The organism is Paenibacillus tyrphae (assembly GCF_024158745.1).
GTDB lineage: Bacteria > Bacillota > Bacilli > Paenibacillales > NBRC-103111 > Paenibacillus_G > Paenibacillus_G tyrfis_A.
Genome location: NZ_JAMZAW010000008.1, coordinates 1 through 229,778, shown reverse-complemented (window position 1 = coordinate 229,778; position 229,778 = coordinate 1). Strand labels below are relative to the sequence as shown.

Sequence of the window (229,778 nt, the reverse complement as noted above, 5' to 3'; positions counted from 1 at the left end):
TGCAGGGGAACATGAAGGAACTGCTGCCGGAGCGTTCGGCCCAGGAGATCAGAAAGGCTGCGTTTCGCTATACCGAAAATGTCGTCTTCGCGCTATATGAAATTTTGCTGGAATCGCACCGGTTGCCTGGCAGCGAGAAATGGCGGTTCCGGACGGAAGGGGAAACGCACCTGGAAGAGGCGCTACGTCTAGGCCGCGGTGCGATTGTATATACGCCGCATGCAGGTAACTTTTTTTACTACTATTGGTATTTGTGCCGGAAGTATTCGTGCCTTACCGTTGCCACCGGCGGAAGTCCGGAGCTGCGGCCGCTCTATTTGAAATTTCTGGACATGGACTGTCCGGGGCTCGATTATGACAATACGCCGCCGCTGGAGCTGCTTCGTAAGCTGCGGAAGCATTTGCAGGCGGGGGGCGTCGTCTTTTTGCTGGGGGATTTCTGGCGTCCGACGTTTCCGCCCGCTCGTTTCTTCGGCCGGATGACGCGCACACCCGAGGGTGCTTCGACCCTATCGATCGAGCAGCGGGTGCCCATTATTCCATTCAGTGGATGGCGCGAGCGCGGATGGGTACATCGGATGCGGTTCGAAGCCCCGCTGTACCTTTCTTCTTCGTTCACGCGAGCGACGCGGACCGAGGCAACGAATGTGCTGAACCGTTTCATGGAACGGGTCATTCGGGAGCGGCCCGAACAGTGGTTCTATTGGTTTAATACCGAGGAACGCTGGGAAACCGAGCAAGGTGGCGGAGCAGGGGCTCATACAGAGCGAGAGCGGCAGAAGACGCATACGGCGTGACAAGCAAAGGAGGCGTATAGCTGCATGGATACCGGAAGTCATCTGTTGTTTGGCGCTACATTGGCCGGTCTGGCTATGCTTCAACCTGAAGTGGCTCAACATCCGGCGCTGCTGCACGCGGTGCTGGCGGCCACGTTGATTGGTTCCCATGCGCCGGATTTCGATACGGTTGCCCGGGTTCGGGGCTATGCCGCTTATATCCGGGTGCATCGGGGAATTACGCATTCGCTTCCGGCCATGCTTTTATGGCCGCTGGCGCTGTCCGTTCCGATCGCTTGGGGATTCGGGGTATGGGAGCATGAGCCGCTTGTTTTTGCTTGGACGCTGGCGGCGGTCGTTTTCCACGTATTTCTGGATTGGCTCAATGCTTACGGCGTGCAGTGCTTTCGTCCGTTCTCGCAGCGTTGGCATCACCTCGATGCGCTCCCGTTGTTCGAACCGGTGCTGTTTGGTACACATGCGGCAGGTTTGATTGTATGGCTGACGACGGGGCTTAATCCGGGCTGGATGTTTTTGTGGATTTATTCGTTTACGTTTGTATATATCGGAGGGCGGCTGTTTCATCACCGGGGCGTAGTCCGCTCTGTAAGAATGCAGCTTGGGCTGGAAGGGATATGTCACGTCGTCCCGAGTCTGCACTGGTTTCGCTGGCAGTTTGTGCTTGAGAGCAGCGACGCGTTTTATACGGGGACCGTGCATGGCAAAGAGCTGACGGTCAAAGATATTTATGCCAAACATACCGAAGGCGGCATGGCCGTAGAGGCGACACGTGCGGTCGATGGTGTGCGGGCGTTTTTGCATTTTGCGCAGCGGGTGCATGTCACCTGTACCGAGAGGCAGGACGGCTATGAGGTCCGATGGCGGGATATGCGGTTTTGGCACAATCACGAGCTGCCCTTCGGGGTGGACGTAACGCTCGACCGGGATCTTAAGGTCGTGAGTCAAACGCTCGGCTGGAGGAAAAAAGCGTGGGACCCGCCGTATGTGTAAAAACGGTCGAGGAATTGTTGTCGGAATTTGACGAAAAACGATTGGGCCGCAGGTATTCAAAGCTGCGAAGCATTGTATGCCCGTGCATTAATTGGCAACTACGGTTTTGTTCCGAGGTATGAATAAAAAACGATCCGGTTAGAATAGTTCCAGTAAACATCCAAGCATGGGAGGTTGACGGAATGGATTTTACAAGCCAGGATATCGCCGTGATCGAGCAGGCACTGCAGCTTGCCATTCGGTCGCAATCAAGCGGCGCCAAGGCCCAGCCGTTTCAGGAAGTGCTGGGCAAGCTCCAGGTGAGCGCAAACGCGGCCATGAACTCAGCTTCGATTCATAAGGTGTCTATGCACGACGGCATAAGGTTCGACTACGACGATTCCTCCGATGTGCTCTAAGTTAATCCATGCGTTTAGAGCGATCGGGACCCCGCCAGTCCGATGAGCGGCAGGCCAAGGCTTTTCTGCTCGACTGCCGCTTGCCGGTTTCTCATGTTAGTACCCCCCCCCCATCCCTTTTTCTTCAAAAATGGAACTGCCCCTTTACCAGACGACTCTACAACGAAAAACTTTCCCGGGAAAGCGTAGGGTACGACATGCTTTCTTCAAGCTTCAACACTGCTTAGGCGCGTCATTCCGATCCCGTTCGACCGGCTTCGCTAAGAAAAGAGATTGTCACACGAACATGCATTCGATATAATAAAAGGAACGTTACCGTCAAAAGGAGCTGCACTTATGAACCGTTTGACTGGCAAGGTTTCTTCCATCGAAGAAATGATCGATTTGATCCGCTCGTCGTCCGAGCTGATGTCCCAGGTGACTTACTGGCATACGATTCCGCCGCGGGAAGGGCGGTACGAGTCATTCCCGGAAGGCTTGCACTCCGGGCTGCGGGAAGCGTTGCTGGCCCGGGGCATCGGACAATTATATACGCATCAAGCCCAATCGTTCCGCGAAGTAAGCGCGGGGCGGCACGTCGTGACTGTGACCCCGACCGCCTCGGGCAAAACGCTGTGCTACAACCTGCCGGTGCTGGAGGGCATATTGAAAGACGAGAGCGCGCGTGCGCTCTATTTGTTTCCGACCAAAGCACTCGCTCAAGACCAAGTGGCCGAGCTCCAAGAGCTGGCGAATATTATGGGTGCCGATATCAAAACCCATACGTACGACGGCGATACGCCGCCGACCGTACGCCAAGCCATTCGCAATGCCGGGCACATCGTCGTGACGAACCCGGATATGCTGCACTCCGCGATTTTGCCGCATCACACGAAGTGGGTGAAGCTGTTTGAGAATATAAAGTTCATTGTCATTGACGAGGTTCACTCTTACCGCGGCGTGTTCGGCAGCCATGTGGCCAACGTAATCCGGCGGCTTAAGCGGATTTGCCGCTTTTACGGCTCGAATCCGCAGTTTATTTGCGCTTCGGCGACGATCGACAATCCGAGGGAGCACACAGAGCGGCTGATCGGCGAGAGCGTATCTCTTGTCAACGACAACGGCGCGCCCGCGGGAGAGAAGCATTTTGTCTTCTACAATCCTCCTGTGGTCAATCAGCAGCTTGGCATCCGCAAGAGCAGCGTACTGGAGACGAGGAAAATCGCCGCGATGCTGCTGCGCCAAGGCATACAAACGATCGTTTTCGCACGGAGCCGCGTACGGGTCGAAATTTTGCTTACTTATTTGCAGGAGCTGGTCGCCCACGAGCTGGGCACGAAATCAATCCGCGGTTACCGCGGCGGGTATTTGCCCAAGCTGCGGCGCGAAATCGAGCGGGGGCTGCGCAGCGGAGAGATCCGCGGCGTCGTCAGCACAAACGCGCTGGAGCTCGGGATCGATATCGGGCAGCTGCAGGCGTGTGTGCTGAACGGCTATCCCGGCACGATCGCGAGCACATGGCAGCAGTCGGGCCGCGCCGGTAGGCGCCAGGAAAGCTCCGTCACGTTCCTCGTGGCGAGCAGCAATCCGCTGGATCAATACATGATCCAGAACCCCAGATTTTTTTTCGAGCGTCCGCCGGAGCGGGCGCTGATCGAGCCGGACAACCTCATCATCTTGGTCGACCATGTCAAATGCGCCGCCTACGAGCTGCCGTTCGAAGAGAATGAGCAATTCGGCGGCGAGTCGCTGCATGATATTTTGGAGTTTTTGACGGAGGAACGAATATTGCACCGGGTCAAAAACAGGTGGCACTGGATGGAGCAGTCGTTTCCGGCGCACGATATCAGCTTGCGGTCGGCCGCACAGGAAAATTTCATTATCATCGATATGACGAACGGCGCCCGGGTCATCGGCGAGGTGGACCGGTTCAGCGCCCCGACTCTGATTCACGAGGAAGCGATCTATATCCACGAGGGCGTACAGTATCAGGTGGAGAAGCTCGATTACGAGGAGAAGAAGGCTTACATACGCGAGGTCGATGTCGATTATTTTACGGACGCGAGTTTGGCCGTCCAGTTAAAGGTGCTGCACGTGCACCGGGAGGCAATTGACCGGGGGCTCAAGCGGCAGTTCGGCGAAGTGACCGTGAATGCGAAGGCGACGATTTTTAAAAAAATCAAGCTGCGGACGCACGAAAATATCGGATCGGGGCCGATTCATCTGCCGGAGGAGGAGCTGCACACGAGCTCTTACTGGTTCACGTTCGACGACGAGATTGCCGCGGGCATGACGGTGAACGATATGCAATTTGCGCTGCTGGGGCTGGCGAACGTGCTTGTGCACATCGCGCCGCTTTATTTGATGTGCGACCCGCATGACATCCGCGTCGTTCCGCAGGTGAAGGCGGTGCATAACAAGCAGCCAACGATATTTTTCTACGACCGTTACCCGGGCGGCGTAGGGCTTAGCGAGCGGCTGTACGAAGTGCATGGGGAGCTGCTTGCCGAAGCGCAGCGCCTGATTTCGTCGTGCGGCTGCTTGAGCGGCTGCCCGGCCTGTGTCGGGCCGATTGAAGAAGTCGGGCTGACCGGGAAGCAGCTGTCGCTCGGGCTGCTGAAGCAGCTGGAGGCCTCGCGATGAGCTCGCTCAAGGAAAGGCTGCTGCGGCACAAAAAGTCGATAGCGGGTACGCAGGAACGCGAGGAAGAAGTCAAGATTCAAATGGCTGCGGGAGACTCGGCCGAAGAGGGCCAGGCGGCTCACGATGAGAGAAAGCCGGAGTCCGCGGCGGACTTTGACGAGTGGACGGTTGTCGGTGCGGCCATGGAGCATACGGAGTGGGGCGATTTCGTCATCCGCCGCCGCACGTACGAAGCGGGGGTTCGTCATGGGCAGTATGAGCTGAGCCGTTTATCGTCTTGCGCGGAGGAACTGTTCGCGCTGCTGGAGCCGGCGGCAGGCAAAGCTGCGGCGAACCGTTCGGCCGCTCCATTCCACGAACGGCTGCTCTTTCTGGATACCGAAACGACAGGGCTGGGGCATGGGGCAGGCAACGTGCCGTTTATGGTGGGAGTCGGATTTTACCAAGGCCATCAATATCATATCGAGCAGATGCTGATCCGGCACCCCGGCGAAGAGGCGGCGATGCTGGCCTATTTGGAGCAAAAGCTTGCTGCGCATCCGGTATTAATCTCTTATAACGGCAAATCGTTCGATTGGCCGATTGTCAAAAACCGCTATATCATGAATCGGATGGAATTGGCCGCCGAGCCTTCGGGGCACATCGATTTTTTGCATCCTTCCCGCAGTTTATGGAAGCATACGCTGCCCTCCTGCCGACTAGGCAAAGTAGAGGAGGAACGGCTTGGCGTCCACCGCGAAGAAGATGTGCCGGGCTCGCTTGCGCCGACGCTCTATTTTCAATATTTAGCGCAGCGCGACCCTTCCGTTTTGGAAGGGGTGTTCGTGCATAACGAGCTGGATGTGCTGTCGCTGGCGGGCCTGGCCGTTCATTTTGCCTGCTTGCTGAACGGTTCCTATGACTGGTCCCACGCGAGGTTGTTTGGTTTAGAGGAGTGCTTTCGGCTCGGCCTGTGGCTCGATAAAATCGGTCGAAGCGGCATGGCTGACACCGTGATGAATGCGCTGACCGAAGAGCTTCTTGTTGCGGACGAGCTTGCTGCCGAAGAACCGTGCCTGCTGCCGCTTGCGCAATTTTGCAAGCGACGGGGACGCCACACGCAAGCCTGCTCGCTCTGGAGCCGGTATATCGACCTGAAGGGCGGCCGTGCAACGGCTTCGCTGGAGCCGTATATCGAGCTGTCCATGTACTACGAGCATAAGGAAAAACAGTGGCAGCGCGCCCTCGCCTATGCTCAGGAAGCGCTGGACCATCTCTGGCGGCGAGATGCTTTGAAGCGGAGCGGGGAGCGCAAATCGTCCACACTTAGCGGCAACCGTGCGAAGGGAAAAGAGGAGCGGGAGGAGGATGCCGAAGCCGTCAGCCTGCGCAAGCGAATCGAACGGCTGCGGCGGAAAGCGTCCTCTTCCGCTAGTGTGAGGCGTGTTACAAGTACTGTTGAGCAAGAAGCGTCCGATTCGTTACTGCCGACGCAGTCAAGCGCCCGGACACGGGCAAAGCTATCCGCTAGGTCAGACGGCCAAGCTCCGGTTCAGGAGGCAGCGTCCGTTGGTTCCCGGGCTCCTCAATCAACAAGAAAAAGAAAATCCGGTCTGTCTGCGGCGGAACAGCTTTCTATGCCGCTGTAAGTATAATTTCGCTTCGGGTTGGAAATACATGGTAAGATCATGATCCGAAAGGAATAATGACGATGCCTGAGCTGCCCGAAATGGAAAATTACCGTAAGCTGCTAAGCGAGCGAATCATAGGTCGGACTGTGACGGATACCGAAGTAACAAGGGAAAAATCGATCAACGTGACGCCCGAGCGATGGGAGCAGGAACTGATCGGTCAGGCCGTTTCCCGCATTGACAGGAGAGCGAAGCATCTGCTGTTTCGTTTAACGACAGGCAACGTTCTGGTGCTTCATTTAATGCTCGGAGGCATGATGTTCTACGGAAAGGCGGAGGAGAAGCCCGACCGGTCCGTTCAAGTCCGGCTCGGCTTCGGAGATCGTCACTTGTTTTTTATCGGGCTGCGGCTCGGTTATTTGCATCTCCATGATCCATTGGAAGTCGATGAGCTGATGAATAAGCTCGGTCCCGAGCCTTTCGATCCGGGGCTGACGCCCGACCGGTTCGCGGAACGTCTGCGAGTAAAAGCGGGTACGCTCAAAAGCAACCTCGTCGATCAAAGCGTCTTAGCGGGCATCGGCAACTGTTATAGCGATGAAATCTGCTATCAAGCGGGTCTCCTGCCGTCCCGGCGTCCTAACGCGCTATCTGATGAAGAACTTCACCGGTTACACCGCTCTATGCGTGAAGTGCTGGCGGAAGCGACGCAGGGCGGCGGGTACATGGAGATGCCGCTATTCGTCGGCGATTCGCTTACGGGCGGCTTCGACAGCCGTTGCCGGGTTTACGACCGCGAAGGAGAACCTTGCTTGCGCTGCGGCAGCCCGATTGCCAGACGCGACGTTTCGTCCAAGAAATCGTTTTGCTGTCTTGTCTGTCAGAGGTGAGGGGGCGTTGACCATACGTTTCGGCTGTCATATCAGTATTCGGGGCGGTTATGCGGAAGCGGCAAAGACGGCGGTAAAGCTTGGGGCCCAGTCGTTCCAATATTTCCCCAAAAATCCACGAAGCTTGACCGTAAAGTCGTTCAACCGCCAGGACGCCGAGCAGTGCGCCCGGTTTTGCCGCGAGCACGGCCTGCTCAGCATCGCTCACACTCCTTATCCGACGAATCTTGCCGTAGGTCCGGGCGAGCTGCGTCAGGCGACGATCGCTTCGCTTCGCAACGATCTTGAGATTGCAGATGCGTGCGGCTCGGTCGGCGTCGTGGTCCATTTTGGCAAATATAAAGGGGAAGACCCGTTACAAGGCTATAAAAATATTATACAATGTATGAATGAAGCGCTTGCCGGCTATACGGGCCGTTCGCTGCTGCTGATCGAGAATCAGGCGGGCGAAGGGACCTCCATGGGAACGACGCTTGAGGAGCTCGTGCAAGTGCGGAATCTTTGCGCTTTTCCGCGGCTTGTCGGCTTTTGCCTCGACACGTGCCATGCTTTTGCCTCGGGCTTATGGCCCTCCTCCAAGGACGGATGGCCAGAACTGGAGCGGCATGCGGCAGCGACCGGTTATTTGCAGGACCTCCGGGCGATTCATCTGAACGATTCCGTATATCCGCGAGGTGCGCACAAAGATCGGCATGCCATGATCGGCCGTGGCGAAATCGGGGAAGCCAGATTCGCTTCGCTGCTGCGCTCGACTGCGCTCAAGTCGATGCCCGACCTTCCGGCGGTGCTGGAAACGCCTGTCCTGCGAGGGAGCACGCACGCTTCGGAAATTCGATACGTCAAGGAGCTGAGCGAAGGGTGATCCACGTTTTTTTGGACGATTATCGCGCTTGTCCGAAAGGCTTCGTGCCTGCTCGTACCGTGGACGAATGCTTGCTGCTGCTGCAGGAGTGCGAGGTGGACGTGCTTTCGCTCGACTACGACTTGGGCTGGGGACAGCCCAACGGACTGGAATTGGTACGGGCGATGGTAAGCGCCGGTTTGTTTCCGCAGCGCATTTATTTGCATACGTCGAGCGATGCGGGCCGTCAGCAAATGTTTCAACTGCTGTACGCGAGCAAGCCGGAGCATGTCCGGCTGACGAACGGTCCGATGCCTTCTGGGCTGCTTATGGAAATTTCCGAAACTGTAAAAGAATAGGTTGTGGTTCAACATGACGATGGTCTTATCCTTGCAAGATATTCATTTTATCCGCGAAGACCGGCATATTTTGTCCGGGGTCAATATCGATATTCGTCAAGGGGAGCATTGGGTCGTGCTCGGCCGGAACGGTTCGGGCAAAACGACGGTTCTGGAACTAATGAACGGCTATGAGTTCCCGACCCGAGGAAAAGTACAAGTGCTCGGCAAGACATACGGACAATGCGACGTCCGAGAAGTCCGCAAGCAAATCGGCTATATCAGCCAATCGCTGTACGAGAAATTAAATGCCGGGGACCCGGTGTGGGAAGTGATTGCCACCGGCGAATTCGGTTACTTGCGCTTTTATGAAGAAATTCCGCAGTCGGCCCGCGAGAAGGCGATCGCCATGCTGGATAAGGTAAAGCTTGCCCATCTGGCAAATCAGCCCCTTGGTACGCTGTCCCAAGGCGAACGGAAGAAAGTGATGCTGGCCCGCGCTTTGATGACAAATCCATCAATTCTCATTATGGACGAGCCTTGTTCAGGTCTCGATTTGTACGAGCGCGAGCGGCTGCTTGAAAATATCAACGTGCTCGGCGGCCAGCAAATGACGGTCATTTATGTCACGCATCACATCGAAGAGATCGTTCCGCTTTTCACGCACGTTGTACTGATCGAGCAGGGGAAAATTATTGCTTCCGGCGCGAAGCGGGACGTTTTGACCGAGGAAAATCTAGCAAAGGCGTATCAAGTGCCGATTCGGATCGAATGGTCCGAAGACCGGCCTTGGATTAAGGTGCTGTGATGAACGACTCGACATTTATCGGCACGTCCAACCGGGGATTTGCCCAGCAGGCGCAAGAAGAGCTTCGGCGTCTGCTGGATCAGTCTGTTAAATTTGAATGGCTGGTTCCAGGCGAAGTGTTTGTATTCACATCCGAATTTGAGCGCAGCGATACGATTGGCCGCATCCTGGCACAGGAGCCCGTATTTCTGCGGCATATGCAGCCGGTCGACGCGACGCAACCGTGGAACGGTACTTTCGATCACGCGCTTCACCATATTCATGAGATGCTTGTCGCTGCGGGAGCGTCGCTGAAGCAGATGAACATAGCGGTACAAGCCAGAAAAGCGGAAGGGGAAGCTTTAGCGGGCCTATCCCTGCCGTCGGTTCGCTCTTCCGTTGAAGAGATGCTGACAGCGGTGTTCGAGGCGAATCCGGTATCGCGCGATGCGGACCTGATCCTTTCCCTGTATTTTACGGAAGCCAAGCTGTATTTCGGCTTGTCCCGGCCGCAGGACAATTTGTCCGATTGGTCCGGCGGAGCCATACGCTTCCGTAAGGAAGAGGGACAAGTGTCGCGAGCCAAGTTCAAGCTGTTGGAGGCGGAGCAGGCCTTCGGCTTGGATTTGTCCCAGTACCGGTCGGCGCTCGATATCGGCGCGGCGCCGGGCGGGTGGACGTCGCTGCTGCTGGAGCGTGGGCTTCGGGTAACCGCGGTCGACCCGGCCAAGCTGGATGCGACGCTGCTGCGTCATCCGCAGCTTACGTATTTTCAGAAAAAGGCCGATGAGGTTTCGTTTCCGGCGAATGCATTCGATCTGCTCGTTTGCGACATGAGCTGGAGCCACCGTCAAATGGCCAAGCTAGTCCGGGGGCTGCTGGATGCGCTGCAGCCGGGTGGAACGGCTGTTATCACGGTGAAGCTGATGCACAAGAAGGCGTTTCAAACGATTCGCGAAGTGGTGAGCGATCTGGCTCCAGAGCTGGAGCTGCAGCAAGCGAAGCAGCTTTTTCACAATCGCGAGGAGCTTACGCTGTTTTTGATGAAGCAAATGTAACTGGCTGTTCTGGCAATGCGAGCTGAAAGGAGCTTTGCGGATGTCGGATGCGTTTTTTTGGAACGACTTGTTCTCCAAGCTGAGACCGGAGCAGGTCAAGTACGATTTGTGGCTGGAGCCGTTCATCGGAGACCTTGATCCTGCCGGGACCGGTCCCATACTGGATCTTGGTTGCGGCGCCGGGAACGATACGCTGTATTTAACGGAAAAAGGTTACTCCGTCATCGCTTGCGACCGTTCGGCCGAAGCGCTAATGCGGGTGCAAGAGCTTGTGCCGCAAGTTAAAACGGAGCGGCTTGATTTGCTGCAGCCGCTGCCGTTTCCGGACGGTTTGGCGCGGGCTGTGGTGGCGGATTTAAGTCTCCATTACTTCTCATGGAGCGATACCGGGAGAATCGTCGCAGACATTTCCCGGGTGCTTCAGCCAGGCGGGCAGCTTTGGTGCCGGGTCAATTCGACGAGGGACTTCGAATACGGCGCCGGACAAGGTAGGCTTATCGAGCCGAATTATTACGAATGGAATGGGCAGCGCAAACGTTTTTTCGATCGTCCGCAGCTGGAACGGCTGTTTCAGGAATGGCAAGTCTCGTTTTTACAGGAGCAGACCATGGACCGCTATGATAAACCGAAGGTTGTCTGGGTACTAGCTGCAACTAGGCCCGAGCTTCGTTAAACGGCCATACAACGGCGCGATGCGGAAGTTTAGATAGGTGGGAGGCAAAGCGGAAACGTAATTTTTGCCCCGGACTGTTGCGCTTCCCATTTTTTATGCTATAATACGGTTAATTGCATATTTACAAAAGCGGAAGCACCGCTGACTAAGGAATGGATTTCCTGTCAGTGTGTGCTTTTTTTGTGTTTCTAAGGGGGAACTGGAGAGTATGTGATCTAGGAAGCGCAGGGAAGAAGGATCGAGGTAGAAGGAGATGCCACAGGAAGATAAGAAGGAGGGGATGCCGTCGGTGGCTAAAATTATGCTGTTGCTGTTGGACGAGGATGCTTATTTTGGCGAGATGCTGTCCGCTTACGTTCGCTCGTCCGAATATGCGGAGCGGTTTAGTATACGCGTCTTTACGTCGATGGACAAAGGAGTAAAGTTTGTAGAGCAAACCAAGGAACCGCTGATTATAATGGTCCACGAATCGCTTATGCCGCTGCCTGACGCCGTGTTCGGACTTAAACCGGGGTGTACGGTTATGATCAGCAATTCGGCAAGAGAAGGCGGATTGCTCGAATATCCGGTTATGTTTAAATACCAGCCACTGGACAGGCTATTATCGGGTATTACAGCGCATTACAACGAATTTTGTGCAGGTGAGCCGTTGCGGGGGAACCGGGGAGCAAAGACGGTCGCCGTTTATTCGGGCATCGGCGGAGCGGGCAAAACAGTAACGGCCGTTCATTTGGCGTACCAGCTTGCCCAGCAGGGGGAACGCGTCTTCTGTTTGGGTCTGGAATTGCTCCCATCCCGGGCTTGGTATATTCAGCAAGGAGGGGAGGAAGCGGAATCGTTTTCTCAGCTTTTATACTATGCCAAGACGGCCCCAGCGCTTATTTCTTCTAAGTTGGAAGGGCTCAAAAGGAAACATCCCGACTGCAAGTTCGATTACATTCCTCCGTCGATGCACCTGAAAGAACTGGCGGAGATGGAGGCGTCCGATCTGAAGTACATTATGCAAGGGATCGAAGCTACGAGGATGTACGACCGTATCGTAATCGATTTGGACTCGGCGCCGCATGCTGTGACAAGGGAAGCGATTCAAGGGGCTGACCTCGTTTTATGGCTGCTGCTGGATGACTGCGTACATTTGAGCAAAAACGCTGAGCTGCTCCGAAGCTGGACTGCCGTGGAGCGAGCGACAGACTGGCTGCATCGGGTGCGGTTCGTACATAACAAAAATGCCGGACAGACGGTGAATCGGTTTGAAACGTATGGATTTGCACATCGCAGCGAACTGCCTTACGTCCCCGAGTGGAAGGGCGTTGGGCGAGTGGAGGACATGATGTCGCCGGCCTTTGCCTTGGCCGCTGCCGGCTTGTTGCGAGCCGGTGGAGAGGGATCGCACTACCGATGAAGGACGTCGCCGTAAAGCAGCTGATTAAACAACGTGTACAGGACAGCTTGGATTATGGAAACGCTTTGTCGGACGAGCAGCTCATGGAGCAGATTGAGCAAATCGTGTTTGCTTACTCCAGAGAATCATTTTTAACCGCGGGGCAAAAGCAGACATTGGTGCAAGAGGTGTTTCATTCATTCCGCGGTTTGGACGTGCTCCAACCTCTCGTCGACGATCGGACGATTACTGAAATTATGATCAATTCCCATGACCAGATCTTCGTTGAAAAAGATGGCCACGTACTTGAGACGGATATCCGCTTCGAAAGCAGGGAGAAGCTGGAAGACACGATTCAGGCGATCGTTGGCCGGGTCAACCGGATTGTGAACGAGTCGACTCCGATTGTCGACGCCCGGCTTGCGGACGGCTCCCGCGTCAATGTCGTCCTCCCGCCGATTGCGTTGAAAGGTCCGGCGATGACGATCCGGAAATTTCCGGAAAATCCGATGACGCTGGACGATCTGATTGCACGTCAGGCGCTCTCGCGCGAAGCGGCGGAGCAGCTTATTCGCTTCGTCAAGGCAAAATACAATTTGTTTATCGGAGGAGGAACAGGCTCAGGGAAAACGACATTTCTCAATGCGCTGGGACAATATATTCCGCCGGACGAACGCGTCATCACGATCGAAGATTCGGCCGAGCTGCAAATTTGCGGCGTGCCGAACCTCGTGAGCCTCGAAACCCGCAATGCGAATACGGAAGGAAAAGGCGGGATTACGATTCGAGATTTGATCCGGTCATCACTGCGGATGCGGCCGAACCGCATCATTGTCGGAGAGGTCCGAGGGGCGGAAGCTTTGGATATGCTTGCAGCTCTTAATACTGGGCATGAGGGATCATTATCGACGGGGCATGCGAATTCGGTTCAGGATATGCTGAGTCGTTTGGAGACGATGGTATTGAGCGGGGCCAGCCTGCCGGTCGAAGTTGTACGCAAACAAATCGCATCGGCGCTCGACGTAATGATCCACTTGACACGCCTTCGCGACCGATCCAGACGGGTGACGGAAATTACCGAAGTTATCGGGTTCGACGAAGGGGAGGTGAAGCTTAACCCGCTTTACCGTTTCGTAGAGACGGGTGAAACGCCGGAGGGGAAAGTCATCGGGCAGCTTGAGCCTACCGGAAATGAACTGGCAGGGACATGGAAGCTGGAGATGGCTGGCTTGATCTAACAGGTGGATGGTATGAAAGGGGGAGGATATCAAACATGAACAAATCGGCTTTCGGCCGTTTGCGCGCCTTTGCGGGGTTGTCTTTCGGCACGAAACCGGCGCCTGCGGCTTCCAAAGCAAAGCTTCCGGATTATAACGAATACCAACTGACATGGGGACAAAAGGTCTCTGCTGTCTTTTGCGGCGCAGCCGTCATGGCGGGGATTGCTATGGTGTTCTACAAAAATCCGTTGATTGCCGGGCTGTTTGCCTTAACCGGATTTTATTATCCCGTTATGCGGCGCAAGGCCATCATAGCTAAAAGGAAGGCGCAGCTTAAACAGCAGTTCAAACAAATGCTTGCTTCGCTGGCCTCTTCCATGGGAGCCGGCCGCTCGATCGAATCATCCTTTACCGAGGCGCTCGACGATTTGCGGCTGCTGTATCCCGATGCCGGAGCGATGATTGTGCGCGAACTTGAATTGATTACCTGGCGGCTGCAAAACGGTGAAACGGTGGAAGCATGCCTGCTTGACTTCAGTCGTCGGGCCCATATCGACGAGATCGGCCAGTTTGCGGACGTGTTCGTTATATGCAAGCGGACGGGCGGCAGTCTGGTTCAGGTCGTTCGGCGAACGGCCGTCATTATTCAGGAAAAATTGGATATCGAACAGGACATCCAAGTGGCATTGGCCCAAAAGAAATTCGAATCCAAAGTGCTCACGGTGGCGCCCGTCATTCTCATTGCAGCACTCGCTTGGATGACGCCGGATTATATGGAACCGCTGTATGAAGGCGGCGGTCTGCTTATCATGACCGGTGCGCTTGGGGTATTGTTCGGCTGCTTTGCCTTGGCGCAAAAAATTATGAATATAAAGGTGTGAAGCGATTTGTGGATGCTCGCGCTATTGCTGTTGGAGCTGTTCGCCGTTGCGGGTGCGGCTTGGGCAGGATTTCCAAAGTATGCTCCATGGGCCCGTGACGATCGAGGTCTTTCACGTTCGGATGCATTCTATTGGCTAGCTCCTGCAAGCTTATGGTTTATGGACCGGACGAAGGTTGCCGACCGATTATCCGAGCCGTTCGGCAAGGTACATCGCGTCATGATAGGACTATACGGAGCGAAACCGGCGATCTCGGAAACGAAATGGTTTGCAGCCAAGACGCTTATTATCGCTTACGGCCTGATTATTTTGAGCACCATGGCCGGTTTGGTTTCCGGAGAAGCCGAGATGCTTGTTTATTGTCTGCCATTGACGATTTTTGTTCCGTTTCTGATGTACAAACAAGCAGCCGGGGAGCTAAAACGGAAGAAACAGTCTATCTTAATTGAGCTTCCGGAAGTATTGAACCAACTGATGCTGCTGGTTGGCGCAGGCGAAACGGTACCGCAGGCCCTGGTACGAATTACGAATGGAAAAGAGGCTGTCGGCAGTCCGTTAATGACCGAATTGAAAGAAACCGTTCACGCCCTTAAGGTGAACGTATCCTTTCCCAAAGCGATGGAGGACTTCAGCAAGCGGTGCGCAATGCAGGAGGTTTCGCTGTTTACGACAACGCTGCTGTTGAATTACAAGCGGGGTGGCGACGAACTGGTAATGGCCTTGAGGGAACTGTCCGTCAACCTGTGGGAGAAGCGAAAAGCGCTTGCCAAAACACTCGGTGAAGAAGCGGCGTCCAAGCTGGTGTTTCCGATGGTTATGATATTTTTCGTCGTCATGGTTATGGTAGCGGCCCCTGCTTTAATGATGATGAATTGATCGAATAACAGATATAGTCTTGCGACAATAGAGGAGGAAAAAGGAATGGAAGCTTTGAAAACGGCGTGGTATCGGTTTTGGAAAGAAGAAGACGGACTCGGTACGCTTGAGATTTTGTTAATCATTGCGGTGCTGCTCATTATTGCGATTGCTTTCCGAAAGTGGATCACAAAGTGGATGGAAAGCTTATTTAACGATGCCAGTAAAGAAATAAAGGATTCCAAAAATGTAAATATCGATGATAGCAAGTTAGGTACGCCCTGACCTTGGCATGATGACATGACAGTATTCATGAGATTTATCTATAAACGGCCGTTCGCTATATCGGTCCGCCGATTCTTTGTCGGTCATTCCGGTCAATTTACGATTGAAGCGTCCTTGACGCTGCCGATCATTTTAATCGCGACTTTGCTGCTTATTTTCTTATCGCTGTTTGTCTACCAGCAAGCTTCCGTTCATTATACGGCGGCATTGACAGCGGACCGGACGGCTTATATTTGGGACAACAGCAGAAAAGATCCGGTCACCGGATCGGTTGGATTGGGGCAAACGGATGGCTTGTACTGGCGGCTGACGAACGACCATGTGATGAATTTGTTCAGCTTTCTGCTTCCTATCGCTCCCGTTTCCGTTCAACTTCCTTCATCCGGGCAAGCAGCCGGTCAAAACGGTCCGGCAGGCAAACTTTCCCGAGCTGCAGGCAACCTGCCTGAGCAGCTTCGTGGAGAGATTGATTATATGAATTATGGTTTTCTGCGCTACGTTCGCGTCGTCTTGGAAAAAAAGTTTCACGTTCCTTCCCTGGCATGGAAATGGTGGGGCAAAGAGGCTGATATTGAAGCTTCGTCCAAATCTTACGTGATTGACCCGATCGAAACGATCAGGCTGACGGATCTAACGCGAACCTTTATCGGCGAAATCCAAGGGCGAATCAAGCCGAAGGATGCGCTGAAAACGATGGTCGACCCGAAAACCTCGGTCAAAGAACCGGTAAAAATCACCTCTGAAAGTGAAGCTGCAGAGCATTTGCGCGGCTTGGTGGGTGGGGTAAGCAAAAAAGTTAACTTGACTCCGGAGACCGTCCGGCTTGTCGATGCCTTGGACTCTTCCAGTGTGGCGCATCAGGCTTATTACACCTTTAATGAAAAAAATTTGCGGGAGCAGATGGCAAAAGACGTGGAGCTTCTGAAGAAGGGCACAGAAATTAGAGGCGTGGTATGGCATTTTTTCAAGGTCTCGAAGAACGATAAAATGAAGCTGACCCAAGGGTTAAAACGTGAGCTGGAACAAAAAGGAATTGTTGTTGTGTTTCATGAGTAACAGAAGTGGAGGAACCCGGAGGTGAATGTTTGAGGAGATTGCTAAAGCTGTGGAGGGAGCAAAGCGGTGCCGTATCCATCTATTTGATCATCATTCTTGTTCCTTTATTTCTGCTCTGCGGGCTGCTGATCGATGTCGCAAGGTGGAAGACAGCGGATAAGGAAGCCGAGAATGCCGTAAAATCCGGGGTTCGCTCGACACTTTCCGCTTTTTCTCCGGAGCTGGCAGCCTATGGATTGTTTAGTACGGATCTGACTGGCAGCAAGGGGGACGAGATTTTCAAGCAAACGGTAGCCGGCAATTTGTCCGGTGCTGCGGATTCTGGTCAATTCCGTTTTATTGATCAGCGTCTGGAAGACGATTCGGCTAAGGTGACATCGATCTTCGCCTTATCCAGCCATACCATCTTCAAGCAGCAAATATTGGAGGAGATGAAATACAGGGCTCCGATGATTTATGCGCTTGAACTGACCGACAAATTCAAAAAAACAGGGCTTGATGTCCAATTGAATCAAGCTTCGAAATTCGCCGAAAATGCGGTTAAAGTGGAAGCGCTGCTGGAGGAACGCGATCGTAGATTGGACGAAGCTTGGGAAGCATTTCAAGCGATACGTCAAAAATCTGAAGTGCTGCACCCGCATTACGATACGCAGCTTCGCGATTTGAATACCTTAAGTGAGAAAATCGGCATCCATACGCTGGAAAATATACGGGCCTCGCTGCAGTCCGCACAAGCTACGCTGAAGGCGCTAAACGACCAAATAAAGCAAATCGACGGTTCGATCATGTCTTTGATCCAAGGCGGCATAGGTGCCGCCGATTCAATCCGGCAGCTAAATCAGACGAAAAACGAATTGCAGCGTCAAGCGTCGGAAGCGGCGCAGAAAGTAACAGAGTTCCAACAGCTGTTGGACGATTTTACCAAATATGCCGCTCTGCTCGGATTGCTGAAAGGCGAGGCAGCGCTCGATGATGCGGCGCTCTCCAAACATAAGGATGCGTTCTTGGAAGCGATGAAGCTGGCTAAAAAAGCAAACGATGACTTGAATGCCGAAATCAGCAAGAATCGGCAGCCAAACGGTTCGGGTCAGCAGCTAAAGGCCGAGGATGTTTTCAACTTTGTGCATTTAATTGACCGCCAGGAACTGGAACAGTGGGAAGCGGGAGTAGGAACGGCGATAGCCCAGTTTTCCAGCGTACGGGTTCAGCTTGAAGATAACCTCATGTTTACGAAGCAAAAATATTCTACGACCTCAACGGCACTGAACGGCTTCAAAACGAAAGTGGATGAATGGTACGCCAAACAGAATAAGGCGCAAACCGAGCGTCAGAGCAAAAATAAAGCGACGGCAGCGGCTAAGCGGGAGCAAAGGGCCAAAGCGCAGCCGATTCTGGACGAGTTTCGGCGAACGATCGGCAGCTGCTCTCTTGTATCGAATGTCGATCCGTATGAGGAGAGCTACCGCAAGCTTCAGGGCGATCCGAAGACGGCGGGCAGCAAAGGTTTCTATCAGACGTATTTGGAAATGAACCAGGCTGCTGGGGCAATTTCTCCCGTATCGACAGTTAATTTAAAAACACCGGATCAGGCCGGGGCCAGCTCTTTAAAGCTGGTTTCAGCACTGGAAGGGGTGCTAACGGATGTGCGGGACGAGTTTTATATCGATGAATTCGCAGTCAGCAAATTCAGCTACCGGACACTTGGCTTGGAGAAAGATGCTTTTGGACGGCCCAAAACATCCAAAGAGCTGTCCAATCCCGCAGGCCATGAATTAACCAATCAGGAAGTTGAATATTTAATTTACGGGTCAACTACATGCAGCGGCAATTATTCTTCGGCGTACGTGGAGATGTTCGCCGTACGGCTGGCGATCGGAACGACTGAAGCGCTGCTTGAGCCGCGCAACGAAGTACTTGCCGCCGGTTCACCGCTTCTCGTCTTGCTGGCTGCGGTGACAGAAGGCGCAATTCGGGCACAAGCGGACATGATGAAGCTTGTTCAAGGCGAGCAGGTGCCACTGTCCCAGAAGCTGAGCGGAGTAATCACGCTAGGGTATAAAGATTATTTGAGATTATTTCTTCTGCTTCATAGCCGTGAATCGGTTCTGTTGTCCCGGATGCAGGCGTTGATCGAATTGAACACAAAACAGAAGCTTTATGAAATGACTACATATGTTTCCGGTGGTGTTTCAACCTCATATCGGCTTTGGTTTTTACCGGCTGTCATGAAGCTGGTAGGGAAAAGCGGGTTTTCCGGCTGCGAGGTAAGCGGTAACCGCTGCCGGATGACCAAAACGGCAGACTTTACATATTAGGAGGCCAGTATGTTGCGATGGACGAAAGAGCAGAGAGGAAGCATCACTCTTGAAGCGGCGCTCGTGATGCCCTTTTTTCTGGCATTTCTTCTGCTGCTGATTGCGTTTATTCGCGTATCTTTGGCCGAGATGGCACTGCAGTCTGCCGTCTCGGAATCGGCCAAAGTCATTGCTGCCAACATGTACCCGGTCGAGCTATTGTACCGACAGGGGCAAGCGCGATGGCAGAACAACCGAGCCAGCGCTTGGCTGGGTAACGTGGTGACCCAACTGGAGACGGCCAGACAGACGGTCATCGATTCAGAAAAATTCGTAGAGGACTATGGTAAATGGATTCCGGAGCCTATGGTTCGTTTGGTCGCTTGGGAAAAAGAGCGAAGAGAACAGCTGGAGGCGCTTGGCAGCTCGGCAAAGGATGAAGTGAAGCAAAAGGTCGAACAGAAGGTCGCGGAGGCGGCCACACCAATTATTGCATCGTTTGCGGATATGGGAAGCCTTGATCGGAGTAAATTCAAAGTCACTTCTCTTCATTTTCCAAACTTTGACGATCGGGAGAAGGCTTATGTTGTAATCGAAGCCCAGTATGAGTACACGTTCGCAGTCCCTTTTTTTAAGAAAACCGTCATACTTCGAAAAAAAGCGCAGGAGCGCGCATGGATAGGGGGATAAGCATGGTGGGTATTTGGTTTGCTGCGGTAATGCTGGCCATTGCGTTCGTTACGGATATCACGAAACAAAAAATTCCGAATTGGCTTACCGTGACGGGAGCAATTTCCGGATTGATTTTTCATTTGGCTACGACCGGTTGGAACGGACTGGCGTTTTCCGCTGCGGGACTTGCCTGCGGCTTTGCTCCGATGCTCGCGTTATATGTACTTCGTGCAGTGGGGGCTGGAGATGTCAAGCTGTTTGCTGCGTTGGGAGCCTTTACCGGGGCGGTATTCTCTCTCTACGCTATGGCAGCCTCACTCATATGTGCCGGTCTGATCGCGCTGCTTGTGCTGCTATGGCGCAGCGATGGCGTTCAACGGCTGACCCATGCGGGATTTGTGTTCATTCAGCTCGCCGCGTTCCGCAAGCTGTCTGTATTAATGTCCGATCCTGCATCTGACGGCCGGCTCCGTTTTCCTTTCATGTGGGCAGTGCTGCCGGGCGTTATGATTACGATCATTCAATGGGAAGTATTAGGGGTTTAATGTGATGAGTGGAAAATAAAAGGAAAGGAGAATGGCATTGGACCAGCAGCTATACGGCCTGAAAGTCGATTTCGACAACCGGAACGGTCATTTTATGGTACTTTCTTCCCCGACCGGGATGAAGCAGCAAGACCTCTCGAACTTTCAAGTTAATATGCTTTCGGCTAACCGGATTCCGCGGCTGCTCGAAGTTCAGGTAGAGGCAAGGAACGGAGATGTATGCCTGTATTATGCTATTACCGGCAAACGAATGCTCAGCCACTGGCTGCGAATGGAGAAGCTTTCGCTCGCCCAATATTATACGCTGCTGCTGCATATTGTCGAAGTGCTCGACGACAGCAAGGTATATATGCTCCAACCCGGCAGATACGTCTTAAAGGAGGAGTATATTTATTGCGGAGCCGGTTTTCAAGATTTGTATTTAACTTACATTCCTAAGGAACATTTGGAGGGAAAGGGATCGGTTTCTTCAGATCTTCAACATTTGGCGTCGCGTTTGATTCACCGGGTAACCGAGCTCCAGGGAAGTGGATTTCAAGAGCTGATGCGTTATTTGCAGGAGGAAGCTTTCAATTTGCCCGAGCTTAAACAACTGCTCTTGAAGCAAATCGGTCTTTTGCAGCATGCGTCACCCGCAGGACCGGAACTCGTGGCAATGACGGCTCCGCCACAGCATGCTTTCAGAGCTTCCGTTCATCCGGAGTCTGCGTTATATCATAGTGCGGAGCAGCCGTTTATCGATCCCCCGAGAGCAGTACGCAACGAGTATTCGGTGTATGAGCCGGTTGGCGGACAGATACCCGTATCGTCCTCGCCACAGCATTCGGCGGAGCCCGGAATGTCCATGGCCGAAGCAGCAGCCAAAGCGAGGCCTGAATTCCGTAAGAAGCAACTGTTCGTTATTTTACTTACCGTTCTCGCATGGTGCTTCGTCTGGAAAATTTATTTTGACGATCCGAGCGACACCATGCTCTGGATGTGTATCGGTTTGACGCTGATCTTCACGGCGGGAGCATTGGTGCTGTTTCTCAGAATTGCAAAGACTTCAAGCGAGGTGCCGAAGCAGGGGGCACCGGGTCTGTCCTTCGAACCCAACAACGAAAAATTACCCGAGCCTGATCGCGGGGACCATTTAAACTTTATGAGCCGCGTCGGTTTGGCGTCGCCATCGCCAATAAGTTTTGCCGCTCCCGGAGATCCGGTTATGCCAGATGCAGGACATCCCAAGGGGCCGGACCCGATTTTTTCTCCGGCAACCGGGTGCAGCCAATTGTCGCATGGAGAGTCACAGCCTTACGAGGTACAGCCCCAATCCTCGGATCTCGCGATGCGAACAACGCTGCTTGCGCCGCAGGACGCAACGGTCTTTTTAGGCAAGGCGCTACGGCCTTCGAACGGTTCAAGCGCATACTTGGAGGTTTATCACAATGGCGTCAGGGAGGAAATACAACTCCATAAAAATAGCTTCGTCATCGGACGCGCTGGAGCGGGTGCGGATTGGGTGCATGAGGAAGCGGGCGTGTCCCGCTTGCATGCCGAATTTGTAAAGGATGATGAAGGCTATGCCGTCAAAGATTTAGGATCGCGGAACGGAACAACTGTCAATGGCGAATCTTTGGTGCCTTACCGGGTGCATCGATTGAAGGAAGGTGATATAGTTAAGATCGTATCGACCGAATTTACGTTTAAAATGGGGTTCTGACGCGTGAAACCGACGATTGCCGTCCATTTTCAATATGGATCCGCCACGCACACGGGATGGTTCCGTACAATTAACGAAGACCGCTCGCTGCTGCGAGTGGGACAGACAGTGAAAGGCTTTCCGTATGCCGCCGCCGCGCTCGCCGACGGGATGGGCGGCTCGGAGGACGGCGCACAAGCCAGCGAGTTGGCCATTCGTCGGTTGAAAGAGTGGCTTGACGCCAAGGCTCCCGCTTTGCTTTCTGCAGGAGACAGTCTGGCAAGATTGGAACGCGAGGCGGAAGCATGGTTTTTTGCCGTTCACCGGGAGTTGGTCGAAACGGGGCAGGGCAGCGGCGGCCGTCTCGGCACGACATTGACGTTCTTGTTGTTGATCGATGGCGTCTACTTCATAGCACATGTCGGGGATTGCCGTATTTACCGGCTATCGCCGGCAGGCCGATGCAAGCGGTTGACCCGCGATCACACATGGGTATCGGCCCAAGTCCGCCGCGGGCGAATGTCCGTACGGCGCGCACGTAGTCATCCAAAGCGCAATGTGCTGCTTCATTCGCTCGGCATGGGGGAACGGCCTGACGTTTACATCCGCTCGGGCTACTACGCACCGGGCACATTATTTTTGTTGAGCAGCGACGGTTTTCACGACCGGTTTCTGCCCAGATCCATTGCCGCGCTGCTGCGTACGGCGAATGGCAAGGGCAGTGACCTGCAGGAAACGTGCGACTTGATGCTAACAAAGGCGCTGCAGCGAAAGTCCGACGACAATATCAGCGTTGTTTTGTTGAAGCCCATGACGGGGAGAAAGGACGCAAAAGAGCGGCTGCGACTACACTTTGGACTATGGCTCCGCCGACTTTATCGCTGCGGCCGCAAGCTCCTGTCAAGTCTATCATCTGGATAACTTGCGCCTACTGATGTTATAATGAATTGTCGAGCGCGAATTATTTTCATAGACAGGAGATTCCGATATTACATGAGCTTGTTGACGGTGGAAGAATTAAGCCACAGCTTTGGTGGCAGGGTATTGTTTAAAAATGTTTCGTTTCGCCTGCTTCCAGGAGAACATGTTGGGTTAGTAGGTGCCAACGGCGTCGGAAAATCGACGCTGATGAATATTTTGACCGGAAATTTATTGAAGGATTCGGGGAAGGCCGAATGGACCCCCAAAGTAAATTATGGCTATTTGGACCAACATACGAAGCTGACACCGGGGAAAACGGTCCGTGAAGTGCTCAAGGACGCTTTTCTGCCTTTATTTGAACTGGAACAGGAGCTCAATGGGATCACTGATCAGATGGCCGATGCCGACCCGGAGCAATTGGAGCTGCTGCTTGAGCAAATGGGCGAGATTCAGGACCGCTTGGAAAACAGCGGCTTTTATCTGCTTGACGTGAAGGTCGAGGAGATGGCGAACGGATTGGGACTTGATGCGATCGGATTGGACCGCGACGTGGCTCAGCTTAGCGGGGGACAGCGGACGAAGGTACTGCTGGCCAAGCTGCTGTTGGAACAGCCGACGGTTCTTCTCCTCGACGAGCCGACCAACTATCTGGACGTCGAGCATATCGACTGGCTGACGGATTACTTGCAAAACTATCCGTACGCCTTCATGCTCATATCCCATGATACCGAGTTTATGAACAAGGTTGTAAACGTCATTTATCATTTAGAATTTGCCAAGCTGACGCGTTACACCGCTAACTACGAAAAATTTCTGCAAATGGCAGATATCAATAAACAGCAGCATATCGATGCGTATGAGAAGCAGCAGGAGTTTATCAAAAAGCAGGAAGATTTCATTCAGCGCAACAAAGCACGTTATTCGACGTCGGGCCGGGCAAAAAGCCGTCAAAAGCAGTTGGACCGCATCGAGCGGATCGACCGTCCCGAGGAGGCGGCAAAACCGACCTTCGTGTTCAAGGAATCGCGGGCAAGCGGACGCATTGTATTCGAGGGCAAAGACCTGGAAATCGGCTATTCCCATGCACTTCTGCCCAAAATGAACGTCACGATTGAACGCGGCGATAAAATCGCTGTCGTGGGATGTAATGGAGTCGGGAAATCGACGCTGTTGAAGACGATTTTGGGCAAAATCCAGCCGTTTGGCGGATCGACGTTTTTGGGCGACTTTCTGTACCCTTCTTACTTCGAGCAGGAAGTGAAAGCGCCGAATTTGACACCGATCGATGATGTATGGAATGAATTCTCGCATATGAATCAGCATGAGGTTCGGGCTGCGCTAGCCCGGTGCGGGCTTAAGAACGAGCATATCACCCGTCCGTTGAGCAGCTTGAGCGGGGGCGAGCAGGCGAAGGTTCGGCTGTGCAAGCTGTTGATGCACGAGAGCAACTGGATTGCGTTTGACGAACCGACGAACCACTTGGATGTAGCGGCTAAGGATGAGCTGAAGCGAGCGCTGAAGGAATATAAAGGCACGATCGTACTTGTATGCCACGAGCCCGATTTTTACGAGGATTGGGTAACGAAGGTGTGGGATGTCGAGGAATGGTCTGCCGCCAAAGCAGGCATGTAAGGACAGAAGCTGCTGACAAATTCGATTTTGAAAAGGGGATTAGAATCGATGATTACTCATATCGTATTGTTCAAATTAAAAGACCGCAGCCCTGAAGCGGTCAAGCGCACGTATGAAGTTCTGGCGAACATGGAAGGTAAAATCCCGGTGCTTCGCCATCTGGAAGTCGGCATGGACGTGCTTCACTTGGAACGTTCCTACGATATTGCGCTGATTACGAAATTCGATTCCCTTGAAGACTTGAAAACGTACGATACGCACCCGGTGCATGAAGAAGTGAAGGCGTATATGAAGCAGGTGCTTGACGGAACCAGCATTTGCATCGATTTCCAAAGCTGATTCCGGACTAGCTTCCGCAAGGTGTCACCATAACATCGGCTTCATGATCATGAGCCAGAGCATGACGAACAAGACGAACAAATATAAATAAAGCGACCGGCTAAGCTTGCGGAGAAGCGCCTGACGGTCGTGTTCCGGTTCACGCAGCTTACGGATTGTCGGAGAGAACGCGCGGGCCATGAACAACAACGACGCGAACAGGACGACGAACGTGCCGAAAATCCATGGGGTTGTCCATGGCCAACCGCCAAGCCACATCAGAAGCAGCCCGGAAGCGACGAGCACGTGTCCGGCATGCTTGGACAAACGAACGACGAAGCGGAAGGAATCGAGGTAGGAGTGCAGCAGATCGCCATCGGCGGTTTTTAGTTTGCGAAGCATTGGTATCAGCACGAAGAACGGTCCGATCGATACCATGGCACTGACGGCATGAATGAATACGAGCCAGGAATACATGGTCAACAACCTCCACAACGGTAGCTGAAAATCTTAAAGAAAGGAAACAGTGTAGCAAAGGCACCTGCAGCAAGCGGACCCGGCTTGGCCGGGGAGGCCGCGGCAGTACCGAGGCTACACTGTTTTTGCCGTATTACACGGCGCGGAATTCGTGGACCCACACTTTCATGTGCGGAAGCCACGGCATGCCTGCATGCAGGGATAAAATATAATTTTTGTAGGCCTCGACCGTCTCGTATCCTTCCGTCTTTGCGTGCTCGTCGGTCAGTTCTCCAAGCGATTGCTGATAAACGTTTGTCACTTCAAAGCGGTGGCCGTTCAACTCCATGATTTCACCCGGATCGGCGTAACGTCCGTTGCGGCGAGTAGCCGTTTTTTCTCCGCGGAGCACTTTATCGATATCTTCTTGAACGGTGACCAGACGGTCGATACTACAGGTTTTCGGCGGCAATGGTTGAGACATGTGGATATGTACCTCCTTGGTTATTAGATCCATTCCGTAGCTTACCTTAAATTGTTTTGAGAAGCAAACGAACGGAGGCAGATCCTATGAAATGGGATATAAACGAAACGTATATGATGCAGGTGCTGGACATGCTGCTCTCGACGCCTAGCCCGAGCGGTTTTTGCAGTGATATCATGGGCAAGCTGGCCGCCGAAGCGGAAAAGCTGGGGTACCCGATCAGCTTCACGCCTAAGGGCTGCGGGATTATAACGGTCGAAGGCCGGCAAAAGGACCGGGTAATCGGCTTATTCGGTCATGTCGATACGCTGGGAGCGATGGTGCGTTCGATTAAGAGCAACGGCACACTGCGGTTTACGCTGATCGGCGGCTACATGATGGGTTCCGTCGAAAACGAATACTGCCGTGTTCACACCCGTGACGGACGAACCTACGACGGTACGATCCTGACGACCAAGCCTTCGGTGCATGTCTTTCCGGATGCGCGAGATTTGAAGCGGGAAGAAGCGGTCATGGAGGTGCGTCTGGACGAACCGGTGAAGTCAGCGGACGATGTCAAAGCGCTCGGTATTGGTACGGGGGATATCATTTCCTTTGACCCGCGCACCGAGTTCAAAACAAATGGCTTTATCAAATCCCGTCACCTGGATGATAAAGCGGGTGTTGCCGCCTTGTTCGGGCTGCTTGAACTGCTTAAGCGCGAGGCTATCGTACCATCCTGCACGCTGAAGATTATGATCAGCGTATATGAAGAGGTCGGCCACGGCTCGGCTTGGATACCGGGAGACATTAGCGAGGTTATCGCGGTCGATATGGGTGCAATGGGAGAAGATTTGAATTGTACGGAATTCGACGTCTCGATCTGCGCCAAAGACTCGTCCGGGCCTTACGATTATGCGATGACGTCGAAGCTGATCGAATTGGCGAAGCGCGACGGACTGAGCTACGCGGTCGATATTTACCCGCAGTACATGTCGGATGCTTCCGCTGCGCTTCGTGGAGGAAGCAACATTCGCGCCGCTTTGATCGGCCCGGGCGTTCACGCTTCCCATGCGATGGAGCGGACGCATAAGGACGCCGTGCGGCATACGGCTTCGCTGCTTGCCGCTTACGTGACGGAGCCCGCCGAACCTTACGGCAATCAATAACCGCAAGCAGCGGCGAGGAGGTTTGAATCCGCTTTGAACATTATTACGGTAGAAGATATATATAAAAGCTACGGCGAGAAAGTTTTATTTGACGGCGTTCACTTTCAGATCAACGAGAAAGAACGGATCGGGCTCGTCGGCGTGAACGGCACAGGCAAATCGACCCTGCTGAAAATTATGGCCGGGCTCGAATCGACGGAGCGAGGAAAGCTCATCCATGCGAACGACTTCCATGTCGAGTATTTGCCGCAAAATCCGTCGTTCGATTCCGACTCGACCGTGCTTGAGCAGGTGTTTTACGGCGATACGCCGATGATGCAGGCATTGCGGGAATACGAATGGGCGCTGGCCGAGCTGCAGCTTGCCCCCGAGGATGAAAAACGTCAGGCGAAGCTGTTCGCCGCGCAGCAGCGTATGGATGCGACAGGCGCATGGGACGCCTCCACGACGGCTAAGACCGTTCTGACCCGGCTCGGCATCCGCGATTTTGGCCAAAAGGTCGGCACGCTTTCCGGTGGGCAGCGCAAGCGCGTGGCGATGGCTCGGGCGCTGATTCAACCGGCGGATCTGCTCATCTTGGACGAGCCGACCAACCATATTGACCATGAAACGGTGCAGTGGCTGGAAGAATTTCTTGCGAAGTGGCGGGGCGCGCTGCTGCTCGTGACGCATGACCGGTATTTTCTCGACCGGGTGACGAACCGGATCTTCGAACTGGACCGCGGCAAGCTGTACAGCTACGAGGGCAATTATGCAGCATTTCTGGAGAAAAAGGCCGAGCGGCTGGAGCGCGAAGCTGCGGAGGAAGACAAGCGGCAAAACCTGCTGCGCAGGGAGCTGGCTTGGCTCCGACGGGGCGCCAAAGCCCGGACGACGAAGCAGAAAGCGCGTGTCGAGCGTGTCATCGAGCTGCGCGACCGTAAGGTGGACGGACCCGCCGCACAGTTGGACATTTCGCTAAGCGCGAGCCGGCTCGGCAAAAAGATCATGGAGCTGGAAGATGTCGGTAAATCGTTCGAGCAGCGTAAAATCGTCGACAATTTCAGCTATATCGTTTTGCCTGAAGATCGCATCGGCATTATCGGACCGAACGGGACGGGAAAATCGACGTTTTTGAACATGTTAGCCGGCCGACTGGAGCCGGATGCGGGTTCCATCGTAACCGGACCGACGGTGAAGCTGGCTTACTACACGCAGGAAAGCGTCGAGATGGATGAGAAGCAGCGGGCGATCGACTATATTAAGGAAGCGGCCGAGGTGGTGCGAACCTCGAGCGGCGAATCGGTTACGGCGGCGCAAATGTTCGAACGGTTCCTGTTTACGCCCGCCCAACAATGGACGCCGATCGGCAAGCTGTCCGGAGGCGAACGGCGCCGGCTGTATCTGCTGCGCACGCTGATGGGCGAGCCGAACGTGCTTTTGCTGGACGAGCCGACAAACGATCTGGATATCCAAACGTTGACGATCTTAGAAGAGTATCTGGAAGATTTTCCGGGCGTGGTCATCACCGTATCCCATGACCGTTATTTTCTGGACCGGACGGCGGATCATCTGTTCGTATTCGAAGGGGAGGGCCGCATCCGAAGATTTTTCGGCAATTATACGGAATATTTGGAAGCGTCCCGAAGCGAAAAGCAGGCGGCAGCGGAGGAGCGGCGCGAAACCAAAGCGGCTGGCGAAACGACGCAGGCGCAGCAGCGCGAATCGAATCGTCCTCGCAAGCTCTCCTACAAGGAGCAGAAGGAATGGGACGAGATCGAGGATAAAATCGCCGGGCTCGAGGATCGTTTGACGCAGGTCAAGCGGGACATCGAGAACGCGGGCAGCGATTATACGAAAGCGCAAGAGCTATTCCAGGAAGAGCAGGAGCTGACACAGCGGCTGGAGGAAGCGATGGAGCGCTGGACCGAGCTGTCCGAGCTGGTCGAGAGTATCGCACAGAACAAGTAACGAAGCGTTTCATCGGTGCAGCTCGCCAAATTGGGCGGCACGAAAAATAACATCCAGTGGGAAGACGCGCCAATTTATGCTATAATATACGTTTGGAAGCGGCTTTACACGGGCTGATCGCTTTATTCTATTGCGAAAGTAGGTTTTAAACAGATGATTACGGTAACAGGAGTCACCTTAAGATACGGTAAACGGGCACTGTTCGAGGATGTAAACATTAAGTTTACTCCCGGCAACTGCTACGGTTTGATCGGCGCGAACGGAGCGGGCAAATCGACATTCCTGAAAATTTTGTCCGGTGAGATGGAGCCGAACAAAGGCGAAGTCAGCATCACTCCGGGCGAGCGTATGGCGGTTCTGAAGCAGAACCATTTCGAATATGACGAAGTTGACGTGCTCAAAACGGTCATGATGGGACATGCGCGTTTGTTCCAAATCATGGAAGAAAAAGACGCTTTGTATGCAAAGCCGGATTTCTCCGAAGAGGACGGCATGCGTGCGGCTGAGCTGGAAGGGGAATTCCAGGAGCTGGACGGCTGGCAGGCGGAATCGGACGCGGCGGAGCTGCTGATCGGTCTCGGCATTACCAAAGACCTGCACGATGTCAAAATGAAAGAGCTCGACGGCAACCAAAAAGTCCGCGTCTTGCTGGCGCAGGCGTTGTTCGGCAACCCGAACATTTTGCTGCTTGACGAGCCTACGAACCATTTGAACATCGAATCGATCAGCTGGCTTGAAAATTTCCTTGCCAAATATGAAGGAACCGTCATTGTCGTATCCCATGACCGTCACTTCCTGAACCAGGTGTGCACGCACATTGCGGATATCGACTTCAGCAAAATCCAGATGTACGTCGGCAACTACGACTTCTGGTACGAGTCCAGCCAGCTGGCTCTGAAGCTGCAGCGCGAGGCCAACAAGAAGGTCGAGGAGAAGCGCAAAGAGCTTGAAACATTCATTCAGCGCTTTAGCGCGAACGCCTCCAAGTCGAAGCAGGCGACTTCGCGTAAGAAGCTGCTGGAGAAGCTGACGCTCGACGATATCAAGCCTTCTACCCGGAAGTACCCGTTCATCAAATTTACTCCGGAGCGGGAAGCGGGTAAGCAATTGCTTCAAGTGGACCGGATCAGCAAATCGATCGACGGCCAGTTGATCTTGAACAATATCAGCTTTACCGTGAACAAAGGCGACAAAATCGCCCTCGTCGGCCCGAACGGGATCGCCAAATCGACGTTGTTCCAAGTGCTGACGGGTGAGCTTGAAGCCGATGCCGGCGAGTACAGCTGGGGCGTGACGACGACGCAGGCGTACTTCCCGAAAGACAACTCGGCTTATTTCGATACGGACATCAACCTGGTTGACTGGCTGCGTCAATATTCCAAGGATCAAGACGAGTCCTATATCCGCGGCTTCCTGGGCCGCATGCTGTTCTCCGGCGAAGAAGCGCTTAAGAAAGCAAGCGTGCTGTCCGGGGGCGAAAAAGTACGCTGCATGCTGTCCAAAATGATGATGAGCGGCGCCAACGTACTGATTCTGGATGAGCCGACCAACCACTTGGATTTGGAGTCGATCACGGCGCTGAACAACGGGCTGATGGATTTCGACGGAACGATGTTATTCGTATCCCATGACCATCAATTCGTGCAAACCGTGGCAAACCGGATTATCGAAATTACGCCGAACGGCTTGATCGACAAGGTCATTACCTATGACGAGTACTTGGAAAACGACGAGATTAAGAAGCAGCGCGACCTGCTTTACGCTTAATTTCCATCCCAAGATTGCTAGAAACAGCTGTTCCGTATAATTAAAAAAGGATGAGCCGCAGGCCTGGAAAGGCTGTGCTCATCCTTCTTTTCCAATCGCGGCCGGTCAGCTTCCGCCGGTACGCCGGCGTTGGTTGTTCGGCTTTTTGTTGTTTTGGCTTTTCATCACCGATGTGTTTCCGGCACGCTGCTGGCCATTGGCTTTAGCGTCATGCTGGGCTTGCTTTTTTTGTGCGAGCTTGTTTTTAATCGCATCCGCCAAGCTGACTTTTTTAGGCTCACCGGCGGATTGCGGTTGCTCATTCGAATTTTGGTTCGTTGTGTCCGACATTGTTTAACACCTGCCCTATACCCTGGATAGTACCATTCTACCGGATAGGTCCCTCTGGAAGCAATAAGCAAATATATAGGGGAGGGCTTGGAATCATGACGCTCGTCGAATGGTCGGAAAAAGAACTGCTTGCATGGACGCTTGCACCGTCCGAAGCCGCAGAACCGGAATTTCAGGAAAACGCGGCCACAGGCTACTTGACTCATTCGGAGCCCCGGTACGTATTCTTCTATACTCCGCTGTGCGGCACGTGCAAGGTAGGCGAGAGGATGCTGGAGGTCGTCGCGGCGTTGAATCCGCGGACTACCATGGGCCGCAGCAATATTAATTTCTCACCGGTTCTGGCGCGGAATTGGAAAATCGAAAGCGTACCGTGTCTAGTCCGTTGGGATCGCGGGACGGTGGCGGATAAGAAATATCGGTTCGACGACGTGCAGGAGCTGCACCGCTGGATGAATCTTACTACGAATGGTTGATGAGCCTTTCAGACTTATAACAAGGAAGGGAGTCGTATCTATACGATGCTGGAATCCATGTTAACTCCCGGAACGATGGTCCGGGCTTCCTACAAAACAGGCGAGTACGTAGGCGAGGTTGTCGAGCTGTCGCCTACCGGTAAAGTCGCCGTCAAGATTGCCGCAGTTGTGAAACACCCGACGCAAGGGGATTTGCACAATCCGATGGACCCGGATGTGGCGTTTTTCCATCAGCGGCGCGCGCTGGCCTATCAGGAGATTGCGCTTATGCCGCCGAACACGGTCCGGCCGTACCAAGGGACGGTGCCGGAATACCGCGAATCGCTGCGGCAGGCATTGGCGCAGGAGCGTGAGCAGCTTCAGAGGACGGTTCGCTGGGCCGAGCGATGTCTCGAAGAATTGAACCGGCTCGAGGGAGAGTACGCTTAAGACGGAAGGGATCGGGGTATCATGCTGTTTGTTTTTATCGGCCTATGGACGATCGGGCTGCTCCTGATCGTCACCGATCCGAAGCGGGCGACGACACAATGGATCAGCAGCATCGCCTTTACAGGCGGCTGCGGCGGATTGTCGGCGGTGATCGCGGACGATCTCGTGCCTTATTTGTTTGACCGCGGCCTGTTGACGATGCCTGTTGCGGTACTGCTGGCCAAAGCCGAGCTCGCCAGTTCGCTGATGTGCTACTTCGGCTTGCCTTATACGTTTTTGATGTTCGCAATCGTTTACTACCCGGATTATCCGGTGTGGCCGTGGAAACGATGGATTCCGTGGGTGCTGGTGGTTCTTCCTGCTTTTTCCTTCGTGCTCGAACCGAAACCCGGCGATCCGATCCCTTATTACTTTGTCACCCCTTGGACGGCGCCGTATATTGTGACAGGCACCGTTTTATTGATCATGGCGCTGCTTAAGGAGAAAAATTCGTTTCTCCGCCGCAGCCGGATGCTGACGACGCTAGCGGCCGCGCCGACGCTGGTATTCGCTTTGTTTACGCTTTATTTGCTTCCCACCTTTTTCGGTGTGTACGAATGGTGGCGCTATAATATCTGGGTGATCGCACTCACCCTGGCAATCATTGTCGGATCGAGCTTCCGCTATGGATTTATGGGTCTGCAAATCTCGATACGTAACCAGAAGCTTGATTATACGCTGCGCGCGATTACGTCCGGGACATCGATTTTAAACCATGCGATCAAGAATGATGTCGGCAAAATCCGGCTGTTCGGCGACAAAATCAAATCCGAGGCGGCGGCCGGACGAACGGACCCGGCTCAAGTGGTGCAGGATATGGAAGTCATTTTGTCCGCTTCGCAGCATATTTACGATATGATCTACCGGATTCAAGGACAAACGCAGGAGATCAAGCTTCAACTGGAGGAGCTGGACCCGCGCGAGCTGATGAGGGACTGCATCCGCACGCTGTCTCCGGAGCTGCATAAGGTCGAGGTTCGCGAGCAGTATTTGACGGAGGAGCGGATTGCCGCCGACCGGGCGCAGCTGACCGAGGTGTGGACCAACGTGCTTACGAATGCTATGGAAGCGATGCCGGACGGAGGCATCCTGACCGTACGCTTGACGGAAACGAAGCGCAAAGTCGTTGTGGAAGTGAAGGATACGGGTCCGGGAATGGACAAGGGGCAGCTCAAACGCGTCTTCGATCCGTTCTACACGACCAAAAGCGGTAAAAAAATGAACTTCGGCTTGGGACTGTCTTATTGTTATACTATAGTCCAGAAGCATAAAGGCACCATGAACATTCACAGCAAGCCGGGCCAAGGAACGAGCGTCTTCATGCAGTTTCCGAAGCAAAAGCGGCTTCCGGCGGGAAGGGAGTTAATTTGAATGGAGCATCCTGCGATTCGCGTCGTCATTGTCGAGGACGATCCGGACTGGCTGCGCGGCCTGCACAGCTACTTGCAGAAGGAGCCGGATATCGAAGTGGTGGGTCAGGCTTCGTCCGGTGAAGCGGCTATCGAGCTGCTGGAGAGAACGGAAGCGGATGTCGTTCTGATGGACGTCATGATGTCCGACAGTCCGGAGGGCCTGTGGGCCGCAGCGGAAATCGTTAAGTGCAGCGGGGCCCGCGTCGTGATGCTTTCTTCGATGGAGGAGAAAGAAATCATTTTTGAAGCGTTCAAGGCCGGCGCTGTCGATTACATGGTGAAGTCCAACTTCACGGAAATTCCGCAGACGATCCGCAGTGCGTACGCTAACCGGAGTTCCATCCATCCGAGCGTCGCTGCACAGATGCGGGAAGAATTCCGCCGCCTGAAGCAGCTTGAGCACGAGGTGCGGGTGAGAGAGCTCAAAAATTTGCTGACGCCGACCGAAATTCAAGTGCTCGATTTGATCGAAAAAGGGCACACCCAAACGCAAATCGCCGATAAATTTGTTGTCTCGATCCGGACAATAAAAGTGCACGTTGGGAACATTTTGAAGAAATTGGGCGGGAAAAGCAGCAAGGAAGCGGCTCAAAAAGCAAAAGATATGGGCATTCTGTAAGCTGCCCGAAAAGCGGCTGCCACAGGCGTAAAAACCGGAAGGACGCCGCTTTTTGCGTTACACCTTGCACGTAGTTTGTGGTATAGTGGAACTGTTTGAGAACATAGAAAACCGTCAGCGAAGGAGCCTAACGCATGAGCGCAAACGACAAAATACAAATCGGCGTCATCGGCGCCGGCAACATCGGCAACGTACATATTCAGGAATTTTTGCAAATCCCGGACGCCGTCGTAACGGCCGTAACGGACGTCTACCAGCCTATGGCTATCGCGCGGGCGAAGGAATACAACATTCCGAACGTTTACGCAACCTATCAGGAATTGCTGCAGGACCCGAACGTGGATGCGGTCATTGTAGCCGTCCCGAACGATGCTCATGCACCCATTGCCATCGAAGCGCTCCAAGCCGGCAAGCACGTTCTGCTTGAAAAGCCGATGGCCGTCAACGCGGCTTCCGCCAAAGAAATTGTCAAGGCGCACCTGAAATCGGGCAAAGTGTTGATGATGTCGCATCAGATGCGTTGGGAATCGCTTAACATGCAGGTGAAGGAACAAATCGATAAGGGTGCACTCGGCAGCATCTATAATGTGAAAACCGGCTGGTTGCGCCGCAAAGGAATCCCGGGCTGGGGCACTTGGTTTACCCAAATGCATAAATCCGGCGGCGGACCGCTGATCGATATCGGCGTGCATATGCTGGATTTGTCGCTGCATTTGATGGGCAGTCCGAAGCCGGTCTCCGTCTTCGGGACGACATATGCCGAGTTCGGACCGAAGAAGCGCGGCATCGGCACTTGGGGCAAGCCGGACTGGAACGGCTTTTATGACGTTGAAGATCTGGCGACCGCTCTTATCAAGCTGGATAACGGTAGCACGCTGTCGCTCGATGTAAGCTGGGCCGCCAATACCGATTTTATCGATAACGGGCCTTACATTTACCTGATGGGCTCCGAGGGGGGCGCTTCCCTGCGTGCAGGAAGAGGAACGCTCCATACCGAGCTGTTCGAGCGGACCGCCGACGTGGAGCTGACGGTGGATTCGAACGATGAAGGGCCTCGTCAGCGTATGAGCCGCCATTTCCTGGATTGTATCCGGGAGCACCGCGAGCCGCTTACATCTGCGATGTCAGGGCTGACGAACAGCTTAGTATTGGAAGCGATCTATGAGTCGTCCCGCACAGGTCAGCTCGTTACGCTGGATTGGAGCTTGGACTAAACCCCTATGGATGAACTGCTTCAAGTGAATCTGCAATTATTCAGCATTATCGGCACGATCGCGTTCGCTATTTCCGGCGCGGTCGTTGCCATGGAAGAAGAGTACGATATTCTGGGAGTTTTTGTGCTGGCGTTTGTGACGGCGTTCGGCGGTGGGGTCGTCCGGAACTTGCTGATCGGCATTCCGGTCAACACGCTTTGGACACAGGGACTTTACTTGAAAACGGCGCTCATCGCGGCGTTTCTTGTTTTTATCGTTCCGGTCAGCTGGATTCGCCGTTGGAAAACGTGGGAATCCTTGTTCGACGCTGTCGGCTTGGCGGCTTTCTCGATTCAAGGCGCGCTGTATGCGGTCCAGATGCATGCTCCGCTGAGTGCCGTCATCGTCGCGGCGATGATGACCGGAATCGGCGGCGGAATCATCCGCGACGTGCTGGCCGGACGGAAGCCGCTTGTATTGCGTGACGAGATTTATGCGGTTTGGGGCATGCTGGCGGGATTTCTGATCGGGATCGGCTGGTTCCAAGGTTCGTGGCCGCTGCTCGGTCTATTTGCGATTATCGTTATATTGCGGATGCTGTCGGTGCTGTATAAATGGCGGCTGCCGCGGCGTACGCTGCGGCTCAATGAAGAACGGCCGCTCAAAGAAAGCTGAGGGGGCTTGGCATGATGTCGGAAGCAAACGATCCGAACGCGTCCTGGAGCAGCCGGCAACGTATCCGGGGCGAAGAAATCGGGGAGCGGCTCGACTCCGTTCGCGTGTTGAAAGAAGATGCGCTTGAACTGTATGAAATCGCCAAAGACAAGGCGACGGGGGAGCATTACCTGCATTACGCCTATTTGCACCGAAATTTGGCCGCGATTCCGGCGGGACCGGAGGCTGTACAGGAAGAATCGTTTCATCATTTGATGCCGCTGGAAAGCGACGAGGTGCTCGTTATTTTATTCGGAGAAGCGCCTTACGATTATCCGGCCAACTGGAGCAAGCCGTTCCTGCGCAATGGTCCCGAAGGCGATTATGTGTGGTTCGATCCTGGCTATGCAGCAGCAGAAGCCGAGCACGAAGCGATCGGACGCGACATTGCGGAGCAGCTTGCGCTCTTTAAGCAAGCGGGAGACGTATCCGAACAAAAAATCCGCGAGCTGCTGGAGCGGTTAAATCCTGACGATAGCGAAAAGAAGTAGCGCTGCGCATATTTTCCGGCGGGTGATTCATCCTAAGCGTGAGCCTTACGAGGGCACGTCTACAGGAGGGACACGACAGGATGAACACCGTGATAAGCCGAAAGGGGCTGCTTCTGCTCGCAGTAGCCGGGTGCTTGCTGCTGCAAAGCGCTTGCGGCGGGAATAGGCCTCAGGCCAGCCGTCCCGGCGGCGGGCTGGAGGATTACCGGCAGCAAGCCTTGTATGACCGCGATTCTCGCAATAACGAAGACGGATCGCTTGGGGTCAAGCAGCGTTGGACAGACGAGCAGCAGGCCCGTCAAGGGAAGGAATACAGCGGACGAAAACAACTCGATATGACGAACCGGCACTCGGCGAGTACGATGGCATTCGCGCCGCAGATCGCGGAGCGGGTGAAGGGCGTCTCCGGCGTCCGTGAGGCTCAAGTGCTGCTGACGGAAGTGAACGGCTATGTGGCGGTCGTTTTGGACGGTCATAGTCCGGAAGCCGAGGCGTCGCCGGATATGCTGGGGTATCAGGTAACGTCGAAAGGCGGCGTCGGGATATTCGGAGGAACCGATAAAGGGCCGAACCGGTATTCGTGGACGGAAAACGGGGGCTTGTCGACAGGAAAGGCCGATGAAATTCGCAAGCTGGTCATGTCGATGGCGCCTACCAACATTCAGCAAGTATATGTATCGGCTAACCCGAATTTCGTGCAGCGGGTCCGCTTTTATGCGAAGGAAGAGAAGGAGCGCGGCACCATGACGAATTATATGAACGAGTTCAATACTTTGATCCTGCATGTATTTCCAGACGATGCCAACACCCGCAAATAACGATGTCGCCGTATGCAAAAATCCGGCCGGTCGCAACGCTTTGATAAGGTTGCGTACCCGGCCGGATTTTTATGTTGATAAAAGTGCGCAGTCGGTGACATCCGGTTAATTGGCCTTCATCGGCATTTCGAATTTATATCCGACGCCCCATACGGTTTTGATATATTTGGGCTCTTTAGGGTCCGTCTCGATTTTTTTGCGGAGATTCGTAATATGTACGTCGACCGAGCGTTCGGTCACAAAGGAATCGATGCCGCGAATTTTGTTCAGCAGCTCTTCTCTTGAGAAGACTTTGCCCGGATGAAGCCAGAAATTTTTCATGATTTCAAATTCCGAATACGTCGTTTCCACCGCTTGACCGTGTAAATAGATGCCCCGCTTTTCCAAATCAAGGACGATGTCCTTCGTTTCCGTAGGCACAGGGTCCTCTGCTCCAGGTCTGACCGTTTGGGTTAAGGCGGAGCGGCGCAGAAGGGCACTCGTCCGCGCGGCCAGCTCCCGCATGCTGAACGGTTTGCACAAATAATCGTCTGCACCGATCATCAGCGCATTGACGCGTTCGGATACCTCGCTTTTGGCGGAAACGATCATGATCGGTACGTTGGAGACGGTGCGAAAGTGCTTGCACAGCTCGATGCCGTTCGTATCCGGAAGCATCAAATCAAGAATGACGACATCCGGCTCATGCCGGCTGAACAATTCTTTGCCCTGCTTGCCGTCGGCTGCACAAAACACGGTGTAATTTTCTTCGCTCAAGTAAATGGATATCATATCCGCAATACTTTGATCATCCTCAACCAGCAATACTTTAGACATGATGTGCCACCTCGACGAAATGAAGTATTAGATAAATGTTAAGAAACTTAATAAAAATCAAATATGCGGCTGCTACTTTTTTAAAGAATGTCCTTCATAATCGAAATCGTAGAAAGCCTTAAGAGCGGAGAAACCGACACGGAAACGGCCGGCCGTTCGTTCGCGCGAACAAAGCCAAGGAGGCATACCAATGCTGATTCATGCACAGTTGGAACACCGAATTCGCAGCTGCATCGACGAGTTGAACGCTTTGGTAACCGGCCAAGGCTGTTTATTGACCGATCCTGAAGTCGTACATAAAAGCATGGAGCTCGACGAGCTCATTTTACTTGCCATGCGTCCGCTGCAGCCGGTCGGGCAAGCCGCCGTATAAAAATTTCGGCAGGAGGTCATACCAAAGAAGTCATGACTTCTTTGGAAGGATGTGCCTCTCCTGTGAGCAGCGCTTACAAAGTTCGTGCTTACTGCAGCGCTTCGAGCTGCAACTACGCCCCCCAACGAGATATCATCCGGACGGTCAACCATGAGTCGTCCTTTTCGCGTGCGTTATTTATGAACGGCTTGAACGAGCTGGACATGAAAATCAAATGCCCGCAGTGCGGGCACCGTATGTTCTATTACCCGGTCACCTGGATGGCCGAGCCTGTCCACCACGATTAACGCTTCTTCCATTGTAGCATGGGAGGGCATGACAAGAAACGGGGTCATTTGACCCACGTTTCTCCCCACTTTTGAACCGCATTCATGACCGGTTCCAGTGCTTTTCCCTTATCTGTTAATTCGTACTCGATCCGGACCGGCGTCTCGGGATAGACGTGCCGGCTGATTAATCCGGCGGCTTCCAGCTCTTTGAAGCGTTCGGCAAGCATACGGTCGCTCATTCCGGGAATCATCTCGGAGATATCTTTAAAGCGGCACGGACCTCCCAATAATGCCCGGATAATCAGACCGGTCCAGCGCTTGCCTAAAATTTCAAAGGCGGCTTCGAATTTGGGACATAAATGATGCGGATGATCTGCCATCGTTTTCACCTCTTCTTAATCTACATTTTAGCATAAGTTACTTGACAAAAGTAAGTTTTTTGTTTCGTTTTTGCTGGTTTTGGCAGTAGGAAGTCCCGGCCGCTCCGTTCGCCCCAGGCGTGGCGGGGCTTTTCCCGGTTCTTAACGAAATTTGTCGTTTTTCGTCGCAGAATGGAGTTGAAAAATCGAATAAAGTAAAGTATAACAGCGATAGGACTTTCATGAAAATCATACCATCATTCAGGAGGAACCTTCCATGTACGGTGCACCGTTATCGACGAACGCAAAAAAAATGATGCTGCTGGGAGCAGGCGAGCTGGGCAAGGAGGTCATTCTTGAAGCCCAGCGTCTTGGCGTGGAAACGATCGCGGTCGACCGTTACGCGAATGCGCCCGCTATGCAGGTGGCGCACCGATCCTATGTCATCAACATGCTGGACGGCGAGGAGCTGCGCCGAATCATCGAGAAAGAACGCCCCGATCTTATCGTGCCCGAGATCGAAGCGATTGCGACGCCTACCTTGGTGGAGCTGGAAAGCGAAGGCTACCGCGTCGTGCCTACGGCAACCGCCGCGAGACTGACGATGGACCGGGAAGGCATCCGCAGGCTGGCCGCGGAGACGCTTGGCTTGCCGACAGCGAAGTATGCGTTCGCCGACAGCTTGGAGGAGCTGCAGGAGGCTGTCGCGACGATCGGAACGCCGTGCGTCATTAAGCCGATTATGAGCTCCTCGGGCAAAGGGCAGAGCGTCTGCCGTACGCCGGAAGACGTAGAAGCTAGCTGGAACTATGCCATGGAAGGCGGCCGGGCCAAAAAGACCCGCGTCATCGTGGAGGAATTCATCCGATTCGATTCGGAAATTACGCTGCTTACCGTCCGATCCGTCTCCGGAACGACGTATTGCGCGCCCATCGGCCATATTCAAAAGGATGGCGATTATATCGAATCCTGGCAGCCCCATGCGATGAGCGACGCTCAAATCGCGGAAGCCCAGCGGGTGGCGGGAGCGATCACCGAAGCGCTTGGTGGCGCGCGGCATTTATGGGGTGGAATTGTTCCTTGCGCCGGACAAGGTGTACTTCAGCGAGGTAAGTCCCCGCCCGCACGATACGGGAATGGTGACGATGGCTTCGCAGGATTTGTCCGAGTTTGCTTTGCACGTACGGGCGATCCTCGGGTTCCCGATCCCGAATGTGCGGCTGCTGACGCCGGCGGCTTCCTATACGTTGAAGGCGGACTGGGAAACGTCGGATTTTCGCATCGGCGGTCTCGAACAGGCGCTGGCGGTCCCGAATTCCCAGGTTCGCGTGTTCGGCAAGCCGGAGACGAAGCCGGGCCGACGGATGGCTGTCGCTTTGAGCTCGGCAGAGACGGTGGAAGGCGCCCGCCAGCAAGCCAATGAAGCCGCTTCGCACCTGCGGATCGAGTACGGGACGGACAAGGCTTGAGGCCGCGAAACCGCGGCATCGGGATGTGCGTATAACATCCATACGGTTCATAGAGTCCTTCCATCATTGACAACGGGTACAAGCCCCGCCTAAAAGGAGAGATCGTCCATGAATGCACATGAAGTTGATTACCGGATCATCGGTTCGGAAATGCAGTTTGTCGAGGTCGAGTTGGACCCCGGAGAAACCGTTTTTGCCGAAGCCGGATCGATGATGATGATGGACCAGAACATTCAGATGGAAACGATTTTCGGCGACGGCAGCGAGCAGAACAAGGGCTTCGTCGGAAAGCTGTTCGGCGCGGGCAAGCGGCTGCTTTCGGGCGAGAGCTTGTTCATGACCGCGTTCACGAACCGGGGCGCGGGCAAGGAATGCGTCAGCTTTGCTTCTCCTTATCCCGGCCGCATTTTGCCGATGGATCTGATGGAGCTGAACGGCAAGCTGATCTGCCAAAAGGATGCGTTTCTGTGCGCGGCGAAGGGCGTTTCGGTCGGCATCGAGTTTCAGCGCAAGCTGGGCGCCGGATTTTTCGGCGGAGAAGGCTTCATCATGCAGAAGATTGAAGGCGACGGTTTGGCGTTCGTTCACGCGGGCGGGGCGATTCATGAGCGAGTGCTGGGCCCGGGCGAAATGATCCGCGTGGATACCGGATGTCTGGTCGCGATGACGCAGGATGTGGATTACGACATCGAGTTCGTCAAAGGCGTCAAGACGGCGATCTTCGGCGGCGAAGGGCTGTTCTTCGCCACGCTGCGGGGACCGGGCCGGGTATGGATTCAGTCGCTGCCGTTCAGCCGGTTGGCGGATCGGGTGATGAGCGCGGCACGGACGGGCGGACGCAAGGAGGAAGGCAGCATTTTGGGCGGCCTTGGGAATCTGCTTGACGGCGACCGTTAAAAAACGATATGATTGATAATACGATTATTTTTTGCCGCTCACAATATCGTTGAAAGAGGTGCTGTAGATGGCGTACCAACCACAAGTCATCGATGCCAAAATCGTCAGTCACAATCCGAAAAACGGATTGTTCGAAATCGTAGCACAATTGAAGGATCGGACGGTTTGCCGTCTTATTTACGAACGGGACCCGGCAGGCAACGTCACGCCAACCCATATTAACCGGCTGCTGAAAGAGCCTTGCCCGATTTGCCGCAAAGACTTTTTGTGCAACTGCATGTCCAAGTTCAAAGAAAACATTTCGTCTCAAGCGCTTGACTTGGCGGGTACTCCGCAAGCTTAAACCGGCGGACCGTTCGAACGACCCGTGGACCTCTTGTTCACGGGTTTTTGGGTTCGATACGGGCAAGCACCCTCGCGGTGCTTTTTTCTTTTCCCTGGTTGTATGGTAAAATGAAGAAATCAATGTAAATGGAGGGCGGGAGCTGCCATGCGCATCGGAGTCGTATCCGATACTCATATGTACAGCCGGGCCAGAACGCTGCCGGAGCCGCTTGTTCAAGGCTTGCAGGGGGTCGATCTGATTCTGCACGCGGGAGATTGGGTGGACGAGGCCGTGTGCGATCTGTTTGAGGCGCTGGCCCCGGTTGACGGGATTGCCGGCAACAACGACGGCATGGACATCGTTAGACGCTTCGGCCGCCGCAAGCTCCTTGAGCTCGGGGGGTACCGCATCGGGATGGTGCACGGACACGGCGGCCGTTCTACACCCGATACGGCTTACGAATCGTTCCGCGACGCGGAAGGGAAGGGGACGGCGGACATCGTGCTGTTCGGCCACTCGCACATCCCTTACAAGGAAGAACGCGGAGGCATGCTGCTGTTCAATCCCGGATCGCCGACCGATAAGCGCCGGCAGCCCCGGTATTCCTACGGTATCCTTCAGCTCGGAGACCGGGTGGAGGCCGACCATTATTTTTTTGACAAAACCAATTGATTCAGGAGACGGAGGAAGCGACATGGCACAGTGGAAAGAAATTACAACGAATGAAGAGTGGGAACAGCTTTTGGCGGCGACGACGGAACAACCGATCGTTGTGCTCAAGCATAGCACGGCATGTCCGGTCAGCTTCAATGCGCTGCAAGAATATGAGGCTTATCTTGGAAAAACGCCGAACACGGATGTCGAGTATGTGTTGGTCAAAGTCATCGAGTCTCGTCCGGTGTCCAACCAAATTGCCGAGGATACGGGCGTAAAGCACGCTTCGCCGCAAATTTTATATATCAAGAACAAAGAAACGGTCTGGAATACGTCGCATTGGGCGATCACCGAAGAACATATGACCGCGGTATTGAACTAAGGCCGGCAAGCTAAGGCTAAGGAAAGGGGAACGACCGCAATGGGAGTGACGCCGTTTGCGTTTTTTTCCGGCGCGTTGTTTGCGCGCAAGCTATGCTACGTCTATCTTCCCCCGAGCTATAACGAGTCTGAGGACACCCGCTACCCGGTTGTTTATTTGCTTCACGGGCTATACGGGAACGAAACGAGCTGGAGCGTGAAAGGAAACGCCGAGCAAACGATCGAACAGTTCATGACTTCCGGAGACCTTCGCGAGAGCATCGTAGTGATGGTCAGCGACGGAGGTTACGGCCACGGCACGTTTTACGTTAACTGGTTTGACGGCTCGGGACGCTTCGAGGATTATTTCCTGTACGATCTTATTCCTGCGATAGACCGCGAGTTCCGCACGGTGGCAGATCCTTCCCACAGAGCCCTCTGCGGCCTGTCCATGGGCGGGTACGGCTCGTTCGTGCTGGCACTGCGCAATCCGCACCTCTTCGGGGCGGCCGCCAGTATCGCCGGCGCGCTCATGTCGGTCGGCCTCATGAACGAAGCGTTCCTTCGTACGGATGTGTGCCGGATGATCGGACCGGTACACGGGCCTTATGCGCAAGAGCTGGATTTGCACGTGCTGGCTGCACGTAGGGTGAAGGAAGAAGTCCGGCCCGCGCTTCATTTCAACTGCGGCACAGCGGACTCATTATTCCCGCTCAACTCCGCTTACCAGGCGCTGCTGGAGCAGATCGGCTATCCGCACGAGTATATGGAATTCGAAGGGGATCATAACTGGGAGTACTTCGGAGGGCATCTGCCTGAGGCGCTCCGGTTCATTGAACGGTGTTTTGCCGGATCGGCGCCGAAGCACAGCCCGGCGGTTTGACAACCAGCGCTGAAAAGCCCGCCGTCTTCCGTGATGAAATGCATCATTTCATCGCTGAAGACAGGCGGGCTTTTGTGTGCTCAGGGCGTTAATGCAATCCGGCAACCGTGGCATCCTCACGGAGCGTGCCCGACCCTTTTTTACGCAAGTGCACGGTAAACGTCGTTCCTCTCCCCGGCTCGGAACGGCACTCCACGCATCCTCCGTAATGCTGCAGATAATTTTGCACGATATGCAGACCGAGACCGGAATTCGTGACGTCGGATTTGGTGGAGAAGCCTTTCTCAAATATGTTTGACCGGTCCTCTTCCTTGACATAGGAGCCGGAATTAAATACGGAAACCGTATACCGGTCTTCGGATTCTTCAATTGTCAGGCGGACGGTACGCAGCAAATCGTCGGCCGGAATGGCCTCCACGGCATTTTTCAGCAGATTGTGCATAATGCTGGAGAAATAACAGATCGGCAGCGTCAACTCTTCAAATGTACAGTCAAGCTTCCCGGCCACCTGCAGATCGATTTTTTCCGAGATACAGATAAGCGACAGGTTGCTTAGAACGACGCCGAGCACCGGAAATTCAACCGATCCGATGACCGATTGCTGCACGATCTCTTTGCACCAGACGGAGATATAGTCCTTCGCCATATCGAACTTGTTCATCATCAGCAGAGCATGGACGGTTTGCACATTGTTGATCAGCTCGTGCTGCGCTTTGCGTATATTCAGCATGGTCGCTTCCGCCGACTGCACCCAGCGTTCCTTCTCGTCAAGCTGTAGACGGATGTTTTTCTCCTGCTCCTTCATGAGCTGCAGCTTGTAATCTTTGTATTCCAGATGGTCATACAGCTTGGAATTCTCGATCAACATCGCGATCTCAGCGGCAAGCAGCTTAAGCGTGTCGATACGCGCTTCTTGAAATACATGGCTGGCGAGGCTGTTTTCCAAGTATAGTGCACCGATCAGCTTGCTCTGCTTAAGAATAGGCACGCAAAGCATCGATTTGGGCCGCTGCGCCAAAATGTAAGCGTCCCGGGCGAAGATATCCGAGGCTGCCGCATCGTGCAAAAGCACCGTTTCGCCGGTCCGGGCGGCATACTGGATTACCGTGACGGCCGCGCTGCGGCAATCGTCCAAAGAGGCCGAATGTAGCGACTCGAACGGGGCGCGAAGCGCCTTTTCCGCTTCTACGAACAGCCGGCCATTCCGTTCGAGTACGAGCAGCCCTTTGTCCGCGCCGGCATTTTCCAACACGATCGTCATGACGCTTTCAAGCATGTGCTGGAATACGGCTTCGTTCGAGATCGCTTGAGACGCCTTCATCATGCAGGAGAGGTCGATCGCCGATTCGCCGGCCTGCGCCCTGCTGGGCAGGGACGGATAGCGGTCGTCTAGATCGGCTACCTTCCGGGTGGCGCCCCACTTCGCATATAAGCTTCGGGCTTCCATTAAATAGGAGCGGGCCACCTTGAGTTTGCCGGCCTGCATATAGTACTTTGCGGCATATTCCCCGGCCATCGCTTCGAGCGGTATGAAGCCGTTTTTCGAGGCATGATGAATGGCCTGGTCGTATTTTTCTACAGCCCGCGCCGAGTCATCGGAAATCCGATGCCATTCGGCTTCGACAAGCAATTTCATCGCGAGAAAATTATCCGGCGAGAATGTCGACCACCGCTCCAGAAACCGGATACTTTTGCGGATACGGGCTTTGTAAGCTTTCCGCTCCTTGGCCGGCGCCTTGGCATACAAACCGGCAAGCGCCAAAGCATAATGAAAGTGATGCAGGTGCACGTGTGGCAAACCGAAAACCGACTTGATGCCGGCTTCTGCGGTCTCACAAATCGCCTTGGCTTCGTCCGGGCGGTCCAGCAGTAAATACGTTTGCGCTTGAAGCACGTAATATGTATGGGCGATAGCCTGATTGGTCAAAGCTTTCATTTGCTTGGCTTCGTCCGCGTTCATGAAGGGCTCGCAGCCGTTTGCGTCGACCGGGGCAGGCAGGATATCTTCCTTCAAAAACATCATATAGCGCTGAAGCACGGTATAAATCCAAATCGTATCCCGGTCTTTTGCTTTATGTATGAACGTATGGTATTGGTCCGTTTCCTGCAGCACTTCCGCCAACGGATCGCCTTTAAGCAGCCGCATAAAAAAGCTGAACGCGATCGAATAGCCTGCGTATATGAAATCCCCCGATTCTATACCGTATTGATAAGCCTTGTGCAAATATCGGACACTTGCTTCGATATGCTCCTTTGCGTTGCTCGTAAAGGAGCCGTAAGCAAAATACACTTTGCATTTCATGGACAAATCGTTAAACGAATCGCTGAGCTTCGCTCCAAGCCGGCCATACTCCATGCCGGTTTTCAGTCGTCCGAGCAGCGAGCTTAGAATGATCCCGTACGTCGAGCAGGCGAGAGCCGAGCCTTCCGAATGGCCGTGAACGAGCGAGTAGTTGAACATTTGCAGCATAAGATAAACGTATAATTCCGAATTTAAAAAATAAGCCGGAGGCGTCAAATTTACCATGAGCCGCATGACCGCTTTATGGTTCGGGTCCGTCATGACCGGCAGATCGAGCAACTCGTGGGGATGCCGGGTTCCTACGAGCAGATGTGCCTTCACCAGCGCTCGCCCGATGCTCAGCTTGCCGGGATTCGGCCGGATCGGAAGACCGAGCAGCTTCAATCCTTCCAAGCCGATCTTTAACGCTTCTTCATGCTCACCCATATTGGTGAACAGCACCATCATCAGGTTGCAGGCTTCCGCTTTTTCCAGCTTCGTCCGCGCATGCTTCAGCACCGTTTGAAACGAACGCTTCGCTTCTTCAAACTGACCGCACAAGTATTCCAGCTCGGCTTGATCCAGCTGCAGGGAAAAGGTCAGTTCGTACTGGCGCGCCCAGCAGTCTTCCTCCAGCAATGCAATGCCTTGGGCTGCATAGCGCAGCGCGATGTCATAAGCGGAATTGGTCTTCGCTTTTCGGCATGCCGCCGCATTTAAACGGGCCAATTGATCTTTTTCCTCGGGGAGCGAAATAAGCTCCGAGCCGAGATTGAGCTGATTCGTCATTTCGAACAACCGCTCATCCTGCGCATCCCCTTGATAATGCTTTTGCAGCAGCCTGCCGATATGCAGATGAATCTCTTGTTTTCGCTCCTTCGGGACAAGCGAGTAGACTGCCTGATAGACCCGGTCGTGCATGAATTTGAAGGAGAGCTTTTCCGGCGGGACGTGACGTGCAAAACCGGCCTGCAGCAGAAGTCCATCGGTAACCGCTTCTTGCAGCAGAGGGACGATCGTGTCCGGAGGCCGCTCCAGCACATGGGCCAACGTATCGGTATCAAAATGGTGTCCGACGCAGGCGGCATGCATCAATACTTGCTGCAGAGGCCCGGAAAGACGGCGGATTTTGTTGATCATAAAATCCACTACGTTGTCGGTAATGTGCAGCTCGCCGATTTTGTCGTGGTCCCATTCCCAGTAATCGGCGTCATAGTTAAAGCGCAGCAGCTGATGATCGTACAGCGTCCGGAAAAACTGTTTGGTAAAGAACGGATTGCCTTTCGTTTTATCCATGATCAGCCCCGCCAATTCATTTACCGGTTGCCGGATCGGCTGGAGCGAATCGTTCAGCATGCGTTCGATGTGCTCTTCATGAAGCGGTTCGAGCCGGATTCGCATCCGGTTCGGCATTTGGCTTCGCTCCATCTTGTCCAAAAACGCTTGCAGCGGGGGAGGTTCGCTAAATTCCCGGTCCCGGTAAGCTCCTACGAACAGTCCGTACTGAAGCCCCGAGTCCAACACCAGGTCCTCGATGATCTGGACGGAAGACGGGTCGGCCCATTGCAGATCGTCCAAGAAGATCACCAGAGGCTGCTCTTGGGACATAACGACGGACAGAAATTTTTGCAAGGTTAAAATAAACCGGTTATGCGTTTCGACAGGCGGAAGCTTGGACAGCGGCGGCTGCTTGCCTAAAATCAGCTCAACATCGGGATTCATCTCTACCAGGATCTGTCCGTTAGGTACGACGGCCTCAAGAATTCGCTCCTTCAGCCCTTGGAACCGTTCCTCGGGAAGCGCGAGTAAATGCTGCAGCAGTTGCCGTCCCGCTTGCTGAACCGCATGGTACGGCGTATCGCGCTTGAATTGGTCGAACTTGCCGGTTACAAACAAGCCGCCGCCGCTCTGCACTGATTTTTGAAATTCATGGATCAAATACGACTTGCCGATCCCGGACAAGCCGGAGACGAGCACGATTTCGAGGTTACCGAGCAATGCCCGCCCGTAAGCGTCCTGAAGCTGCAGCAGCTCCGCTTCACGGCCGTAGATCGCATCGGAGACGCGGAACTGGTCCGACATTTCTGCGCCGTCAACGGCGGACTCGTCGATGTAGCCTTCCGTCCGAAGCTGCTTCAAGCAGCTTTCCAAATCCCGCCGCAGCGCAAATGCGCTCTGATACCGGTCGTCAGGATGTTTGGCCAGACACTTCATGACAATACCGGAAACGGGCTGCGGCACCTCATACGACCGCTCGCCGGGTGGGACAGGCTGCTTCGCCATATGCTGATGCACCAGCTCGCCGGCATCCTCGCTGTCGAACGGATAGACTCCGGTGAGCATCCGGTAGAACAAAACGCCGAGCGCATACACATCCGTCCGGGTATCCGTTCGGCGGTTCATACGGCCGGTCTGCTCCGGCGATGCGTAGAGCAGCCGTTCCGCTTCGTAATGAGGCGATTCCGCAGCGGAATCCGGCAGTGCGGATACCGGCGTTACGTTATATAAATCGGTAAGCTTCATCTTTTTTCTATCGGATTCGACAAAAAATGCAGACGCCGAAAGGGCCAGGTGGGCGAATTTCAAGTGGTGCAGCTTTCGGATCAGTTCCGACGCCGCAATGGCCCACTGCAAAAAAAGGCCGAGCTCCATAGGCTGCGGAGTTAACAGGGAAGAAAGAGGGGAACCGTCCGTGTGCTCCATGACAAGCGCGGAAGCGTTGCCGACCGAGATCATCCCGCGAGGAACGAGGATGTCATCCAGTGGAATGGTCTTGCCGATTTTATATTCTTGATGCAGCCAGTCGGGTTGCGAAGGCTGGGAATATTCGTCTTTTACTATTTTAACGAGCCTTGTCTCGCCGGAAGGAAGCTCTTCGCCGCGGTAAAGAATCGTGAAGCCGTTTTCGCCGATCGGCTCAAGCGACTTTTCATTTACGTTCCAAGCCAATGGAATGCCCTCCGATAAAATGCTTTGTTTCATTTCATTGTACTTTTTCACAGGGGTGGAAGCAACCATTAATCCCAATATCCGCCATTAGAAGAAGCCAGCTGGCAGCGTTTGCAGCACCGGAAGCGGAACGGGAAGTAAAGATTTTCGGCGCAGCATGGCTTCGCGAAGCGATTTCCGATATAATGAATGTCAAAAAGATATCAGTGTAAGCGGAGGAACATTCATGAAGGTCGCTATTACAGGGGGGACCGGCTTTGTCGGCAAGCATTTGACCCAGTTGTTTTTACAAAGAAAAGATACGGTAATCCTCATTTCACGGAAAAAGCGACGTTCGGATCATCCGTTGATTCGCCATATGACTTGGGATGAACTGGAAAATAATATCAAACCGTTGGAGGGCGTCGACGCGATCGTCAATCTGGCCGGGGAAACGATCAACCAGCGCTGGACGGAGGAAGCCAAGAAGCGGATTCTGGAATCGCGTCTGGATGCGGTTAACCGCGTCCAAGCCCTGATCGAACAGTTGGAGAAAAAGCCTGTGTTGGTGAATGCGTCCGGCATGTCGATCTACGGCACGTCGGAGACCGAGTCATTCACGGAGGAAAGCGAGCTGCGCGTAGAAGATTTTTTGTCCGGCGTCGTCGACCAATGGGAGATGGCAGCGGAGCATATCCCCGATACGCGCGTCGTTTTGCTGCGGATCGGACTTGTGCTCGGCAACGACGGCGGCGCCTTCCCGAAGATGAGCTTGCCGTTTAAGCTCGGTGTCGGCGGACGGGTCGGCAGCGGACGTCAAATCCTGTCGTGGATTCATATCGAAGACCTGTGCCGGATGATTGAGTTCTGCATCGAGCACGAAGAGATCGAGGGTCCGGTCAATGCGACGGCGCCGATTCCGGTGACGAACGACCAGTTCGGGCGCAGCTTGGCCAAGGCGCTTCGCAGGCCGTACTGGTTTCCGGTTCCGGCATTTGTGCTGAAAGCGTTGTTCGGCGAAATGTCCGAGCTTTTGTTGAAGGGTCAACAAGTATTTCCGAAAGTCGTCACCGACCTCGGATTTCGTTATAAATATTCGGTTATCGAACATGCGCTGGAAAATCTGGTGCGATCCGGCAAGAAAGGGTGAACGCGAGATGATCGAATACGGTAATCCGGACATCCGGGAGCTGCGATTCGCGCGATTTCATTCCCGGGCGGAGGTGCGCAGCGAGCAGTGGATCGATGTGGAAGTAAATCTGGAGTTGGAAGAGGGCAGCGAGGCGCCAGAAGGAATTGTTGAACTAGGAGCGCTCATCGTCTGTACGCGCCGGGGCGATATCGTCGAGATCGTCCCGCAGGACGAAGGAAGAGACTGCGAGTACCAGTTCACGGAGCAGGAAAAAGCGCAGCTGCGAACGTATTATGAACGGGAAGTCCGGCCGACGGTGGAAAAAAATGCGCTAAAAAAAGATTGAAGCCGCAATTGGCTTCAATCTTTTTTGTGCTTCTCCATCGCGGCCTTCAGCGCTTCTTCTAGGCTGGAACCGAGCGAAACGTTATCGCTGTATTGTTTGGCGAGCTGGGTTTGCTGCCGCTTGGCCGCGCGTCCGCCGCCGCCGGATTCGCCGAGCATCTCGATCACGTTGCACGGACGGCACTGCGCGTATTTGCCCGCTTTGCCCGTATGGATCTCCATCCGCTTATGGCACTGCGGACAACGCTTGTTCGAAAGCGCAGGCTCCGCAGCTCGTTTATATGCGCATTCCCGGTCGCTGCACACGAGCAGTTTGCCGCGCTTGCTTTTGATCTCCTGCAGCGGCTTACCGCACTCGGGACAGCGGGAATGGGTCAGGTTGTGCGGCTTGTATTCGGCTTCGCTTGCCTTAACTTCCCGGACAATGGCCTCAGTTTGCTTGCGGATGCTCTCCATGAACTTGCCGGCGTCGCCTTTGCCTTTGGAGATGCGCTCCAGTTCTTGCTCCCATGCGGCTGTCAGCTCCGGCGTGCGAAGCTCGGGCACGACGAGCTCGATCAACTGGGCGCCTTTGCCGGTCGGCTGGAGCGTGTTCATGCGGCGCTCGATCGTATCGGTCTGCAGCAGCTTCTCGATAATATCGGCGCGGGTCGCCGGCGTGCCGAGGTTATGCTTTTCCATGACCGCGAGCAGCGCCGCCTCGGTGTAACGGCCCGGCGGCTTGGTCGTCTGCTTGTGCTGGCTGAGCCTGAACTCCTTCAGTTCCATCCCGGGCTGAAGCGGGGGCAGCGTTTGCCGGGAGGCCGGTTCGTCTTCGGTGGTATCGTCGTCATCGTCCGCTCCGGCTGATACGCCCGCCTCATATAGCGCCTTCCAGCCCGCTTCTTTCACGATGCGCCCTTTGGTGTGGAAATGCTCTCCTCCGACCTCCAGCGTCACCGACGTCTCGTCATAGCGGAACGCCGGAGAGAACAAGGCGATAAATCGGCGCACGATCAGGTCGTACAGCTTGCGCTCCTCGGCCGTCAGATTGTGCAGCTGCGGGCGTTCGTCCGTCGGAATGATCGCATGGTGGTCCGATACTTTGCTGTCGTCGACGACGCGCTTGGAGACCGGAAGCGGCTTCGCAAGCAGCGGCTTGATCCAAGCCGCATAAGGCTGGACGTTCAACGCCTTCAGCCGGTCGGGAAGCGTAGAGACCATGTCCGAGGACAAGTACCGCGAATCGGTGCGCGGATACGTGACGAGCTTGTGCTGCTCATACAGCCGCTGAAGCACGTTTGACGTCTGCTTCGCGGTGAAGCCGTGGCGCTTGTTGGCATCGCGCTGCAGCTCGGTCAAGTCGTAGGCGAGCGGATGGGGCTCGCTCTTCTCGGTGACTTTAAGCTGCGCAACCTTAGCCGAGCGCACCTTATTCAAGCGTTCGAGCAGCGCGTCGGCTGCGGCTTTATCGAACAGGCGTCCGTCCGGATGCGCCTGGCTCCGCCAAACCGCCTGAAACGAGCCGAACTGCGCCCGCAGCATCCAGTAGTCCTTCGCCTGGAACGCTTTGATCTCGAGTTCGCGGTCCATCATCGCCGCCAGCGTCGGCGTCTGCACGCGTCCGGCCGCCAACTGGGCGTTATGCTTACAGGTCAAGGCGCGCGTAATGTTAAGACCGATCAGCCAATCCGCTTCCGCCCGGCAAACGGCGGATCGGTAAAGTGGGTCGTAAGACGGTCCCGGCTTCAGCGAGGCGAAGCCGTCGCGGATCGCCTTGTCCGTTTGCGAGGAAATCCAGAGCCGCTTGAACGGTTTTTTCCAATGAATCATTTCCATAATCCAGCGGGCGACCAGCTCGCCCTCGCGTCCGGCATCGGTTGCAATGATGAGCTGCTCCAGATCACCGCGCTTAGCAAGCTGCGCAATCGCCTTATATTGCGGTGTCGTTTCGCGAATGATTTTCAGCTTCATCCGCGAGGGCAGCAAAGGCAAATCGTCTAAATTCCAGTTTTTGAACTTCGGATCGTATTCTTCGGGCTCGGCCAGCGTGACCAAATGCCCCAATGCCCAAGTCACCACATAACCGGGGCCCTCCATATAATGCTTATGCTTCTGATGGCAGCCCAGGACGCGTGCGATTTCCTTGGCAACGCTCGGCTTTTCCGCCAATACGAGTGATTTCATGTCAGACTCCTTTCCACGGGGTTCGATTATTCTTAACACAATAGTACGATAGTCCTAACACTTTTTTAATACGTGTCTGCTATGATCGACAGCACAGAGAGAAAGAGGGGGGTGCGGCCTATGTTTCAATTATTTATCGCTAATTTGGCATTATTAACTGCATTTATGTTTTTGTCAAGCCGCCTCCTGCGCAACCACGAACGGAAGCCGTTTCTGCCCGTTAAGCTGCGTCTCGTTATCGGAGGGACGCACGGGTTATTCGGCATTTTACTGATGTTCTTCAGTGTCAGGGTCGACGGGACGACCATTCTGGATTTCCGGCAGATCGCCATTATCGCGGCAGCGCATTTCGGAGGGATCTACGCTTCGACGGTGACGGGCTTGATCATCGCCGCCGGCCGGATCGGGATGTTCGGCGTGAATTCGTCTTCCCTGACGGCAGCCACGACCGCCGTGCTTCTCGGTTTGATCAGCGGTATCCTTGCGAAGCATGTTACGGATTATTGGAAAAAATGGCTGCTTTCCATCGCGGCGGGCATTGGAGTCATCACCACGAGCTTATTCTTCCTGCTCGGATGGCAGAGCTGGAAGGTGAATCTTTACTTTATCGCCATTATTTTGTCCGGCGGTCTGTTTGTCGCATACCTGATCCGCTATTTGACCGACGCCAACCGTCTCGTCTATCAATTGGAGGAAAGCGAAGCCAAGTATCGGAGGTCGTTTACGCTGCAGGAGGCGATTTTTCGCTCGGCGACGGGCGTTGCGATTATTTTCACGGACCCGGCCGGTATCGCTAAAGTGTTCAATCCGGGGGCGGAACGGATGTTCGGGATTCGCGCCGAGGAAGCCATTGGACGGCGGGTTCCAGGCACAATCGTGGACCCTGCGGAATTTGCACTAAGAAAACAGGAGCTTCAGCGTCAGTTAGGACGACCGGTAGAAGATCTGGAGGTGTTCGTGACAGGCTTGTCCGAAGGGAAAGGCCACGAGCAGGAATGGACCTTTGTCCGGCACGACGGAGAGCGGTTTCATGTACATTTGATGCTCAGCGAAGTGAGGGAGCGGGGGGACCGCTTGCTTGGCTATTTGGCGATTATTGTCGACAGGACGGAGTCGAAGCGGGCTGAAGAGACCATGATGCAGGCCAACCGCATGCTGGAGCAGCTGTCGCGCCGCGACGGGCTGACGGGAGTGGCCAACCGCCGGGCGTTCGACGAATTTCTTGATGAAGCCTGGGCCAAAGCGGCGATGTATTCGCAGTCGCTATCCGTCATTATGCTCGACATCGATTGCTTTAAAGCGTACAACGATACGTACGGTCATCAAGGCGGAGACGCTTGTCTGAAACAGGTAGCAGGCGCTCTGCAGCGAGTCGTCGGCTGTATGGACGGTCTCGCCGCACGCTATGGCGGGGAGGAGTTTGTGGTTATTCTGACGTCATGCGGAAGGCTGCAAGCCGCCAGCGTGGCAGAGAGCATTCGCCGGGAAGTGGAAGCGCTTCGTATCCGGCACATCGGATCGTCGGTATCCGAGTACGTCACCGTCAGCGTCGGCGCCGCTTCGTCCATTCCGTATGCGGGGCTCTCGCCGCTCGAGTTGGTCGGCATGGCGGACAAGGCGCTGTACCGGGCCAAGCAGGAGGGACGTAACCGGAGCGAAAGCTATCAGCCGGGCAACTGACCGGAGAGCGTCGGGGCTAGCGCCGCAAATAGAGCTGCCGGTATTCCGTCGGCGTCATGCCTTCCTGCTCCAGAAATCGCTTGTTGTAGTAGCTGACGCTCGGATAGCCGGCGCGCTCGGCAATTTCTTTCACCGTTAGCTGCGGCTGCTCCAGCAGCCACTGCTTGCTGTTCTGCAGACGGCACAGCGTAATAAAGGTCATAGGCGTCAGATGAGTCGCTTTCTTGAACAGGCGGCAAAAATAATAGCTGCTGACGCCGGCCCGGTCTGCCCAATACTGCAAATCGAACGGCAGGCAGGCATCGCGCTGCATTTCGGGCAAGAGCTCCGAGATCCGGTTGTCGGCCTCGGGGCTTCGGGCTTCGGACCAAGGAACTGCTTGCGTGACGAAATCCGCCAGGATCGCGTAAGTCAGCGTCGAGATGCGGGTCAACTGCCAAAACCCGTTCCTCTCCAACTCCTCCAGCAAATCCGCCAAAGCCTGTTCGAGCGGCTTCCACTGCGGTATTTTCCACAAGGGCTTCGGCCCGATGCCCCGTTCCAGCAAAAACTCCTTCAGCGTTTTTCCATAAAAATGCACCCAACGCACTTCCCAAGGATCGTCCTTGCTGCTGTAGTACCTTTGTGATTGCAAAGGGAAGTAGAGAAAGGCGTCTCCCCGGTGCAGCGTATGCCGCTGTCCGTCGGTTTCCAGATAGCCTTTGCCGTCCACGATCAGATGGATGCTGAAATTGTTGAGCGCCCCCGCTTTGCGCATCACCTCATGCTCAGGATCCTTGTACCAGCCGACCGATTCGGGCAGCAGCAAATATTCGTGCTCGGTCAGCGTCGGCATAAAGCTTTGGCGCCGCATGTTTACCTCTCCTTTTGGATGACAATATTGTTTTATTCGAATGCAAAAAGATGTTATTTTCATTTTATTCCAGGTTAAATATAATGACAATATCTTGGTATATCCATTTATACAAGCTGAAGGAGCGATGAGGAAATGAGGGAAAGCAAGGTTCGTTGGGGAGTCATCGGCTGCGCCGGTATCGCCGTACGCTCGGTCATTCCGGGGATTCAACAATCGGTTACCGGTACCGTGGCGGCCATTGCCAGCCGAGGTCCGGACAAAGCGAAGGAAACGGCGGAGCAGTTGAATATCCCAAAGGCGTATGGAAGCTACGAAGAGCTGCTTGCCGATCCCGAGATTGATGCCGTTTACATTCCGCTGCCGAACCATCTGCACAAGGAATGGACGATCCGCGCCGCGGAGGCGGGGAAGCACGTGCTGTGCGAGAAGCCGGCCGCAATCGATGCGGGGGAAACCGAGGAGATGGCGGAAGCTTGCCGCCGGGCGGGCGTGACGTTCGCGGAAGCGTTCATGTACCGCTATCATCCGCGCTATGCAGCCATAAAAGCGGTGATCCGGAGCGGGGAAATCGGCGAGATCCGCGCCATCCACGGCGCCTTCACCTTCAACAATGCGAAGGATGCGGACAACGTGCGCTACAAGCAATGGATGGGCGGCGGGTCGATCTACGATGTCGGCGTGTATCCGATCAGCGCGGCGCGGTTCATTCTGGAGCAGGAGCCGGAAGCGGCGACGGTGCATGCTTTCTTCTCGCCGGAGCACGATCACGTCGATATGATGGCCTCGGGACTGCTCGAATTTGCCAGCGGCGTTGCGCTTACCTTCGATTGCGGAATGTGGGCGGCCGGACGCAATACGCTGGAGATCGTCGGAACAAAGGGACGGATCGAGGTGCCGTCTGCGTACGTTGTCCATGAAAATGCTCAGGATCATTTTTATGTCGTTGCCGGAGGGGAAAAGCGCGAAGTGGAGGTTCCTTACGTGAACCAATATACGCTTCAAGCCGACGCGTTCGGCCGGAACGTCCTGCATGGCGAGCCGATGCCGTTCGGACCGTCGGACGCGGTGAACAACATGCGTGTCGTCGATGCTTGCCTGACATCGGCCCGGGAGCGTCGCCGCGTGCAGTTGAACTTATAAGCTTGGGGAGGAACGAGACGTGAGAACGATTCACATTGAAGGCTTGGAAAAACCGGTATCGTGCCTGATTCAAGGGTCGGATTATTTCAGCATGGACATCTACGACAAGGTCTGCGGCGTGCTCGACGCGTTCTTCGGGATCGGAGGCAATTCGATCGATACCGCTCACGTCTACGGCGGCGGGAACAGCGAGCGTACGATCGGGCAATGGATGAAGGACCGGGGCAATCGGTCCGATGTCGTACTCCTGACCAAAGGGGCCCATCACGACAGCAGCGGCCCGCGAGTGACGCCCGAAGCGATCGCCAGCGATTTGAACGAAAGCCTGGAGCGGCTCGGCACCGATTATGTGGATTTGTATGCGCTGCACCGGGACGATCCGTCCGTACCGGTCGGCCCGATCATCGAAGCGCTTAACGGGCATATCGCGGCAGGCCGCATTAAGGCGATCGGCGCCTCCAACTGGTCCGTGCAGCGGCTGCAAGAGGCAAACGACTATGCGGCGGCGCACGGATTCACCGGATTCTCGTTCAGCAGTCCGAACTTAAGCTTGGCCAAAGCGAAGGAGCCGTTCTGGGCCGGCTGCGTGTCGGCTTATGCCGACGAATGCGCATGGCACGAGCGGAATCACTTCCCGCTGTTGTCTTGGTCGTCACAGGCCAGGGGCTTTTTCACCGGACGCTATACGCCTGAGGTGACGGATAACGCCGACCTGGTGCGCGTGTTCTACAGCGACGACAACTGGGCTCGGCTGCGCCGGGCCGAGGAGTTGGGTAAGCAAAAAGGAGCCAGCCCGATTCAGATCGCGCTTGCTTATGTGCTGAACCAGCCGTTCCCCGCCTGCGCATTGATCGGGGCACAGACGCCGGAGGAGCTGGAGTCGTGCAGGCAAGGAGCGGACATCCGCTTAACGCGGGAGGAGCTGAACTGGCTGGAGCACGGGGAAGGGGATATTTAGGCTGCGTCCGGGTCGGAAATAGAAAGCGCTATTTTGTCTGCATCAGCTTGCAACGGGAGTGTCCGCTGCAGGCTGTTTTTTTGTTTCTGGATGCACTTGTTGACACGAAAAACGAGTTAAAGACGCTGGGTCCGGGATTGTGATATAATGATCGGACAAACGCCACCATTTGGAAGTGAGTGAAGCGCAAAGCATGAACGTGCGGGAGCAGTTCGGAAATATCGATATTTATTTGTTTGACCAGCTGCTGAAAGGGAGGATCGCTCCCGGGATGCGGTTGCTCGATGCAGGCTGCGGGAATGGGAGGAATCTCGTCCATTTTCTGCGAGAAGGCTATGACCTATGGGCCGTGGACCGGTCGGCTGAAGCGGTGGAAGCGGTCCGCGCTTTGGCTCGCGAGCTTGCGCCGCACGGAGAGCGTATTCCTCCGGAGGAGCGTTTCCGTATGGAATCGGTGGAGAAAATGAGCTTCGCCAACGATACGTTTGACGTCGTCATCTCTTGTGCGGTGCTGCATTTTGCCGAAAGCGAAACTCATTTTCAGCAGATGGTATCGGAGCTTTGGCGGGTGCTGAAGCCGGGGGGCCTGTTGTTCGCGCGTCTCGCTTCGGGCGAAGGCATGGAGGACCGCATCCGTCCGCTTGGGGGCGGCCGGTATGTGCTGCCGGACGGCAGCGAGCGGTTTCTGGCCGACTCCGGGCTGCTGGAGCGAACGGCGGAGAAGCATCATGCTCTGCAGGTGGAGCCGCTGAAGACGGTGAACGTGGAGAACCTGCGGTGCATGACGACCTGGTGCTTGAAAAAGCCGCATATTTTATTTTTCGATCCGATCGAAGAACGGTCGGAAGAACGATTGCCGGAGGGGATCGGCGAAATGGACGAAACAGAAACGGGAGGATGACATTTAGATGAAGCTGAGAGTTTCGGCGGTACAACACCATTTGCATACGATTTGCAGCTTTGAGCAATTTGCCGCGCAGGTGACCAGTTACGTCAGGACGGCGGAGGAATTTGAGTCCGACTTCGTGCTGTTCCCGGAGCTGTTCACGACCCAGCTCATGTCCATAGGCCGGGGGGACGGGAGCGGCGAAGCGCTCAAGATCGGGGAGCTGCCGCAATATACGGTGCAATATAAGGAGCTGTTCAAAAGACTGGCCTGCGAAACGGGCATGCACCTGATCGGAGGAACACACATTATTGAAGAAAACGGCCGGTTGTACAATACGGCGTTTTTGTTCTATCCGGACGGCCGGGTTGCCGAACAGCGCAAGCTGCACATTACCCCGTGGGAAGTAAAAGGATGGAATATGGCGGCGGGCGATTCGTTGCAGGTGTTCGACACGGATAAAGGACGGATCGCGATCCTCGTGTGCTATGATATGGAGTTTCCGGAGATCGTCCGGATGGCCCGGGCGCGCGGGGCAGACGTTATTTTCTGCCCGTCGTGCACGGATGACCGGCACGCTTTCCACCGGGTACGCTATACTTGTCATGCCCGGACGATCGAGAATCAAATTTATGTGGTGGCGACCGGTACGGTCGGATCGCTGCCGACGGTCGATTTTATGCGGGGCAATTTCGGGCAGGCTGCGATCATTACGCCGAACGATGTGCCGTTCCCGCCGGGCGGCTTGATGACGGCCGGGGAGATCAACGACGATATGATCATTACCGGGGATTTGGACCTTGCGCTGCTGTACGAGGTGCGGGAAAAGGGCTCCGTTACGACCTGGAGAGACCGGCGCACCGATCTGTATCCGGATTGGAAGTAAGGGAGGAACGGCTGTGGGCTCGTACCGGAAAGACATGTACGTATTCGACGGAGACCGTCCCGTTAAGGCGACGATCCGCTCTTACACCGAACGGGACTTCGCCGGCTTGATTCGGATTCAGCAGGAAAGCTTTCCGCCGCCATTTCCTTCGGAGCTATGGTGGAACGAGGAGCAGCTTACGAATCACGTCGAACGGTTTCCCGAAGGCGCGCTCTGTGTGGAGATCGGCGGCGAACTGGTCGCATCGGTGACGGGTCTGCGGGTCGATTTCGATCCCGCGCATGCCGATCATACGTGGGAGGAGATTACCGACAGAGGGTATATCCGTAACCATAACCCGTCCGGTAACACGCTTTATATCGTCGATATATGCGCGCGCCCGGCTTACCGGAAGCTCGGCCTTGGCAAATGGCTGATGCTCTCCATGTACGAGGTGGTCGTTGAACTGAAGCTGGAGCGGCTGCTCGGCGGCGGCCGGCTGCCCGGGTATCACCGGGTAGCCGACGAAATGACTGCCGAAGAGTACGTGCGCAGTGTATTGGAAGGGGAACGGAAAGATCCGGTGATGACGTTCCTTCTGCGGTGCGGACGAACGCCGGTGAAATTGGTTTCCAATTATTTGGAAGATGAAGAATCTCTGAATTACGCGATGCTGATGGAATGGCGCAATCCGTTTCTCGCCACGAAGCGGGGATAGGCGTACGGACGGGATACACGCTTCGCAACCGTCTGTCCCGTTTAGACTTGCTCCGCCAGTATTTTCGCGGTAACCGCCGGATGCGAGACCGGAAACTGATGGCCGTACGAAACAAGCCGAGTCCCCACTTGATTCCGATATGCTTCGGGTAAAGCATAGGTGCGATCCTTCGTGCCCCAGACGACCGTCGTATCGAGTGAGGCCGGAAGAACAGGCATCGCCGGCTTTGCAGGCAGCTTCCGGTAAAGCGAATGCAGCATATCCGCGTTCGCCGCGGCGATGCGCGGGGAAGTCAAGCTGCGGACGATGGTCTCGACGTAACCGTCTGGGATTTCCTCCTCCGCCGAAAAAACGCCTTCCCGCAGCATCGTGTTTCGCATCGCCCGGACCGACATGAGGCGAAGGGCGGCGGAAGCCGTGCGGCGGGTGCCGCTGAGCGCGCGGCGCAATGCTCCAGCTTCGGGGCGGTGCAGAACGGGCTGAAGCAGCGCTAGCGTGCTGAGCTTCCCTCCCGCGGGCCCGTTGGCCGTTTCGAGGGCGATTCGCGCGCCGAAGGAGTGCCCGACCAAGCGGACCGGAACGGGGGAGTCCGCAATCGCTTCGCTTACCGCTTTCGCGTAGCTTTCCAGACTGTGGCGGCCCTCCCGCAGCAAGGGCGAACGGCCGAAGCCCGGCAAGTCGAGCAGCCACACCGGGTTTCCAGTGCTGGCATGAAGATGCTCGGCGAGCGGTACGAAGTCGTCGGCGCCGCTCAGCAGCCCGTGCACGATAACCCAAGGCTCACCGAGACCTTCCCGCACAAGCGCGGCAAGGTCTCCTTTGCGTTCGCGGGACCAATGCGCAGGCTCCGACGCGCCCGGATGTGTAAGCCGGTAATCCAGATCGGCCACGACCATTGGCAGCAGCTCCGTAACCGCCAGCGGCTTCGCTCCCATCCGTCCGATAAGCTTCTCCGTCGCTTTCGTATCGAACGACCGCTCCGTGATAAATGCTATCGATTCGGCGGGAATGCCGGTCAGACGGCCGAGTCCGGTCTTCATGACACCGCGGAGAAGCGAAACCGGCAGCGCTCCCCGGGGAGCGGGGACGGCAAGCTCCCGGGCGATGAGATCGAGCAACTCCTTCATATTCGGGTCGGCTTCCTTGCGCCCCAGCAAGTTGTAGGTGCCGCCTTCAGGCTTGGCTTCGCGGGCCAGGTGGACGATTATGCCGGCCAGAGCGTCGTTGGCCACGAGCGGGACCCAGTGGGAAGCGCCGCCCGGTACGACCGGCATCAGCCCTTTTCTAACCGCATGAACGAGGATGCCGAGTCCGCCGGTTTGCTCCGTTGCGCCTGTAGGGCTCGCCCCGACGACGGTGCTCGGGTTGACGACCGACAGCGGATAACCGTGCCTCAGCGCCTGCTGCCGAATGAGCAAATCGGCCAAAAATTTCATCCGTTCGTAAGGGCCTTCGCCTTTCATAAAATCATCCATTCGGAACACGTCCGCTTCCGGATCGACGTTCCCGTCGTGAATCGGGCTCATGTAACCGACGACATGGATGAAATGGCGAAGCCCGCGCGCTTTATGAATCCGCTCCGCCAGCTCCGCAAGATGCTGTGAGCCTTCGAGAAACGTCCGCTGCGCCTTGGCGTTATCGAGCGTAATGCTCATCGGGCCTCCCGCATGGATGATGACATCGGCTTGCAGCGCCCGATTGTAGTCGGCGGGATTCATTCCGAGGTTCGGCTCGGATAAATCGCCTTTCAAGAACTGAACCCGCTCCGCGGCATCGCCGCCGAATCCTTGCTTGCTCAAAGCGGCCGCCGCTTTTTCCGGAGAACGGACCAACAGCAGCAGCCGCTCCTCACCCTGAGCCAACTGCTTCAACACTTGTTTCCCAATAAATCCGGTGCTTCCCGTAATCAATAATTCCGACATCGCTGCTCCTCCTTATGATCATATGATTAGTACTGATTAGTTCTAATCGAAGTTAAAAAAAGATGCTTCCGCTAGCGAGCTAGTGAAGCATTTGGCAAAAGCTGCGTACCGTCGTTTCCATGACCGACAAATCTTTTGTCGTCTCAGCCAGTACGAGCGAGCCTTCCAGACAAGCGATAAACAGTGAGGCGACCTGCTCGGGATCGAGCTGCTTGCGAAATTCCCCTTTGGCGGCGCCTTGACGAAACAGCTTGACAAGCATAGGCTGCAGCTCGGTAAAAAACAGCGCGATCCGCTCTCTCACCGGCACCGCGTTTTCCGGACATTGCAGATAGAGCGACACGAACGGACAGCCGCCATGACCGTTCCGCCGGGCAATTCCTTCGGTTAAACCGTCCAAGAACGTCATGATCCGTTCTTCCACGGACAGCTCGTTCCGGCTGAGCAGGGCGAATAAAGAACGCTCGTAGGAATCGGCCCAATAATTGACGACGGCGAGAAGTAATTCCTCCTTGCTTTTGAAATGGTAGTAAATATTCGATTTGGATACTTGGCTCTCCCGCATGACGTCGTCCATGCTCGTATACGAATAGCCGCGAATAAGAAACAGACCGGCGGCCGTTTCAATCACATGCTGGCGGTTGGACGGCGGGGAAGTGGTTTTGTTCTTATTCATGGTTAGAACTATACAGTACTATTCGATTGGAGTCAAGCGCTCTTCTTGTACAGGTCTTGGACCATACGTTTATGGCCGCCGGATTTGGTAAACAATGGTCTAATGTAGCTTGCGGAACGTTAAGGAGGGAGCAATCTTTGGGAACGCGTTGGAAAACTGCGGCGATTTCTGCTGTGTCGCTGCTAGTGCTGAGCGGCTGTCAGCACGACCTGCGGGCTTGGTTCGGACAAACGGAGAAACCGCAGCACCGACATGAGCCTAAGCAGACGGAAGACAGCGCTGCCGTGATGGCGAATGAAGCGAAAGAAGCCGTTCAGGTGGACATTCTGGGCAAGCAGGGAACGGCGATCGGAAAGGCCAAGCTGACACCGGCCGGCCCGGGAGGCGGCGTGCGGATCGAGCTGGAAGCGGCTTCGTTGCCGCCGGGGCCGCACGGCTTTCACGTGCATGAGACCGGCAAATGCGATGCGCCGGGCTTTGCTTCGGCCGGGGCACACTTCAATCCCGAGGCCCGAAAGCACGGCCTGAACAATCCGGAAGGGGCTCATATCGGCGACCTTCCGAATCTTGAAGCGGATCAGCAAGGCAAGGTCAAGGTAGACTTTGTCGCCAAGCAGCTGACGCTGGGGGCAGGGAAGCCGAATTCGCTGCGGAAGCCTGGCGGCACGGCGTTCATCATTCACGAGAAGGCGGATGATTTTAGGACGGACCCTGCCGGCAATGCGGGCGGTCGCATCGCCTGCGGCGTAATTCGGTAAATAAACGCCGAATCGGCGGTTAAGAAGCGTACCGTCGATTCGTTTTTTTATTCTTGATTTATCGGGCGCGCTTAGACCACCGAAACAAGAGAAAGCCTGCCGCGACGCAGCCCAAGCCGATAAAGAACACCTTCAAATTTCGTTCGATCAGCATAAACATATGCTCCCACTGCTCTCCGAAGACATACCCTACCGCAAAAAACGAAGCGACCCACAGCGTTGTACCGGCATACGCATAGATGACAACCTTGCGATAAGGAACTCGGATGATGCCGATAAAATACCCGAGGAACTGCCGGATTCCGGGAATGAAAAAGGCGATTAGCAGCAGCTTCTCCCCGTACTTGTCGTAATACCGGCGCGTTTTCTCCACATGGGCAGGCTTTAGGGACAGCCATTTGCCATACCGCTCGATCAGCGGCATGCCCACCTTGTGCCCAATCCAATAAGTCACGGTCACGCCGATGAACGCCCCGGTCAGCGCCGCAGCAAAGGCAGGGAGCCACGAGAGTACGCCTTTAAACGACAAATAACCGGTATAGGCCAAAGTGCTGTTTCCCGGAGGGATCGGCAGCGCAATAAAATCCAAAGGCAGACCGATCAATAATACAAAATATCCGTACTGCTCAAACAACTGCTGGACGACTTGCAACAGGTTCATCTCTACCTCTCCTCATCACTCCATTCCTTTTATCATAGTAGATCTTGCGAGTAAATAAAACCCGAAGGATTTCTGAACGAAGTCCTAAATAAATCTGAAGGTTATCTTAAGCTTTGGGCGGGCGGATTCGAACTTTTTGCCTCTATCACCGGGGGCGGCCTTGTAGTATACTAAAATTCGGCCTTTTTACGGCTTGATTCAGATACGACAGAAGGGACGCTCAAGATGAGATTTGACGTGGACTATATTTCGTTTTTTGTCATTCAAGTGGACGGGGAGGACGGAACGCCGGGCAAGCGCAGCAAGCACTACGTCACTATGGACGGTGACGATTACGCGTCGTGCGAGCTCAGCGGATTTCTGGACGGCGAGTTCGCCAAGACGGCGAAGCGCAAGGCCGAGCGTCATGCCAAAGCCGATCAGGTGCCAACCAAAATCGGCCGTTTCGCGGTCGAGCCCGGATACGACCTGGACAGCAACCCGAATTACAACTTGTTCGCCAGATTGCGCGCCGCCGAGACGCTGGAGCATTTCAAAGGCCATGCGGACGAGCTCGTCACAACTTACATGGATGCCAGCGCGATTCGCGGCGGAGCCATGTTTATCGTGCGCGCAAGGCTCAGCCAATATTCCGACGAGCCGTTCTTGTTCGTGTTCAAATGCGACTTCGAGCAAAAGATCGCGCGCATTACGGACGAGCGGAGCCTGCTCAATAAAGTCGAGATGGCGATCAACGCCAAAAATATGAAGTCGATCATGTACCCTTATATGCCGGAGCCGGGAATGACGGAGCTATGGGAGCTGAAAATCCACCAGTCGTCGCATGCGCGGTACTTCGAGGATTTTTTGAAATACGTCGAATATGAAAAATCCGTCCCCGAGATGATGAACGAGCAGGTGTTTGGCTTCGTGCAGCAGTATGTCGAGGAGGTATTCGAAGACCAGCCGGAGGTCAAGGAGCGGGAGCTTGAGGCGATGGAGCTGTGGGCGTGCAGCGAACAGCGCGAGCTGCAGGAGAAATGGGATCAGGTGCAGGTCATGGAAGCGACGTCTGTCATGGTCGAGCAAAAACCGGACCTCGAAATGAAGCTCAAGCTCGGCCACATGTCCGTCCGCGCCTTGCTGGCCGATTTCGGCGACCGGCTGCATATCGCCAAGCTTGGTGACCGGTACGTCGTCGTGCTGGAAGGCGATTTGCAGTTCGACCGCGGGATTTCGCCGGTGGAGCTGCTGGCCCCCGAGCCGCTGGAATCGCTGATGGAACGGCTCAAGCGGAAAGCGGCGGAGGAAGAGCGCGAAGGAATTTATGCGTAAACGAAAGGGCTGTGCTCAGGCCGTTTCGTGGCAAACTAAGCTTGAGGCAGGAAGAAAGAGGGAAGCTTGAACTACGGCTGACGCGGTTACGAACCGACGTCAGCTTTTTTATGAGGCATCGCGGCAAGCGGTCCGCAACCATAGAAAAACGATTGACTTCAAGCTGGAATCGATGGTAATATCTTCATTAAATTACTAACACGAAGGTAATAAAAAATCAAAATGTAATCGCTTTACTCATCATTTTATAAGATTTACTTATTTAAAAACACGGTTTTCCTCGTCTTTTATTAACGACAGTGGAGAAAATAAAGAAGAAAGGAGCAGGCCTACGGCTATTTTATCTTGGAAGCGCAAACAGGAATAAATTATCAATTGATCAATCCGGAGGCGTTTTACATGAAAAAATGGGCATTTTATTTCGTTAGCTTATTGTTACTGTTCAGCGTGATGTTGTCCGGCTGCAATTTTACCGGCGAAGCTCCCCAAGGCGCAGAATCGCCAAGCGGCCAACCCTCCTCGAAAGACGGGGAGCAGCCGTCAAGCGGAAAAGCAATCACCTTATCCGTGGAAACGGAGATTACGGATTTGAACCAATTTTCCGCATCCGACAATGTTGCCTTCGCCATTCTGAACAACGTCAACGAAGGGCTGTACCGTCTGGACCCCAAAAACGTTCCGCAGCCGGCGATGGCCAAAGAGGTCGATATTTCCAAAGACGGATTAACGTACACCTTTACGCTGCGCGATGGCGTGAAATGGAGCAACGGCAGCCCGGTGACGGCGGCGGATTTCAAATTTGCATGGCTCGGCTCGATGAAGCCGGAAACGTCGCTCAGCGGGTACGCCTTTATTTTGACGGATTATATTGAAGGCGGGGCGGAGTACGCCGAAGGCAAAGCGGCCGATGTTTCCGGCATTGTGGTGAAGGATGACAAGACGCTCGCGGTCAAGCTGAAAAATCCGACGCCTTTTTTCCTCCGCCTGGTTTCCTTTATTCCGTATTACCCGTTGAACGAAAAGTTCGTACAGGAAAAAGGAAAAGACTTCGCGCTGAAACCGGAAAATTTGCTGTACAACGGGCCTTTCGTGCTCACCCAATTCGATCCGGCCGGCGGCGCGGTATTGGAGAAAAATCCGAACTACTGGGACAACGGCTCGGTGAAGCTGGATAAAGTCAATATTAAAGTGGTGAAAGAAATGAACACCGCTTTGAACTTGTATAAGGTCGGGGAGCTGGATCGGGTGAATTTGTCGTCCGCCGATGTGAGCGCTAACAAAACAAGTCCCGAATTCGGCTCCGACATCGAATTTGCGACGACCTACTTGCAATTCAACTTGAAAGCCGGCGACGTATCCAACCCAAACATTCGGAAAGCGCTTCAATTGGCCTATGACAGCAAGGTTCTGGAGCAGCTTTTGAATAACGGATCGAAGGGAGCCGTAGGATTGATCCCCGATCTTATGAACGGAGCGGGCGGCAAGTCGTTCCGCGATATGCAGGGAAAGGTGATTGCGCCGGACGCCGCCAAAGCCAAGGAGCTGTGGGCTCAAGGGATGAAAGAGCTCGGTCACGCGCCGAAAATCAAGCTGCTGGTTTTGGATGATACGGTGAATAAGGATGTCGGCACGTTTCTGCAAAGCGAATTTAAAAAAAATCTCGGCGCCGAGATTGAGATCGAGTCGATGCCGAAGAAGGCCCGCAACAAGCTGATGGATGACAGCAGCTATCAGATGGCCGTCACCGCATGGGGAGCTGATTACGACGACGCCATGACGTATCTGGATCTCTGGATCAACCATACGCCTTATCGCGGGAACTACAATAATCCGAAGTACGACCGTCTAATTGCGGAAGCCAAGAAGGAAGCCGATGAAGCGAAGCGCGCGGAAATGCTGCTGCAGGCGGAAAAAATACTAGTTGGTGAGGACGCCGTCGTTGCGCCGTTATTTTATAAGGGCTACGCCTTCCTCCAGAAAAAAAATATCGAGGGACTTGTTTATCACCCCTATGGCGCGTCGTGGGATTTCAAATATGCGGCCAAAAAATAACGATGAATCATGAGGAGAGGGAGAGAAAGCGGGTTCTTTCTCTCCTTTCCTGTATGCCGACGTGGCGTGAAGGTATGAAGATCGGTACAAAGAGGTGCAGGAATGAAAAAATATATCGCCATTCGGGCTGTGTACATTTTGATCACGCTGTGGATCATTGCGACGCTGACGTTTTTTCTCATGAAGCAGCTCCCGGGATCGCCGTTTGACGAAGAAAAATTGGCTTTGCTGCCGGCTGCGGCGAAAGCGGAAATCTATGCCAAATACAGCTTGGATCAGCCGGTATGGAAGCAATATGTGCATTATATGGGCAATTTGGCGCGGGCTGACTTGGGCACTTCCTTTTTTTACAAAGGCCGGCCGGTGCTGGACATTATCTTGAACCGCCTTGTTCCGTCTGCGCTTATCGGCGTCCAGGCGATTGTGCTCGGCGTTGCGCTCGGTTTGATCCTCGGGGTGGTCGCAGCGCTGCGCCATAATACGCTGTGGGATGCGGTCACGATGTTCATTGCGGTAATCGGCGTATCGATTCCCAACTTCGTTTTTGCCGCATTGCTGCAGTATTATGTCGGGATGAAATGGGGGCTGCTGCCGGTTGCCTTTTGGAAAAGCTATTCCAGCTCCATCATGCCCTCCATTTCGCTATCGCTGATCGTCATCGCGCTTATTGCCCGGTTTGTCCGCAACGAAATGCTGGAAGTATTGCAGCAGGACTATATCGTGCTGGCAAAAGCCAAAGGGCTCAGCCCGTTCGCCATCGTATGGAAGCATGCGATCCGCAATGCGCTGATTCCTGTCATTACGATTCTGGGTCCTATCACCGTGAACATTTTGACCGGCTCGCTGGTCATTGAAAGCATATTTAGCGTGCCGGGGATCGGCAGCCTGTTTGTCGATGCCATCAAAATGAACGATTACACCACAATTATGGGCGTGACGATTTTTTACAGCGCGTTTTTTGTGCTGATTGTGCTGATCGTCGATCTGCTGTACCGGGTCATTGACCCGAGAATTCGTCTGGCGGGAGGGGAGAAGTGACCATGCTGAATTACGAATCGCGGGAACTGGACCGCTTGTTCGTCACGACCACCGTCGATCCCCACGAAAGCGAGAGCGTATCCGGCCCTCCCTTGAACGCGTTTCAGGAAAGCTGGCGGCGGCTGCGCCAAAACCGCGGGGCGCTCGTCAGTCTGTATCTTCTCCTCCTCCTCGGTCTCTTGGCTGTGGTCGGCCCTTGGATGAGTCATTATACGTACTTCGATACGAACTACAGTGCCGCTTATCAAGCGCCGAACGCCGATCATTGGCTCGGCACGGATAAATTCGGACGCGACCAGTGGGTCCGAATTTGGCAGGGCACACGCATTTCGCTGCTTATCGCCCTGCTGGCGGCGACGCTGGATCTGTGCATCGGCGTCGCGTACGGGGCCGTCTCGGCACTGCTCGGCGGCAGAACGGATACGATCATGCAGCGGATCATCGAGATTTTGGTCAGCGTGCCGAGCCTGATTGTCGTCATTCTGCTGATGATGGCGATGAAGCCGGGCATTTTCACGATTATTGTGGCGATGGTCATTACCGGCTGGGTCAACATGGCCCGCTTGGTGCGGGCACAAATTTTGAAGCTAAAAGAGCAGGAATTCGTGCTGGCCGCCCGCACGCTGGGGGCAAGCAACTCGCGTCTGATCTTGACGCATCTGGTTCCGAACACGGTCGGAGTCATTGTCATCAATACGATGTTTACGATTCCTTCGGCGATTTTTACGGAGGCGTTCCTCAGCTTTATCGGTCTGGGACTGCAGGAGCCTATGGCTTCGCTCGGCGTGCTTATCAATACAGGGTATCAATCGCTGAACACGAACTACTATTTGCTGTTGTTTCCGGCTTTGATCATTATTGTGATTATGGTGGGCTTCAATATATTGGCCGACGGATTGCGGGATGCGCTGGACCCCAGAATGCGCAAATAGCCTGAAGCGTCATGTCATGAAGCTGTGAACGAGAGAACAAGGAGCGATACGAGGATGGAGAAAATTCTGGAAGTCAAGGACCTGGAAATTTCGTTCCAAAGCTACAAGGGGGAAATCAAGGCCGTCCGCGGGGTCAGCTTCGAACTGGCAACAGGGGAGACTTTGGCCATCGTTGGGGAATCGGGCTCGGGGAAGTCGGTCACGTCCAAAGGCATCATGCGGTTGCTGCCGCATCCGTTCGGGAAGATCAAAAACGGGAAGCTTTTGTTAGCAGGCGAAGACTTGATGGAGCGCTCGGATAAGCAAATGCGGGACATTCGCGGAGCCGAAATTTCGATGATCTTCCAAGACCCGATGACGTCTCTCAATCCGACGATGACGGTAGGAAGTCAACTCATGGAAGGCTTAATGCAGCACCGGAAGCTCGGTAAATCGGAAGCGGCGGAGATTGCGCTGGAGCTGCTGAAGCAGGTTGGCGTCCCTAACCCGCAAGTGCGGATGAAGCAATACCCGCACCAATTTTCCGGGGGCATGCGGCAGCGTGTGGTGATTGCCATTGCGCTCGCCTGCAACCCGAAAGTGCTGATCGCGGATGAGCCTACCACGGCGCTGGACGTCACGATTCAAGCGCAAATTCTGGACTTATTGAAGGAGCTGCAGCGGGAAAAGGGGACGTCCATTATTCTCATTACGCATGATTTGGGAGTCGTCGCCAATATCGCTCATCGGGTAGCCGTCATGTATGCCGGGCAAATTGTCGAGACCGGAACGGCGGACGAAATCTTTGTTGACCCGAAGCATCCGTATACGTGGGGCCTGCTCTCCTCGATGCCGAAAATCCATGAGCAAACCGAAGCGCTGCTGAGCATCCCCGGGACGCCGCCCGATCTGATCCATATGCCGGCCGGCTGCGCTTTTGCCGCCAGATGTCCTTACGTCATGGAAGTGTGCCGGGCTTTGCCGCCGAGAACGTCGGCCATCACGGGGACCCATCAGGCCGCTTGCTGGCTGTTGGACGAAAGAGCCCCGCGTATTCAGCCGCCGCAAGGTGTGGCGGGGAGAGCTGCGCGATGAATGGTTTGCAGGGCGCAAGACCATGAAAGGGGAATAGGTAAAGGTGAAATCAATCAACTGGACCGAGGAAGTGTGGGCAAGGAAAGAAGCGCTGCTAAGCGACCTTACGGAGCTGCTCAAAATCCCGAGCGTTAAAGATGTAAGCACCAGCGAGGCGGGCAAGCCGATGGGGCGGGAGATCGCCCGGGCGTTGGAGTTAATGCTGGGACTTGCGGAGCGCGAACAGTGGCGGACATGCAGCTTGGACGGCTACGCGGGTTATGCGGAATATGGCCCGGCCGAGAGCGCCGATTATATCGGAGTGCTGTGTCATCTGGACGTTGTCCCGGTGCCCGGACCATGGACTTCTCCGCCCTTTGAACCGGAGGTCCGTGACGGAAAATTGTACGCGCGCGGAGCGATCGACGACAAAGGGCCGACGATGGCGGCATTTTATGCGATGAAAATCGTCAAGGAGTTGGGCCTTCCGCTGAAGCATCGGGTACGGATCATCTTCGGCACGGACGAGGAGCATACGATGAGCTGCATGGAATATTACCGGCGCATCGAAAAGATGCCGGTGGCTGGGTTCGCGCCGGATGCGGAATTTCCGATCATTCATGCGGAAAAGGGGCAGATCAATACGAGAATCGTTCTGCAGAAAAGCGGCGATGCCGGCGAACAAGAGGGGACGGGACAAGGGATTGTAGAATTAGTTTCCTTCCATTCCGGGAGTGCGGCGAATATGGTTCCCGAATCGGCGGAAGCTGCGGTGACCGGCGAGCTTTCGCTCCTCGCGGCGTTGGCCGGGCAATTTAGCGATTATTGCAGTAGAAATCGTCTGAAAGGCGCGGCGTCCGTTCAAGATGGGACGCTCGTCTTGACTTTGCAAGGAAAGGCTGCGCACGGCATGGAGCCGCAGTTAGGCATGAACGCCGGGCTCAAGCTCGTTCATTTTCTGAGGGATTACGATTTTCAGCCCGATGCGCAGCATTTTATCGCCTGCCTGGACGAATATTTTTACGACGATCCTGCGGGGCGGCGCATCGGGATCGATTGCGAAGACGAGATTATGGGGCCGTTGACGGTGAATGTGGGGATTATGCGGTATGCGGCTTCGTCGGAACCTTCGTTTGCCTACCTCAATATCAGGTTTCCGCTTGTGGCGGATGAGTTGCGGCACGTTGAGACCATTCGCGACAAGGTCGGGAAGTATCGTTTTGCCATGGAACCGCCGATTCTGAAAAAGCCGCACCATGTTGCCAAGGATCATCCGATGATCGCAGCGCTTCAGGCTATTTATCATGAAGAAACTTCGCTGGAGCCTGAACTGCTGACAACGGGCGGGGGCACATATGCCAGCTTTCTGGATAACGGCGTCGCGTTCGGTGCGTTGTTTCCGGGAAAAGAAAACGTCGCTCATCAGACGGACGAATATATAGAGATCGAGGATTTGCTCAAAGCGACCGTCATTTATGCCAGAGCGATTTATGAGCTGGCTAATTTGGATTTTTAATCATATTCGCCTGCGTTTTCCTTTCGTAGCATTCGGAGCTACGTACGGATCGCAGGCGAATGTGCGTTTTTGGACGAACCTCCTCACATCCTAATCCATCGAACGAAAAAGCCCTTCTGACAACCCCTTCCTTTCCAAACGTAACCACCGACATCCGATACCGGCTATTTGCGGTATAATAAACTTTTTTAACGCGAAATATTTTTTATCATTTCCAGTGAACCTTATGGGGCGGCGGAGCCAATACATCGTGTATACAATTTCGGGAGGCCTCCAATGGATAACGAACAATTGAACGTCTGGCTTGACCGGCTGATGGACGGCGATCCGGACGCTTTTGAAGTGATTTACGGCATGACCAAGAACAAAGTGTATGCGACCGTGGCCGCATTGGTGGCTCATCCCGCCGATGTCAACGACATTGTGAGCGAGATTTATTTTCAGCTATGGAGGGCCTTGCCGGGCTACGACCGCACGCGTCCTTTTCTGTTCTGGTTAAACGGGATCGTCATTAGGCAAATTCACAGCTGGCGGCGGCAGCTTTGGAGAAGATTCCGTTTGCTTGAGAAAAAAAACCGTTTGAGCGTGGAGCCGCATGTGGAACGGCCGGAGGAACCGGTGCTGGAGAACGAATCGCAAAGAGAAATGCAGCGCTTGATCAATCAACTGCCGTTCAAGCTGCGCATCGTGATTATATACCGCTTTTACTATGATTTTTCGCACGAGCAGGTAGCGGAGCTGTTGCAAATTCCGCTCGGTACGGTCAAATCCAGAAATCATCTGGCCTTGAAGCAGCTGCGCAAATGGTTAGACACTCAAGCAAATGAGGAGGCTTGTTCCGAACATGTCAATCTCGGACGAAATTAAACAATCGCTGACGAAGCAATTCGACAAGACGCAAGTTCCGGCAGACGTCGATCAGCGGGTAAGGCAATCTTTCGTACAATTTCATGAGAAAAAGGAGAACAAGAAAATGAAAAAAACGATCATCGCTCTTAGCATTGCGGCAGCCGTATTAATCCCGACAGGCGCTTATTCGCTCACCAGCTCTTATTTTGCCAAGGATCAGGCGGACATCAACGGATTGGTCGGCAGCGGGGTAAAACGCGCGGTGTCCGAAGGGCTGTCGGTGCCGATCGACCGCAAAATAACGGATCAAGGCATTACGATACATTTTAAAGAAGTGTATGTCGAGGATACCAAGATTCTGGTTCATTACCGGATCGAGAAGCCGGATGGCACGCTCGTTCCTTGGGAATTCGATACGACCGGGCTGCAGGTTATTTCCGACGGGAAAAAAGACGGCAAGCAGGTGGAAAATCCGACTTACCAGGAACCGGGTGTGGAAGGTTTCAGCCAGATGAGCTTTATCGGCACGGGACGGAAAGACCGTCTTCCGTTTCGCCTGACCGACGCTGCGGGCAAAGAAATCGAGACGGGCATTGCGGACAAGGATAAGCCGGAAGGGGTGATCGCCCTCGTGACGAGCGGCGCTTCATTGCCTCAATCGATTAAGCTTAATCTGGATATCGACCGCATCGGCAAAACAAAGGGGAGCTGGAAGGGAGATATCGCCATCGATCAAAGCAAGGCCAAGCAGGCCACCGAAGCGGCTCGATAAGGACGGCTTTGTTGAATAAAGGGGTAGGGGAAAATTTCCCTCTACCCCTTTGCGCTAAACACGTCCAGCAGCAGCTCTTCGCTTTGCTGCGTTTCCCATGTGGCGGCAAAGCGCACTTGATGCGACACGCCCAAAATCTCGTAGCGCTGGGCGAGATGCTGGCGCGCCGTACCGACGATCAGCGAGTGCAGGCGCACCTGCTTCGAACGGCCGAGCTCAGCCAGCGCTTCGCGGACGGGCGGGGAGACCGCGCCGACGCCGTCGGTGACCATGACGAAATCGGCGTCATGGTAGCGCGGCTCGGCGGACACGAGCTCGATGCCGCGCCGCAGCGGGGCATCGAAGTGCGTGCCGCCGCCGAAGGCGAGCTGCGACAGGGCGTAGAACGCCGGCCAGTCGGGCTTGCGCCAGTAGAGCGGGTGCTCGACCAGCTCGCCGCGGGCGCCGAACAGCAGCAGCCGAAAGTCGCGCTTCTCCAGCAGGCTGAAGGCGGCGAATGTGGCGACGAACAGTTGGGCGAGCCGCAGCTTGCTGCCGCGCATCGAATGCGACGTGTCGAGCATGCAGACGACCGGCCCTTTCAGGGGCTCGCAGGTCCAGCCCGTGACGTTGTAGGTGAGCAGCTTGCGCTCCAGCCACTTGACCATAAAATACGCTTCGTAGTCTTCGTCGGCCAGCAGACTCGCTTCGCTGGGCAGCATATGCGTGATATCGCCGGAGTGCCGAAGGTCGTCGTAGCTTTCGGGGATGCGCGGCGACCGGACCTTCCGGCGCTGCGCCTTCAAATGCTGTACGTTCCGGCCGATTTCCTGCAAGAAGGCGATGAGCTCGGGGTGGCGCTTCAGCTTCTCGACCCATTGCAGGTAATTGGCGAACTGCTGCCGGTGCAGCCGCCCGAGATCGCTGCCCCAGCGCCGGTTGGCGATCCGCTGGCTCGCTTGCAGCAGCTCGAACAGGTTCAAGCTTTCACTGTCTTCGCGGCCGAGCGATTCCTGCAGCGCCCGGTTGAGCCAGCCGCCGAGCTGGGCTTCCAGCTCCCGCAGCGTCTCCCGGTCGCGGCGCTCCAGCCGCTCGATCCGCTTCTCGCGCTCGCCGAGTTCGGCTTCGGCTTTCTGTAGCTTCTGCCGGAGCTTGTCGCGCCGGACGAAGTCGGTCCGCATCTCTTCCTGCAGCGACCGGATGCGTTCCTTCAACGTGCCGATCTCCGCTTCCACAAGCGGCCGGCTGTCCAGTGCGGCCTGCTTCTCCTCGACGTTGCGCTTGCCGCGCTGCAGCGTGTAGCCGACAAGCCGCAGCTGCTCGATCTGCTTCTCGTTCAAGCGCTCCTGTACCTGCGGTTGGTCCTCGCCTTGCCCTTGACGGCTCTCGCTGAGGCCGATCGTCCGAAGCTGCTGCTCCTCCTGCTTGCGCCGCTTCACTTCGTCTTCGAACGTTTGCGTCAGCCACATGAGCGCCTTCAGCGCCGTTTTGAACGAGGCGTTGACCTCGCCCGTCGTCCGAGGATGGATTGTGCGGTAAAAAAACTGCTTCTGCAGCTCCGCCACAAGCCAGCGATGGAACGGCGCCGCCTCCTGGCTGCGGTCAAGCTCGGGGCGGGCCAAATAGAAACACATGAAAAAATCGGCAAACAGCTCCACCGAAAACCACGGCGTTTGCGCCTTGGCCTCGCGAATCCACTCCTGCGCGGCGCGGGAGGAATGGACGTACCCGTCAAATACGTAGCGGTCGATTTTTGCCGACCGGATGATCATGCCGAATCACCTCGCTGCCGAGGAAGTCCGGTGAATGATCCGCTTGCGCTGCGGCATGTTCATTCATCGGGCTTCTAGAGTGTGTAGTCGTATTGAACGCCCGGAATTTCGCGGTCGAACAGCGTCCGGTACAGCCCTTGCATCGATTGCAAAATGCGTTCCCCCTGGATGCGCAGGTGCGTATATTTTACCGCATACTCCGCCGTTTGCAGCAGCAGGAAATTGCGGTTGCGGATGTAACCGGGCAAGTCTTTTTCCCGCTGCAGCCACTGGACCAGCTTGCTTTGCAGCTCCCGAGCTTTTTCCTCCAGCTCCAGTCGGCATTCCTCCAGATTGGCTCTTGCCTTGTCCTGTTCTTCCTTGCTCAGCCGGCCGCCGACTTCTTTTTTGAACTGAAACGCGTGAAGCGCGTCTTCTTCTTCGAGCCAGTGCTTGGCGATCCGGTCGTAGCGGCGGAGAGGCAGTTCTTTTTCCGTCTCCTGCTTGAGCCCCTCCTGAAACACCTTCTGAAAGATCTCCTTCAGCGTACCGTAATCCTCCGGCAAATCCCACAGCATATGCGGGGTATAGACGGTGTCCCACACGGTGACTTCGCGGCGGCCGTTCAGCGCGGCCGACGTTTTCCACACTTGCCCGATTTTGCGCCAGCGGCGGTCGGACAAGGCGAATTCCTTCGCTTCCAGCTCGGTTTTGAGCTGGTACAGCATATAAATCAGCGTTTCGGGGATGACGACATCCGTGCTCGCCCGCCGGACGGTCTCGATATCCCGCAGCGAAAGCAGGGCAGGGAGCGGTTCGCCCGGAAGCTGGAACATTTTCTCGTAGCTTGACATTTGTTTCAAGTATCCGACCTCGTAGCGGATCAGGAAGCGGTCGTACAGCGCGGCAAGCTGTTCGTTTTCCTCCGGCAGCTCGTTGGAGGCGGCGATCAGAAACAGCAGCGGCACGTCTTGCTTCTCCTGTCCGTTGAAAAACACCCGTTCGTTCAGGATGGACAGAAGCGCATTCAAGATGGCGCTGTTCGCCTTGAAGATTTCGTCGAGAAAAGCGAAGTCCGCCGCAGGCAAATAGCCGTCCGTCTGCCGGACGTATTGATCGGCTTTGAGCCGCTGAAGCGATACGGGTCCGAACATCTCGTCCGGCGTCGTGAAGCGCGTCAGCAAGTAGTCGAACCAGCGTCCGCTTCCGAACAATTGGGAGAGGGCCCGGGCAAGCTGCGATTTGGCGGTGCCGGGCGGGCCGATCAGCAGGGCGTTCTCACCGGCCATCAGACCGAGCAGCAGCACCCGGATCAGTTCTTCGCGTTCGAGAAAGCGGGCTTCCAAATGCCCGATCGCTTGCTCCAGTTTATGGCGTATCGATTCCAGCTCGTTCATATCCATCGTCGCATCCCGTCCGGACGTTGCAGCCGTCAGGCTTGTACGAAAATAGGACGGAGACGCTCCCTCCCTCGATCGTTATGTTTTCCTGTGACATCCATTTTCATATTGTAGCAGACCACGGCTCTTTTCTCTAATGATCGTATATTTTTCATTCCAAACCGCTACATGCTACAATAGAGTTCAGGGCATTTATGGAAAAAGGAGCGATGGAACATGTCGGTTTACGATTTTTCGGCGACAACGATTCAAGGCGCGGACAAGCCGCTGTCGGACTACCGGGGCAGCGTGCTGCTGATCGTCAACACGGCGAGCGCCTGCGGCTTAACGCCGCATTACGAAGGACTTCAGAAGCTGTACGAAACTTATAAGGATCAAGGTCTGGTCGTGCTCGGCTTCCCGTGCAACCAATTTGCCGGACAGGAGCCCGGGACGGAGGCCGAGATCGCACAGTTCTGCGAAACGCGCTATAACGTGACGTTCCCGCTCTTTGCCAAAATCGATGTCAAGGGAGAGCACGCGCATCCGCTGTATCAATATTTGGTCTCGCACGTGCCCGAGCCTTACCGGACCGGGGATATCGAATGGAACTTCGTGAAGTTTCTGGTCAACCGCCAAGGCGAAGTCGTCAAGCAGTACGCTGCGCGCACGGAGCCGGCGGCCATCGAGGGAGACATTCAAAAGCTGTTAAGCGAATAAGCGGCGAGGCGAGCAGTCTGTTCCGTACCGGGACAGGCTGTTTTTGCCGTTCAAGCGGGGGAGAAGTCGTGCCTTCGAAAAAATACACCTTTTTCCGAAAGGAAAAACGGTCTATAATAAACAGGTATGAAGCGGTATAGCCGTAGATTGCAAACGTGTGCAACCAGATCGATTGACGCTGCGGCTTGCGCAAAAGGGAGGCTGGACCTATGGCAACCATAGAGCAAGTTATAGATCAAAAATACGCCAAGCTCGGGGAAATTTTGCAGTCGATGAACAAAGTCGTCGTCGCGTTCTCCGGCGGGGTGGACAGCGCTTTTCTGCTCAAGGCGGCGCTTGAATTTATGGGCAAGGACCGGGTGCTTGCCATTACGGCCGATTCGGAGACGTATCCCGAACGGGAGAAGCTGGAAGCGATTGCGCTTGCCGGAAGCTTGGGCGCACCGCATGAGGTCATTCACACAAGCGAGCTGGATATTCCCGGGTATGCGGAAAATCCGACGAACCGGTGCTATTTTTGCAAAAACTCGCTGTTCGATCATTTGATTCCGATCGCCCATGCGCGCGGCTATGAGCACGTCGTGTTCGGCGCCATCGCCGACGACCTCGGGGAGCACCGTCCCGGGCTGCAGGCCGCTCATGAACGGGGGGTCCGGGCGCCGCTGCTGGAAGCGGGCCTGAAGAAATCGGAAATTCGCCATCTGTCCCGCAAATTCGGTCTGGCCACTTGGGATAAGCCGTCGTTCGCCTGTTTATCTTCGCGTATTCCGTACGGGGAAGCCATCACGGCGGTGAAGCTGTCCATGATCGACCGCGCGGAAGACTTCCTGATTCAGCTCGGTTTCCGCCAAGTGCGCGTGCGCCAGCACGATACGCTGGCGCGGATCGAGGTGCCCGCATCGGAGCTGGCCGACGTGCTGGCCGTCGCCGAGACGGTTCACGCGAAGCTGAAGGAGATCGGCTACGCCTACGTGACGATGGACTTGAAGGGGTACCGTTCGGGCAGCTTGAACGAAGTGCTTTCGCCGCAGGAGCAATCGGTTCAAGCGGCTGCGCAGGCGTAAGTTCGGAGAGGAGCCGATTCGATGAGCAAACCGAAAATTTATATTTCCAAAGCGATCCCTGAACCGGCGCTTGCTTATCTGGAGCAGCACTGCGAGTGCCGGATGTGGGACGGACAAGGCGCCGCATCCAGACAAGGGCTTCTCGCAGAGCTTCACGATGTAGAAGGGCTGCTGACGACCGGAGGTCCGATCAACCGGGAGCTGCTGGACCATGCCCCCAAGCTGCGGGCGGTCAGCAGCATTTCGGTCGGGTACAATCACTTCGATCTGGAAGCGATGAAAGCCCGCCGGGTCATCGGAACGAATACGCCGCACGTGCTGGACGAGACGGTCGCGGACCTAGTGCTGTCACTTATGCTGTCCGCGGCACGGCGTATCTCCGAGCTGGATGCGTTCGTGAAGCAGGGCCGCTGGCAGCGGGGCAAAGGGCTGACCGACGAATATTTCTTCGGCATGGACGTGCACCATCAGACGCTCGGCATCATCGGGATGGGCCGGATCGGCGAAGCGATCGCCAAGCGCGCGGTGGACGGCTTCGGCATGAGCCTGCTATATCATAACCGCAGCCGGAAGCCGGAGACGGAAGAAAGGTTCGGCGCTCGCTACTGCAGTTTGGACGAGCTGCTGCGGGAGTCGGATTTCGTCGTGATGATGACGCCGCTGACGCCGGAGACGGAACGAATGATCCGCTTGGAGCACTTCAAAATGATGAAGCCGACGGTATTCTTCATCAACGCTTCCCGCGGGAAAACGGTGGACGAGCAGGCACTGATTCAAGCCTTGCAAACCGGACTCATCCGGGGCGCGGGACTAGATGTGTTCGATCCGGAGCCACCGAGCCCGGACAATCCGCTGCTGCATATGCCGAACGTGGTTACGCTGCCGCATATCGGCTCGGCGACAGCCAAGACCAGGCTCGATATGGCGATGCTCGCCGCACGCAATCTCGTCGCCGCCCTGACCGGCGGACACCCGCCGAATGTCGTGCCGGAGCTGCGGGAGCTGCTTGAGTAGTCGTGTCGTATGATGTTGTAAGTTTAAAAGCCGCTGAATGTGGCTCAGAGTGCTGAGAAAGTGGTCAAATGGGATTATAGAGGTTACGAAGGGGTAGGGTATCCACTTCCGACCGCTGTTGTCCTCGGGAAATTTGATTGGAAGCCGCTTAGTAGCGGACATTTCCCGAAGACAAAGGCGGCCGCTATCGCTTCTCCAGTGGATACCCCACCTCCGTATGCTTCTCTATTTTTGTCAAAGACCACTTTCTCAACAAAACTCAGCCGCTGAATGCGGCTTTTTTGCGTGTCATGATCTAGGGAAAAGCGAGAGCCATAGGGAAATTCGCAGCCGATTATTTCTTTCACTGTCGCTGAATACAGCCGGCCCGAAGGTTTATCCGATATAGCGGAAGCCAAATGCTTTATTCGTGTCGAAAAATGTTTATTTGTTGAGAAATACGATGGATAGCTACATCTGAGTTCCGCTATTGCACAAAAAATGACAAAATGTAGGGGATAACGAACATCAGTTCCTCTAACTCGAAAGCGGCTGCTAAAGTGTCGGGGCCACACAGGAACGATGCTGGTAATCGGCGATCAAGGGATGGTAAAAGATCTGGACAAATTGAAGGTTCGACGAGGTTCCACCGCAGCCTTATCAAGAATGCGAACCAAATGATCATCTGGCCATCGAGATTTCTACATTGGCGGTAGAACGGGCATGGCGATGCGATTTATCCGATTGGGTGTTCAAGCGTATAGGCACGTACCGTTACGAAATGCGGACTGCGAGTATATATTGCTTCATCACAACTAGACGGAGGCCTGTATGAAAAAGCTGACTGTAGGCATTCTCGCTCATCGAGAAGGTAATATATTTCCGAACTCCAAGTTTTTGAGCGACCTTGTAACGGAAGGGAGGAAGCTAGGGGCTAACGTATACGTATTTTCTCACAAGGACGTACAAGAAGAAAGCAGGACGATTCACGGCTTTACTCCGACATCCGAAGGGAGATGGGCGGGAGCGGCTCGCACCTGGCCTGATGTCGTAATCGATTTCTGCCGAAAGCTGTACAAACCGTTTCGCGATATGCGCCGTCGCAAGGATTTGTTCGTTTATGCCAATCATAAATTTACTTACAAATGGAAAGCGATGAAGCTGTTTGCCGAATCCGACAAGTTAAAGCGCTGGATCCCCAGGACGTTTCTTTACTCGCCACAAGCGCTAGAACAGATGATTGAGAAATATGACTTAGTCTATGTGAAGCCGGGGAATGGGACCGGTGGGCATGGCGTTCTTAAAATCAAGAAAACGGGCGGCGGCTACCGGCTTCAAGGACGAAAAAGGTCAGGCCGTGTCGTGGCAACGCCGGTAATGACCAAACAGAGGGTCATTCGTTGGATTAACCGTTGGGTGCAAACTGAAAAAATACGATCCGGTTCCTTTATGGTCCAGCAAGGGTTGGATTTGCAGCTTATCCCCGGTCGACAGGCGGATGTTCGATTGCTGATTCAAAAGAACGAGATTGGAAACTGGGAAGTGACCGGCAAAGTTTTGCGCGTAGGCGCTAAGAATAGCCCGACCACGAATTTAATCTACGGGGATGGGAAAGTGCTGGTATTTAAGACTTTCATCAAATCCCGTTTCGGATTGGATAAGGCGAAAGAAATTGAGCTGGAATGCGAGAAGCTTGCTCATCGGTTGATGGAAGTTGTGGAAGAGCGGTTTGGTTCTATGGTCGAGTTTGGATTGGATGTGGGAATTGATGTCAACGGAAAAGTATGGCTGATTGAGGCCAATCCTAAACCAGGGCACATGGCCTTCATTAAGTCGAAAGAAATGGTCACTTACCGAAAGTCCATCAGGCGGCCGATTCAATATGCCATGTATTTGGCCAATGAACAATTGGGCGAAGAAATAAACGATCCAATTTTTGAACAGGCAATCATGGAAAAGAACCTCGAAATGGATGATCTCTAGCATGATGGCGCCAGGTCAAAAAAAGTACAATAAAGCCAGGCGGAACACCTGGCTTTATTGCCGGAAAAGCAGGTTTAATTCAGTCTGCGTTTTGACGGAAGGGACAGTTGGTCCATGCCTCATCGCTTTTGGTTGCGGATAAGTTCCCTTAGTCGTGATCGAAAGCAGATGGCCGGTACCTGCGTTACAGCCCGGCCTTCACAAAATCCCCTTGTACGCCGGCGATCAGCGGGGATGGCTCGCCAGAGTAGTACAGCTTCAGCTCGTGTAGAGCCCGGGTGCAGCCGACATAGAGCAGCTTCGCGTCCTGCGGCGTCTGCGCGTAATGGACCGGATCGACGTCCACGAGCAGGACGGAATCGAACTCGAGTCCTTTGGCCATGTACACCGGAACGACGGAGACGCCGCCCTCGTACTGCTGCTGGCCCGGGACGATCAGGTTCACGCCGTCGCATTCGGCGGCGAGCAGCTGCGCGTGCAGCTCGCGGCACCGCTCCTCCGTGCGGGCGAGGACGGCCAGCGAGCCTGCGCCCTCGCGCTGCCGGTGTTCCTGCACGGCGTTGGCCACACGCTTCGCCAGCGCCGGGCCGTCCGCCTGCGCGAGCTCGACCGGCTCGCCGCTGCGGAATACCGGCACCGCCAACGCCGGCGGTTCGGCTAGTCCACGCTTCAGCACTTCGTTTGCGAAGTAAATGATTTCCATCGTCGACCGGTAGCTGCGGTTCAGCGTATAATACGCGCGGTTCTCTTCCGGGAACAGCGCCAGCAATTCGTGCCAATCCCGAACGCCCTGATAAGCGTGGATGCCTTGCGACAAATCGCCGAGAATCGAGAACGAACCGTTCTTCGTGTGCAGTGCCAGCAGCGCCACCTGGAATGGCGAGAAATCCTGCGTTTCGTCGATGACCGTATGATCGAAGCGCAGATCGCCGTGAATGCCTTCGAAGCGCTGGCGAATATAAAGCAGGGGAGCGAGATCTTCCGGCTGCACCAGCTTCTTCTTGGCCGCCGTGAGCGTGGATTGCCGCAGGTCCTCGGGAATGAACCGCTCATCCGCCTCGGATACGAAGGGCAGGGCGCCGGACTCCGCCGTGCGGAACAGCTCCTTATAGAAGCCGAACGGCGAATAGGCCGGCCATTGCTTGCCGTAATCGCGAAGACGGGCTGCACCGCGCTTTTTGTAATCCTTCTTCAGATGGACCTCCCATACTTTATCCAGCTCCATCTCCAGCCAGCGCTTGATCCGGGCCAGCACCCGCTCGCGGCGCTTCATCAGCGGCTCGTGCTTGTATTCCACCGCGTACCAGTCGCGGATGGTGCGGTACGGGAGCTTGGCACCGTCCCACGGAACAAAATCCGTCTGCGGCACCGCCTGCAGCTCGTACGCGTTCAAGAGCCCGTCCAGCCACTGCATGAAGCGGAGCGAGCCCTTAAACCGGCCGGGCGCCGTATCGTCCATGACCGGACGCGCCGCGCCGACGGCGAACCAATGCCGCAGCGCCTGTGCCGGATCGGCCAGCTTGACCTCATGGTCCAGCAGCTCCAGCGCCCAGTCGGAGAAGGTAGTCTGCTGAATATGCCCGACGCCAAGCTCAGGCAGAACGCCGGAAATATAATCGAGAAACATGCGGGAAGGGGCGAATATGATCATTTTTTCCGCTTTGACTTGATCCCGGTATTGGTAGAGCAGGTAAGCGAGCCGGTGCAGGGCCACGGTCGTTTTCCCGCTTCCGGCGACGCCTTGAATGACGAGCGCATGGTTTTTGCCGGCCCGGATGATCGCATCCTGCTCCGCCTGGATCGTCGAGACGATGTCGCGCAGCTTGTTGTCCTTGTTCTCGCCGAGCCGGTACAGCAGGAACTCGTCCGTGACCGCCATCGCGTCCGATTCGCGGTCGAACGTATCGACCACACGCTGTAAAATTTGCTTGCGGATCACGAGGTTGCGCTTCAAGTAGACGAGCCCTTGCACGACGCCGTCCGGCGAATCGTAGCTGGCCGCTTCGTTGCCGCCCGTGAACGAATAAAAAAGGCTCGCTACCGGAGCGCGCCAATCGATCACCATCAACTCGGGAGAGTCCGCCTTTTCCACGCCGGACTTGCCTATATAGAACGGGGCCGGACCGGGCTTTCCCGTTTCGTGAAAATCCAGTCTGCCGAAGTAAGGTTCGGGCAGCGCGTGCGCTAAGCTGCGCCGTTTATTTTCGCGGATCGACTCCAGCACCTGCTCCGTCATATCGTGTCCCGTATAGGGCGGAATAGCCTGAAGTGCCTCCAAATGTCTTTCCATTTCTTGTATCGTTTGCTCCAGTCGTTCTTTTTCCTCCAAGTAAGCGCTTTGCAGACCGGATTCCATGGTCCGTACCTCCGTTCGTGTTATGAATTCCCAAAAATGGACAGGAGTAATACTATAGCACAACGGAGCTTGGCGTTGCAAGCGTTTTAAACGTTTTTTGCACAGGAGGCCACATCCATTATCGATCGTTGGGTCAGTCCGGCATATACTTATGATTTCAAAAAGAACTTACAACGGCGGAATGCTTTGTGCGAACCGGAATACGTTATCCGGGTCGTATTTCCGCTTGATCCGGCGCAGCGCGTCAAGATTGGAGCCGTAATACGCTTGAGCCCAGTTGGGGTCGAAGATATTAGGGTAATTGACGTACTGGCCGTATGTATAAGGCAGCAATGCCTTCCGAATGCCCTCGGCCCAGCGGATATGGGCATCGTCAGCCGCCGGATCGTCCCATTGGGTGATATACTGCATATGAAAGCTTGCCCGGCGATGTACGAATGCCGTTGCATGGGGTGATATCCGCCCCGGACGGCCTCCCAAGCTTTCTAAGATGATCATGCAGATCGGACTCGGGGCCGCATGAAGGAATGCGGCAATCGTCGATATCGCCTGTGGCGGCAGAGGACTGTACACGAAGGCGCCGCTATTTTTGAACCTGTGCCGGCGCTCGGGAGTCATCTGCCACTGCGCATGCTCCTTTTTCAAGCCGCCAAACCGGTACACCGCCTCGAGATAAGGCACGGTCATGATCTCCGTTTCGACGGGTGTTCCAACCGCAAGCAGCGGAGCGAGCAGCTCGTGGAGCCGCCGCTCCGGTCCGACATATTGACCGGATGAATAGCAATAGTCATTCGAGCTGGCCGAAAGGACGAGCGAAGGGGTCAGCCGTTCGTCGACCGACGGTGCCCAATGCTGCCATACGTTCAGCAGCAGCGGCAGATCCCGCCAAGGCCAGACGATCCGGTAGATGGCAACGCTAGAGACCGGGTGTACCCGAAACGTAAACGAAGTGGCGATGCCGAAATTCCCGCCGCCGCCACCGCGGGAGGCCCAGAGCAAATCCGCATGCTCGCGGTCGTTGGCACGGATCACCTGGCCGCTGGCAAGCACCGTTTCAACCTCTAGCAGCTGGTCGCAGGTGAGTCCGAGCAGCCGGGAGAGGAATCCGTATCCACCGCCCAGCGTCAGCCCAGCGATCCCGACAGTCGGGCAAGTTCCGCCCGGTACGGTGACGCCCTCTCGCCACAACGCTTCATAGAGCGAAAGCTGCCGGATGCCGGGTTGGACGGCGGCGGTTCTATTCACGGGATCGAACCATACGCCGTTCATCGGGCTGACATCGATGACGATTCCGCCGTCTGCGAGCGTGAAATCCTCGTAGCAGTGCCGACCGCTGCGCACGCGGAGCGGATAGCCGTTCTCACGCGCCCAGCGAACCGCATTCACGACATCTCGGACATGCCCGCAAAAGACGATGGCCGCCGGATATTTCGAGAACCGGGCATTAAAATTCATCCTCGCGTCATCATAATCCGCGCTTCCGGGGAGCACAATCCGCCCGGTAAGCGCGCGCGTCGATCTCATGCTGCGGCTCAACCCCTTTATTCAAAGTCAAAGTCCCCGCCGTTCATTCCAATATATTCATAACCTAGCTGCTCCATGAGGCGACAATGGGGTCAAGTAAGAGCCTCCTTGGACAGGCGGGCTATTGAAGGTATATCGGACACCATATTATGGCCCCAATCCAATCCTATGCATGATATGGAATAAAGTAACTGCTTGCGATGAATACTAGTTGCATTAACTTAAGATTGAGGTCGAGGAACCATGCAGCATTTTTCTCGCAGCAACCCAAGCATGAACCGCTCGCCGGCCTCACAGCAAACCAACCAGCAGGAAGGCGGCAACAAGGCGCCGGGCAGAGACAATAACCCTTCGAACGGCGGGAAACCGTTGGATAGCGCGCTGCAGAATAATTTGGAAGCTATCCGATGCCAGTTTGGGAATAGCTCCGATCTTATTGTCAGGAAGATCGGCGTCGGACCGAGTGCCGCGGTCCAATGCGCATTTGTCTACATCGGAGGCCTTATCGATTCCCAATCCGTATTCCGTTTCATGGACTCGTTTCTTGCCGATGCCGAGAAAAACGAGTTGGCCGATTCCCATCAGGTGATGGCCAACATGGATTGGATTTTGCGGCATTTGCCCGTCACCGTCGGGGATATCCATGTCGAAATCCAACTCCAAACCGTATATTCCTCCTTGCTTACAGGACATACGGTGCTTCTGATCGACGGGTGCCGGCAAGCGTTGTCGGTGAACACAAGCGGAGGGGAATACAGAAGCGTTAGCGAACCTACGTCTCAAACCGTCGTCCGCGGGCCGCAGGAAGGATTTACCGAATCCGTTCATACGAACATAGCCATGATCCGCAGAAAAATTAAAAGCTCGAACGTGAGGGTGGAGTCAAAGCAAATTGGGCATGTGACGCAAACGGACGTCTGCATCATGTATATTCATGGCATTGTCAATGAAGATATTCTCCGGCGCGTACGCGACCGTCTTGCACAAATCGATATTGACGGCATCCTGGAAAGCAACTACATTGAGGAATTTCTTCAGGATAGCAAATATTCCGTTTTTCCGACCGTTAACAATTCCGAGCGTCCGGATGTGATCGCCTCAGCCTTGCTTGAGGGACGTGTCGCCATCCTGATTGACGGAACGCCCTTTGTTCTGGTCGTGCCGGCGGTGTTTACCCAGTTTCTGCAGGCGGCTGAAGACTACTATCATCGGTCGGATTATGGGTTGATCCGCATATTGCGATATATGGCGCTTGTCATATCTTTGCTTGCGCCCTCGCTCTATATTGCGATCACTACCTTTCATCAAGAGATGATTCCGACGACTCTGCTGATCAGCCTTGCCGGACAACGGGAGGGGATTCCTTTCCCGGCTCTGATCGAGGCGCTGATGATGGAGGTAACGTTCGAGCTTTTGCGTGAAGCAGGCATTCGCATGCCCAGAGCGGTCGGAACCTCGATCTCGATCGTAGGCGCTTTGGTGCTGGGAACAGCGGCGGTCGATGCAGGGCTGGTTTCTCCGGCGATGGTCATTATCGTATCGATTACGGCGATTTCCGGATTTATATTTCCTAGTTTCGAGCTAGGAATTTCGGTGAGGGTTCTTCGTTTTGTGTTTATGGGGCTGGGCGCATCCTTCGGGATTTTCGGCATCATTGTAGGACTTGTCGTGCTAGTGCTGCACTTGAGCCACTTAAGCTCCTTCGGCATCCCGTACTTGTCGCCGATGGCGCCGTTCAGGCTATCCGATCAAAAGGATGCCATCGTGCGGGTTCCATGGTGGCAAATGTATACACGTCCCGACGCTTACCATCCAATGAATCAGCAGCGCGTTCCGAAAGAACACGATCCGAATGAAAAACAGCACGACCAGGGAGAGCAGACTCAAAGGTAAGGGGGAGGACGTACTTGCAGCGAATCGCTTTATTGATCCTGTGCCATCTAATCATGGTGTCGACGCTTACCGGTTGTTGGAGCCGGCGGGAGCTGAACGACATTTCCATTGTCGTCGGCATGGGTATCGATAAACAAGATGGCGAATATTCGCTGTCCGCGCAAGTCGTCATTCCCGAAGCCGTATCGTCCAAGCAGGGTGCGGGGGGAGGAATCCCGACCTCCATCCTGCAATCGACGGCCCCAACGATGGTCGAAGCCATACGTAAGATGCTCAAAACCTCTCCAAGGTACTTTTACTTATCGCATCTGCGGGTGCTGGTGATTAGCGAAGAGGTGGCGCGCGAAGGGATTCAAGACATTTTGGACTTCTTTTCGCGAGACAATGAGCTTCGCGCCGATTTTTACATCCTGCTGGCCAAAGGTCAACGCGCGGAAGAAATCTTGAGCGTTGTCACGAGGCTTGAAAAATCGCAGGCTACCAAGCTGTTTAAATCCTTGGAGTGGAACCGGAGATTAACCGGGGAAACGGCAAACGTATTTTTGGACGAGCTGCTGGCCAACTTGACCAGTACGGGGAAAATGGCCGTGCTGTCGGGTGTTGAAATCGTAGGGAATAAAAAACAGGCGGAACAAATCAAGAATGTACAAAAAACGACCAGCTTTGCGCATTTCAAGATGACTTCGATCGGCGTATTCAAAGACGATAAGCTGATCGGTTGGTTAAACGAATCCGAAAGCAGAAGCTACAACTATATTACCGGGAAAATCAGAGGCGCGGTGGAAAGGGTGGCCTGTCCGAAGAAAGACAGCTTGGACCTGCGCGTGAATCAGGTCGAAAGCAAAATCAAGGCCAATGTCGTGAAAGGAAAGCCTCAGGGCAGGGTGGATCTGTTCATAGAGACCGACGTTTCGGAAGTGAATTGCGTCATCGATTTGGATAAACCCGAGTCGTTGTACGCGCTTGAAAAAAAGTTAACGGAGAAATTGCAGGCATCCTTGCGCCAGGTGGTCCGCAAAGCGCAGAAAACGTACGGCTCGGACATTTTCGGCTTTGGCAACGCGATTCATCGCGCCAATCCGAAAGCTTGGAAAAAGCTGAGCAAGAATTGGAAAAAAGAGTTCGTAAAGATGCCTGTTGCCATTTCCGTCGAAGTGAAAGTCAGACGTACCGGAACGCAGTCCAATTCGTTTATTAACGATATCCAGAAGAAGAAGGAGCAATAGGTCATGCTGGCGATTGCAGGCATTCTTGCTTTCGGAGCGGTTATCGTTTGGATGGAAGTGCCCTATCTGCTGAAGAACAAGAGAAAGAAGGACTTGTGGGTGTTTTCCATCCTGTTGACTTTAGGTCTCGGATTAGCTGTCGCCAAAAGCATGCGGGCAGAAATAGCGAATCCGTTGGAATGGATCGCGCTCTTGTACAGACCGCTCAGCAATTATGTATTCGGGCTGTTGGAATCATAGGATTAGCAGGCAGGTGACCAGGCATGAATGATCGGATCAATGCTAGACAATTTCTGCTGCTTGTCATTTTTTTTACGATTGGAAGCTCCGTCTTGTTCGTGCCTTCAGTTACCGCGGCAACCGCCAAACAAGACGCATGGATCTCCATCGTCACCGGAACCGGACTAAGCCTTCTCCTCGTGTATCTGTATATCGCCGTTGCGGATCGTTATCCCGATCTAAGCATGGTGGAATTGAGCCAAAAATTGCTCGGCAGATGGCTTGGAACGGTGGTCTCCATCTTTTTGATCATCAATACGTTTGTCGTCGGAGCCGTATCGTTGGTCGACTTCGCAGGAACGTTCGTAAGCAGGCAGATCATGCCCGATACCCCGGTATATGCAGCCAATACGCTTTATGTACTATCGGCAGTCATCGGTTTGCGGATGGGATTGAGAACGATAGCCCGTGCTGCGGAAGCGATGTTCCCCCTAACTATGGTGCTGTTTGTCATCATGATCTTAACCGTGTCGCCCAATATGAATACGGATAATTTACTGCCTGTACTCGAAGTGGAATTCAAACCGTTCATCAAGTCCAACATAGCGTATTTGGGGTTCTCGACCTTTCCCACCGTCTTCTTCTTGATGATGTATCCTTCTTGCGTGAGGGAAGGAAAGAAAGCCTCGAAAGCTTTTTTGCTCGGTACCCTTCTCGGAGGACTGTTTTTGCTGGTTATTACCGTAGCATGTATCGCCGTGCTAGGAGCGGAGGGGACGGCCCGTCAAGCTTATCCCAGCTATACACTGGCCAAGAAAATCAATATCGCCAATTTTTTCACGCGGATCGAAGTGCTTATGGCGACATTATGGCTTATCGCGCTGTATTTCAAGCTGATCGTTTATTTTTACGCAGGGATGAGAGGCTTGGCGCAATTGTTTAAAATACAAGACTATCGCGCTCTTGTGCTGCCCTTGGGGGTGATTTCCCTTGCGCTCTCCCGCATTTTATATTCCAGCGCCGCTTTCAGGCACGAGTGGGATGGGAAGATATGGCCTGTGTATGTTGCAACCTCCGGTTTACTTATTCCCTTGCTTCTGTTGGGGACAGGGGCCGTCAGAAAAAGAATCCGATCACGCTAATTCGATAAGAGGGGGGGAGTCTGGTGGACAACGATAAAAAAATAACCGTCAGGCAATTTCTGATGATGGTCATTCTTTTCTCGATCGGCAGCTCCATCTTGTTCCTTCCGTCAGGTACCGCCGCATATACGAAACAAGGAGCATGGATTTCCATCATAGCCGGTATGGCGACGGGAATTCCGATTATTCTGCTGTTCTTGAACTTGGCCCGCCGCTACCCCGACATGACCTTTGTCGAAATCAGCAACCGGCTGCTTGGAAAATGGCTGGGTACAGCCTTTTCGCTCTATTGGATTTTAACTTCTTATCTTGGCGGAGCGACAACGTTGGTTTATTACATGGGCAATTTTATCACGACACAAATCATGCCCGAAACGCCGGAGTACACGATTAATATCATGTTTACCGGCATCGTCGTCATGGGTCTTTTGCTCGGATTGAATACACTGGCTCGTGCTGTGGAGGTGTTGTTTCCGGTCGTTATCGTGCTGTTTTGCGTTTTGATCGTATTCGTCTCTCCCAAAATACAAATCGAGCATTTCCTGCCCGTCATCGATGTCGAAATCAAGCCGTTCATCAAGGCTGTCTTATCGTATATCAGCTACACGTCGGCTCCTGTTGTCTTTTTTTTAATGATTTACCCCTCTTCCGTACGGGGAGGGACAAAAGCTGCGAAGGCGCTGCTGATAGGAAACCTGCTCGGAGGCGTGCTGTTATTGATCATTACGGCGGTATCCGTCGGCGTGTTGGGGGCGGGACCGACAGCCCGGCAATTTTATCCCAGCTATGCGCTTGCCAAACGGATTAATATTGGTAATTTCGTTACGCGAATCGAAGTCATCGTAGCCACATTTTGGATCATCGGGCTTTATTACAAGACGGCCATCTACTTCTACACCATGCTGAAGGGGACCGCGCAATTGTTTAACGTGCGCTCTGAGCGTGTGCTTGCGCTGCCTCTGGGGCTGATCATGTTGGTTTTGTCTCTGATTTGCTATCCAAATTCCGCATATCAACTGCAATGGGATGAGCGGACGTGGTCGATGTACGGTCCGACGGCCGGGCTGATCTTTCCGCTGGTGCTGCTTGCCGTCGATACTTTTCGCAAAAAGAAAAAGCCGTAACAGCAGATCACGGCTTGTAATATAAAACGACGGCACTCCTCGGCCGTTTATTTCTGCGCCTTGAGGCATGGTCCGATAAGGGCGCGGGTTCCCCGGGAATAGTGGAGCAGGGCAGGGGTCCCCAGCTCCAATCCGAATCCGCGCATCAACGTGTTGCAGACGATGTCGGCTTCAGCCGTTTGCAGCCTCCAAGGTTCGTGATACACCTCTCCCCGGTACAATCCGCCGCTGCGGGCGCATCGGCAATAGTAGATATAACGCTCCATCAGCCAGTGCTCGATCGTTCCTTGCCGGGCGGCGAACGGGGCGGAGACAGGGCGGTACGTGGCACTGAAGACTTCTTCCGATCGGGAGGCCGGGGGCCGCCGGCTTTGAACTGCAATGCCTAGGCCGTCCGCGCGTAAGCGCATCTTCGCTTGATGATACGGAAGCCGGTACCACTGCTTGGCGATAGGAACGAGCAGGGGATGGGACGCGTCCATGGACAAAAAAATGATGGCGGATTCCCCGCCCGAACGGATATACGTCCGGACGTTAATCTCCGGAAACGAGCGCATCCAGGGCAGAGAAGGCATGTATTTCAATCGTATTCCGCCGATGCGGAAGGGAAGGATGCCGATCCACGCCTGTCCATCCCAAGTATCGATATCCAGCGCCTCAGGCACGAAGGAACGGATCGCATCGACCGGAACGGGCCAGTGAGCGAACAGGAAATGCTCCCAAGTCTGCTTCATCGTCCATCGGAAAGCGGGCATCGGCGTATTCAACTCGCTCCTCCCTTTCTGCAACTCGTCATCCATGCGGATTCGTTCCCGGCTTCTCCCACGGTTCATAGGCCAATTTTACTTTGGTCACATGACTGGTCCATGCATCGAGGGCCACCATATCGTCGGCATTGACCTCCCGCAAAGCGCGTTTGCCGAGCGCGCTGATCGCCAGCTTCATCTCATCCGTGCAAGAGTTTAAAAAGTTTTCCAAATAAATGGCTGCCTCTTCTTCGTTAAACTTTTCCTGCATCATTCCGGTGTAGTAAGTAAGCTGCGTAGGAGGTTCCCAAGGCACGGTTTTCATCACTTGATCGTGCGTCATGGCCCATAACAAAGAGGTGCCCATATACACTCCATCGGCTCCCAAAGCAATGGCTTTAAGGCATTCGCCAGGCTGCGAATACGCGCCTCCGGTCAGAAGGCTGATCGAGTCCTTTACGCCCCGTTGGCGAAGATAGCGGACCGCGCGCGACAAGGCGTAAATCGTCGGCAGCCCGAAATCGTCTTCCAGAATCGGCGCGCCGCCTTTCGTCCCCGCTTGGCCTCCGTCGAGGCTGATAAAGTCGACGCCGGCTTGAATGGCAATTTCCAGATCGTGCTCCAGAACGGCGCTGGCGCATATTTTTACGCCGATCGGCACACCTCCGGTCAGCTGCCGAAGCCGCTCAACCACTTGCTTGAGATCCTGCGGGCTTGAAATATCTTTATGGCGGCTCGGAATGACGGTGATTTCCTCGTTCTGCACCTGCATGATCTCGCTGGCTCTTCCTTCCAGATCGACGCCTTGCAGGACACTTGCCGTTCCCGCCAGCGCTCCTTGACCGAAGCGGATTTCAATCGCATCGGCTTGCTTTAAAATTTCGGGCGATTTGGACCAATGGCCCGAGTTGTATTGAATAATCAAGTGTTTGGCATTCTGCCGTTCCTCCGGCAAAAATCCTCCTTCGCCGGTATTTGTGCTTGTCCCGGCTTTGGCCGTTCCTTTGGCGATGGCGATTTTTACTTTTTCGCTTAAGCCTACGCCATAGCCCATCCCGGCAGCGAGTATGGGAATGCGAAGCACCAGCGGCTTTTGCGCTTTGGGCCCAATGACGGTTGTCGTGTCGATCTCGACGTCCTGTTCCGTAGGAAGCGTAGACAATTGCGCGGGAGAGAACACGAGTCCCTCGAAATGAAGAAATTTGCGCGGACTTCCGAACGGACGTTCGATCACGGCGCCGGAAGCGGCGCGAAGGCTGTTCTCTACGACGGTAATGGGATTGATCCGGGTCATCGCCGTTACCATTTCCCAGATGTTGGATTCGTAAGGGTTGGACATTAGCCGTTTCGTAAAGCGCCCGACGATCCACTTGATGATGCCTCTTGAGCACAAAAGGGCGAGCATGCCGGAGAGAACGACGGCCGCAAGCGATCCGACAAACGAGCCGAACATAAACCAAGCCCATTTCGTTGACATAAGAAAGACCTCTTCCGATTCGAATCGTTATTTTAGAGAAATGCAGGGTTAGTGTGTGCACGAAAGAGGTGGAATATACCAAATAAGGGATTTTCATCATCGGATTAGCCGCTCATGGAGCGAAATCTTTAAGAGGTGCCCGGGAACCATCCCGAATCGCCCCAAATCATCCGCCATAGCGGGTCCGGGATAACGAGACGCCGCTGGGCGTCGGCCCGGAGCGTCGTTTCGATGTCCGCCTCGCGTCCTTGCTTGACCTTCTCGATCCAGTCGGGATTGATCACCAGCCCGCGGGCGAGCGAAATGAGATCGATGCCGGTTTCGTATGCTTCCAGCGCTTCGTCGGCTGTGTAGATCGAACCCCCGCCGATAACCGGCGTACGGCTCCCGACCGCTTCCTTGATCGACTCAAGGCGGGTGCGGGTAACGTCAGCTTCGCGGCGGGGCCGGGAGCGGTAATCGTTCGTCAGCACGTGAATGTAATCAAGCTCTTGCTTCGCCAGCACATCGGCCAAATGCAGCGCATCGGCCATCGTAAGCCCTGGCGTTGTCGCTTCTTCGGGGGTGAAGCGGTATCCGACGATAAACGGGCTGTCGGCGTGTCGGGCGATGGCTTTCTTTATCTCGTCGATAACCGCAAGTGGAAAGGCCAGTCGCTTCTCGACGCTTCCGCCCCAACGGTCGCTGCGGCGGTTGCCGTGCGGAGAATAAAACTGCTGGAGCAGCAAGCCGAAAGCGCCGTGGATCTCGATTCCGTCGAATCCGGCGATAATGGCGCGGCGCGAGGCTTCCCCGAACTGCCGGATCAGCTCCTCGATCTCATGCGACGCCAGCGCCCGGGGGAGAACGAACCCTCCGGCTTCATCTTTAATCGCGCTCGGGCCGACGACGTCGCCGTTCGGCACGAGTTCGGGGTCTGCGTTGCGTCCGCTATGATGAAGCTGCAGGACGGCTTTCGTTCCTTGCGCTTGAATGACTCGGGCCCAGCGAGTCAGCTCCGGTATCATATCGTCGCGGTCAGCAGCTGGTTCCCCGGCAACGTCTTGTCCTCCCGGGGCGATGTAGGCGCATGCCGTAATGACCATGCCGGCGCCTCTGGAGCGCCGGGCTATAAAATCCAGCTCCTCGTCGGTCAACGTTCCGTCCGGACGGGACGAATAGTGAGTCATCGGTGCGACGACGATCCGGTTGTCAAGCGTGATACCGCTCCGCAGGGTGAGCGGTTCGAACAAAGGGGCATAAAGTGGATTCATAAGACGGATTCGACCTTTCTTTGGAAATATAGTATACTATTATGTATGTTAAGTTGATTTAATCAAAAGGCCGCACAAAAATCAATCCTTTTCTACGGTTGCGGTCCGATAGGCGGAAGCGGCCGGTCGATCCGGCGGCGCCCAAGGCTTTTTAATTTTTTCCAAGATGGGTAATCTTAACTGAGATGTACTTATGTTAAGGAGGGTGCTAACGATGGAATTCCGAACCGAAAGAGACACGATGGGCGAAATTCAAGTGCCTGCGGACAAATTATGGGGCGCTCAAACCCAGCGCAGCAAGGAGAATTTCAAGATCGGCACGGAGCGGATGCCGCTGGAAATTGTCCGGGCGTTTGCGCTGCTGAAGAAGGGGGCTGCGGCAGCCAACCTGAAGCTGGGCAAGCTGGAGCCGGAAAAGGCGGAAGCGATCGCCCAAGCGGCCGATGAAGTTAGCGGCGGACAATGGGACGACCATTTTCCGCTTGTCGTATGGCAGACTGGCAGCGGCACGCAGTCCAACATGAATGCAAACGAAGTCATCGCCAGAAGGGCGTCACAGCTGCTCGAAGCGAAAGGAAGCGGGCTGCGGATTCACCCGAACGACGACGTGAACCGCTCGCAAAGCTCGAACGATACGTTCCCGACCGCGATGCATATCGCCGGCGTGCTGGCGGTGCGGCAGCAGTTGCTCCCCGCTCTGCAGCGGCTCAAGGAAACGCTGGGGAATAAAGCCAAGGAATTTGAGGATATCGTCAAAATCGGACGTACGCATCTGCAGGATGCGACGCCGCTGACGCTCGGGCAGGAAATCAGCGGCTGGTGGGCGATGCTCGAGAAGACGGAGCGGATGATCCGCGAAAGCTTGGAGCCGATGCGGGAGCTGGCGATCGGCGGCACGGCCGTCGGAACGGGCTTGAACGCCCATCCGAAATTCGGCGAGACGGTGGCCGAGGAAATTTCCCGCTACACGGGAGAAACCTTCGTCTCGGCCGAGAACAAATTTCACGGGCTGACCAGCCACGATCAAATCGTATACAGCCACGGCGCGATCAAAGCGCTTGCCGCCGATCTGATGAAGATCGCCAACGATGTCCGTTGGCTGGCAAGCGGCCCGCGCTGCGGCATCGGCGAGCTGCGCATCCCGGAGAACGAGCCGGGCAGCTCGATTATGCCGGGCAAGGTGAATCCGACCCAGAGCGAAGCGATGACGATGGTCGCCTGCCAGGTGATGGGCAACGATGCGGTGATCGGCTTTGCCGCCAGCCAGGGGAATTTTGAATTGAACGTGTTCAAGCCGGTCATTATTCACAACTACTTGCAGTCCGTTCGTCTGCTGGCGGACGCGATGGATTCGTTCAACGAGCATTGCGCCGTCGGCATCGAGCCGAACCGCGAGGTCATTCAGCGGTACCTGGACGAATCGCTGATGCTGGTTACGGCACTGAACCCGCATATCGGCTACGAGAAAGCGGCGGCCATCGCCAAATCGGCGCATAAGGAAGGATTAACGCTCAAGGAAGCGGCGATCCGGAGCGGCTATTTGACGGAGGAGCAATTCGTATCGATCGTGCGTCCGGAGGATATGATTCATCCGAAAGAATAGACGGTAAAGAGACAGCCTGCAACGGGCTGTCTTTTTCTATCTCTTGCCGGGCTACTTTTTCAAGCCTGCAGATTGAATGGGGCTCAGTTGGGTCATGCGCGTGAACATCAAGGCGATGTCCCACGGCGTATAATCGCGTCCTTGTTCAAGCCAATATTGAACGATGCCCAGATGCGCGGAGATTAAATAAGCCATCAAATAATCCCACGGAACCGGCATGCGGTCATCGCTGTAGTGGAACTCGTTGAACTTGTCCATTAAATGTACTTGCATGAACTCCTTGAACTTCACGGAAAAGGCCGGGTCCCCCTTCGGTCCCAGCATCACGCTGAAAAAGCGGGCATGCTTACCGAAATATTCGAAGAGCCGGACCGTGAACGGAAAGGGGGTATCCCGGGACTCGTGCATGACCAAATCCAGCGGATCGAACGTTTGGGCGATCTTTCGAAGCCCCTGCATCATATCTTCGGTGATTCGCTCCAGAAGATCGAATTTATCGGCAAAATGCAAATAAAAGGTGCCCCGGTTCAGGCCCGCTTTTGACGTGATATCCTTCACTGTGATTCGTTCGAAACCATGCTCCTCCATCAGCTCAAGCAGCGCCTCCCGCAGCATGTGCATCGTCCGGACAATTCTGGGATCGTTCGCATTCTCGGTCACTTCCGTCAGTCCTTTCGCTCCAATATGTTGTGTAAAAGTTGTCAAATATAGGTTGTTTTTTGATTGTTTAGTAGACATTTTCCGCCGGACTGTCCATGGTATCGTCTCCAGTTAACACTATAATAGACAGTGTGATCATTAATCAACACAAAGTTCATTTTAGGGAGGCCTATTTATGGAAAAGTCCGCTATTACCGATTTTGGTCAAGTCCGCGAGCTTAGCACTCCGGAAGAGCGTTTCAACCCGTTCAAATGGTATCGCAAAATGAGAGAGGAGGCCCCCGTCCATTGGGATGAGGAGCGCCACACGTGGGATGTTTTCGGCTACGAGGAAGTGAAGACGGTTTTGGATCGGAAGGAGGTCTTTTCGTCCCGTGTTTTTCGCGACGGGAAGTCACTTTTCGAGAACGGTCTCCTTAATCTCGACCCGCCAAAGCATACGCAGATGCGCGACATTGTCAATAAAGCTTTTACCCCCAAAGCGATGAAGGATTGGGAGCCGCGGATTCAAGCAATTACCAACGAATTGCTGGATGCTGTCGGAGGAAAACGGGAAATCGATCTTGTCGAGCAATTATCGTACCCTCTTCCGGTTCTGGTGATTGCCGCCATGCTTGGAGTTCCTGCGAAAGACAAACGGAAATTTAAAGATTGGTCCGATCAGGCCGTTGCGGGGCCGGCAAACAACAGCGAAGAAGCCAAAAACGAGCAGCACCGGAAGCAGCAACAGGTGGTCGGAGAGCTTTATGCCTATTTCAAGGAAATCATCGAGCAGAAAAAACAGGAGCCCACGGACGACATCATTTCCGTGCTGCTTCAGGCCAGTGTGGATGGACAGAGCTTGACGGAAGAGGAAATCGTCGGATTTTGCATATTGCTGCTCGTTGCCGGGAACGAAACCACGACCAATTTGATTACCAATGCGATCTACACGTTCATGGAATACCCGGAGGTGTACCGGCAAATCAAAAATCAGCCGGACGAGTTGCTGCCTGCCGCAATTGAAGAAGTGCTGCGTTTCCGTTCCCCCGTGCAAGCTTCATTCCGTATCGTGCAAGAGGACGTCGTCTTGGGAGGGAAAAAGCTGCGCGCAGGGGAATACGTCATCGCCTGGATGGGTGCGGCCAATCGCGACGAAAAGCAGTTTCAGGATGCGGAGCAGTTCGTGGTGCCGCGCAAGCCGAATCCGCATATGGCCTTTGGCCGGGGCATTCATTTTTGTCTCGGAGCACCGCTGGCCCGCATGGAAGCGGAGATCGTCTTAAAAGAATGGATCCGGCGGTATCCCGACTTCCGGTTAAGCGCGGGCTTTACTTTAAAGCCGCTTGAAAGCACGTTCGCGTACGGAATCAAAGAGCTGCTGCTCAACGTTTAAGGGGGCTAAAAGGTTCAGCGCAACAGCAGGTCGGTTAGGTCAACCGGCCTGCTGTTTTTTTGCGCGTTTTTCCAAGGAACGGGTCGACGGGAAGGGGGTTATGGTATAATATGATGAAGCACGTTTTCGAAATACGGCTTGGCAAATGCCGGTGCCATAGACTATAAGTTCCATTGGCATAGGAGAGGAAAGTTGACGGATGAAGACGCTTGTTATCGCCGAGAAGCCGGACATGGGGCGCAATATTGCGGCTGCCATCGAGCCGAAGGCGAAAAATCAACGCACGCATATTGAAGGCGAGCAGTATATTATCACCTGGGCCATCGGGCACCTGATTGGCCTCGCCGAACCGGATGCGTACGATGATAAATACAAAAAATGGAATTTCAACGATTTGCCGATCATTCCGGACCGGTTCAAGCTTGTGCCCAATCCGAAGACGAAGGACCAACTCAAGGTCATCGCCGAGCTGGCCAAACGGAGCGGGCAGCTTATTAACGCTTGCGACGCCGGGCGGGAGGGGCAGCATATTTTTTCCCTCATCCAGCGGCACCTGAAGCTGTCTCATCCGGTCAAGCGGTTGTGGATTTCCGACCTGACGCCGGAGACGATCCGCAAAGGCTTCGCCGAGCTGCGCGAGGGCGCGGAATTCGAGCCGCTGACGAGGGCGGCCCGGGCGCGGAGCGAGGCGGATTGGCTGATCGGGATGAACGGCTCGCGAGCGTTTACGACGAAGCACCGCGAGCTGTTGTCCGTCGGGCGGGTGCAGACACCGGTGCTGGCGCTACTGTACGACCGGCAGAGGGAGATCGAGGCGTTTACGTCGAGCAAGTACTACGAAGTCGAAGCATGGTTCACGCAAGGGGAGACGAAGTACCGCGGGCTGTGGCAGGGGGACAAGCTGACCGACGGCGAGAAAGCGGCGGCGCTGGCTGCCAAGGTCAAAGGGAAGATCGGCCGGATCGAGAGCTACGACGTCAAAGATACGAAGGAGTACCCGTTCAAGCTTTACGATTTGACTTTGCTGCAGCGCGAAGCGAATGCGAAGTTCGGCTTTTCCGCCAAAAAAACGCTTGATCTCGCCCAAGCGCTTTACGAGAAGCATAAAGCGATCAGCTACCCGCGGACGAACTCCAACTATGTGACCGAGCAGAACATTCCCGAGATGCATCGGGCGCTCGACCAGCTCGGCAAGACGGGCTATGCGCCGCTGGTCCAGCAGGCGGACAAAAAGCTGGTGCACAAAAACAATAAAGCAGTCTGCAATCCGGCCAAGGTGGAAGATCACCATGCGATTTTGCCGACGCACAAAATGCCAAGCGGGCTTGCGCCCGACGAACAAAAGCTGTACGACTTGATCGTACGGCGGTTTTTGTCGCATTTTTATCCCGCGGCGATGTACAAGCTCCATACGATCGTGACGTTGGCCGAGGGCGAACGATTCAAGAGCACGGTGAAGCAGCTGCTGTCTCTGGGCTGGAAGGTCATCTATGCCGACCAGAAAAAGGAAAAAGAAAAGCCGTCCCGGGGCAAGGGCAAAGCCGACCGGGAGCAGGAAGAGGATGCCGTCGCCGAGGAGGAGACCGACGCGCCGTTCGCGCTTGATCCGGTGCAGGACGTGCTGTGCAAGGACAGCGCGGCGAAGGAGAAGGAGACCCAGCCGCCGAAGGCGTATACCGAAGGCACGCTGCTGAAGGCGATGGAGAGCGCGGGCAAGCAGATCGAGGACGAGGAGCTGCGCGACGCGATGAAGGATTCCGGGCTTGGAACGCCGGCGACACGCGCTTCCGTCATCGAGCGGCTGAAGCAGGTCGGCTACGTCGTCATGCAGGGCAAGCGCATCGCGATCACGCCGAAGGGCCGCACGGCGGTCGAGCTGATCCGCGGCGCTGGCGTCGAACTGCTGACGTCGCCGGAGATGACCGGGCAGTGGGAGCGGCGGCTGAACGAGATCGCGCGCGGCGCGGCGTCGGACGAGACGTTCATGAAGAACGTCGAGCGTTTTGCCGCCCTGATCGTCGAGAAGGTGCGGGGGCAGAAGCCTGCGGCGAAGCAGGCGTTCGAAGGCGATGCGCCTTCGAACGCCCCGCGCCAGCGGCGCAAAAGCGGCGCGGCGGCCAAGGCCGCGCCGGAGGGCACCGCCCGCGCGTCCGGCTCCGCGCGGGGCAAGCGCAGCGCGCGCGCAGCTGCGGCCGCGGACGAGCCGCCTGCGGCGGAAGCCGTGCGCCCCGCGAATGCGCAGCGCGCACGGTCCGCCCCGGGCGGCGAAGGCGCCGCAGCGCCGGCGCCGCAGCCGGCCGCCCCAGCGCCGGTGGCGGCGCTGGGCGCGTGCCCGCGCGCGGGCTGCCGCGGCAGCATCATCCGCGGCAAGCGCGGCTATGGCTGCAGCGCGTACAAGACGGGCTGCACCTTCGTGATCTGGAAGGACAGCTTCGGAGCCTCGCTGACGGACGCTGCCATCGCGTATTTGTTGAAGCACGGGCGCACCGCGCTGATGAGGCTGGTCGACGAGCGGGGACGGCCGGTCGAAGGGCGGCTCGTGCTGCAGGACCCGAACACGGGACAGCTTAGGCTGGAGCCGGTTTCCTCTTAGGAGCTTGGCCGTCGGCAAGCATACGTCGGCGCGGCAGGCTCCCGACCGAGGAAAGCTATTTTTATCGTGGGGTGAATTCGAGCGCCTATGAAAGAAATTCCCATTCCGTACGTCCGCGCGAACCAGGCCGGCATTGTCCTGCTGGTTGTGCTTGCGGTAGCGCTGCGCCAGCCGTCGCTGATCGCCGCCTTGTGGGCGATTCAAGTGCTTGGCTTGTGGCAGGGCATTCGCGCCAATCTGATCGTACAGCTCGCCGCCCCGCTGCTCCGCAGCCGTGTGGCGGGCGCGCCTAGCGAGTCGCGGGAGCTGCTGCGGCTCAACAACGCGATAACCGTCGTGCTCCTTACCTTGTCGCTGTTTGCGTTTTGGGTGAATCCCGGCGGCTGGCTCGGATACGTTCTCGCCGGCATCGTGGCGCTTGCCGCGCTCGCGGCTCTATGCGGCTTTTGTCTCGGCTGCTTCCTGTATTACCGGTTCAAGCGCCTCCGCAAATAACGTCGAGGTTACAGACATACAAAAAGCTTTCACCGCAGAGTCTGCGTGAAAGCTTTTTTGCCGTCATGCCTTACCAAGGCAGCACGTAGAAATAGACGGAACAAAAGTGGCAGATGCTTCCTCCTAGCACGAACACGTGCCATACGGTGTGGGCATAAGGGAGCTTGCGCCATAAATAAAAGACTGTGCCGGCCGTATACAGCAGCCCTCCGGCGACCAGCCAGCCGATTCCGGCTGCGGGAAGCTGCTCCTGAAGCGGACGAAACGCGAACATGACCATCCAGCCCATCGCGATATAGAACAGCGTCGAGAGGACGTTAAACCGCTTGACGAAAAACAGCTTGAACACGATGCCCAGCAGCGCAAGTCCCCATACGACGCCGAATAAGCTCCACCCCAGAGGGCTGCGAATCGTCACGAGCAAGAACGGGGTATAGGTGCCTGCGATAAGCACGTAGATGGCGGAGTGGTCCATAATTTCGAACAGATCGATCCAGCGCGCCTTGCGGGCGCTATGCAGCAAGGTGGAGCAGACGTACAGCAGAATGAGAGAGACGCCAAATACGGTAAAGCTGACGATATGCCAGACCGTGCCGTTCTGCAGCGAATGAAGCAGCAGCAGAACGAGAGCTGCGACGCTGAGCCCGGCGCCGATGCCGTGGCTGATGGCGTTGGCCCGCTCTTCTTTCCAAGACGATAAAGTCAACTTGCATACATCTCCTGTCGATTGATGGATTTCTTCCATTATAACCCACGACCGGAGAAATGACCAACTCTTAGTACCAGCCCGCAACCGGGATCGGAAAGCCTTGGGGCGATTCGTTCCCCGACTCGTCGGGAATGAGCCTCAGCTCGGGAGTATCGCGGACTCCTTCCGCGAACAGCTCGAACGACACGCGTGGAAAATCGGCTTGCAATACAACGACATTGCCGTCTACTTGAATGACGCGGATCGCAAGCTCCAGCGGCTGTCCGCCGGCGACGCAGCGGTAATGCCAAGGTTCTGCGGCGGATTCGGCATCCACGCGCTTGTTGAACTCCAGCACCGCCAGCTGGCGGTCCGGACGGTGGACCCGCAGCACCCGGGGCGGTTCCCGGTACATCGGCAGGCTGATGGAATACTCGTAGGCCGTCCAGAACCGGTAACCGAGCTCGCCCGCCGATTTGGCGAACTCCCGGATCCAGGTTCGGCTGCGTCGCATCCGGGCCAGCGAACCGATATCCGTCTGGATGCCCAGCGGGATGCCCGGATGAACGGCACGGATGCTCTCCGCGAAGGGCCGGTAGTGTCTTATGTAATCGGGCGGCAGATGCACCCGCATCCAGTCGGGCCAATGGGTCTGGAGCATGTGGGCGTCCGGGCGGACCGTCCGGATCATTTCAACGGCATCCACGCCCTGATACTCGCGAAGCGCTCCGACGGGGTCTTGACCGGCATCCACCGCAAGGGACCACGTTGCGATTTTGATATCGGGTCTCGTCTCGCGGACCCCGCCGGATCCGTTGATCAGCTCGTTCAGAAAGGCGTTCACCGCCTGTACCCGAAATTCGATCCACAGCAAGTAACGGCCGCGGTCCTTTTTGTAGTACAGCGGAGAGGAGGAGTAACGAAATTCCGGCATGTCGCTGCCGCTGAACTGCTTGAACGCCGCCCGGGCATACGGGCCGACATCGCCGTACACGCCGCTTGCGAGTCCGTTCCACTCGGGAAAATACGGCTCGGCCACCTCGAACCCCGTAAACGGATGCGTGCGAACGAGATGGGCGGCCGCCGCTTTTTTCCATGACATATAGCGGTGGCTGAAAGGGGACAGTCGGGTAAACCCGTCGTTGACCGGCTTCAGCAGCGTCATTTGCCACTCCGGCCAATCCGGAGGCAAATTTTCGGTCGTGAACGTCCCGTTGCCGATCACCATCGCCCAGACGTCCATGCCGCGCTCGCGAAGCGCCGCTACGAGCCGGCCGTTCACCCGGGTTTCATCCGTCACAAAATAGCGCACGGTACGGAATCCGGCCAGTTCCAGCTCGGAGGCGACGCTTTCGGGGGAACGGCCGAGATAATAAGCAAAGGTCGGATCGATTTGAATCGTAGGCCGACTCGGGGTGCGGACAGACATGCGTATCCCTCGCTTTCCTTCATACATAACGGTAACCGACTTCTTCTTAAAGAAACGTTTCCTTCCATAGTACGCTCCACGCTCCGCGGATTCAAATTAGAAGTCCGAGGACGCTTGCGGAACGCAGCCCTTTTGCCGCCTTTCAAGGGCCGTATGCTTCCAAAGCCTTCGGATTATTTATATGAGCCGGCTACCAGAAAAATTTGCCCATCGGCCTTTTTATTGTTGCCATCTACAATTGATCAGCCCATAAAGAAACGCCTCTCGCATGCGAGGGCGTTAAGTCCGAGGAGATCGGATGGTTATACGGTGCCGTCTTTCGGTTTGCCATGATCAACAATAATGCCGACGAGAACGAGAACGGCGCTGACTCCATTCGCGATATCGTTAGTGAGATTGTCGGGGATGTCGTATCCGAAGCTGCCCAAGGCAAGCTTCGCGCCACCAAGAACACCTAGAATGAACGCTGGCTTTTTCCATTTATCACGCATAGGCCCAACCTCCTTTTCGATGGACTCCATATATTCATATGAGTCTTCAAAAAAAAGGAGTGGACTACCGAAGAAAAAGGGTATTGTCCAAGTTCATGCGGACGTCAAGCGCCGGGTCAGCCCCCAGAACAGCAGCGCAAGACCGCTTATGGCCGCGCCCAGCAGACAGACGCCGGTCCAACCGGCCCGCGCGTACATGAGCGTCGAGGAAATCGAGCCGACCGCGCTGCCGATCGAATAGAAGATCATGTACGCGCCGGCGAGACGGCTGCGTGCTTCCGGGCGCACGTTGTAAATCATGCTCTGATTGGTGACGTGCACGGCTTGCACCGCGAGATCGAAGAGAACCACTCCGGCGATCAGAGCCCATAGGGAGCGTTCGGTCAGACTGATCGGCAGCCACGAAACCAGCAGCAGCGTCAGCGCGATACCGGTGGTCCGCTGTCCGAAGCCGCGGTCTGCGAGCCGTCCTGCACGCGCCGCCGTTAACGCTCCCGCTACGCCCACGAGTCCGAACGACCCGATCGCGGTATGGGAAAGCGACAACGGCGGCGAGCTGAGCGGCAGCACGAGCGAGGTCCACAGCACGCTGAACGAGGCAAAAATAAGCATCGCGATGATACCGCGGATGCGCAGCACCGGCTCCTGTACGAATAAAGCGAATACGGAGCGCAGCAGTTGAGGATACGTCATCGACACCTTCCCGTGATCTTCACGCGGCAGTACCCGGAGCAAGAGCCCGGCCATGAGCACTGTCAATCCGGCTGAGACGAAATACACCGAACGCCAGCCTGCGAGATCGGTCAGCGTTCCGGCGACGGTTCGGGCAAGCAGAATGCCAATCACCACACCGCTTGTTACCAGGCCGACGACCCGACCTCGCTCGGAGGGCGCAGCCAACGTCGAAGCGTAGGCCACAAGTGCTTGCGTCACCACGGCAAGCAGGCCGACCGCACCCATGCCTGCGAGCAGCACGGCGGCGGTAGAGGCGGTGCCGACCACGATAAGCGCCAATACGGACAGCAGCATTTGGCCGACGATCAGTTTCCTGCGGTTTACCAGGTCCCCGAGCGGGACGAGCATAAGCAGTCCCAGCGCATAGAAGATCTGAGTGGCCGTGATGACAATGCCTACGGCGGCGCGGTCAATGCCAAGCTCGCTTGCCATCGCGTCGAGCAGCGGCTGCGCATAGTAGACGTTGGCGACAGCTAGCCCGCAGGCGATGGCAAACAACAGCTCGACAGAGCGAGACATCGCCGGCGCGGAAGCCTGTTCCTCTGCGGCTAAAGGCCCTTGCGGCACCTCCGGTTTTGCCCCGCTGCGGTCTCCAGCAAGAAGCCCCGTCTTTTTTTCAAGCGTATCCATCGTTTTAACCTCCTGAATAGTATAAGTATTTTGTACCAAGAAGTATATTGTACCGTTTGGTATGTAATGTGCTTCGTAAATATAACTCTCGTTCAAGTCTGCTGTCAAGAGGTAGATTGACCGGGAAGTGAGCTGAAATTCCAGTGTAGTGCGTCTGCGGAACGCCGGCGGAATTTGACAACAGCGGTTTCAAGGCCTAAAATCATTGTATACTAATCGATATGAAATGAGGCTATTCTTATGGTACGGCCAAGGGCGTTTGATGAAGACAAGGCTTTGGATGCCGCAATGCGGCTATTTTGGGAGAAGGGGTACGAAGCGACTTCTTTAAGCGATCTCACGTCCGGAATGGGCATACAGCGCCCAAGCCTTTATTCGGCCTTCGGAGACAAGAAGGAGCTGTTCGAAGCTGCGCTGCGCAAATATACGCGCGCTCACTCCTCCTACGTCCGGTCCAAGCTGCAAAACGCTTCTTCCGTCAAGGAAGCGTTCCGGTCCTATTTCGAAGGGATTGCGGCGGAAGCAGAGGAGGAAGGGCCCTACAAGGGATGCTTCTGCATCAACGTCATGGTGGAGCTTGCGCCGCATGACGCCAAACTCGAGGTTCTCACCAGAGAGCATCAGATGTATCTGGCTGCCCTGTTTCAAGAAACGATCGAACGTGGAATACAGTCGGGAGAGCTGAAGCAAGTCGGCAGCGCCAAGGTGTTGGCCCACACTTTGCTCGTGTCGGTCATCGGACTTACCGTGCTGATGAAATCCCGTCCTGAACGTTCGGTTGCGGACCATTGTATCGTGACGATCCTCGAATTGTTAAAGTAACTTGACCGGTCAAGATTTTAATAATAAAAATTACGATTAATTGACAGGGCCAATCGGACGGAGTAAAATTTGAAAAAAAGAAGGGCAACGCCTGACTTGTGAACATAAACGGAAAGCGGTGTATCGACTTGAAGGAAGAACGATCGGTTCCGGTTCATATTTTGACCGGATTTTTGGGCAGCGGCAAGACGACGCTGCTGACCCGGGCGCTGGATTATTATAAGCTGAGCGGCAGGAAGCCCGCCGTTCTGATGAACGAGCTGGGCGACGTGAACCTGGACGGGATGCTCGTGGACGAGGACGTACCGATGACCGAAATGCTCGGCGGCTGCATCTGCTGTACGATTCGCGGCGATCTGGGCATGGAGCTGAAGCAGCTGATCGAGGAGCATCGGCCGGACGTCGTGTTTGTGGAATGCACGGGAGCGGCCAACCCGATCGAGATGCTGGACGGTGTCACGGATGCTTCGCTCCTGACGAAGGTGGAGCTGAAGTCGGTCATTACGGTCGTCGATGCGGCGCAGCTCAGCGAGCGCTCGCACAGTCCGGTGGGCAAGACGTTCCGGCTCATGCAGGATCAAATTCGCTGCGCGACGCGCATTTTGCTCAACAAGACGGATCTTGTGCCCCCGGCGGAGCTCGTGCGTCTGGATACGCTGATCCGGGAGCTGAATCCGGCAGCCCCGATTCTGCCGACCGTGCGCTGCGAGATCGAGCTGTCCTTGTTCGACCGCCTTGAAGGCGGCGTAGCGGAGCGGCACCAGGCGGCTTCCGCTTGCGGCTGCGGACATGAGCATGCGGAGGGCGGAGCCTGCGGAACCGGAGGTCATGATCATGACCACGAGCACGGAAGCGATGCGCATCACCATAGTCACGAGCATGTGATGGTCTATACGCATTACTTCGCACGGCCGGTGGACAGCGAGCGGTTTGAAGCGCTGATCGGACGGCTCCCGCAGGAAATTTACCGGGCCAAAGGCATTTTGCGGTTCACCGATACGGTCAGTCCGTTCCTGTTCCAATATGCGTACCGCGAGATGGATTTCGTGAAAATAGCGCCGAAGGAAGAGCTGCCCAGCGTGGCGGTGTTTATCGGCGAGCACTTTGACCGGTCCTCTCTGGCGGCCGAGCTGGCGGCTCTGGAAGGCCGGTAACCTTGACTCCCGCTGCGGATTCAGGCATTATTAGTAGTATCCGATAGCGTATTCATAGGGAAGAGGTAGGTATGGGAAATCACGAGCATGAGGTTCAGTCGACCGTTCAAGATATTTTGAAGGCCATGTCGGCCAAAGGCTGGCGCATTACCGACCAACGGAAGAGCCTTGCCGCCTTGTTCGCCGAAGCGACCGGCTATTTGTCCCCCAAGGACGTTTATGATTATATGAAGCAGCCTTATCCCGGCGTCAGCTTCGATACGGTGTACCGCAACCTGCGCCTGCTGAGCGAGATGGGTGTTCTGGAACAAATTTACTTAAACGACGGACTGAAATTCCGCGCCCGCTGCCAGTCGCACCATCATCATCATCTCATTTGCATGAACTGCGAGAAAACGGTGCCTTTCGAATTTTGCCCGATGAAGCAGATCGACAATCTGCCGTCCGATTTTCAAATCGTCAATCACCGGTTTGAAATTTTGGGCTACTGCGGCGACTGCGCGCCGGCGGAATCCCGCGAAGCAGGAACGGAAAAGCATTAATACAGCTAGGCTGCCATCATCGAAGACAGTGTACCCGCGAAGGGGCGCTGTCTTTTGTTTGAAGAGTAAAGAAATGGAGAGTGAGTTGTCTATGCATTTCCGGCATGTGCTCGAATCCGATTACATACCTGTGATCTCCGTGATCGACGATTGGTGGGGCGGCCGGCCGATGGCCGACATGCTGCCGAAGCTGTTTTTTCAGCATTTTCAAAATACAAGCTTTGTAGCCGAGCAGGATGGTCAAATCATCGGCTTTTTAATCGGCTTTGTCTCCCAGACGTATCCGGAGCAGGCCTATATTCATTTTATTGGCGTGCATCCGGAGCATCGGAAAGACGGCATCGCCAAACGCCTGTACGGGATGTTCTTCGACAAGGCTCGTGAGAAGGGATGCGAGATCGTGCGCTGCGTCACGTCGCCGGTCAATAAAACATCCATTGCCTTTCATACCCGCATGGGCTTCCGGATGGATAAGGGAACTGCCGAGGTAGACGGAGTGCAGGTGACGGCCAATTATGACGGGAAAGGGCAAGACCGGGTGTTGTTTGTCAAGGAATTGCAGCCGTAAAACCGGAATTGCACGGACTGGAAGGGGAAGCGAACTTGTCATTGTATTGCGATTATCCGAAGCATTCACGGCATAACGTATTTTCGCGGGATTCGAAGGGGGCCTATTTTGCTTATTTGTCCAATCGGGGAAAATGCCTGTCCTATCTTTCGGACGATCTAAGTGACTTTGACTACCATAACCGTGAATTGTCCAAAGCGATGCCTATGGGGTACACCGGGCTGACGATCTTGGAACGGGCATTTTTGATGGATTCGGACGGGCTTCAAGGGTGGTCTGTGAATCATACGGGTGAATTGTATGTTCTTCGGAACGGGGCCGTCCCGAAGGAATATTGGAAGCCGGAGACACAACAATACCATCTCCACTTGGCGTCCTTTTCAGGCCCGACGGGAGCTGCCGAGGCGAAAAACTATTGCACAGCAATATTTGAAAAGATGAGTCGGAGCCAGATCGATTTAAACGGTGCGATCTTGGTAGGGGCTATCGTTGTGGAGCAATATTATTGGCACTAGCCTGGGAAGAGCCGTGGCAAAGGGACGATTCGGAAAATTGAAAATTCTAGGGAGAACGGGGAGCGATCTGGCTCCTCTTTTTTTATGACTAAACAGTGAAAAAAACCCAAAAAAAGCGATTGACAGGACACAGGGCCGATGCTAATATACTGACATAACTAAGTAAGTTTATCGGAATTATTAGTTAGTCACCGGACAACCGGAACGCCATATAATGTGCTGTGGGCGATTGACCCGCCCCTCCGATCCGATAAACGGAAATTATAAGCAGAATTGATAAATGGGGAGAGAAAAGGTTATGCGCGCTCACACAAATAACGTGCTACGGTTGTTCGGTAAATGGTCATTATTCAGCGTACTTACGATATCGCTCGTCGGGCTGACGGCGTGCGGCGGCGCCAAACCGGATTCGGGCGGAGCTTCCCCGGCTTCTGGTGACGGCACGAAGCCTGCGGCTTCTGCGGCAAAGCCGATCGAGCTGCTTAACGTCTCGTACGACCCGACGCGCGAGCTGTATCAAAGCTACAATAAAGCGTTTGCCGCCTATTGGAAAAAGACGAAGGGGCAGGACGTCACCTTCAAGCAATCGCACGGCGGCTCCGGCAAACAGGGCCGTTCGGTCATCGACGGGCTGGAAGCGGATGTGGTGACGCTCGCACTGGCCTACGATATCGACGCGATTCAGCAAGCGGGGCTCCTGCAAGCGGATTGGCAGAAGAAGCTGAAAAATAACAGCTCCCCGTACACTTCGACCATCGTCTTCCTCGTGAAGAAAGGCAACCCGAAGGGCATCAAGGATTGGGACGATCTGATCAAGCCGGGCGTGCAAGTCATTACGCCGAACCCGAAAACGTCCGGTGGCGCCCGTTGGAACTATGTGGCCGCTTGGGGATACGCCTACCAGAAGAACAATAAAGACGAAGCCAAGGCGAAGGAATTCGTGCAGCAGTTGTTCAAAAACGTGCCGGTGCTCGATTCCGGCGCGCGCGATGCGACCACGACCTTCGTCCAGCGCGGTATCGGCGACGTGCTGATCGCCTGGGAGAACGAAGCGTATCTGTCCATCAACGAGTTCGGCAAAGACAAATTCGAGATCGTCACGCCTTCGATCAGCGTGCTTGCCGAGCCTCCGGTCGCCGTCGTCGACAAAGTGGTCGACAAGAAAGGCAGCCGCGAAGTGGCGCAGGCGTATCTGGACTATTTGTACTCGGAGGAAGGGCAGGAAATTGCGGCCAAAAACTACTACCGTCCGCGTCTGGAGTCGGTCGCGAAGAAGTACGAGAACCAGTTCTCCAAAGTAAACCTGTTTACCATCGATGATGAGCCGTTCGGCGGCTGGGCGAAAACGCAAAAGACGCATTTTAGTGACGGCGGCGTATTCGACCAAATCTACAAACCGTAACAGACAGGGAGAGAATAGACGATGGCCAAAGCTTGGAAAAAGCGCAGTATTTTACCCGGATTCGGTTTATCGATGGGTTTTACTGTATTGTACTTGAGTTTAATCGTTCTGTTCCCTTTGTCGGCTATTTTCATTAAAAGCTCCGGGATGGGCTGGGAGGCGTTCTGGCATACGATTACCGACCCTCGGGTCATCGCTTCCTACAAAGTCAGCTTTGGCACGGCGCTCGGCGCTGCGCTCGTCAATTCGGTCTTCGGCTTCATTGTCGCTTGGGTGCTTGTCCGTTACTCGTTTCCGGGCAAAAAAATCGTCGACGCGCTTGTCGATTTGCCCTTTGCCCTGCCGACGGCCGTCGCCGGGATTGCCCTTACGACGATCTATTCACAGAACGGCTGGATCGGCAAGCTGCTGGAGCCGCTGGGGATCAAAATCGCCTTTACGCCGCTCGGCATCATGCTTGCGCTGACGTTCATCGGCATTCCTTTTGTCGTTCGGACGCTTCAGCCGGTAATGGAAGAGTTGGAGAAGGAAGTCGAGGAAGCGGCAGTGAGCCTCGGCGCGAGCCGCTGGAAGACGTTCGTCCGCATCCTGTTCCCCGAGCTGCTGCCTGCGCTGCTGACCGGCTTTACGCTGGCGTTTGCCCGGGCGGTGGGAGAGTACGGTTCGGTCGTGTTCATCTCCGGCAATATGCCGATGAAGACCGAGATCGCGCCGCTTCTGATCATGACGAAGCTGGAGCAGTACGATTACGCCGGTGCGACGGCAATCGCTTTGGTCATGCTGGTCATTTCCTTCGTGACGCTGCTCGTCATCAATCTGCTGCAATGGCGGGCGAACCGCCACGTCACATCGGCATAAGCCGGGGAGGAGAAGAAGACTATGGCCGGTTACGTAGCTACCGCAGTGAAATCGGGTTCGGCCGCCGCCGAACGTCCGCGTCACATTACCGAGCCCCGGATCGTGAAATGGGCGCTCATTACCGTCGCTTTGTTGTTTTTGGGATTTCTGCTTATTCTGCCTTTGGTCAGCGTCTTCGTCGAAGCGTTCCGCAAAGGCTGGGAGGTGTATGCGGCTTCGCTGATCGAGTCCGATGCAGCCGCTGCCATACGCCTGACGCTGCTCGTTGCCGTCATCGCAGTGCCGCTTAACCTGCTGTTCGGGCTGGCTGCGGCATGGGCGATCACGAAGTTCCAATTCAAAGGAAAAAATTTGCTGATCACACTCATCGACCTGCCGTTTGCGGTGTCTCCGGTGATCTCGGGACTGATCTTCGTCCTGCTGTTCGGCGCGAAAGGCTGGTTCGGCCCGTGGCTGCAGGAGAACGATCTTAAGATCATTTTCGCGCTGCCGGGCATCGTGCTCGCCACGGTATTCGTCACCTTCCCGTTCGTCGCCCGGGAGCTGCTGCCGCTGATGCAGGCTCAAGGCACGCTGGAGGAAGAGGCGGCCGTGACGCTAGGCGCCAAAGGGTGGTGCATCTTCTGGAAGATCACGCTTCCCAACATCAAGTGGGGGCTGCTGTATGGAGTTATCCTGTGCAACGCCCGCGCCATGGGCGAATTCGGCGCCGTATCGGTTGTCTCCGGTCATATTCGCGGATCGACCAATACCATGCCGCTGCACATCCAGATTCTGTACAACGAATATAATTTTGCCGGCGCGTTCGCCATGGCGTCGTTGCTCGTCCTGCTTGCGGTGGTCACTCTGGTCGTCAAAAGCGTCATCGAGTGGAAGCACCATCAGCAGCAGCTCAGCCGGGAAGGAGAGACCTGATCATGCATATTGTGGCCAAACATTTGACGAAAAGCTTCGGCAGCTTTCAGGCGACCAAAGATGTCAGTTTTGAGATTGAAAAAGGGAAGCTGATCGGTCTGCTCGGACCGAGCGGGGGCGGGAAAACGACGATCCTTCGCATGCTCGCCGGACTGGAGGAGCCGGATTCGGGCGACATCCTCTTTCACGGGCAAAAGGTCAACTCGCTTCCGCCGCAAGCACGCGGCATCGGCTTCGTATTCCAGAGCTACGCGCTGTTCCGCCACATGAGCGTATTCGACAACATCGCCTTCGGGCTGACGGTACAGAAGCGCAGCAAGGCTCAGATCAAGCAGCGCGTACAGGAGCTGATCGAGCTGACCGGTTTGGGAGGACTTGAGAAGCGGCTGCCGCACCAGCTTTCCGGCGGACAGCGGCAGCGTGTCGCCTTTGCCCGCGCCATTGCGCCCGAGCCGCAGCTGCTGCTGCTCGATGAGCCGTTTGCCGCCATCGACGCCAAGGTACGCAAAGAGCTGCGCACCTGGCTGAAGGAAATGATCGACCGCGTCGGCATTACTACGATCTTTGTCACGCACGATCAAGAGGAAGCCGTCGAGGTGGCCGATCAGATCATGATCATCAACCAAGGCCGGCTGGAGCAGCAGGGCACGCCGATTGAAATTTACAAGCAGCCGGAAACGCCGTTTGTGGCGAATTTCATCGGCGAATCGAATCAGCTCGGAGACGCTACGGCGCTCAAAGGCTTTCCGGCTGCCGGGGCGATCGAAGGCGCGAAAGCGATTATCCGCCCCGAGTTTATCGAGGTCGGCTTGCCCGGCGAGCTGCCTTTCCCGTCCGCAGCCGAGCAGGGCGTCGTCAAGAACGTCTACTTCCGCGGAACGAATTGGCAGATCGAAGTGACGCTCGGCAGCGAGAAGCTGTTCGCTTACCGCTCGCTGGAGCTGCCTCAGCTTCATGCCGGAGACCGGGTGAGCGTGTTGATTCACCGCTTGTACCTGTTCAACGAAAACGAACATCTGACATTGGAAAACAGTTTAAAAACCGATCCGATGCCGGTGCATATTTAAAAATCTATGTGCCCAGGCGATTCGGTTCGCACGCGTAGCGTCTCACAAGCGACGGACACCGAAGAGGTCCGCAGAAAGGGGTAGTCGATGATGGAACACCACATTACGATACGAAACGAACAATACGAACTGGCGGCCACCCTCCATTATCCGCCGGCGGAAGAGGAGGGCGGAAAAGGCTGCGGGTCGGGCCGTTATCCGATCATCATCATATGCCACGGGTTCGTCGGCACGCGAATCGGCGTCGACCGCTTGTTCGTCCTGGCGGCGCGGGAATTTGCCCGTCATGGCTATATGGTGCTCCGTTTCGACTACGGCGGCTGCGGCGAAAGCACGGGCGACTACGGCGCCGGAGGGTTGAACGCGTTGATCGACCAGACGCGCACCGTCCTCGATTACGCGCTCGATATCGATTGCGTCGATCCGCAGCGGGTCGTACTGCTCGGACACAGCCTCGGCGGAGCCGTCGCCATCCTGACCGCCGCCCGGGACAAACGGGTGAAATCGCTCGTGCTCTGGTCGGCCGTCGCGTATCCGTTTAACGATATCGTGAACATCACCGGGAAGAAAACGTATGAGACGGCCGTTCAATGCGGCTCAGCGGATCATCTCGGTTATGCGCTGCAGCCGGTCTTCTTCGAATCATTGTCGCAGCACCAGCCGTTCGAGCAGCTTCGCAAATTTAACGGCGACGTCCTGCTCGTCCACGGCACGGCAGATGACGTGATTCCTGTCGATTACTGCTTTTTGTACCAGAAACTGTTCTGGCTGCGCAGCCAGGGACAGTGCGAGAAAGAAATTATTTTCCAGGCCGATCATACATTTACGGGCAGTCTGGCCAAAGAGCAGCTGTTGACCAAAACAAGGGATTGGCTGCTGTACATCGACAAACGCAAAAACGATTGGAACGACTGGACGATTTGACGGGTGTGCGCATTTTTTTTAACATACAATACCAACTTAACACATAGGAATAAAAAACATTAAATCTGGAGGGATTAGGATGGCTAAACCGCTCGATGTGGATGAACTTTGGACGAAACGCATCCTTCAAAGTGTCAACGGACTCGAATACGGTACGGTGCAGATCGTCGTGCATGACGGACGAATCGTGCAAATCGAACGTACGGAACGCAAACGTTTTGAATCGGATTCAGCAACCCAACGCCATCTGCCCGAACAAAAACAACATAAGCGCACCCCTTGATGCGAAAGGGTCCACCGAACCGCTGGAGACCTCCCGAACTGCATGGCACGTTGCCTCGCGTTCGCCGGAGGTCTCTTTCTTTTTAGCTTTAAAATGAATAAAAGGAGTGTAGGACTATGGCTAAACTTGTTATTATTTCCGGCAGTCCGTCCCCGGCTTCCCGGTTGAACGGCGTACTGCAATCGATTGAATCGGTGCTGCAGCAGGAAGGGCTGCGTCCGGAGTGGATTCGCGTCCACGAGCTGCCGCCCGAGGATTTGGTGTACACCAGGTTCGACAGCCCCGCCATTATTGCGGCCAACCGGCTCATCGAGCAGGCAAACGCCGTCGTCGTAGCGACTCCGATCTACAAAGCAGCCTATACCGGCGTATTGAAAGCTTTTCTGGATCTGATTCCACAGCGGGGACTCGAAGGCAAAGTGATTCTGCCGGTCGCCATCGGCGGCTCGGCAGCGCACCTGCTGGCGATCGATTATGCGCTGAAGCCGGTGTTGTCGGCGCTCGGGGCGCACAATCAGCTGCAAGGCGTGTATGCGTTGGATACGCAGGTGAAGCGCAGGGAGGAAGGCGGGTTCGAGGTAGCCGAGGAGCTGGAGGCACGGCTTCGCCAGTCCGCGCTGGATTTCGCGCGCGAAGCGCGGCTGTACGCGGAACGGATAGTCCGCGACCCGGGAGCCGTCGTATGAGACGGAAGCTGGGGACGAGGCTGTTCGCGCTGGCTTTGCTGGCAGGGCTGCTGGTGGCCGCTGCAGCCGGATGCGCGACGGCGGCCAAGTCCGGTCCAGGCGAGAAGCAGCAGAAGACGGAGGAAAAAGTGAAGCAGGTGCGGATCGGTTATCAGAAATACGGCACCGTGAACTTTTTGAAAGCGCAAGGAAAGCTTGATCAGAAGCTGCAAGCGGCGGGCTACACCGTAACATGGACGGAGTTTCCCGGCGGTCCGCAGCTGCTTGAGGCGCTCAATGTGGGCAGCATCGATTTTGGGCATACGGGCGAAGCGCCCCCGATCTTCGCGCAGGCGGCCGGAGCGCCCTTGGTTTATTTGGCGTATGAGCAGGCAAGGCCGGCCAGCGAAGCAATTGTCGTGTCCGAAGCGTCGCTGATTCAAAGCGTCAAGGATTTGAAAGACAAAAAGGTCGCCTTAAACAAAGGGTCCAACGTTCATTATTTGCTCGTGAAGCTGCTTGAGCAAGCCGGTTTGAGCTATTCCGACGTTCGAACGGTGTTTCTGCCTCCGGCCGACGCCAGAGTCGCTTTCGAGCGGGGCAGCGTGGACGCTTGGGTCATCTGGGACCCGTATTTCGCCGCCGTGCAGACGTCCGCCAAGGCAAGAGTATTGGCGGACGGGAAAGACGTGGTGTCCAACCATGAGTTTTATTTGGCGTCCCGCCCGTTTGCCAAGCGGAACAAAGAGATCACCGCCATCCTGTTGGAGGAATTGAACAAGGTCGGCGCCTGGGCGAAGGCGAATCCGCAGGAGGTGGCGCAGCTCTTGTCGCCGCAGCTCGGCATCGATATTCCGTCACTTGAACTCGCCATGGGAAGGCGCGATTACGGCTTGCTGCCGATCAGCGGGCAAGTGATCGCCGAACAGCAGCGCGTGGCGGATACGTTTTTGCAAATCGGGCTCATCCCCAAAGCGATCAAGGTGAGCGAAGCGTTGTTAGACTCGTAACAACAACCCGGAAAGGATGACGGACGATGGAAGTGTTCTGGTTTATCCCGACTCACGGAGACGGCCGCTACTTGGGCACGCTGAAGGGAGCCCGCGCCGTTGATTTTTCGTATATGAGCCAAATCGCCCAGGCGGCCGACCGGCTCGGATACGCGGGCGTGCTGCTGCCGACCGGCAAGTCCTGCGAAGACGCATGGATCGTCGCCTCGGCACTCGTTCCGCAGACGAAGCGCCTCAAGTTTCTGGTGGCCATCCGCCCGGGACTGATGTCGCCGATGCTGTCGGCCCGCATGGCTGCCACGCTGGACCGTCTGTCCGGCGGGCGGCTGCTGGTCAACGTGGTCACCGGCGGGGATCCGGTGGAAAATGCCGGCGACGGCTTGTTCCTCGATCATACGTCGCGCTATGAGCTGACGGACGAATTTTTGCATATATGGCGGAAGGGGCTGGAGGGCGGGGAAGTCACCTTCGAGGGCGACTATCTGACCGTCAAAGGCGGCACGCTGCTGTACCCCTCGCTGCAAAAGCTGCATCCTCCGCTTTATTTCGGCGGGTCCTCCGACATCGCCCAGTCGATCGCAGCGGAGCATATCGACGTGTACCTGACTTGGGGCGAGCCGCCGGCTCAGGTCGAGGACAAAATCAAACGCGTGCGCAAGCTGGCCGAAGCGAAGGGGCGGCAGGTGAGGTTCGGCATCCGGCTCCACGTGATCGTCCGGGAGACGGAGCAGGAGGCTTGGAACGCAGCCAACGAGCTGATCCGGTATGTGGACGACGAAACAATCGCGCAAGCGCAAAAGGTGTTCGCCCGTTTCGACTCCGTCGGGCAGCGCCGGATGGCGGAGCTGCACAGCGGGAAGCGCGAAGGGCTGGAGATCAGCCCGAACCTGTGGGCCGGAGTCGGCTTGGTGCGCGGCGGAGCCGGAACGGCGCTCGTCGGAGATCCCGAGACAGTGGCGGCCCGGATGAAACAATATGCCGAGCTGGGCATCGACACATTCATTTTATCCGGCTATCCGCATCTGGAAGAGGCCTACCGGATGGCGGAACTGGTGTTCCCGCTGCTGCCGTTGAAGCGCGTTCCGGTGGGGAGCTCCGGCGAACCGGAAGGTGCAGCCACCGGCGTTTCCTCGGCAAGCCCGTTCGGCGAAATTATCGCCAACAACGACCTGCCAACGAAGCAGAACCCCACATTCGTCAATGAAAACGAGGTGCAAGCCGATGAAGGCCGCATTCCGCGACTCGCGCGCTAAAGGCTGGCTGCCCTGGCTCGTCCCGGTCGCCATTGTGCTGATATGGCAGGTCCTCGGACAGATCGGGATCATCTCGACACGCATTTTGCCGACGCCTTTGCAGGTCATCCAGGCTTTCATTCCGCTCGCCGAGAAGGGCACGCTGCTTCAGCATATCGGGATCAGCGCGAAGCGCGCATTGCTCGGCTTTGCCGTCGGCGGGGGGATCGGCCTGGCGCTCGGACTCGCGAATGGGGTGTCGCCGCTGCTGGAGAAGCTGACCGACTCGTCCATGCAGATGATCCGCACCATTCCGCATTTGGCCCTCATTCCGCTCGTCATTCTATGGTTTGGCATCGGAGAAGAGGCGAAGCTGTTTCTGGTCGCGCTGGGCTGCGCCTTTCCGGTTTACCTGAATACATTTCATGGTATCCGCTCCGTCGATCCGGGATTGATTGAAATGGGCAAAGTATACGGCTTGCAGGGCCTCCCGCTGTTCTGGCAGGTCATTCTGCCCGGCGCGCTCCCAAGCATTCTGGTCGGGGTGCGTTACGCGCTTGGGATCATGTGGATCACGCTGATCGTCGCCGAGACGATCTCCGCCGATTCGGGCATCGGCTATATGGCGATGCATGCGCGGGAATTCATGCAAATGGACGTCGTGGTGCTCAGCATCATCATCTACGCCTTGCTTGGGAAGCTGTCGGACGCGATGGCCAAAGGGCTTGAGCGGCGCTGGCTGCGGTGGCACCCGAATTTTAAGAAAGCCTGACCTCGAACCGAAGGAGGGTTCCGTATGAGCGCAAGACAAGGTGGCATCCAACTGAATATCCGTCGTGTGACCAAGCGGTTCGGAGATCGTGCTGTACTGAAAGAGATTAAGCTCGATTTGAATGCGGGCGAGTTTGTGGCCGTTGTCGGCCGCAGCGGCTGCGGGAAAAGCACGCTGCTCCGGCTCGTGGGCGGGTTGGAAACGGCCGACGAAGGTACCATGCTGTTGGACGGGAGGGAGCTTGAAGGCATCGACCCCGACACGAGGCTGCTGTTCCAGGAAGCCCGGCTGCTTCCATGGAAAAAAGTGCTCGCGAACGTGCAGATCGGCGCGAAGGCAGGGGACCGGGCAAAAGCGCGCGAAGCGCTTCATTTGGTCGGCTTGGAGGAGCGGGCCGACGAATGGCCCGGGGTATTGTCCGGCGGACAGAAGCAGCGGATCGCGCTGGCCCGGGCGCTGGCCGGCGCTCCGCGCCTGCTGCTGCTTGACGAGCCGCTGGGTGCGCTTGATGCGCTCACCCGCATCGAAATGCAGCGGCTGATCGAACGGCTGTGGCTGGAGCAGGGGTTCTCCGCCGTTCTCGTCACGCACGATGTCAGTGAAGCCGTCGCGCTGGCCGACCGGATCGTGCTCATTGAGAACGGCGCGGTTGCCCTGAACATCCCGATTTCTCTGGCCCGGCCGCGGGAGAGAGACAGCGGCTTTGCCCATTACGAAAAAGTGATTCTGGATCGCGTGATGGGACCGGATGTGGAGAAGGTGCCGTCCGGCGTTCCGGCGCTGAGGCCGGACTATTCGTTTACCATTTAAGGAAAAAACGAGGAGTGAATGCGAATGCTTACCCATACCTCTCTATCCGTGCAGTTGGATGAGGCTGACATGCTTCAGCTTCCCGATCACCGGTTCGTCACGCATTGCTTTGAACGCTATGGCCTCAATCGGGGCATCTACAACACGATTGACGAGTGGCTGTACCGGTTCGGTGTGCGGGATATCGTCCAGCGCCGTCAGGCTGTCCTGGCCTTTCTGACCTCGCTGCAGTCGCCGGATCGGACGAAAGGAACGTATTTGAAATTCGGCAAGGGCGGCTTGACCAAGCAGCTGTTCGATTTTATGACGAAGCCCAAGCTCGTTGGATAAGCGTCATCCCCGCCGTACCTCGGCCGTTGAGTGGAAGTCTCAACGGCTTTTTGCCGTTGCGGCCTCCACTTGCGCAGGCTTAATCGCGAACAGCGCAACGATAACCCCGGCGAGTACAGTGCCCGCGAGCAGCCCGAACAGCACGGCCGATGGCCATTTGGCTCCGACGGAGATGAACGGCGGCCCGGCGGCCACCCCGATAAAGCGCATGCTGCTGTACACCGCGCTTACCGTACCCCTCTGCTCCTTCTTGATGCCTTCCGTAATCAAGGCGTCCAGACACGGGAGAGCGATTCCGATTCCGATGCCTCCAAGGCCGACCCATACGAACAGCAGCCACAGCCGGTTGACTCCAGGCCACGCCATACCGACGAGCGAGCCTCCAAGAAGAACGAGCCCGGCCACCGTCAGCCATTTCATCCGCGGTTTGTTTTCCCCGATCGCTTTGCCGGCCAGAAAGGACGCCAGACATAAAGCGGATAAAGGCACGGCGAGCAGGCAGCCTTTGACCAGTCCCCGAATTCCGAATCGCTCCTCCAACGTTTCGGACAAGTAGAACAGGATGCCGAACAAGACGAACATCGCAATAACCCCGATGACAAATATGGCGGCAAGCCACCGTCCCTCGTTGCGGGCGATCGTCCTCAGCATGGCGGCAAAGCTGCGGAAGCTCGTGTCTTGCTTGCTCTCGGATTTCGGTGTCCGGACCAGACATGCTACCAGCAGGACAGAAACGAGGCACAGCGCCGGAATCGCGTAGAAGACCGCAGTCCAAGTCCAAAGCGCAAGCAACGAGCCTAAAATCGGACTGAGCACTTTGCCGAACGTATTCGAGGTTTCGATTATCCCAAGCCCGCTGCTGATGTCGCTTTCTTTTTGGAACATGTCGCCTACCAGCGGCATGACGATCGGAGCGGCGCCCGCAGCGCCGATCCCCTGGATGAACCGGCCTGCCAGAATGAGAGCGTAGGCCGCATTTTGATTGAGCCAAGGGGCCAGGGCACAGAGCAATCCGCCCACTCCGGCGATCAGAAGGCTTGGAATAATGATTTTTTTACGGCCGAAACGGTCCGACAAATAGCCCGCAATCGGAATCAGCACGATCGCGACGACGGAATATACCGTGATCAGAAGGCTGATTTGAAGGGAGGTCACGTGCAGCGTTCGTTCTAAGGCGGGCAGAATGGGAATAAGCATGGAATTGCCCAAAGTCATGATCAGCGGGATAGAGGAAACGGCTGCCAGGTCCCAAGTTTTTTTCGCTTCCAAGCATGTCGAACCACCTTTCGAGGAGGGAGAGTTAGGTCTTTGGGATGAATGAGTAAGCCTCCGGCGGTCCGGTCGACATATTGAATGTTATTTTGTTCCATATTTCCTAGTTCTATTCCATGCTTTATTCATGAACATGCATATACGGATTGTAAATGGCGAACGTCTATTATATAATGTACAAGTTAAAGAGAAAGGAGATTTGACCAGTGACTAAAAACAAAGCCATCATCTTCATGCTCCTCTGCTTTACGCTGATCGTATCCGCTTGCGGTACGAAGCCTGCAGCTACGACCGCTGACAAGCCGGCAACCGGGGGAGATGCGGCCGCAACGAAACCGGCGTCCAAGGACTCCAAGCTTGAACAAATCAAAAAAGCGGGCAAAATCGTATTAGGCACGAGCGCCGACTATCCTCCGTATGAGTTCCACAAGGAAATCAACAAGAAGGATGAAATCATCGGCTTCGATATCGAGATCGCCAAAGAGATTGCCAAAGACCTCGGTGTTACGCTCGAAATCAAAGATATGAAATACGAAGGTCTGCTTGCCGCTCTGGATTCCGGCAACATCGACTTTATTCTCGCCGGCATGACGCCGACGGAAGATCGCAAGAAGAACGTGGATTTCTCCAAAATCTACTACACGGCTATCCAACGCGTGGCTGTCCGCGCGGAGGACAAAGATAAATACAAGTCCATCGACGATCTGAAAGGCAAGAAAGTCGCAGGCCAAAAGGGCGCGACGCAAGAAAAAATCATTAAAGAACAAATGCCAGCCTCCGAGCTGAAGGCGCTCGGCAAAATTTCCGACTTGATGCTGGAGCTGAAAAACAAAAAAGTCGAAGCTCTCGTCGTCGAGCAGCCGGTAGCCGAAGCTTACCTCAGCAAAAACAAAGATTTGGTTCTTGCGGACATTAAGCTGAGTACGGAAGACAGCGGATCGGCCATTGCCGTGAAAAAAGGCGGCTCTGATCTCGTGGAAGCGATGAATAAAACGTTGGACCGCTTGATGAGCGCCAAGTCCATCGATAAAATGGTAGCCGAAGCGAACGAGCAAGTCGATACGCAATAAGCAAGAAGGCGGGACCATCCGTTCCTTGCAGCACTCCGACAAAAACCTGAGCGGAATTCTCCGGCGGGTTTTTGTTCGGTTTAAAACGCATATTTAACAGAAAGGGGGGGGACGCATGGATTTTTCATTTTTATCCAAATACTACATGTTTTTTATCGACGGAGCGAAGATGACGCTCATTTTGTCCATCTTCACCGTCATTTTCGGGGTGCTGCTCGGCATGGTCATTGCCTTGATGCGCATGTCCCGCTTTTGGCCGCTTAAAGCGTTCGCGGTTTCCTATATCGAGTTCATCCGTGGGACGCCGATGCTTGTGCAGCTGTATATTTTTTATTACGGGCTGCCGAAACTGGGCATTCAATTTCCCGAGGTGCCGGGAATCGGTTCATCGTTTCCCGATATGATGGCGGCGATTATCGCGTTGTCCATCAACAGCGCCGCATACGTGGCGGAGACGTTCCGCGCGGGAATTCAGTCGATCGACAAGGGACAAATGGAAGCGGCCCGTTCCCTCGGAATGCCGCACGCGATGGCGATGCGCTTTATCATTTTGCCGCAGGCGCTGCGCAACATTCTCCCGGCGCTCGGCAACGAATTTATCGTGGTGATCAAGGAAACATCCATCGTCTCCGTCATCGGGATCGGCGAGCTGATGTACAAAGCCGACACGGTGCGGGGCAATACGTTCCAGCCGTTTGAGCCGCTCATCCTGGCGGCGATCATTTACTTCATCATGACGTTTACGCTGACCAAGCTGCTCGGCGTCGCGGAAAGGAGGATGAAGTCCTCTGATTAAAGTAACCGGTTTACAGAAATCGTTCGGGTCCAACCATGTATTGACCGGAATCGATATCGAGATCGCGAAAGGCGAGGTCGTCGTCGTCATCGGACCGAGCGGATCGGGCAAAAGCACGTTTCTGCGCTGCCTGAACCTCCTGGAGGTGCCGACGGGGGGAGACATCGAATTCGACGGCGTGTCGCTGCTGCGCGGCAAGCACGATATCAATCAGCTGCGGCAGCGGATGGGCATGGTGTTCCAGCAGTTTAACCTGTTCCCGCATATGACCGTGCAGGAGAATATCACGCTGGCGCCCCAGAAGCTGAAAAACGTCAGCAAGCCGGAAGCCGACAAGATTGCGCAGCAGCTTCTGCGGCGCATCGGACTGGCGGATAAGGCATCCAGCTATCCGTCACAGCTGTCCGGCGGACAGAAACAGCGGATCGCTATTGCTAGAGCGCTCGCGATGTCGCCGGCCGTCATGCTGTTCGATGAGCCGACCTCGGCGCTTGACCCGGAGATGGTCGGCGAGGTGCTGGACGTCATGAAGGAGCTGGCAGCCGAAGGCATGACGATGGTCGTCGTCACGCACGAGATGGGCTTTGCCCGGGAAGTCGGCAAGCGCCTCATCTTCATGGACGGCGGGAAAATCGTAGAGCAGGGCAATCCGGCTGACATCTTCTCGAATCCGCAGCATCCGCGGACGAAAGAATTTTTGGCCAAGGTGCTCTAAGCAACCGTATCCTTATAAAAAAAAAAGTAAAGCCGCGACTGTCCGGTTCGAAACCGGGTCGCGGCTTTTTCGCGTTTCGTTTATTCGGCAGCGTTCACGCTGCGTTCGAATTCGTTACGTATTGACTGCAACAGGGCAGGGTCGGCCAATACATCGTAAGCGGTGAACGCCAACGCTTTGGCGCCGAGCAGCATGCCTTCGAAGGCCCGGGGCATCATGGCCAGATCGCGGAATTCCTTCGTGTGCAGCAAATGCTTTTCGTCGACTACCTTGACGTACGGGTGGATCGACGGACAATGCCGCGACACGTTCCCAAGATCGAGCGAGCCGTGGTCCTTGCCGTATTCGATCTCGTCTTCCGAGATGCCCAGACCACCGAGATTACGGGTAAACGTGTCCGATAAAGCAGTATTCGTTATCAGTTCGTCATAGGAGTACTCGTAATTAGACCATTTCATCGTACAACCGGTTTGCAGTGCGGCGCCTTCCGCGCAGCGGATCACCTTTTGCACAGTTTCGTCCGTGTAGGGACGGTTGGCGGATCGTATGTAAAACTGCGCAGCCGCGTAATCCGGAATAATGTTCGGGGCTTTGCCGCCCTCGGTGATAATGCCGTGAATCCGCGCATGGCTGCGGAGCTGCTGTCTCAATGCGCCGATCGATTGGAACAGAAGCAGCACCGCATCCAGCGCGTTGACGCCTTCATACGGGCTTGCCGCGGCATGCGCCGCCTTGCCGAAAAATTCGAACTGCAGCGCATCCATAGCCAGCGAGCTCCCCGATTTCTCGTACGCATAGTATGGGTGGGCCATCAGGGCGAAGTCGACGTCGTCGAACAAGCCGGCGGCCGCCATATCGACCTTCCCGCCCTTCGTTTCCTCTGCCGGGGTGCCGTATACCCGAATCGTGCCGCCGAGCTGGTCGATCACGGCTTTCAGTCCGACAGCTGCCGCAAGGCCCATGACGCAAATCAGATGATGTCCGCAAGCGTGTCCCAGCTCCGGCAGCGCGTCGTACTCGCACAGGAAGGCGACGGTAGGTCCCGGCTTGCTTGCGGCGTATGTCCCGAGAAACGCCGTCGGCAGCCCGGCATAAGGTGCTTGTACAGTGAAGCCGTGCTCCTTGAGCGCTTCGATTAGGCGCGCCGACGCCTTCCATTCCTCATGGCCCAGCTCGGGGTTCTCGCCGATAAACCGGGAAATGTCCGTGAACGACGGGGCGTGCAGGTCGATGGTCGAAGCAATGTGTTGTTTCATCTTCAGTTCTCCTTTACTTCTCGGTAGCATGACCTTATTATAACGAAAAAAGTGGAGTAAACAAAGAAAGACCCCGCTGCAAGGGCTTGCAGAAACGGGGTCGGTTGTCGTTTCAGAATTCTGTTCGGTTATTGCAGGCTGCGGCGCTTGTCGATGATTTGCTCTTCGAGCTGCTTTTTAATTTTTTGCATCGCATCGACTTCCAGTTTATGATTTTGCCGGAATCGAACGCCGGTCAATGCCAAAGCCTCGTTCAAGGTCAGCTCGACGGAAATTTTTTGCTCCTGCGGCTCGCGTGCTTCATAACTCATGGTGCATCGCTCCTTCTCATTAGGGTTTGAGAGTGCATCAATAAGCTGTATTTGGCAGGGGACTTAAGTGTAGTTGTCGGAAAAATCCTTGATTTTCCTTGGTTTCAATATAACATACCATGTAACATATTGCAAGTACAGGACACAAAAAAGAGGCCCGTCCGGCCCCGGTTATTTTATCCGTTCCTGCATCCGAAGACGTTGGATGGACAAGATCAGACGATCTATTTTTTGGCTGAGCTCTACTACCCGGGGATCAACGAAGCTGCCTTTTTCTTCCACGAGTGAGTAAAGCTGCATCTGCATTCGCTCCAAATGCCGTCTCAATTCCGCTTCTTCCATCGGTTTCAGACCCCATCCTAACGCTGTAAAAATAGTAAGTCTACGATCAGTCTATTATAATTCAACCGGGTTGTAAAATATGTAAATGATTGTCGAGTCTATTATTAAGTTTTCTTTAAGGAAAACGGCGGACCGTATAATTCTGTCCGGGAAGCGGTATATTACGGTCGACGGGAGGTGAGCCGAACATGGACAGTACCAAGGCGAACAAGGGAAACAATCCGAATTTCAAAGAGAACAAATTTACGGCAGAAGAGGCGGTCATGCATGCCGGGAAGGCGGCGGACCGGCCTCCGAACTTGAATGAAATTCCGAAGGAGACGAATCCTCAGTAACACAACGATTTCCGTGGAAACGGCACGAATAGGGAAGTGACAGAAAAGTGCAAGCGAAAACGGTAAAACCCCGAGGAACGGGCAGTTTTACCGTTTTTCCGCATCTGCTAAGCTTCGGCGTTGTTATTGTGCCCGATGGCCAGATTGGCGATTTCATCGTTCATTTCGTCCGGGAGACGGGTTTTGAAATAGCCGACGACCGCTTCAACCGCTTTGTCCGCCTGCCCTTCGGTAATGCTCGCTTGCTCGGAGACGAGCTTGACCAATTGGTGCTTCACGCGTTGTTCCTCCTCTTCGGGATATACGGGATAAACATCTAATAGGATGTGCTCCTTTATGGTTTTTATGTGGCAGAACATGTTATATTTATACCAAGACATAACAAGCCTGCTATTGCTTTGGCTCGAACAAAGGAGACATCGGACGGATGATCATCGTACGCAATTTAACCAAATCGTTCCCATCCGGGCAGCGGGTGCTGGACCGTATCAGCTTTCAGGCGGACGAGGGGGAGCTGGTGGCGCTGCTCGGCGCAAGCGGGAGCGGCAAAACGACCTTTTTCCGGTGCTTGATGCTCAAGGAAAAATGGAACGATGGCCAGTATATCTACGACGGAAAGGATATTTCGGGCGCCGGCATCTGGGAGAAGTTCCAACTGAACAAGCAGTGGGCCTATCTGGAAGAAAAACCGAGCCTCAATCTGAAAAAGACGGCTTTGAAAAATGTGCTCAGCGCGCTATTGTTTAAAAAATCGTGGTGGCGCTTTCTGACGAATAGCGTTTCCGAAGACGACCATATGGAAGCAATGGATTACCTCGATAAAGTAGGATTGCTCGATAAGGCGCACGAGCCGGTGGAGAAGCTGAGTGGCGGGGAGAAGCAGCGTGTCGCGATCTGTAAGGCGCTGATCAAGGGAGCCAAGGTAATATTTGCGGACGAGCCGGTGTCCGGCTTGGACCCGGAGGCAGCAAGCCTCGTCATGCAGGATTTCAAGTCCATCTGCCAGAAGCATAAGCTTCTCGTGTTTTGCAGTCTGCATCAGGTAGAGCTTGCCGAAAAATTTGGCTCGCGCATTTGGGGACTGTCCGACGGGAAGCTCGTGGTGGATATTGCGGGCCGGCGGTTGACCCAGCGGGAGAAGGAACTTATTTTTTAATAACGAGTTACAGTAACGTATGCGAACTAAAAAAGGTCGGCCTTGACATCAATGTCCGGGCCGACCTTTCTTTAGTTAACCGTAGCATTGCAAGCGGTGATCCGCTTTGCGATCAATCCGCCGTGCAAACGGCCGGTTTCGATAAACACCTCGTTGGCGTTCGCGCCCGAAGCGATGACACCGGCGACGAAAAGCCCGGGAACGGTCGTTTCCATCGTGGCCGAATCGTACTGGGGAATCCCATTCGGCTCCGAGACGACTGCCCCGGCTCCCGCCAACAGACCGCGGTCCGGGCGGAAGCCGGTCAGCGCCAGAACGAAGTCGTTATCGAATTCCTCTTCGCGTCCTTCGCGAGAAACAGTGACGGACGTTTCCGTGATGCGGACGACCCGGGATTGAAACAGCATCCGAATGCGGCCCTTGTTGACCATACTTTCGAAGATCGGCTTAACCCACGGCTTAATGACCGGCGAGTAGGTTTCGCCCCGGTAAACGACGGTCACCTCGGCGCCAGCCCGCAGCAGCTCCAGCGCGGCATCGATCGCGGAGTTGCTTCCTCCGATGATCGCGACCTTCGTGCCAGTATACGGATGAGCTTCGCGGAAGTAGTGCGTCACCTTGCTTAATTCCTCACCCGGGATGCCGAGCATATTCGGCTGCGTGAAATAGCCGGTGGCGACAATGACATGGCGCGCGGCTATCGTAGAAGCTGCGCCGAAACGATTTTGCACCGTCAGCTCGAAGGTGCCCCCCGGCTGTACCGCCAGATGGGTCGCCGTATGGTAGGGACGGATGCGTACGCCGCTGCGGGCCGCCACATTCCGGTAATAATTCAAAGCTTCCAGCCGATAAGGCTTATCGTTAGGCGTCGAGAACGGGTAACCGCCGATCTCAAGCAGCTCCGGCGTGCTGAAAAACTGCATGTACGTCGGATATAAATATATCGAATGCACAACGCACTCTTTTTCGATAATAAGAGGATCGATGCCGATCTTCTGCAGCTCCAGGGCCGCGGACAAGCCGCAAGGACCGGCCCCGATAATGACGACTTCTTCCATTGGAATGATTCACCCGCTTTTTCGAAGGTATAAATAGAGAGAGGATGCTGTTGATCCTCTACCCATAGTACCTTATCGGGACGGCGGATGCCAACGCTTTGTTTACACCGGAGTCTGCAAGCTGTGTGCAGGACGGTCTATGCGGACGAGATCCGCGTCAGGGTGGCGGCCTTCGGTAATCAGGCCGGCTATCATTTGCGCTGCAATCATACTGTAGACGGTACCGTTCCCTCCGTATACCATCGCGAAGTAGCAATGGGGAAATTGTTCCATGGCGCCGATCATCGGCAATCCGTCGCGGGTTCGCCCGTAGGCGGCGGACCATGCGTATTCCGCCTGGATACTGCCGGCTTCCGGAAACAGCTCCTGCACGGTCTGAAGCAGTTGATCGCGCTTCGAGCTCAAATGTTGCTTCCGTTCCTCCGGGCCGCTCGTGTCCTCATCTTTGCCGCCGATAACAATACGATTGTCTGCGGTCGTACGGATGTAGACGTAAGGGCGGGCGGTTTCCCAGATGAGACAGCGGTTCGGCCATCTGGGGAAGCCGTCCAGCGGTTGTGTGGCGACGACATACGAGCTGGTGAACACGGTGTTGGGATGCCGTATGATTTCCATGGTTTCGAAGCCGGTGGCAAAGACGGCTTTGCGTGCTTTAATTCTGCGGTTATCGTTCGTATAGAACACGATGTGGTCCTTCCCGGTCTGATGCCGAAGCACTTCCGTCTCTTGAAATACGCGCATTCCTTGCCGGTGGGCGGTGCGGATTAAAGCGTTTGCGTATTTATAGGGATTCAGCTCGGCATCGGCCTGAGACAGGATGGCGCCCGGCTTGCGAATGGAGTACCGTGCTGCGATCGATTCGGCTTCTAGATACTGCACCGGAAAGCCGTGCTTTGCCAGCGCTTCGTATTCCTGCTTAAGCTTCGGCATATCGTCTGCACTGGAAGCGTAACATAAGCTGTTGCGGCAGATAAAATCCGGGGAGAAATCAAGCTGCCGCGCGACAAGCCCAATCTGCTGTACGGCCTGCTCGCACAGCTTATAGAAGCGGACGGCCTTCTCTTCACCGAACGAATGAATCATCGAAAGCAGCGGCGTATCGTTCATCCACTGCAGGAGACCGGTACTGGCTGATACGGTGCCCGAAGCGATCCTTCGTTTGTCGACGACGACCGTATCAACGCCCCGGTTGTACAGCGTATACGAAATAATCGCCCCAGCCTCGCCTCCGCCGATGACGATACATTCGCACTCAATATCATCTTCCAGCCTCGGATAGGCGGGCGGATCCGGCATTGTGTCCGGCCACAGCAGCTTGCCTGTTGTCAGATTCATAGGGACGGCTCCTTCGTCTTAAGCGATCGAATGGAATTAGTATGGGAAACGGTGTTATTTTTTAATCGACCGCTCTGCCACTGTAACCGTTGACAAAAACTGGCCCGCTGCCCTAGGATAAGCTTGAACGCTGCGATACGGCGGCGCGAGACTAGCCCCTTGGAGGTACGGACATGTTAAAAGGCATTCCTTCGATTCTTTCTCCCGAATTGTTCAAAATCATGATGGAAATGGGACACGGCGATGAACTGGTGCTGGCCGACGGCAATTTTCCGGCGGCGAGTCATGCGCAGCGTCTGGTGCGCTGTGACGGACATGGCATCCCCCAACTGCTTGACGCAATATTAACCTTTTTTCCATTGGATACGTATGCGGAGCATTTGGTCGCTTTAATGGCCGTCGTTCCCGGCGATCCGGTGAAGCCGATCATCTGGGACGAATACCGCGCGATTGTCAAGAAACACGCGCCCGAAGCCGCCGAGCCGGCATTTGTGGAGCGGTTTGCATTCTATGAGCGCGCCAAACAAGCGTATGCCGTCGTTGCGACGGGCGAAGGGGCGTTGTATGCGAACATCATACTTAAAAAAGGCGTCGTCAAGCCGTAACGCCAATCATAATCCGTCCCTGAATCTCATAGATTAAGACTACGAATCTATGACTATGATTTCAGATGAAATGGGGATGCGCCGATGATAGCCGTTCTGAGAAACCGTCTGGCCCGCGGAAACGAACGTCAGCTTCAGCTTTTGCTTGCGGGATTTTTGCTTGGCAATTTAATTGCCGTCATTTTGTCCGTCTATTGGACAAGCCCTCGGGAAAAGCCGGTTCCCGTCCATTATACATACACCGCGTATGCGGCGGCGAACGGAGTGAAGCTGCATGCGATGCGGACGGCTCCCGACAATATCGAGCTGAAGCACATCGTGACCAACGTGACTGTGACGGCCGATTACGGGATTAACGGAGGCTTTTTCTGGAACGGCGATCTGTTAAGCATTGCCATTGTCAACGGCAAGCCGCTGAAGGGCGAACCCCATGATTACGGTTCCGGCTGGTACAACATCGATTATCCGAAAGGGACGCTCGTCTGGGACGAAGTGACGCGGTCGTTTTCCGTGCAGGTGGCGCAGGAGGCTGGGGAGCTGAAAATGACCGACCCGAACCGCTACTGGGCGCAAGGCGGGGTCAGCATGTCTCTCGGGGCGGAGGAGCGCTGGATCGAGCAGGCGAAGAAGGAGGACATGCCGGCGTTTGACGAACTGAGGCTGCGCTCGGGAGCCGTGTTCGACCGGCAGCAGAACTTGTGGCTGCTCGTATCGGACAAGCCGTGCACCGTCGAGCAATTCCGTCGGGCGGTGCTTGAGACGATTGAGCCGGGACGTCTGGTTGACGGCATTTTTCTGGACGGCGACGGCTCCTCGCAGATGCAGAACGGGCATGTCCGCCTCAAGGGAGATTCCCGGGAGGTCTATCAGATGCTGGCGCTCAAGGCGAAGTAAAGACGGCCGCGGGAATGATTTCCAGAATAATACGCGAAAAAAGCCGACCCTTCAACATAAAGGAGTCGGCTTTGTATGCATATGGCCTACGGATTCACTTCTACGTAACCCTTTGTTTTTTTGTTGCCCCGGTTCGAGATGAAGATATTGTGCTTTTTATTGGGGTCAACATGAAATACTTTCGACAGCTCCTCGTCCGTTTTATCTCCTCTTACAACGATGCTGCCTACCGATGTTTCTGTGCTCCCGTCGACTTCGAATACCGTATATTTCACCTCAGTGTCTCCCGAGCTGGATTGGGAAACCGTTAAAGTCAATTCGCTTCCGTTCGGCCAAAAATTGCTTGTTTGGTCATACTTGCTTGACGAACCTGTTCCAAGCTCAAAATGATACCGATAAGAGAATGTGCCAACATCGCCGGCTTGTACTTTCTGTGTTGCATTGTTCGTTTCGTGAGCAAAAGCGCTGATCGGAGCGGCGGACATCAAGAGGGTCACGGCTGATAACATCATCAAAGACTTTTTCATTAACGTATCACTCCTTCAATTTTATGATTGGTTGAACAGACGTCTGAACAATTGTGATTATATACCCATTGGGCTATTATTTTTTGCGTTTGGTTTATCTGGTTGAAAAGACGCATTTTCCTGCACAAAATATGTCAAAATATAGATTTAATGCAATATAAATATAATTAATAAATATTTCGTCGCTTTAAGGAAAATAGAGGTAAAAAACGAAACTTTTACGCGTATGATGCGTATTACGACTTGAGTACATAACCCTAGACGGTCAGGAGGGAAGGACATGCTTGGAGTGTATTGGGGGCTGCTGATTACCGGCGTCCTATTCGCCTTGGTGACGGTACTGCTCGGCGATTTGCTCAGCAACGCGTTAGACGGGATGTTCGATTTCATGTCCGGCGACGTGCTTCACTGGCTGCAGCCGATGGTGCTCTTCAGTGCGCTTACGGTGCTTGGCGGGGCCGGAGTGCTTCTGACGGGCTATACGTCTTTGGGAGCGGGGGCGGTCTTTGTCCTATCCCTTCTGGCTGCTGCCGCATCTGCCGTTCTGATTTATTTTATCTATGTGAAGCCGATGGAGAGAACCGAAAATTCGGTCGCCTTCTCGATGCAGGATTTGGTCGGCCGCATCGGCGAGGTGACCGTACCGATTCCCGCGCGGGGAAGCGGCGAGGTCGTGATGCGGATCGGCGGCGGCGTGACGAATCAAATTGCGGAAAGCTTTGACGGGACGGAGATTGCGGCAGGTCTTAAGGTTGTGACGGTGGAAGTGAAGGACGGCGCACTGCTTGTGTCTTGTCTGGACTCCAATCATTAATTACTTATCGAAGGAGCGGTGCAGATGGATGGAATAAGCGATGCCTTGTTGGTTCCCGTGATTGTCGTTGCCGTTATCGTCGTGTTGGGCCTGGCGTTCTGGGCGCGGTACAAAACGGTCAGCCCGGACGAAGCGATGATCGTGACCGGATCGTTTCTCGGCAGCAGAAACGTCCTGACGGATGACAGCGGACGCAAAATCAAAATCGTACGCGGCGGCGGTTCGTTCATTCTTCCCGTGTTCCAGCGGGCCGAGTTTTTGTCGCTGCTGTCGCATAAGCTTGACGTCTCGACTCCCGAAGTATATACGGAGCAAGGGGTGCCGGTGCTTGCCGACGGCGTGGCGATCATCAAGATCGGCGGGTCCGTCGAGGATGTCGCTACCGCGGCGGAGCAGTTTATGGGCAAGCCGACGGAAGCGCTTAAAGGAGAGGCGCAGGAAGTGCTGGAAGGCCACCTGCGGGCCATTCTCGGTTCGATGACGGTGGAGGAAGTGTACCGGAACCGGGATCGCTTTGCACAAGAGGTTCAAGGTGTGGCGGCCAAGGATTTGAAGAAAATGGGCCTGCAAATCGTTTCCTTTACGATTAAGGACGTCCGCGACAAGCAGGGTTATCTGGAGGCGCTCGGGAAGCCGAGAATTGCCGCCGTGAAGCGGGATGCGGAAATCGCCGAAGCGGAAGCGCTCCGCGATTCGCGGATTCAGAAGGCGCGCGCCGAGGAGGAAGGGCAGAAGGCCGAGCTGCTGCGGGACACGAACATCGCCGAGGCTTCGAAGGAGAAGGAGCTGAAGGTAGCCGCCTTCAAGAAGGATCAGGATATGGCCCGCGCGGAAGCGGACCAGGCGTACCACATCCAGGAGGCGCGTTCGAAGCAAAGCGTTGTCGAGGAGCAAATGCGAGTGGAACTCGTGCGGAAGGAGCGCGAAATCGACTTGGAAGCGAAGGAGATTCTTCGCCGCGAGAAGCAGTATGACGCCGAGGTGAAGAAGAAGGCGGACGCCGACCGGTATGCGGTCGTTCAGGCGGCGGAAGCGGAGAAGGCGAAGCAGATCACGCAAGCGGACGCCATGCAGTACCGCATCGAAGCGGAGGCGAGAGCGCAGGCGGAGCAGAAGCGGCTTGAGGGTCTGGCGATTGCGGATGCCGAGCGGGCCAAAGGGACAGCGGAGGCGGAGGTAATCCGGCTGCGCGGCTTGGCCGAAGCGGAAGCGAAGCAGAAGCTCGCGGAGGCGTTCGAGAAGTTCGGCGAGGCGGCTGTCCTCGACATCATCGTCAAAATGCTGCCGGAGCTGGCGGGCAAGGTGGCCGAGCCGATCAAATCGATCGACAAGCTTACGGTTGTCGATACAGGTCACGGGGAAGGCGCGGCGCGGGTCAGCAACTACGTGACGCAGCTGATGGCGACGGCGCCGGAAATGCTGAAGAGCGTCAGCGGACTGGACGTGGAGAAGCTGGTGAAAAGCTTGACGAATCGCACGAGTCAGCAGACTCCCGTGGCGAGTCAACCGGCTCTCGTCCCTGCCCCTCCCGCCGATTCGAGTGCAAAGCCGGAAGCGTAAGCGGGGTTAGGCGAGCAGTCCGATTTACGCGCGGCCTGTTCTGGATTATAATGGAGAAAGCGGCATGTTTTACGTGTGCGCATCGAGGGCGGCCTCCCGGGCCGCCTTTCTTTTCTCTGGAGGGATCACCATGCCTAAAACAAACGCTGCAAGCGCTAATTTGACGGAAGGCCCTATAGCCAAGAAGCTGCTGCTGTTCGCTCTGCCGGTTTTGATGGGCAACGTGCTCCAATCGCTGAACGGTACGATCAACTCGATCTGGGTTGGCAATTACCTCGGTGAGAGCGCTTTCGCCGCCACTTCCAACGCGAACAACATTATGTTTTTCCTGCTTAGCCTTGTGTTCGGCATCGGGATGGCTTCCACGATTTTGATCGGACAAAGCATCGGCGCGCAAAATGAAGAGCAAGCCAAGCGCGTGGTCGGTACGAGCGCGCTGTTTTTTATTACTCTGGCGGTGATCATCACCGTGATCGGTTTTATTTTCTCGTCAACGATTCTGGATTGGATGCAGACCCCCAAAGATGCGATGCCTTATGCCATCGCGTATTTGCGCATTATTTTTGTCGGTGTGCCATTTATGTTCTTTTACAATTTCGTGATGATGATCATGCGGGGTGCGGGGGACTCCAAGACGCCGTTCTACTTCTTGCTGCTGTCGACCGTGATCGATATCGTGCTGAATCCCGTGTTCATCTTCGGATGGGGGCCGATTCCGCGCCTCGAAACAGCCGGCGCGGCCGTAGCCACGGTCATCGCGCAGCTGGTAAGTCTGATCGGCCTGATCGTCTACTTGTACCGGACCCGCTATTTTTTGCGCCTGACCCGTGCGGACCGGCGATATATTCGATTGGACCGGCAAATTATCGTATCGCTTGTCAAAAAAGGGCTGCCGATGGGCTTGCAAATGATGGTCGTCTCGACCAGCGCCATTGCCATCGTCAGTCTGGTGAACAGCTTCGGCTCAATGGCGACCGCAGCGTTCGGCGCAGCCATGCAGCTCTCGAGCTATGTCCAAATGCCGGCGATGGCGATCGGCGGCGCCGTGTCGACGCTGGCTGCGCAGAACGTCGGAGCGGGCAAATGGGACCGGGTGCATAAGACGACGCTGCTTGGCATTGCATTCAACTTTGTGATGACGGGCGCGCTCGTCGGACTGATCTATGTGTTCAACCGGCAGGCGCTGCAATTGTTTCTGCAGGACGAGTCGGCAATTGCCACCGGAATGAACATCAACCATATTACGCTGTGGGCGTTCGTACTCTTCGGGATTACGTTCGTCGTCTCCGGCGTCGTTCGTTCAACCGGCGCGGTCATGGTGCCGCTGCTTACCGCCTTCCTGGCGCTCTGGTGCATCCGTGTGCCGGTGGCCTACTATTTGGGAAATACGTTCGGGCTGGAAGCGCTCTGGTGGAGCTTTCCCATCGGCTTTTGCATCAGCATTGTGATTTCTGTTGCTTACTACGTGTGGGGGAATTGGCGCAGCGCCAAGATGCTGACTCCGGAGCCGGGTCAGACGGAGTAGCTGTGACGAAAGTTTTCGTATAACGAATTCCTCCCTTGGATTACAGCGGAACGTTATGGTAAAGTGAATTCATCTTATTCTTGTGAAATCGGAGGACTTGTGCGGCGATGATTTGATAACACGTTATCCTAGGAACAAATTGCAGGAATGCAATCGTTTTTCCCTGGGGAAAAGCGGACGGGATACGTGTGCCCACGAGAGTCCATTCGATAGAACGACGAACGGTTAGCAAGCTGCCGGGCCGGACGGTTTTTTCCGTACGCGCCTGTGCTTCTTGTCCTCTCTTATGCATGCATATGACCGTAAGCCCCGGGCTGCGGTTTTTTTTGTTGTCATGAAACGGAGGAATGCCACAATGCTAATCGTAAAAGCAGCGGATTTACGCAAGGAATGGGACGGCGCGGTCTTGTTCGAGAACGTGTCCCTCGAGATTGCCGAAGGGCAGCGCGTCGCGATTTTCGGACGGAATGGTACGGGCAAAACGACGCTTCTCAAGGGATTGCTGGGTCAAACGGCATTCGATCACGGGAGCGTGCATCGGCATTTGCCGTTGGAAGAGTGGGGATGGCTGGAGCAGCATCCTGCCGGAGTGCGGGAGAAGACGGTGCTGGACTTCGTGCTGTCCGGCTCGGAGAGCCGCTATGCGCTGAAGCTTCGGCTGGAGGATTTGCAGCGGTGGATGAGTCAGGAGGAATCGGCGGAGCTGCTGGATCGGTACGGAGAGCTGCACGAACGCTATATGCAGCAGGGCGGCTACGATTGGGAGCTTCAAGCGAACAAATGCTTGCAGCGGGTGAAGCTTGATCCAGGCTTATGGCAGCAGCCTTTTCACTATTTGAGCGGGGGACAGAAAACGAGAGCGCAGCTTGCGAGGCTGATGGTTCGGGAGCCGAAATTCATTGTGCTGGACGAACCGACCAACCATCTCGACGAAGAAACGTTAAGCTGGCTGGAGCTGTGGCTGCGGCAGTACGCAGGCACCGTGCTGTTCGTTTCGCACGACCGGTATTTTCTGGACCGGACGGCGTCGGCCATTTACGAGCTGACCGGACAGGGCGGCCGGATGTACCTTGGAGGCTATTCGGATTACCGCAAGCAGAAGGACATCGAATGGCAGTCGCAAGAAGCGCTGTTTAAAAAGCAAGAGCAGGCCCGCGAGAAGCTTCTGGAGAGCATCCGCCGCTACCAGCAATGGTTTCACCAGGCGCATCAAGCCGCGGGACAAAACGATTTTTTGCGCTCCAAGGCGAAAAAGAACGTATCCCGGCTCAAAGCGAAGGAAGCGGCACTCGAACGGCTCGACCGGGACCGGGTGCGAAAGCCCCGCGAGGAGGGGAGCCTGCATATGCAGCTGAAGGACCGGCCGTTTGCGGCAGAGACGCTGCTGCGCATGAAGGAGGTTCGCTTTGCCTACGACGGCGGCAGACAGATCATTCAGGCGCTGAGTGCGAGCGTCAATCGGGGGGACCGGGTTGCGGTCATCGGACCGAACGGAGCAGGCAAAACGACGCTGCTGCGGCTCATGACCGGGAGCTTAATTCCGGATTCGGGCGAAGTCAAGCTCCATCCGCAGACGAAAATCGGTTACTTCGCGCAGGAACTCGACCAGTTGAACCCGGACGAGACGATTCTGGATAGCCTGCTGCGGCTGCCGGACATGACTCAGTCCCACGCGCGTACGATTCTGGGCTGCTTTCTGTTCAGCGGGGACGAGGCGTTTAAACGGATTGGCGACCTGAGTATGGGCGAGAAATGCCGTGTCGCGTTTCTCCATCTGTATTTTGGCGGGTTCAATCTGCTTGTGCTGGATGAGCCGACGAATTATTTGGATATCGATACAAGGGAGAAAGTCGAGGAGGCGCTGCTCGAATACCAAGGGGCGCTTGTCCTTGTTTCGCATGACCGATACCTGCTGCGGAACATCGCAAACCGGCTGCTGATCTTGGACGGTGCGGGGGCAAAAGCTTTCCCGGGAACGTATGACGAATATACGGCGAAGCGGAGAGATGCCGATGGCTCGGCGGAAAAACAGCGGCAGGAGAACGAAATCAGCCGGTTGGAGCTTAAGCTGACCCAGTTGATGGCAGAACCGGAGCCGGAGCTTGACGCGGACCGGCAGCGGTTAATGGCCGATATCAAGCGGCTGCGCGCACTGCTCATGAGCTTGAAGCAATCTTAAAAACAGATGCCTTTCGGGACGGAATAAACCCATCCTGAAAGGCATCTTTCATTACAGCTGACGGATCACCTGTCATATCGGTACCCAGATACGGATCTTATGCGGGAAGTTACAAAGTTGGCAGCGACTCTTTCTTGGACATGCCCGCCGTCGTCTCCGGCTCGTTTATCATCTGGCCGGAAGGGAACGACAATTGCAGGCTGATGCAGGCGGCGGCAGCAACAAGCGCGGCGGAGATGAAGAACGTTGTCATCAACGAGGTCGAGCTCATCAACAGCCCGGCGGCTCCCGAGCCGATCAAGACGCCACCGGTCATAAGCGGAGCCAGAATACCGTTCGTTCGTCCGATGTAATCGGCATGCACAAGTTTAATCATGAACGTGCTCAGCACAATTTGCAGAAAAGCTTCCGTAATCCCGACGAAAAAGCGCATCGAGGCCGTGACGAAGACCCAACGGGACAGCACTTCGAAAGCGATCGAAGCAGCCAGGATCAGCAGGCCGAGAAACATGACCGTCTTAGCGAACCGTTGAATGCGGGAGGAAAGCGCTGCGGCGAGCAGCCCCCCGAGAAGCATCCCGATCCCGGATACGGCATAGAACCACTGTAAATTTTCTTTGTGGAGGCCGAGCCGTTCGATCAGAATATAGACGTCGAGCGGTTGAATGATCCCGACAGCGAGACCGATCAAAGTGAAGATAGAGGCGATAACGACCAAGTTCCGGTTCCGCTTGACGTATCGAAAGCCCTCGGCCATGTCCTGCATGACCGTGTTGTTAGCCGATTCACTGGAACGCTCCGACGAAGGGAGCCCTATTTGGATGATCGCCGCAAGCAAAAATAATCCGATCAGCACGAACAGCGAATATTGGATGCCCAGCGTCGTGTAAATCGCCGTGCCGATAATCGGTCCGACAATAACGAAGATCGACATCAAGCCTTGCGTAATGCTGACGGCCAAGCCGACCTGTTCCTCGGGAACATGCTTTTTGAACAGGATGGAGGAGGACGGCTGCGAGAACTGGCTGACCACCGCGGATACGATCGTCGCTACGAAGACAGCCTGCCACAGGCCGGACATCATGCACAGCGCAATGATTCCGATTGAGATCGCGCTCAAGGTATCTCCGGCGATAACCGTTTTCTTCGGGTTCCAACGATCCGCGAAGGTGCCGCCGATGAATGAGAAGATAAAGATCGGCAAATATTCGAACATCGTGAGCAGAGAGACGGCAACCGGATCGTTGTCGGTCATCTCCATCACATAAAAGAGCAGGGCGATATTTCGCGTCCATATCGCAAGCTGCTGCAGCAGGTCGGCGAAAGCTACGATTTGGAATACGCGGTTTCGCCATAAGGGTGGATGAGTGTGGGGGATAGGCGAATGACTCATAAATAAATCCTCCTTCATAATAAACTGACCGTCCGGTTTAATAATGTTCAAAAAAAGACGGAAAACCGCTTAGTCAGGCCGAATTCCGTTCAGAATCGTGTCGATCGCTTTGCGATGAATGGCAATCAATTGGTCCATCGAATAATTCTCGTAATAAGTGGCGCTCAAGCCGCCAAGCGTTCCCATGACGATGAAAGTTAATTGCTCGGGGTCGTCTTTCTTGAATTCCCCCTTATCCATGCCGGCCTGCAGCACGTTCTTTACATGCTGGTGGGGCGTCTTGGCAAGCGTCAGCAAATAGTTCAAGATGTCGGGATCGGCGGTTTGACTGCCCGAAAATTCCTCTGCCGCTTTCATGAGAGGATTTTGAAGATCAAGCGCAAAATGATCGGCCAGCGCGTATAACCGTTCGGTTTCGCTCGTCAAGGAAGCGGACAGCTTAGTCCATTGATCAATCCATTCCTGCATGTTCTCGTCCAGCAATTTTAGGAACAGAGATTCCTTGCTTTTGAAATGGTAGTAGATGCTGCCTTTGCTCATGCCGGAGTTCACGCGAATATCGTCAATCGACGTGGCACTGTATCCTTTTTGGACAAACAGCTCCTTGGCGGTGGCGAGTATATGCTTGCGGGTCTGTTCCGCTTCTTCGGGACGTTTGCGTGCCATCGTGCACCTCATCTATTAATCTGACCGTCCGGTCTAATTGTTAGAATAAAGGAAACGGACCAAAATAGCAAGAGCGGCGACGACAAAATCATTTTTGAACATTTCGTGAACAGAATGAGCAAAATGCGCACAATGCGAATTATTCAACTTATGAGCAGAAGCTAGGATCATGAAAGCGCTTAATGCTACAATGACGAAGCAATCGATAAGAAAGCGCTATCAAATAAAGAGCAAAGCAAAAATAAAAAAATTGGAGGTCCTCACTTATGATATTGAAAACGCTCTCGAACAAATCTTGGAAAATCGCGCTCACCAGCGTTCTGGCGCTCAGTTTGACGGCATGCGGCGCCGGCGCAGGCGCCCCAAAATCGAATGACGGAACCAAGCCGGCCGCCTCCGGCAAAACGTCGTCGTACCCCGAGAAACCGATCGTTATCGTTGCCCCGTCCGGGGCAGGCGGCGGCTGGGACAAAACGGCGCGTTCCATCGCCAAGACGCTCGCCGAGAGCAAGGCGGTCGGTCAGCCCCTCACCGTGGAAAACAAGCCGGGCGGCGGCGGCGCGGTCTTCATGGCCGAATATGCGACGAAGGACAAGAAAGACAATTACAAGCTGTTCGTCAGCTCGCCGCCGATTCTGATCAACAACTTGAAGAAGGAAGGCAACAGCCCGTACGGCTACAAGGATACGACGCCGCTGGCACAGCTGACCAAGGACTATGGCGCGATCGTTGTCAGCGCTAACTCGAAGTTTAAAGATATGAAAGCGGTGATCGAAGCGCTGAAGACCGATCCGACGAAGGTAACGGTTGCGGGAGGCTCCGCTCCGGGCTCGATGGATCATCTGATTGCCGTGCTTCCGGCCTACAAGTCGGGGATCGATCCGAAGAAAGTAAAGTATGTTTCGTATGATGGCGGCGGCGAAGCGATGACCTCGCTTCTTGGCGGCAACGCGGACGTGATTGCGACTGACGCTTCCAGCGTAGGCGAATATGTCAAAGCGGGCAAAGTCCGCGTGCTTGCCGTGACGGCGCCGAACCGGCTCTCCGGCGAGCTGAAAGACGTCCCGACGCTTAAGGAGCAGGGCATCGACGCCGAATTTAACATTTGGCGCGGCATCTTCGGACCAAAGGAGATGGGCAAGGACGAGCTTGCCTTCTGGGACGCCAAGTTGAAAGAAATGTCCGATTCCGAAGGCTGGAAAAAAGAGCTTCAGGCGAACGTGTGGGAGAAAGATTACAAGAACGCGGCCGAGTTCAAGGCGTTCCTCGCCCAGCAGGAATCGCAGGTGAAGGACATGCTGACGGCGCTCGGCATGGCGAAGTAAGGATAGGGAGGTTGGTCCGATGAGCAAAACATTTGACCGCACGATGTCTATCGTTTTTCTCGCGGTCGGAACGGCATTCGCTTACGGCAGTCTATCGATTTCCAGCAGCGCATATGGAAGCCACGTGGGGCCGAACATCTTTCCGCTCGGACTGGGCCTTCTGCTGATTCTGGTCAGCTTGAGACTGTTCTACGAAACGTTGAAATACCCGGCCGCTCCTAAAGGGGAAGGCCGCGGAACGAAGCTGGACTATAAGCGGTTTCTCGTCATTTTGGCTTCTACGATCGGCTATATTATGCTGCTTGAGGAAATCGGCTATGTGATCAGTACGTTTATTTTTCTGATGATCGGCTTTCAAACGATGGAACGGGGAAAATGGCTATACTCGGCCATGATTTCCGCAGGCTTTTCCATCGGCGTCTATTACGTCTATGTCGAATTGCTGCAGGGCACTTTGCCGGGCTTGCCTTCTTGGTTGGGCCTCTGAGCGAATGCTTTCGAGACGGCAATCGTTCGGATTGCTAGGGAGGGAAGGGCTTCATGGATACGTTACAATATTTGCTCAGCGGGTTTGCTACGGCGCTGATCTGGTACAACTTGCTGTTTGCTTTTGCCGGCGTGTTGATCGGGACGATGGTCGGCGTTCTTCCGGGGATCGGGCCTATCAGCGGGGTCGCTCTGCTGATCCCGGTCACCACCTCGCTTACCAGCGGACTGCCGCCGGAAGCTGCCGCGACCAGCTCGATCATCCTGCTGGCCGGCGTGTATTACGGAGCGATGTACGGCGGTTCGACCACCTCGATCCTGCTCAATACGCCGGGGGAATCGTCCTCCGTCGTTACCGCCCTGGACGGTTATCCAATGGCGAAGCAGGGCCGGGCAGGGTCGGCGCTCTCGATTGCGGCCATCGGCTCCTTCGTCGCCGGCTTGATTTCCCTGATCGGGCTGGTGCTCCTGGCCGAGCCGCTGTCGAACGTGGCGCTCAAAATGGGCCCCGCCGAAGAGTTTTCGCTCATGGTGCTAGGGCTGTGCGCGCTAAGCGGACTGGCCGGGAAATCGATCACGAAAGCGCTGCTGATGACCGTGTTCGGCCTGGCGCTGGCCACGATCGGAATCGACGCGGTATCCGGCGTCGCGCGCTTTTCGTTTGATATTCCCGAGCTGTATCAGGGCATCGAGTTTTTGACCGTCGCCGTCGGATTGTTCGCCCTCGGGGAAGTATTCAAAACCATTCTCGAGAAGGATGCGGACACCGGCGAAATTGCCAAAATCAACAGCATCCTGCCGACGAAGCAGGACTTGAAGGACAGCGCGATGCCGATTGTGCGCGGCTCGCTTGTCGGCTTCTTCAAAGGCATCGTCCCCGGCTCCGGGGCGACCTTGGCTTCGTTCCTCTCGTATCTGCTGGAGAAAAAAATCAGCAAACATCCGGAGAAATTCGGCAAGGGCGCCATCGAGGGCGTCGCCGGTCCGGAATCGGCCAATAACGCCGCTTCGGGCGGTGCGATGATTCCGCTGCTGACGCTCGGCATTCCCGGAACGGGCACGACCGCCGTGCTCATGGGGGCGCTCATCATGTACAACGTGCAGCCGGGTCCGCTGCTGTTCGAGGAACACCCTAGCATCGCTTGGGGCCTTATCGCCAGTATGTTTATCGGAAATGTTATGCTGCTGCTGCTCAACATGCCTTTGGTGAAGGTGTTTGCCAAAATTATCGAAACGCCGGCGAAATACTTGATTCCGATTATCGTGACCATCTCCATCTTCGGAGTATACGCCGTGCAAATGTCCGTCTTTCATTTGATGCTGCTGCTTGCGTGCGGGGTTGCCGGCTATTTTCTTTCCAAAAACGACTACCCGATTGCGCCCCTCGTTCTCGGACTGGTCCTCGGACCGATGATCGAAAACAACATGCGGCGGGCGCTGACCATTTCCAGCGGCGACTTTTCCATCTTCGTCATGAAGCCGGTTTCCTTGATCTTTCTGATCATCGCCGTGCTGTGGCTCGCCATTCCGTTTGTGATGAAGCTGCGCGGCAAAAAAGTGATCGTCAACGAAGAAGCGTAAGGCGGGACGGATATGTTCCGACATCATCCCCGGGCAGGTCCAGCTTATTGGGCCCCCGGGGCTTTGTGTCGGTTGAGGCTGGATGTGGTATCATAGGAAGAAGGGGGAGTTTATGCGCTTACAAACGAAGCTGATTTTGCTTATATGCACGCTCCTTTTCTCCGTGCTTACGGTAGCGGCGGGGGTTGTCGAATATATGGTGACTTCCATGATGGAAGACCAGATCGGAACCCGGGCGCTCAAGGTGGCAGAGACAGTGGCAGAGATCCCCGAAATCCGGGAAGCGTTCAAGCTTGCGGAGCCGTCTTCCGTCATTCAGCCGCTTGCCGAGCAAATTCGCGAGAAGACGGGGGCCTTGTACTTGGTCATCGGCAACCGCGAAGGAATACGCTACTCCCATCCGGTGCCCGAGCGGATCGGCAAAGAAATGGTCGGTGGCGATAACGGTCCGGTGCTCGAAGGCAAGTCGATCATCTCCAAGGCGGAAGGGTCCATGGGGCCTTCGCTGCGCGGAAAAGTCCCGATTCGGGGCGAGAACGGGGACGTGATCGGCATCGTATCGGTGGGCTTTCTTTTGGACGATATTAACCGATGGGACGATGTGTATCAGCGGCGGATTTTGCTTATTTCCCTTGCCGCTTTAGTCGTAGCGATGGCCGGAGCCGTCGTGATTGCGAGAGGCGTCCGGCGTTCGATTCACGGTCTGGAGCCGGAAGAAATCGGAACGCTGTATATGGAGAAGAAAGCCATACTCGAATCGATCCGCGAAGCCATACTCGCGGTGGACCGCAACGGCTTGATCACCTTGGCGAATCAGCAGACGCTGCGCATTCTGGGGCTTCCCGACGATACCAAGCTTATCGGCAAGCCGATCCGGGAAATCGTTCCGAAATCCCGTCTGCTCACGGTGGCTCGCACCGGCCAGTCCGAATTCGACGTCGAGATGATTATGCACGGTCAAGAGGTCGTCGCGAACCGGGTGCCGGTATTCAATAGGCAAAATGAAGTCATCGGCGCCGTAGTCAGCTTCCGCAGCAAGTCGGAGGTGTACCGGCTCGCGGAGGAATTGTCCCAGGTCAAGCGGTTCGCCGAAGGACTGCGGGCACAAACCCATGAATATTCCAACAAGTTGTACGTCATCTCCGGACTCATACAGCTCGAATCGTATCAAGAGGCCGTCGAGATGATTTCCAAGGAAACGGATGTGCATCAAAATTTCATTCAGTTTATTATGCGGGAAATTCCCGACCCGGTGATCGGAGGATTGTTAATCGGCAAATACAACCGCGCTCACGAGCTGAAAATCAAGTTCGAGATCGATCCCGAAACCTCATTCAAGGATGTGCCGGCCCGGGTCGATAGGGAGCTGCTCGTTACGATCATCGGCAATTTAACGGACAATGCCATGGAAGCGCTGCTCGATTATTCTGCCGCCGAAGAGAAGAAGGTTACCTTGTTTCTGAGCGACTACGGCGAAGACCTAATGATCGAATGCGAGGACAACGGCCCGGGCATCCCGGACGAATGGGCGGAGAACATTTTCCAGAAAGGCGTGTCGAGCAAAGAGGGCGAGCATCGGGGCATCGGACTTGCGCTCGTCAAGCATGTCGTGGATAAACTCGGCGGCCAGATTTTGCACGAACCGTCGGGGGAGGGCGGCACCGTGTTCTCGGTTGTCATTCCGAAACGGGTCGAACCGAAGAAAGGGGAAGGAACTTGAAGGCTGACGCTGCGAATGCGACCTCGCCGATCCGCGTGCTGATCGTTGAAGACGATGAGCGGATCGCGGAGATTAACCGGCGCTTCGTCGAGAAAGTACCGGGCTTCGGCGTTGTCGGCATCGCGACCGACGAGCCGCAGGCGCTTGAGCTATTGAGCGTGCTTGAGCCGGATCTGGTGCTGCTTGACATTTATTTTCCAGAGACCAGCGGGCTTGAGCTGCTTCGTACCATCGGCCAGCAGCACCGGCAGGCGGACGTCATTATGATTACCGCGGCCAAAGAGGTCGAAGCCGTCCGGGAAGCGATCCGCGGCGGCGTGTTCGATTATATCATGAAGCCGGTGCTCTTCAGCAGAATGCAGGAGACGCTGCAGCGGTACGAATCGTTTCATCGGACGATCAAGCAGCTGCGTCAGGCTAACGCTTCGATCGGTCAGGACGAGATCGACCGGCTGCTTCAGGGCAGCGCAAAAAAAGAAGCCCCCGGTCCGGGAGCTTCGCTGCCCAAGGGCATCGACAAGCTGACGTTGGATAAAATCGTCCAGGCGATCTCCGAGGCGAACGCGCCGCTCACCGCGGAAGAAACGGCGAAGCGGGTCGGCGTCAGCCGCTCTACGGCCAGGCGCTACTTGGAGCATTTGGCGGAAGACGGCAAACTTCGCGCCGATTTGTCTTACGGGGACGTCGGCCGCCCGGAGCGGGTGTACTTTCGAAAAAAATAAACGAAATAAATTATTTACTCCGTTAAATACTTTTCCGTCAAAATCGACAGCAGCTGGATGCCGACTTCATTGTGCCCGCCCTCGGGGATGATGAGGTCGGCATATTTTTTGGACGGCTCGATGAAGGCTTCGTGCATCGGCTTGACCGTCGTCAAATATTGGTCGTATACGGATTGGATCGACCGTCCGCGCTCTTCAATATCGCGAAGCACTCGGCGCAGAATCCGTACGTCCGGATCGGTGTCCACGAACACTTTGATGTCCAGAATGCCGCGAAGCTGCTCGTCCGACAACACATGGAGCCCCTCGATAATGACGATTTTGTTCGGCTTCAGTTCGACGGTATGGGTGGTTGACCGCGCATGCTTGGAAAAATCGTAGACGGGTGCGTTCACAACCATTTGGTTCTTAAGCTGCTTCAAATGCGCCAGCAGCAATTCGTTATCGAAGGCGAACGGGTGGTCGTAATTGATTGCTTCCCGTTCCGTGAGGGATATATGCGAGTGATCCTTGTAGTAATTGTCCTGCGAAATAAACGTTACTTTGTCGGATCCGAGCCGGTCGATGACGGAGCGTGCGACCGTCGTTTTGCCCGAACCTGTGCCTCCTGCGATACCGATGATTAACATAAAGGGGAAAATGCCTCCTGCCGCGTAAGATCAAACTTCAATTTTAGTATTGTAGCACAAATGCCTCCGGAACACGAGTCCGGTCGGATGCTGTCACATATTCTTCGGAGCTTTTGGCAAAATAACGCTATTGGTGAATAATTCAAGACAAAGGGGCGAGAACGGATGAGTGTACAGACGCTGCAACAACCTAACATGACGCTTCCGGGGCTGAAAGACAAAGTCGCGGTTGTCACCGGCGCCGGTTCCGGGATCGGCCGCGCCGCCGCCATTGCTCTGGCGAAGCAGGGTGTGAAGGTATGTCTGCTCGATCTGCTGAACGACCGCACGGAGCAGGTAAAGCAGGAGCTGACGGCCATGCGCGCCCAGACGATCACGGTGGACGTGGACGTGTCCGACCCGCTGCGGGTAAAGCAGGCGATCGATACGGCAGCAGGAACGTGGGGACGGCTCGACGTCGTCTTTGCCAACGCAGGGATAAACGGCGTACTGGCGCCGATCGAGGATATGAAGCCGGAAGATTGGGACCATACGTTGTTCGTCAATCTGAAAGGGACATTTCTGTGCGTTAAGTATGCAATTCCTCATATGAAGCAAAAGGGCGGCAGCATCATCGTGACCAGCTCGATCAACGGCAGCCGCGTCTTCTCGAACATCGGGATGTCGGCGTACAGCACGTCCAAGGCGGGGCAGATTGCCTTTGTGAAGATGGCGGCGCTTGAGCTAGCCCGTTATAAAATCCGGGTGAACGCCGTCTGCCCGGGCTCGATCAAAACCCATATCAATCAAAGCACGCATCCGCTGCCGGAGCTGGAGAAAGTCAAGATCAAGGTCGAATATCCGGAGGGCAACCAGCCTCTGGAGCACGGTCCCGGACAGCCGGAGCAGGTGGCGGATTTGGTCGCTTTTCTCGCTTCTGACGCTTCGAGCCACATGACCGGAACGGAGATCTTCATCGACGGGGCAGAGTCGTTTATTTGACCGGACGGGACAGGTGGCGCGGGTTAGCCTTTTATGGTATGCTCGCTTCAAGGTCTAAGCTCCGTTCGGATCGGAACGTTCGAGGCAATCCGCCGAACAGCTGCCTACGGCTCTGGGAGGGGGAGAGAGCATGAACGAATTTATCAAGATTAAGGAGCTGGAAGGGGATCTGAAAATTTCTCATAAAAAGAGGGATTTCGGACTTACGGTCTCGACCAAAGAACTCGTTTTCCAAAAGCCGCATACCAATTATCATATTAAGCTGGAAGATATTATCAGTATCTTGCCATACGAGCCGCCGTCCGGCGTCCGTCCGATTACGTTCCAAAAAAGCGCTGCCTCCGGAAGTGAAACCGTCAGCATGCACTCCGGGATGCCGCATTACCGCCTGTACGTGAAAGAAGCGACGGTACATAATCGCAGCGGCATATTTCGGCTTGACGGCGCGCAGTTCGTATTGCCGATATTGCGCGATTTGCTGCTCGCGATTTCCCAGTATGGCGGCCTCAAGAGCATTACTTGACAGCTTTTTCATGCTCGGTCCTGTTACAGCGCGATGCTGGCCGCAGGGCTTTTTTTGCGGCGAAAATTGCGAAAACCCGCTGGAACGGGAATTCCGCGGGTTTGGCCAAGCCGATTGCTTTTTAAATGCTTAGTCTGTCACATAAATAACGTATTCCTTGACCGGCTTTCCGTTTTTAAGCTGGATCAACAGCGAATCGCCATGTACGGTTCCTTCCAGATACCATACGCCTTTCTTTTTGTACACTATGGCGTTTTCTCCCTGTACTTTGTAGGTATACCCCGAGGCAGAGTATAACTCTCTGACTTCGCCTTTATTCATGTACCAAGGATCTTCGTAGTATGCTTGGCTTCCTGCCGATGGGGAAGCAGAAGCAGGCTCGGTTGCTGCAAAGCTCGCCGTAGGCGAGAGAGCGCTGGCGAAAACGGCTGCGGTCAAGGTTAAGACTGTGAGTGATTTTTTCATATGGCGTTCCTCCTTGATTAAGTGATGTTCGATTGACAATTGCATCATACACCAATTCATGGAAAGTTATGGAGTTTTGGAACATCTCGTAGAAAAACGGACTTTTCTTGTGAAAAGAATGTCGAATTTCGTATGCTAGTACTGCGGTTCGGTACCTAGTATAATATATAGAATGCATGAATAACGAAGGAGGAAATGACGATGAATTCGTTTGATTTTCATAATCCTACCAAAATCTTGTTCGGCGCGGGCAAGCTGGAGCGGCTGGCCGAGCAAGTTGCGGCCTGCGGCAGCAAAACGGTACTGCTCGTTTATGGCGGCGGAAGCATCAAAAAGACCGGCCTGTACGATCGCGTCCTCACGCAGCTCGCCAATGCGGGTGTTCGGACCGTTGAACTGCCCGGCGTTGAGCCGAATCCCCGGGTTACGACGGTGCGCAAAGGAATCGAGCTATGCCGCGCGGAAGGCGTCGATTTGATTCTGGCCGTGGGTGGAGGCAGCGTAATTGACGCAGCCAAAGCCGTCGCCGTCGGCGTTCCGTATGAAGGAGACGTCTGGGATTTTATGATGCGGAAAGCGAAAATTACGGCGGCGCTGCCGCTCGGCACAGTGCTGACCTTATCGGCAACGGGATCCGAAATGAACGGCAACGCCGTCATCACCAACCGGGAAGAAAAGCTGAAAAAATCGTTCGCCAGCATTTACGCTTATCCCCAATTTTCCATTCTGGACCCGACGCTGACGTATACGGTGCCTGCGGATCAAACGGTGAACGGGATCGTGGACATGATGTCGCATGTCTTCGAGCAATACTTCAGCCTCACGCCGGATACGCCTCTGCAAGAACGGCTTTGCGAATCGATCCTGCAAACGATTATCGAGAACGGCGAACGGGCTCTTGCCGAGCCGGAGCAGTATGAGGCTCGCGCGAACCTGATGCTGTGCGGCACGTATGCACTGAATGGCGGGATGATCAGCGTCGGCGTGCAGACCGACTGGGCGTCGCACGCCATCGAGCACGAGGTGAGTGCGATCTATGATATTGCGCATGCGGCGGGGCTTTCCATTTTGTTCCCGAACTGGATGAAGTATGTGTACCGCAGCCGTCCGGACCGGTTCATGCAGTTTGCCGTCCGGGTGTGGAACATCGATCCGGCAGGCAAAAGCGACGAAGAAATCGCGCTGGCCGGCATTCAGGCGACGAGGGATTACTTTACGCGCATCGGCGCGCCTGCCCGTCTGGCTGATCTCGGTATCGGGGAGAGCGAAATCGGCCGGATGGCGAAGGAAGCCGTCAAATTCGGTCCGATCGGATCGTTCAAGGTGTTGCATGAGGACGATGTGAAGGCCATTCTGCAGCTAAGCTTATAAGAGGGAAGAAGACTCATCATGAAATCGACAACCGCAGAGCGAATGAACCACACGATCTTTGTGCTGGTCACTTTGCTATATTGGTGCTCGCTCTATGTCTACGTGCCGATCCTGTCGCCATACCTTGATCATCTGGGCATCTCCTATACCATGGCCGGGATCGTACTCGGCAGCTACGGTTTGACACAGATCGTGCTGCGTCTGCCGCTCGGGATCACGTCCGACCGTTTCAAGAGCCGGAAGCCGTTCATTCTGCTCGGCATGCTGTGCACCGCGGCCAGTTGCCTATGCTTCGTCTTAGGCGAGCAGCTTGGCTGGGCTCTCGCCGGCCGCGTGCTGTCGGGGGTAGGCGCCTCCACCTGGGTTGCGTTTACCGTCATGTATGCCGGTTTATACCGCAGCGAACAGGCGACCCGGGCGATGGGCACAATCAGCCTGCTTACCGTCGCAGGGCAGCTTTTCGGCATGAGCATGAGCGGCTACTTGGTCAAATTCGGCGGATGGAACGCCGCATTCTGGACCGGGACGGTCATCGGACTGGTCGGACTGGCGCTTGCCTTTCTGCTGAAGGAACCGAAGGAAAGCGGCGACCGGTCGCCGATGCGTTTCGCCGACCTCGCGCCGGTGATGAAGGATAAACTGCTGCTTAAGGTTTCTTCGTTGTCCATTTTGGCGCACAGCGTCTTGTTTATTACGATGTTCGGTTTTACGCCTTCGTACGCCTTATCGCTGGGGGCGGACGAGGCTGGGCTGACGCTGCTTGTATTTGCTTTCATGATTCCTCACGCCGTCAGCTCGTTTATGACCGGCAAAGTATTTGCTCCGCGCTTCGGAGCGTGGAACGTCGTATTGCTCGGCTTTGCGGTCAGCGCCGTATGCTCGGCGGCAACTTCGCTGGTGCCCGGCTTCGGACTGCTGCTGCTGACGCAGGCGGTTAACGGATTTTTCCAAGGGCTGCATTTCCCGCTGCTTCTGGGACTTTCGATACAGCACATTCCGGAACAAAAGCGGGCCACAGCGATGGGGCTATATCAGGCGGTCTACGCGATCGGCATGTTTGCGGGGCCGTTCTTGGCCGGCGGCTTGAACGAGTGGGCGGGACTTAAAAGCGGTTTTTATTTGGCCGGGGTTCTCGGGGTGAGCGCCGTGGGCTTGACCTTGTTCTGGTTCAGGCCGCGCAGGCAGCGATCCGACGCTTCGCGGCCGTCACTCAGCAGATAGCGCGTATAAAAAAGCACCGGAAACGGTGCTTGAGCTTGTTGAGAAAGTGGGCTAATTGAAGTAATAGAGGAGTACGAGGGGGTGGGGTATCTACTTCCGGTCGCTGCCCCACTCCGCAAAGTGAAGTTGAATCAGGGAAGCTTTGTCCGATTACTTTGCGGGGACCCCGGGTCAGCGGGAAACTTTGATTGAAGCCGCTTAGTAGCGGATGTTTCCCGCAGACAAAGGCGAACGCTATCGCTCCTCCAGTAGATACCCACCTCCGTATGTTTTCTATTTTTTATAATGACCACTTTCTCAACAGTCTGAAGCACCGGAAACGGTGCTTTTTTTCATGAAGCAGCCGAGTGACGCCAAGCGCCTTTTATAAATATGCTATCGCATCCGGACGAGTAACCACACTTCTTATGTAAGCCGCGCATCTACTAATCATGCGAAATTTCCAGAAAGGTGATTCTATGGCTTGTGGTTGTGGCTGCTCGGCGCAAAAAGGGAAGGTCAAGGCGGCGAAGCGGGGAACCGGCCAATCGGGTTCTTGTCCTTGTAAAGTAAATAATGCTGGGCTCAGGTTCCGAAGCAAAAAAGGGAATCTACTTACGTTCGAAGTCGTCTTCAACTCCAAATGCACTCCATGTACGAGCAGCCCCCTCATTACGTTCTCGATTCCCAAAGTGTTCCGCGGCAAAGCGCGTATCGTCAAAGTTGATCAAGTGTTCGTTACCGTAGATGCAACGCCTTTGGCTGACTTCGTATTGGCGGCCAAAGTTCAGAACCGCTGTATCAGACCGTTGTCGGAACGGAAATGCGTGTTCAAAGTCGTCTCGTCTTGCTCGCAAACCAGAAAGCTCCGTATCATTAACGGAAAACGGATCGATGGTTTTTGCCTGACCTAGATCTCCGTCGGTACAGCCGCGTCCGCGGCCCAAGAATACAATGAAACGGGCAGGGGAGACCCTGCCCGTTTGTCGTGCCGTCCTGTCATATAAAGCGCGTGGAAATCGTCCAGCCTCCCTCTACATAAACCCGGGGGACCCGGGCGCCGATGCCGCATACGATCTCGTAATGGATCGTATGCGCATGGCTTGCGACATCGGCGGCGGTCACTTTGTCTTCCGGCGTGCCGAAAAGCGTGACCTCGTCACCGAGCTTCGCGTCCGGAATCGCGGTAACGTCGAGCATCAACTGATCCATGCAGATCGTTCCGGCGATCGGCGCAGACTGTCCGCGTACCGATGCAGTTCCCTTGTTGGAGAGCGCCCGTGGAATACCGTCCGCGTATCCGATCGGCACAGTGGCAATTCTGGTATCTTTATCGGAGGCAAACGTGCATCCGTAGCTGACCGGCTCCAACGCCGGGACGTCTTTGAGTGATACGATTTGTGATTTGAGCCGCATGGCCGGCTTGAGGGGAGCGCCTGCGATAGCGCCTCTTACCGACGGCTTCAAGCCGTACAGTCCGATCCCGACACGCACCAAGTCCAAATGCATATGCGGATAAGCAATGGTTGCTGCGGTGTTGCAGCAATGCCAGAGAGGAACGGCGATACCGGCTTCCTCAAAAGCGCCGCGAAATTCGAGAAACCTCGCGAACTGCAGTTCCGTGTATGCCGGACTCGGATGGTCCGAATTGGCAAAATGTGTAAATACACCCTCCAGCGTCACATAAGGACTCTCGTTCGCGCGTCGGGCGAGCTGCAGTGCAGCATCTGGCGACGTAACCCCGAGCCGGTTCATCCCGGTCTCGATCTTAAGATGAATCCGGGCTACCCGGCCCAAGCTTTCCGCTTCGCGCATCACCGTTTCGAGCACCTCGCCGCTAAACACCGTCAGCGTCACATCGGCCGCAACGGCCTCCCGGATTGCTTCCGGAGGCGTGTAGCCGAGCACAAGGATCGGGGCGGCAATGCCCGCTGAACGCAGGCGGAGCGCCTCATCCAGAAAAGCGACTCCGAGGCGGTCCGCGCCGGAGCTTAGTGCCGTCCTGGCAGTTTCCACCGCGCCGTGGCCGTACCCGTTCGCTTTGACCACCGCCATCCACTGGCAGCCGGGCTGGAGAAGCGACTTGAAGTACGCCGCGTTCGAGGCGATGGCATCGAGCGAGATTTCAGCCAGCGTCGGACGGTGACTGAAGCTGCCGTCCCAATCGGCGTAGTCCGGCTCGGGCATAATCGAACGGGGGAGCTCTTCGTGCGGTTTCACAATCCTATCGTTCCTTGTGTGCATGTTGTGCTGCTCCTTCGTGGTGATTTGCTGAATAAATAATAATCTCCCCCGAGGGCGGGGGAGTTTTGCTTATTTATCGGCTGGATACAGTTTCCAGTGCTTTATGTGCAGGCACATAGTCGTAATTCAGATCTTTCGCGACTGCTTCGTATGTGATGGCACCGCCTGCTGTGGTGAGACCTTTGGCCAAAGCCGGGCTGTCGGCGATCGCTTGCTTTACGCCTTTGTTCGCGATTTGTAGTGCGTATGGAATCGTCACGTTCGTCAGGGCGATGGTGGAGGTGTTCGGAACTGCACCCGGCATATTGGCTACCGCATAGTGGACTACGCCGTGCTTGACATACGTAGGCGCATCGTGGGTCGTAATGCGGTCAACCGTTGCGAAGATTCCGCCTTGATCGATGGCAACGTCGACAACAACGGAGCCTGGCGACATGCTGCGCACCATATCTTCGCTAACCAGCTTAGGCGCTTTGGCTCCCGGAATAAGCACCGCTCCGATGACGAGATCGGATTGACGAACCGCTTGGGCGATGTTATACGGATTGGACATGAGCGTCTGAATTTGCGGACCGAACTGATCGTCAAGCTGACGAAGCCGGTCTGCGCTTAAATCGATTACCGTCACATCCGCGCCTAGACCGACAGCGATTTTCGCCGCATTCGTGCCGACTACGCCGCCGCCGATGATCGTGACTTTCGCCCGCTGTACTCCGGGCACGCCGGCAAGCAGCACGCCTTTTCCGCCATACGGCTTCTCCAGGAACTGTGCTCCGATTTGCGTCGCCATCCGTCCGGCAACCTCGCTCATCGGAGTCAAAAGCGGGAGCGTACGGTTAACTTCAACCGTTTCGTACGCAATGGAAACGACACCCGATTTCGTCAAGGCCGCGGCCAATTCCGCATCGGCAGCCAGGTGCAGGTAGGTGAACAAGATCAGACCTTCCCGGAAATAACCGTATTCGGAAGGAAGCGGTTCTTTGACCTTCATGATCATTTGGGATTTTTCCCAAACCTCTTGCGCGGTATCGGCGATCAAGGCTCCGGCCGCCGCATATTGCTCGTCCGCAAAGCCGCTGCCAAGGCCGGCTCCTTTTTCAATATACACGCTATGACCCGCCTGCACAACTGTAGACACGCCTGCAGGCGTAATGGCCACGCGGTTTTCATTGTTTTTAATTTCTTTTGGCACGCCGATAATCATTATTGCCATCTCCCTTGATAATGTGGTTGGATCGTTTCGGTAAGCTGAGTATATCGAACAAATCCGACGTTTTTCTTCGTGAAACGAGCTGAAAAGAATTGGATGCTTTTGTGTTTTTTCACAAAACGTAAGCGTTTTCTCATGTGGGACGGGCTCTTTTGTGTAATATCACAAATTGATTTGATCATTTTTGAGTAACAAGACAAATGCAGACGGGAACGAGTGTGCTACGATTTAGACATCAATTCGTCACAAAAGCGAATGTAAGCGCATACTGTTGTTCCGGCGCAAATTTCTGGAAATTGTTGAGCGCAGTCTGCTTTCGCCGGGGCATGTCAGCTCGCCGCATATTCATAGAGGAGGGAAACAATAGACAGAAGCAAGTCTCTATCCTTATAAGGCACGAATAATGCAAGCACAAGCCTGGAAATTAACTATTGGAGGAGATTTTTTGTGAAAAACAACAATGAATTGAAACGGGGACTGGAGCAAAAGCACATTACTTTAATGTCGCTTGGCGCCGCAATCGGTGTCGGCTTGTTTCTGGGCTCCGCATCGGCCATTAAGGTAGCCGGGCCTGCGATATTGGTCGGCTACATGATCGGCGGACTGGCGATGTTCTTCATTATGCGGGCGCTGGGGGAGATGGCCGTTCAGAAGCCGGTGGCCGGTTCGTTCAGCCGCTACGCCCGGGAATATATGAGTCCTGTATTTGGCTTTTTGACGGGATGGAACTATTGGTTTATTTGGGTCGTTACGTGTATGGCCGAAATTACCGCCGTCGGGATTTATATGGAGTATTGGTTCCCGGGGGTGCCAAGGTGGATTTGGGCGCTGGCGGCGCTGGTCATCATGAGTCTGGTCAACCTGATTGCCGTTAAAGCCTATGGCGAGCTGGAGTTTTGGTTCGCGCTCATCAAAATCGTCACCATCATCTTCATGATCATCGTCGGCGTTGGCATGATCGTATTCGGTCTGGGAAATGGCGGCATCGCCGTCGGAATCAGCAACTTGTGGAGTCACGGAGGCTTTTTTGCGAATGGCTGGTCGGGCGTGCTGCTGGCTATGCAGATGATCATGTTCGCCTATCTGGGAATCGAAATGATCGGGGTAACGGCCGGGGAAGTCAAGGACCCTGCGAAAGCGCTAACAAAAGCAATCGACAACGTGTTCTGGCGCATTCTCATCTTCTACGTCGGCGCGCTGTTCGTCATCATGTCGATTTATCCGTGGACGGAAATCGGTCTCAAGGGCAGCCCGTTCGTCATGACCTTCGAGAAGCTGGGCATTCCTTACGCCGCAGGCATTATCAACTTCGTCGTGCTGACCGCCGCGCTTTCGTCCTGCAACAGCGGCATATTCAGCAACGGTCGCATGCTGTACAATTTGGCGCAGCAGGGAGAGGCGCCTGCAAGCTTCGAGAAGGTATCCCGTTCCGGCGTTCCGTCCCGTGCGATTATTGTATCCGCTTTCTTCCTGTTGATCGGCGTCGCGCTTAACTACATCGTACCGGAAAAAGCGTTTACCATGGTTACCAGCATCGCTACGTTTGCGGTCATTTGGGTATGGGCGGTCATTCTCATCTCGCAAATCCGCTTCCGCAAGAAGCTTTCGGCAGACCAAGCCTCCAAGCTGATTTACAAAATGCCGTTTGCGCCTTACAGCTCTTACGCCGTGCTCGCATTCCTCGTGTTCGTCGTCGGGATTATGGCTTACTCCCCGGATACCCGGATTGCGCTTCTCGTCGGCCCGGTATGGTATGCGATTCTGCTCGTGGTTTATTTCGTGAAAAAGAAAAAAAGCGCCTCCCCGGCCGGAACGAACGGCATGGAAGGACGCGTAGACGACGGCGCGACGCAGGTATAGTCAAATCGAACGGAATGGATCAGGAGGACATGAGCTTATTGGTCTTTAGATCAATGTAAAGCGCTACCTTCTGGTCCATGCTTTTTAAGTCGATCTCGCCGATTTCGGCAATCCGGGACAGACGATAGTTCATCGTATTCGTATGGATATGGAGCGCGGCAGCTGCCTCCTTGGCGTTGCTGTCGTGGATCAGAAACGTCTCCAGCGTGTCCAGTAGATTCGTATGATGGTCCCGGTCGTATTCTTTAAGCCGCTGCAAGTGGCGGTTCACCATCCGGTGGGACTTCTTGTATTCGTAAATGGGGGGCAGGAACCGGTAAAAGCCCAAGTCTTCGTAGTGGTGAATTTTCGTTTGATTCGGGAACAACTTCTTCAGGCGCAGCAGCGTGAGCGCTTCGCGGTAGCTCGTCTCGACCTTGCCGTAATCTTCGTACAGAGAACCGCAGGCGGAGGCCATAGCTGACACGCGAAACCGGTCCTGCATCTGCTTGGCAAAATGATTGATGAAGCTGCCGGCATGCTCTTTCCAAGACGTCGATTCGGAAGGGGAAGCGAGCAGAATGAAGTGATGGTGATCCGCCGCATGGCATACGACGGAGATGCGCTGCGTCACCGACATCAGATAGCGGATTTGCTGGAGCCGATGATCGTCGATCGATTCGGGAAATTCGAATACCATGACGTAAAAAGCGGGGGGCAGCGTCAAATGGATTTGAGCCGCTTTGTCCCGGACGGCCGCTTCGGAGGTCAAATGCCCCGTAAGCAGCTGCCAGAAAAACTCCTGATAGCCTTCCTCCTGCTTGCGTTTGCGCGTTTGAATATGCAGGAGCTTTTGTTTGGCCGTTTGCGCGGCCTTTTTTAATTGCTGTATGCCGTTATCGTCGATGGGCTGCTCCACCTCAAGCGCCCAAATATATCCCAGAACTTCCTCATCTTTGCGAATGGCGACGGCGACGCGGTCCCCGAGACCAATATCCGTAATGGAAGCGATCCGGACCGGCTCGTCGGTCTTCATGAGCTGCGGAATAACCCCTTGTCTCCACAAGCTTTGCACGACCTTCTCGGGCACCCGTCGGCCGATGATGGTCGCAGTACGGGCTTCGTCCGTCTGGCGGTCGTGCGCGCTGTAGGCGACAAGCCGATGATTGGCGTCTTCAATCGTAACCGGGCAGCGAAGCACCTCGCTAATGGTTTCGGCTAACGTTTCCAGACTGTCGAAATGCTGATCGAAGGGCCCTTTTTCGGCGGTCATGCTTCATTTCTCCTTTTTCAAGTTTCGGGTGGCAGCGGTGCCATTTTAACTATAAACAAATTTTTTTGTCATGGGAATCCCCTAAAGGGGATCAAAATTTAACTGCATCGTGATATAATGGACGAACACACATTCTCATAGAAATAGAAAGGGATTTTCCATGTCGTTTCGTCAGCTTGTAATCATTGTAGGAATTACCGTGCTTGGCATCGCTGCGGCCTATATGGCCAAAATTCCGGTCGTCTTCGGCTTTTCGGCCGGGCTGCTGGCTCTTATTCTGATTTCGCTCCGCAGCGGAATTGGAGGCAAGGAGCTTTGTGCCGGAATACTGGAAGGCGTGCGCCGCACCAAGGAAGTCGTCTGGCTTCTGCTGCTCGTTGGCATGATTCTGCCTTGCTGGGCGGTCAGCGGGACGGTGGACGAGCTGGTTCAATGGGCGCTTGCCATCGTACAGCCGCAGTATGCGCTGACCTTTTCGTTTCTGATCTGTGCGTTCGTGTCGATGATTCTCGGGACCTCGACCGGGACGCTCAGCGCGGTCGGCGTTCCGCTCATCGGGATGGCAATCCATGTGGGCGTTCCGCTGCCGTACGTGGCCGGGGCCGTCGTCTCCGGAAGCTATGTCGGTGACCGTACGTCGCCTTTTTCCAGTGCCCACCAGTTGATCGCGGCTTCGACAGAAACGTCTATCCCGCGGCAATGGCGGGCGATGGCTCCGACCTCGGCGCTTGCCGTACTCGCCTCGCTGGCATTTTACGGATGGCTCGATCTGCGGACGGCTAAAGGTCCCGTGGAGCAATCGGCCAATCTCATTCCTTCCGATTTCGGCGAATCGCTCGTGCTGCTGATACCGATTCTCGTTCTTCTCGGCTCGATCGTACTGCGGCTGAAGACGAAATACGGATTTCTGTTATCCATTGCCGCCGCAATTATTGTAGGAAGCCTGCAAAAAGGGGTAGAGCCAACCGCTTGGCTGAAAGCGATGTGGAGCGGGGCGGAGCATTCGATTGTCGAAGGCAAGGGATTGCTGAGCATGATCAGCCTCGTCTCGCTTATTGTGCTGGCCGGGGCGTTCAACGGCATTCTGGAACGGTCGAACCTGATCGGCGCGTACATTGAGCGGATGATGGGGGAGATGCCTTCGCTCGCTTCCGCCACATGGCGCACCGGAGCGTTCGGCCTCGTCCTGTGTCTTATCTCCTGTACGCAGACGCTACCGATTATCATGTCCGGTCGTAACATTTTGCCGCTGTGGAACCGCCGGTTTAGCTCCGCGCACCTCTCGCGCGTCATTGCCGATACGAGCGCCGTTCTGGCCGCGGCCGTACCGTGGAATTTGCTGGCCGTGCTGTGCAGCACGTTTGTCGGAGTACCGGTGGAGCAGTATTTGCCTTTTGCGATTTTTTTGTGGAGCCTGCCGTTTTGCACTTATTTATATTCCGCTTATCTGGATCGTGCGAAAGTCCGTGCTCAAGCCTGAGACATCAGGTTTTTGAACTTATCGAGAAAATTGTCGGTTGAGGTAATAGAGGTTACGAGGGGGTGGGGTATCCACTTCCGACCGCTGTTGTCATCGGGAAATTTGATTGAAAGCCGCTTGTTAGCGGACATTTCCCGAAGACAAAGGCGGCCGCTATCGCTTCTCCAGTGGATACCCCACCTCCGTATGTATCTCTATTGTTGTCGAAAGCAATTTCTCGAAAGCCTGAAAAGCCTGAGACATCAGGCTTTTTTGTTTATAATGATAGAATGTATAAGTTTTCAGCGGAGCTGAAGCATTCTATTATTTCAAGAAAAGCTTCGGCCAGAACACAACTGTATCTTCCACGAAAAGGCTTCGATTAAGAAGCTTTTCTTATAAATCTTGCGAAAGACGCACCATATCGATCACCTGCATCCCGTTTTCGTAAATCGGCTCCTCGTAATGCCGGATGAAAAAATCCCTGTCGATCCAGGTCATGCGGAAGCCGCACTTCTGATAGAGAGCGAGCTGACCGATGCTTGAATTGCCGGTGCCGATTTCAATCGTTTTATACCCTAGCTGTTTCGCTGTCTCGATCGCGTGGTTGACCAGCTTTTTGCCTATGCCTTGACCTTGATGACGCTCGTCAACGGCGACATTAACGATTTCGACGGTTTCGGGTCTGGTGGGCAGAAGAACGTATACGCCGAGAATAAGTTCCTCTGCTTTGGCGACATAGCATTGGCCTCTTTGAATATATTCTTCAACCAGACTCGGGGAAGGGTCGGCTAATAACAGCAAATCCATTGGAGGCAGTTCATGGGATGCCAGTTTTACAATTTTCATATGATCACTCCTAGAAAGTTAAAAAATAGCAGTTTCTTCACATAAGATTCGGTAAACCTACGCCCGGTTCCTTCTTTTTGCTCATAATTGGTTGACTGCATCCGCATACTAACGAATAACTAAACAAAACAGCCTTAAGGCAAAGGAGAACCTATGACGGAACCGAATGCGGATCGAGAAATTGAAAATACATTGAATCACCGGTACATTCCGATCACCTCCGTCAAAAGCGGAGCATTGCAGACGGTGGCGGAGCGGGTCTCCTGTCTGACCATCCAAGTGGTTAACGTATGCTTTATCGGGAATCGCGAACCGGCCGACGGATGGGTACTTGTAGACGCCGGAATGCCGGATTCCGCCGACACGATCCAACAAGCGGTTCGGGAGCAGTTCGGAGAACACAGCAAGCCGAAGGCTATCGTGCTGACCCATGGTCATTTCGACCATGTGGGCGCCGTTGTCGAGCTGGCAGAGGCCTGGCAGGTCCCGGTATACGCCCACGAGTTGGAATTGCCATATGTAACCGGGCGGCATAGCTACCCGGACCCCGACGCGTCTGTCGAAGGCGGACTGCTCGCCAAGCTGTCACCCTTGTTTCCGAACGAGCCGGTCAACTTGGGCAAGCATGTCCGGGGGCTCCCCTCCGACGGTACTATTCCCGGCCTGCCGGAGTGGCGCTGGATACCGACGCCCGGTCATTCGCCGGGCCATGTGTCGCTGTTCCGGGAAACCGACCGCACGCTGATCGCCGGCGACGCTTTCATCACGGTACGGCAGGATTCCCTGTTTAAGGTTATTGTGCAATATGAAGAGATTTGCGGCCCGCCCCGTTATTTTACGACGGATTGGAAGGCGGCCAAGGAATCCGTACAGAGACTGGAAGCGTTGAAGCCCGCGGCCGCTGTGACGGGGCACGGGGTGCCGGTTTACGGCGACGAGCTTACTCAGGGGCTCGCGAAGCTGGTCGGACAATTTGATCGTGTGGCTGTTCCGGATTACGGACGCTATGTTGACCGTATGCATTGAGCGTATAGTTGGTTGTGGCGGCAAAGACCGCGTTGAACTGCCTTCAAGTAAAGGAATGGAAAAGAGATTGGTCATGTTTGCGGTTAGCTAGCTCAAGTCTTGTAGCTCCAGGCAGAGAATTAGCAGACGGGTCAAAGAGAGCCCATCTCCTTATAAATTGGAATTTATTAACTTCCAATTTAAGGTGATGGGTTTATTTACTTTTCCTAAGCACTAGACTAGATAATAATGTTGTAGACTGAAATAATAAAGTAGTAGTCTGACGGCATCGCTCAACTAACGGGCAGATTAGTTTAAGATCAAGCGCGGAGAAGCGTATCATAAATAGTGGTAAAGCAAAGAATTGAAGTAGAGATTAGCATTGAAGGTATCCTTGCAGTGTGAAAAAAGACAAGCTCTTCCCCTAAACCGGGAAGAGCTTGCCGTCTTTTAAGCTTTATCCGGCAATAACGAGCTGACAATTAAAGACAACGTTTGCCTGTATACCGCATGCGCCGATTGTACATCTCCTAAGTGTCCTCCCATGTAAAGATGAATGACGCCATGGAGCGAAGCCCAGAATACGCGGATAACTAATTCAGTGTCATACTGGCCAGGGATGAGACCTTGCTTTTGCGCATTGCTGATCACCGTCAATAATTGCCGCATGGCCGTTACGGTACCATTTAGGCTTTCCTCGTCTGGTTTGAAATCCGCGAATGCGCCTCCGAACATCAGTTTATAATAACTGGAGTAACGCTGCCCGAATTGCCAAAAGGCTTCGCCTAAATTCTGCAAATGCTGCGCCGGATCAGCAGCTTGCGGCGTCCCCTCGAATTCGTTAGCGAGAAGCTTACAACCGTCCAGATACAACTGCTGAGCCAAGCCCTCTTTATTGACAAACAAGTTATAAATGATTTTTGTCGAGCAACCCATTTTCTGCGATACTTTACGCACCGTAACGGCTTCCGGACCCTCTTCTTGCAAGAGCGTTGCCGCAGCGTCAACAACGAGCTTGCGGAGATTTTCAATATTTTGCAAGCGGGCTTCTTGGTAGGTTTTCAACACTCGTGAGTTCGCATTGGAGGAGATATCTTGATCGCTCATAATCATCACCTTCGGATATCAAGTTTTCGTCAGGAAACAAAGTTGCTGACGCTCTTGCAAGGAATTCTATACAGTTGTTAAGCGGTTGTCAATGAGACGGTAGATGTTCAAGGATATTCAAAGATCATATTGACTTTCTAGAAAAGCCGGGATACAATGAATTCGTTAAGAAACACTGTTACCAAATAGTATGATGATTATCACATTCCTTGAGAATCGGGAATAATTACTTCTGTTCATTTGGTAACGATGTTTCTATATTACAACATAGTATCTAGAAGGGGGGTAGCGATATGACGATTCAAGGTAAATGGGCGCTCATCACGGGAGCTTCTTCCGGTATTGGAGAGCAATTTGCGAGACAACTGGCCAAACAAGGCAGCCATTTAGTACTCGTAGCCCGATCGAAGGGCAAGCTTGAGAGTCTGGCATCAGAGCTCAGAAAGATGTATAGCATCAAAGCCGAGGTTATCGCTATGGATCTTGCGAAAGAGGGCGCACCCAGCGAGTTATATCAGCAATGTCGACTTTTGAAAGTGGATATCGAACTGCTGGTCAACAATGCAGGCTTTGCTACGCATGGTTTGTTTGAACAAGTGTCAGGCGAGCGTCAACATGAAGAAGTTATGCTCAATGTCGCCGCTGTTGTAGATATGACCCACTTGTTTTTGCCGGACATGTTGCGCAAAAGCTCAGGTACAGTTATCAATGTTGCTTCAACCGCCGGATTTCAACCACTTCCCTATATGGCCGTATATGGGGCAACGAAAGCTTTCGTCCTGTCGTTTACTCAAGCGTTATGGTTTGAAAACCGCAACCGCGGCATTAAATTCTTCGCACTTTGTCCCGGTGCGACGGACACGAGTTTCTTTAATGTCGTAGGAGCGGAAGAAGCCTCCGTCGGAAAGAAAGACACTCCGGAAAGAGTCGTAGAGGTTGCACTTCGTGCGTTGAAGGAAGGGAAAGTGTACGTCGTTCCGGGTGTGCAGAATTATCTCGGGGCGCAGTTATCGCGATTCATTACACGAAAACAAAGTCTTCGGCTTGTTGGAAGCATGATTCGTCCGCGTGAAGGATCCAGCAGCAATAATAAGAATCCGGGTAATCAATCTGATCTTGCAGGGAGGACAATTCGATGAAAGCTATACAGCTGAAAAACGGCTTCGGCTTCGAGGAATTAACCATAACGGAACTAGACATACCAACGCCAGGACCTAAGGAGGTACTGATCCGCATGAGGGCAGCTTCTCTCAATTACCGTGATCTAGTGGTCCTCAGCGGATTAATGCCGATCGAAGTCAAATTTCCCTTCATTCCCTTATCAGACGGAGCGGGAGAAATTGTAGCCGTTGGCCAAGGAGTAACAAGGTTCCAGGTCGGACACCGAGTAGCGGGTAATTTTCAACAGCGATTCATTGCCGGCAGCCCAAGACCTGGGGTGTTAGAAGAAAGCCTGGGGGGGCCGTTGAACGGAATAGCGGCCGAGTATGTCGTTCTACATGAAGACGGAGTCGTCCCTATTCCCGATCACCTCACTTATGAGGAGGCCTCAACCTTACCGATCGCGGCATTAACCGCATGGAGCATGCTAATCGAATATGGCGGTTTGCAAGCGGGTGATACCGTGCTGCTGCAAGGAACGGGCGGGGTATCCATCTTCGGGCTTCAATTCTCGCTTATGGCCGGAGCACGAGCCATCATCACGTCGAGCAGCAACGCCAAGCTGGAACGAGCAAAAGCTCTTGGTGCATGGCAAACGATCAATTATTCGGAAGCTCCCGATTGGGATAAGGCGGCGTTAGAGTTGACTGGCTGCGGCGTCGATCATGTTCTGGATGTTGGAGGAGCGGCAACGATGGGAAAATCCATAAATGCGCTTCGCATTGGAGGGACCTTGAGTATGGTCGGGTTCTTATCGGGCTTGACCATTCCGGAATACGATGTCTCCAGCATTTTGCAGAAAGCCGCAACTGTTCGCGGCAGTCAAGTCGGCAACCGAGATCACTTCGAAAAGATGAATCGGGCGATTGCCCATCATCGTTTACATCCCGTCATCGACCATGTATTCCCGCTGGCCCGAATTGGAGAAGCATTCGCGCTCTTGGCTGAAGGAAAGCAATATTTCGGTAAAATCGTAGTCCAAATCTAAAATCTCGCTTATATGAAAAAGGAGACACACTAATGCCTAATACACAAGTTCGAGCCGTTAAATCTACTGAAGGCGTGAATCGTCCTAAACGCTCACTTCGTGCTAGGATATGCAGATGGGGGCTATCGCTGCTCGCGGTGCTCGTTCTAGGAATACTCGTTTTCTTGCTTGTACCTTCACCGATCAAACCGGCAAAATGGTCAGCACCGACGGCCCCCTCTTTTGAGGAAGCGGGTCCGTGGAAACAAAACAATAAACTCAGCTCGGCTCAGCTTGTGACTGATGCCCCTCAATTCCCTGAATTCATTACATTCGATAAAGAAGGTCAGCTATATACAGGAGATTCAGATGGGAAGATTTACAAGGTTCCTTTCGATGCAGAGGGAAATCCGCAAAAAGCCCAAATGTTTGCAGACACCAAAGGAACTCCTAATGGGCTTATATTCGATGCCAAAGGCGATTTGATCGTTACTGATGTCAAGAGGGGACTGCTGTCTATTAACCCATCCGGGAGCATAGAGGTATTGGCTGATCAAGTGGACGGTAAGCCGATCTATCTAGCTAACGAGCTTGATATTGCCAAGGACGGTTCCATTTATTTTTCTGATACTTCGAATTATGGTAGTGTGACCTTCAAAGAAATTGCCGAGAACAAGCCGCATGGACGTTTGCTGAAGTACGATCCAAAGACCAAGCAAACGACCGTCCTTTTAGAAGGCCTTTATTTTGCAAACGGAGTTGCCTTGTCTGCGGATGAAGATTTTGTGCTTGTGGCGGAATCGTATCATTATCAATTGACCAGATACTGGCTTAAAGGACCGAAGAAGGGTACATCTGATATTTTCGTAGACAATCTCGCAGGTTTTCCAGACAACATTACGCGTGATGATCAAGGTCATTTCTGGGTCGGTATCTTCACGACTCGCATTTCTTTTGTAGATCAGATGCATAGCAACCTTTGGTTAGCCAGTACCATGGCCAAATTGCCGGAGTCGCTGCTTAGCGGCGCAAGCGCGCCGGCGAAGCATGGGCTTGCTATGGAGCTCAGCCCGCAGGGAGAGCTTATCGGAAGCTGGCATGATCTGGAAGGCAAACTGTATGGCGTAACTACGGCTGTAAGCCATAAAGGATATTTATATATAGGAACGGCACCGGGAGGCAGCAAGGGTGTTCATCGCGTGCTTTTAACAAAATAATGTTGGAATTTGGGAGGGTGCGAAATGAATCTGGATGATTTGGAGCTATCTTGGAATGAGAAGGAGAGTCTGATCGGCAAAGTGGCCTTGGTGACAGGCGCTAGCAGTGGCATCGGGGCATCGATCGCCAGGAAACTGGCAAAGCGCGGCGCCTATGTGACGGTCGTGGCACGTCGACGGGATCGATTGGATGAGCTGGTTCAGGAATTGCATAAAGAGGGATTGTACGAGGTTATGACAGTACCTGCTGATATTCAAAAGGCTGAAGAAGTACAGCATGTGGTCAATAAAACGATTAACCGCTGGCGCCGTCTTGATATTATAGTCGCCAATGCCGGATTCGGGTATCGAAGTCCTTTGGTAGAAGTGGATCTGGAAAGATGGGAGGAGCTGTACAGGACGAATGTACACGGTCTTATGTTGACGCTGCAATACGGGCTTCCGCCGATGCTGGGTCAGGGCAAGGGAGATGTCATCATCATCTCCTCCATTGCCGGCAAGGAAGTGATTGCCGGAGGAGGTCCATACAGCGCTACCAAATACGGTGTTAACGCCATAGCGTCTGCGTTACGTTTGGAGACAATCGATCAGGGGATTCGCGTTACGACGATTCAACCCGGGGCGGTGGCAACGGAATTTTCTCAGGTGGCCGGGTATTCCGAGGATGAAATTCGCGCGTTTTCTTCGAAAGTCCTGCCGTTACATCCCGATGATGTTGCAGAGGCGGCGCTCTATGCACTGGAGCAACCTGAGCATGTCAACATTCCAGAACTGACCATTATGCCTTCAAAGCAAACCCAGCGGTTCAAATAATTAACCAAGAAAGTAACGCACTGATGACAAAGAATTGCGGGCTTTCGAGGTAGGATTCGTAGCTGACCATCTTCTAAGAATCTTACCTTCAGCTCTGACTGGGTATAAATTCCAAAAAAAGGTAATACCCAATATATTGGTGATATATGTAATATATTTGGAAGGAATACCGATTATCTTGTCGAATCGGTGTTTTATGGGTAATACTTCCTGTGAACTCGGTGTTTGAGTTTCACTGAGGCTGTAATTTACTCAGCTCTGCTGGCGTAGGGAATAGGCGGAGCGTGGCCAATGAACCGATGCACATAATGTCCTTGAAGACATGTCGCAGCTCAGGAAAAACAACGTCGACCCAACGGTGGATTTGGTTTTTCGCACTCACGAGTCTCGTAACGACAGCGTCCCGGTTCGAGAGGAAAACACGCAGCTCCTCGAAAGCTTCAGGCGTAGTACGAGTAAACGAGTAGTACCCGTTTTTCACCATGTCGGTAATGATAAGAGCATCCTTTTTATCGCTCTTTGAGGGTGTGTTATCGCGGTTTTCTTTGTTCTTTTTCACAAGATGAGGATTTACTAAAACGACTTCAAAATGACGTTCAGAGAGCCACCTAGAAACGTTGAGCCAATAATGTCCGGTCGGTTCCATGCCGGCGATGGCTGAGCTTAAATTATGGAGGGATTGAAGATGCTGGATCCATTGCAATAGGTTGCGAAAACTGTCTTCGTCATTAGAAAGGGACAGAGGGTTTCCGATTACGATACCGCTAAAGTTTACAGCGCGTGCGACATGCCCCATCGTACCGAGGCGCTTTTGATTTTTTAAAGCCGAAATTATTCCGTCTACAGGAATGCTATCGGGTACGATAGTTCAATGGAGGCAGTCTACAACTTTATTATTCGGATTTAACTTAGCAACACTGCAATCCGATATTCACTCTAAAGCTTTTTATTCATATCTTGGTGATTAACATGACCGGAATTCCTTGGTAGATAGGGAGTCCCGGTCTAATACTTTATTATCACTGAACACCAACAGTGGGTTAGACATTGCACAGCTTCGTCGAGTAGCCTCCATCTTGGATGACGATCATAGAGACAACTTAATAACGGAAATCGGCGGCTGGGGACCGTGGATCAATGGTGGTGGCTGGCTAAAAGTAAATCAAAAGCCGGTCGATTTTTTATACCGTGATCTTAATAAAGTGTCAAACGTAATTGACCAATGCGTCATGGGGGATATCACAATCGACTATCATTCGGGACATCCTCATGGATTTATCAATTCGATATATTTAGCTGAAATCGCGTTGTGTAAGGTGTTATGGGACCCATCGGGTGTTGTGGGGGAAATGAAGCTCAAGACAACTCCCTACCCGCACGTTTTGCAAAAATCGATCATTCGAAAATTTCTATGGGAAGCACAGTTCTCCCTTGAGATCGGGAAAAAAGGTGTCTATAAAAAAGATTTATCTTACATTGCCGGATGTTGTTTTAGGTCAGTCTCTTGCTTGAATCAGGTTTTGTTTGCACTTAACGAAACTTACTGGATGAACGAAAAAGGAGCTGCTGCCATCGCCGATTCATTTAGCATGGTGCCCAGCCAATATTCCAATAGAATTAATAACATATTGACCTTAGTTACAGAAGATCAAGCCGATTTGGAGAAGGCTCAAAGCCTGTTACGTGATCTGATTCATGAAACAGACAATCTAGTGACAAGTAAAGGTCTGTTGAATTAAGGGCAGGATAGTTTAAATATAAGAGTATTCTGCATATTGAGAAACAGCGATAACATGTAGACTGGTGGTGATACAAAATTCATACCAAAGTAGGATGATATGTGGATTATCGTGAAGATGGAAGTATTATTTGGCAAATGGTTGTTAGGAAGCTTCGCGCTGCCGGTTGTGTTTTTGCTGAGGAGGAGGCCCGGTTGCTTATAGCTGCTTCGAACAATTCTACGGAACTCGCCAAACTTGTGGATCGCAGAATTGATGGTTTCCCTCTTGAACACATTATCGGATGTGCGGATTTCTGTGGTTTGCGGATTGAGTTGGATCCCGGAATTTTCGTACCCCGGCAACGAACCGAGTTTTTAGTGAGACAGGCCTTGGCCCACACTCGACCAGGAGACGTAGTAGTAGACCTGTGCTGCGGTTCCGGAGCTTTGGGCGCGGCTTTAGCCGCTTTAATAGAACGTATTGAATTGCACGCGGTTGATATTGATCCTGCTGCAGTACAATGCGCCCGTCGCAATATTCAGTTAGACAAAGGCTTTGTGTATGAAGGGGATCTCTACGATCCGATACCTGTTCAACTTTATAATCGCGTCAATGTTATTATAGCCAATGCCCCATACGTACCTACCGAGGCAATAAAATTCATGCCAACGGAAGCCCGCGTCCACGAGGCAAGAATTGCACTTGATGGAGGAGCTGATGGACTTGACGTTCAACGAAGAATAGTGGCTGAAGCTCCTCTCTGGCTTGCAAAGGGAGGCTATTTACTAGTCGAAACGAGCGAGAAGCAGGCGCCGTTGACGGCCGAACTCTTTGCTCAATACGGATTGATTCCAAAATGGGTTCGTTCCGAAGAACAGGACGCTAACGTTATCATCGGAATCCGAACAGACCATCCAAGACCAAGCTAGGAAGAACGCTGCTTCACTAATGAAGACGGATAGCAATATGACGAGCAGGTTGTGACAGCTCGAAGTATTTTCTATGTGATGGTTGGTCATACGGAGCATCATTTAAATGTCATTCAACAGCAGTTTGGTCGATAGCCGAAAGGATACTATGATCATCGGTTGCCGTACAAGGAATTTTGTCTCTCTGCGAAGAAGTTAAGTAATTGGTTCGCTGACAGAAGGGGAAGTAGGAGGGAAACCATGACTGAAGAAGAGGCAAAACGGCTGCTGATGCTGCACAGTTTCTCAATTGATGAGGCGATCGACCATCCGAAGGGTCAAACCGGATTTCTGATGTCGCTTCGCCCGTACCGCGGCTTGATCGAAGAGAACTTTCATGAGGTCATGTACGCTCTGTATATCCTGCAAAAGAAGCTGGGGCCGGACGCACCGCATCTGGATCGGGATATTGTCTCCGCCGTATGGGGGATGTGCCACTTAAGCCGGGCGTGGGGCGTTCATCTGGACGGCATGCTCCGTTCCAACGGGTTGATCTCGGAAGAGGACGTGTGCCGATTAGAAGAGTGGATCGACATGATTTCGTATGCGTTCCTAAACCTGTTGGAAGGCAATGGGGATGAGGCCTTTTTCGAATACTTGGAAAGCTACGGTGCATTCCGGGAGCCGAAGCTTGACGAGGAAGGGTAACCCGCGAAGCCAAACAATGATATTTGCCGTAGAGCTTGCCCGAGGCGCAATTCCTGCAACGTGGAAGAGTGCGGCTCGGGCATGGGGATGCATAACAGAATTAAGCTTTAAAGCGGCATTTCAGCAGATATACTTCATCGTACGATTTGATTAATTCGTCAGGATCCGGTTTGAAAGTCGTCGACCCCTGCTCTTTCTTCCGTACGATCGCACTCAAAGTAATAGGCTCCTCCGGTACGATTTTTTGGCTGCCAATCATCGAGCCCCAAGTGGATGAAGTAAAAGCTTCTTTAGCTATGGAGCCCTTGCTGGAAGAGAAGCTGCCTCCGTCCCGCACCGAAACAATCCACATTTGCTCCTTGTCGTTTACGCTGGTCAGGCTCCAATACAGCTTATTTTCCCGCTTGGGCCTAATCCTCGTCCCCATCGATGCCACAGTCTCCTTAAGCGATCCGTTCACGTAATGCTCCAGCCAGCAATCGATCTGGGTCATACTCTCGTCATCCGTTTGAAACTTATAGATGAATAAACTGTCCGTGCCTGCGGCGCTTTGGATGGATGCGTATTCGTCATCTGTCGTCGGAACATAGCTTATCGCATTTGCTTTTTCACCCGGATTAGCGTTTGAACTCGTGCTTGTGTTGACCAGCTTCGAAAGGTGTTTCTTCGGTGCGTCATTCCAGATTCCGGCCGCAAAGGCAAGCGCGAACAAACAGGCGAGAAGTACTTTTAGTTTCATCAAATAAGACCTCCAATAATGTTCGTGCAAACGGAACTTTCCAGCACCAATATACCACATTTTGGTTATTTGCACCAATTATGTTACAAGATCGGAGGGGTCAAAAGAGGAAGGGGCAGGATGTATTAGGGACCCCATGTCCGTCCATCCCGCGTGCAAACGTATGGGCTTTACCAATTTGATTTAAAGACAATTTAAAGATTTGTCTCTAAATACCCGCTGGCGCTATGATGATATTGAAATCGCTATCAACGTGACGAAGGGAGTTGTCTTGATCGATGAGAACGGTGGAGGAACTGGAGCAAAAGCTAGCTGAGCCGTCGCCTGCTTTGGTGCAGGAGATGAAGTCGCTGGAGGGGGACATCATGCTGCTCGGGGTGGGCGGCAAAATGGGACCGAGTCTCGCCAAGCTGGCGATCAACGCGATCCGGGAATCGGGGGTCGACCGCAAAGTATACGGGGTGTCGAGATTTTCAGAACAAGGGCTGAAGGAAGAGCTGGAGAGCTTCGGCGTCAAAACGATTGCGTGCGATCTGCTGAACGATGAGCAGCTGCAAAAGCTGCCTGACGTGAAAAATGTCGTTTATATGGCAGGTACAAAATTCGGCACTACAGGCAGAGAGTATTTTACATGGGCGATGAACGCTTATTTGCCGGGCCGTGTGGCGGAGAAGTTCCGTCATTCACGGATCGTGGTATTCTCCACCGGCAACGTTTATCCGTTGACTCCTGTCCTTCAGGGCGGAGCGAGCGAATCGACAGCTCCGTCGCCGGTCGGCGAGTATGGGCAGTCGTGTCTCGGGCGGGAGCGGGTGTTCGAGCATTTTTCTCATCAATACGGAACGCCGGTCTTGATCTACCGTCTCAATTATGCGATCGATCTGCGGTACGGGGTGCTGCTGGAAATTGCAAAATCGGTGAAGGAAGGCCGTCCGATCGACGTGTCCATGGGGCATTTCAACTGCATCTGGCAGGGCGACGCCAATGAAATTGCGCTTCGATCGCTGCTGCGCTGCAAGCAAGGGGCGGAAGTGCTGAACGTGACCGGTCCGGAGACGGTATCGATCCGGTATGCGGCCACCGAACTCGCCAAGCGGCTCGGAACGGAAGCGGTGTTCACCGGACAGGAGGCGGACACGGCGCTGCTCAGTAACGCGTCAAAATGCATGCAGCTGTTCGGGTATCCGCGGGTAGCGCTTTTGCAAATGATCGATTGGGTGGCCGAATGGGTGCTCCACGAAGGCAAGACGATGAACAAACCGACGCATTTTCAGGAAAGAGAGGGGAAATTTTAACGTATGGGCGGCAGAAAACCGTTGTCACCGGAACAATCCCGGGCGCTGCATGAAGGGCTGGTCATTCCCGCTCACCCGCTGGCGCTGGACGAACATCGAAGGCTCGACGATCGCAACCAGCGTGCTTTAACCCGCTATTATGCCGCATCTGGCGCCGGAGGCGTCGCGGTGGGCGTGCATTCGACGCAGTTTGAAATCCGCGAGCCGCAGTTCAATCTGTTCGAAAAAGTGCTGCGGATGGCCTCCGAGGAGGTCGACCGGGCGAACATCGCGCGCCCGTTCCTGAAAATCGCCGGTATTTGCGGCCCGACCGAGCAGGCGCTGAACGAAGCGGACACGGCGGTCGGACTCGGGTATGACGCAGGGCTGCTGAGCATGGGCGGGCTGCAAAGCTTGAGCGAGGCGCAAATCCTCGAACGCACGTCGCGGGTTGCCGAAAAGATGGCGGTGGTCGGCTTTTATTTGCAGCCGTCCGTCGGAGGGAAGGTATTCAGCTTCGACTTTTGGAAGGAGTTCGCGACCATTCCCGGCATCGTGGCGATCAAAATGGCGCCGTTCAACCGGTACCAGACGATCGACGTGGCGCGGGCCGTCTGCTATTCGCCGCGGCGCGACGAGATTGCGCTGTACACCGGCAACGACGATAACATCGTAAGCGATCTGCTGACCGTATACCGCTTTATGGTGGACGGCAAGCCCGTGGAAAAACGGATCGTCGGCGGGCTGCTCGGGCACTGGGCGGTGTGGACGCGTAAAGCGGTCGAGCTGCTGGAGGAAATCAAGCAAGTGCGGCAATCGGGGACGATCGGCAGCGAGTGGCTGACCTGCAACGTGGCGGTGACGGATGCGAACGCGGCGTTTTTCGATCCGGCACACGGGTTTGCCGGCTGCATTCCGGGCATCCACGAGGTGCTGCGCCGTCAAGGGCTGATGAAAGGCGTCTGGTGCCTAAATCCTCACGAAACGCTGTCCCCGGGACAGGCGGAGGAGATCGACCGGGTGTACCGAGATTACCCGGAATTGAACGATGATGCGTTCGTCCGCGAGCATTTGGCATCCTGGATGGCTTGAGTTCCCGGGTCCGGGTCTAAGCAGGAGGAGACGCGCACGATGAGCCTCAATGACGTATTTTCCAGGGGAAGGGGGTTAACCAATGAATCTGAACCATGAGGAAAATCAAGGGCTGATGGCGTCGGCGGAACGGCTTGCGGACTCGCTGGTGGCGTTTCGCCGCGACCTGCATGCCGAGCCCGAGTTGAGTTTGGGCGAACGGGAAACGTCCCGCAAGGTGGCGGAGCAGTTGACCGGGCTTGGGCTAGAGGTACGGACCGGCGTCGGCGGCTACGGCGTGACGGCCGAGCTTCGCGGCAGCGGACCCGGGCCCGTCATTGCGCTGCGCGCTGACATGGATGCGCTGCCAGTGACGGAAGAGACCGGCCTGCCGTTCGCCTCGCGCCGCCCGGGCGTCATGCACGCCTGCGGTCACGACGGGCATACGGCGATTTTGCTCGGCGCGGCCCGGCTGCTCACGGAGCGGCGGGAGCGGTTGAACGGCAGCGTGCGGTTCCTGTTCCAAGCGGCGGAGGAGATCAATGCGGGCGCCAAAGCGATGATTGCGGACGGTGCGCTGGACGGCGTCGCGGAAATTTACGGGCTGCACAATTTGCCGACGCTTGCGGCGGGCAGGATAGCGACTCGCGCCGGGGCACTCATGGGCTCCGTCGACCGCATCGAGATCGACATCGAGGGGAAAGGGGGCCACGGAGCCATCCCTGATCAGTGCATCGATCCGATCGTGGCGGCTTCGGCCGTCGTTCTATCGCTGCAAACCGCCGTAAGCCGCGAGCTTTCGCCGTTCGCACCCGCCGTCGTGACCATCGGCAGCCTGCAGGCCGGGGAAGCGAACAACGTCATCCCGCACCGGGCCCGTTTAACCGGTACGGTACGGACGTTTGCGCCGGAGGTGCAGATCGGCATGCCGGAGCGGCTGGAACGGCTCGTGACGCGGATTGCCGAAGGCTACCGGTGCCGGGCCGAGCTCCGTTACATTCCGCAGACCCCGGTGCTTGTCAACCACGACGACTGCCTGGCCTACGCCGAGAGAGCGATCGACAGGCTTCTGGGACGCGAGCGGCGCGTACAGGCGGAGCCGACGATGGCGGGCGAGGACTTTTCCGTCTATTTGCAGCGGGTGCCGGGCTGTTTTTTTTGGCTCGGCTCAGGTCCCGAGACGGGAGTGGAGCAGGCTTTCGGACTCCACCATCCCCGGTTTACGCTTAACGAAGCGTGTCTCCCGGTCGGGGCGGTGGCGCTCGCCGCCATTGCTTTGGAGCGTCTGGCTGCGGGGCAGGCATAAATGGGGTGTCACTTTGAAAACGTCACCTTTTTGCAATTGGCAGATTCCTCCTGTCAGGTATAATGGAGATAGATTGAACACAAGCATGGGTAAGGCGGTGTTGTCATGTTCGGGACTTATCGTACGTCCACCGTAGAAAAAGGGATACCGATCGCGTTGATCGGACCGGAGCCGATGATTCCCGTCATGCTGCAAGCGATGAAGTCGTTTCCGTCCTTCGTTCCCGTCACCGGGGCGTACGCGAATCTGGAAGAAGCGGTTCAACGGACCCGGGACCTTATGGACCGCGTCGAAGTGATCTTGTATTCGGGACCGCTTCCATACCAAGTATGCCACGACCGCATCCAACTGCGCGTGCCCGCTCATTTCGTTCCGCTGAACGGCTCGGGGCTGTACCGGTCGTTGTTTCGGGCGGAGCGGATGGGACGGCTCGGCGCGATGTCCGTCGATACGCTGACCCGCCAGCCGTTCGTGAAAACGTTCCGCGAGCTGGGCCAGTCGCTGCCCGAACTGATGTTCTATCCAGGCGGCGATCCTGCGGATACGGAAGCGATGGTTCGTTTTCATGCGGAGCAATACGCCCAAGGAAACACGGCGATTGCCTTGACCGCGCTCCGTTCCGTATCGGTGAAGCTGAGCGAGCTCGGCGTGCCGAACGAGTGGGTGCTGCCGACCGAGCAGGATATCATCGTCGCGCTTGAGCGGGCGCTGTTATCGACCGAATCCCGCCGCAGCAAGGAATCGCAAATTGTGGTGGGCTTGATCGACGTGGACGGGTTCCGCAAAGCGGCCGATCTCCGGAAGTCGGAGCATGACGTGCAGCGGCTGAAGCTGGACATTCACCGGATGATGCTCGAGTATGCCGAAACGCTCGAAGGGCATTTGACCCCGCTCGGCGGCGATGAATATTTGTTCGTCACGACACGGGGGATGTTCGAGCGCCATACGGGCGGGTATAAATATATCCCGCTGGCCAAAATGGTGCAGGACACCTTCACCCTTTCGCTGAGCATCGGCATCGGCTTCGGCCGGTCCGCCCACGAAGCGGGCTCGCATGCCCGGATGGCGCTGCGGCGGGCCAAAGACGCAGGCGGCAGCATCAGCTTCATCGTCCGTGAGGACGAGAGCGTCATCGGTCCGCTGGAAATGGCCGAGCCGCTCAGCGCCGGCCTGTCGCTGTTGGACGCCGCATTGATCCGGAAAGCGGAGGAAGCGGGCTTGACCCAGACGTATTTGAGCCGGGTGGTCGCCCAGCTCACCCGAACGGGCAAGACGGACTACAACGTTCACGAACTGGCGTCGGTTCTCGGCGTGACCGTCCGCAGCACCCACCGGCTGCTGACGCAGTGGATGGACGCGGGACTGGTCGAGGTGGCCGGAGAGGAACGCGGCAGAGCGAAGGGGAGGCCGAAGCAGATTTACCGGTTTTCCTTTCTGGACGACCTGCTGCGCCGTTAAAAAGCATGCTTGTCGTTTATATCGGACTTAGCTGAGGAGGATGTACGCATGAAATTGGGATTGAGCACCTACAGTTTATACCGGGCTATCGATAAGAAGGAATTAACCGTAACGGAAGCCATCCGCTGGATTGCCGACAATGGAGGCGAGCATGTGGAGATCGTGCCGATCGGGTACGACTTGACCGACAATCCGGGGCTGATAGAAGATATCCACAAGACCGCTGACCAAGCGGGACTTGACATTTCCGGCTACGCGGTCGGCGCGAATTTCGTGCAGGCCACCCCGGAAGCGTACGAGCTGGAGATTGAGAAGACGATGCGCCAGGTTGATATCGCCCGCGACCTGGGAGTAAAGCGGATGCGTCACGACGTCGCGTCGCGCCCGATCCCCGAAACGTCGATCCGCCAGTTCGAAGCAGACTTGCCCAAGCTCGTCGAGGCGTGCCGCCGTATCGCCGACTACGCAGCGCAGTTCGATATCGTCACAAGCGTGGAAAACCACGGCTTCTACCTGCAAGCAAGCGACCGGGTGCTCCGGCTCGTGCACGAGGTGGATCGCGTCAACTTCAAGACGACGCTGGATATCGGCAATTTCCTGTGTGTGGACGAGGATCCGGTCAGCGCCGTTTCGAATAACATTCCGTTTGCGTCCATGGTGCATTTGAAAGACTTTTACCGCCGTCCGTCGTACCGCAATCCGGGTGAAGGCTGGTTCAAATCGACCCACGGCAACTTCCTGCGGGGCGCCATCGTCGGACAAGGCGACATCGATATGCCGGAGGTCATCCGGGTGCTGAAGGCTTCGGGATACGACGGGTATTTGTCCGTCGAATTCGAAGGTATGGAAGATCCGAGAACCGGTTCGAGAATTGCCATGGATAACGTCCGCCGGTTGTGGCAGGAAGCTGTAGTGTAAACCGAAAACAACAGGAGAAGCAGGAGGAACAGGGGAACGATGAGCAAAATCAAAATCGGAATTATCGGAGCGGGCTCCATTTCGGAGCAGCATTTCAGAGCCTACAGCCATCATCCGGAAGTGGAAATTTATGCCGTATGCGATTTGAATGAGGAACGGGCGAAAGCAAAGGCTGAAGCGTACGGCGCATCCAAGGTATTCACCGATTACCGTGATCTGCTGGCGCTGCCGGACATTCACGGCGTCAGCATCTGCACTTGGAACAACTCCCATGCCGAAATTAGCATCGCGGCGCTCGAAGCGGGCAAGCACGTGCTTGTGGAGAAGCCGCTGTGCCAAACGGTGGCCGAAGCCTTGAAAGTCGAAGAAACGGTGCGGCGGACGGGCAAGCTGCTGCAGGTCGGCTTTGTGCGCCGGTACGGCAGCAATACGGAAATTTTGAAAAAATTTATCGATGCGGGCGATCTGGGCGAGATTTATTACGCGAAGGCCTCTTGTCTCCGTCGTCTTGGCAACCCGGGCGGCTGGTTCTCGGATATCAAGCGCTCCGGCGGTGGGCCGGTGATCGATCTGGGTGTGCATATTATCGACATTTGCTGGTACCTAATGGGCAAGCCGAAGGTCAAGTCGGTCTCGGCCAATACGTACAATCGCCTCGGCAACCGCTCGAACGTGGAGCACTTGGAATTCTACAAAGCAGCGGATTACAACGCGGCGCTCAACACCGTTGAGGACATGGCCAATGCGCTCATCCGCTTCGAGAACGGGGCGAGCCTCATGGTCGATGTCAGCTTCACGCTGCATGCGAAGAAGGACGAGCTGTACGTCAAGCTGTATGGGGACAGGGGCGGCGCGGAGCTGGAGCCGGAGCTTGCGATTATCGCTGAGAAGTACGATACGATTCTGAACGTCGCGCCGCAGGTAGACCATCCTTCGTTTGATTTTATTGCCGGGTTCCAGCAGGAGATCAACTACTTTATCGACAGCTCGCTCGGACGAGCGGAAACGCGGAGCCCGGTGGAAGACGGCGTCGAAGTGATGAAAATATTGTGCGCCATTTACGAATCGGCCGCCCAAGGGCGGGAAATCGAGCTGTAGGAAGGAGCGATGCTCATGGCATTGATAAACAAGATCGGAGTCATTTCGGACAGTTTCAAGCTGCCGCTGCGTGAGAGCTTGCAAAAGTCCAAGGAGCTCGGCGCCGACGGCGTGCAAATTTGGGCTACCAAAGGGGAAATGGACCCGGCGAATCTAAACGCGGCCGCTCGGAAAGACCTCAAGGCTTATCTCGATTCGATCGGGCTGGAAATTTCCGCTTTATGCGGCGATTTAGGCGGACACGGCTTCCAAGACAAGGAGGCAAACCCGACCAAAATCGAAATGTCAAAGCGGATTCTCGATCTGGCGCTTGACTTGGGTACGAATATCGTGACGACGCATATCGGTCTGGTGCCGGAGGACCCGGCCGATCCGATCTATGCCGAGATGCAGGACGCTTGCGGTCAACTGGCCCGTTATGCCTCGTCTGTTGGCGGTTATTTTGCGATCGAGACCGGTCCCGAGACCGCCGCACATCTGAAAAGCTTCCTGGACAGCCTCGGCTCCAAAGGAATGGCGGTCAACTTCGATCCGGCCAATATGGTCATGGTAACGGGCGACGACCCGGCCAAAGGCGTGCATACGCTGAAGGACTATATTGTCCATACGCACGTGAAGGACGGACTCCGGCTGCGCGAAGCAGACCCTCGCGCCATCTACGGCTCCCTCGGGTACAAGCCGATGGATCATGAGGAGATCGCGCGGATGGTGAGCGCGGGCGAGTTTTTCCGGGAGCTGCCTCCCGGCGAGGGGGCCGTCGATTTCAACGCGTATTTCCAAGCGCTGCAAGACATCGGATATACGGGCTACTTAACAATCGAGCGTGAGGTCGGCGATCAGCCGGAGGAAGATATCCGCAAAGCGATTCAATTCATCGAAGCTTACCGGAAGCGGGGCTAGGCGCATGGAGGCGGCGCTGCACATAGGCATCATCGGACTCGATACGTCGCACGTAACGGCGTTTACGAAGCTGCTGAACGACCCGTCGGATGTCAATCATGTGCCGGGAGGACGGGTGATCGCCGCTTATCCTGGCGGCTCCGCCGACTTCCCGCTCAGCATTGACCGGGTCGGCTGCTTTACGCAAGAGCTGCGGGAGCAATACGGCGTGTCCATCATGGAAACGCCGGAAGCCGTAGCGGAATCGGTCGATGCGCTGCTGCTCGAATCGGCCGATGGACGGGTGCACTTGGAGCAGTTTCGCGCCATCGCGCCTTACGGCAAGCCGGTATTTATCGACAAGCCGCTCGCACTGAGCTCGCGGAAGGCGTATGAAATCGCCGAGCTTGCACAGCAATATGATATTCCGGTCATGAGCACCTCGGCGCTACGGTACTCCGAAGGGCTTGTCAACGCTCTGGCGAAAGCTGACGGAGCCATTACGGGAGCCGATGTCTTCGGACCGATGCATCTCGAACCGACGCAGCCGGGGTACTACTGGTACGGAATTCATACGGCCGAGCTGCTGTATCGCGCCATGGGCGCAGGATGCCGGGAAGTGGCCGTGGCGGCGAACGACGATTTCGACGTCATTACCGGTGTCTGGCAGGACGGCAGGATCGGTACGATACGGGGTAGTCGGCGGCTGGGTCAAAGCTTCGGCGCCACGCTGCATACTGGAGAAGGACCGCGCCTGGTTGATGTGTCCAAGGACGGCAGACCGTTTTATGCCAGCCTGCTGGTCGAGGTCATGAAGCTGTTCAGGACGGGAGAACCGGGCATTCCGCTGACGGAGACGCTGGAGATTATCCGTTTCCTCGAAGCAGCCAACGAAAGCCGGGCGACAGGGCTGCGGGTCAAGGTGTAGCCGCAGGCGGGGTGGGGGGCCACGTTATTCCCCTCAAGCCAGATTTTTCTTGCAAAATTTTTTGAAACCGGAAGCGAATCCTTGCGTATTAGTATCGTAACGTTAGCTTTCCTTGGAAAAACAAATAGGAAATACCCGGAGGAGCCTGTCACCTTAGCTTTGCTATGTTTATTTAGCAGCTATGGTTGATAGGCTTCTTTTTGTATGTTTTTGCCTGAATATCCACAGGATAAGCACGATAATAACAGAAGGGGCGGTCGGTCATTATGCTTATTTTTCAACTGGCTATCATCTTGCTTGCTTCCAAAATTGCGGGGGACCTCAGCGTTAAATTAGGACAGCCTTCCGTGCTCGGCAAGCTGCTGATCGGGATCGTCTTGGGACCGACGGCGCTTGGACTCGTGACGAATACTGACATTTTGACGGAAATCAGTCAAATCGGAGTGATTCTGCTGATGTTCATTGCCGGACTGGAAACCGATGTCGAGGAATTCAAGCATACGGGGAAGCCTTCTGCTTTTGTAGGGGTTGCGGGGATTATCGTGCCGCTGGTCGCAGGTTTTATGGCCGGGCAAGTGATGGGGCTGCCGAGGATCCAGGCTGTATTCCTCGGACTGCTGCTGTCGGCCACCAGCGTCAGTATTTCGGTGCAGGCGCTGAAGGAAATGGGAAAGCTGAAGTCCCGGGCTGGGGCTACGATTCTGGGGGCCGCGGTCATCGATGACGTACTGGTCATCATTGCGCTGGCGTTTGTGATGAGCTTTGCAGGAGGAGACGTGAATCTGGGTATCGTTGTCCTGAAAAAAGTAGTCTTTTTCGCCGGGGCGATTCTGATTGCTTGGAAGGTCGTTCCTTGGGTGCTGAAAAAGTTCGCGCCTCTTCGTGTGACCGAAGCGGTCATATCGGCCGCTCTCATCATCTGCTTTACCTATGCCTACTTGGCCGAATATGCAGGGGTTGCCGCCATCATCGGAGCTTACATCGCCGGTGTGGCGATCAGCGTAACGAAATACAAGCACGAGGTGTTCGAGAAGGTCGAAACGATCGGGTATTCGATTTTCGTTCCGGTGTTCTTTACTTCCATCGGCGTGACGGCGGAGTTCACGGGAATTGCCGGCAATCTTGGCTTGATCGTCGTTTTGAGTATTCTGGCGATCCTCACCAAGCTGGTCGGCTCAGCACTGGGAGCAAAATTCGCCGGCTTTGCCTGGAGACCTTCCTTGGGCATCGGAGCAGCCATGGTATCGCGGGGCGAAGTCGCGCTGATCATCGCCGCCATGGGGCTGGACGCCGGTTTGCTGAGCAAAGAGATGTTTGCCGTCCTCATTGTGGTCGTCTTGGTGACGACCCTCGTGACGCCGCCGATGATGAAATGGTTTTTTAAGGAGTCCAAGGCGACTGGCGAAAACATAGATCAATCCGCTTGAGGCGATAAGGGGGCTGTACAGAATTGCGACAGTCTCAGTCCGTGGAAAATGAGAAAATGGTAAAAAGAGTCCCAGCCATTCATTGGTCTGGGACCCCTTGCATCTAATCCTGTATCACTTCCACTGCGGGCCGGAGTAGCCGTTCGCCTTGAGGCCTTCATTCACTTCCTTAATGATCTGGGCGCCGCCTTTATCGGACCATTCCTTGACCATTTTATCCCAATCAGACAGCGGCTTTTCGCCGAAAATCATTTTCGTTTGCTCCGTGTAGAGGAACTTGGATAGCTCCGTATCCTTCGAGGCCTTCGTCTCGGAGAACACGGAGTAGGCCGGATTGACCAGATGCTTCGTCTCGCCGTGCATTTTCTCCAGGCTGGCCGCCAGATCGCGCAGCAGCGGAACGTTGTACTCCTTCGAGTAGCCGTTGGCCGCGTCGTTCGGAGCCCACATCGTTTTGTCCGGCAAATAGTTGATCGGCGCAAGACCTTTCTCCTCGGCCTCGCGGCGCACGCTGCCGTTCTCGATTTTGTAGCCTTGGCCTTCCTTGCCGTTCAGCCATTCAAAATCGGCATTGCTCGCGTTGCGCTGCTCCAGCGGCACAAACTTCCGGCCGTAGTCGAGCATCTCCATAATTTTGTTTACCTTGTCCGGCTCCTTTGCCAGCTTCGCATTCAGCATGACGATGCCGTAGAAGCCGGGGGAGGAGGTGAACCCTTGCGAGCCGTCCGGCGCTTGGAACGGGGGGACAGGCACGATTTTGGCGTTCGGGTTTACGTCAACCAGGCCTTGCATAGAGGTCGGGTTCATGCCGCGCGGTGTGCCGATGAAGATGCCCGCTTTGCCGGAATAGAACTCCTTGTTCGTCTGCGTCCAGTTGAGCAGGGCAAAGTCCTTCGTAATCGCGCCTTCCTTGTACAGGTCGGCCAGCCAGCCGATGTGCTCTTTCCGCGCTTCGGAGATAATGCCCGGGATGACTTGTCCATCGGCGTTTTTATGGTACCAGGCATCGAGATCCCAATAAGCGCCCATCCCGAAGCCCGGGTTAATGTTCGCGGACATGGCGAGCCCGTACGTATCGTTCTTGCCGTTGCCGTCAGGGTCGTTTTTGGTGAAGGCGATCACCACTTTTTTCAGCTCGTCATAGTTTTTCGGAACCTCCAGCCCCAGCTTGTCCAGCCAATCTTTGCGGATGATCGGGGTCAACTGGTAGTTCTCGGTTAAGTATTTTTGGACCGCGTATATTTTGCCGTTCACCGTAACGGCTTTGCGGGTATTGTCCGGAATCTGCTTCATCGTCGGGTATTTGTCAAGCAGATCGTTCAGTGGCAAGAAGGCCCCTTGCTTCGCCCATTTATAGAAATTCGAATCCGGTCCTTCCATGACGATGATGTCGGGAATTTCGCCCGAGGCCACGACGGCGCTCAGCTTCTGGTCGTAATCGGAGCGGACCACGTACTGCGGTTTGAAATCGACGTTGAATTTCTCGTTGATCATCTCCAGGCCCTTGCCTCCGGTGGGAGGAAACGCCCCGTAACGGAAGTCGATCATCGTGATCGTCTGTTTTTTCTGGCTATCCGTTGCGGCTCCGGCGCCCCCGGCGTTCGGTTGATCGGTCTTTGCGTCGCCGCCGCCACTGCAGGCGGACGTTAAGGTTATGGCTCCGACGAGCGCGGCGGCCGTCCATGTTTTTCCTCTGTAAATCATTTATAAGCCCCTCCCATGTTTGGATCATACTCTGAATCCTTGGTTTATACAAGTTCGTGCGCCTGACCGGATGTCACGAAGTCAGCCTTTGACAGACCCAAGCATCACCCCCTTGGCAAAATGCTTTTGCAGGAACGGATACACGATGAGGATCGGAACGGTCGCGACGATGATGGCCGCCATTTGGATCGTGTCCGCCGGCGGAGCGTGTTCGAGCAAAATTTGACCGCTGCCGAGCGCCGTCTGCGCTTCTCCGACGACGACCATTTGCCGCAGAATGACTTGAATCGGCCATTTTTCCGGTTCGTTCAAGTACAGGATGCCCGTGAAGTAATTGTTCCAGTGCAGCACCGCATAGAACAGGGCGAAGGCGGCCAGGGAAGGCTTGGATAAAGGCAGCATGATGTTCCAGAACACCTTCAGATCGTTGGCGCCGTCGATGACCGCCGCTTCGTGCAGCTCGTTCGGGATGCCGACGAAAAACTGCCGCATGACGATCAGGTTGAACGGATTGATGGCGATCGGCAGGATGAGCGCCCAGATCGAGTTCAAGAGATGCGTTTCCTTCACGATCAAGTACGTCGGAATCATGCCCGCGCTGAACAGCAGCGTGAAGAGAACAAGCACCAGCATGATCCGTTGGCCGATGACCGGGCGGGCCAGCGTATAAGCGAACGTAGAAGTAAACGCCAGATTGACCGCCGTCCCGATCACAGTCACAAGCACGGTCACGCCGACCGAACGGACGAACGACTCCGAAGCGAAAATATATTCGTAGGCGCTGAGCACCCATTCCTTCGGAAACCAGATGATGTCATGCTGCAAAAATTCCTTGTAGGAGGCAAAAGAGACGGCCAGCACATACCAGAACGGGATCAGCATCATCAAGGCGATGAGGCCGAGCAGCAGAACGTTGGCGATATCGATCAACCGGTCTCCCGGGGTTCGATGATGCAAGCGGATCATCCTTTCTTAGGCGGACGCAGCCTAGAATACGCCGTCGTCGCCGAGTTTTTTGGCTATGTAGTTGGCCGACAGTACGAGCACGAGCCCAACGGCTCCTTTGAACAAGCCAACCGCTGTTGCGAAGCTATAGTCCGACTGTCCGATCCCTTTGAAGAACACGTACGTATCGAGGATGTTGCCGATTTCCATGTTAAACGGATTGAGCAGAAGGAAGATTTGTTCGTATCCGGCATCCATGACATGTCCAAGCCGCAGGATGAGTAGAATGACGATCGTATTGCGGATGGCCGGAAGCGTAATGTGCCACATTTGGCGGAACCGTCCGGCGCCGTCCATCGTTGCCGCTTCATAGAGCTGCGGATTTACGCCGGCCAGAGCCGCAAGGAACAGAATTGTTCCCCAGCCCGCTTCCTTCCAGATCACCTGAAGGATGACGATCGGCTTAAAATAGCTCGGATCGGTCAAGAACGGAACCGGCTGCGCAAGGCCGAATCCTTGCTTGAGGAGATCGTTGACGACGCCATTTCCTTTCAAAAAAATCGTGCAGATCCCGATGACGACGACCCACGACAGGAAGTGGGGGAGGTAAATGACCGATTGGACGATGCGCTTATAGATTTGGTTGCGCAGCTCGTTCAGCATCAGGGCCAGCACGATCGGAACAGGGAAGGCGAATACGATTTGCAGAAACGAGATCGACAAGGTGTTCCACAACACCTGCACGATTTCCGGATCTTCGAAAATCCGGGCAAAATGCTTCAAGCCTACCCACTCGCTGCCCGCAATCCCTTGAAATGGGCTGTAATCGATGAAGGCCATATACAGCCCCGCCATGGGGACATAGCGATAAATCAGGAAATAGGCGATGCCGGGCAAGCCGAGCAGCAGCAGGTACCGGTCCTTCCATAGCCGAGCCCGCAAACGTCCGAGACCGCTCAGGGAAGCGGTCTTGCGGGTAGCGGGTGAGGAGTGGGGATGGGGGGGCAAGGTGCTCAAGCACATTCCTCCTTGGGCCGCAACGAACCGGAGGCGTTTACATTCCGACGGTTGCGAATCGTTGTTGTTGATCCGATTATCCGGGAATGGGCCGACTCACGGCAATGTTCCATTTTTCATGGGTATGACAAAAAAGGATAAAGATCCGCAAAAAAGGAAAAAGCCGCGAAAGCGCGTCATGACGGGATTTATCGTTATGGGGGAACGGCGATGACAAGAAAAAAACGCCGTTCGGAAGGGCCCGAAACATCGGCGTTTGAAGGAAAACAGCAGGGGCGGAAGAGCTTCAAGCGCCCCGAAACCGCTTGCGGTATTCGCCCGGTGGAAGCTGCTCGTATTGCTTGAACACTCGGGTAAAATTTTGAACGGAGGTATAGCTGAGTCTCTCCGCAATATCTTTGATCGGCATCTCGGTATGCGCCAGCCATTCTTTGGCCTTGTCCATCCGGAACCGGATGAGATAATCGATAAAGTTCATCCCCGTCTCTTCCTTGAACATGCGGCTGAGCTGGGAAGGAGAGATATGGAGCCGGTCGGCCAATTGCTGAAGCGACAAATCCGTATCGAAGTGGCTGTGGATAAACCGGATGACATCGGCGGCCATGCGCTGCTGTTTGCCGGTATGCGCCAGCTCCAGCCGTTCGGCGATCGAGGGAAATACCGTGCCCGCCAGCCATTCCGCCACTTCGTTCATCGTCGTCATTTCGTACAGCCGCTTGTAAGGATCTTCTCCGAACACCTCGTGCGGGGCCAGCTCCAGTTCCTGCATGTAGAGAACCAGCTCGCCGATCAGGTGGGCGAACAAGCCGAGCGCCGCATTGAAATGCCGGACGAATTGCGGCATGTCCCGTACCCATTCGTGCAGCAGCTCTGCAGCTTCGTCCGCTTTTCCCTGCATGACGGCGGTAACGATCAGCTTCTCCCGTTTGATGATATCGCTTGCAAGCTGGTTTTCAGCCGGAACGACCTGCTGCGGCGTCAGCAGCTTGCCCGGTCCGTACAGCAGCCGGTAGCCGAGCAAGTCCCGTGCCTCCCGGTAGGCGTCGTTGATGTCGCGATACGTCAAGACGGGGTGAGAGCAGGCGATCGTTACGGAGAATTGGAAATATTTGCAGGAAGTGTCGAGCAGCTTCTGCGCCGCAAGCAGCAGGTTTTCCAGTGCGGCGTCGCCTTTTTCGAGTCCGACGATCAGCGCCATTTGGCCTGGCATGGTAATGCCGGATGCGCAGGAAAACCGCTCTTCGAACACTTCCTCTGTCATTTTGCGCAGGGCGAACATCATGAGGGACCGGTCTTTGTCTTGGTACTGCTGCTGAAAGCGGGCATAGTCATCAATATCGAGCAGGCACACCGCATACCGGCTGCCCCGGAGCTGGAAGCCGAACGTCTGCCGTACCCGTTCCGCCTCGTTGCTGTTCATTTCACCGCGCAGCAGCTGATGCACGATCGTTTCTTTTAGATATGGCGATTGCTCATTTAACTGCCGGCGCAGCTGCTCGTTCGTTTGGAGCATCCCGGTCACGTAGGCATCGAGCGCATGCCACTCGTTGCTGGACGCAGCGGGGGAATCGTCGCGAGACGGGGGCAGAAGCCGCTGCAGCAGATGCTGTACGGGACCATACATCCGGGTGGAGCCGAAGCGGGCAATCAGCGTCCAAAAAACGGCGAGCAGCAGCACGATCCCGAACGTCGTCACCTGAATCCGGTCCGCTTGCCGGGTCAGCTCCTTCTCGGGCGTCATAGCCACATGCGTCCACCGCGTATAATCCGACTGCCGGACGGTGAGCTGGTACTTCTCTCCGCCGATGTCCGTCTCTGCGGGCTTGCCGGAGTAGTACCGAGGTAAGCCGCCGGCGAACAGGGCAGGCCGGGTGCCGATTTCCCCGGGCGTCCTGCTGATCAAGACAACGCCTTTCTCGTCGAAGACGTACAGCTTGCGGTTTCCCCCTAAGGGAACATGCGCGGCAAAATCGGCCAGCTTGTCCTTTTGAATATGGAGCACCAGAATTCCGCTTCCCTGCGTGTCGGAGAAAATCGGTACCGGTCGTAAATAGAGCAGCTCGTCCTGCCCTGGATAGGTGTCGGGCGCTATGATCTCGGAGCGGAAATGAGGCGGAATCCGGTCAATAATATTGCGGTAAGCGAATTCATTAAACTCGATGAAGCCGTGTTTGCTGGAATACACTTTGCCGAATTTCAAAAAGATGACGGAAACGTCATATTGAAACTCGGAAATGCTCCGCTGCTTTTGAATCGTATCGGCCAGTTCCTGCATTTCGTCCAAATATTTGCCGGAAGACCCAAGCTGCACCGCTTGCTCCAAAGCCCGGTGATTGGCGAGCTGAATGGAAGCTTTATCGAGCCCGGCCCAGAACGAATCGACCTGGCGCTGCATTTCTTGTAAAACGATCTGCTGGTTTTGGTTGACCTCGTCTTGAATGGCCACGGCCGCCATGCGCGCAAGGACGGTTCCGGTCAGTATGACGGGCAGCAGGCTGATGACGAGGGAGTAAACGAACAGCTTCCTTTTAAAAGATGTATTGCGAAACCATGGGATCGGTCTCCACATGGACTTGCACCCCCGGCTGGCCTAAAGTTATTCTCTCTTTTTCTCTATTGTTACATTAAGAGTAGTCTGTCCGGATGCGGACTGTCAAGGAAGACGCGGGAAAATTTCTCCATAAAACAAAAATATTAGAGGAGAAATCCTCCATTTTATGATATAGTAATGGAGAATGCAGTCAGAGGAGAGTGAGTCATGGATTCCATCGTTTCATCCTTGGTGCGAACTTTAACGACCTATTTTACGGATTGGCTTGAACAACAATCGGACGGCAGCCTCGGCATCCGGGATGACGAGCTCGGCGCTTTGGCGAGCTGCTGCACGACGGGTCAGGTCGCGGCCTTCTTCGTTCTGGATTATCGTTTGCATGGAGGAGAGGGACTTGGCATCGCTTCGGGCTTAGCGGCGAACGTGCTCAAGCGGCAGCGGTCGGACGGGGCGTTCGGCCAGCCCTATTACGTCAAGCACGGTGACCCGGAAACGGTTGACATCGCCGAAATCGGCGCGGTGGCGAACAGCCTGTATCTGCTGCACCGTCATACCGGCTCTGAAGAAGCGAAAGAAAGCCTGATCCGGTCAGCCCATTATTTGCTTACGGAAGTCGCGGCGGAGAAGCCCGGGGCTGTCTATAAAAATCCGAATGCGCGGCATCATGACGTGCTGAACGGAGATATGTACGCGGCGCATACGTTCGCCCGGGCGTACGAGTTGCACGGGGACGCCCCCCTGCTGGAGCAGACCGTCCGTGTATTCCGCCACTTGATCGAGCGGTTCGGCAAGCACGAGCCCGATTGGTGGCCATACATCGAGCACTGGGACGGAAGCGTTGCGATGGGCAACAGCGTCAGCTATCAGGGGATTATCGTCGCTTTTGCGGCCACGGCGCTGCCTCTGCTCCCGCAGGAGCTGCAGCGGCAGTGGCAGGAGACGGCGGAAGCGGCGGTGCGCCGGATGCTGGCTGCCATGAAGGAAGGGCCGCACGACGGCAACGAAGCACCGTGGTGGTGCAGGGATTGGAGCAATGTGTGGGAGATCGACTTGGCGTTCACCCGATACGCTCATCTCCCCGAAGCCCGCGATTATGCCGAAGGCCGTTTGAAGGAGCTGAACGGCCGGCTCACGCGGGAGGGCTGGTCGGTGTTCACGCCGAAAGGCTTGCAGCACGATCCGGAGCGGGCTCCGGTCAGCACGACGTTTCGGAAAGCGGCGACGTTCGCCGGTATTTTGGCCTCCATGAAGCTGGACGATTCTTGGGGCATCGGGAGGGAGAATCAATGACATCTATCGGACTAAAGCGGCTGCCGATGCCGCCCGGGTTGATCGTATCGTGCCAGGCGTTTCCTGGGGAGCCGCTGTACGGCGAAGGGATTATGGCCCGCATGGCGAAGGCGGCGGTTATCGGAGGAGCGGTGGCGATCCGCACGAATGGCGTAGACGACATCCGCAGCATCAAGGCTGCGGTACAACTCCCCGTGATCGGGCTGCTTAAGCGGGATATTCCGGGCTCGGAGATTTATATTACCCCCGAGTTGGAAGACGTGGAGGCGATTCTTGCGGCCGGAGCCGATATCGTCGCGCTTGATGTGACGAACCGGGAAAGCCGGCTGGAGCGGGTTGTTCCGCTGCTGGAGCGGATTCGCGAAGCGGGAGTGCTTGCGATGGCCGACGTGTCCACGGAAGAGGAGGGGCTCGCCGCCGAGCGACTTGGCTTCGACATCGTGTCGACGACATTGTCCGGTTATACGCCGTACAGCCCGCAGACGAAGAAGCCGGACCTGGAGCTTGTCCGGCGGTTATCCGCCCGGCTGACCGTTCCGCTTGCTGCGGAAGGTCGCATTTTTAGCGCCGAAGAAGCCGAAGCGGCGATCGAAGCGGGAGCGACGTTCGTGGTCGTTGGCGGAGCCATCACCCGCCCGCAGCTCATCACACAGCACTTTGCTGAGGCCGTAAACAGCCGTTTGGATGGTCTGGAAGCGGGGGCGGCACAGGGGAAGCGCAAAGGAGGTCCGGGCTATGAATCGGCAGTACGGATGTGACATTGCCGTGATCGGCGGCGGGATCGGAGGCTGTGCCGCAGCGCTTGCCGCGGCGGAAGCCGGAATGCGGATCGTGCTTACGGAGGAGACGGATTGGATCGGCGGACAGTTCACGAGTCAAGCCGTTCCGGCGGACGAGCACCGCTGGATCGAACAGTTCGGCAGTACCCGCAAGTACCGGGAGTTCCGCAACCGCGTTCGCGGGTATTACAAAGCGAACTATCCGCTGACTGCGGAAGCGATGCGCAGCGACCGGTTCAATCCGGGGATGGCCAGCGTCAGCCGCCTCTCCTGCGACCCGCGCGTCGCTCTGTCCGTGCTGAAGGATATGCTCGCTCCGCATATCCATGCGGGACGAATCACGCTGCTGCTCAACGTTCGCCCGACAGCGGCGGATACGGACGGCGATACGGTCCGCTCCGTCACGCTGGAGCATACGCTGTCCGGCGACCGTGTCGTCGTCGAAGCACACTACTTGCTTGATGCGACGGAATGCGGCGATCTGCTGCCGCTGACCGGCACGGAGTACGTGACGGGCGCCGAATCGCGCCGGGATACCGGGGAGCCGCATGCGCTCGAAGGGGAGCCGGAGCCGCTCGACATTCAATCGGTGACGTGGTGCTTCGCTCTCGATTACCGCGAGGGAGAGGACCATACGATCGAGAAGCCGGCGGCGTACGAGTTCTGGCGCAGCTATCAGGCTCCGTTTCAGCGGGACCGGATGTTTAGCTGGACGCCGCTGAAAACGAACGAGGCGGTGAAACGCTTTTCGCTGTTTCCCGAAACCGGCGCTTTTTCGTTATGGGATTACCGGCGGATTGCCGACCGGTCGCAGTTTGCCCCGGGGGCGTTCGACAGCGACTTGACCCTCGTCAACTGGCCGCAGAACGACTACTGGCTCGGCAGTGTCTATGAGGTGTCGGAAGAAGAGCGACGGCGCCATTTAGAAGGGGCTAAGCAGCTGAGCCTTAGCCTGCTGTACTGGCTGCAAACCGAAGCGCCCCGGCCCGACGGCGGGAACGGGTATCCCGGCCTGCGACTGCGCGGCGATGTGACGGGGACGGCGGACGGACTGGCTAAGGCGCCGTACATCCGCGAATCCCGCCGCATCCGGGCGGAGTTTACGGTCAAGGAGCAGCATATCAGCCCCGAGGCTCGCGGAGCGAACGTCGGCGCGGAGCCATTCCACGACAGCGTCGGTATAGGCAGCTACCGAATCGACCTGCACCCGACGACAGGCGGCCGCGAAGGCTTCTATATCCCAAGCCTGCCGTTTCACATTCCGCTCGGCAGCCTGATTCCGGTGCGGATGGACAATCTGCTGCCCGCCTGCAAAAACATCGGCGTCACGCATTTGACGAACGGCTGCTACCGTCTGCACCCGGTAGAGTGGAATATCGGCGAAGCCGCAGGTGCGCTGGCCGCATACTGCTTGCAGCGGGGAGTCTCTCCGCGTCAAGTACGCCGCGATTCGGCCCGGCTCGCCGACTTCCAAAGCGCGCTGGTTAGGCGCGGCGTGGAGTTGGCGTGGCCCGTCCTGGGGCCGGTGTAGCCGTGGGGCATGGGGCGGCGGTGGTTTGTTAGGGGGGCTATTGTGAGTGGGCTCTTGTTGCAAGCCGGTTATCGACCGGTTGCAGCGACACGGGGGGCGCTTGGTTTGGAGCGGGTCATCTACCGAGCGGTTAGCAAATGGCGGTCTGCTTTGTGCGCCTTTCGCGTCACGGATAATTAATGAAATGAATTATTAATTGTATTAATTTTATAAATAGCCATAATTTCATCCGACGTTTGCTGAGAAAAACTTATTAAAATATACAAAGAAGATCATCCGTTTGATCAATAATGTGCGTTCTGAGAAGCTTGGTACAGGGAGTTCTGAGTGGAATCGGAAGAAGCATTACCGTCAAGTTAACGGGGACCAGTTAAGCTGCGGCAGCACAGGTCGTAGTAGTTCATTCGCAAGGGAGCGAGCCATTACCGCTGCGTAAGCCGGGAGGGCTCGCTTCTTTCTTGGACATCGTCCAAAAGAACATGAAACGGACCAACAAAAAATTGGTCCGTCAAAGGCTGAAAATAGAGGAACTGTGGTGAGTTATACGAAACGTTGGAACGATTGTGAGAGTATAGAGGAGATCAGGTGCTTTAAACGTGTCGAAAAAAGTTATACTCCTTCAGGATGGCGGCGATAAGTGATCACAGGTGCTCTATTACGATTAGGTAAGCCAATTTAGGTGGAATAACGCATGCCAGTTCCTCTAAATATTCAGAAGGGACTAGAAAGGTTGAGAAATGCAGCTGCCGCAAGCGCCACATAGGCGAGTGAAGCCATCTCATGCGAAACTACAGCTGCGGTTCCGGCTTCCCCGAAGGATGGGAAGCGAACGCGCCCTTATTCATCCAAGCGAAGTAGGTCAATAGTGAGGCCCTCTCAATCAAGCGGAGCAGGGCCAACAGTGCTACCATTCTTCATTCAGGCGTAAGAGACGGTCCAATGGCTTCGGCCCGGTCTTCTTTGCTCAAGTATCCTTAGCTTAGACGTCTTCATCCGATCTGCCGCCACTCAGCCGGTCCCATGCAAGCTTGGCGGCCCCGGCGACGCCTGCGGCGTTGCCGAGCTCGGCCGCAACGATAGGCGTTTCGCGGTATACCGGCATAGCGCGTTCACGGACGATCCGGCGGATCCGTCCCAGCAGCGCGTCGCCTTGGGCGGTGACGGCTCCGCCGAGCACGATCGCCTGCGGATTCAGCACATGCGCGAGGCTGATAAGACCGACCGCCGCGTATTCGGCGTATTGCTCAATGATGGCCGAAGCGCCATGATGTCCCGCCGCTGCCAGGTCAAAAATCGATTTGGCGCCGTCCGGCAGCTCTTCGCCGCGAAGTCCTGCTTCGGCTGCGAGCCGAAGCAGCGCGGTTACCGAGGCGTACTGCTCATAGCAGCCGGATAGGCCGCAGTTGCAGGGCTGGCCTCCCCAAGCGATAACCATATGGCCGAAGCCCCCGGCAAAGCCGCTGCCGCCGTAGTCCGGCCGTCCATCGATAATGCGCGAGCCGCCGACGCCGGTACCCAGCGTGACGCAGATGAAGTCGCGGTACGGCCGTCCGGCTCCGAGCCATGCTTCACCGACGGCCATCGCGTGCGCGTCGTTCGCCACGGCGACCGGCAAGGAGGAAGCTTGCTCCAAGGCATCGCGCAGCTGCAGTCCGGTCCAGCCCGGCAAGTTCGGCGTGGCATAAGCGACCCGTCCGCTCAGCGGCTCAACGTAGCCGGCTGTGCCGACGCCAATGCCCGCAGGCAGCAGGCTGGCCGATGCGGTGTGCACATGGAAGTCTTCGATGATGGCGCGCAGCCTGCCCAGCAGCGCATCGCGTCCTTGCTCCGCTTGAGTCGGGGTAACCGTATGCTTCAGCACCTCGCCGCTGTCGTCTACAATTCCCGCTTTGATGTTCGTGCCTCCCAAATCAATACCCAAAACAACCTTACGCATGAGACGAACGCTCCTTACCAGGCGTACGCAGACCATTCCGGTCCAGAAACGCGATATAATCTTCGTACAGCTTGACGGACGATTCATGCCCTGCGTGAACCGGACTGCCGGGCTTGTTCATCATACCCAGATATTGATAGCCGAGCACTTTGTCCACCCAAGGCGATACGGTCATCAATTGCCGCTCGATCCGTTCGAAGTCAGGAGGGTAGAGTACCTTCCCTTGAAAACGGAATAACTCCACGTCCGCCCAAAGCGGCTTGCCTGCCCGATCATGCGCTTCCCGCAGGGAGGCGAACGTTCGTTTCGCCTCCTCGTGGGTCGTCCGGTTGACGCCGAGCTCGTCCTGATAGGCGATGTAATCGACCTCTAGTGCACGAAGCTGCGCGACGAAACGGTCATCAGCTTTTACCGTGCGGGTGCCGTAAGGTGCGATCAGCACCTTGCTCGGGCCATGCTTGCGGCACAGATTGGCCAAATCGTTCGCATACGCGATATAGTTGTCCGGAAAATATTCGCGGATCGCCGCTTCCACAGGGAAATACCAACCGGCAAAGGAAGGATGGTGCCCGTATTTCTCCGCCAGCTCCTTCGCAACATCGATGCGCAGGCGGGAATAATCGCCGTCGAGCGACAGCTGACCCATAATCGGCGTCGTGAAAAAGCCGAGCCCGAGGTACAACGAGACATTCAGCTTATCTCCCGCGGCCAGCACTGCTTCGAGCGGATCTGGGCAGACGGTATCCCAGCGCCAAGGCATCACTTCCGACGGATAGAACGCTTTGCCGTACAGCGCCACGCTGAGCAGGACGAAGGTATCCATGCCGGTTTCCGCCATTTCCGTCATTTTCAGCTCCCAATCGTGTGCTGTAAACTGCTGGGTCGCCGCGTTCCAAGTGTCGCCTTCATATGGATTGCAATGGTAAAAATCGAACCACGTGCCCGTGATCGGTTTCATCGGCCGTTCCTCGCTTTGCTTGAAATATGGGGGGACTCTAAGCCTCATAACGCTCACCGCTCCGCGCGCGAATCACGCATCCTCCCGCGCGAGCCGGAGCGCCTCCCGCACGCTGCCGCCCGCCTGTCGCAGCAGGCGGCTTGCCCGTCCGGCATCCGGAGCCGGACCGAGCAGCATAACGATGGCGGTCTTCACATCGCCGCCCGTCTGCCGCAGCGTGTGCGCCGCCGCCTCCGGCTTGGCGCCGGTCGCCATCTCGACGATTCGCTCCGCCCGGCGCAGCAGCTTGCCGTTCGTCGGCTGCATGTCAACCATCAGGTTGCCGTACACCTTGCCGAGGCGGATCATCGTTACGGTGCTGAGCATGTTCAGCACCAGCTTTTGCGCCGTGCCCGCTTTTAAGCGGGTGGAACCGGTGACGACCTCCGGTCCGACCGGTACTTCGATAACGGTATCGGCCAGCGCGCCGATCAGCGAGCCGCGAACGCAGCTCACGGCAACGGTGGCTGCGCCGACCTCGCGCGCGTAGCGCAGCGCGCCGGCGACATAAGGCGTCCGGCCGCTGGCGGCGATGCCGACGACGACGTCCCGCGGCGAGAGCCCGCGGGCTTCAAGATCCTCCGCGCCGCCTTCGGCCCGGTCCTCGGCGGCTTCGTCGGCCTGCAGCATGCCGCTTCCTCCGGCCATGACGGCCTGCACGAGGTAGGGCGAGGTGCCGAAAGTCGGCGGGCATTCGTAGGCATCAAGCAGCCCGAGTCTGCCGCTCGTGCCCGCTCCGACATAAAACAGCCTGCCGCCGCCTCGGATCGCTTCCACAATGACGTCCACCGCGGCGGTGATGTCGGCCAGACTTTCTCCGACATGACCGGGCACCGACCGGTCGGCTTCATTCATATAGCGGACCAAGTCCGCCGTTGTCATCAAATCCAGTTCGGGAGCCTGCGGGTCCCGGGTCTCGGTTTCGAGTCGGTCCGTCTCGTGCGCGTTCATAGGTCACCTGCCATCGGGTTCGTTTTGAAAAAATGCTCCTTAAATGAACTTCAGTCTGGAGATCAATTCCATTATATAAGGAGCAAGCGCTTTCCGTAAACCTTTTTTTGGGAGAAAAATTCCTCATTGTATTAAAAAAATGAAGATAATCTCTATTGCGTATAGTATAATGGAACTAGTACTTGCGAACATAGGGGGTTCCTGTCATGATCCGCATTTCCGCCATTGACGTATTCCCGCTCCGCCTCCCGATGAAGCAATCGTTCCGTATCTCCCAAGGAACGGTCGGCGCCGTATCCGCCGGAGCGCCGCATGTATATGTCCGCATCACGGGAGACAACGGCGTCGAAGGCTGGGGGGAAGCGCGACCGAGTCCCCGCTGGAGCTACGAGACGCCCGAATCCGTATGCAGCGCCGTTTCCAACTACCTGAGGCCGGTGCTGCTCGGGCAGCGCGCCGACGACTTGGCGGCGGTTCACAGGATGATGAACCGCGAGCTCGCAGGCAGCCTTCATCCGGGCCAGCCGATCGCCAAGGCGGCCGTGGATACCGCGCTTCACGATCTGATCGCCCGCAGCTACGGTCTGCCGGTAGCGGCACTATGGCAGTCGGGCTTCTCGCACCCGGTCCGCCTGTCTTATCTGATCAGCACTGACAGTCCGGAGGAAGCCGCGCACAAAGCGCGGGAGGCCGTGGACGAAGGCTACACCGGCGTCGATGTAAAAATCGGGCTGAATCCGGCGAACGATCTGGATATCGTCGCGGCGGTGAAGCAGGAAGCGCCGAAGTTATTTTTTCGCGTGGATGCGAATCAGGCTTATCGTCTCACGCAAGCGATTCAACTGGCCAAAGGTCTCGAACGCATCGGCGTCGACGTGCTTGAGCAGCCGCTGCCGGCCAATCAGCTCCACGGTCATGCCGAGCTGCGCCGCAAGGTTTCCATCCCGATCGCGCTGGACGAGAGCGTTTGGTCGCCGAGCGGTGTACTGGAAGCGCTGCGCAGCGAAGCTTGCGATTCCATCGTCATCAAGCTGACGAAGATGGGCGGCCTCCGCGGCGCCAAGCTGTGCGGCGAGATCGCCCGGGAGAGCGGGCTCGGCTTGCTCGGCGGCGGGCTGACGGAGTCGAAGCTCGGGCTGGTTGCCTCCGCGCACCTGTTCCGTTATTTGGAGCTGACGGACCCGGTCGATCTGAACGGACCGATGTTCCTGAAAGACGACGCCGTTGAAGGAGACTGGCCGATTCGCAGCGGCGAAGTCGTCCTGCCGGAAGGTCCGGGGCTCGGCTGCCGCATCTCGGAAAGCAAGCTGCAGGACTACGCTGCCGACGACTCATAAGATAGGCAAGCTCCGGCGCGCATTGAAACGGACCGATCCATTGCCATAACAAACAAAGGGGAGCATCGTATGAAATTTTACGTCAGCTGCGATATGGAAGGGATTTCTGGCGTGACGGTGAGGGAACAACTGGTAAGGGGAGAGCCGCTGTACGAGGAAGCGCGGCGGCTGCTGACGCTGGAAACGAATGCCGTGACGGATGCGCTGCTGGACGCGGGAGCGACCCGGATTATCGTGAAGGACGCTCACGGAAGCGGCTTTAACTTCATTCCCGAGCTGCTGCATCCGGGGGCCGACTACGTGATGGGCGCGACCCGGGTCGAGAATCGGTTTCCCGGTCTCGACGAAACGTTTGACGGCGCGCTGTTGATCGGGTACCATGCGATGGGAGGGACCCCTCTGGCTGTGCGGGACCATACGATGACATCGCAAGGGTGGCAGTCGCTCCGGCTGAACGGCCGGCCGATCGGCGAGATCGGGCTGGATGGGCTGTTGTTCGGCTTGCAGGGTGTCCCGGTGCTGTTCGTCTCCGGCGATGACAAAACGTGCGTGGAAGCCACAAACGAGCTTCCCGGCGTCGTCGCGTACGAGACGAAAACGGCGCTCGGCCGGCATGCCGCCTTGATGAAAGCGCCGCAGCGGGTACGCAGCGAGCTGCAGGCAGCGGTGCGCCGCGCCATAGAGAACGGGAACCGTCCGAAGCCGCTCCGCCTTAAGGGGCCGTACGAGCTGACGATCCGTTTTCTTCATACCGAACAAGCCGACGCGCGCAGATATGACGGAATAACAGCCGAGAGGACGGACGGGTTGACCGCCGTTTACAAAGCAGACCATTTAACCGGACTGCTGGCAGCGGCATTCTGACCGATGAAACGAATACGATAAAAAAGGTGGTTAGTTATGAACAAACAATCAATCGGCGCGAAAGCGCTGCTGTGGATCGAAAGCAACTACAACTCGCTGACGAAGGCCGAGAAGAAGGTCGCCGACGTCGTCCTGCAGGATAAAGAAAAAGTCGTCTACAGCTCCGTGACCGACTTGGCCGAGATGGCTGCGACGGGTGAGACGACCGTACTGCGGTTTTGCCGGAAGCTCGGCTTTCGCGGTTACCAGGAGTTTAAGCTGGCAGTCGCCCAAGACCTCGTCAGCCCGAGTGAGAACGTGCACGGAGCCATTGACGAGAACGACAAGATCGGCGAAATCGCCCAGAAGATCACGTCCAGCAACAGTCAGGCGCTGAAGGACACGATGAGCCTGCTGCAGGAAAAAGAGCTGCAAAAAACGGTCGATGCGCTGCTGTCCAAAAAACGGATTTTCTTTTTCGGCGTCGGGTCGTCCGGCGTGACGGCCATGGATGCGCAGCACCGCTTCATGCGGCTTGGCTTTCAAGCCTTCTGCGCGAACGATGCCCATATCATCACGATGAACTGCGCTTTAACGGGGCCGGACGACGTGGTCGTCGGAATTTCGACCTCCGGAAGCACGAAGGATCTGGTCGACGCCGTACGGATAGCGAACGAAAATGGCGCCACCATCGTCTGCTTGACGAACCACGCCCGCTCGCCCATTACCCAATACGCCGACGCCGTGCTGCTCGCTTCGTCTAAAGAAACGCCGCTGCAGGGAGGAGCCTTTGCTTCCAAGCTTGCACAGATTCATGTGCTCGATATTTTATCGACCATTGTGGCTCTGCGGCGCAAAGCGGAAGCGTTCCAAGCGATCGAGAAAACGGCCAAATCCGTGGTCGACAAACTATATTAGAAAATAAATTCATAAAATTAAATAAAAAAGGAGGAAATCTCCGCCGAAATGTTGTATAGTTTAGTTAGAGGACAGCATGAAGGGGGGATTTTCTTTTTTTTGGCTTTCCCAGATAAAACAAAAGTATAAAGATAAACAAAAGAATCGGAGTAGAGAGATCCACCTGAGACATGATGGAGGTGGCACAAAATGAAAGCGTTTCAAAAAGTGGGTTTCGCAGCATTTTCCCTCATCTTGGCTTCAGTGGCCGGGCTGGCCGGATGCTCCGGCGGAACGGCGAAGCCTCAAGGCGACGGCGCGGGCAAGACCGATGCTGCAGGCGGCAAGCCGAAGGATAAGGTGGAGATTACCTTCTGGCACGTCTGGACCGATAAAGACGCCGGTCCGATTACGGCGCGGGTCGATGCGTTCAACAAGAGTCAGGACCGCATCACGGTCAAGGTGCTGGGCAACCAGGACGCGACGAAGCAGCTCACGGCGATTTCCGGCGGCAACCCGCCCGACGTTGCGCTGACGTACTGGAACAATATCGGCCCGTGGGCGCATGCCGGCGCGGTGCTGCCGCTTGCCGATTACCTGAAGAAGAGCAAGCTCGATACCGCGAGCTTTATTCCGGCTGCTTTGGAACGGATGAAGGTGAACGATCAATATTACGCGCTGCCGTTTACAGTCAGTATGGCCAGCACGCTGATGTACAACAAGAAAGCGTTCCAGGATGCGGGCATTGCGAAGCCGCCGGAAACGCTCGAAGAGCTGTTCGATACCGCCAAAAAGCTGACCAAGCGCGAAAACGGTACGATCTCGCAAATCGGTTTCATTCCGGATTATCCGTGGATCGATAACGTGTTTTGGCCGGTCATTTTCGGCGGCGGCTGGGTGGACGCGAACGGGAAAATAACCGCCAACCAGGAAGCGAATGTCAAGGCGATCGCCTACCAGCGCAAATTTTATGAAGAGTTCGGAATGGACCAGATCGGCAAATTCCGCTCCGGCATGGGACAGCGGGGGACGCCGAACGACCCGCTGCTGACCGGCAAGCTGGCAATGATGATCGGCTGGGAGTACAACTTCCCCGACGAACGGAAGCCGGACGGCCCGATCGGCATCGCTCCGTTCCCGTATCCCGCGGACCGGCCCGATCTGAAAGGTTCCGGGATGGTCGGACCTCGCGCGGTGTTTATTCCGAAAAAGGCGAAGCATCCGGAGGAAGCGTGGGAGTTCATGCAATATTTGATCGGCCAGGAATCGCAGGTGGAATTCTCCATCGAATCGAAGACGATCCCGAGCTGGCTGCCGGCGCTTGACGATCCGAAGCTGCGGAAGAACGAGAAGCTGGTCATGATGCTTGATTTCTACGATCGGGCGAAAAGCAAAACGCTGCAAGGGTTCCCGAACAGCGTCTACATTAACGAATATTTGCAGGCGCTGACCGAAGAAACGGAAAAAGCGCTGAAAGGGCAGGCGACGCCGCAGGAAGCGATGGACCGCGTCGTGACGAAAATCCAGCCGCTTGCGGACAAGGCGAAGAGCAAATAACAGGGCGCCGGAGGAGGGGGCAACTTCCCCTTTCGATGAACCTGACACGAAAGGAGTGGGGCCGCAATGGCTCGCGCCGCTGCCGCAACGCCCGGATTCCGTCACCGGAGGAATAAAGCGTTATGGACGGGATTACTATTTATCAGTCCGTGGATTGCCGGCTTTCTTTTGTTTCAACTCTACCCGATTGCGATGTCGTTTTATTACAGTTTGTCGGAATATAACTTGTTTTCCAAGCCCGAATGGGTAGGTTTGCAAAATTACAAGAATCTGTTCGCGGACAGCAAGTTTTATTTGTCCATGTACAATACGGTCTACATCACCGTGTTCGGCCTGCTGCCGCATCTGGCGTTCGCTCTCGGGATGGCGATGCTGCTCAATATGAGCGTGCGGGGGCAGTCGCTGTACCGCACGATCTATTTCCTGCCGACGCTGGTGCCTGCCGTCGCCAGCTCCTTGCTGTGGATGTGGCTGCTCAACGCGCAGTACGGGCTTGTGAACAAGCTGCTGGCCGCCCTGGGCATGGTCGAGCCGAACTGGCTCGTCGACCCGATGTGGACGAAGCCGGCCTTAGTGTTGATGGGCTTCTGGGGCACCGGCACGCAGACGGTCATGTACTTGGCGGCGCTGCAGGACGTGCCGAAAGTATTCTACGAAGCCGCCGAAATCGACGGCGCCGGCCGGTGGAGCCGCTTCCGCCACATCACGCTGCCTGCCATATCGCCGATGACGCTGTTTTTGCTGATCAACGGTCTGATCAACTCGTTCCAGTTTTTCACGCAGGGGCTTATTTTCGCAGAAGCGTCCCAATCCGTGGGAGGGCCGGAAAATTCCATGCTGTTCTACGCGATTTATTTGTACCAAACCGCCTTTTCGTTCCTGAATATGGGGTACGCCTCCAGCATGGCGTGGATTTTGTGCGCGATCGTGCTGGGCCTGACGCTGCTTATTTTCCGCTCGTCAGCCCGTTGGGTGTATTACGGAGGTGAAAAATAATGGCGCAGACGATGATCGCCCGCTCCGGCTCGGGGGCAGGGGTTCGGAGGAAGCAGGGACGCTATGTCCGCAAAACCGTGCTGCCGCATATCGGCTTGGCGCTGGCGGGCTTGCTGTTTCTGGCTCCGTTCGCCTGGCTGTTCATTACCTCCATCAAGTCCGAACAGGAAATTTTCGCGATCCCGACGGTATGGTGGCCGGACAAAATCCAATGGATGAACTATGTGCAGGCGGTTCAGACGATTCCTTTCATTCAGTATACGCTCAACACCGTGCTCGTCTGCGTGCTGTCTGCGGTCGGGCAGCTGTTCGCCTCGCCCCTGGTGGCGTATGGGTTCTCGCGGATTGCGTTCCGCGGGCGCGACTTTTTGTTTTTCGTCATGATGGGGACGATGATTTTGCCGTTTCAGGTGACGATGGTGCCGATCTACGTCATGTTCAACCAGATGAACATGCTCGATTCGTATTGGCCGCTTATTTTGCCGAATTTTTTCGGCGCCGCCTATTATATTTTCCTGCTTCGCCAGTTTTTTATGAACATTCCTTACGAGCTCACGGAATCGGCCAAAATCGACGGAGCGTCCGAGTTCCGCATTTATTGGCAGGTGATTCTGCCTTTGTCCCGGCCGGCGCTGTATACCGTGGCGCTGCTTACGTTTCTGCACGCTTGGGGCGATTTCCTGGGACCGCTCATTTACTTGAACGACCCTGAGAAGTGGACGCTGTCCGTCGGCCTCCGGTCGTTTATTGGAGAATACAAAGTTTCGTGGGGCCTTCTGATGGCCGCTTCGACGCTCTTCACGGTCCCGATCATCGCGCTGTATTTCTTCGTGCAGAAGCAGTTCATTCAAGGCATTACGCTGACAGGCTTTAAGTGAGACAGAGCATCCGGGAAATGAACATAAATGATTCGATTCCAATTCATCCATCTGGAGGGAAGCAAATGAAAAAACGATCCAACATTACGGCAGCCATTCTGTCTTTGGCACTGGCCGGGGGGATAGTCATCCCCGCTGCAGGCGCATCCGCAGAACAAACAGCACAGGCGATTGCGCCTCTGGAAAATTTGGCTTTGAACAAGCCGTATACGTTCGAAACCCCGTATCCGCGCGACTCGCATTTCGGACCGACGGAAGACGCCTATCCGGACGATACGGGCAAGCAGCTGACGGACGGCGTTTACGGCGGGACATCCTTTTCGGACAAAGCGTATGTCGGTAGGCTGTGGCAGGGCTACCGCACCTTCAAGCTCGATCTGGGCGAACCGGTGACGATCCAGGACATTAAGGTCAGTACGCTGCAGGATTTACCGAACGGGATCTTTTTCCCGGACGAAATCTCGTACTCGATCTCGGAGAACGGTAACACGTGGCAGCATCTCGGTAAAGTAAAAAGCGCGCTGCCGACGACGGAAAAAGGCCCCGTGAAGCAAACGATCGCCAAAACCGGTGTCAATACGGTAGCCCGCTACGTCTATATGGACATTCCGGCGGAATCCTGGCTGTTCGTCGATGAGATCGAGGTCATGGGCACGCGCGACAAGTCGGGCAGCAAGCTGAAGCCGAACAAAGCGCCGAAGCCGGATCAAGGGTATCCTCGTCCGGGCTCAAAGCAGACGGGAGGCATTCGTGATGAAGTGCTTATTTATACCGGAGAATGGCAGTACCAGCCAAGCGACTGGGTTTCGTTCAAGAAAGAGGACTTCAAGCCGTATGTCTCTTATGTGGATCAAAACATGAAGCGCAAGGACTATATGTTCGACGGCTTCTTATTCTTACCGCTCCCTGCTTTGTTAGACGGCACCAATTACGGTTCGGCGGGGAAGCCGACAAACAAAGGTCACTTTGAAAAGTTTCTTGACCGCGTGTTCCGCGACGATTACGAGCTGGGGGCGCTGAACGAAGCGGTGAAGGAAGCGAAGGCGGATATGCCGAGAAGGAAATACGAGGCAAAGGTCGTTATCGCAATCCCATATCCGCGTACGGATCAGAGCGATTTCGGCGATGTAGACGGCGACGGCATCAGCGAGAACTTGAACGTCAAGGAGGTCGGGGAAGCGGAAGCTACGAAGAACCGGCTTAAGGTGACCAAGTGGTACGTCGACGAGGTGTACAAGCGCTGGAACGCGAAAAATTACTCTGACCTGAAGCTCGTCTCGTTCTATTGGTACAATGAATACATTGGGCATCAGTTAAGCGCGATGGAGCATGAGGTGGTGAAGCAGACCGGCGATTATGTCCGCTCCAAAGGCGCGACGTTCCAATGGATTCCGTATTATTTCGCCCGGGGCTGGAACGATTGGAAAGAAAACGGATTCGATGTGGCAGCCATGCAGCCGAACTATTATTTCCATCCTTATGCCAACGTCGACCGGATGAGCACGATCGCTCAAGCCGCTTATGATAACGGCATGGGCGTCGAGATCGAGCTGAGCGACGCGGCGCTGACGGACGAGAAGCTGCGTAACCGCTACTACGCATACTTGGACGCAGGAAAAGAACACAAGTTTATGAACAAATCGTACAACGTGTTCTATCAACAGGTGAAAACGCTCTGGAAGGCTGCACAATCCGAGACGCCGATTGAGCGCGAAGTGTACGACCGCACGTATCAGTACATTAAAGGCAAGTATAAAGTAACAAATCCGCAGGAGCTTCAGGCGTTGGAGCTGGAAGAGCAGGAAGCGGAGTAACGAACTTCGGAGAAAAAGGGGAATGAAGCATGAAGACGATCGTCACTTGCCAAGACAAGGTGCGTCTCGAAGACCGGTCTGAGCCTTCCGTGAAGGAGCATCCCAAACGGGTGCTGGTGAAGGTGATTTACTCTTCCATCAGTCCGGGTACGGAGCTCGGCCTGCTGGCGAATCCGGCCATCCCGGACGGCTTCGCGCTCGGCTACAGCGCCGCCGGTACCGTGCTGGAGGTTGGTAGCGCCGTGGAGGGGCTGAAGCCGGGAGATTTCGTCGCTTGCTACGGCGGACCTTACGTTTATCATGCGGAGGTGCTGTCCGTGCCTGAGATGCTTTGCGCCAAGCTGAGCGGTCCCGAATCGATGCCGACGGCTTCGTTCGTAGGGCTCGGCTCCGTGGCCGTGCACAGCACGCGCAGGCTGGCCCGCCAGTTCGGGGAGACCGTATGGGTCGCCGGACTCGGCGTGCTCGGCCTGCTGATCGCGCAGCTCGGCGACCGGGCCAACTACCGGGTGTTCGCCACGGATATGAAGGACGAACGGCTGCAGCTTGCGGCCGCGTGCGGCATTAGCGACGTTCATCGTGCCGACGATCCGCTGCTCGCCGAGCGGATCGCCGCTTATACGGAAGGCCACGGCTTCGACAGCATCGCATTGTGTGCGCACGCCACGTCCTCGCAACTGATCGAGTCGTGCATGCAGCATCTGGCGTTTCGCGGCACCTTCGCTCTGATCGGCAACGTGCCGATTCAGTTCTCGCGCGATCTGTTTTTCGCGAAGGAAGCGGATTTCGTCATTGCCCGGGGAGGCGGTCCGGGGCGATATGATCGCCAATACGAGGAAGAGGGGCTGGATTATCCGAAATCGTACGTCCGTTGGACGGAAGGGCGCAATATGCAAGAATTCGTCCGCAACGTGGAAAACGGGCGTCTGGCGATCCGGCCGATGATCACGCACGAATTCGCGCTGGCTGATGCCGTCGAGGCGTATGAGGTGCTGAAGCGTGAAGCGTCCTCGGCGCTTGGCGTGCTGATCCGATACGATTCATAGAGAGGTGAAAGAGGATTCCGTGGAATTTTACGGGAATTCTCTTTGGCTTGTTGAGAAAATGGTCAATTGAAGTGATAGAGGTTACGAGAGGGTGGGGTATCCACTTCCGGTCGCTCTTGTCTGCAGGAAATTTGATTGAAGCCGCTTAAACGGCGGATATTTCCCGCAGACAAAGGCGAACGCTATCGCTCCTCCAGTAGATACCCCGCCTCCGTATGTTTCTCTATTCTTTTATAATGACCACTTTCCTCAACAAGATCAGGATTCCCGTGAAGTCCCATGGGAATCCTCTTTTTTTAGTAAGGGATCAGGTCGGCAGGTTTAACGCCGTTTGAATATTTGTCCGATCCAGCTCGATTTGTTCGGGAATATGATACGGGCGGTAATACCCTCTGCGCATCATATAGTTCGTGATTTGCTCGTGGGTCGAGATCGCTTCGTCCAATTGCTTACGCAGGACGGTTTTGATATCGGGACTGGCGGTTTCCGTAAGCGCGACGGCATAGTTTTGAATGCCCGTTTTGGCGGCGATTAGGAAATCCATGGCAACAACTTGATCGGTCATCGTGCCCATACCGGTTAAATTTTTGATTAGCGTGTTCATGCGTCGCTCCTTTTCTACGCGTTGACATTGGCCAGCAAAGCATCCAGCTCTTGCAGCTGCCGGGTCGATAGCTGAACGTCCTGCTCCAAAAGCCGCCTCAGGTCCTCATCCGATACTAGTCCCCGCATCGTTGCCGATTTGGTCATGCAAATTGTTTTGAAGGCCGCGATTTCGTGCAGATCCAATGTTTCATGCAGGCCGTACGTATTTTTCATGATGGTTACCCTCCACGTTCAGCTCGGTATTGTTCAGGGCTTCAGAATGACTTTGATGCAGCCGTCCGTTTTGGTATCGAATACTTCGTAGCCGTGCTTCGCTTGATCCAGCGGCAGCACGTGCGTAATGATATCCCCGGGATCGACCTTGCCTTCGGCAATCAAATTGTACATATGCGGCATGTAATGGATCACCGGTGCTTGTCCCGTACGGATATTTACGTTCCGCTGGAAAATATCCCCCAGCGGAAAGGCATTATAACGGGCTCCGTAAACGCCGGTAATTTGAATTGTTCCGCCCTTGCGAACGGCTTGGGAGGCGATGACGACGGCACCCAGCGAACCGCCCTGGAGCTTGAGGCCCGATGCCAGAAACTCCAGCGGGGTCATTTTTCCATCCATCCCTACGCAGTCGATGACGACGTCGGCTCCGCCGTGGGTGATTTCTTTCAAATGGCTGCCGATATTTTGTTCCTGCTCGAAATTGACGGTTTCCACCTGATTGTGCCGCTTCGCATGCTCCAGCCGATAATCCACGTAATCGACGGCGATGACGCGCTTCGCCCCTTTGAGCCAGGCAAACTTTTGCGCCAGCAGCCCGACCGGGCCGCATCCGAGCACGATCACCGTATCCCCGCTCTTTACTCCAGCGTTGTCTACGCTCCAAAAGGCCGTCGGCATGGCATCGGCGATCAGACACAGCTTCTCGTCTTCGACCTCGCAGTTTTCTGGAAGACGGAAGGGGACGAAGTTGGCGTAAGGGACCCGCATATATTCGGCTTGCCCTCCGGGATAGCCGCCGGTCGTTTCGGAGTAGCCGAAAAAACCGCCCATGTCCCCGTTCGGATTCGAATTGTCGCATTGGCTTTCCAATTGATTTTTACAATAGTAGCATTCGCCGCAGCTTACATTGAACGGGATGACGACCCGGTCGCCTTTTTTGACTTTGGTTACTTCGGGACCGACCTCTTCCACAATGCCCATTGGTTCGTGACCGATAATATAATCCGTAGGGAGATTAGGGATCATACCGTGAATAAGGTGCAGATCCGATCCGCAGATGGCCGTGGTCGTCAGCTTGACGATGATGTCGTCCACTTTTTGGAGCTTGGGGTCTTCCACCTGCCTTACCTGCACGTTCTTGATACCTTGATACGTAACGGCTTTCATGGTGTAGCTCCTTTAAGGATTATTTTTCGGGGGTCGCAAACAAGCCCAAGCGGGAAGTATCCTTCGGGAAAAGCTGCATTTCCGCGATTTGCATCGTCGTCTTCGCCGATGTCAGATCCAGCTTGAATTGTTCGTTCAGCCGATTGGGATACAGCCATTTTTTGCGGATCATCAGCTGCGATATTTCTTCATGCAAATCCAGAGCTTCGAACAAGAGACGGCGCAGCAGTGTTCTTACCTCGGCTGTTGCTGTCTCGGACAAGGCGATCGCGCAGTTGCGAACGCCGGTCTTCGCCGACAGCAAGAAATCGAGCGCAAACGCCGAGTCGGCCAAATTCGGCATGCCTTCGGCATTGATCGGGTCCAAGTGGTCTTTATTCATCGTATCGTTCACCGCCGTTTATTGAATTGGGGTTGCCGGATAAAGGCTCTGCAAATCCTGGAGCGCTTTGATGGATTGTTCGACATCCTTTTGCATCAAGGCTTTCAGCTCTTGGTCAAAAACGAGCCCCTGCATCATTTTCGATTTGGCCAGACAGATCGTTTTAAAATTAAGCATTTCATGAATCTCCATCATTTCATGAGGAGCCAGTGTCAATGGGGTCATTGGGAATCACCTCCGGTTGCTTGAACACGGATAGGGTTTCCTTAACAGTTTCCGCCTATACCCGGACAGCATTCCAAGCGGCGTAGAACTCGGCAACCGAAGCGTAGCGTTCGTTCCGTTCGGGCCGAACCGCGCGCAGAGCCGTTTCGTACAGCTTCTCGCCCGCTTCCCACTTCGAGTAGGAGCGATCGCGTTCTCCGCCCAGCAGGCCGAAAGCCATCGCCCCCATATTAAAAACATTGGTTCGTTCGTCAATGTCCGCGCCGAGCTCGAATTCTTCGGGCGACATGAAGCGGGAGGAGCCCCATAGCCGGCCCATCGTATTGATAAAAGGCTTTTTCTGATAAAGGTCGATATCGCAAATTTTCGTCACGTTATTTTTGAAATCGTACAAGATGCTGCCGTCGTAAAAATCGACAGCGACATAACCGCTAGCTTCGACATGTACGTGGAACGAAAAGATACAATCCAACGAACGGAGCCGTTCCTCGACAGGAAGCTGACGGAAACGGAAAAACGGAGAATCCGGATGCGTGTACTTTTGCGGCGGGGGAAAGGACCAATGCGAATGCAGACATTCGCCGTTAAACCAGTCGAATACGGCCGCATACCCATTTTGTACTTCGAAATGTTCCTCCAACGTGATGAGATGGGGATGATTCAAGGCTTCATAAAGCGGGAGCGCCTGCTTTAATCGGATGATAGTCTCTTGAGGGGTTCCGGTGTAGGCCACGGTTGGTGCTCCTGCGTACTTCACGAACTTCTTGCGGCCGTGCCGTTCGATGCCGAAGGACAGGTTTCCTGAGTCCTGCTGGTCAAAGACGCAAAATACCTGGCCTAGATCCCGCAGCCACTCGAAGGGATGAGGTTCTTTTAATTGAAATGATACGCCGTCTATGTTTACGGTAATGGAATGGTTCGTCATGGCAAGCCTCCATGGATTTGAAATGGAAAAACACTTCCCACATTTTAGCACATGCCTTTATCGATTCCTTGGCATGCTTTCGGTAAATCCAAATTTTCCGGGATGGGGGGAAGTAGCAAATAAGTAGGCATATAGATACAGGTTCGCCCAATTCTGCATAGACAATCACCTAAAAAGTAAACAACCAAATATAATATCGGGAAAATTAAGATTAAAAGAAGGAGTGATTTTTATTGTATCGGCAGAATTGTATTCGTGTCCCCTACACCTATGAACAATGTATGGCGGATTGCACAGCCGGACCTGATGGAGGGTATCCTGATGAATGTAGGGTACCCTGTAGGGAGTATAAAACAAAGCCTTGGTATCTTGTATGTACAGCACCCACTAGAGTACCTTTGGGTTATACCTACACAACACCTAGCTACTGGTACTATTCCTACTCATGGTAAAATCCTTCACACGGCATAACGCAAAAGGAAAGAGAGGCTGCGGAAGCACCTCTCTTTCTCGTAAAAACTTATTCTGCCGTGTGTGTACCGCCTTCTTCCGAGGCAATGAGGGATATCGGGCCGTCCGTTTCGTCGCCTTCGACAAAACGCTGCAAAGCCAGCAGCTTGTTGTCCCAGTATCTCTCGTAGTAGGCCAGCCACCGCTTCAATTCGAGCAGCGGCTCGGGCTCCAGCCGGTACCGCGTTTCGCGGCCGATTTTTCGTTCTTTGACCAGCCCGGCATCGGCCAAAATGCGCAGATGTTTGGATACGGCCGTCCGGCTCATCGGAAAGTGGCCGCTGATCACGGTAACGGGCATTTCCCGCTCTCCCAGCATGCTTAATAACTGGCGGCGCGTAGGATCGGCAATCGCTTGAAAGACGTCAGTCTTGCGTGAAGGGGGGGCCATATCAGCCCTCGACGAAGGTAACGAGCTTCTGCACAATGCCGACCCAGCCTTGGTCCATTCTGTCGCGTACGGCTTGATGCGGTTGCCCGAATTCGGTAACCTTGTCGGCATCCCAGCCGGAGTGAACGAGCGTAAATTCCGTCTGTCCGTCTTTCTCCGTCAGCTCGAACACGATCGTCCAATCTTTGCCCCAACGGAACGAAAGGCGGTTCGGAGGATCAAGCTCCGTTACCTTGCAGGGGGACATGCCGAACGGGCCGGCGTTCAATTGGAATTCATAACCGAGAATAGGCTGAAAATCGTTGGGCATAAACCACACAGCAATGCCTTCCGAGGTGGCAACGGCGTCCCATACTTTTTGAATCGGCGCTTTGAGCAGGGCGGTTCTGCGAATTTCCGGCAGCGTATTATGCGTGTTGTTTTCCATATGATTTCATTCCTCCGATGTGAAAGGGTATAGGTTACTTCGAGGACTTTACTTTATCCTGATGGCGAAAACGCAAGGCGGACCATTTGTCGTCGACGGCTACGTTGCTGACCGGGCGGTAGGCTGTTTTTGCCTGTACCATCGCGGCCAAGCTGTCGCGGTTAATATCCGTTTTCACTTTCGAGCTTTGCTTCGGGTAGGTGATCCAGAATACCGCATCTTCGTTCAAGAGCGGGATGACTTTCGGCACCCAGTCGTCCGTTTCTTGCGCATTATGAACGAACAGCTGAATAAAATCATAGGTTTTGTCCGGCTCTGTCCCGCTTTCGATGCCGAGTTGGTACCCTGCGGGAGCATTTAAGACTAAAGCGGCTCCTTCTTTGTACCGCAGTTTTTTCAACAACGCTTCCACGAGCTCATCCCTTTCCTTGTATAGCATGTCCTTGAAGCAATCATCCGTATTATATGAAACCAAAAGGTTTCGCGTCAAGCCCCGGAAAAAACTGGTCATAAAAAGCCCGAATACCTATCGACTCATCGAAAGGATCCGGGCTTTGCAGGCGATTTGCTGCTTTTACTTCATCTTTTTACGGGCGGCTTCACGCACCATGTCGGGGGTGACATGGACCCGAGTCGGGGAAATGCCGTTCTGGGCGTGCCGGTTGATGCGGTCCGTCGCCGCGTTAATGGCATCGACGCTGAACGGTTCACCGGCGATACATAAGGCAATCGCTTCTTCAATCGCAGCTTCCCGTTCGTTTTCCAGTTCAAGAAAACGTTCCAGGTGCGCGTTTTGTTTACGGGTATGGTTCGTGATAGCTTCATGGACGTTCATACAAATTAGCAGCTCCTTTGGCAGACCGAAATTCGATAAAATTTATGATACTATAAGGGGCTTGGTCTGACAATGCCGCAAACTTAAACGGACGGTGTGCTCCTACGTATCCGAACAAGCAGGCTTCAAAGCTATGATATGCTGCAAGAGGCGGTAGTCTGTTTAATTATTTAATGCTATTAAATAAAAAGATTAACCACATTAATTTAATGATTAATTAATCATGTTAATTATATAGAAAGGAGGAGCGGCTTTTAGTGCCATTTCTTCAGAATAATTTAAGACTTCTGCTTACTTTCTTCTAAGAAGTGTTGGATAGGATGGGGAACATAGGAAATATGAGGATTGAGGAAAGAAGGGGCCAGTTCATGAAAAAAGTAGGGCGTTATACGTCAGCGTTGGCTTTACTCCTAACAGGGGCGTTAATTCTGCTGGACCGGATGATGGAGACCGAGTATTTGCATTTGGCGATTGGCTGGTGGCCTGTCGTGCTGGTTGCATTTGGAGCGGAGCTGTTGGCGTTTAACTTCCTCCGGCGTGAGAAGCGAGGGAGGCTGAAGCTGGATTTCGGAGGCATGCTGCTCACGGTCTCGATCTTATGGGGGCTAAGCTTTTTCACACCGGATTCTCCTTCCGTTTCCTCTTCCGCAGCGAGCTATAGAGTTGCAGGCGGCATCAGCACCGTCGCGTTGAGCGAACAAACGGACAGCCTCGTCATCGATAACCCTGCCGGCAGCGTGGTCGTCAAGCCCGGACCTGTGGACAAGATTCAAATCGATGCTTCTTTGTGGGCCGAAACGCCAACGGCATCGCACGACTTCAAAATTATCTCCAAAGAGAAAGACGGAACGATAACCGTTACCACAAGAGGAGGTTTATCCGGGTTGAGCAACAAGAGCAAGCCGCTCATTCGCCTGCTGGTTACCGTCCCCGAGCAGCACAAGCTGGATATGCAGCTCAAATTAAAAAGCGGAGATGTGGAAGCTTCGAGACTGCCTATCCGCAAGCAACTGATGGTTGAAACTTCGAACGGAAAAGTGACGGTTTCGGATATCGGGGCAAACGTATTGGTCCGTACGACGGACGCCCAAGTCCAAGCGGACCATATTCAAGGCGATACCGGGATGCATGTATCAGGCGGTTCGATCCGGCTGTCTGAAGCAGGCGGCAAGGTTAACATCGTCGCCTCCGATAGTCCAATTACGGTGAGCGGCTCGACGGTCCGGGGAGATTGGAATGTGGATTCGAAGCAGGGTGACATCACCGTCGAGGTTCCTGCGCAGGGCGACTTCCGCATCGACGGCTCCAGCCCCAAAGGCCGGGTAACCGCCGGGATGCCTATGAATGTAACCGCTAATGCAGCGACAGGAACGGTCGGCTCCGGTGCCCATCTCATCCGCTTGCATGCGGCGAACGGGAACATTTCGATAAACGAAGCGCAAAGTACCGGACAGGGCGGAGGAGTGGGTAAGTGAATCAGCAAACTGATTTTTCATTGAAAAACAAGGAATACATTTCTTCGTAATATTACATTATATTCCATTAAATGTTTCTGACGCTGGTCATCGTACCAATCGTCTACGAGATGATCGATGCGTTCAACACCCGGGCAGGCGGCATATTCAGCAAAAAGGCCGCAAAATCCGCTTGACGAAAAAAGTTCCGTCATGGCATATAGGTTGTATGAAAAGGAGGGGAACGGATGCTGCCGTTAGAGAGCGGATTGACGATGATTGCAATGTGCAAGCAGGAAACGGGGGATATATGGCACGCCCATTTCGGCGCTGCCGCGATTGCCGGTTATTTTTTCGCGAAAGAAAACCGGTTGTCCGATCTGGCGCTGCGCAGCCTGACCGATCAGTCCAAAGCGATGATTAAGAGGCATTTGCGGACTCCGGCCATCCTCAAGACGAACGGGTGTACGCTTCGACAGGCCGAATCGTCCATTTTGGAAGCTCTCGAGCCTACGATCGATCGGCTCCATTGGGTCGGGCATAATGTCATTTACGCTGCAGTCAGCTTGCTTGCCATCCATGAACTCGGAGGCTGGGGCAGCGCGAAGAATATAGACGGCATATGCGGGCTTCTTCGTTCTTTTGAAAAACAATCCCAGGTCGGTCATGGCTCGGCTATACGGCTTCGGAGGTAAGACGGCTCGGTCTGGACGAAGAGGATCGGTTTCCGAAGGTGGAGAACGCCCGACAGCTCTCGGAATTTATTTTAAACGAAGCGGCGCAGTTTAAGACAATCTATCGTGCAGAGGCGCACCATGACCTGATCGGGCACATGTTTACGTTTTCGCATGCCTTGAACATTTTGTCGGATCTGGGTTATGAATCGTTATTCCGCCGTGGGCTGCTTCCGCTCTTTACTTTAGTTAAGGTTCTCCGGCGAAGTCATGACCTCCAGCCGGGGGACCCGATCCGGTTGGTCTCGCCGGTCGACCGTCTGCCGCTGAAGAAAGCCGAGCGGGCAGCGGCACTGCCTACAGAGCAGGCTTATTGGGCGGCAGATCTCGGCAAGCATGAATGGGATTTCGGCCATTCGTTCAAATTTGCTTTCAGCTTTTATAACCATTTGAACCGGTCGCCACTGGACAAGGAAGCGTCCGTCGAAAACTTTCGCTACCTCATCCACGGTTAAGGTGGAGGGAAGTTGTGCAGGCAAGCACTGCTGGGACGAGGCGTTGAAATGCATAGGGATTGCGGTAAAAAGCGGACCTACGCGCAGTAGTTTGCAGCACTTTTGCCAAGCGGTTATGATAGAAACGTTATTTGCAAAAAAGAACGGACGGAGTGACGGGCTGCATGCAGATTCATAACATTATCTTTACGGGCCGGATGTACCGGGAGCTGGAAGCCGCATGGGCGGGAGTCGCGGGCAAGCAAGTCCGGTTTCTCGCCGAATCCGAGGTGAGCGAAGCCGATATGGCATGGGCCGATGCGTTTGTCGGCTTCAAGCCTGTTCCGGCTTTTCATCTGGAATCGGTCCGTTGGGTCCACGCGCTCGGAGCGGGCGTCGATGCATTCGTGTACCGCAAGCCATGGAAGCCGGACGTGCTGCTCACCCGTACGACCGGCTCGTTCGGACAGAAAATAGGCGAATATTGCCTCGGTCATATGCTTGCCGATCTCCAGCATCACGAAGCGTTTGCCCGCAGCCAGTTGGACAGGAGCTGGAGCCCGATTCCGCCGCTGCCACTATCCGGAAGCCGGGTGACGGTGATGGGTACCGGCTCCGTCGGGCAAGAGCTTGCCCGGATGCTGCAGGCGTTGGGAGTTCAAGTATCGGGCGTTTCCATGCGTGGGGAAAGGAAGCCGCATATGGATCGTGTTTATCCGTTGTCGAACATCGGGGATGCCGTTTCCGCCGCCGACTGGATAATCAATACTTTGCCGCTGACCGAGCAAACGGATAAGCTGTTCGGGCCTGCGCTTTTCGCGCGGATGAACGGGGCCGGCTTTATTAACGTCGGCCGTGGCTCGTCGGTCGATCATGCTGCGCTGCTGGAAGCGCTTGATCAAGGCCATATTCGTCTGGCGGTACTTGACGTGTTCGAGGAGGAGCCGCTCCCCGATGCGTCCCCGCTATGGAAACGCAAGGATGTCCGGGTGACACCTCACGTAGCCGCCGTCACTTCCGTGGAAGAGGCGCTGAGCGGTTTCTTGGACACGCTGCGTAAGCTGGAAGCGGGGGAACGAGAGCTTGCGAATCGGGTGGACCCTGTACGCGGGTACTAGACGGGGAACGGGTTGCAGAACCATACAACGAGGTTTAGCTAGCTGAGGAGGAACAACATCATGACGCAAAGCGAAGAAATCTTTGACATTTTTGACGAACGGATGAATCCGGCGGGACAGGCTTCCCGCTCCGAGGTTCATGCACGGGGGCTGTGGCACCAAACTTTTCATTGCTGGATTGTGGACCCTGCGGATGGGGATACGGATGCGGTGCTGTTGTTTCAAGAACGGCATCCAGGCAAAGATACGTTTCCGTCATTGCTCGATACGTCCTGCGCCGGTCATCTGCTGGCAGGCGAAGCAGTCGAAGACGGTGTCCGCGAGCTGGAAGAGGAGCTTGGACTAAGCGTTCTGTTCGAAGCGTTGGTTCCCTCGGCTTGTTTGCCGAGGAGGACGTCATCTCCGACGCATGCATCGACCGTGAGTTCTGCCATGTGTTTCTTCATGTGAACCGGCAGCCGCTGACCCAATACCGTTTACAACCGGAGGAAGTCACGGGCTTATACCGGGTTCCGCTTGAGCAAGCACGGAAGCTGGCTCAAGGAACGTTATCGGAGCCGATCCGAATCGAAGGCATTGCATCGGATGAGAACGGCGTGACGGTACCGGTCGAGCGGATGGTCGGACCTGCGGATTTCGTTCCCCATCCGGGAGCTTATTATGAGCTGGTGCTGAAGGCGATAGACCGGATAGGAAAATCCGCGCTTTGACGTGGAGCGCCAAGCCGCATCCGGGTTTGCCAAGAGCGGGGAAGCGGGGCAATAACAGAGAATCAGGAAATGAAGCAAAGCTGGGAAATGAACGGTCTATTTCCCGGGTAAGCGCACAACTCGATTCGTTATTCGATTTTTCAGACTTTTTCGACAACGGCAATGTCGGGTTTATCCTATATAATGGGATACTTGTCATTCGTATAAAGAATTTCAAGAAAATAAGCGGGTAACGCCGTTATCATCGACATTCCTCAAGAAAAGTCGGATGAACGGGGATACCCGCTTTTATCCGTTAAATGGACACGCGGCTGATGGTCAAAAACGTCTTATGCACGTCACCCGCCGGTACTTCTACCAGCTCTTGTTTCCGGTTCAGCTCGTCGGTTTTGGCCATCCACGGCTCGACGCAGACGAAGCTTTTGCCGCTTACGGACCACAGCACGACATATTTGAACGGCTCGCCGTATGTCATCCGTACAACCAAGCGCTCCGCCGGGCTGAAGGTAATATCCCGCCGCTGCGCATTCAGGAAAACAACCGATTCCGGCAGCTTATCGAGATCGATGATCCGGCCGTCGTAGCTTTTTTCCGTTCCGTCGTTGTAATCGAAGTATTTCGTCGCGTCGGTTTCGTAGGCGAGCGCTTTGCGGTCGGCGACAAAATACGGATGAAATCCGGGGTACATCGGCATCGGCTCTGCCGAGCCGTTCCGGTATTCCTGCTCGATGGTCAATTGACCGTCCTTCAACCGGTAAGTAAACCGAAGCTCGAAGTCGAACGGGTACGATTCCCGCGTTTCCGCGTCGCTGGCGAGCGTCAACGTAATGGCGGCGCCGTCATGGGTATCCGTCGATTCGACGCGCCAAGGGCGCACGCGGGCGACTCCGTGATTTTTCATGTTATAGCGCTGTCCGTTCCATTCGTAGGAACCTTCCGCGAGCTGCCCGGAAATCGGGAACAGCACGGGTATGCCGCCGCGGATATTGGCGTTCGGATCGTCGAACGTCGGTTTGTCCAAATAAAGCAGCTCCTGACCGTTCGCCCCGAAGCTGATGACAATTCCGCCGCGCTCCGGGGCGATTTTGAACCACGAACGGGTACTGTGCTCGATCAACTCGTAAATCTCGTAGGAATCTTGGTAAGTCCGGATTTCGTATGGTTTCATGGTCCGTCTCCTTTCTCGTCTCCCCTATATTTTACCATAACGATCCGCGTTTGTTCTACGAGGACGCTTTGCGCACATGACGAAAATCCGAAATAATCGGCAAGCCGCCGTTCCGGGCATGCATAATATTTCTGTACATGAAGATACTGGAATTAAAAACAAGAGGTGTTTCTTCATGTGCGAACGTTTTTCGTTGACGGCCGAGCTGCCGGAGCTGTCGGAGCGTTATCGGATCGGCCAGGTAACCTATGCTTACAAGCCGCGATATAACATTGCGCCGACACAGCAGGTGGCCGTAATTCTTCGTGGAGCGGAAAGCCGGATGCTGGAGGAGCACCGGTGGGGGCTCGTCCCGTTCTGGGGGAAGGACGCCGTGAACGCCGACAGTGCAGCCGTACATGAAAAACCGGCGTATCGCAAGCTGTTCGGCAAGCAGCGCTGCATCATCCCGAGCAACGGCTTTTATGTCTGGAAAACGGAGGGCAAAATAAGACGCCCGATTCGCATCGTCATGAAGGACCGGGGCATCTTCGCCATGGCCGGACTGTATGAAGTGTGGAAGGATTCGCGGGGCGGAGAAACCCGCACCTGCACGGTCATGACGACGAGGTCGAACCGGCTGGTGTTCGATTACGACGAGCGGATGCCGGTCATTTTGGACGAACGGGACGTCGAGACGTGGCTCGATCCGACCATGAACGGTGAACCGGACAGGCTGCAATCGCTTCTTCGGCCTTACGCGCCCGATCGGATGCATGCGTATCCAGTTTCCCAGCGGGTAGCGGACCCTCTTGTCGAGTCGGAGGAATGCGTCGAAGAAGCGGCACCCCCCAAGTATGCGCTCCTCCGATGGTAAGAGCGAGGGAGGCGTCCGGGCCTGGGACGGCGTGCCGGCCCGCATGAAAGCCTTATTCCTTGATGGAGTAGGGCTTCTTGACGTTAGGATGAAGGATGGAAAAACAAGTTGAAAAAGGAATTCGGCACGGCTCTCTCGAACATGGAAAGGAATACCTTTACCATAAAGGCTGAAGAGGGGGCATGTGCGATGGCGAAGCAAGTTTATCCTGTCGAAGAATGGATCGAAGAAGCGACGGTCGGCGATTTGCAGCAGGCGATGGAATCCGGGGAACGAACCGCGGCGGAGCTGGTCCGGGCGTATATGGCGCGGATTGCGGCGTACGACAAGCAGGGACCAGCGCTGAATGCGGTGCTGGAGCTTAATCCGGATGCGCTTGCGATCGCCGAAGCGCTGGATGCCGAGCGGCGGGCACAAGGCCCGAGAGGGCCCTTGCACGGTATCCCGGTGCTGTTGAAGGACAATATCGATACGGCCGATAAAATGCATACGAGCGCAGGCTCCCTTGCGCTGGAGGGACATTACGCATCAAGCGACGCTTTCCTGGTCAAGCGGCTGCGGGAGGCGGGGGCCGTCATTCTGGGAAAAGCCAATATGACGGAATGGGCGAACTTCATGACGCAAGGGATGCCGGGAGGCTACAGCTCCCGCGGCGGCCAAGTGTTGAACGCGTACGGTTCCAAATTTGGAGCAGGCGGTTCGAGCACCGGGTCCGGCGTGGCTGTGGCGGCGAACCTGTGCGCGCTGGCCGTTGGGACGGAAACGTCCGGTTCGATTCTGAGCCCGGCGGCGAGCAGCTCGGTCGTCGGCATCAAGCCGACGCTTGGGTTAATCAGCCGCAGCGGAATCATTCCGCTGGCCCATAGTCAAGATACGGCGGGACCGCTCGCCCGAACGGTGGCCGACGCGGCGCTGCTTCTCGGGGCGATGACCGGGACAGATCCCGCCGATCCGATCACGGGCGCGTCGCTGGGCCGGGTGCCTGCCGATTATCGGCAGTTTCTGGACAAGGACGGATTGCAAGGAGCCCGGATCGGGATTCCGCGGGCGGTCTACCATGACAAGCTGGGCGAGGAGGAACGCCAGGCGTTCGAAGCTCACATCGCCGCTCTGCGGCTTGCCGGAGCGGAGGTTATCGATCCGGCGGATATTCCTTCCGCGCAGGAGCTCGCTTCATTCCACTCCAGCGTGTTCCGCTATGAATTCAAAGCGGACGTGAACGCCTACTTAAGCAAGCTTGCTCCGCAGCTGCCGGTTCATTCGCTGCGCGATGTGATCGCCTTTAATGCGAAGCATTTTGAGAAGACGCTAAAATACGGCCAAACGACACTGATGCGCGCCGAAGAGACGTCGGGAACGCTCACCGAAGCGGAATATATTCAGGACAGGCTAAAGGACCTGCGGCTGTCTCGCGCCGAGGGCATCGATGCGGCGATGGCTCGGCACAAGTTGGATGCTTTGCTGTTCCCAGGGACGTCCGGGGCCGGGATTGCCGCTGCGGCAGGCTATCCCTCGATTGCCGTTCCCGGCGGCTATACCGCAGACGGGCGGCCGCTTGCGGTCACGTTTACGGGGCAGGCGTACAGCGAGCCCGTACTGATCCGGCTTGCCTATGCGTTCGAGCAGCTCGGACCGCAGCGGCAAAAGCCGACGTGGCCAAAGTAAAGAGATGATGCGCTATACGAGACGGGGACGGACTGGGAGAAAAGAGGTTCGCTTGGGGCTGCCGGTATTGTTGAACGGGGTTACTGTGAAATGAAAAGAGAATTCATGCAAGGCAAAGCATGAGAGAGCCGGGGGTTAAACGTCCGTTGCGGACATATCAATCCCCGGCCTTTTTGCGTGCGCGAAACCGGCGCACCTTCATAAGATTGCCGCATAGTTTGTCGTCGCAGTACCGCTTGGACCGGTTGCGGGTGTCGTCGTAATAAACCCACAAGCAGTCGGGGTTGCTGCATATGCGCATCCGGGCAGGATCTTTGTCGGCCAAAGTCCGTGCGAACGAAGCGGCGATTTCGGCTCTAATCTGCGTCCAGCCGAGCAAGGTCGGCACGTAGTCCAGCCGATAACGCTCGTCCGTCCGAACGATCTGACGAACGACCGGTCCGTCGGCCATGACCCGGTTTAATTCCCCGAGATCGTCCGATTCGGGCTGCGAGCCTGCGGCGAAGGCTTGAACGATGCGAAGCAGCAGCTCCCGCAGCTTTTTCAATTCAACCATCTCTTGAGGCGAAGGCGGGTGAGGGACGGTAAGCCGATGCTCGGACAACCATCGCCCGATCCATTCTGGGCTCTCCAGCCGGTCCTCGCTTCTTCCGCTGCCGCGCCAATCCCGCCACACACTGTTGAGAAAATCATCCCATATCATTGCGATCCCAGCTTTTTTGTCCCTTATTGTAGCATGGAAATATGGCCTGCGCTAGCTTCTATACAATCGGCTTTGTCTGTGGTATATTATGGATGTAACCTCTAAAATCGAAATAGATGGTTACAAATATAGCTAAACGGGAGGAGAAGACGGAATGAACAAGAAGGAGCTGCTCCTGCACGAATGGGATATTTGCTATGACAAGGAAGACTGGTTTCCGCCGATGCGCGAGGCGCTGAAGGGAGTAACGGAGGCCGAAGCCGACTGGCGGCCGGAGGGAGCCGCAGCCAATACGATCCGCGAAACCGTCCGGCATTTGACGTTCTATAAAGAACGTCTGCTAAAACGGCTGTCGGGCGAAGATCCGCACTATCCCGACGGGTTGACCAACGACGATACGTTTGCCGCGTACGGGGAAAGGGAAGAGACTTGGGAGGAAGAGGCTGCCCGTTTGGAACAAGTACATAAGGCCGTTCGGGCCGCGCTTGCAGAGTTAAGCGAAGACGACTTGGAACGGCCGCTCACGAAAACCACGATAGCGCTTACTGTTACGAGTCTGGTCGTACACGACGCGTATCATATCGGGCAAATCGTGCAGATCCGCAAGCTGCAGGGCTCATGGCCTGCGCGGCGCTCTTTCGACTAGCGAAGAAACTGCGTATTTCAGCCATTCCCGGCATCACGGCAAAATGACCCGGGCCTTTCCCGTCAATGCGAAAGGTCCCGGGTCTTTGTGTTGTGCCGTGCGTGCAGGCGCTACTCGGCTGTCTAGTCTTGTATTATGGCTTCGATTTGATCGAGTACGTCCGCAGGCAACACGATGCCGGAAGCCGCGCAGTTCTCCACGACCTGCTCCGGACGGCTGGCGCCGACGAGCGCGCTCGCCACGTTGTCCTGACGCAAAATCCAAGCCAGTGCGAGCTGCGATACTTTGATGCCCAGCTCGTCTGCAACCGCTTCAAGCTGCTCGACTTTGGCCAAGCGACTTTCGGACAATTGCTTCTCGTCCCAGCCTTTGCTCACGGCGCGGCTCTCCTGCGGCAGGGTTTGCCCGCGGCGGTATTTCCCGGTCAGCAGTCCTTGCGCCAATGGGGAGAAGACGACTTGGCCGATGCCTTTGGCGATGCCGGTCGGGATGACTTCTTTTTCAATATACCGGTTGAACAGGTTGTATACCGGCTGGTTGACGACGATGCGGTCCAGCAAATATTTGTCCGCAATCGCATGGGCCTCGATCATCTGGGCGGCCGTCCACTCGCTGACGCCAATATAGAGCACTTTGCCCTGCGTGACCAGATCGTCGAGTGCGCGCAGCGTCTCTTCCAGCGGCGTCTCCGGGTCGAACCGGTGGCAATAATACACGTCCAAATAATCCGTTTGAAGCCGCTTCAGGCTGGCGTGACACTGTTCGATGACATGCTTGCGCGACAGGCCGCGGTCGTTCGGGCCTTCGCCCATCGGCCAGAATACTTTGGTCGCCAGCACATAAGATTCGCGGGGATACGCTTTCAGCACCTCGCCGACGACTTTCTCCGCTTCGCCCCGTTCGTATACGTTAGCCGTATCGAAAAAATTGACGCCTAAGTCGTAGGCTTGTTCGATCGAACGGACGGCTTTGTCGTTCTCCACATAGCCGCCGTACGTCATCCAACTGCCGAGACTGATTTCGCTGACCTTCAGTCCGGTATTGCCTAATTTGCGGTATTTCATTGAAGCTCCGCCTCCCCGAATCGAATATAAGAACATGGCTATTATACCGATAACCCGTCCGGTTTGATAAGTACTGAAAAGTTGTTGCCTTAGTTACTTGAATGTAAGTCATGGCACGGGATAAGGGCTTCGGGAAGGAAAAAATATCGACGGCCGGCGCAGGGAATTTAATTCCGTGAACGGAAGGAGCCGACGATCAACAGCACGAGCGGGATGAGCAGCGAGAAGGTCAGAGCGAAGGCCGTCCACAGCTTTCCGGTCAGCTCGACCATATAAGCCATATTCGGTGAAATGGCCAGTGAATACACGAAGATGATGACCCCGAGCGGCAGGAGCAGCGGCCTGTAGTCCTTGAGCCGGCACAACTGGGCGATACCGAGCGCAATCGCAAGAAGGCACAGCACAAGCTTCATGTAAATGCTGAAAAACCAGATTCCCGCCATAAACGCTTCAATGCGCTGAAGAAAATCGCCGACGTTAATTTTTTTGGCCAGCAAATAGCTCGGATACGTTTCGCGCGCGGCCAGACTGGGGCCCAGAACCAGAATGCTCGCCGCCGTGATGACGAACAGCATCAAGCCGCCGATTCCCGTGCCCGCGACAAAGGCTTGCGCGACCTTGGCTCCCGACGTTCGCTTCACATAAGGAAGAATCATAAGGAAAATGGACAATTCCATGAACGGAAAACCGATGTACGTCTTTACGCCCATGAGAATGGGAGTGATGCCGTGCTCAAATACAGGCTTGGCCTGCTCGATCTTGATCTGCGGGCTCACGAAAACGACCAGAAACAGAAACAAAAAAATGATCATTGGGAACATGAGTTCGCCGATCCTGGAGATCGTTTCCAAGCCATAATAGCCGCCGACGATCAGGATGAACGTGAAGGAAAGCTCGATGATTTCCACCGGTGTGAACTTCAGCATCTCAATCGTTACAAAATCACCGATATCCCGCATGACGATCGCAGCCAGCACGAACGGAAATAATAAGTAGAGCAGCCCTGCGGCCTTGCCGAGCCAAGGTCCCAGCACATGCTCGCTGCACTGTACCAGCGTCAGGTGAGGGTAGCGGTTCGCAAGCGCCACGTAAATCCACACGATGCCGATCCCGAGCACCCAGCCGATCAAAGCGGCAATCCATGCGTCCTGCTTGGCGTGGATACTAAGAACGCCAGGAACGTATAAGATGGCGCTACCAAGGGAGAATAGCGTCACCAGAATGACGAATTGCCTGAGGCTGATAACTGGATTTCCCGGCATGAAACCGACCGCCTTTCTAGGATGATGAGAAACTTTTCAGCAGCTTCACGATCCATTTGTCAACGGGTTCGTATACGAACCGGAGCGCCTCCAGCGGGCTTAACAGCTCGATATCCAGTACCGTGGCGATACAGAGGGCGGTGGCAATGCCGGCCAGGACGAGGAAGACGGCAAGCTCTTTGAACAGCTTTTGTTTCCATAACCGAACGGTGTCCGGCAGACAAAGCAGGAAGGAGGCGACAAGCACCCCCGTCACTTTCCACATGCGAGGCTCATTCCTTTGGCGCCGGTTTTTCCATCTCGCGAATGAACGAATTCCCCACCCGGCCGCTCCGGCGAAGCTTGATATCGGATTTGACATCGACGGTCAGCTTTTGGAAATACTCGGGCCACCGGGCTTTTTCCTTTTTCCAAAAAGCGGGCTCCGAACGGCGCATCACTTCTCCAAAACCGAAAATGTCGGTTTTGAACTGCTGCTGTGCTTTCTTGATGCTGCGATGCGCCAGCTCCTCGATTTTCCGGTTCATCGTATGCTCTAGCTCAAGGACGGGCTTCGCCAGAGACAGGTCGACCTTGGAAGTTTCCACCTCGGCAATATTGCCTTCCCCTGTAATAACGACCTTAATATGAGGGCGGCCGCCTACAAGGGTGCCGGTCGTTTTCGTGCTGCTCTTGATCAACTCATTGCTTACCCGTTCCTTCTTATTCTCGTCCAAAAGCAGACTGCCGACCGTTCCTTTCACATTGCCCTTAATGTAATTGTAGCCTTTGCTGTCCGTTTCATTCATCCAGCCGATTAACCGGTCCTTGTTAAAGACGCCGATGGAGGTGAATTGGAGATGCGTCGGCATCGCGATATTGCCTACGTTTTCATTGGATTTCCCTTTAGCCTGATCGCCTATGACCGAGATGCCGGTCAGCACGGGATGAACGCCTTCTTTGATCAGATCGTCAATTAATTCGTCCAGATGGATGCCGATCGTCGGAGCCCAATATTTTTCCGAATTCTTCAAGGAATCGTACAGCTGATTGGCCGGAATTTTTTCCAACTGGGTGAAGAGGCTAAGAATGGTTTCGGCTGTCGTATGCTTCGAGACGGCGACGTAAAAGTCCGGCCGGAATTCCCGGTCTCGCGAGAAGTAGTCAAGCGCATGGCGGATGCCATCCCGGGCGACCTCCTCGCTCAAGACGAGCAGGCGCACATGCGACAAGTACATGAGCCGCGGCGATTCCACCGTCAGCTTGCGGATGCATTCTGCAATCGTATCGCCCCGCATTTTATAGATCGTAACCGGAGCGTAGGGGACGCCGCTCGTTTTTTTGCTGATTTCGCTTGGATTAACGACTTGGATCGTCACCTGATGCTGGTTACCGGCCTTGTCGATGCCGATCGCCACGGCGATGGCGAGCTCGTTCAGTTCCCGCCGGTTCCAGCAGCCTGTCATCAAGCCGGCGCCGAGGACCAGAAGCAGCATGAGCGGTATGCGTGTTTTTGACATAAGTCTTTCCCTCAAATTCACTTCCTTCACGGTTGCTTCCCGCTGCGCGCTTACTTCGGAGAAGTGTCCGATTTCCGTTCCCGGATCTTATCGGAGGGCCGGAGAAAACGGGGACGCGAGCGCTGCATCCATAGCGGGAAGCGGAAGAATGTATCTTGCTGCTCCTTCCGGCTGTAGGGCGCGAGGGGAGACATATAGGGCACGCCGAAGGAGCGCAGGCTGCACATGTGCAGCGCGATCAATACCATCAATACGAAAATGCCGTACAGCCCGAAAACGGAAGCTCCCGCCATCATCAGAAAGCGCAGAATACGTACAGGAATCGAGATGGAAAAAGAAGGAAAGATAAAGCTGGTAATCGCCGTAATCGAAACGACAATAACCATCGCGGCCGATACGAACCCGGCTTCGACGGCGGCTTGTCCCAGCACGAGCGCGCCGACAATGGAGATGGCCGAGCCGATGGCCCGGGGCATCCGGACCCCGGCTTCCCGCAAAATTTCAAAGGTCGCTTCCATTAAGAAGGCTTCCACAAAAGCCGGGAACGGCACGCCTTCCCGCTGGGCAGCCAAGCTTACGAGAAGGACGGTAGGCAGCATCTCCTGATGGTAGGTTGTGATCGCAATATAGAGCGCCGGACCGAACATGGAAATCAGCAGCGAGGCGAAGCGCAGCATGCGCAGAAATCCGAAATCCGATCGGTTGTAGTAATCTTCGGCCGATTGGAAAAATTGCGTGAACACGACCGGGACCAGCAGCGCTACGGGGGTTCCGTCGACCAGAATGGCGACGCGTCCTTCCAGCAGCCCCGCCGCGACCACATCGGGACGCTCCGTATTGTACATCGTTGGAAAGGGCGTAAACGTCTCGTCCTGAATCAATTCTTCGATGTTGCCGCTTTCCAGGATGCCGTCGATTTCGATCCGTTTTAATCGCTGTCGCACTTCCTCGACCACGTTCTTATTCACAATGCCGTCAATGTACATCAACGCGACATCGGTACTGGTCACGCAGCCGAGCTGTACGTTCTCCACCCGAAGCCTCGTGTCCTTGATCCGTCTGCGAACCAGCGTCGTGTTCATCCGGATTAACTCGGTAAAACTATCCCGCGGACCGCGGACGACCGTCTGCACGTTCGACTCGCTTACCGCCCGGCCTTCCGTCTGTCTCGTATCGACCGTAAGCGCGCCAGCCTCTCCGTCCAGAAGCACGATCGTATGTCCGGACAGCATATTCCCGGTCAAGGCCGCCAGCTCGGTCTCGATTCTCGCGGATGCGACCGTGACGGTGAACTGGAGCAGCCGCTCCATTCCCGACGGCTGCGAGGCCGCGGCATCTGAGATCCCGACTTCCCTGGCTTGGATCATCAGGTTTTCGAGCAGCCGCTGCACGATTTCGCTGTTAGCAATACATTCGGTGTACACGACGGCTGCTTTCGTTTCGCCCGAGGCTCCCAGTGTGAATTCGCGAAAAATGACGTCCGAGCTGTTGCCGAACACCCGGCGCAGCTCGTCCAGATTGTCTTCCAGACGGGAAGACAGACGTCCGCTCGGCTGTGACGGCGGGGGCGGAGCAGAAGCCGACTCGGACTTCGGCCGCTTGGACTTGCGAAGCAACGATAAAAAAGTCAGGAGCAGCACCGCGATCGCCTTCTTTTTTCCAGCGTTTGAAAATTAGTATGAACGGAGGATTGGCAAAGTATGTATGTTCGGCTTCCGTTAGACGAGGCAAGGAAGAACAAAAAATGCGGAGAATAGGAAAAATAAATCCATATGGGAATATATAGAAATATATTGGCCTAATCGAAGGACTGATCATTCATTCATTAAAGGGGGAGGTTCACTTGTCCAAAGCGAAAAAAATACTGCTGTTCTCTTTATCCGGTGTTTTGGCGTTAGGGGCCATCGCAAGCGGAGGCAGCTATTGGTTTGTCCGCCATGCGCTCGCGAAGACCGACGGCGAACTGATTTTGAGCGTATCCAAGCCGGTGTCCGTCATGCGGGACGATTACGGGATTCCGCACATTTACGCTGCGAACGAGCGTGATTTAATGTTTGCTCAAGGGTATGTCCATGCTCAGGACCGCCTTTGGCAGATGGAGCTGGCGCGTCGTTCCGTCAGCGGAACGCTGGCCGAAGTGTTCGGCGAAGCCTTGCTGCCGCAGGACCGGTTTAACCGCACGATCGGGTTCAAACGAATGGCCGACCAACTGCTTCCGAAGCTGGACGAACGGACCAAGGAAGCGCTGCAGGCCTATGCGGACGGCGTCAACGCTTTTCGGGAAACGGGCCCGCTGCCGATCGAGTATACATTGACCGGCGCGCCTTTCGAGCCATGGCGGATCATCGATTCGATCGCCATCGGCAAGAACATGGCATGGTATCTGGGCGATAACGCCGTTACGGAGCTGTTCGTAAGTTCGGCCTTGAAGAAGCTCGGCTTCGACAAGACGCAATCGCTCTTCCCGGAGATCAGGCCGGTTGAAGGAGGAGCCGTCTCTCTGAAGGACGGGGACGCGCGGAAGCTCGTCGGCCTGATTGACGCATCGCGCCGATACGGCATTCCCGGCGAGGGGCTCGGCAGCAACAACTGGGTAGTTGCTGGAAGCAAGAGCGTAACCGGCAAGCCGCTGCTCGCCAACGATATGCATTTGCAGTTGGGCGCTCCTTCAATTTTTTACCAAAATCATCTGACCGTCTCCGGGCAGTACAGCGTAACTGGTGTAGTTTTCCCGGGGCTGCCGGGTGTCGTAGCCGGGCATAACGAGCACATCGCCTGGGGCTTTACCAACTTGAACCCTGACGTGCAGGACCTGTACATGGAGAAGCCGAATCCCAACAATCCGCACCAGTTCGAATATGCGGGCCGTTACGAAGACGCCATCGTGATTGAAGAAATGTATCGCGTCAAGGGAAGAGCGGAGCCCGTTCGGGGCGAAACGGTAATCACCCGGCACGGCCCCATTATTACGGACATCGTCAAGGAAATCGGTTTGTCGGAACAGATCGGCCAGCCTCTGGCTCTCCGATGGACCGCCTATGACACCGGACCCGGCAATGAGATCACCGCCTGGCTGATGATGAACAAAGCCAAAAACCACGGCGAATTTGAACAAGCGATGCGTCTTTTTGCCGCGCCCGCCCAGAACATTGTGTATGCGGACGATCAAGGGAACATTGGCTGGCGGGCAAACGGTCGGATTCCGATCCGCGCTAAGGGGGACGGCATGCAGCCGGTGCCCGGCTGGACCGACGAGTACGAGTGGAAATCATATATCCCATGGGAGGAACTGCCGCACGCCTGGAATCCTTCAGAAGGTTACATTGCCACTGCCAACAACCGTGTGGTTGATGACAAGTACCCGTATTTTATTACCAGCAACTGGTCGGAATCGTATCGCGCCGACCGGATTCACGAGATGCTGCGGGAGAAAGCGCGATTGACGCTGCAAGACATGCAGCGTATCCAGGGGGACTGGGAAAACCTGCAGGCGGTCCAGTATCGGGATATTTGGCTGCCCATTTTGAAGCGGGGCTCCTGGAACGCGTCCCAGCAGCAGGCGCTGCGTACGCTGGAGGAATGGATGCAGGACCCGGTCGACGCCCCCGATCTGGTCGGTCCGTCCCTATTCCACACCACGCTGAACAAGACGATGCAGAAGCTGCTCGAGCCCCAGCTTGGACCGACTCTCTACGCCGATTTCCTGTCTACCGGATTGAGTGGCAGAGCGATAAACGAGCTGTTCGCGGGCAAAAACAGCAAATGGCTGGCAGGCACTGACGGCACGATCGAGCAGGCGCTGCTTGACGGCTTCAAGGAGGCTCTGCGCCTCTTGGAGCAGCAGTTTGGCGGCAAGCAGGAAAAATGGGTGTGGGGAGCGATTCATACGCTGACGTTCAAGCATCCGCTCGGCGCGATGAAACCGCTCAATCTGATGTTTAATGACGGTCCGCACCCGTACGGCGGAAGCAACGTTACCGTCGGCGCTGCCTCCTACACACGCAAAGAGTGGCCCTACGAGGTAGTTGTCGGGGCCCCATGGCGCTTTACGGCCGACCTCTCCAACTTAAAAGCATCGGAGGAGATTATGATCATGGGAGCCTCCGGTCAGCTCGGGAGCGCGCATTATTCGGATCAAACCTCGATGTGGCTCACCGGGCGCTACAAAACCATGTATTTCGATGAGGCGGATGTTGCGGCTCATACGAAAGCGACGCTTGTCCTCCGTCCGCGCTAGAGGAGGGGAGCAAGGTGAGGAGCATTTCTAACCGCAATCGCGGTTGGGGATGCTTTTCCTTTGATAAAGAAAAGGTAACACAAAACTACGGTAGAAACGGCAAGCACAGCGGTTGATGCAAAATGAGAAAGAGGGAAAAGGAGTATGCGAAGTGTTCCCGCCTACCACGCCAGCAAGGATAAGAGCCAATTTTTTCGCCTTATGCGATAAGCGTCCATAAGCTTCTATCAATGGGAGCATATCATTTAACTATGCTAAAAAATATGTCAACCATTGTGCAGAAAGGGGCGGCCGCTTGATGAAAGGAGTTATTCTTGCCGGAGGATCAGGTACCCGGTTAAAGCCGATGACCCGGTTTCTTAATAAGCATCTATTGCCTGTCGGTCCTTACCCGATGATTCATTATGCGATTTCCAAAATGGCCGAGGCGGGAATCTGCGATATTTTGCTCGTTACTGGAAAACATTCCGGCGGATTGTTTATGGACTATATCGGCAGCGGCCGGGAGTGGAACGTCCGTATGTCGTTTAAAGTGCAGGAAGAGCCGGGAGGCATCGCTCAGGCTCTTGCCTTGGCAGAGGACTTCGTGAATCCCGGGGAAAAATTCGTTGTGCTTCTCGGCGACAACCTGTTCGAAGACTCGCTGACGGAGGAATTTGCCCGCTTCAGGGAGCAGCCGGAGCAAGCCCGCGTGTTCTTAAAAGAAGTTGAAGATCCCTGCAGGTACGGAGTACCGGTGATGGACGGCTCGCGCATTGTGCGGATTGAGGAGAAGCCGAAATTGCCGAAATCGTCCTACTGCGTGACCGGCATCTATATGTTCGACGCCGGGGTGTTTGACATCATCCGAACGGTCCGGCCTTCCGCGAGAGGCGAAATGGAAATTACTGATGTGAACAATATGTATGCGACCCGTGGCATGCTCTCCTACGGCATTCTGAGCGGATGGTGGATTGATGCGGGAACCCACCTTTCGTTCAGGGAGGCCGCCCAAAGAATGGCAGGGGAGGCCTCGTCATGAGGCGGGTCCTTGTAACCGACGGGATGGGGTTCATTGGCAGTAATTTCGTGCGTTACTGGCGGGAGCGTATCGTCGTCAATCTCGATCTGCTGACCTATGCGGGCGATTTGCGCAACCTGGATGATGTGGAAGAGGGGCGTCAGAACAAACGTTCTTGGAACGCAAGTGCTGCTGGAAGCGGCACGGCGGCAGGGTGTTGCCCGGCTTATTCAAATTTCCACCGACGAGATGTATGGTACGCTTCAGCCGGAGGGGCTCTTTACGAAGACGGCGCCGCTTGCTCCTAACAGTCCTTACTCGGCAAGCATGGCGGAGGCGGATCTGCTTACCCGCGCGTACTTCGAAACGTACGGTTTCCCCGTGATCGTCACCCGCAGCTCGAATAACTACGGACCTTTCCAGTGACAAATGTCGATTGGAGCGGTTATATTAGTTGTTCGGACAGAAAATCCGCATTGTTCCGAACGGGGGAGATGTACAGGATTTTCCTTTCTACGACAGCACGTCGAAGATGAGCTTTAAGCATTCCCTCGGTCTTGGCGGCAAAAGTTAAGACCGTAACTGATTTTTCGAAGACGATTTATTCGCTCAAAAACGACCCTTCCTTGCGCTGGAGGTTGTCTGTTACCGGACTATCGGTCCGGAAACGCAGTTCATCGAACAGCTATACTGGGAAATGCTGCATAGGCAGCCGGACCCAGAGGGGATGCGGGAGCATGCGGCCGATCTTCTGTATGGGACGGTTTCCCGGATAAAGCCGTTCGAAACGGTCGTTTTTAGCGAAGAGGCCGCCTGGGTAACTTCCTGGTTTCAACTGTCGAATTTAATGTACGAAGCGCCGACCATCGGGACGTTGCTGCGCGGGCTGCTCCGTCAGGACAATGCGCCATGCGTAACAGGTCTTTATCGCGAGTTGTTATGTAGGAAGCCAGATCAGGAGGGCTTGGCCTGCCATTTATCTGCGCAAGCTTCCGGCCATTCAAGGTTTGCTTTGTTTTGCCAATTCGTCACTTAGGAGTGCGCGCGGATTCTGTCGCTGCCGAGTTCCCGCCCTCTCGCGCATAAGATATTCTTGCACATTCTTTGCAAACATCAGACAGGGGCTGTACACTAAGCGATACTGCGTTATCAGCAAAGGCAGGCTATTATCTGCCTTTTTGTTGTTTAGGGAAGCACAGTTGCCTGTAATAGTTGGCACTAATGCGATAGAGGCCGGCAAATGCTCCGTAATCGATTGCAGCCGGACAGCGGCTTCACGGCCCAATAACCGCTTATGGTCAATGTGAAAAGCACAAAGGACAAGCTCTTAGTCCGGCAGGTACTTATAAACGCCATAATCTGAACGTCATGCTCAATCATGGATTTTCCTTGCCTCGGGCGAGATGGTACATACTGCTCTTCCTGCTGGTTCAACAAATATGGAAAATGCAATGGTGGACGTTGTTCCACCTTCTTTAATCGTTTGTCCATGCAAGGTTGAAGCATGGTTCGCCAACAGAAATACGTTTGTGCCAGATAAATGGTCGAGCTTTCCTTTTGTCCCCGAGATAATCACCACGCAGCCGGGAACGGTGGATATTCTGCTCAAGTAGGAGCAGATAATCGACCTTTGGTAAGATTCTGAAAAGGCTCAAAGTAAACGGTGCCGGGTATGCCGCGCTCTGTGCAAGGATTTCCAATAATTTGCTGTGTTCCGTCTGTAGAGCCTGTATCGTAAATCGAAACGTAATCGATGATGGATTTTGCTGCATCCAAGCATCTTGCAATAATTCGCCATTCATTTTTGATAATCATGCAAAGGCAAATTTTCCAACGTTTGGTGATAAAGGTATAGGATTGATCACGATGTATCCCTCGTTTTTTACAGTTTCCGAGCTATAGATTAAAAAACTGGCTGTCGAGAGAAGCCCTCGACAGCCAGTTCATATTGACGGAACTTATCTGTTATAAATAAAGATCATACGGCCGGATGCACAAGTTTCGCCTTAAAGCGGCCCTTGCGGTCCTTGTTCGCCTTGCGGTCCTTGAGCGCCAGTAGCACCGGTTGCACCGGTTTCACCTTGAGGCCCTTGAGCACCAGTAGCACCTTGCGGTCCTTGATCGCCTTGAGGCCCTTGAGCACCAGCAGCACCGGTTGCACCAGTAGCACCTTGCGGCCCTTGAGCGCCAGTAGCGCCGGTAACACCTTGCGGTCCTTGTTCGCCCTGAGGTCCTTGAGCACCAGTAGCGCCAGTAGCACCTTGCGGTCCTTGGTCGCCTTGAGGTCCTTGAGCACCAGTAGCGCCGGTAGCACCTTGCGGTCCTTGGTCGCCTTGAGGTCCTTGATCACCGGTAGCGCCAGTAGCACCTTGCGGTCCTTGATCGCCTTGAGGCCCTTGAGCACCAGTAGCGCCGGTAGCACCTTGCGGTCCTTGATCGCCTTGAGGTCCTTGAGCACCAGTAGCGCCGGTAGCACCTTGCGGCCCTTGGTCGCCCTGCGGTCCTTGAGCACCAGTAGCGCCAGTAGCACCTTGCGGTCCTTGTTCGCCTTGAGGCCCTTGATCGCCGGTAGCGCCAGTAGCACCTTGCGGTCCTTGATCGCCCTGAGGTCCTTGAGCACCAGTAGCACCGGTAGCACCTTGCGGTCCTTGTTCGCCCTGAGGCCCTTGATCACCCGTAGCGCCAGTAGCACCTTGCGGTCCTTGTTCGCCCTGAGGCCCTTGAGCACCAGTAGCGCCGGTAGCACCTTGCGGTCCTTGATCGCCTTGAGGTCCTTGAGCACCAGTAGCGCCAGTAGCACCTTGCGGTCCTTGGTCGCCCTGAGGCCCTTGATCGCCGGTAGCGCCAGTAGCACCTTGCGGTCCTTGATCGCCCTGAGGTCCTTGAGCACCCGTAGCACCGGTAGCACCTTGCGGTCCTTGGTCGCCCTGAGGCCCTTGATCACCAGTAGCGCCAGTAGCACCTTGCGGTCCTTGGTCGCCCTGAGGCCCTTGAGCACCCGTAGCACCGGTAGCACCTTGCGGTCCTTGTTCGCCCTGAGGCCCTTGATCACCAGTAGCGCCAGTAGCACCTTGCGGTCCTTGGTCGCCCTGAGGCCCTTGATCACCAGTAGCGCCAGTAGCACCTTGCGGTCCTTGGTCGCCTTGAGGCCCTTGAGCACCAGTAGCGCCGGTAACACCTTGTGGTCCTTGATCGCCTTGAGGCCCTTGAGCACCAGTAGCGCCGGTAGCACCTTGCGGTCCTTGATCGCCTTGAGGTCCATGAGCACCAGTAGCGCCAGTAGCACCTTGCGGTCCTTGGTCGCCTTGAGGCCCTTGAGCACCAGTAGCGCCGGTAGCACCTTGCGGTCCTTGATCGCCTTGAGGTCCTTGAGCACCAGTAGCGCCGGTAGCACCTTGCGGTCCTTGGTCGCCTTGAGGCCCTTGAGCACCAGTAGCGCCGGTAGCACCTTGCGGTCCTTGATCGCCTTGAGGTCCTTGAGCACCCGTAGCACCTTGCGGTCCTTGATCACCCTGAGGTCCTTGAGCACCCGTAGCACCTTGCGGTCCTTGATCACCCTGAGGTCCTTGAGCGCCAGTAGCACCTTGCGGCCCTTGATCGCCCTGAGGTCCTTGAGCGCCAGTAGCACCTTGAGGTCCTTGGTCTCCTTGAGGTCCTTGAACGCCAGTAGCACCTTGCGGCCCTTGGTCGCCTTGAGGTCCTTGAGCACCGGT

General features: G+C 55.2%; 217 protein-coding genes and 6 pseudogenes (1 of these 223 running past the window's edge). 154 read left to right on the top strand and 69 right to left on the bottom strand.

The genetic code is table 11. The annotated features are described in order from the left end of the window. From NI000_RS14155 to NI000_RS14040, 24 genes are all read left to right on the top strand, one after another. Window positions 1-797 carry the 3' portion of a lysophospholipid acyltransferase family protein gene (locus tag NI000_RS14155; RefSeq protein ID WP_253411523.1) on the top strand. 157 nt of this gene lie to the left of the window's left edge, so the window shows 797 of its 954 coding nt (coding positions 158-954); its start codon lies off the left edge, out of view; the stop codon is at window positions 795-797. Window positions 798-821: 24 nt separating this feature from the next. Next, a complete protein-coding gene (locus tag NI000_RS14150; RefSeq protein WP_253411521.1) occupies window positions 822-1,787 on the top strand; it encodes a metal-dependent hydrolase in 966 nt (321 codons plus the stop codon). A gap of 182 nt (window positions 1,788-1,969) precedes the next feature. Next, window positions 1,970-2,185 carry a hypothetical protein gene (locus NI000_RS14145; protein ID WP_253411519.1) on the top strand — a complete coding sequence of 72 codons (216 nt, stop codon included), beginning with the start codon at window positions 1,970-1,972 and terminating at the stop codon, window positions 2,183-2,185. A gap of 336 nt (window positions 2,186-2,521) precedes the next feature. Continuing rightward, a complete protein-coding gene (locus NI000_RS14140; protein WP_253411517.1) occupies window positions 2,522-4,807 on the top strand; it encodes a DEAD/DEAH box helicase in 2,286 nt (761 codons plus the stop codon). Further along, on the top strand, window positions 4,804-6,435 hold the full coding sequence (locus tag NI000_RS14135; protein ID WP_253411515.1) for a ribonuclease H-like domain-containing protein: 1,632 nt from the start codon (window positions 4,804-4,806) through the stop codon (window positions 6,433-6,435). The genes NI000_RS14140 and NI000_RS14135 overlap by 4 nt, the downstream gene beginning before the upstream one ends. Before the next feature lie 62 nt (window positions 6,436-6,497). Continuing rightward, a complete protein-coding gene (locus NI000_RS14130; protein ID WP_253411513.1) occupies window positions 6,498-7,307 on the top strand; it encodes an Fpg/Nei family DNA glycosylase in 810 nt (269 codons plus the stop codon). A 13-nt stretch (window positions 7,308-7,320) separates the two neighbouring features. Further along, a complete protein-coding gene (locus NI000_RS14125) occupies window positions 7,321-8,169 on the top strand; it encodes a deoxyribonuclease IV (RefSeq protein ID WP_253411646.1) in 849 nt (282 codons plus the stop codon). Beyond that, window positions 8,166-8,507, top strand: coding sequence for a cyclic-phosphate processing receiver domain-containing protein (locus NI000_RS14120; protein ID WP_253411511.1), 342 nt, complete (start codon window positions 8,166-8,168; stop codon window positions 8,505-8,507). Before NI000_RS14125 ends, NI000_RS14120 begins: the two co-directional genes overlap by 4 nt. Window positions 8,508-8,520: 13 nt before the next feature. Further along, window positions 8,521-9,294 carry an ABC transporter ATP-binding protein gene (locus tag NI000_RS14115; protein WP_253411509.1) on the top strand — a complete coding sequence of 258 codons (774 nt, stop codon included), beginning with the start codon at window positions 8,521-8,523 and terminating at the stop codon, window positions 9,292-9,294. Then, window positions 9,294-10,331, top strand: a complete 1,038-nt coding sequence (locus NI000_RS14110) for an SAM-dependent methyltransferase (protein ID WP_253411644.1) — start codon at window positions 9,294-9,296, stop codon at window positions 10,329-10,331. The genes NI000_RS14115 and NI000_RS14110 overlap by 1 nt, the downstream gene beginning before the upstream one ends. A 40-nt stretch (window positions 10,332-10,371) precedes the next feature. After that, the gene (locus tag NI000_RS14105) at window positions 10,372-11,004 is read left to right on the top strand and encodes a class I SAM-dependent methyltransferase (protein WP_253411508.1); all 633 of its coding nucleotides are present in this window, start codon (window positions 10,372-10,374) and stop codon (window positions 11,002-11,004) included. Between the two features lie 289 nt (window positions 11,005-11,293). Further along, on the top strand, window positions 11,294-12,406 hold the full coding sequence (locus NI000_RS14100; protein ID WP_253411506.1) for an AAA family ATPase: 1,113 nt from the start codon (window positions 11,294-11,296) through the stop codon (window positions 12,404-12,406). Next, window positions 12,403-13,623 (top strand): CpaF family protein, encoded by a 1,221-nt coding sequence (locus NI000_RS14095; RefSeq protein ID WP_253411504.1) that lies wholly within the window; start codon window positions 12,403-12,405, stop codon window positions 13,621-13,623. The genes NI000_RS14100 and NI000_RS14095 overlap by 4 nt, the downstream gene beginning before the upstream one ends. A 35-nt stretch (window positions 13,624-13,658) precedes the next feature. Further along, complete coding sequence (locus NI000_RS14090; protein ID WP_253411502.1) at window positions 13,659-14,486, top strand: type II secretion system F family protein; 828 nt, start codon at window positions 13,659-13,661, stop codon at window positions 14,484-14,486. A 12-nt stretch (window positions 14,487-14,498) separates the two neighbouring features. After that, the gene (locus NI000_RS14085; RefSeq protein WP_253411500.1) at window positions 14,499-15,362 is read left to right on the top strand and encodes a type II secretion system F family protein; all 864 of its coding nucleotides are present in this window, start codon (window positions 14,499-14,501) and stop codon (window positions 15,360-15,362) included. Window positions 15,363-15,407: 45 nt separating this feature from the next. Next, the gene (locus NI000_RS14080) at window positions 15,408-15,626 is read left to right on the top strand and encodes a Flp1 family type IVb pilin (RefSeq protein WP_253411498.1); all 219 of its coding nucleotides are present in this window, start codon (window positions 15,408-15,410) and stop codon (window positions 15,624-15,626) included. A gap of 27 nt (window positions 15,627-15,653) precedes the next feature. After that, window positions 15,654-16,682: a hypothetical protein gene (locus tag NI000_RS14075; protein ID WP_253411496.1), complete on the top strand. Its 1,029-nt coding sequence runs from the start codon at window positions 15,654-15,656 to the stop codon at window positions 16,680-16,682. 29 nt (window positions 16,683-16,711) lie between these two features. Further along, window positions 16,712-18,997, top strand: a complete 2,286-nt coding sequence (locus tag NI000_RS14070) for a hypothetical protein (RefSeq protein ID WP_253411494.1) — start codon at window positions 16,712-16,714, stop codon at window positions 18,995-18,997. 9 nt (window positions 18,998-19,006) lie between these two features. Further along, on the top strand, window positions 19,007-19,666 hold the full coding sequence (locus NI000_RS14065) for a TadE/TadG family type IV pilus assembly protein (RefSeq protein ID WP_253411492.1): 660 nt from the start codon (window positions 19,007-19,009) through the stop codon (window positions 19,664-19,666). A gap of 2 nt (window positions 19,667-19,668) precedes the next feature. Continuing rightward, window positions 19,669-20,193, top strand: a complete 525-nt coding sequence (locus tag NI000_RS14060; protein ID WP_253411491.1) for an A24 family peptidase — start codon at window positions 19,669-19,671, stop codon at window positions 20,191-20,193. A gap of 37 nt (window positions 20,194-20,230) precedes the next feature. Continuing rightward, complete coding sequence (locus NI000_RS14055) at window positions 20,231-21,895, top strand: DUF6382 domain-containing protein (protein ID WP_253411488.1); 1,665 nt, start codon at window positions 20,231-20,233, stop codon at window positions 21,893-21,895. 3 nt (window positions 21,896-21,898) lie between these two features. After that, complete coding sequence (locus NI000_RS14050) at window positions 21,899-22,795, top strand: PP2C family protein-serine/threonine phosphatase (RefSeq protein WP_253411486.1); 897 nt, start codon at window positions 21,899-21,901, stop codon at window positions 22,793-22,795. A gap of 72 nt (window positions 22,796-22,867) precedes the next feature. Then, window positions 22,868-24,427: an ABC-F family ATP-binding cassette domain-containing protein gene (locus NI000_RS14045; protein WP_253411484.1), complete on the top strand. Its 1,560-nt coding sequence runs from the start codon at window positions 22,868-22,870 to the stop codon at window positions 24,425-24,427. Between the two features lie 48 nt (window positions 24,428-24,475). Next, on the top strand, window positions 24,476-24,766 hold the full coding sequence (locus tag NI000_RS14040; RefSeq protein ID WP_253411482.1) for a Dabb family protein: 291 nt from the start codon (window positions 24,476-24,478) through the stop codon (window positions 24,764-24,766). A 24-nt stretch (window positions 24,767-24,790) separates the two neighbouring features. On the opposite strand, the gene NI000_RS14035 is transcribed toward NI000_RS14040, so the two are convergent. Then, window positions 24,791-25,222 (bottom strand): DUF2269 family protein, encoded by a 432-nt coding sequence (locus NI000_RS14035; RefSeq protein ID WP_253411480.1) that lies wholly within the window; start codon window positions 25,220-25,222, stop codon window positions 24,791-24,793. 133 nt (window positions 25,223-25,355) lie between these two features. After that, on the bottom strand, window positions 25,356-25,685 hold the full coding sequence (locus tag NI000_RS14030; RefSeq protein ID WP_253411478.1) for an ASCH domain-containing protein: 330 nt from the start codon (window positions 25,683-25,685) through the stop codon (window positions 25,356-25,358). A gap of 86 nt (window positions 25,686-25,771) precedes the next feature. Here NI000_RS14030 and NI000_RS14025 point away from each other — a divergent pair, with 86 nt between their 5' ends. From NI000_RS14025 to NI000_RS14015, 3 genes are all read left to right on the top strand, one after another. Next, entirely contained in the window at window positions 25,772-26,833 is a 1,062-nt protein-coding gene (locus tag NI000_RS14025) for a M42 family metallopeptidase (RefSeq protein WP_253411476.1), read from the top strand. Between the two features lie 33 nt (window positions 26,834-26,866). Then, window positions 26,867-28,783 carry an ABC-F family ATP-binding cassette domain-containing protein gene (locus NI000_RS14020; protein ID WP_253411474.1) on the top strand — a complete coding sequence of 639 codons (1,917 nt, stop codon included), beginning with the start codon at window positions 26,867-26,869 and terminating at the stop codon, window positions 28,781-28,783. A gap of 153 nt (window positions 28,784-28,936) precedes the next feature. Continuing rightward, window positions 28,937-30,550, top strand: coding sequence for an ABC-F family ATP-binding cassette domain-containing protein (locus tag NI000_RS14015; protein ID WP_253411472.1), 1,614 nt, complete (start codon window positions 28,937-28,939; stop codon window positions 30,548-30,550). Between the two features lie 105 nt (window positions 30,551-30,655). On the opposite strand, the gene NI000_RS14010 is transcribed toward NI000_RS14015, so the two are convergent. Further along, the gene (locus NI000_RS14010) at window positions 30,656-30,880 is read right to left on the bottom strand and encodes a hypothetical protein (RefSeq protein ID WP_253411470.1); all 225 of its coding nucleotides are present in this window, start codon (window positions 30,878-30,880) and stop codon (window positions 30,656-30,658) included. Window positions 30,881-30,975: 95 nt separating this feature from the next. Between NI000_RS14010 and NI000_RS14005 the strand changes: the two genes are divergently transcribed. From NI000_RS14005 to NI000_RS13970, 8 genes are all read left to right on the top strand, one after another. After that, the gene (locus tag NI000_RS14005; RefSeq protein ID WP_253411468.1) at window positions 30,976-31,356 is read left to right on the top strand and encodes a thioredoxin family protein; all 381 of its coding nucleotides are present in this window, start codon (window positions 30,976-30,978) and stop codon (window positions 31,354-31,356) included. 45 nt (window positions 31,357-31,401) lie between these two features. Next, window positions 31,402-31,785: a kinase-associated lipoprotein B gene (locus NI000_RS14000; protein WP_253411466.1), complete on the top strand. Its 384-nt coding sequence runs from the start codon at window positions 31,402-31,404 to the stop codon at window positions 31,783-31,785. Between the two features lie 21 nt (window positions 31,786-31,806). Next, on the top strand, window positions 31,807-33,195 hold the full coding sequence (locus NI000_RS13995) for a sensor histidine kinase (RefSeq protein ID WP_253411464.1): 1,389 nt from the start codon (window positions 31,807-31,809) through the stop codon (window positions 33,193-33,195). Next, on the top strand, window positions 33,196-33,855 hold the full coding sequence (locus NI000_RS13990; RefSeq protein WP_253411462.1) for a response regulator transcription factor: 660 nt from the start codon (window positions 33,196-33,198) through the stop codon (window positions 33,853-33,855). A 134-nt stretch (window positions 33,856-33,989) separates the two neighbouring features. Then, a complete protein-coding gene (locus NI000_RS13985; protein WP_253411460.1) occupies window positions 33,990-35,069 on the top strand; it encodes a Gfo/Idh/MocA family protein in 1,080 nt (359 codons plus the stop codon). 6 nt (window positions 35,070-35,075) lie between these two features. Continuing rightward, a complete protein-coding gene (locus tag NI000_RS13980) occupies window positions 35,076-35,723 on the top strand; it encodes a trimeric intracellular cation channel family protein (protein WP_253411458.1) in 648 nt (215 codons plus the stop codon). 11 nt (window positions 35,724-35,734) lie between these two features. Continuing rightward, window positions 35,735-36,253 carry a hypothetical protein gene (locus tag NI000_RS13975; RefSeq protein ID WP_253411456.1) on the top strand — a complete coding sequence of 173 codons (519 nt, stop codon included), beginning with the start codon at window positions 35,735-35,737 and terminating at the stop codon, window positions 36,251-36,253. An 80-nt stretch (window positions 36,254-36,333) separates the two neighbouring features. After that, window positions 36,334-37,071, top strand: coding sequence for a YhcN/YlaJ family sporulation lipoprotein (locus tag NI000_RS13970; RefSeq protein WP_253411454.1), 738 nt, complete (start codon window positions 36,334-36,336; stop codon window positions 37,069-37,071). 105 nt (window positions 37,072-37,176) lie between these two features. On the opposite strand, the gene NI000_RS13965 is transcribed toward NI000_RS13970, so the two are convergent. Then, complete coding sequence (locus tag NI000_RS13965) at window positions 37,177-37,887, bottom strand: response regulator transcription factor (RefSeq protein ID WP_253411452.1); 711 nt, start codon at window positions 37,885-37,887, stop codon at window positions 37,177-37,179. A gap of 190 nt (window positions 37,888-38,077) precedes the next feature. On the opposite strand from NI000_RS13965, the gene NI000_RS13960 reads away from it, so the two are divergent. Together NI000_RS13960 and NI000_RS13955 are read left to right on the top strand one after the other, a co-directional pair. Then, entirely contained in the window at window positions 38,078-38,260 is a 183-nt protein-coding gene (locus tag NI000_RS13960) for an aspartyl-phosphate phosphatase Spo0E family protein (protein ID WP_253411450.1), read from the top strand. Between the two features lie 62 nt (window positions 38,261-38,322). Next, window positions 38,323-38,547, top strand: coding sequence for a hypothetical protein (locus NI000_RS13955; protein ID WP_253411448.1), 225 nt, complete (start codon window positions 38,323-38,325; stop codon window positions 38,545-38,547). Between the two features lie 44 nt (window positions 38,548-38,591). Here NI000_RS13955 and NI000_RS13950 read toward each other — a convergent pair whose 3' ends face one another. Beyond that, window positions 38,592-38,909, bottom strand: coding sequence for a winged helix-turn-helix transcriptional regulator (locus NI000_RS13950; protein WP_010494072.1), 318 nt, complete (start codon window positions 38,907-38,909; stop codon window positions 38,592-38,594). A gap of 256 nt (window positions 38,910-39,165) precedes the next feature. Between NI000_RS13950 and purT the strand changes: the two are divergent. The 6 genes and pseudogenes from purT (at window position 39,166) to NI000_RS13920 (ending at window position 43,476) form a co-directional block, all read left to right on the top strand. Beyond that, a pseudogene (purT, locus tag NI000_RS13945) lies at window positions 39,166-40,357 on the top strand (formate-dependent phosphoribosylglycinamide formyltransferase). A 108-nt stretch (window positions 40,358-40,465) separates the two neighbouring features. Continuing rightward, window positions 40,466-41,254, top strand: coding sequence for a TIGR00266 family protein (locus tag NI000_RS13940; protein WP_253411446.1), 789 nt, complete (start codon window positions 40,466-40,468; stop codon window positions 41,252-41,254). A gap of 67 nt (window positions 41,255-41,321) precedes the next feature. Beyond that, window positions 41,322-41,597, top strand: a complete 276-nt coding sequence (locus NI000_RS13935) for a hypothetical protein (protein WP_025844419.1) — start codon at window positions 41,322-41,324, stop codon at window positions 41,595-41,597. A 147-nt stretch (window positions 41,598-41,744) separates the two neighbouring features. Further along, window positions 41,745-42,251 carry a metallophosphoesterase family protein gene (locus NI000_RS13930; RefSeq protein ID WP_253411445.1) on the top strand — a complete coding sequence of 169 codons (507 nt, stop codon included), beginning with the start codon at window positions 41,745-41,747 and terminating at the stop codon, window positions 42,249-42,251. Between the two features lie 22 nt (window positions 42,252-42,273). After that, window positions 42,274-42,615: a bacillithiol system redox-active protein YtxJ gene (ytxJ, locus tag NI000_RS13925; RefSeq protein ID WP_054976984.1), complete on the top strand. Its 342-nt coding sequence runs from the start codon at window positions 42,274-42,276 to the stop codon at window positions 42,613-42,615. Between the two features lie 39 nt (window positions 42,616-42,654). Continuing rightward, a complete protein-coding gene (locus tag NI000_RS13920; protein ID WP_253411443.1) occupies window positions 42,655-43,476 on the top strand; it encodes an alpha/beta hydrolase in 822 nt (273 codons plus the stop codon). Between the two features lie 88 nt (window positions 43,477-43,564). Here the strand turns inward: NI000_RS13920 and NI000_RS13915 are convergent, their stop codons facing one another. Continuing rightward, window positions 43,565-48,706, bottom strand: coding sequence for an AAA family ATPase (locus tag NI000_RS13915; RefSeq protein ID WP_253411441.1), 5,142 nt, complete (start codon window positions 48,704-48,706; stop codon window positions 43,565-43,567). A 226-nt stretch (window positions 48,707-48,932) separates the two neighbouring features. Here NI000_RS13915 and NI000_RS13910 point away from each other — a divergent pair, with 226 nt between their 5' ends. Next, window positions 48,933-49,835 (top strand): TIGR01777 family oxidoreductase, encoded by a 903-nt coding sequence (locus tag NI000_RS13910; RefSeq protein ID WP_253411440.1) that lies wholly within the window; start codon window positions 48,933-48,935, stop codon window positions 49,833-49,835. Between the two features lie 7 nt (window positions 49,836-49,842). After that, entirely contained in the window at window positions 49,843-50,163 is a 321-nt protein-coding gene (locus NI000_RS13905) for a hypothetical protein (RefSeq protein WP_253411438.1), read from the top strand. Window positions 50,164-50,177: 14 nt separating this feature from the next. Here the strand turns inward: NI000_RS13905 and NI000_RS13900 are convergent, their stop codons facing one another. Continuing rightward, window positions 50,178-52,328, bottom strand: a complete 2,151-nt coding sequence (locus tag NI000_RS13900; RefSeq protein ID WP_253411436.1) for a DNA topoisomerase III — start codon at window positions 52,326-52,328, stop codon at window positions 50,178-50,180. Between the two features lie 120 nt (window positions 52,329-52,448). On the opposite strand from NI000_RS13900, the gene NI000_RS13895 reads away from it, so the two are divergent. Beyond that, complete coding sequence (locus NI000_RS13895; RefSeq protein WP_253411434.1) at window positions 52,449-54,008, top strand: diguanylate cyclase domain-containing protein; 1,560 nt, start codon at window positions 52,449-52,451, stop codon at window positions 54,006-54,008. Window positions 54,009-54,024: 16 nt separating this feature from the next. Here the strand turns inward: NI000_RS13895 and NI000_RS13890 are convergent, their stop codons facing one another. Further along, window positions 54,025-54,861: an AraC family transcriptional regulator gene (locus NI000_RS13890; protein ID WP_253411433.1), complete on the bottom strand. Its 837-nt coding sequence runs from the start codon at window positions 54,859-54,861 to the stop codon at window positions 54,025-54,027. Window positions 54,862-54,996: 135 nt separating this feature from the next. Between NI000_RS13890 and NI000_RS13885 the strand changes: the two genes are divergently transcribed. The 5 genes from NI000_RS13885 to NI000_RS13865 all read left to right on the top strand — a co-directional run bounded on the left by NI000_RS13885 (window position 54,997) and on the right by NI000_RS13865 (window position 59,431). After that, window positions 54,997-56,004 (top strand): Gfo/Idh/MocA family protein, encoded by a 1,008-nt coding sequence (locus tag NI000_RS13885; RefSeq protein ID WP_253411431.1) that lies wholly within the window; start codon window positions 54,997-54,999, stop codon window positions 56,002-56,004. A 19-nt stretch (window positions 56,005-56,023) separates the two neighbouring features. Further along, window positions 56,024-56,962 (top strand): aldo/keto reductase, encoded by a 939-nt coding sequence (locus NI000_RS13880; RefSeq protein WP_253411429.1) that lies wholly within the window; start codon window positions 56,024-56,026, stop codon window positions 56,960-56,962. A gap of 175 nt (window positions 56,963-57,137) precedes the next feature. Then, the gene (locus NI000_RS13875) at window positions 57,138-57,863 is read left to right on the top strand and encodes a class I SAM-dependent methyltransferase (RefSeq protein ID WP_253411427.1); all 726 of its coding nucleotides are present in this window, start codon (window positions 57,138-57,140) and stop codon (window positions 57,861-57,863) included. Between the two features lie 7 nt (window positions 57,864-57,870). After that, window positions 57,871-58,734, top strand: coding sequence for a carbon-nitrogen hydrolase family protein (locus NI000_RS13870; RefSeq protein ID WP_253411425.1), 864 nt, complete (start codon window positions 57,871-57,873; stop codon window positions 58,732-58,734). A 34-nt stretch (window positions 58,735-58,768) separates the two neighbouring features. Continuing rightward, window positions 58,769-59,431, top strand: coding sequence for a GNAT family N-acetyltransferase (locus NI000_RS13865; RefSeq protein ID WP_253411642.1), 663 nt, complete (start codon window positions 58,769-58,771; stop codon window positions 59,429-59,431). A gap of 41 nt (window positions 59,432-59,472) precedes the next feature. On the opposite strand, the gene NI000_RS13860 is transcribed toward NI000_RS13865, so the two are convergent. Both NI000_RS13860 and NI000_RS13855 read right to left on the bottom strand, forming a co-directional pair. Beyond that, window positions 59,473-61,353 carry an alpha/beta fold hydrolase gene (locus NI000_RS13860; protein WP_253411423.1) on the bottom strand — a complete coding sequence of 627 codons (1,881 nt, stop codon included), beginning with the start codon at window positions 61,351-61,353 and terminating at the stop codon, window positions 59,473-59,475. A 79-nt stretch (window positions 61,354-61,432) separates the two neighbouring features. Further along, window positions 61,433-62,029 (bottom strand): TetR/AcrR family transcriptional regulator, encoded by a 597-nt coding sequence (locus NI000_RS13855; RefSeq protein ID WP_163856234.1) that lies wholly within the window; start codon window positions 62,027-62,029, stop codon window positions 61,433-61,435. A 137-nt stretch (window positions 62,030-62,166) separates the two neighbouring features. Between NI000_RS13855 and NI000_RS13850 the strand changes: the two genes are divergently transcribed. Then, window positions 62,167-62,787, top strand: a complete 621-nt coding sequence (locus tag NI000_RS13850; RefSeq protein ID WP_253411422.1) for a superoxide dismutase family protein — start codon at window positions 62,167-62,169, stop codon at window positions 62,785-62,787. A gap of 58 nt (window positions 62,788-62,845) precedes the next feature. Here NI000_RS13850 and NI000_RS13845 read toward each other — a convergent pair whose 3' ends face one another. Beyond that, window positions 62,846-63,448 (bottom strand): DedA family protein, encoded by a 603-nt coding sequence (locus tag NI000_RS13845; RefSeq protein WP_253411420.1) that lies wholly within the window; start codon window positions 63,446-63,448, stop codon window positions 62,846-62,848. A gap of 225 nt (window positions 63,449-63,673) precedes the next feature. Between NI000_RS13845 and NI000_RS13840 the strand changes: the two genes are divergently transcribed. The 8 genes from NI000_RS13840 (at window position 63,674) to NI000_RS13805 (ending at window position 72,974) form a co-directional block, all read left to right on the top strand. Further along, window positions 63,674-64,762 (top strand): DUF3900 domain-containing protein, encoded by a 1,089-nt coding sequence (locus NI000_RS13840; protein ID WP_253411418.1) that lies wholly within the window; start codon window positions 63,674-63,676, stop codon window positions 64,760-64,762. 399 nt (window positions 64,763-65,161) lie between these two features. Continuing rightward, window positions 65,162-66,814: a peptide ABC transporter substrate-binding protein gene (locus tag NI000_RS13835; RefSeq protein WP_253411416.1), complete on the top strand. Its 1,653-nt coding sequence runs from the start codon at window positions 65,162-65,164 to the stop codon at window positions 66,812-66,814. Window positions 66,815-66,916: 102 nt separating this feature from the next. Further along, window positions 66,917-67,852 (top strand): ABC transporter permease, encoded by a 936-nt coding sequence (locus tag NI000_RS13830; protein ID WP_253411414.1) that lies wholly within the window; start codon window positions 66,917-66,919, stop codon window positions 67,850-67,852. Between the two features lie 2 nt (window positions 67,853-67,854). Then, window positions 67,855-68,784: an ABC transporter permease gene (locus NI000_RS13825; RefSeq protein ID WP_253411640.1), complete on the top strand. Its 930-nt coding sequence runs from the start codon at window positions 67,855-67,857 to the stop codon at window positions 68,782-68,784. Window positions 68,785-68,838: 54 nt separating this feature from the next. Then, window positions 68,839-69,858 (top strand): ABC transporter ATP-binding protein, encoded by a 1,020-nt coding sequence (locus NI000_RS13820; RefSeq protein ID WP_253411412.1) that lies wholly within the window; start codon window positions 68,839-68,841, stop codon window positions 69,856-69,858. Window positions 69,859-69,901: 43 nt separating this feature from the next. Next, window positions 69,902-71,353, top strand: coding sequence for a dipeptidase PepV (pepV, locus tag NI000_RS13815; RefSeq protein ID WP_253411410.1), 1,452 nt, complete (start codon window positions 69,902-69,904; stop codon window positions 71,351-71,353). Window positions 71,354-71,629: 276 nt separating this feature from the next. Then, complete coding sequence (locus NI000_RS13810; RefSeq protein ID WP_253411408.1) at window positions 71,630-72,220, top strand: sigma-70 family RNA polymerase sigma factor; 591 nt, start codon at window positions 71,630-71,632, stop codon at window positions 72,218-72,220. Continuing rightward, the gene (locus NI000_RS13805; protein WP_253411406.1) at window positions 72,198-72,974 is read left to right on the top strand and encodes a DUF4179 domain-containing protein; all 777 of its coding nucleotides are present in this window, start codon (window positions 72,198-72,200) and stop codon (window positions 72,972-72,974) included. The genes NI000_RS13810 and NI000_RS13805 overlap by 23 nt, the downstream gene beginning before the upstream one ends. A 41-nt stretch (window positions 72,975-73,015) precedes the next feature. On the opposite strand, the gene NI000_RS13800 is transcribed toward NI000_RS13805, so the two are convergent. Both NI000_RS13800 and NI000_RS13795 read right to left on the bottom strand, forming a co-directional pair. Further along, window positions 73,016-74,725, bottom strand: a complete 1,710-nt coding sequence (locus NI000_RS13800; RefSeq protein WP_253411404.1) for a vWA domain-containing protein — start codon at window positions 74,723-74,725, stop codon at window positions 73,016-73,018. Between the two features lie 74 nt (window positions 74,726-74,799). After that, a complete protein-coding gene (locus NI000_RS13795) occupies window positions 74,800-76,107 on the bottom strand; it encodes an AAA family ATPase (RefSeq protein WP_375540971.1) in 1,308 nt (435 codons plus the stop codon). A gap of 213 nt (window positions 76,108-76,320) precedes the next feature. Here NI000_RS13795 and NI000_RS13790 point away from each other — a divergent pair, with 213 nt between their 5' ends. From NI000_RS13790 to NI000_RS13775, 4 genes are all read left to right on the top strand, one after another. After that, entirely contained in the window at window positions 76,321-76,803 is a 483-nt protein-coding gene (locus NI000_RS13790) for a glutathione peroxidase (RefSeq protein ID WP_216795392.1), read from the top strand. 209 nt (window positions 76,804-77,012) lie between these two features. Next, complete coding sequence (larE, locus tag NI000_RS13785; protein ID WP_253411402.1) at window positions 77,013-77,867, top strand: ATP-dependent sacrificial sulfur transferase LarE; 855 nt, start codon at window positions 77,013-77,015, stop codon at window positions 77,865-77,867. A 21-nt stretch (window positions 77,868-77,888) separates the two neighbouring features. Continuing rightward, entirely contained in the window at window positions 77,889-78,881 is a 993-nt protein-coding gene (locus NI000_RS13780; protein WP_253411400.1) for a 2-hydroxyacid dehydrogenase, read from the top strand. Window positions 78,882-79,691: 810 nt separating this feature from the next. After that, window positions 79,692-80,843, top strand: coding sequence for a YheC/YheD family endospore coat-associated protein (locus NI000_RS13775; protein ID WP_253411398.1), 1,152 nt, complete (start codon window positions 79,692-79,694; stop codon window positions 80,841-80,843). A 184-nt stretch (window positions 80,844-81,027) separates the two neighbouring features. On the opposite strand, the gene NI000_RS13770 is transcribed toward NI000_RS13775, so the two are convergent. Together NI000_RS13770 and NI000_RS13765 are read right to left on the bottom strand one after the other, a co-directional pair. Next, the gene (locus NI000_RS13770; protein ID WP_253411396.1) at window positions 81,028-83,199 is read right to left on the bottom strand and encodes a HelD family protein; all 2,172 of its coding nucleotides are present in this window, start codon (window positions 83,197-83,199) and stop codon (window positions 81,028-81,030) included. 168 nt (window positions 83,200-83,367) lie between these two features. Next, window positions 83,368-84,723, bottom strand: coding sequence for an FAD-binding oxidoreductase (locus NI000_RS13765; RefSeq protein ID WP_253411394.1), 1,356 nt, complete (start codon window positions 84,721-84,723; stop codon window positions 83,368-83,370). 243 nt (window positions 84,724-84,966) lie between these two features. Between NI000_RS13765 and NI000_RS13760 the strand changes: the two genes are divergently transcribed. From NI000_RS13760 to NI000_RS13740, 5 genes are read left to right on the top strand one after another with little or no spacing between them, the layout of a single operon-like run. Further along, the gene (locus NI000_RS13760; RefSeq protein ID WP_253411392.1) at window positions 84,967-86,616 is read left to right on the top strand and encodes a spore germination protein; all 1,650 of its coding nucleotides are present in this window, start codon (window positions 84,967-84,969) and stop codon (window positions 86,614-86,616) included. Between the two features lie 14 nt (window positions 86,617-86,630). Continuing rightward, window positions 86,631-87,842 carry a Ger(x)C family spore germination protein gene (locus NI000_RS13755; RefSeq protein ID WP_253411390.1) on the top strand — a complete coding sequence of 404 codons (1,212 nt, stop codon included), beginning with the start codon at window positions 86,631-86,633 and terminating at the stop codon, window positions 87,840-87,842. Between the two features lie 3 nt (window positions 87,843-87,845). After that, on the top strand, window positions 87,846-88,082 hold the full coding sequence (locus NI000_RS13750) for a hypothetical protein (RefSeq protein WP_253411388.1): 237 nt from the start codon (window positions 87,846-87,848) through the stop codon (window positions 88,080-88,082). Between the two features lie 23 nt (window positions 88,083-88,105). After that, window positions 88,106-89,203 carry a GerAB/ArcD/ProY family transporter gene (locus NI000_RS13745; RefSeq protein WP_253411386.1) on the top strand — a complete coding sequence of 366 codons (1,098 nt, stop codon included), beginning with the start codon at window positions 88,106-88,108 and terminating at the stop codon, window positions 89,201-89,203. Between the two features lie 23 nt (window positions 89,204-89,226). Continuing rightward, complete coding sequence (locus NI000_RS13740) at window positions 89,227-90,327, top strand: GerAB/ArcD/ProY family transporter (RefSeq protein WP_253411384.1); 1,101 nt, start codon at window positions 89,227-89,229, stop codon at window positions 90,325-90,327. Window positions 90,328-90,374: 47 nt separating this feature from the next. Here the strand turns inward: NI000_RS13740 and NI000_RS13735 are convergent, their stop codons facing one another. The 3 genes from NI000_RS13735 to NI000_RS13725 all read right to left on the bottom strand — a co-directional run bounded on the left by NI000_RS13735 (window position 90,375) and on the right by NI000_RS13725 (window position 93,803). Continuing rightward, the gene (locus tag NI000_RS13735; protein WP_253411382.1) at window positions 90,375-91,094 is read right to left on the bottom strand and encodes a YqjF family protein; all 720 of its coding nucleotides are present in this window, start codon (window positions 91,092-91,094) and stop codon (window positions 90,375-90,377) included. A gap of 25 nt (window positions 91,095-91,119) precedes the next feature. Beyond that, window positions 91,120-92,550: an FMN-binding glutamate synthase family protein gene (locus NI000_RS13730; RefSeq protein ID WP_253411380.1), complete on the bottom strand. Its 1,431-nt coding sequence runs from the start codon at window positions 92,548-92,550 to the stop codon at window positions 91,120-91,122. Between the two features lie 128 nt (window positions 92,551-92,678). Then, the gene (locus tag NI000_RS13725) at window positions 92,679-93,803 is read right to left on the bottom strand and encodes an NADH-dependent flavin oxidoreductase (protein WP_253411378.1); all 1,125 of its coding nucleotides are present in this window, start codon (window positions 93,801-93,803) and stop codon (window positions 92,679-92,681) included. Window positions 93,804-94,017: 214 nt separating this feature from the next. On the opposite strand from NI000_RS13725, the gene fumC reads away from it, so the two are divergent. After that, window positions 94,018-95,406 carry a class II fumarate hydratase gene (fumC, locus tag NI000_RS13720; protein ID WP_253411376.1) on the top strand — a complete coding sequence of 463 codons (1,389 nt, stop codon included), beginning with the start codon at window positions 94,018-94,020 and terminating at the stop codon, window positions 95,404-95,406. Window positions 95,407-95,457: 51 nt separating this feature from the next. Here the strand turns inward: fumC and NI000_RS13715 are convergent, their stop codons facing one another. Continuing rightward, window positions 95,458-96,111, bottom strand: a complete 654-nt coding sequence (locus tag NI000_RS13715; protein ID WP_253411374.1) for a TetR/AcrR family transcriptional regulator — start codon at window positions 96,109-96,111, stop codon at window positions 95,458-95,460. A gap of 130 nt (window positions 96,112-96,241) precedes the next feature. On the opposite strand from NI000_RS13715, the gene NI000_RS13710 reads away from it, so the two are divergent. The 3 genes from NI000_RS13710 to NI000_RS13700 all read left to right on the top strand — a co-directional run bounded on the left by NI000_RS13710 (window position 96,242) and on the right by NI000_RS13700 (window position 100,529). Continuing rightward, window positions 96,242-97,441 (top strand): cytochrome P450, encoded by a 1,200-nt coding sequence (locus tag NI000_RS13710; RefSeq protein WP_253411372.1) that lies wholly within the window; start codon window positions 96,242-96,244, stop codon window positions 97,439-97,441. A gap of 199 nt (window positions 97,442-97,640) precedes the next feature. After that, window positions 97,641-100,034 (top strand): type IA DNA topoisomerase, encoded by a 2,394-nt coding sequence (locus NI000_RS13705; protein WP_253411370.1) that lies wholly within the window; start codon window positions 97,641-97,643, stop codon window positions 100,032-100,034. An 87-nt stretch (window positions 100,035-100,121) separates the two neighbouring features. Further along, entirely contained in the window at window positions 100,122-100,529 is a 408-nt protein-coding gene (locus tag NI000_RS13700; RefSeq protein WP_253411368.1) for a DUF4395 domain-containing protein, read from the top strand. Window positions 100,530-100,599: 70 nt separating this feature from the next. Here NI000_RS13700 and trhA read toward each other — a convergent pair whose 3' ends face one another. From trhA to NI000_RS13680, 4 genes are all read right to left on the bottom strand, one after another. Further along, window positions 100,600-101,274: a PAQR family membrane homeostasis protein TrhA gene (trhA, locus tag NI000_RS13695; protein ID WP_253411366.1), complete on the bottom strand. Its 675-nt coding sequence runs from the start codon at window positions 101,272-101,274 to the stop codon at window positions 100,600-100,602. Window positions 101,275-101,305: 31 nt separating this feature from the next. Then, window positions 101,306-102,646 (bottom strand): N-acyl-D-glucosamine 2-epimerase, encoded by a 1,341-nt coding sequence (locus tag NI000_RS13690; protein ID WP_253411364.1) that lies wholly within the window; start codon window positions 102,644-102,646, stop codon window positions 101,306-101,308. Window positions 102,647-102,948: 302 nt separating this feature from the next. Beyond that, entirely contained in the window at window positions 102,949-103,137 is a 189-nt protein-coding gene (locus NI000_RS13685; protein ID WP_253411362.1) for a hypothetical protein, read from the bottom strand. 93 nt (window positions 103,138-103,230) lie between these two features. Continuing rightward, complete coding sequence (locus NI000_RS13680) at window positions 103,231-104,502, bottom strand: MFS transporter (protein ID WP_253411360.1); 1,272 nt, start codon at window positions 104,500-104,502, stop codon at window positions 103,231-103,233. A gap of 240 nt (window positions 104,503-104,742) precedes the next feature. Here NI000_RS13680 and NI000_RS13675 point away from each other — a divergent pair, with 240 nt between their 5' ends. The 17 genes from NI000_RS13675 to NI000_RS13595 all read left to right on the top strand — a co-directional run bounded on the left by NI000_RS13675 (window position 104,743) and on the right by NI000_RS13595 (window position 118,371). Further along, window positions 104,743-105,324, top strand: coding sequence for a TetR/AcrR family transcriptional regulator (locus NI000_RS13675; RefSeq protein WP_253411359.1), 582 nt, complete (start codon window positions 104,743-104,745; stop codon window positions 105,322-105,324). 128 nt (window positions 105,325-105,452) lie between these two features. After that, on the top strand, window positions 105,453-106,478 hold the full coding sequence (locus tag NI000_RS13670) for a CobW family GTP-binding protein (RefSeq protein WP_253411637.1): 1,026 nt from the start codon (window positions 105,453-105,455) through the stop codon (window positions 106,476-106,478). 71 nt (window positions 106,479-106,549) lie between these two features. Beyond that, complete coding sequence (locus NI000_RS13665; protein WP_253411356.1) at window positions 106,550-107,020, top strand: Fur family transcriptional regulator; 471 nt, start codon at window positions 106,550-106,552, stop codon at window positions 107,018-107,020. Window positions 107,021-107,111: 91 nt separating this feature from the next. Further along, complete coding sequence (locus NI000_RS13660; protein ID WP_253411635.1) at window positions 107,112-107,588, top strand: GNAT family N-acetyltransferase; 477 nt, start codon at window positions 107,112-107,114, stop codon at window positions 107,586-107,588. A 35-nt stretch (window positions 107,589-107,623) separates the two neighbouring features. After that, window positions 107,624-108,103, top strand: a complete 480-nt coding sequence (locus NI000_RS13655) for a hypothetical protein (RefSeq protein ID WP_253411354.1) — start codon at window positions 107,624-107,626, stop codon at window positions 108,101-108,103. A gap of 298 nt (window positions 108,104-108,401) precedes the next feature. Then, window positions 108,402-109,505 carry a sulfate ABC transporter substrate-binding protein gene (locus NI000_RS13650; RefSeq protein ID WP_253411352.1) on the top strand — a complete coding sequence of 368 codons (1,104 nt, stop codon included), beginning with the start codon at window positions 108,402-108,404 and terminating at the stop codon, window positions 109,503-109,505. Between the two features lie 21 nt (window positions 109,506-109,526). After that, window positions 109,527-110,363 carry a sulfate ABC transporter permease subunit CysT gene (cysT, locus tag NI000_RS13645; protein ID WP_253411350.1) on the top strand — a complete coding sequence of 279 codons (837 nt, stop codon included), beginning with the start codon at window positions 109,527-109,529 and terminating at the stop codon, window positions 110,361-110,363. Window positions 110,364-110,384: 21 nt separating this feature from the next. Next, the gene (cysW, locus tag NI000_RS13640; protein WP_253411348.1) at window positions 110,385-111,278 is read left to right on the top strand and encodes a sulfate ABC transporter permease subunit CysW; all 894 of its coding nucleotides are present in this window, start codon (window positions 110,385-110,387) and stop codon (window positions 111,276-111,278) included. 2 nt (window positions 111,279-111,280) lie between these two features. Continuing rightward, entirely contained in the window at window positions 111,281-112,345 is a 1,065-nt protein-coding gene (locus NI000_RS13635) for a sulfate/molybdate ABC transporter ATP-binding protein (protein ID WP_253411346.1), read from the top strand. Between the two features lie 90 nt (window positions 112,346-112,435). After that, entirely contained in the window at window positions 112,436-113,269 is an 834-nt protein-coding gene (locus NI000_RS13630; RefSeq protein ID WP_253411633.1) for an alpha/beta hydrolase family protein, read from the top strand. Between the two features lie 79 nt (window positions 113,270-113,348). Beyond that, a complete protein-coding gene (locus NI000_RS13625; protein WP_054976523.1) occupies window positions 113,349-113,552 on the top strand; it encodes a YezD family protein in 204 nt (67 codons plus the stop codon). Window positions 113,553-113,668: 116 nt separating this feature from the next. Next, window positions 113,669-114,238 (top strand): NADPH-dependent FMN reductase, encoded by a 570-nt coding sequence (gene ssuE, locus NI000_RS13620; protein ID WP_253411344.1) that lies wholly within the window; start codon window positions 113,669-113,671, stop codon window positions 114,236-114,238. Continuing rightward, the gene (locus NI000_RS13615; protein WP_253411342.1) at window positions 114,235-115,227 is read left to right on the top strand and encodes a sulfonate ABC transporter substrate-binding protein; all 993 of its coding nucleotides are present in this window, start codon (window positions 114,235-114,237) and stop codon (window positions 115,225-115,227) included. Before ssuE ends, NI000_RS13615 begins: the two co-directional genes overlap by 4 nt. A gap of 26 nt (window positions 115,228-115,253) precedes the next feature. Next, entirely contained in the window at window positions 115,254-116,480 is a 1,227-nt protein-coding gene (ssuD, locus tag NI000_RS13610) for an FMNH2-dependent alkanesulfonate monooxygenase (protein ID WP_253411340.1), read from the top strand. After that, complete coding sequence (gene ssuC, locus NI000_RS13605; protein ID WP_253411338.1) at window positions 116,449-117,231, top strand: aliphatic sulfonate ABC transporter permease SsuC; 783 nt, start codon at window positions 116,449-116,451, stop codon at window positions 117,229-117,231. The genes ssuD and ssuC overlap by 32 nt, the downstream gene beginning before the upstream one ends. Before the next feature lie 24 nt (window positions 117,232-117,255). After that, on the top strand, window positions 117,256-118,041 hold the full coding sequence (locus NI000_RS13600) for an ATP-binding cassette domain-containing protein (protein ID WP_253411336.1): 786 nt from the start codon (window positions 117,256-117,258) through the stop codon (window positions 118,039-118,041). Between the two features lie 24 nt (window positions 118,042-118,065). Further along, window positions 118,066-118,371: an RNA-binding protein gene (locus NI000_RS13595; RefSeq protein WP_253411334.1), complete on the top strand. Its 306-nt coding sequence runs from the start codon at window positions 118,066-118,068 to the stop codon at window positions 118,369-118,371. Window positions 118,372-118,410: 39 nt separating this feature from the next. Here NI000_RS13595 and NI000_RS13590 read toward each other — a convergent pair whose 3' ends face one another. Next, window positions 118,411-119,721: an MFS transporter gene (locus NI000_RS13590; RefSeq protein WP_375540974.1), complete on the bottom strand. Its 1,311-nt coding sequence runs from the start codon at window positions 119,719-119,721 to the stop codon at window positions 118,411-118,413. Between the two features lie 128 nt (window positions 119,722-119,849). On the opposite strand from NI000_RS13590, the gene NI000_RS13585 reads away from it, so the two are divergent. The 3 genes from NI000_RS13585 to NI000_RS13575 all read left to right on the top strand — a co-directional run bounded on the left by NI000_RS13585 (window position 119,850) and on the right by NI000_RS13575 (window position 122,224). Next, entirely contained in the window at window positions 119,850-120,713 is an 864-nt protein-coding gene (locus NI000_RS13585; RefSeq protein WP_253411330.1) for a transporter substrate-binding domain-containing protein, read from the top strand. Between the two features lie 115 nt (window positions 120,714-120,828). Then, window positions 120,829-121,509, top strand: a complete 681-nt coding sequence (locus NI000_RS13580) for an amino acid ABC transporter permease (RefSeq protein ID WP_063180672.1) — start codon at window positions 120,829-120,831, stop codon at window positions 121,507-121,509. After that, window positions 121,502-122,224, top strand: coding sequence for an amino acid ABC transporter ATP-binding protein (locus tag NI000_RS13575; protein WP_253411632.1), 723 nt, complete (start codon window positions 121,502-121,504; stop codon window positions 122,222-122,224). Before NI000_RS13580 ends, NI000_RS13575 begins: the two co-directional genes overlap by 8 nt. Before the next feature lie 80 nt (window positions 122,225-122,304). Here the strand turns inward: NI000_RS13575 and NI000_RS13570 are convergent, their stop codons facing one another. From NI000_RS13570 to NI000_RS13560, 3 genes are all read right to left on the bottom strand, one after another. Next, complete coding sequence (locus NI000_RS13570) at window positions 122,305-123,480, bottom strand: M20 family metallopeptidase (RefSeq protein WP_253411328.1); 1,176 nt, start codon at window positions 123,478-123,480, stop codon at window positions 122,305-122,307. Between the two features lie 128 nt (window positions 123,481-123,608). After that, window positions 123,609-123,791, bottom strand: coding sequence for a hypothetical protein (locus NI000_RS13565; protein WP_054977564.1), 183 nt, complete (start codon window positions 123,789-123,791; stop codon window positions 123,609-123,611). A 171-nt stretch (window positions 123,792-123,962) separates the two neighbouring features. Beyond that, window positions 123,963-124,118, bottom strand: coding sequence for an aspartyl-phosphate phosphatase Spo0E family protein (locus tag NI000_RS13560; RefSeq protein WP_253411327.1), 156 nt, complete (start codon window positions 124,116-124,118; stop codon window positions 123,963-123,965). Between the two features lie 203 nt (window positions 124,119-124,321). On the opposite strand from NI000_RS13560, the gene NI000_RS13555 reads away from it, so the two are divergent. After that, window positions 124,322-124,468, top strand: a complete 147-nt coding sequence (locus tag NI000_RS13555) for a hypothetical protein (RefSeq protein ID WP_253411326.1) — start codon at window positions 124,322-124,324, stop codon at window positions 124,466-124,468. Between the two features lie 107 nt (window positions 124,469-124,575). Here NI000_RS13555 and NI000_RS13550 read toward each other — a convergent pair whose 3' ends face one another. Continuing rightward, window positions 124,576-124,746 (bottom strand): hypothetical protein, encoded by a 171-nt coding sequence (locus NI000_RS13550; RefSeq protein WP_253411324.1) that lies wholly within the window; start codon window positions 124,744-124,746, stop codon window positions 124,576-124,578. Between the two features lie 149 nt (window positions 124,747-124,895). On the opposite strand from NI000_RS13550, the gene NI000_RS13545 reads away from it, so the two are divergent. Then, window positions 124,896-125,624 (top strand): phosphonate ABC transporter ATP-binding protein, encoded by a 729-nt coding sequence (locus tag NI000_RS13545; protein WP_253411322.1) that lies wholly within the window; start codon window positions 124,896-124,898, stop codon window positions 125,622-125,624. Between the two features lie 71 nt (window positions 125,625-125,695). Here the strand turns inward: NI000_RS13545 and NI000_RS13540 are convergent, their stop codons facing one another. Then, window positions 125,696-126,682, bottom strand: a complete 987-nt coding sequence (locus tag NI000_RS13540; protein ID WP_253411320.1) for a YpdA family putative bacillithiol disulfide reductase — start codon at window positions 126,680-126,682, stop codon at window positions 125,696-125,698. Between the two features lie 102 nt (window positions 126,683-126,784). Next, the gene (locus NI000_RS13535) at window positions 126,785-128,017 is read right to left on the bottom strand and encodes an NAD(P)/FAD-dependent oxidoreductase (RefSeq protein WP_253411318.1); all 1,233 of its coding nucleotides are present in this window, start codon (window positions 128,015-128,017) and stop codon (window positions 126,785-126,787) included. Between the two features lie 173 nt (window positions 128,018-128,190). Here NI000_RS13535 and fucU point away from each other — a divergent pair, with 173 nt between their 5' ends. After that, on the top strand, window positions 128,191-128,622 hold the full coding sequence (fucU, locus tag NI000_RS13530) for an L-fucose mutarotase (protein WP_253411317.1): 432 nt from the start codon (window positions 128,191-128,193) through the stop codon (window positions 128,620-128,622). An 84-nt stretch (window positions 128,623-128,706) separates the two neighbouring features. Beyond that, window positions 128,707-129,516, top strand: coding sequence for a hypothetical protein (locus tag NI000_RS13525; RefSeq protein ID WP_253411315.1), 810 nt, complete (start codon window positions 128,707-128,709; stop codon window positions 129,514-129,516). A gap of 86 nt (window positions 129,517-129,602) precedes the next feature. On the opposite strand, the gene NI000_RS13520 is transcribed toward NI000_RS13525, so the two are convergent. After that, window positions 129,603-130,043, bottom strand: coding sequence for a hypothetical protein (locus NI000_RS13520; protein WP_253411313.1), 441 nt, complete (start codon window positions 130,041-130,043; stop codon window positions 129,603-129,605). A gap of 280 nt (window positions 130,044-130,323) precedes the next feature. On the opposite strand from NI000_RS13520, the gene NI000_RS13515 reads away from it, so the two are divergent. The 4 genes from NI000_RS13515 (at window position 130,324) to abc-f (ending at window position 136,121) form a co-directional block, all read left to right on the top strand. Then, window positions 130,324-130,857, top strand: coding sequence for a protease (locus tag NI000_RS13515; RefSeq protein ID WP_253411311.1), 534 nt, complete (start codon window positions 130,324-130,326; stop codon window positions 130,855-130,857). Between the two features lie 24 nt (window positions 130,858-130,881). Further along, a complete protein-coding gene (locus NI000_RS13510) occupies window positions 130,882-132,417 on the top strand; it encodes a flotillin family protein (protein ID WP_253411308.1) in 1,536 nt (511 codons plus the stop codon). 130 nt (window positions 132,418-132,547) lie between these two features. Then, the gene (locus tag NI000_RS13505; RefSeq protein WP_253411306.1) at window positions 132,548-133,942 is read left to right on the top strand and encodes an MATE family efflux transporter; all 1,395 of its coding nucleotides are present in this window, start codon (window positions 132,548-132,550) and stop codon (window positions 133,940-133,942) included. A gap of 355 nt (window positions 133,943-134,297) precedes the next feature. After that, window positions 134,298-136,121 carry a ribosomal protection-like ABC-F family protein gene (gene abc-f / locus NI000_RS13500; protein ID WP_253411304.1) on the top strand — a complete coding sequence of 608 codons (1,824 nt, stop codon included), beginning with the start codon at window positions 134,298-134,300 and terminating at the stop codon, window positions 136,119-136,121. A 109-nt stretch (window positions 136,122-136,230) separates the two neighbouring features. Here the strand turns inward: abc-f and NI000_RS13495 are convergent, their stop codons facing one another. Together NI000_RS13495 and NI000_RS13490 are read right to left on the bottom strand one after the other, a co-directional pair. Next, the gene (locus NI000_RS13495; protein WP_253411302.1) at window positions 136,231-137,514 is read right to left on the bottom strand and encodes an MFS transporter; all 1,284 of its coding nucleotides are present in this window, start codon (window positions 137,512-137,514) and stop codon (window positions 136,231-136,233) included. A 69-nt stretch (window positions 137,515-137,583) separates the two neighbouring features. Beyond that, complete coding sequence (locus tag NI000_RS13490; RefSeq protein WP_010495378.1) at window positions 137,584-138,180, bottom strand: TetR/AcrR family transcriptional regulator; 597 nt, start codon at window positions 138,178-138,180, stop codon at window positions 137,584-137,586. Window positions 138,181-138,446: 266 nt separating this feature from the next. Between NI000_RS13490 and NI000_RS13485 the strand changes: the two genes are divergently transcribed. From NI000_RS13485 to NI000_RS13465, 5 genes are all read left to right on the top strand, one after another. Next, window positions 138,447-139,505, top strand: a complete 1,059-nt coding sequence (locus tag NI000_RS13485; protein ID WP_253411300.1) for a Bug family tripartite tricarboxylate transporter substrate binding protein — start codon at window positions 138,447-138,449, stop codon at window positions 139,503-139,505. A gap of 19 nt (window positions 139,506-139,524) precedes the next feature. After that, on the top strand, window positions 139,525-139,992 hold the full coding sequence (locus NI000_RS13480; RefSeq protein WP_253411298.1) for a tripartite tricarboxylate transporter TctB family protein: 468 nt from the start codon (window positions 139,525-139,527) through the stop codon (window positions 139,990-139,992). A 53-nt stretch (window positions 139,993-140,045) separates the two neighbouring features. Continuing rightward, the gene (locus NI000_RS13475) at window positions 140,046-141,572 is read left to right on the top strand and encodes a tripartite tricarboxylate transporter permease (RefSeq protein WP_253411297.1); all 1,527 of its coding nucleotides are present in this window, start codon (window positions 140,046-140,048) and stop codon (window positions 141,570-141,572) included. Between the two features lie 112 nt (window positions 141,573-141,684). Further along, the gene (locus NI000_RS13470) at window positions 141,685-143,292 is read left to right on the top strand and encodes an ATP-binding protein (protein ID WP_253411295.1); all 1,608 of its coding nucleotides are present in this window, start codon (window positions 141,685-141,687) and stop codon (window positions 143,290-143,292) included. Continuing rightward, on the top strand, window positions 143,289-144,014 hold the full coding sequence (locus tag NI000_RS13465) for a response regulator (protein ID WP_253411293.1): 726 nt from the start codon (window positions 143,289-143,291) through the stop codon (window positions 144,012-144,014). Before NI000_RS13470 ends, NI000_RS13465 begins: the two co-directional genes overlap by 4 nt. A gap of 14 nt (window positions 144,015-144,028) precedes the next feature. On the opposite strand, the gene udk is transcribed toward NI000_RS13465, so the two are convergent. Further along, entirely contained in the window at window positions 144,029-144,643 is a 615-nt protein-coding gene (gene udk, locus NI000_RS13460; protein WP_253411291.1) for a uridine kinase, read from the bottom strand. Window positions 144,644-144,808: 165 nt separating this feature from the next. On the opposite strand from udk, the gene NI000_RS13455 reads away from it, so the two are divergent. Continuing rightward, a complete protein-coding gene (locus tag NI000_RS13455; RefSeq protein WP_253411289.1) occupies window positions 144,809-145,624 on the top strand; it encodes an SDR family oxidoreductase in 816 nt (271 codons plus the stop codon). Window positions 145,625-145,754: 130 nt separating this feature from the next. Continuing rightward, the gene (locus NI000_RS13450) at window positions 145,755-146,147 is read left to right on the top strand and encodes a hypothetical protein (protein ID WP_253411287.1); all 393 of its coding nucleotides are present in this window, start codon (window positions 145,755-145,757) and stop codon (window positions 146,145-146,147) included. Between the two features lie 129 nt (window positions 146,148-146,276). Here the strand turns inward: NI000_RS13450 and NI000_RS13445 are convergent, their stop codons facing one another. After that, window positions 146,277-146,612 (bottom strand): hypothetical protein, encoded by a 336-nt coding sequence (locus NI000_RS13445; RefSeq protein WP_253411285.1) that lies wholly within the window; start codon window positions 146,610-146,612, stop codon window positions 146,277-146,279. Window positions 146,613-146,813: 201 nt separating this feature from the next. Between NI000_RS13445 and NI000_RS13440 the strand changes: the two genes are divergently transcribed. From NI000_RS13440 to NI000_RS13430, 3 genes are all read left to right on the top strand, one after another. Then, window positions 146,814-147,983: an iron-containing alcohol dehydrogenase gene (locus NI000_RS13440; RefSeq protein WP_253411283.1), complete on the top strand. Its 1,170-nt coding sequence runs from the start codon at window positions 146,814-146,816 to the stop codon at window positions 147,981-147,983. Window positions 147,984-148,001: 18 nt separating this feature from the next. Beyond that, on the top strand, window positions 148,002-149,204 hold the full coding sequence (locus NI000_RS13435; RefSeq protein ID WP_253411282.1) for an MFS transporter: 1,203 nt from the start codon (window positions 148,002-148,004) through the stop codon (window positions 149,202-149,204). A gap of 458 nt (window positions 149,205-149,662) precedes the next feature. After that, the gene (locus NI000_RS13430; RefSeq protein ID WP_253411280.1) at window positions 149,663-150,097 is read left to right on the top strand and encodes a hypothetical protein; all 435 of its coding nucleotides are present in this window, start codon (window positions 149,663-149,665) and stop codon (window positions 150,095-150,097) included. An 85-nt stretch (window positions 150,098-150,182) separates the two neighbouring features. On the opposite strand, the gene alr is transcribed toward NI000_RS13430, so the two are convergent. Together alr and ald are read right to left on the bottom strand one after the other, a co-directional pair. Then, the gene (gene alr, locus NI000_RS13425; RefSeq protein WP_253411278.1) at window positions 150,183-151,427 is read right to left on the bottom strand and encodes an alanine racemase; all 1,245 of its coding nucleotides are present in this window, start codon (window positions 151,425-151,427) and stop codon (window positions 150,183-150,185) included. Window positions 151,428-151,500: 73 nt separating this feature from the next. Next, a complete protein-coding gene (gene ald / locus NI000_RS13420) occupies window positions 151,501-152,631 on the bottom strand; it encodes an alanine dehydrogenase (RefSeq protein WP_253411631.1) in 1,131 nt (376 codons plus the stop codon). Window positions 152,632-153,084: 453 nt separating this feature from the next. On the opposite strand from ald, the gene NI000_RS13415 reads away from it, so the two are divergent. Beyond that, window positions 153,085-154,497: an amino acid permease gene (locus NI000_RS13415; RefSeq protein WP_375540970.1), complete on the top strand. Its 1,413-nt coding sequence runs from the start codon at window positions 153,085-153,087 to the stop codon at window positions 154,495-154,497. Between the two features lie 19 nt (window positions 154,498-154,516). Here NI000_RS13415 and NI000_RS13410 read toward each other — a convergent pair whose 3' ends face one another. After that, window positions 154,517-155,749: a PucR family transcriptional regulator gene (locus tag NI000_RS13410; RefSeq protein WP_253411276.1), complete on the bottom strand. Its 1,233-nt coding sequence runs from the start codon at window positions 155,747-155,749 to the stop codon at window positions 154,517-154,519. A 160-nt stretch (window positions 155,750-155,909) separates the two neighbouring features. Between NI000_RS13410 and NI000_RS13405 the strand changes: the two genes are divergently transcribed. Then, a complete protein-coding gene (locus NI000_RS13405; RefSeq protein ID WP_253411274.1) occupies window positions 155,910-157,229 on the top strand; it encodes a Na+/H+ antiporter NhaC family protein in 1,320 nt (439 codons plus the stop codon). 375 nt (window positions 157,230-157,604) lie between these two features. Here the strand turns inward: NI000_RS13405 and NI000_RS13400 are convergent, their stop codons facing one another. Beyond that, entirely contained in the window at window positions 157,605-158,057 is a 453-nt protein-coding gene (locus NI000_RS13400) for a GNAT family N-acetyltransferase (protein ID WP_253411273.1), read from the bottom strand. A 153-nt stretch (window positions 158,058-158,210) separates the two neighbouring features. On the opposite strand from NI000_RS13400, the gene NI000_RS13395 reads away from it, so the two are divergent. Beyond that, window positions 158,211-159,083: an MBL fold metallo-hydrolase gene (locus NI000_RS13395; RefSeq protein WP_253411271.1), complete on the top strand. Its 873-nt coding sequence runs from the start codon at window positions 158,211-158,213 to the stop codon at window positions 159,081-159,083. A 429-nt stretch (window positions 159,084-159,512) separates the two neighbouring features. Here the strand turns inward: NI000_RS13395 and NI000_RS13390 are convergent, their stop codons facing one another. Further along, complete coding sequence (locus tag NI000_RS13390) at window positions 159,513-160,169, bottom strand: TetR/AcrR family transcriptional regulator (RefSeq protein WP_064199447.1); 657 nt, start codon at window positions 160,167-160,169, stop codon at window positions 159,513-159,515. A gap of 293 nt (window positions 160,170-160,462) precedes the next feature. On the opposite strand from NI000_RS13390, the gene NI000_RS13385 reads away from it, so the two are divergent. Genes NI000_RS13385 through NI000_RS13370 form a run of 4 tightly spaced genes read left to right on the top strand, consistent with a single transcriptional unit; the run spans window position 160,463 to window position 164,327 of the window. Then, window positions 160,463-161,308 carry an SDR family NAD(P)-dependent oxidoreductase gene (locus NI000_RS13385; RefSeq protein WP_069852218.1) on the top strand — a complete coding sequence of 282 codons (846 nt, stop codon included), beginning with the start codon at window positions 160,463-160,465 and terminating at the stop codon, window positions 161,306-161,308. Continuing rightward, entirely contained in the window at window positions 161,305-162,318 is a 1,014-nt protein-coding gene (locus NI000_RS13380; RefSeq protein ID WP_253411269.1) for a zinc-dependent alcohol dehydrogenase family protein, read from the top strand. The genes NI000_RS13385 and NI000_RS13380 overlap by 4 nt, the downstream gene beginning before the upstream one ends. A gap of 32 nt (window positions 162,319-162,350) precedes the next feature. Further along, on the top strand, window positions 162,351-163,514 hold the full coding sequence (locus NI000_RS13375) for an SMP-30/gluconolactonase/LRE family protein (RefSeq protein WP_253411267.1): 1,164 nt from the start codon (window positions 162,351-162,353) through the stop codon (window positions 163,512-163,514). A gap of 24 nt (window positions 163,515-163,538) precedes the next feature. Continuing rightward, window positions 163,539-164,327, top strand: coding sequence for an SDR family oxidoreductase (locus NI000_RS13370; protein ID WP_253411265.1), 789 nt, complete (start codon window positions 163,539-163,541; stop codon window positions 164,325-164,327). Window positions 164,328-164,562: 235 nt separating this feature from the next. Here NI000_RS13370 and NI000_RS13365 read toward each other — a convergent pair. Then, window positions 164,563-165,117: pseudogene (locus NI000_RS13365) on the bottom strand (IS110 family transposase); the annotation flags it as partial. Window positions 165,118-165,403: 286 nt separating this feature from the next. Here NI000_RS13365 and NI000_RS13360 point away from each other — a divergent pair. The 3 genes from NI000_RS13360 (at window position 165,404) to NI000_RS13350 (ending at window position 167,664) form a co-directional block, all read left to right on the top strand. Further along, window positions 165,404-166,066: a DNA polymerase subunit beta gene (locus tag NI000_RS13360; RefSeq protein ID WP_253411263.1), complete on the top strand. Its 663-nt coding sequence runs from the start codon at window positions 165,404-165,406 to the stop codon at window positions 166,064-166,066. Window positions 166,067-166,203: 137 nt separating this feature from the next. Beyond that, window positions 166,204-166,977 (top strand): putative protein N(5)-glutamine methyltransferase, encoded by a 774-nt coding sequence (locus tag NI000_RS13355; RefSeq protein ID WP_253411627.1) that lies wholly within the window; start codon window positions 166,204-166,206, stop codon window positions 166,975-166,977. Between the two features lie 240 nt (window positions 166,978-167,217). Further along, a complete protein-coding gene (locus tag NI000_RS13350; protein WP_253411261.1) occupies window positions 167,218-167,664 on the top strand; it encodes a hypothetical protein in 447 nt (148 codons plus the stop codon). Window positions 167,665-167,764: 100 nt separating this feature from the next. Here NI000_RS13350 and NI000_RS13345 read toward each other — a convergent pair whose 3' ends face one another. Then, the gene (locus NI000_RS13345) at window positions 167,765-168,403 is read right to left on the bottom strand and encodes a hypothetical protein (protein ID WP_253411260.1); all 639 of its coding nucleotides are present in this window, start codon (window positions 168,401-168,403) and stop codon (window positions 167,765-167,767) included. A 278-nt stretch (window positions 168,404-168,681) separates the two neighbouring features. On the opposite strand from NI000_RS13345, the gene NI000_RS13340 reads away from it, so the two are divergent. From NI000_RS13340 to NI000_RS13300, 9 genes are all read left to right on the top strand, one after another. After that, the gene (locus NI000_RS13340; RefSeq protein WP_253411258.1) at window positions 168,682-169,698 is read left to right on the top strand and encodes an NAD-dependent epimerase/dehydratase family protein; all 1,017 of its coding nucleotides are present in this window, start codon (window positions 168,682-168,684) and stop codon (window positions 169,696-169,698) included. A gap of 3 nt (window positions 169,699-169,701) precedes the next feature. Further along, a complete protein-coding gene (locus tag NI000_RS13335; RefSeq protein ID WP_253411256.1) occupies window positions 169,702-170,769 on the top strand; it encodes a dihydrodipicolinate synthase family protein in 1,068 nt (355 codons plus the stop codon). 82 nt (window positions 170,770-170,851) lie between these two features. Further along, a complete protein-coding gene (locus tag NI000_RS13330) occupies window positions 170,852-172,054 on the top strand; it encodes a M20 metallopeptidase family protein (protein WP_253411254.1) in 1,203 nt (400 codons plus the stop codon). A 105-nt stretch (window positions 172,055-172,159) separates the two neighbouring features. Further along, window positions 172,160-173,512: a hypothetical protein gene (locus tag NI000_RS13325; protein ID WP_253411252.1), complete on the top strand. Its 1,353-nt coding sequence runs from the start codon at window positions 172,160-172,162 to the stop codon at window positions 173,510-173,512. Between the two features lie 48 nt (window positions 173,513-173,560). After that, a complete protein-coding gene (locus NI000_RS13320; protein WP_253411250.1) occupies window positions 173,561-174,430 on the top strand; it encodes a sugar phosphate isomerase/epimerase family protein in 870 nt (289 codons plus the stop codon). A gap of 39 nt (window positions 174,431-174,469) precedes the next feature. Then, window positions 174,470-175,528 (top strand): Gfo/Idh/MocA family protein, encoded by a 1,059-nt coding sequence (locus NI000_RS13315; protein ID WP_253411249.1) that lies wholly within the window; start codon window positions 174,470-174,472, stop codon window positions 175,526-175,528. Window positions 175,529-175,543: 15 nt separating this feature from the next. Next, entirely contained in the window at window positions 175,544-176,428 is an 885-nt protein-coding gene (locus NI000_RS13310) for a sugar phosphate isomerase/epimerase family protein (protein WP_253411247.1), read from the top strand. A 4-nt stretch (window positions 176,429-176,432) separates the two neighbouring features. Next, a complete protein-coding gene (locus NI000_RS13305) occupies window positions 176,433-177,335 on the top strand; it encodes a Gfo/Idh/MocA family protein (protein ID WP_253411245.1) in 903 nt (300 codons plus the stop codon). A gap of 266 nt (window positions 177,336-177,601) precedes the next feature. After that, window positions 177,602-178,762, top strand: a complete 1,161-nt coding sequence (locus tag NI000_RS13300; RefSeq protein WP_253411243.1) for a cation:proton antiporter — start codon at window positions 177,602-177,604, stop codon at window positions 178,760-178,762. Window positions 178,763-178,876: 114 nt separating this feature from the next. Here the strand turns inward: NI000_RS13300 and NI000_RS13295 are convergent, their stop codons facing one another. The 4 genes from NI000_RS13295 to NI000_RS13280 form a co-directional block, all read right to left on the bottom strand. Next, window positions 178,877-180,466: an extracellular solute-binding protein gene (locus NI000_RS13295; protein WP_253411241.1), complete on the bottom strand. Its 1,590-nt coding sequence runs from the start codon at window positions 180,464-180,466 to the stop codon at window positions 178,877-178,879. An 81-nt stretch (window positions 180,467-180,547) separates the two neighbouring features. Continuing rightward, window positions 180,548-181,423 carry a carbohydrate ABC transporter permease gene (locus NI000_RS13290; RefSeq protein ID WP_253411239.1) on the bottom strand — a complete coding sequence of 292 codons (876 nt, stop codon included), beginning with the start codon at window positions 181,421-181,423 and terminating at the stop codon, window positions 180,548-180,550. Between the two features lie 30 nt (window positions 181,424-181,453). Further along, the gene (locus tag NI000_RS13285) at window positions 181,454-182,434 is read right to left on the bottom strand and encodes an ABC transporter permease (RefSeq protein WP_375540969.1); all 981 of its coding nucleotides are present in this window, start codon (window positions 182,432-182,434) and stop codon (window positions 181,454-181,456) included. Between the two features lie 280 nt (window positions 182,435-182,714). Further along, complete coding sequence (locus tag NI000_RS13280) at window positions 182,715-184,997, bottom strand: AraC family transcriptional regulator (RefSeq protein WP_253411237.1); 2,283 nt, start codon at window positions 184,995-184,997, stop codon at window positions 182,715-182,717. A gap of 189 nt (window positions 184,998-185,186) precedes the next feature. Here NI000_RS13280 and NI000_RS13275 point away from each other — a divergent pair, with 189 nt between their 5' ends. The 3 genes from NI000_RS13275 to NI000_RS13265 are packed head-to-tail and all read left to right on the top strand — an operon-like array spanning window position 185,187 to window position 188,579. Further along, window positions 185,187-186,269, top strand: a complete 1,083-nt coding sequence (locus tag NI000_RS13275; protein WP_253411235.1) for a hypothetical protein — start codon at window positions 185,187-185,189, stop codon at window positions 186,267-186,269. After that, window positions 186,266-187,027, top strand: a complete 762-nt coding sequence (locus NI000_RS13270) for an N-acetylmannosamine-6-phosphate 2-epimerase (RefSeq protein WP_253411233.1) — start codon at window positions 186,266-186,268, stop codon at window positions 187,025-187,027. The genes NI000_RS13275 and NI000_RS13270 overlap by 4 nt, the downstream gene beginning before the upstream one ends. Next, window positions 187,005-188,579, top strand: a complete 1,575-nt coding sequence (locus tag NI000_RS13265) for an FAD-dependent oxidoreductase (RefSeq protein WP_253411231.1) — start codon at window positions 187,005-187,007, stop codon at window positions 188,577-188,579. Before NI000_RS13270 ends, NI000_RS13265 begins: the two co-directional genes overlap by 23 nt. 788 nt (window positions 188,580-189,367) lie before the next feature. Here NI000_RS13265 and NI000_RS36750 read toward each other — a convergent pair. From NI000_RS36750 to murQ, 4 genes are all read right to left on the bottom strand, one after another. Continuing rightward, window positions 189,368-189,490 carry a hypothetical protein gene (locus tag NI000_RS36750; RefSeq protein WP_301292488.1) on the bottom strand — a complete coding sequence of 41 codons (123 nt, stop codon included), beginning with the start codon at window positions 189,488-189,490 and terminating at the stop codon, window positions 189,368-189,370. Between the two features lie 68 nt (window positions 189,491-189,558). Continuing rightward, on the bottom strand, window positions 189,559-190,515 hold the full coding sequence (locus NI000_RS13260; RefSeq protein WP_253411229.1) for an ROK family protein: 957 nt from the start codon (window positions 190,513-190,515) through the stop codon (window positions 189,559-189,561). Then, entirely contained in the window at window positions 190,508-191,473 is a 966-nt protein-coding gene (locus tag NI000_RS13255; protein ID WP_253411227.1) for a DUF4434 domain-containing protein, read from the bottom strand. The genes NI000_RS13260 and NI000_RS13255 overlap by 8 nt, the downstream gene beginning before the upstream one ends. A gap of 72 nt (window positions 191,474-191,545) precedes the next feature. Beyond that, on the bottom strand, window positions 191,546-192,463 hold the full coding sequence (murQ, locus tag NI000_RS13250) for an N-acetylmuramic acid 6-phosphate etherase (protein WP_301292487.1): 918 nt from the start codon (window positions 192,461-192,463) through the stop codon (window positions 191,546-191,548). Between the two features lie 206 nt (window positions 192,464-192,669). On the opposite strand from murQ, the gene NI000_RS13245 reads away from it, so the two are divergent. From NI000_RS13245 to NI000_RS13210, 8 genes are all read left to right on the top strand, one after another. Further along, window positions 192,670-193,800, top strand: coding sequence for a mandelate racemase/muconate lactonizing enzyme family protein (locus tag NI000_RS13245; protein WP_253411223.1), 1,131 nt, complete (start codon window positions 192,670-192,672; stop codon window positions 193,798-193,800). Window positions 193,801-193,869: 69 nt separating this feature from the next. Then, window positions 193,870-194,664 (top strand): M55 family metallopeptidase, encoded by a 795-nt coding sequence (locus NI000_RS13240; RefSeq protein WP_253411221.1) that lies wholly within the window; start codon window positions 193,870-193,872, stop codon window positions 194,662-194,664. 36 nt (window positions 194,665-194,700) lie between these two features. After that, window positions 194,701-195,561 carry a MurR/RpiR family transcriptional regulator gene (locus tag NI000_RS13235; protein WP_010495463.1) on the top strand — a complete coding sequence of 287 codons (861 nt, stop codon included), beginning with the start codon at window positions 194,701-194,703 and terminating at the stop codon, window positions 195,559-195,561. A gap of 189 nt (window positions 195,562-195,750) precedes the next feature. Then, entirely contained in the window at window positions 195,751-197,097 is a 1,347-nt protein-coding gene (locus NI000_RS13230; RefSeq protein WP_253411219.1) for an ABC transporter substrate-binding protein, read from the top strand. Between the two features lie 66 nt (window positions 197,098-197,163). Next, the gene (locus tag NI000_RS13225; protein WP_253411217.1) at window positions 197,164-198,093 is read left to right on the top strand and encodes a carbohydrate ABC transporter permease; all 930 of its coding nucleotides are present in this window, start codon (window positions 197,164-197,166) and stop codon (window positions 198,091-198,093) included. Next, the gene (locus tag NI000_RS13220) at window positions 198,093-198,971 is read left to right on the top strand and encodes a carbohydrate ABC transporter permease (protein WP_054973389.1); all 879 of its coding nucleotides are present in this window, start codon (window positions 198,093-198,095) and stop codon (window positions 198,969-198,971) included. The genes NI000_RS13225 and NI000_RS13220 overlap by 1 nt, the downstream gene beginning before the upstream one ends. 65 nt (window positions 198,972-199,036) lie before the next feature. After that, on the top strand, window positions 199,037-200,785 hold the full coding sequence (locus NI000_RS13215; protein WP_253411215.1) for a DUF4855 domain-containing protein: 1,749 nt from the start codon (window positions 199,037-199,039) through the stop codon (window positions 200,783-200,785). A gap of 29 nt (window positions 200,786-200,814) precedes the next feature. After that, entirely contained in the window at window positions 200,815-201,831 is a 1,017-nt protein-coding gene (locus NI000_RS13210; protein ID WP_253411213.1) for a zinc-dependent alcohol dehydrogenase, read from the top strand. Window positions 201,832-202,138: 307 nt separating this feature from the next. Here the strand turns inward: NI000_RS13210 and NI000_RS13205 are convergent, their stop codons facing one another. The 10 genes from NI000_RS13205 to NI000_RS13160 form a co-directional block, all read right to left on the bottom strand. Further along, window positions 202,139-202,435 carry a spore coat protein gene (locus NI000_RS13205; RefSeq protein ID WP_253411212.1) on the bottom strand — a complete coding sequence of 99 codons (297 nt, stop codon included), beginning with the start codon at window positions 202,433-202,435 and terminating at the stop codon, window positions 202,139-202,141. Window positions 202,436-202,449: 14 nt separating this feature from the next. Then, entirely contained in the window at window positions 202,450-202,650 is a 201-nt protein-coding gene (locus NI000_RS13200) for a hypothetical protein (protein WP_253411210.1), read from the bottom strand. A gap of 33 nt (window positions 202,651-202,683) precedes the next feature. Further along, window positions 202,684-203,820 (bottom strand): zinc-dependent alcohol dehydrogenase, encoded by a 1,137-nt coding sequence (locus NI000_RS13195; RefSeq protein ID WP_253411208.1) that lies wholly within the window; start codon window positions 203,818-203,820, stop codon window positions 202,684-202,686. 19 nt (window positions 203,821-203,839) lie between these two features. Continuing rightward, a complete protein-coding gene (locus NI000_RS13190) occupies window positions 203,840-204,202 on the bottom strand; it encodes a spore coat protein (RefSeq protein ID WP_253411207.1) in 363 nt (120 codons plus the stop codon). 18 nt (window positions 204,203-204,220) lie between these two features. Next, window positions 204,221-204,427 (bottom strand): spore coat protein, encoded by a 207-nt coding sequence (locus NI000_RS13185; protein ID WP_216792861.1) that lies wholly within the window; start codon window positions 204,425-204,427, stop codon window positions 204,221-204,223. 55 nt (window positions 204,428-204,482) lie between these two features. Continuing rightward, window positions 204,483-205,352 (bottom strand): serine/threonine protein kinase, encoded by an 870-nt coding sequence (locus NI000_RS13180; RefSeq protein WP_253411205.1) that lies wholly within the window; start codon window positions 205,350-205,352, stop codon window positions 204,483-204,485. A gap of 520 nt (window positions 205,353-205,872) precedes the next feature. Continuing rightward, complete coding sequence (locus NI000_RS13175) at window positions 205,873-206,253, bottom strand: ArsR/SmtB family transcription factor (protein WP_253411203.1); 381 nt, start codon at window positions 206,251-206,253, stop codon at window positions 205,873-205,875. A 1-nt stretch (window position 206,254) separates the two neighbouring features. Beyond that, on the bottom strand, window positions 206,255-206,680 hold the full coding sequence (locus tag NI000_RS13170) for an SRPBCC family protein (protein ID WP_253411201.1): 426 nt from the start codon (window positions 206,678-206,680) through the stop codon (window positions 206,255-206,257). A gap of 34 nt (window positions 206,681-206,714) precedes the next feature. Beyond that, window positions 206,715-207,092, bottom strand: coding sequence for a hypothetical protein (locus NI000_RS13165; protein ID WP_309247897.1), 378 nt, complete (start codon window positions 207,090-207,092; stop codon window positions 206,715-206,717). Between the two features lie 162 nt (window positions 207,093-207,254). Beyond that, entirely contained in the window at window positions 207,255-207,515 is a 261-nt protein-coding gene (locus tag NI000_RS13160; protein ID WP_253411197.1) for a YpbS family protein, read from the bottom strand. 368 nt (window positions 207,516-207,883) lie between these two features. On the opposite strand from NI000_RS13160, the gene NI000_RS13155 reads away from it, so the two are divergent. The 5 genes and pseudogenes from NI000_RS13155 to NI000_RS36940 all read left to right on the top strand — a co-directional run bounded on the left by NI000_RS13155 (window position 207,884) and on the right by NI000_RS36940 (window position 211,965). Beyond that, window positions 207,884-208,990 carry a DUF4097 family beta strand repeat-containing protein gene (locus tag NI000_RS13155; RefSeq protein ID WP_253411195.1) on the top strand — a complete coding sequence of 369 codons (1,107 nt, stop codon included), beginning with the start codon at window positions 207,884-207,886 and terminating at the stop codon, window positions 208,988-208,990. A gap of 227 nt (window positions 208,991-209,217) precedes the next feature. Further along, window positions 209,218-210,158, top strand: a pseudogene (locus tag NI000_RS13150) (hypothetical protein). 164 nt (window positions 210,159-210,322) lie between these two features. Beyond that, window positions 210,323-211,255 (top strand): D-2-hydroxyacid dehydrogenase, encoded by a 933-nt coding sequence (locus tag NI000_RS13145; protein WP_253411193.1) that lies wholly within the window; start codon window positions 210,323-210,325, stop codon window positions 211,253-211,255. A 60-nt stretch (window positions 211,256-211,315) separates the two neighbouring features. Next, window positions 211,316-211,705 (top strand): NUDIX hydrolase, encoded by a 390-nt coding sequence (locus NI000_RS36945; RefSeq protein ID WP_309247896.1) that lies wholly within the window; start codon window positions 211,316-211,318, stop codon window positions 211,703-211,705. Continuing rightward, a complete protein-coding gene (locus NI000_RS36940) occupies window positions 211,690-211,965 on the top strand; it encodes a hypothetical protein (RefSeq protein ID WP_309247895.1) in 276 nt (91 codons plus the stop codon). The genes NI000_RS36945 and NI000_RS36940 overlap by 16 nt, the downstream gene beginning before the upstream one ends. Window positions 211,966-212,260: 295 nt before the next feature. On the opposite strand, the gene NI000_RS13135 is transcribed toward NI000_RS36940, so the two are convergent. After that, window positions 212,261-213,133, bottom strand: coding sequence for an aldose epimerase family protein (locus tag NI000_RS13135; RefSeq protein ID WP_253411191.1), 873 nt, complete (start codon window positions 213,131-213,133; stop codon window positions 212,261-212,263). Between the two features lie 175 nt (window positions 213,134-213,308). On the opposite strand from NI000_RS13135, the gene NI000_RS13130 reads away from it, so the two are divergent. Continuing rightward, window positions 213,309-213,989, top strand: coding sequence for an SOS response-associated peptidase (locus NI000_RS13130; protein ID WP_253411189.1), 681 nt, complete (start codon window positions 213,309-213,311; stop codon window positions 213,987-213,989). Between the two features lie 189 nt (window positions 213,990-214,178). After that, window positions 214,179-215,654: an amidase gene (locus NI000_RS13125; protein WP_253411187.1), complete on the top strand. Its 1,476-nt coding sequence runs from the start codon at window positions 214,179-214,181 to the stop codon at window positions 215,652-215,654. Window positions 215,655-215,811: 157 nt separating this feature from the next. Here the strand turns inward: NI000_RS13125 and NI000_RS13120 are convergent, their stop codons facing one another. Beyond that, on the bottom strand, window positions 215,812-216,357 hold the full coding sequence (locus NI000_RS13120; protein WP_253411185.1) for a CGNR zinc finger domain-containing protein: 546 nt from the start codon (window positions 216,355-216,357) through the stop codon (window positions 215,812-215,814). A gap of 154 nt (window positions 216,358-216,511) precedes the next feature. Between NI000_RS13120 and NI000_RS13115 the strand changes: the two genes are divergently transcribed. Then, window positions 216,512-217,003: a DinB family protein gene (locus NI000_RS13115; protein WP_253411183.1), complete on the top strand. Its 492-nt coding sequence runs from the start codon at window positions 216,512-216,514 to the stop codon at window positions 217,001-217,003. Window positions 217,004-217,125: 122 nt separating this feature from the next. On the opposite strand, the gene NI000_RS13110 is transcribed toward NI000_RS13115, so the two are convergent. The 5 genes from NI000_RS13110 to NI000_RS13090 form a co-directional block, all read right to left on the bottom strand. After that, the gene (locus NI000_RS13110) at window positions 217,126-218,067 is read right to left on the bottom strand and encodes an aldo/keto reductase family protein (protein WP_253411181.1); all 942 of its coding nucleotides are present in this window, start codon (window positions 218,065-218,067) and stop codon (window positions 217,126-217,128) included. A gap of 167 nt (window positions 218,068-218,234) precedes the next feature. After that, window positions 218,235-219,329 (bottom strand): GerAB/ArcD/ProY family transporter, encoded by a 1,095-nt coding sequence (locus tag NI000_RS13105; RefSeq protein WP_253411179.1) that lies wholly within the window; start codon window positions 219,327-219,329, stop codon window positions 218,235-218,237. A gap of 16 nt (window positions 219,330-219,345) precedes the next feature. Further along, the gene (locus NI000_RS13100; RefSeq protein WP_253411177.1) at window positions 219,346-219,594 is read right to left on the bottom strand and encodes a hypothetical protein; all 249 of its coding nucleotides are present in this window, start codon (window positions 219,592-219,594) and stop codon (window positions 219,346-219,348) included. 7 nt (window positions 219,595-219,601) lie between these two features. After that, window positions 219,602-220,828, bottom strand: coding sequence for a Ger(x)C family spore germination protein (locus NI000_RS13095; protein ID WP_253411175.1), 1,227 nt, complete (start codon window positions 220,826-220,828; stop codon window positions 219,602-219,604). Window positions 220,829-220,878: 50 nt separating this feature from the next. Next, window positions 220,879-222,444 (bottom strand): spore germination protein, encoded by a 1,566-nt coding sequence (locus NI000_RS13090; RefSeq protein ID WP_253411173.1) that lies wholly within the window; start codon window positions 222,442-222,444, stop codon window positions 220,879-220,881. Window positions 222,445-222,671: 227 nt separating this feature from the next. Between NI000_RS13090 and NI000_RS13085 the strand changes: the two genes are divergently transcribed. The 5 genes and pseudogenes from NI000_RS13085 (at window position 222,672) to NI000_RS13065 (ending at window position 227,678) form a co-directional block, all read left to right on the top strand. Next, window positions 222,672-225,065 (top strand): penicillin acylase family protein, encoded by a 2,394-nt coding sequence (locus NI000_RS13085; protein ID WP_253411171.1) that lies wholly within the window; start codon window positions 222,672-222,674, stop codon window positions 225,063-225,065. 298 nt (window positions 225,066-225,363) lie between these two features. Then, a complete protein-coding gene (locus tag NI000_RS13080; protein WP_253411169.1) occupies window positions 225,364-226,086 on the top strand; it encodes a sugar phosphate nucleotidyltransferase in 723 nt (240 codons plus the stop codon). Then, window positions 226,083-226,488, top strand: a pseudogene (locus NI000_RS13075) (GDP-mannose 4,6-dehydratase); the annotation flags it as partial. The gene NI000_RS13080 and the pseudogene NI000_RS13075, both read left to right, overlap by 4 nt. A gap of 208 nt (window positions 226,489-226,696) precedes the next feature. Continuing rightward, complete coding sequence (locus tag NI000_RS13070) at window positions 226,697-227,101, top strand: DUF4214 domain-containing protein (RefSeq protein ID WP_301292491.1); 405 nt, start codon at window positions 226,697-226,699, stop codon at window positions 227,099-227,101. A gap of 403 nt (window positions 227,102-227,504) precedes the next feature. Beyond that, window positions 227,505-227,678, top strand: a complete 174-nt coding sequence (locus NI000_RS13065; RefSeq protein ID WP_253411166.1) for a hypothetical protein — start codon at window positions 227,505-227,507, stop codon at window positions 227,676-227,678. Between the two features lie 10 nt (window positions 227,679-227,688). Here NI000_RS13065 and NI000_RS13060 read toward each other — a convergent pair. After that, a pseudogene (locus NI000_RS13060) lies at window positions 227,689-227,880 on the bottom strand (glycosyl transferase); the annotation flags it as partial. Window positions 227,881-228,071: 191 nt separating this feature from the next. After that, window positions 228,072-229,778: pseudogene (locus NI000_RS13055) on the bottom strand (collagen-like triple helix repeat-containing protein); the annotation flags it as partial.

Excerpts from the sequence above, each read along its gene's own strand:
- NI000_RS13475 (WP_253411297.1), top strand. The coding sequence starts at position 140,046 with ATGGATACGTTACAATATTTGCTCAGCGGGTTTGCTACGGCGCTGATC.
- NI000_RS13295 (WP_253411241.1), bottom strand. The coding sequence starts at position 180,466 with ATGATTTACAGAGGAAAAACATGGACGGCCGCCGCGCTCGTCGGAGCC.
- cysW (WP_253411348.1), top strand. The coding sequence starts at position 110,385 with ATGGCCGGTTACGTAGCTACCGCAGTGAAATCGGGTTCGGCCGCCGCC.
- trhA (WP_253411366.1), bottom strand. The coding sequence starts at position 101,274 with ATGGAAGAAATCCATCAATCGACAGGAGATGTATGCAAGTTGACTTTA.
- NI000_RS14010 (WP_253411470.1), bottom strand. The coding sequence starts at position 30,880 with ATGTCGGACACAACGAACCAAAATTCGAATGAGCAACCGCAATCCGCC.
- NI000_RS13340 (WP_253411258.1), top strand. The coding sequence starts at position 168,682 with ATGAGAACGGTGGAGGAACTGGAGCAAAAGCTAGCTGAGCCGTCGCCT.
- NI000_RS13840 (WP_253411418.1), top strand. The coding sequence starts at position 63,674 with ATGAGATTTGACGTGGACTATATTTCGTTTTTTGTCATTCAAGTGGAC.
- NI000_RS13830 (WP_253411414.1), top strand. The coding sequence starts at position 66,917 with ATGAAAAAATATATCGCCATTCGGGCTGTGTACATTTTGATCACGCTG.
- NI000_RS13190 (WP_253411207.1), bottom strand. The coding sequence starts at position 204,202 with ATGAATAAAGACCACTTGGACCCGATCAATGCCGAAGGCATGCCGAAT.
- NI000_RS13320 (WP_253411250.1), top strand. The coding sequence starts at position 173,561 with ATGAAATTGGGATTGAGCACCTACAGTTTATACCGGGCTATCGATAAG.
- NI000_RS13895 (WP_253411434.1), top strand. The coding sequence starts at position 52,449 with ATGTTTCAATTATTTATCGCTAATTTGGCATTATTAACTGCATTTATG.
- NI000_RS13545 (WP_253411322.1), top strand. The coding sequence starts at position 124,896 with ATGATCATCGTACGCAATTTAACCAAATCGTTCCCATCCGGGCAGCGG.
- NI000_RS13940 (WP_253411446.1), top strand. The coding sequence starts at position 40,466 with ATGAATGCACATGAAGTTGATTACCGGATCATCGGTTCGGAAATGCAG.
- NI000_RS13335 (WP_253411256.1), top strand. The coding sequence starts at position 169,702 with ATGGGCGGCAGAAAACCGTTGTCACCGGAACAATCCCGGGCGCTGCAT.
- NI000_RS13330 (WP_253411254.1), top strand. The coding sequence starts at position 170,852 with ATGAATCTGAACCATGAGGAAAATCAAGGGCTGATGGCGTCGGCGGAA.
- NI000_RS13130 (WP_253411189.1), top strand. The coding sequence starts at position 213,309 with ATGTGCGAACGTTTTTCGTTGACGGCCGAGCTGCCGGAGCTGTCGGAG.
- NI000_RS13905 (WP_253411438.1), top strand. The coding sequence starts at position 49,843 with ATGATCGAATACGGTAATCCGGACATCCGGGAGCTGCGATTCGCGCGA.
- NI000_RS13110 (WP_253411181.1), bottom strand. The coding sequence starts at position 218,067 with ATGAAATACCGCAAATTAGGCAATACCGGACTGAAGGTCAGCGAAATC.
- NI000_RS13175 (WP_253411203.1), bottom strand. The coding sequence starts at position 206,253 with ATGGCCCCCCCTTCACGCAAGACTGACGTCTTTCAAGCGATTGCCGAT.
- NI000_RS14130 (WP_253411513.1), top strand. The coding sequence starts at position 6,498 with ATGCCTGAGCTGCCCGAAATGGAAAATTACCGTAAGCTGCTAAGCGAG.
- NI000_RS13790 (WP_216795392.1), top strand. The coding sequence starts at position 76,321 with ATGTCGGTTTACGATTTTTCGGCGACAACGATTCAAGGCGCGGACAAG.
- NI000_RS13745 (WP_253411386.1), top strand. The coding sequence starts at position 88,106 with ATGAATGATCGGATCAATGCTAGACAATTTCTGCTGCTTGTCATTTTT.
- NI000_RS13470 (WP_253411295.1), top strand. The coding sequence starts at position 141,685 with ATGCGCTTACAAACGAAGCTGATTTTGCTTATATGCACGCTCCTTTTC.
- NI000_RS13665 (WP_253411356.1), top strand. The coding sequence starts at position 106,550 with ATGGGAAATCACGAGCATGAGGTTCAGTCGACCGTTCAAGATATTTTG.
- NI000_RS13315 (WP_253411249.1), top strand. The coding sequence starts at position 174,470 with ATGAGCAAAATCAAAATCGGAATTATCGGAGCGGGCTCCATTTCGGAG.
- NI000_RS36750 (WP_301292488.1), bottom strand. The coding sequence starts at position 189,490 with ATGGTAGCACTGTTGGCCCTGCTCCGCTTGATTGAGAGGGCCTCACTA.
- NI000_RS13860 (WP_253411423.1), bottom strand. The coding sequence starts at position 61,353 with ATGTCGGAATTATTGATTACGGGAAGCACCGGATTTATTGGGAAACAA.
- NI000_RS13975 (WP_253411456.1), top strand. The coding sequence starts at position 35,735 with ATGATGTCGGAAGCAAACGATCCGAACGCGTCCTGGAGCAGCCGGCAA.
- ssuE (WP_253411344.1), top strand. The coding sequence starts at position 113,669 with ATGGCTAAACTTGTTATTATTTCCGGCAGTCCGTCCCCGGCTTCCCGG.
- NI000_RS13205 (WP_253411212.1), bottom strand. The coding sequence starts at position 202,435 with ATGAACACGCTAATCAAAAATTTAACCGGTATGGGCACGATGACCGAT.
- NI000_RS13180 (WP_253411205.1), bottom strand. The coding sequence starts at position 205,352 with ATGACGAACCATTCCATTACCGTAAACATAGACGGCGTATCATTTCAA.
- NI000_RS13935 (WP_025844419.1), top strand. The coding sequence starts at position 41,322 with ATGGCGTACCAACCACAAGTCATCGATGCCAAAATCGTCAGTCACAAT.
- NI000_RS13775 (WP_253411398.1), top strand. The coding sequence starts at position 79,692 with ATGAAAAAGCTGACTGTAGGCATTCTCGCTCATCGAGAAGGTAATATA.
- NI000_RS13525 (WP_253411315.1), top strand. The coding sequence starts at position 128,707 with ATGATAGCCGTTCTGAGAAACCGTCTGGCCCGCGGAAACGAACGTCAG.
- NI000_RS13115 (WP_253411183.1), top strand. The coding sequence starts at position 216,512 with ATGAACAAGAAGGAGCTGCTCCTGCACGAATGGGATATTTGCTATGAC.
- NI000_RS13960 (WP_253411450.1), top strand. The coding sequence starts at position 38,078 with ATGCTGATTCATGCACAGTTGGAACACCGAATTCGCAGCTGCATCGAC.
- NI000_RS13730 (WP_253411380.1), bottom strand. The coding sequence starts at position 92,550 with ATGTCAACGAAATGGGCTTGGTTTATGTTCGGCTCGTTTGTCGGATCG.
- NI000_RS13700 (WP_253411368.1), top strand. The coding sequence starts at position 100,122 with ATGAAAGAAATTCCCATTCCGTACGTCCGCGCGAACCAGGCCGGCATT.
- NI000_RS13910 (WP_253411440.1), top strand. The coding sequence starts at position 48,933 with ATGAAGGTCGCTATTACAGGGGGGACCGGCTTTGTCGGCAAGCATTTG.
- NI000_RS13245 (WP_253411223.1), top strand. The coding sequence starts at position 192,670 with ATGATCCGCATTTCCGCCATTGACGTATTCCCGCTCCGCCTCCCGATG.
- NI000_RS13400 (WP_253411273.1), bottom strand. The coding sequence starts at position 158,057 with ATGAAAATTGTAAAACTGGCATCCCATGAACTGCCTCCAATGGATTTG.
- NI000_RS13870 (WP_253411425.1), top strand. The coding sequence starts at position 57,871 with ATGAAGCTGAGAGTTTCGGCGGTACAACACCATTTGCATACGATTTGC.
- NI000_RS13285 (WP_375540969.1), bottom strand. The coding sequence starts at position 182,434 with ATGTGCTTGAGCACCTTGCCCCCCCATCCCCACTCCTCACCCGCTACC.
- NI000_RS14110 (WP_253411644.1), top strand. The coding sequence starts at position 9,294 with ATGAACGACTCGACATTTATCGGCACGTCCAACCGGGGATTTGCCCAG.
- fumC (WP_253411376.1), top strand. The coding sequence starts at position 94,018 with ATGGAATTCCGAACCGAAAGAGACACGATGGGCGAAATTCAAGTGCCT.
- NI000_RS13625 (WP_054976523.1), top strand. The coding sequence starts at position 113,349 with ATGGCTAAACCGCTCGATGTGGATGAACTTTGGACGAAACGCATCCTT.
- NI000_RS13350 (WP_253411261.1), top strand. The coding sequence starts at position 167,218 with ATGACTGAAGAAGAGGCAAAACGGCTGCTGATGCTGCACAGTTTCTCA.
- NI000_RS13510 (WP_253411308.1), top strand. The coding sequence starts at position 130,882 with ATGGATGGAATAAGCGATGCCTTGTTGGTTCCCGTGATTGTCGTTGCC.
- NI000_RS13710 (WP_253411372.1), top strand. The coding sequence starts at position 96,242 with ATGGAAAAGTCCGCTATTACCGATTTTGGTCAAGTCCGCGAGCTTAGC.
- NI000_RS14045 (WP_253411484.1), top strand. The coding sequence starts at position 22,868 with ATGAGCTTGTTGACGGTGGAAGAATTAAGCCACAGCTTTGGTGGCAGG.
- NI000_RS13565 (WP_054977564.1), bottom strand. The coding sequence starts at position 123,791 with ATGAGTTATGAAGCACGCGAGCCGCAGGAGCAAAAAATTTCCGTCGAG.
- NI000_RS13555 (WP_253411326.1), top strand. The coding sequence starts at position 124,322 with ATGGACAGTACCAAGGCGAACAAGGGAAACAATCCGAATTTCAAAGAG.
- NI000_RS13280 (WP_253411237.1), bottom strand. The coding sequence starts at position 184,997 with ATGTGGAGACCGATCCCATGGTTTCGCAATACATCTTTTAAAAGGAAG.
- NI000_RS13240 (WP_253411221.1), top strand. The coding sequence starts at position 193,870 with ATGAAATTTTACGTCAGCTGCGATATGGAAGGGATTTCTGGCGTGACG.
- NI000_RS13540 (WP_253411320.1), bottom strand. The coding sequence starts at position 126,682 with ATGGAAGAAGTCGTCATTATCGGGGCCGGTCCTTGCGGCTTGTCCGCG.
- NI000_RS13570 (WP_253411328.1), bottom strand. The coding sequence starts at position 123,480 with ATGAAACAACACATTGCTTCGACCATCGACCTGCACGCCCCGTCGTTC.
- NI000_RS13155 (WP_253411195.1), top strand. The coding sequence starts at position 207,884 with ATGAAAAAAGTAGGGCGTTATACGTCAGCGTTGGCTTTACTCCTAACA.
- NI000_RS13795 (WP_375540971.1), bottom strand. The coding sequence starts at position 76,107 with ATGGATATGAACGAGCTGGAATCGATACGCCATAAACTGGAGCAAGCG.
- NI000_RS13455 (WP_253411289.1), top strand. The coding sequence starts at position 144,809 with ATGAGTGTACAGACGCTGCAACAACCTAACATGACGCTTCCGGGGCTG.
- NI000_RS13970 (WP_253411454.1), top strand. The coding sequence starts at position 36,334 with ATGAACACCGTGATAAGCCGAAAGGGGCTGCTTCTGCTCGCAGTAGCC.
- NI000_RS13680 (WP_253411360.1), bottom strand. The coding sequence starts at position 104,502 with ATGGATACGCTTGAAAAAAAGACGGGGCTTCTTGCTGGAGACCGCAGC.
- NI000_RS13885 (WP_253411431.1), top strand. The coding sequence starts at position 54,997 with ATGAGGGAAAGCAAGGTTCGTTGGGGAGTCATCGGCTGCGCCGGTATC.
- NI000_RS13990 (WP_253411462.1), top strand. The coding sequence starts at position 33,196 with ATGGAGCATCCTGCGATTCGCGTCGTCATTGTCGAGGACGATCCGGAC.
- NI000_RS13195 (WP_253411208.1), bottom strand. The coding sequence starts at position 203,820 with ATGAAAGCCGTTACGTATCAAGGTATCAAGAACGTGCAGGTAAGGCAG.
- NI000_RS13995 (WP_253411464.1), top strand. The coding sequence starts at position 31,807 with ATGCTGTTTGTTTTTATCGGCCTATGGACGATCGGGCTGCTCCTGATC.
- NI000_RS13410 (WP_253411276.1), bottom strand. The coding sequence starts at position 155,749 with ATGACCGCCGAAAAAGGGCCCTTCGATCAGCATTTCGACAGTCTGGAA.
- NI000_RS14035 (WP_253411480.1), bottom strand. The coding sequence starts at position 25,222 with ATGTATTCCTGGCTCGTATTCATTCATGCCGTCAGTGCCATGGTATCG.
- NI000_RS13520 (WP_253411313.1), bottom strand. The coding sequence starts at position 130,043 with ATGAAAAAGTCTTTGATGATGTTATCAGCCGTGACCCTCTTGATGTCC.
- NI000_RS13495 (WP_253411302.1), bottom strand. The coding sequence starts at position 137,514 with ATGAGTCATTCGCCTATCCCCCACACTCATCCACCCTTATGGCGAAAC.
- NI000_RS14085 (WP_253411500.1), top strand. The coding sequence starts at position 14,499 with ATGCTCGCGCTATTGCTGTTGGAGCTGTTCGCCGTTGCGGGTGCGGCT.
- NI000_RS14140 (WP_253411517.1), top strand. The coding sequence starts at position 2,522 with ATGAACCGTTTGACTGGCAAGGTTTCTTCCATCGAAGAAATGATCGAT.
- NI000_RS14135 (WP_253411515.1), top strand. The coding sequence starts at position 4,804 with ATGAGCTCGCTCAAGGAAAGGCTGCTGCGGCACAAAAAGTCGATAGCG.
- NI000_RS13345 (WP_253411260.1), bottom strand. The coding sequence starts at position 168,403 with ATGAAACTAAAAGTACTTCTCGCCTGTTTGTTCGCGCTTGCCTTTGCG.
- NI000_RS13515 (WP_253411311.1), top strand. The coding sequence starts at position 130,324 with ATGCTTGGAGTGTATTGGGGGCTGCTGATTACCGGCGTCCTATTCGCC.
- NI000_RS13650 (WP_253411352.1), top strand. The coding sequence starts at position 108,402 with ATGCGCGCTCACACAAATAACGTGCTACGGTTGTTCGGTAAATGGTCA.
- NI000_RS13375 (WP_253411267.1), top strand. The coding sequence starts at position 162,351 with ATGCCTAATACACAAGTTCGAGCCGTTAAATCTACTGAAGGCGTGAAT.
- NI000_RS13980 (WP_253411458.1), top strand. The coding sequence starts at position 35,076 with ATGGATGAACTGCTTCAAGTGAATCTGCAATTATTCAGCATTATCGGC.
- NI000_RS13185 (WP_216792861.1), bottom strand. The coding sequence starts at position 204,427 with ATGACCCCATTGACACTGGCTCCTCATGAAATGATGGAGATTCATGAA.
- NI000_RS13450 (WP_253411287.1), top strand. The coding sequence starts at position 145,755 with ATGAACGAATTTATCAAGATTAAGGAGCTGGAAGGGGATCTGAAAATT.
- NI000_RS13770 (WP_253411396.1), bottom strand. The coding sequence starts at position 83,199 with ATGGAATCCGGTCTGCAAAGCGCTTACTTGGAGGAAAAAGAACGACTG.
- NI000_RS14145 (WP_253411519.1), top strand. The coding sequence starts at position 1,970 with ATGGATTTTACAAGCCAGGATATCGCCGTGATCGAGCAGGCACTGCAG.
- NI000_RS13220 (WP_054973389.1), top strand. The coding sequence starts at position 198,093 with ATGGCGCAGACGATGATCGCCCGCTCCGGCTCGGGGGCAGGGGTTCGG.
- NI000_RS14065 (WP_253411492.1), top strand. The coding sequence starts at position 19,007 with ATGTTGCGATGGACGAAAGAGCAGAGAGGAAGCATCACTCTTGAAGCG.
- NI000_RS13725 (WP_253411378.1), bottom strand. The coding sequence starts at position 93,803 with ATGAATCCACTTTATGCCCCTTTGTTCGAACCGCTCACCCTGCGGAGC.
- fucU (WP_253411317.1), top strand. The coding sequence starts at position 128,191 with ATGTTAAAAGGCATTCCTTCGATTCTTTCTCCCGAATTGTTCAAAATC.
- NI000_RS14150 (WP_253411521.1), top strand. The coding sequence starts at position 822 with ATGGATACCGGAAGTCATCTGTTGTTTGGCGCTACATTGGCCGGTCTG.
- NI000_RS13215 (WP_253411215.1), top strand. The coding sequence starts at position 199,037 with ATGAAAAAACGATCCAACATTACGGCAGCCATTCTGTCTTTGGCACTG.
- NI000_RS14030 (WP_253411478.1), bottom strand. The coding sequence starts at position 25,685 with ATGTCTCAACCATTGCCGCCGAAAACCTGTAGTATCGACCGTCTGGTC.
- NI000_RS13230 (WP_253411219.1), top strand. The coding sequence starts at position 195,751 with ATGAAAGCGTTTCAAAAAGTGGGTTTCGCAGCATTTTCCCTCATCTTG.
- NI000_RS14090 (WP_253411502.1), top strand. The coding sequence starts at position 13,659 with ATGAACAAATCGGCTTTCGGCCGTTTGCGCGCCTTTGCGGGGTTGTCT.
- NI000_RS13310 (WP_253411247.1), top strand. The coding sequence starts at position 175,544 with ATGGCATTGATAAACAAGATCGGAGTCATTTCGGACAGTTTCAAGCTG.
- NI000_RS13810 (WP_253411408.1), top strand. The coding sequence starts at position 71,630 with ATGGATAACGAACAATTGAACGTCTGGCTTGACCGGCTGATGGACGGC.
- NI000_RS13325 (WP_253411252.1), top strand. The coding sequence starts at position 172,160 with ATGTTCGGGACTTATCGTACGTCCACCGTAGAAAAAGGGATACCGATC.
- NI000_RS13095 (WP_253411175.1), bottom strand. The coding sequence starts at position 220,828 with ATGTCAAAAACACGCATACCGCTCATGCTGCTTCTGGTCCTCGGCGCC.
- NI000_RS13145 (WP_253411193.1), top strand. The coding sequence starts at position 210,323 with ATGCAGATTCATAACATTATCTTTACGGGCCGGATGTACCGGGAGCTG.
- larE (WP_253411402.1), top strand. The coding sequence starts at position 77,013 with ATGGCAACCATAGAGCAAGTTATAGATCAAAAATACGCCAAGCTCGGG.
- NI000_RS13435 (WP_253411282.1), top strand. The coding sequence starts at position 148,002 with ATGAAATCGACAACCGCAGAGCGAATGAACCACACGATCTTTGTGCTG.
- NI000_RS13355 (WP_253411627.1), top strand. The coding sequence starts at position 166,204 with ATGGTTGTTAGGAAGCTTCGCGCTGCCGGTTGTGTTTTTGCTGAGGAG.
- NI000_RS13430 (WP_253411280.1), top strand. The coding sequence starts at position 149,663 with ATGGCTTGTGGTTGTGGCTGCTCGGCGCAAAAAGGGAAGGTCAAGGCG.
- NI000_RS14080 (WP_253411498.1), top strand. The coding sequence starts at position 15,408 with ATGGAAGCTTTGAAAACGGCGTGGTATCGGTTTTGGAAAGAAGAAGAC.
- NI000_RS13080 (WP_253411169.1), top strand. The coding sequence starts at position 225,364 with ATGAAAGGAGTTATTCTTGCCGGAGGATCAGGTACCCGGTTAAAGCCG.
- NI000_RS13170 (WP_253411201.1), bottom strand. The coding sequence starts at position 206,680 with ATGGAAAACAACACGCATAATACGCTGCCGGAAATTCGCAGAACCGCC.
- NI000_RS13160 (WP_253411197.1), bottom strand. The coding sequence starts at position 207,515 with ATGAACGTCCATGAAGCTATCACGAACCATACCCGTAAACAAAACGCG.
- NI000_RS13480 (WP_253411298.1), top strand. The coding sequence starts at position 139,525 with ATGAGCAAAACATTTGACCGCACGATGTCTATCGTTTTTCTCGCGGTC.
- ssuD (WP_253411340.1), top strand. The coding sequence starts at position 115,254 with ATGGAAGTGTTCTGGTTTATCCCGACTCACGGAGACGGCCGCTACTTG.
- NI000_RS13395 (WP_253411271.1), top strand. The coding sequence starts at position 158,211 with ATGACGGAACCGAATGCGGATCGAGAAATTGAAAATACATTGAATCAC.
- ssuC (WP_253411338.1), top strand. The coding sequence starts at position 116,449 with ATGAAGGCCGCATTCCGCGACTCGCGCGCTAAAGGCTGGCTGCCCTGG.
- NI000_RS13270 (WP_253411233.1), top strand. The coding sequence starts at position 186,266 with ATGACATCTATCGGACTAAAGCGGCTGCCGATGCCGCCCGGGTTGATC.
- NI000_RS13120 (WP_253411185.1), bottom strand. The coding sequence starts at position 216,357 with ATGATATGGGATGATTTTCTCAACAGTGTGTGGCGGGATTGGCGCGGC.
- NI000_RS13100 (WP_253411177.1), bottom strand. The coding sequence starts at position 219,594 with ATGTGGAAAGTGACGGGGGTGCTTGTCGCCTCCTTCCTGCTTTGTCTG.
- NI000_RS13660 (WP_253411635.1), top strand. The coding sequence starts at position 107,112 with ATGCATTTCCGGCATGTGCTCGAATCCGATTACATACCTGTGATCTCC.
- NI000_RS13595 (WP_253411334.1), top strand. The coding sequence starts at position 118,066 with ATGCTTACCCATACCTCTCTATCCGTGCAGTTGGATGAGGCTGACATG.
- ald (WP_253411631.1), bottom strand. The coding sequence starts at position 152,631 with ATGATTATCGGCGTGCCAAAAGAAATTAAAAACAATGAAAACCGCGTG.
- NI000_RS13805 (WP_253411406.1), top strand. The coding sequence starts at position 72,198 with ATGTCAATCTCGGACGAAATTAAACAATCGCTGACGAAGCAATTCGAC.
- NI000_RS13200 (WP_253411210.1), bottom strand. The coding sequence starts at position 202,650 with ATGAAAAATACGTACGGCCTGCATGAAACATTGGATCTGCACGAAATC.
- NI000_RS13865 (WP_253411642.1), top strand. The coding sequence starts at position 58,769 with ATGTACGTATTCGACGGAGACCGTCCCGTTAAGGCGACGATCCGCTCT.
- NI000_RS13105 (WP_253411179.1), bottom strand. The coding sequence starts at position 219,329 with ATGCCGGGAAATCCAGTTATCAGCCTCAGGCAATTCGTCATTCTGGTG.
- NI000_RS13635 (WP_253411346.1), top strand. The coding sequence starts at position 111,281 with ATGCATATTGTGGCCAAACATTTGACGAAAAGCTTCGGCAGCTTTCAG.
- NI000_RS13800 (WP_253411404.1), bottom strand. The coding sequence starts at position 74,725 with ATGATCATCCGGTCGGCAAAAATCGACCGCTACGTATTTGACGGGTAC.
- NI000_RS13985 (WP_253411460.1), top strand. The coding sequence starts at position 33,990 with ATGAGCGCAAACGACAAAATACAAATCGGCGTCATCGGCGCCGGCAAC.
- NI000_RS13235 (WP_010495463.1), top strand. The coding sequence starts at position 194,701 with ATGAACAAACAATCAATCGGCGCGAAAGCGCTGCTGTGGATCGAAAGC.
- NI000_RS13845 (WP_253411420.1), bottom strand. The coding sequence starts at position 63,448 with ATGAACCTGTTGCAAGTCGTCCAGCAGTTGTTTGAGCAGTACGGATAT.
- murQ (WP_301292487.1), bottom strand. The coding sequence starts at position 192,463 with ATGAACGCGCACGAGACGGACCGACTCGAAACCGAGACCCGGGACCCG.
- NI000_RS13765 (WP_253411394.1), bottom strand. The coding sequence starts at position 84,723 with ATGAGATCGACGCGCGCGCTTACCGGGCGGATTGTGCTCCCCGGAAGC.
- NI000_RS13580 (WP_063180672.1), top strand. The coding sequence starts at position 120,829 with ATGGATTTTTCATTTTTATCCAAATACTACATGTTTTTTATCGACGGA.
- NI000_RS14095 (WP_253411504.1), top strand. The coding sequence starts at position 12,403 with ATGAAGGACGTCGCCGTAAAGCAGCTGATTAAACAACGTGTACAGGAC.
- NI000_RS14040 (WP_253411482.1), top strand. The coding sequence starts at position 24,476 with ATGATTACTCATATCGTATTGTTCAAATTAAAAGACCGCAGCCCTGAA.
- NI000_RS13405 (WP_253411274.1), top strand. The coding sequence starts at position 155,910 with ATGTCGTTTCGTCAGCTTGTAATCATTGTAGGAATTACCGTGCTTGGC.
- NI000_RS13630 (WP_253411633.1), top strand. The coding sequence starts at position 112,436 with ATGGAACACCACATTACGATACGAAACGAACAATACGAACTGGCGGCC.
- alr (WP_253411278.1), bottom strand. The coding sequence starts at position 151,427 with ATGCACACAAGGAACGATAGGATTGTGAAACCGCACGAAGAGCTCCCC.
- NI000_RS13930 (WP_253411445.1), top strand. The coding sequence starts at position 41,745 with ATGCGCATCGGAGTCGTATCCGATACTCATATGTACAGCCGGGCCAGA.
- NI000_RS13260 (WP_253411229.1), bottom strand. The coding sequence starts at position 190,515 with ATGCGTAAGGTTGTTTTGGGTATTGATTTGGGAGGCACGAACATCAAA.
- NI000_RS13600 (WP_253411336.1), top strand. The coding sequence starts at position 117,256 with ATGAGCGCAAGACAAGGTGGCATCCAACTGAATATCCGTCGTGTGACC.
- NI000_RS13965 (WP_253411452.1), bottom strand. The coding sequence starts at position 37,887 with ATGTCTAAAGTATTGCTGGTTGAGGATGATCAAAGTATTGCGGATATG.
- NI000_RS13705 (WP_253411370.1), top strand. The coding sequence starts at position 97,641 with ATGAAGACGCTTGTTATCGCCGAGAAGCCGGACATGGGGCGCAATATT.
- NI000_RS13855 (WP_163856234.1), bottom strand. The coding sequence starts at position 62,029 with ATGAATAAGAACAAAACCACTTCCCCGCCGTCCAACCGCCAGCATGTG.
- NI000_RS14115 (WP_253411509.1), top strand. The coding sequence starts at position 8,521 with ATGACGATGGTCTTATCCTTGCAAGATATTCATTTTATCCGCGAAGAC.
- ytxJ (WP_054976984.1), top strand. The coding sequence starts at position 42,274 with ATGGCACAGTGGAAAGAAATTACAACGAATGAAGAGTGGGAACAGCTT.
- NI000_RS14075 (WP_253411496.1), top strand. The coding sequence starts at position 15,654 with ATGAGATTTATCTATAAACGGCCGTTCGCTATATCGGTCCGCCGATTC.
- NI000_RS13275 (WP_253411235.1), top strand. The coding sequence starts at position 185,187 with ATGGATTCCATCGTTTCATCCTTGGTGCGAACTTTAACGACCTATTTT.
- NI000_RS13820 (WP_253411412.1), top strand. The coding sequence starts at position 68,839 with ATGGAGAAAATTCTGGAAGTCAAGGACCTGGAAATTTCGTTCCAAAGC.
- NI000_RS13760 (WP_253411392.1), top strand. The coding sequence starts at position 84,967 with ATGCAGCATTTTTCTCGCAGCAACCCAAGCATGAACCGCTCGCCGGCC.
- NI000_RS14015 (WP_253411472.1), top strand. The coding sequence starts at position 28,937 with ATGATTACGGTAACAGGAGTCACCTTAAGATACGGTAAACGGGCACTG.
- NI000_RS14060 (WP_253411491.1), top strand. The coding sequence starts at position 19,669 with ATGGTGGGTATTTGGTTTGCTGCGGTAATGCTGGCCATTGCGTTCGTT.
- NI000_RS13825 (WP_253411640.1), top strand. The coding sequence starts at position 67,855 with ATGCTGAATTACGAATCGCGGGAACTGGACCGCTTGTTCGTCACGACC.
- NI000_RS14005 (WP_253411468.1), top strand. The coding sequence starts at position 30,976 with ATGACGCTCGTCGAATGGTCGGAAAAAGAACTGCTTGCATGGACGCTT.
- NI000_RS36945 (WP_309247896.1), top strand. The coding sequence starts at position 211,316 with ATGACGCAAAGCGAAGAAATCTTTGACATTTTTGACGAACGGATGAAT.
- NI000_RS13440 (WP_253411283.1), top strand. The coding sequence starts at position 146,814 with ATGAATTCGTTTGATTTTCATAATCCTACCAAAATCTTGTTCGGCGCG.
- NI000_RS13900 (WP_253411436.1), bottom strand. The coding sequence starts at position 52,328 with ATGAAATCACTCGTATTGGCGGAAAAGCCGAGCGTTGCCAAGGAAATC.
- NI000_RS13750 (WP_253411388.1), top strand. The coding sequence starts at position 87,846 with ATGCTGGCGATTGCAGGCATTCTTGCTTTCGGAGCGGTTATCGTTTGG.
- NI000_RS14105 (WP_253411508.1), top strand. The coding sequence starts at position 10,372 with ATGTCGGATGCGTTTTTTTGGAACGACTTGTTCTCCAAGCTGAGACCG.
- NI000_RS13485 (WP_253411300.1), top strand. The coding sequence starts at position 138,447 with ATGATATTGAAAACGCTCTCGAACAAATCTTGGAAAATCGCGCTCACC.
- NI000_RS13390 (WP_064199447.1), bottom strand. The coding sequence starts at position 160,169 with ATGAGCGATCAAGATATCTCCTCCAATGCGAACTCACGAGTGTTGAAA.
- NI000_RS13385 (WP_069852218.1), top strand. The coding sequence starts at position 160,463 with ATGACGATTCAAGGTAAATGGGCGCTCATCACGGGAGCTTCTTCCGGT.
- NI000_RS13225 (WP_253411217.1), top strand. The coding sequence starts at position 197,164 with ATGGCTCGCGCCGCTGCCGCAACGCCCGGATTCCGTCACCGGAGGAAT.
- NI000_RS14000 (WP_253411466.1), top strand. The coding sequence starts at position 31,402 with ATGCTGGAATCCATGTTAACTCCCGGAACGATGGTCCGGGCTTCCTAC.
- abc-f (WP_253411304.1), top strand. The coding sequence starts at position 134,298 with ATGCTAATCGTAAAAGCAGCGGATTTACGCAAGGAATGGGACGGCGCG.
- NI000_RS13490 (WP_010495378.1), bottom strand. The coding sequence starts at position 138,180 with ATGGCACGCAAACGTCCCGAAGAAGCGGAACAGACCCGCAAGCATATA.
- NI000_RS13890 (WP_253411433.1), bottom strand. The coding sequence starts at position 54,861 with ATGCGGCGCCAAAGCTTTATGCCGACGCTGACCGAGCACGAATATTTG.
- NI000_RS13615 (WP_253411342.1), top strand. The coding sequence starts at position 114,235 with ATGAGACGGAAGCTGGGGACGAGGCTGTTCGCGCTGGCTTTGCTGGCA.
- NI000_RS13535 (WP_253411318.1), bottom strand. The coding sequence starts at position 128,017 with ATGAATCTGACAACAGGCAAGCTGCTGTGGCCGGACACAATGCCGGAT.
- NI000_RS13300 (WP_253411243.1), top strand. The coding sequence starts at position 177,602 with ATGCTTATTTTTCAACTGGCTATCATCTTGCTTGCTTCCAAAATTGCG.
- NI000_RS13505 (WP_253411306.1), top strand. The coding sequence starts at position 132,548 with ATGCCTAAAACAAACGCTGCAAGCGCTAATTTGACGGAAGGCCCTATA.
- NI000_RS13690 (WP_253411364.1), bottom strand. The coding sequence starts at position 102,646 with ATGTCTGTCCGCACCCCGAGTCGGCCTACGATTCAAATCGATCCGACC.
- NI000_RS13125 (WP_253411187.1), top strand. The coding sequence starts at position 214,179 with ATGGCGAAGCAAGTTTATCCTGTCGAAGAATGGATCGAAGAAGCGACG.
- NI000_RS13685 (WP_253411362.1), bottom strand. The coding sequence starts at position 103,137 with ATGCGTGATAAATGGAAAAAGCCAGCGTTCATTCTAGGTGTTCTTGGT.
- NI000_RS13305 (WP_253411245.1), top strand. The coding sequence starts at position 176,433 with ATGGAGGCGGCGCTGCACATAGGCATCATCGGACTCGATACGTCGCAC.
- NI000_RS13255 (WP_253411227.1), bottom strand. The coding sequence starts at position 191,473 with ATGAAACCGATCACGGGCACGTGGTTCGATTTTTACCATTGCAATCCA.
- NI000_RS14025 (WP_253411476.1), top strand. The coding sequence starts at position 25,772 with ATGAAATGGGATATAAACGAAACGTATATGATGCAGGTGCTGGACATG.
- NI000_RS13380 (WP_253411269.1), top strand. The coding sequence starts at position 161,305 with ATGAAAGCTATACAGCTGAAAAACGGCTTCGGCTTCGAGGAATTAACC.
- NI000_RS13370 (WP_253411265.1), top strand. The coding sequence starts at position 163,539 with ATGAATCTGGATGATTTGGAGCTATCTTGGAATGAGAAGGAGAGTCTG.
- cysT (WP_253411350.1), top strand. The coding sequence starts at position 109,527 with ATGGCCAAAGCTTGGAAAAAGCGCAGTATTTTACCCGGATTCGGTTTA.
- NI000_RS13210 (WP_253411213.1), top strand. The coding sequence starts at position 200,815 with ATGAAGACGATCGTCACTTGCCAAGACAAGGTGCGTCTCGAAGACCGG.
- udk (WP_253411291.1), bottom strand. The coding sequence starts at position 144,643 with ATGTTAATCATCGGTATCGCAGGAGGCACAGGTTCGGGCAAAACGACG.
- NI000_RS13920 (WP_253411443.1), top strand. The coding sequence starts at position 42,655 with ATGGGAGTGACGCCGTTTGCGTTTTTTTCCGGCGCGTTGTTTGCGCGC.
- NI000_RS13675 (WP_253411359.1), top strand. The coding sequence starts at position 104,743 with ATGGTACGGCCAAGGGCGTTTGATGAAGACAAGGCTTTGGATGCCGCA.
- NI000_RS13835 (WP_253411416.1), top strand. The coding sequence starts at position 65,162 with ATGAAAAAATGGGCATTTTATTTCGTTAGCTTATTGTTACTGTTCAGC.
- NI000_RS13135 (WP_253411191.1), bottom strand. The coding sequence starts at position 213,133 with ATGAAACCATACGAAATCCGGACTTACCAAGATTCCTACGAGATTTAC.
- NI000_RS13445 (WP_253411285.1), bottom strand. The coding sequence starts at position 146,612 with ATGAAAAAATCACTCACAGTCTTAACCTTGACCGCAGCCGTTTTCGCC.
- NI000_RS13065 (WP_253411166.1), top strand. The coding sequence starts at position 227,505 with ATGGAAAATGCAATGGTGGACGTTGTTCCACCTTCTTTAATCGTTTGT.
- NI000_RS13950 (WP_010494072.1), bottom strand. The coding sequence starts at position 38,909 with ATGGCAGATCATCCGCATCATTTATGTCCCAAATTCGAAGCCGCCTTT.
- NI000_RS13265 (WP_253411231.1), top strand. The coding sequence starts at position 187,005 with ATGAATCGGCAGTACGGATGTGACATTGCCGTGATCGGCGGCGGGATC.
- NI000_RS13780 (WP_253411400.1), top strand. The coding sequence starts at position 77,889 with ATGAGCAAACCGAAAATTTATATTTCCAAAGCGATCCCTGAACCGGCG.